Below are 229103 nucleotides of genomic sequence, written 5' to 3' on the forward strand. Positions count from 1 at the left end.
GCGACCGGATCCTCCTGCTCAAGGACGGCACCGCGGCCGCGTACGGCTCCATCCCCGAGGTGCAGGACACCTTCGGCGGCGCCGTCGCGAAGGTCGCCCTCGACGGTCCGGTCCCGCCGTCCCCGCGCTACAAGCTCGCCCGGCACGAGGGGCACGTTGCCTACCTCGTGCCCTCGACGTCGGCAGCAGCGGACGGGTCGGACATCCTGGCGTCGCTGGTCGCCGCGGGCGTGCACGTCACCGGCTTCGAGATGCGCCGGATCCCGCTCGACGAGATCTTCGTGCAGGTCTACGGCCACGACGCGGGCGCCGACGAGCGCATGGCGGGAGGAGCACGATGAGCCGCATCGGCACCGTCATCCGGTTCGAGTTCGTCCGCGCGGTCAAGAAGCCCGCGTTCTGGATCGGCACCCTCGCGCTCCCGTTCGTCATCATCGTGGTGTCCCTGCTCGTCGGGGTCGGGCAGGCCGCCGGCACGGACTCCGCGGTCTCGAGCTCGTCGGCGACGAAGACCCCGTTCCACTACGTCGACCACTCAGGCCTGGTCTCGGAGTCCGTCGCGGCACGCTGGGGCGGGACCCCGTCCACCGATCCGTCCGGGGACCGGGCCGACGTGGTCGCCGGCCGGCTCGACGCGCTCGTCGTGTTCCCCGAGTCCCCGTCGACGGACTCGATCACGGTGACCGCGAAGGACCGCGGGCTGTTCGAGAACGGCGGGTACTCATCGCTCGCGCAGCGCGTGCTGGAGCAGAGCGTGGCCGCGGAGGTCGACGACCCCGAGGCGGTCAGCATCCTCCGCTCCCCACCGACCGCGGACGTGACGGCCTACGCGAACGGGAAGGTCGCGCCCGGGTGGCTGTCGATCGTGCCGCCGTTGGTCTACGTCGCCGCGTTCTTCGGCCTGGTGATCCTGCTCGCCGCCCGCATGGTGACGGTGGTCGTGGAGGAGAAGGAGAACCGAATCTCCGAGATGATCCTCACCACGGTGACCGCCGGGGACCTCATCCGCGGCAAGGTCGTCGCGATGCTGCTGGTCTGTCTGGTCCAGATCGGGGTGTTCCTGGTGCCCGGCCTGCTCTCGCTCGTGGTCGTCGTCCCGCTCGTCGCCGGCCGGGTCGGGGACGTCGTCATCGACCCGTGGCGGATGCTCGTCGGCGCCCTGCTGCTGCTCGGCGGGGTGCTGCTCGCCTCGGCGCTCTTCGTGACCGTCGGCGCCGCGGTCCCCTCGATCAAGGACGCCTCGACGCTGCAGTCGGCGGCGATCTTCTCGCTGATCATCCCGGTCTACGCGGCGTTCTTCGTGATGACGAGCCCGTCGTCGCCGGTCGCCACCTTCTTCACGTACTTCCCGACGTTCACCCCGGTCACCGCGATGGTGCGGAACGCGGTCGGTGCGCTGTCCCCGGTGGAGTCGGTGATCTGCATCGTCGAGGTGTTCGCCGTCGCGTTCGTGCTGCTCTGGTTCGCGCAGTACCTGTTCCGGCACTCGGTCGCCCAGTACGGGTCGAAGGTCACCGTCCGGCAGGTGCTCTCCTGGCGGCGGCGCTGACCCGCACGCGCGTGGCCGCAGGCACCGTGACGGTCACCGTCACCGTCACCGTCACCGTCACGCGACGATCGCGGTCCGCCCGGGCAGACTGAGCGCGAGCGGTGCCTCGCGCACCACGTCGAGTGCCAGCGCGATCGCACCGCGGACGACGACGTCCGCGCCGAGCGTGGACGCGACGATCGTCGGCACGGGGTCGTAGTGCCACGTGTCGAGCAGCCGGCGGGCGTGGGCGATGACGACCTCCGCCGGCTCGGCGATGGCGCCGGCGACCACGACGCGGTCGATGTCGAGCAGGCTCGCGAGCACCACGCAGACCCGGGCGAGCCGGTCGCCGAGCCGTTCGACGAGCTCGACCGCGACGGCGTCGCCGGCCTCGGCGGCGGCGAACAGCGCCGCTGCGTCGATGCCGTCCGGGGCCGCGGCGAGCGGGGTGCCGGGGAGCACGCGACCGTCCGCGACCGCCTCGGCGGCGAGCACCCGAGCCGTGCTCCCGAGTCCCTCGGGCGAGCCGACGCCGGCCACCAGGTCGAGCACGCGCATCTCGCCCGCGCCGCCGTGTGCGCCGCGGAGCAGGGTGCCGTCGACCACGAGCCCGGTGCCGAACCGTTCGCCGGCGAGCAGTGCGGCGAACGAACCGTCGCCACCGGCACCGCGTTCGGCGACGGCCGCGAGGTTCGCGTCGTTCTCGACCACGACCGTGCCCTGCCGGAGCACCGCCCCGAAGCCGGGGTTCATCGCCGCCCAGTAGCCGCCGTCGTCGGCCGGCGAGGCACCGACGGCATCGACGGGCGCGGGGACCCCGACGGTGGTGACCAGGACGTCGTCGCCGGGGACCGCGGCCGCCGCAAGTGCCCGTGCGACCGTGTCCCGGATGACCCCGAGCCGGACGGGCACGTCGAGGCCGGCCTCCCCGAGGTCGCCGGAGGCACGCCCGAGCACGGTCCCGCGCAGGTCGGCGACGAGCACGGCGATCCGGTGCTGCCCGGCGTCGATGCCGACGACCACGCCCGCGCGCTCGTCGAGCCCGTACCGCCGGGCCGGACGTCCCATCCGGTACTCCCCCGCCGCGCGGGCGTCGTCGAGCTCGCGGATCCAGCCGAGCCGGACGAGTTCGTCGCAGGCCGCGAGCACGGTGGAGCGGGTCAGGCCCGTGGCGTCCATCGCCTCTGTTGCGGTGAAGGCGCGCGCGGCGAACGCATGGTCGAGCACGATCTCGGCACTCGACCCGCGTGCGGTTCCACGGCGCTGCGGCATGTCGTGACACTACCGCGACGCGAGTTCCTTGCGCTATTAGATTTTCTCGCTACATTTAGTCCTGCGGGCGGCACCGGAGCCGGTCCGCGATTCTGGAACGGCAGGGACGCCGGGTCCGGACGGACGGAGACGACGTGAAGCAACACGCCACGACTCGGAACACCGCGGGGGTCAGCCGACGGTCGTTCCTGCTGGGGGCCGGCGGCATCGCCAGCGGTTTCGCACTCGCCGGGTGCGCCCCGATCGGATCGTCATCGAAGCGACCCGAGACGATCACGTTCTACGTGTCGAAGCCCGAGGTCATCGGGTACTTCGACGACCTGATCGCCCAGTTCCACGACAGCCAGTCGAGCGTGCGGGTGATCCGCGACTCGACGTCGAACATGTCCGCGAACTTCGTGCGGAACGCGCCGCCGGACCTCGGGTGCTGGAACTACAACTTCTCGGTCGTGCCGTTCGTCGAGCACGGGGCCCTCACCGACCTGTCCGACCTCGAGCAGGCGGACACGATCAACCCCGACCTGTGGCCGCTCATGGAGCAGACCGCGGACTACCCGGGCCGCAAGAGCGCACTCCCCTACTCGGTGATGTCCGCCAGCGTGATCTACAACAAGCAGCTGTTCGCCGACAACGGCGTCGACGTCCCAACCACCTGGACCGAGCTCGCCGCCGTCTGCGACAAGCTCACCGCCGCCGGGGTCACGCCGTTCTACAACACCTACAAGGACACGTGGACGATCGCCCAGGGGATGTTCGACTACAGCATCGGCGGTGCACTCGACGTGCCGGCGACCTTCACGTCCCTGCAGCGTGAGGGCACGAGCGTCGGCAAGGACTCGAAGGTGTCGTTCGAGAAGGACTTCGCGATGCCGATGCAGCGCATGACGCAGCTCGCGAAGTGGTCGAACAAGGACGCCGCCAGCCGTGGGTACGGCGACGGCAACCTGGCGTTCGCCCAGGGCAAGGCCGCGATGTACATGCAGGGACCGTGGGCACTCGGCGAGATCGCGAAGACCACGAAGAACATGGACCTCGGCACGTTCCCGCTGCCCGTCACCGACGACCCCGACGACCGGAAGGTCCGGGTCAACGTCGACCTCGCACTCTGGATCCCGGAGCAGTCGAAGAAGCAGGAAGCCGCCCGCGACTTCCTGACCTTCCTGATGCAGCCGAAGGTCAACGACAAGTACAACGCGGACAACAACGGCTTCGGCGTCCGGAAGGACGCCCCGCCGGCCTCGAACCCCGCGCTCGCCGGCATGCAGTCGTTCTACGACTCCGCCGCGTTCTCCCTCGGCGCCTCGCAGCTCATCCCCGCCGAGATCCCCGTCGCGAACTACGCCCAGGCGATCGCCCTGGGCGGCGACCCCGCGCGGCAGCTCCGCACCCTCGACGCCGACTGGGCGCGGCTCGCGCTCCGGTCCGCCTAAGGAGTCGACGAATGGCAACCACGACCACTGAATCGATCACGACGGCGGACCGCAGCCGCCGTGGCGGAGCCGCACCGGGCCTCCCGGCCGGCATGCGCCGTCCACGGCGGCGACTCGACCCGGTCTTCCTCGCGTTCCTCCTGCCGACGCTCGTCATCTTCACGCTGGCGATCACGCTGCCGGCCGTGATGGGCATCGTCCTGAGCTTCACCGACTCCGTCGGGTTCGGCGAGTTCGGGTTCATCGGGCTGACGAACTACCGCGCCGTGTTCTCCGACCCCGCGATCCTGCAGGCGTACCTCTTCACGATGGGCTTCGCGCTCGTCACGGTCCTGCTGGTGAACGCGATCGCGTTCCTGCTCGCCATCGGCCTGACGTCGAAGATCCGCGGGAAGATCGCACTCCGCGCGGTGTTCGTCCTGCCGATGGTGATCTCCGGCATCGTCATCGCCTACGTGTTCTCGTTCCTGTTCTCGAACAGCCTGCCGGCCGCGGCGACCGCGCTCGGCTTCGGCCCGCTCGAGCAGAGCATCCTCGCGAACCCGGACCTGGCGTGGATCGCGATCGTCATCGTCACCGCGTGGCAGGCGATCCCGTCGACGCTCCTCATCTACATCGCCGGCGTGCTCTCGATCCCCGGCGACGTGTACGAGGCGGCATCGCTCGACGGCGCGTCGTCATGGCGGCAGCTGCTCTCGATCACGGTGCCGCTCACCGCGGGCTACATCGTCATCAACCTCGTCATCGGGTTCAAGAACTTCCTGAACGCGTACGACGTCATCGTCGGTCTCACGAACGGCGGCCCCGGCACCTCGACGACCAGCGTCGCGATGTCGATCTTCAACGGGTTCTCCAACGGCGACTACTCGTACCAGATGGCGAACGCGACGATCTTCTTCGTGATCGCCGTCGTCATCGCCATCGTCCAGCTGCGGGCCACCCGCGGGAAGGCCTCGTTCTGATGACCGTCCAAGCACCGCTCAACACCCGCACCACGCTCACCGGCAGCGTCCGCTCCGTGGACGCCGACAAGACCCACGGCCGCCGCGGTCGGGGCAACTGGACCCTGACGATCGTCCTGGTCGTCTGCACGTTCTCCGTCCTGATCCCGCTCTACGTCACGCTGAGCATGGCGTTCAAGACCACCGGCCAGGCGGTCGACGGCAACGCGTTCTCGCTGCCGGCGCCGTTCAGTGTGCAGGGCTTCGTCGAGGCCTGGCAGCTGACCGACTTCCCGCGGGCGTTCGGCGTCTCGGTGATGGTCGCCGCGATCACCGTCGTCGGGACGATCCTGCTGGCGTCGTTCGCGGCGTACGCGATCGCCCGGAACTGGGAGCGCCGACTGTTCCGCTGGTCGTTCTTCTACCTGCTCGCCGCGATGTTCCTGCCGTTCCCGGTGCTCGCGCTGTCGCAGGTGAAGCTGACCGGCATGGTCGGGCTCGACAACCCGTTCGGCGTCGCGATCCTGCACGTCATGTTCCAGCTGTCGTTCAGCGTGATGCTCTTCACCGCGTTCCTCCGGTCGATCCCCGGGGAGCTCGAGGAGAGCGCCCGCATCGACGGGGCGAGCACGTGGCAGGTGTTCTGGCAGCTGGTGTTCCCGCTGCTCGCACCGATGAGCGCGACGGTCGGCATCTTCGCCTTCCTCGCCTCGTGGAACGACTACATGATGCCGGCGCTCATCACCGCGGACCCGGCGCTCCAGACGCTGCCGGTGCTCCAGCAGATCTTCCAGACCCAGTTCAGCAACAACTACAACGTGTCGTTCGCCTCGTACCTGATGGCCATGGCCCCCGCGATCATCGTCTACCTCGTCACCCAGCGATGGGTGATGGCGGGCGTGACGCAGGGTGCCATCAAGTGATCGACCGGACCCCCGAGAGGACCCCATGACCGACATCCTGGCCCAGCCGGCCACCGCGACCACCGCCACCGACGAGACCTGGTGGCGACAGGCGAGCGTCTACCAGATCTACCCCCGCTCCTTCGCGGACGCGAACGGTGACGGGATCGGTGACCTGCGCGGCATCACCGAGCGCCTGCCGTACCTGGCGTCGCTCGGCGTCGAGGCGGTGTGGCTCAGCCCGTTCTACCCGTCCGCCCTCGCCGACGGCGGCTACGACGTGGACGACTACCGCGACGTGGACCCGAAGCTCGGGACCCTCGACGACTTCGACGCGATGGTCGAGGCCCTGCACGGCGCCGGCATCCGGGTGATCGTCGACATCGTCCCGAACCACACGAGCGACCGGCACGCGTGGTTCCGCGAGGCCCTCGCCAGCCCGGCCGGGTCCCCCGCCCGCGACCGGTACGTCTTCCGCGACGGCACCGGTCCGGACAAGAGCGAGGCGCCCGCCGACTGGATCTCGATCTTCGGCGGCCCGGCCTGGACCGCCGCGGGCGACGGCCAGTGGTACCTGCACTCCTTCGCGAAGGAGCAGCCCGACCTGAACTGGGCGAACCGCGAGGTCCGCGACGACTTCCTGCACACGTTGCGCTTCTGGTCCGACCGCGGGGTCGACGGCTTCCGCATCGACGTCGCGCACGGGCTCGCGAAGGACCTCGGCGAGGTGCTGCCGACCTGGGCGGAGCTCGCCGAACTGCCGAAGGACGGCACGCACCCGCTCTGGGACCGGGACGACGTCCACGAGATCTACGCCGAGTGGCGGAAGGTGTTCGACGAGTACACGCCGGCACGCACCGCCGTCGCCGAGGCGTGGGTCGCCGCGGACCGCCGCGCCCGCTACGCGAGCGCCGACGGGCTCGGGCAGGCGTTCAACTTCGACCTCCTCGAGGCCGACTTCGACGCCGGGTCGTTCCGCAGCATCATCGAGTTCAACCTCGGCCTCGCCGAGCAGTCCGGCTCGTCGACGACGTGGGTGTTCTCCAACCACGACGTCGTCCGGCACGCCACCCGCTACGCGCTCCCCGCTCGGAACGGCGCGACCGAGAAGCAGGGCGGCGCCTGGCTCCTCGCCGGCGGGTCGCAGGACGACCTCGACCAGGACCTCGGGCTCCGTCGGGCGAAGGCCGCGACGCTGCTCGAACTCGCCCTGCCCGGTTCCGCGTACCTGTACCAGGGCGAGGAGCTCGGCCTGCAGGAGGTCGGCGACATCCCCGACGCCGACCGTCAGGACCCGGCGTTCTTCCGGAACCCGGGCGTCGACGTCGGCCGCGACGGCTGCCGCGTCCCGATCCCGTGGACCCGCACCGGTTCCTCGTTCGGCTTCGGCCCCGGCGGCTCGCACCTGCCGCAGCCGGCCTGGTTCGGCGCGTCCTCCGTCGAGGCCGAGGACACCGACCCGGACTCGACGCTGAACCTGTACCGGAAGGCACTCGGTCTCCGCGGGCAGCTGCAGTCCGAGGAGCACCTCGAGTGGCTCGAGACGGGTCGCGACGACGTCCTCGCGTTCCGCCGGCCGAACGGCTGGACGAGCGTGACGGTGTTCGGCGACGAGCCCTACGACCTCCCCGCCGGTGAGCTGTTGCTCGCCTCGGCTCCGGTGGCAGACGGCGCCCTGGCGGGCGTGGGGACGGCCTGGTTGCGCGCGTAGGAACGCGACCGGGGATCGGACGGGAGGCACGGTGCGGGCAGGCGCCGTGCCTCCCGTCCGTCACGGGGTGGCCCCGTGGCGGCCGTCACGTCCGGCGGGTCAGTCCGCCAGGACCGGTGACCTCGGGGCCGACGACGCCGGGATCAGGTCGAGGTCCCACGCGGGGACCTCGCGGCGGCGCCAACCCTCGCGGAGGGCGTGCACCGCGTGGTCGTACTCGGCCAGCACGTCGAGGTGCGGGCGCACGAGCAGCTGGATCTGCAGGCCCTCGTAGAGCGCGAGGAGCTGCGTCGCAGCGCGGTCGGCGGGGACGACGAAGTCCTCCGCACCGCGGTCGAAGTCGCGCTGGAGCCCGGCCGTCAGCGTGGCGACGTACTCCTCGTAGCGCTTCCGGAACAGTCCCGCGAAGGTCGTGTCCGCACCGGCGATGTTGATCACGCCCGCGAGGACCCGGACCAGGCCCGGGTCGGCGACGTCCTCGGCGAGGGTCATCCGCACGTGGTCGATGGTGCACGTCGGCTTCCGGAGCCGGGTCGACCCGCGGAGGGTCGTCCAGTGGTCGTAGGTCACGAGCAGCAGGGCGTCCCACGTGGGGAACGCCCGCGCGACGGCGTCGAGCGGCAGGCCGGCGACGTCCGCGATCACGGCGGCGTCGACCTGGTTGAAGGGGTGCAGGCGGTACGCACGGATGGCGGCCCTGATGAGGCGCTCCGCGGTCGTCTGTTCGTCGACGATCGTGTCGTCAGTGAGGGTCTCCACGGGACCATCCCACCCCATCGGCGGGCGGGTGTCTCGACCCAGACCGGGGGCCGTCCAGCCGGTGTAGTCGCGCCCGTTCCGGTGCGCGCTGGTGCGTGCGAGACGCCCTCGTGTGCACGAGACGCCGCCGTCCTGCCGAGACGCCTCGCTCTTCGGCGGCGTCTCGCGCGGCGTGCGGCGTCTCGCGCGGCGCCTTGCCGCTCACGCGTCGGGGAGGGCGAGCTTCGAGCCGCGCGGCTCCGTGTTCCGCGCGCCGTTCGGGGGCGGGGGCGTGTACGGCGGGGTGGCCTCGACCCGGCGGCGGGTCAGTTCCGCACGACCGAGCCACACCACGGCAGCGATCCACACCCCGCCCTGCAGCAGCATGGACGCGGGTGGGAACAGCAGCGCGATCACGGACTGCCATGCCAGGCCGCTGACGAGCGCTCCGATCCACACCGCCAGCCATCCGAGCGGCACCCACCGCAACCGGTCGATGCTCCCGATCGCCGGTCCGATCGTCTCGGCCGCCTTCGCGAGGACCTCGTCCCGGTCCTCGGGCAACAGCTCGGGCGGCCGGGCCGCGAACTGACGACCGATGCGCTCGGAGCGCCGCCACCCGACCAGGCGGGGCCCGGACGGCACGGGGACACGGCCGGCGGACCGCGTGAACGCCGCCGAGAAACAGCCGACCGCCGCGGCCCAGGCGACCGCCATCACCAGCGACGCAGCCAGGGTGCTGCCGGTCCAGGGCGTCGGCAGGTCCGTGACGACGAGGACCGCGCCCGCGACGAACGCGACGGCCGCGCCGACGATGGTGCGACAACGGAGCCGGACCGGGTCCAGGAACTCCCGTCGGTGTGCGCGGTACACGCGCCACCCGGTGCCGAAGGCGCCTTCGCTCATGCGCCCATCATGCTCGGCGGCGCTGAGGCATGCTCAGCCGACGGTGACCGGTGCTGCCGGGGGCTTCGTGCGCTGCTTCGCCCAGACGAAGAAGCCGGTCAGGGTGAAGACGCCGTAGAAAACGTACATCAGTCCGGACGCGTAGTACCCGGCGGAGAAGAGCAGCGGGACGCCGACCAGGTCGACGGCCACCCAGATGAGCCAGAACTCCACCCAACCCTTCGCCATCCCGTAGGTGGCGAGGAGCGAGCCGACGAAGATCCAGGCGTCGGACCAGACCGGCTCGTACGAGCCGAGCGCGCGGAAGATCGGCGTCAGCACCGCGGTGCCGCCCACCAGGGCGACGACGAGCAGGAGACGGGTCCGCCAGGAGGCCCAGCGCGGGTCGATCACGCTCGTCGCCTCCGCGGGACGGTGCGTCCACCGGTACCAGCCGTAGATGCTCACGATGACGAACATGACCTGGCGACCGGCCTGACCGAGCAGGTTGACCGGGTTCGGGGTGTCGAAGAGCGCCCCCATGAAGACCGTGAAGAGCAGGGCGTTCCCGATGATGCCGACCGGCCACGCCCAGACCTTCCGGCGCATGCCACCGAGCGCACTGAGCAGACCGAAGACGTTGCCGATCACCTCGCGCCAGAGCACCGTCTGGTCACCGATGACGATCTGCGCGTCGAACAGCCAGTGCACGATGCCCATGGGTCCCTCCTCGTTTCCGGTCGATGCAACCGTATGGGTCGGTCCGGCATTCCGCCGCACCCGTACTCGAATCGGGGTACAAACCATGTCCGCACTGTCGGGGACGAAAATCACCCCCGGACTGGGTCCATGCAAGTGCATGTTCCCTCTTGTCGGCACTTTGGGGGACCGGCTAGATTCGATACCGGAGCGGATCCAGCCCGCCCGAGTCGCTCAGAGCCTCGGAGCCCGGCGATCCACTCCCGGCACAGGTCAGCCGCGACCCCTCGAACCACTGGGTCGATGACAACGTCCCACCGGCACGACAACCCGAACCACCGTGCCCGTGGCCTTCAGCGCTCCCCCCTGCGCAGAAACGGACACCCCCATGCACAAGATCGTCACCGGTGCCATCGCCGGCGCCGCCGGCGTCGCCCTCCTCCTCGGCGGAGCGGGCACCTTCGCACTCTGGAACGCCAGCGCCTCGAGCGCCGCGTCCTCGATCAGCTCGGGCACCCTGACCCTGAGCGCCAACAACGACGGCGCTTGGACCGACATCACCAACGGCCGTTCCGCCGCGATCAACCCGACGACCGCGCTCATGGTCCCGGGCAACACGTACCAGTTCACGCAGACGCTGAACATCGGCGCGACCGGTCAGGACCTCAAGGCGAACCTGACCTACGCCAGCCAGAGCATCACCGGCGACGCCGCCCTCCTCGCGGCCACGACGAAGACCCTCGCGGTCACGTCGTCCAGCGCCTCCGTCGTGCAGTCGACCTCGAACGCGAACACCTTCGTGGTGTCGCCCTCGACGTCCACCTCCACCGTCAAGGTCGTCTTCACGATCTCCCTGCCGAGCTCCGCGACGAACGGCCAGGGCGGCACCCTCAACGTCGGCGCCCTCGCCTTCACGCTGACGCAGACCGCGATCGCGTCCTGAGCCTCGGCGTGGTGGGTCGGTGATCCGCTCACCACGCCGAGTCCACCCACACGACCACGACGACCAGGGGAACGAGCATGACCGGGACAGCGACGAGGACGGGGCGCCACCGCGCACCCCGCCGCGCGCGCTGGGTCTGGCCGACGGTGCTCGCCCTGGTCGTCGCGGTCGTCGTCGCGCTGGTCGGCACCGGCGGCACGTACGCCCTCTGGAACGGCGCGGCGAGCACCACGGCGTCGACCGTGAAGTCCGGGACGGCCACCATCCGCGTCGGTGCGCTGACGGCGATGAACACCGCGGTCCTCGCACCCGGGACCGGCGTGACCGGGACCTTCACCGTCGCGAACACGGGCACTGTCCCGCTCTCGATGCGGGTCGCGACCACCGCGACGACCGTGGCGTACGCGACCAGCGCCTCCAGTGCGACCGTGCTGGGTGAGGAGACCCTGAAGCTGTCCGTCGTCGCGACCGCCGCGGACTGCCGGACCGGACTCTCCGGTGCCAGCGCCCGCGTGGCGACGTTCGACACGGGCAGCGGCTACTACACCCTCCCCGTCGGCGCCAGCGGGATCGGCTGCGTCGAGCTCGACCTGGACGCCGACGCCCCCCAGTCCGTCGCCGGCGCCGTCACCGACTTCACGCTCACCGTCACCGGGACGCAGGTGGCCTCGTGAGCCGCCGGTTCCGCGTGCTCCTCGCCGCACTCCTCACCGCGGTGTTCGTCGCCGGCGGGTCGAGCGCGGCGTGGGCGCTGTGGACTGCCACCGCCACGACGGCGTCCAGCGTCACGATCGGCAAGGTCTCCGCGTCGATCAGCGGCACGAGTGCGATCACGACGACGTTCTCGTCCACCGTGACCTCCGTGACGAAGCCGGTCACGTTCACCAACTCCGGGTCGATCGCCGGGACCACCTCGACCACGGTCTCCGTCGTGTCCGGCAGCTCGATCGCTCTGGCACAGGCGGTCACGGTCGTCGCGTGGCCGGTCGCATCGGCTGCGGCCTGCACCGACTCGACGGCCGTCGGCAGCGGTTCCGTCACGGGCACCTGGGCATCGCTCCCGAGCATGTCGTCGAAGCTCGCCGCCGGTGCCAGCGCCGTCTGGTGCACGCGCAGCACGCCGACCTCGTCCGCGCCGGCCTCCACCACCACGAACGTCAACGTCAACCTCACGCTCACCGCGGGCACGTGGACCTCGGGCGTCCTGCAGGGCGGCTTCTACCTCAACACGCCCGCCGCGGCGGCAGCGCTCACGTGCACCGACCACAGCGGGAACTACGTCGACGTCACCTGGCCGGCGTCGTCCCGTCCGACGGACACCTGGTACGCGGCGTTCGTCGGCACCACGATGGTCGGGCAGAAGGCGCAGGACTACTCCGCGCGGATCACCCTCGCGCCGCAGGACATCCCCAAGAGCGTCGCGTCGAGCGGCACCGTCACGGTGACCGTGAAGGTCATCGACAGCGCGGGCACCGCGACGACCACCGTCGCCGGCAGCGGCCCCGTGACGCTCTTCACCCAGAACGACGGGGCGGCGATCCGATGCGGCGCCTGACGTCCTCCGCCGCCGCCCCGGCCCGGCGTACCGGCTGGCGTGCCGTCGTGCACGCGGTCGTCCTCGGCGCGAGCACGGGGCTCCTCCTGCTCGTCGCCGGACTGGCGGTCGTGCTCATCGTCATCCCGAAGGCCTCGGGGTCGACGCCGCTGACCGTGCTCACGCAGTCGATGGAGCCGACGCTGCCCCCGGGCACGCTGATCGTCGTGCGCCCCACGCCGATCGCGGACATCCACGTCGGGGACGTCGTCACCTACCAGATCGTGTCCGGACAGCCGGCCGTGATCAGCCACCGGGTCGTCTCGATCGCGTCCTCGTCCGACGGCTCCCGCACGTTCGTCCTCAAGGGCGACAACAACGCCGCCCCCGATGCGCAGCCGGTGACGGCAGCGCAGGTGCGCGGCGTCGTCTGGTACAGCGTCCCCGAGGTCGGGTACGTCAACCAGCTCGTCAACGGCTCGCGGAGCTGGCTCATCCCCGCCGTCGCGGGCGTGCTGCTCGCGTACAGCGCGGTCATGGTGACGGTCGGTGTCGTCTCCTCGGTCCGGCGCCGGCGTGCGCGGGCCCGGGACCGTGACCGTGGCCGGGACCGGGACCGGCGTCGTGGCCGGCGTCGTGGAGCGCACTCGGTCTAGGCTCGGGCGTCGTGACGGACGGTGTGACGCGGACCCGCGAGCTGCTCGACGACGCGGCACGACGGCTCCGGGCCGCCGGCGCCCCGGACGAGGCGCTCGGCGAGTACGTGCAGCCGAAGGCCGTGCTCGGCATCCACCGCGAACCGACGATCCGGTCCCTCGGCCGCGTCTGGCGGGTCGGCGCGCTGCTCATCGGTTCCTCGATCGAGACCGGCGGGCGGGTGTGGGCGACGGGCACCATCACGCGGGTCACCGACCCGGGCCGCGCGCAGTTCCAGTCGGTGTCCGCCGAGACCCGACGGGCGTACCGGGCTGCCGCCGTCCGTGGACACTTCGACGCCGGGGACACGGTGAACCACGGCGCGACGCCGATCCCGCTCGACGACACGCTCGTCGACGGCGGCGGGGTGCTCCTCGTCCAGGACGACGTGCCGCTCGTCCGCTGGTCCCCCACGGCGGGTTCGACGGTGCCGCTCGCGGACTACCTGGTCGACCGGGTCGGCCTGCTCGTCGATCCGCCGGCGGGCGCGACCGACTGAGTGCCGGGCCTGCCGCCGACGGACCGTCGGCCGAGCGGCGGCGGCGAGCCGGGCCTCCCGTCCGCGCGTACGGTGAGGCCATGTCCCACAGCCGCTCCGTCGCGTCCACCGACTCGGTCGGCGCGATGGCGTCGTCCCGCAGCATCGCGTCGATCGCGTCCTGGTGCGCCGTCGGCGCGCTGTTCAGCAGCATCGCGGTGCTGAGCATCGGGTCGTTCGCGTCGGTGCTGTCCGTCGGGTCGTTCCTGTCGGTCGGCTCCGTCGGCTCGGCACTGTCGATCGGATCCGTCGGCCGGTTCGGCGCGGTCTTCGGCCGGCAGGTGCTCGGCCGCCGCTGAACGAGTGTCGGCTCAGTGGCCGTCCAGCGCGTGGCAGCCGCCGTCGAGCACGAAGCCGTCGGGCTCCGCGGTGACCGTGCCGTCCTCGTCGACGCCGCCGACCAGGCAGCCGTGCTGGTCGACCTGCGCCTCGAACCGGACGGCACCGGTGGTGGCGTCCACGACGAGCCAAGGGTCGGGTGCGCCGGCGTCGGCGAGTGCCCGGCGCGCTGCCGCCTCGGTGACCGGACGGGGCGCATCCGCGAGGGCACGGCGGACCGTGCCCGCGGCGCTCTGGAGTGCCGGGCGGTCGACGTCACGGACCTCGGTGCGTTCATGGTGGCGCTTGTTCAGCGAGTACTGCGGCGGCCCGTCCCCGGCGCCGCCCGGTGTCGTGCCCGGTGTGGCACCCGGTGTGCTGACCGGTGTGGCGCTGCCCGGCGTCTCGAGCGCGGCCGGGCCGCCCTGGACCGCACACCCGGAGAGCGTCATCGCGGTCAGCGCGGCGAGCACCAGGCCCGCGCGTCTCGTTCGTTCCCCCATGTGGGCATCCTGACAGGGCAGCGCGTCACACGCCACCGATAGGGTCGGCACGTGGCCCAGATCAACGACGACTTCACCGACCGCTTCGACCTGCGCGAGTTCACCCCCGGCACCGATGCCGACGGGGCACCGGACGAGCGCACCGCCGCCTGGCTGGAAGCCGTCGCGATGGGCTTCCACGAGAGCACCGGCTCACCGGAGAACGCTGCGCGGATGGCGTCGTACTTCGTCGCCGACCATGAGACCTTCCTCGGCGTGTACGTCCGGCAGCCCCTCCCCGGTTCCGTGGACGAGACCTGGCCCGCCGGCACGTTCACCTGGTTCCGCAAGCCGCTCAGCTGGGGCGACGGGTCCTCCGTCGACACGCAGGCCATTTCCGCGGTCACCGTCCGGCCGACCGAACGGCGCCGGGGCATCCTCCGCGCGATGATGATGCACGCGCTCACCCGCGGGGTCGAAGAGGGCTACGCGATGGCGTCCCTCACCGCGTCGGAGGGCACGATCTACCGCCGCTTCGGGTTCGGCAGCGCGATCCGCGAGCGCGCCGTCAGCGTCCGCCGGAACCGTGCGCTCCCGTTCCTCGCGCCGACGACGGGCACCGTGACCGTCGTGCCGCTCGCCTGGCTCGCCGACGGCGTCGGGAAGGACGTCTTCGCGCGGTTCCACGAGCGCACCCCGGGGTCGATGGTGCGGAACACCGGCACCTGGCCGGTGGTCTTCGGCGAGTTCACCGGCAACGGCGAGAAGGCCAAGGACGTCCGGGCCGCCGTGCACCGGGCCGACGGGTCCGACGTCGTCGACGGGTACGTCACGTGGCGGGTCAAGCAGGACGGGAAGGACACCGCCGTCGAAGTCGTCGACCTCGTCTACGCGACCGATGCCGCCTACCTCTCGCTCTGGGAGTTCCTGCTCTCGATCGACCTCAACGACGTCGTGAAGTACAACCGCTCGCGGCTCGACGACCCGATCGTGACGGCGCTCGGGGACAACCGGGCGTACGACGTCGACCACGAGGAGGACCACGTGTGGCTCCGGGTGCTCGACGTCCCGGCGACGCTGCGCTCGCGGCCGTACGCCGTCGACGGGTCGATCGTGCTCGAGGTGTCGGACTCGCTCGGGTTCGCCGCGGGGACGTACCGGCTCGACGTGGCGTCCGGCGTGGGGACGGTCACGCGGGTGTCCGACGCGCCGGACGTCTCGCTCGACGTGGCGGACCTCGGTGCGCTGCTGCTCGGGTCGGTGTCCCCGGTGACGCTCGCGGCGGCGGGGCTGCTGCGTGCGGCGGAACCGGCGGTCGCGGTGCGGCTCCGCGCGATGCTCCTGCCGGCCCGGACCCCGCACGGCATCACGTACTTCTGAGGCGCGGGGCGGCGGGCGGCTGCGCCGCCGCGGCCTCGGCGCAGCTGCGCCGCGCCTTTGCACAACAGAAAGCACCCCGAACCACGGATTCCCGTGGTTCGGGGTGTTTTCGGTTGTGCGGCGCCGATCGGCGCCGCGCGCGCCTACGCCCGGCGCCGCACCCGCGGGTCGACGAACGCGTAGACCACGTCGACGATGACGTTCGCCGTCACCACGAGGAACGCCGAGAACAGCGTGAACCCCACGACGACCTGCAGGTCGAGCGTGTGCACCGCGTCGATCAGCAGTGCCCCGAGGCCCTGCATCGAGAACACCTTCTCGGTGATGACCGCCCCGCCGAGCAGTGACCCGAGGTCGAGCCCGAACAGCGTCACCACGGGCAGGATCGCCGTCCGGAGGCCGTGCCGCATGACCACCTGGCGTTCGCGGATGCCCTTCGCGCGGGCGGTCCGGACGAAGTCCTGCGACATCGCCTCGAGCATCTCGCCGCGGGTCAGCCTGGCGTAGATCGCCGCGCTGATGAACGCGAGCACGCACCACGGCAGGATCAGGTGCGTCAGCCATCCGACGGGGTCCTCGGTGAACGGCACGTACCCGCTCGTCGGCAGGATCCCGAGGACGAACCCGAACAGCAGGATGCCGAGGAGCCCGACCAGGTAGGACGGTGCGGAGACGCCCGCGACGGCGATGCCCATCACGGTGCGGTCGAGCGCGGAACCACGGCGGAGTGCCGAGGCCGCTCCCCCGGCGACGCCCGCGACGAGCCACAGCACGGCCGCCCCGATCGCGATCGAGGCGGTGACGGGCAGGCGCGTGACGATGAGGGAGGTCACGCTCTCGTGCAGCTGGAAGGAGTACCCGAAGCACGGTGCCGCGCACTGGATCGCGGAGACGCCGCTGCCGAAGCTCCGCCCGGTGAAGATGCCGCCGAGGTACGCCAGGAACTGCGCGATCCACGGCTTGTCGGTACCGAGGAACGCCTGCACCTCGCGCAACCGGTCGGGCGTGCAGGGCTTGTCACAGATCGCCCGCGCGGGGTTCGTCGGCAGCAGCATGAACAGGGCGTACGTCACCGCGGCGACGACGAGCAGCACGACGACGGCTCCGAGCACGCGGACGAGCAGGAATCGGAGCGTGCTCACCGGGAGCCTCCTCGGGGGTCGAGCGCGTCGCGGAGGGCGTCGCCGAGGACGTTGAACGCCAGGGTGATCAGGAACAGCGCGGCGCCGGGGAAGACGAGGTACATCGGGTCGGTCTGCACCCAGCCGATCGCGTCGCCGATGCTCCGGCCCCAGGACGGCGTCGGCGGTGTGACGCCGACGGCCAGGAACGACAGGGCGGCCTCGGCACCGATCATCGACGGGATCGAGATCGTCGCGTAGACGGTGATCGTCGCCGCCAGGTTCGGCAGCAGCTGCGTCCGGATCACGTGCCAGCGTCCGGCGCCGAGCGCGGTGGACGCGACGACGTAGTTCCGGGTGCGCAGCGACAGCGTCTGGCCGCGGATCACGCGCGCGACGGACGGCCAGCCGAAGAACCCGATGACCAGGACGACGAGCAGCGGCTTCGGGAACGACGTCGGCACGATCGCGGTGAGCGCGATCATGAAGACCAGCGACGGGAAGCCGAACATCACGTCCACCACTCGCGAGAGCACGCGGTCGTACCAGCCGCCGAAGAACCCGGTCGTGACGCCGACGAGCACGCCGATCACGATCGACATCGCGGTGGCCGCGAGCCCGATCCCGAGCGAGGTCCGCGCGCCGTACGTCACGATCGCGAACAGGTCGCGGCCGGTCAGCGGCTCGACCCCGAACCAGTGCGTCCCGCTCACCCCGCCGAGCGCACCCTTGGGCGCTCCGAACGAGTTGAGCGCGTTGATGTTGTACCCGTACGGGTCCTGTCCGCTGATCGCGGCGATCACCGGCGCGAACACGGCGACGACGAGGAAGACCACGATGACGATCGCCGAGACGACGGCCCAGCGGTCCTGGCGGACGCGCCGGACGACGGCGCGGAAGCCGGTCGAGCGTCCCGCCGACGCGGCGACGGGCCGGTCGACGACGTTCGCGGTCACGAGGCACCTCCGACGAGCTCGCGCCACGCATCCCGGCGTTCGGCCTGGCGGGCGGGGTCGGCCACGGGAGCGGCGGCGAGCAGCATGCGCGTGTAGTCCTCCTGCGGGTCGTCCAACACGGTCGACGTGACGCCCCGTTCGACGACGCGGCCGTCGTGCAGGACGACGACCTCGTCGGCGAGCTGGCGGACCACCGCCAGGTCGTGGCTGATGAGCAGCATGCCGAACCCGAACTCGTCCTGCAGCGCCGAGAGCAGGTCGAGCACGGCGGCCTGCACGGTCACGTCGAGCGCGGACGTCGGCTCGTCGGCGATGACGAGTGCGGGCCGCAGGGCCAGTGCCCGCGCGACGGCAACGCGCTGGCGCTGTCCGCCGGAGAGCTCGTGCGGGAAGCGTTCGACCCAGGTCGGGTCGAGCTGCACGGCCTCGAGCAGGTCGCGCACCCGCACGCCGCGGTCGGCCGACGACGAGCCGTGCACGAGCAGCGGCTCCGCGATGCTCCACCCGATGGTCTGCCGCGGGTTGAGCGAGGACGCCGGGTCCTGGAACACGATGCCGACGCGGCTTCGGATCTCGCGCAGCCGTCGTCCGCGGGCGGTCCGGAGGTCGCTGCCGTCCACCTCGACCGAGCCGCCGACGACCGGCACCAGGCCGGCGAGCGCCCGCCCGATCGTGGACTTGCCGGAGCCGGACTCCCCCACGAGCCCGAGGGTCTCGCCGGCGCGGAGCTCGAAGTCGATCCCGGAGACGGTGGGTGCTCCCCGACGGTCGTAGCGGACGCTCACGTCGCGCAGACGGGCGACCACCGGACGGGAGGCTGGGCTGGCGTCCGCAACGGAGGCGGGGCCCTGCGGACCGGCCGCATCGAGCGCCGTCACCGACCCTGCGGACGCATGCCGAGCCTCCAGGCTGGGAACGGCCGCCAGCAGTGCGCGCGTGTACGCGGCCTGCGGCGCCGCGAACAGCGCGTCCACCGCACCGTGCTCGACGGGCTCGCCCCGACGCATCACCAGGACCTCGTCCGCGACGTCCGCGACCACGCCCATGTCGTGCGTGATGAGGAGGACGGCGAGGTCACGCTCCCGGCAGAGCGTCCGCAACAGGTCGAGGATGCCGGCCTGCACGGTCACGTCGAGTGCCGTCGTCGGCTCGTCCGCGATCAGCGCGACCGGGTCACCGGCGAGCGCCATCGCGATCATCGCGCGCTGGAGCTGCCCACCGGAAAGCTCGTGCGGGTACGCCTTCCGGATCCGCGCCGGGTCGGCGAGGCCGGCGGAACGCAACAGCTCGTCGATGCGAGCGGACACCCCGGCGCGGTCGAGCCCCCTGGGGTGCGCCCGGACCGCCTCGGCGATCTGCGTGCCGATCGACAGGACCGGCGTGAACGAGTTCATCGGCTCCTGGAAGACCACGCCGATGCCCGCCCCGCGGACCGCTCGGAGCTCGTCCACCGACGCTCCGACGAGCTCGGCGCCGCGGAACCGCACACTGCCGGAGACCCGGGCCTGCGGCGGCAGCAGCCCGAGCACGCTCATGGCGCTGACGGACTTGCCCGAGCCGGACTCCCCCACCAGGGCGAGCACCCGACCGGGCGTCAGGTCGAAGGAGACGTCACGGACGACGGGCTCCGCGTCGCCGAACGCGACGCGGAGCCCCTCGACCTGCAGGATCGGATCCGTCACTTGCCGAGCGAGACCTTGAGGTAGTTCGGGTACGCCGGGAAGTCCGCGATCTGGAAGTCCTGCACGTTCGACCCGGCGAGGAACGACTGCTTCGCGTAGATCAGCGGGACGACCGGAGCGTCCTCCATGATCTTCTTGTCCGCCTGCGCCCAGAGCTTCTGCGCGGCGTCCTGGTCGACCGTTCCGGTGGCCTCGTCGATCAGCTTGTCGACGTCCGGGTTGCTGTACTGCGAGACGTTGTAGCCGCCGTCACCGACCTGCGACGAGGCGTAGAGCGGCTGGATGTTGGCGTTCGCGCTCGGGAAGTCCGGCTGCCAGCCGAACAGTGCGAGGTCGTAGTCGCTGCCGTTCGTCGCGTCGGTGTAGAACGAGTCGGAGTCCTCCGGCTTCAGCGTGACCGTGATGCCGGCGCGCTTCAGGCCGGACTGCAGCGCCTGGGACTCGGCGAGCGACGAGGGGTCGTTCGGCGTCAGGAGCGTCAGCTTCAGGTCGGTCGCGCCGGCCTGCTGCAGGAGCGACTTCGCCTTGGCGACGTCGCCGGTGGCCTTCGTCTCGTAGAGGTCGTAGTCCTGCCGCCCGGCGATGCCCGGCGTGATCAGCGTCGACGCGTAGGTGCCGGCGAGCGCACCGCCCGCGGCGATCCGGTACGACTTCTTGTCCACGGCGTACTGCAGGGCCTGGCGCACCTTGAGGTCCTTGAGTGACCCCTTCTGCGTGTTGATGGCCATGTACTGGATCGGGCCGGCCTTCGACGTGGCGAGGCGGTCCTGCGCGGACGGGTTCGAGCGCACCTGGTTCAGTTCGGCCGCGCCGAGGTAGGTGGCGCCGAAGGAGTCCTTCGCGTCGCCGTTGTCGGCGATGAGCGTCTGGGTCACCGTCGAGGGGTCCTGCGACTCCTTGAACACGACCTTCGAGGGACCGGCGGTGCGGACCGAATCGGTCTTCGCGCTCCACGACTTGTTCCGGACCAGGGTGATCTGCGAGCCCTGCTGGTTCGACTGCACCTGGTACGGGCCGCTCGCGACGGGCTTGGCGTCGTAGGCGCCGGTGTCCGTGCCGTCGCCCTCGGGGACCGGGGCGAACGCGGGCATCGACACGAGCCACGGCCAGTCGCCGTACGCCGCGTTCAGCTTGAAGACGATGGTCGAGTCGTCCGGGGTCTCGATGCTGTCGAGCGTCTTGCCGTCGAACGGGCCCTTGTAGGTGTCACCGCCGACGAGGAGCGACTTGTGGTAGCTCAGGCCACCGGTGAGGGTCGGCGCGAACGAGCGCTCGATGCCCCACTTGATGTCCTTCGTGGTGATCGCCGAGCCGTCCTGGAACTTCAGCCCCTTCTTGAGGTGGTAGGTCCAGGTCTTGCCGCCGTCGCTCGAGTCGCCGGTGTTCGTCGCGAGGTCCGGGACCACCTTGGCGGTCTTGCCGGGCTCGACGTCCCAGGCTGTCAGGCGGCGGAGCACCAGGCCGAGCGTCGTGATGTTGAGGTTCTGGCTGGTCGCCGGGTCGAGGTGCACCGCGGTGGCCGTCGTCAGGATGTTGAGCGTCCCACCCTTGGACGTCGCGCTCGTGGCGTCGTCCGAGGCTCCGCCGCCCGAGCAGCCCGTCAGGACCAGGGCTGCTGCTGCGGCCACGGCCGCGGTGATGGTCAGGCGCTTCGGGCGTCTCATGACGGGGGTGCTCCTCGTGGGGTTGGTGCTGCGGTGCTGTGCTGCGGTGCTGTGCTGCGGTGCTGTGCTGCAGTGCTGTGCCGTGCTGCTCGGTTCGCGTGCTCGGCCGTGCTGCTCTGGCGGCGTCCATCCTGGCACCGGGCCCGGACACCGGGCACACCGGCGGGACGCACGACGAAACAATCCAAGTCGTCTGTTACGGCTGGGCATTCCCGATCGGCACGCTGTGTTCCGGCGCGGCGCGTCGCGCGATGGCCGCAGTCCCCAGTGCCGCACCCAGGAACACCACCGCGAGCACCGCCCATCCGAGCGTCCCGAGGTCGATCGCGGTGAGCGTGACGACCGCCGGCGCCACCATCGCGCCCATCGCGTACCCGGTGCCGTACACGCCCTGGTAGGCCCCGACCCGGTCGGCCGGCGCCATCTCGAAACTGAGACTCCATCCGGCGGCACTCGACGTGATCTCCGCGAGCGAGTGCACCAGCGCAGCGACCACCAGCACTGCTCCGGCGACCGCAGCCGCCGTCCAGTCGTCTCCTCGAACCCAGCCGGCGGCCGCCCAGAGCAGGCACGCCAGCGCCATCAACCACCCGGCGTGCCGCATCGCCCGACCGGCGCCCGCGATCGTCCCGGTGCCGCGCGCCATCCGGACCTGCAGCGCGATGACCACCGCGGTGTTCACGAGGAGCAGCGGCGAGACGAGGACGTCGGGAGCAACGGTGTGCCCGACGACCCAGAGCGGGACGGCGACCTCGAACAGGCCGAACTGGATGCCGAACACCCCGGTCAGCGCCGTGACGCCGAGGAAGCGGATGTCCCGGTACGGCGACCGCCCGCCGAGGTCCGGCCGGACGATCGAGCCCGTCTCGGTGCGCTCGGTCGGTGCGGCGTCCACCCGGACCGCCGGCAGCCCGAGCAGCAGGAACGCCGACGCGACGAAGAGCACGCCGGCGGCCACCATCGTCACCCGGTACGCCTCCCCCGTCCCGACCGCGAGCGGGATCGCTGCGAACGCCGTCCCCGCAGCGATCCCGATGTTCGTCACGGTCCGCATCGTCGCGCGGACCCGGACGCGCTCGCCGCCCGGGAACGCCCGGCCGATCGCGGCCGACCGGACCGACGAACCGCCCTGCTGTGCAAGGGTCACGACGGACGCCGTGAGCACCAGCGTCGGCAGGTCGTGGACGAGCACGTACCCGACGAGCGCGAGGCCCTGGACGAGGTGCAGCCCGACGAGCATCCGGCGGGAGCTCCACCGGTCCGCGAGGTGCCCGAACCCGAGCGAGCTGATCACCCCGACCGCGCCGGCGACCGTCAGTCCGAGCCCCACCGCCACCGCGGGGATGCCGACGATCGTCGTGAGGTAGAGCGAGGTCAGCGTGAAGAACGCGCCACGTCCGACCGTGTCCACGAGCGTGACGGCCAACAGACGTCGGAGCGTGGCGTCCTGCTGGACGAGACGGCGGATCGGGACGGCGGTGGTGCTCATGGTCCATTTCTGCCCTGCCGCGTGGCCGGCCCCAATGGATGTAGCCTCGGGCTTCATGATCCGCTACCAGCTCGAGGCGTCGGACGTGTCGACGATCCGGTTCGGCATCTCGCCGCTCTCCGAGCTCGGCCTCGGACTCCGGGCGTTCCGCGCACCCGACCGCTACCCGCTGCAACGTCGGTGGCTCGACGGCATCGCCGCGGTCCGCCCGCTCCTCGACGACGAGGTCCTGCTCGGGCTGGTCGACGAACGACGCTGGGTCGCCGACTTCGTGAACCCCCGGCCGGCGTCTCCCCTGACCTCGTTCGACGACGAACTGGTCACGCTCGGCCGGATCTCCCGCACCCGGCTGCACGCCGACCTCGAACGGGTGCACGGCACCGTGCCCGCCGTGTTCGCCGGGCGACACGAGGCGGTCGTCGAACGGCTCCAGCGCGCGCTCGCCACCGCGTGGGAGCTCTGCTTCGCCCCGTCCTGGCTCCGGATGCGCGCCGTCATGCAGTCCGACATCACCCACCGCGGCCGCCTCGCAGCGCACGAGGGCATCGGAGCCGTGCTCCGCGGACTGTCCGACGCCGTCCGGTTCGACGGCCGGCACCTCGACGTCCGCCTGTCGAGCCCGATCGCCCGCGACCGTCCGGTGCAGGGCGAGGGCGTCACCCTGGTGCCGTCGATGTTCGTCGTCCGGGCCTCCACGCCGATCGACGACGACCTCCCGCCGACGATCATGTACCCGGCACGCGGGCAGGGCGCGATGTGGTCGACCACGGGGCACCCCGACCAGGGCGCCGTGCGGGACCTGCTCGGCGGCACACGGTCAGCGCTCCTGCACGCGCTCGGCGAGCCGGCGTCCTCGACGGACCTCGCGATGCGGTTCGGCGTGTCGACGTCGGCGGTGAACCAGCACCTGCGCGTGCTCGAGCGCAGCGCCCTGCTCAACCGGACGCGGTACGGCCGAGCGGTCCTGTACTACCGGAGCGACATCGGCGACGCCCTCGTCCGCACCGGCTGACCAGTCCGCTCGCCCGCTGGTGACGGCAGCGGGAGCGCGCCGCGCGGGCACCGGACGGGAGGCCCGGGTCGGCGCCGTCAGGACACGACGCGGTCCAGGAAGGGGTTGCGGAAGCGGCCCTCCGGGTCCAGCTCCCGCGCCAGGGCCGCGAACGCCGCCAGGTGCGGGTACGCCTCGTGCAGGCGCGCCGGCGTGGCCGCCGACACCTTCCCCCAGTGCGGCCGCGGGTCGAAGGGCTCGAGCGCCTCCTCGATCCGCAGGACCGCGGCGGCGACGGCCGGAGCGTCCCGCCGGAAGGTGAAGTGGATCCCCACCGACTGCCGCTCCGACGACGGTGCGAGCCACGCGGTGTCCGGCGCGACGGTCCGGACCTCGGCCGCGATGAGCAGCGGCGCGAAGAGCCCGGCGAGCGGCCGCAGGGCACGGAGCGCCGGCACCGCGAACTCCGCGGGGACCAGGTACTCCGCCTGGATCTCCGCGCCGGTGGACGGTGAGAAGGTCGACCGGAAGTGCGGCAGCCGCTCGGACCACGGCCCGGGGACGCCGCCCTGTTCGGTGACGCTGGCGGCGTCGTTCTCGCCCGGGTGCACGGCCTCGGTGGCGCGGCGGGCGCCGAGGGCTTCGAGGTCGACCGACGGTGCGGGTTCGTCCACGCGGTGCTTCGTCCACACCTGGCGCGCGCCACGGTCGTCGAAGGACGTGAACATCGACACCGAGTACGCGTCCGACATCACGGCGTCGAAGTGCTCCTCGACGGCGTCCCACGGCAGGTCCAGGTGCACGGTGGTCGCGACCTGGAACGTCGGCACGATCGCGAGCTCCACCGCGGTGACGATCCCGAGCGCCCCGAGTGCCACCCGGTGGGCGTCGAGCTGTCCCGCGGCGGAGTCCGACCCGACGGACGAGACGGCACCGGACGCGCGGACCACGTCCAGCCCGACCACCGCCTGCGCCAGCGAGGGGTTCCGTGTGCCGGAGCCGTGTGTGCCCGTGGCGACGGCCCCGGCCGTGGAGATGTGCGGCAGGGACGCGAGGTTCCCGAGTGCCCAGCCACGAGCCTCCAGACCGGCCGCGACCTGCGCGTGCGTCATGCCGGCGGCGACCCGCACCACGCGTCGGGCCGTGTCGATCTCGAGCACCGGGGGCATGTCGATGAGCGACACCTGGAGCGCGTCGGTGTCGGCGATCTCGTTGAACGAGTGCGTCGACCCGAGCGCCGTCAGGCGCGGCGTCGTGCGGACCAGCTCCTGCAGCTCGGACACGCTCGTCGGCCGCGCCAGTCCGGCCGCCCGGTAGGTGACGTTGCCGGCCCAGTTGGTGCGCTCCGCTGCGATCACGTCGCTCATCGTACGGACCCTCAGAACCCGCGGTCGAGACGGTGCCAGGTCTGCTGCAGCCGCACCTCGTCGCGGAACCCGCGGGACGTGGTGTGCTCGTCGATGACCAGGAACTCGGTGCCGACCATGGTCGCGAGGTCCTCGATCACCTGCAGCCCGACGGCCGTCGTCATCACGGTGTGGTGGGCGGCGCCGGCGGTGAGCCAGGCCTCCGCGGCGACGGGGAACGACGGGCGGGGCTCCCAGACGGCACGGCCGACCGGCAGCTTCGGCAGCGCCTCCGTCGGGGGCACGACGTCGACGACGTTCGCGGTGAGGCGGAAGCCGTCGCGGGTGTCGGAGAGCGCCACGACGACGGCCTCCCCGGCGTCGGCCGTGAAGACCAGGCGCACCGGGTCGTCCTTGCCGCCGATGCCGAGCGGGTGGATCTCCAGCGTCGGCCTGGTGCTGGTGAGCGTGGGCGACACCTCGAGCATGTGCGCGCCGAGGATCTTCTCCGCACCGGGCGTGAGGTCGTACGTGTAGTCCTCCATGAGCGACGCCCCACCGGGCAGGCCGGCGCCGGCGACGTTCATCGCGCGGACCAGGACCGCGGTCTTCCAGTCTCCCTCGGCGCCGAAGCCGTAGCCGTCGGCCATCAGGCGCTGCACGGCGAGGCCGGGGAGCTGCTTGAGCGCGCCGAGGTCCTCGAAGTTCGTGGTGAACGCGGCGCTGTCGTTCTGCTGCAGCAGCGCGCGGAGGCCGACCTCGATCGCGGCGCCGTCGCGGAGGGCACCGTGCCGGTCGCCGCCGTCGCGACGCAGGGACGGGTCCACGTGGTAGTCGCGTTCGTACGTGGCGACGAGCTCGTCGACCTGCTCGTCGGTGGCCGCTGCCACGGCCGCCGCCAGCTCGTTCACCGCCCAGGTGTTCACCTGCACGCCGAGCTCGATCTCGGCCTCGGTCTTGTCGCCCTCGGTGACGGCGACGTAGCGCATGTTGTCGCCGAAGCGGGTCAACTTGAGCGACCGGATCGCCGCGGCACCGGCGGCGGCGCGCGACCAGTTCGCGACACGCTGCTGCACGCGCTCGTCGGACACGTGCCCGATGGCAGTGGCGTGCCGGACACCCATCCGGGCCAGGGCGTACCCGAACTCGCGGTCGCCGTGCGCCGCCTGGTTGAGGTTCATGAAGTCGAAGTCGATGTCCGCCCACGGCAGCGCGACGTTCGCCTGCGTGTGCAGGTGCAGCAGCGGCTTGGTCAGGGCGTTCAGGCCGCCGATCCACATCTTCGCGGGGCTGAACGTGTGCATCCAGGCGGTGACGCCGATCACCTTGTCGTCCGCGCTGGCCTCGATGAGCGCCCGGCGGATGCCGTCGGCGTCCTTGAGCACGGGCTTCCAGACGAGCTTCACCGGCACGTGCTCGGCGAGTTCCGCGTGCACCGCGCGGCTCTGCTCCTCCACCTGACGCAGGGTCTCCTCGCCGTACAGGCCCTGGGACCCGGTCAGGAACCAGATCTCGTAGCTGTCCAGGGTCGCCTGGGGGTCGACGGGGTTGTCCTGCGTCATTGCATGGCTCCTTCGGGGTTCTGTCCGGCTGTGTCTTCTGACGGCCGTTGGCCGTACACGTTCTGGTAGCGATCGAAGAGTCGATCGATGTCTGCTTCGGCGATCGGGACGACCTCGCCGCCCTGCTTCGCGATGTGGACGGTGCGTGCCACGTCCTCGCACATCACGGCGGCCTTCACGGCGTCCTTCGCGTCCTTGCCGATCGTGAACACGCCGTGGTTCTGCATGAGGACCGCGCGGGAGCGGTGGCCGGTGAGCGTCTCGACGATGCCGTGGCCGATCGAGTCGTCACCGATGATCGCGAAGGGGCCGACCGGGATCGGTCCGCCGAACTCGTCCGCCATCGCGGTGATCACGCACGGGATCGGTTCGGCCCGGGCCGCCCAGGCGGTCGCGTACGTCGAGTGCGTGTGCACGACGCCGCCGACCTCGGGCATGTTCCGGTAGACGTGGGCGTGGGCCGCGGTGTCGGAGCTCGGGCCGTGGGCGTTGCCCCAGCCGTCCGCGGGGACGCCGTCGAGGGTGCAGACGACCTGGTTCTCCGGCGTGAGGTCCTCGCTCGCGACCCCGCTCGGCTTGATCACGAAGAGGTCCGTGCCGGGGACGCGCTCGGAGACGTTGCCGCCGGTCCAGATCACCAAGCCGTAGCGGACCAACTCGCCGTGCAGGCGGGCGACGCGTTCGCGGGTGGCGGCCACGGCCTCCTGGGTGGTGGGGTCCTGGTGGCCCGCGTCGGCGGGCTGGCTTGCGTCGGTCATCGGGTCGGCTCCTTCTCGGTCTGGAGGCTCGGTTCGGCTTCCGTCGTCGGCTCGCCGTCCGTGGGCGGTTGCTTCTGTTCGTCCTGCTGGGTCGGCCGGGTGGCGGCGACCGCCGCGGCCTGCAGCGGGAGGCCGGCACGGAAGCGCTCGAGGTACGCGCGGAACCCGGCGACGTCGCGCTCGTCCGGCTCGGCCACGTGCACAGCGTCCCCGCCGAACACCCGCGTCGCGAGGTACTCGGTCAGGTCGGTGTCGCCGGCGTGCTCGAGGTACGCCGCGAGCACCGCGATCCCCCACGCCCCGCCCTCACCGGCGGTCTCCTCGAGGGCGACCGGGACGCGGAGTGCGGCGGCGAGCAGGCGCTGCGGGGTGCCCGGCGTCCGGAACAGGCCGCCGTGCGCGGTCATCCGGTCGACCCGGACGTCCTCGGTCGCCAGGACGTCCATGCCGATCGCGAGCGTCGCGAACGCGCCCTGGACCTCGGCGCGGACCAGGTTGCCGAGCGTGAAGTCGCTGCCGGCGCCGCGGACCAGGAGCGGGCGGCCGTCCTCGACGTGCGTGACCGGCTCACCGGCGAGGTAGTTGTACGACAGCAGGCCGCCGGCGTCCGGGTCGGCCCGCTCGGCTTCGGCGAGCAGGGTGGCGTACACATGGTCGATCTCGATCGGTGTCCCGGCAGCCTCGGCGAACCTGCCGAACACCCGGGCCCACGCGGCGATCTCGCTCGCACCGTTGTTGCAGTGCACCATCGCCACGGCGTCCCCGGCGGGGGTCGTCACGACGTCGAGCTCCTCGTGCGGGGTCGCCATCGCACGTTCGAGGACGACCATCGCGAAGATGCTCGTGCCGACGCTGACGTTGCCGGTGCGGGGCGCGACGGCGTTCGTCGCGACCATGCCGGTGCCCGCGTCGCCCTCGGGCGGGCAGAGCGGGACGCCGGGCTCCAGCGTGCCGGTCGGGTCGAGCCACGCGGCACCGTCGGGGGTCAGCGCGCCGGCGTCCTGGCCGGCGACGAGCACCTCGGGCAGGAGCGGGCGGACCGGCTGCCCGAGCAGTGCGTCCGCGGTGTGGAGCATCGCGGCGTCGTGGTCCCGGGTCGCCGGGTCGATGGGGAACGCCCCGGATGCGTCGCCGATCCCGAGGACGTTCCGCCCGGTCAGGCGCCGGTGCACGTACCCGGCGAGCGTGGTGATGCCGGCGACCTCGGCGACGTGGGGCTCCTCGTCGAGGACCGCCTGGTAGAGGTGCGCGATCGACCAGCGCAGGGGGACGTTGAAGCCGAACGCTTCGGAGAGCCGTTCCGCGGCGGGGCCGGTCGAGGTGTTGCGCCACGTGCGGAACGGGACGAGCAGCTCCCCGGCGGCGTCGAAGGCCAGGTACCCGTGCATCATCGCGGACACCCCGAGCGCCCGGAACGTCGTCGGACGGACGCCGTGCTGTGCTTCCGCGTCGGCCACGAGGTCGGCGTACGCGGCGCGGAGCCCGGTCTCGACGGCGTCGAGGGAGTACGTCCAGCGCCCGTCGACGAACTCGTTCTCCCACTCGTGCGAGCCGGAGGCGACGGGCACCAGGTCCTCGTCCACCAGGACGGCCTTGATGCGGGTCGACCCGAGCTCGATCCCGAGGGTCGTCCAGCCCTCCGCGATCCCCTGTCGGCGGTCCACGCCCATGCTGTCCTCCCGAGACTCCGTCGTCCGTGCACCCGGCGTCGGGTGAGCGCTCACATCCTGCCACGTGAGCGCTCACTCTCGCAATGCCGCCCCGCCGCCCGCGCCGCGCGCTCCGCGCTCCGCGCTCCGCGCCCCGCGCTCCGCGCTCCGCGCCCCGCGCCCCGCGCTCCCGTCCCGTCCCGTCCCGTCCCGTCCCGTCCCGTCCCGTCCCGTCCCGTCGAGGTCGCACTTCGTGTCGCGTCCCCGCGACGCATGCGACACGAAGTGCGATCTCACCGGCCGAGAGGCGCGCGCGTGCCCGCGGCGGCGGCCCGACGCACTCCATGCTCCGAACGTCCCCACACCCCCACCTCCACACCCCCACACCCCGCACCCCGGCACCCCGGAACGCCCCCGAACCCCGTCGAGATCGCACTTCGTGTCGCGTCCCCGCGACGCATGCGACACGAAGTGCGATCTCACCCGGGGGGGGTGCCACGCCGCGAGGGCGCGGCGCCGCGCGGCGCGGCGCGGCGCGGCGCGGCGCGGCGCGCATCAGGCGCCGATGGTGCTCTCGCGGATGACGAGGGACGGGGTCACGACGGCGGACTCGGCGGGCGAGCCGTCGATGCGGTCGAGCAGCGCCCGGCCTGCGACCCGCCCGAGCTCCTCGAGCCGCAGGTCCACCGTGGTCAGCGGCGGCCGGCTCGCGAGCGCCATCACGGCCCAGTCGTCGAACCCGGTGACGGCGACGTCCTCGGGTACCGAGCGGCCGGCCTCCCGCAGCCGGTCGCACACGCCCCGCGCGATCTGGTCCGACCCGCACACGATCGCGTCGACCGGCTCGTCGCCGCGCAGCAGGACGTCGGCGGCCTGACGCCCCCAGCGCTCCGACCACTCGCCGTACATCGGCGGCACCACGAGCCGCGACCCCAGGACCGCGGACGCTCCCGTCACACGGCCGGACGCGGAGTGGTGCCGTGCGGGCCCGGTCACGATCGCGACCCGCTGCCGCCCGAGCGTCACGAGGTGCGACGCGACGAGCCCCGCCCCGTGCTCGTCGTCGACGGTGATCGACACGTCGGCGGGGTCGGTCGAGGGCGTGAACGCGTAGACGACGGGGATCGCGACGTCGATCGGGGGCCGGGCATCGGCGGAGCGCCCGGTGACGATGATGCCGTCGACCCCGCGGGCGACGAGCGAGCGGAGGTAGTGGGCTTCGCGGACGTGGTCGTCCCGGGTGTCGCAGAGGAGCACCGCCATCTGCCCCGCGGAGAGCACGTCCTCGGCGCCGAGCAGCACCGGGATCGAGAACCGTCCGAACGAGTCGGTGGTGATCATGCCGACCGTGTAGGTCCGGCCCGAGGAGAGCGCGCGGGCCCGGGCGTCCCCGACGAACCCGAGCTTCTCGGCGGCTTCCTTGACCCGCATCCGCGTCGCGTCGCGGAGCTGCCCGGTGCCGTTCAGCGCCTTCGACGCGGTGCCGATCGACACCCCGGCGAGCGCTGCCACGTCGGTGATCCGAACGGGTCGTTCCAGGGTCACGGCAATCCCCTTTCCGGATCGTCGGCGAGAGCACGATCATACGATCATCTCAGGAACCGCCCCTTGCGCACCGCCGGGACCTGTCGTAGCGTCACGCCCCAGAAACCGTTTTCCGCAACGACGCGACAACGCAGCACGCAGCGGCGCAGCACGCAGCACCGCAGCGCCGCAGCACCGCGTCGAGCGGCCTCGTCAACGACGACACCAGGAGCCGACATGACCACCACGCTCGCGACCGAGCACCGGGCGCGCACCGCGACCCCGGTCCTCCCGACCGCGGACGCGCACCTCGCGTTCCGCCCGCTCCCCGAGGGGACGGCCCGGATCACCGGCGGCTTCTGGCACCTCCGCCAGGAGCGCAACGGCCGCGACGCGATCCGCGACGGCTACCGCCAGCTCGAGACCGCCGGGAACTTCCGGAACCTCCGCATCGCTGCGGGGACCGAGGAGGGCGAGGTCGTCGGGCCGATCTTCATGGACTCGGACGTCTACAAGTGGCTCGAGGCGGTCGCCTGGGAGCTCGGACGCGAACCGGCCGACGACCTCCGTGCCCTCCAGCGCGAGGTCACCGAGCTCGTCGCGGCCGCGCAGGCGGACGACGGCTACATCGACTCCGTGCAGCAGGTCCGAGGGGTCGGGACGCGGTACTCGGACCTCAAGTGGAGCCACGAGATGTACTGCGCCGGGCACCTCATGCAGGCGGCGGTGGCGCAGTCCCGGGCGACGGGCGACACAGCGCTGCTCGACGTCGCCGTGAAGAACGCCGACCACCTGGTCAGGACGTTCGGCGACGGCGACGACAAGACCCGTGACATCGACGGCCACCCGGTCGTCGAGATGGGCCTCGTCGAGCTGTACCGGGAGACAGGGACCCGCGCCTACCTCGACCTGGCGCACTGGTTCGTCGACGCCCGCGGCACCGGCATCATCGAGCGCGCGGGCGGCGAGCCGACGTACTTCTCGGACCGGGTCCCGAGCCGCCAGGCCACGACCGTCGAGGGCCACGCCGTCCGCGCCGTGTACCTGGCTGCGGGCGCGGTGGACGTCGCGATCGAGACCGGCGACACCGAGCTCCTCGCCGCGAGCGAGCGGCAGTTCGCCGACATGATGGCGACGAAGGCGTTCATCACCGGCGGCCTCGGTGCGCGCTGGGACTGGGAGGCGTTCGGCGACCCGTACGAGCTCCCGACGGACCGCGGCTACGCCGAGACCTGCGCCGCGATCGGTGGTGTGCAGTGGGCGTGGCGCCTGCTGCTGGCCACCGGGAAGCCGGAGTACGCGGACGCCGTCGAGCGTCTGCTGTACAACGCGTTCCTGCCCGGCGTCAGCCTCGCGGGCACCGAGTACTTCTACGTCAACCCGCTCCAGCACCGCGACCACGCGCACGCCGACGAGAACCGCTCCCCCGCCCACGGGCGCCGCGGCTGGTTCGACTGCGCCTGCTGCCCGCCGAACATCATGCGGACCTTCGCGAGCCTCGACGGCTACCTCGCCACGGCGACCGAGGGCGGCCTGCAGCTCCACCAGTACGCGACCGCCGACCTCGGTCCGGTGTCCGTGGAGACCGGGTACCCGCACGACGGCCACGTCCGGATCACGCTCACCCAGGACGGCCCGCTCGCGCTGGGCATCCGGGTCCCGGCGTGGTCGGACACGACGACGATCACGTTCGACGGCGACACGCAGCACCCGGGTGCCGGCGCCCTGCACACGATCGACCGCGAGTGGCACGTCGGCGACACCGTCGAGGTCGTCTTCGACACCACCCCGCACCGCTTCGTCGCCGATGCCCGCATCGACGCCGCCCGCGGGCAGGTCGCCATCGAGCGTGGTCCGCTCGTGTACGCGGTGGAGCAGCCCGACCAGGACGGCTTCACGGTCGACGACCTGACGATCGACGCGGACGCGCCGATCACCGAGGAGTCCCGCGACGACCTCCTCGACGGGATCGTCACGCTGCGGGTCCCGGCACACGCGCCGGCGGACCACGCGCAGCCGGCCTGGCCGTACCGCCGTCTGGACACGACCCGGCCGGGAGGCGCGGCTGCGGCCCGCACCGCGACCAGCGTCGACGACGCGACGACCGGCGGCGGGGCCGACCCCGGCCTCCCGTCCGACACGAACGGAACGGGCGGAACCACCGGAACCACCGATGGGTCCGTGACGGCCGTCGCGATCCCCTACTACGCCTGGGCCAACCGCGGCGCCGTCCCGATGCGGGTGTGGCTCCCGCTGAGCGCGGACTGACACCGTGGACCGCAGAGCGTTCCTCGTCGGCGGTCTCGCCGGCGGCGCGGCCCTCGCCCTGGCAGGGTGCTCCGGCACCCTGCCCAAGGTGGACGCGCAGGTGGCGGGCTTCGGCACCACGGCGACCGGCACCGTGCACGTCTGGTGCCGGTCGGCCACCCAGGCCGGCCTGACCAGCGCGGTCGCCGGCTTCAACAAGAGCCACCCGCACCTGCAGGTCGAGCTGACCCCGGTGCCGGACGGCCAGTACGTGACGAAGCTCGCGACCGCGATCCGTGGTGGTGAGCCGCCGGACGTGGTGGACCTCGACGACATCAACTCGCAGCTGTTCATCTTCCGCGAGGCGTTCGCCGACCTGACCGACGTCGTGAAGGGCCTGGACTACTACGACGAGCTGTCCACCGGGCACCTGCGCCTGCTCGAGTACCGGGACCGGCTGTACGGGCTGCCGTACCTGGCCGACAACTCGCAGCTGTTCGTGAACACCGACCTGTTCGAGCGGGCGGGGCTCGACGTCGACGACTCGACGAAGGACCTGGACTCCCTGCTCGTGGCCGCGAAGGTCCTGCGGAAGCTCGGCGACGACGTGTACGGGTGGACGATCTCCGGCAACGCGGCCGGCATCATCGGGTTCGTCACGCAGCCGCACGTCTGGGCCACCGGCGTCGACATGATGTCCGGCGAGGTGGGCAAGCAGCAGGCGAACATCACCGGCAACGACGCCCTGCAGCAGATGCTCGAGTTCTACCGGCAGCTCTGGAAGGACGGCGTGCTCAGCCGTGCGACGTACTCGGACGCCGGGACCACGTGGGGTGCGGACTTCCGCGCCGGGAAGGTCGGGATCATGCCGACCTCGTACGGGGCGGCCGTGCCGGCGGCGACGAAGGCGATGCGCGCGAAGATGCGGACGGTGCTCATCCCGAGCGCCGACGGTCGGCGGTCGTTCTTCGACGGCGGTGACAACATGTGCATCCCGAACGGAGCCGCGAACCCCTCGGGTGGCTGGGCGTTCATGCAGTACGCGAACTCGCTCGAGCAGCAGCAGCTCCTGCCGAACGGCGGCTACTTCCCGACCAGGGCCGACGCCGCGACGCCCGCGTACCGGAAGCAGTTCCCGCTGGCGTTCGGGCCGCTCGACGCCATCGACAAGGGCTACGCGCCGCAGACCCTGGCGTACAACCTGCTCGTGAACCAGCCCTCCTCGCCGTACTTCGCGATGTTCCGCGAGGCCGTGTTCGGCGCCGGCGTCTCCAGTGCGATGCGGACCGCCCAGTCCGACTACCAGCGCATCCTCGACCAGGTCCAGGCCTGATCGCGTCCGGCTCCGCCCTGCTCCTGCTCCGTCCTGCTCCGCTCTGCACAGTGAGGTGCACGTCATGTCGACCATCTCCGCCCGACGATCCGCCGTCGGCCGCCGTCCACTCGGACGCGGCCGCGGACCGTCCCGCAACTCGCTCACCCACCCGCCACGCGCCGGCGCACTGCTCGTCACCCCGGCCATCGCGTTCGTCGCGGTCTTCGTGCTCGCACCGCTGCTGTTCGCGCTCTACATCTCGTTCACGAACTGGCCGCTGATCGGGCCGTACCGGTTCATCGGCCTGCAGAACTACGCGACGCTGTTCCAGGACCCGACGTTCGTGCACGCGATCGGGTACACGCTGCTGTACACCGCGATCGTCACCGTGCCGATCCTGGTGCTCGGGTACTTCCTGGCGGTCCTCGTCCGTGCTCGACGACGCGGGTCGACGCTCCTGCGGACGGTGTTCTTCCTGCCGTACGTGGTCGGCCTCACGACGCTGAGCTTCATGCTCGTGCTCGAGGCGCAGCCGGGGTCCGGTGCCGTCAACATCGTGCTGCAGGCGCTGCACATCACCGACGGCTCGACCGCGTGGCTGGTGAACGGCCCGCTCGCGACGCTGCTCATCTGCGTGCTCGTCGTCTGGGCGGTGTCCGGGCTGACCATGGTGCTGCTGATGTCGGCGATGCAGGGCGTCCCCGACGAGGTGTACGAGTCCGCGCAGCTCGAGGGCGCCTCGTGGTGGCAGACCGAGCGGCTGATCACGCTGCCGATGATCCGCCCGACGATCGCGCTGAGCGTGATCATCTCGGTGATCGGCTCCCTGCTCGCCTTCAACCAGTTCTACATCCTGACGCAGGGCGGCCCCGGCACCGAGACCACCACGATCGTCAACGCCATCTACAACCGCGGGTTCGTGAACCTGCAGCTCGGTGCCGCCACCGCGGAGTCGATCGCCCTGGTGGTCGTCATCGCGGCCGTCACCCTGTTCCAGTTCTGGGCACTGCGAGAGAAGGACTGACGCCATGAGCACCACCACCACCCGTGCGGTCGCGCCCGGTCCGGACACCTCGACCAGGACCCTGACGACCGACCCCGGCCGACGCCGCCGCCACCAGCAGGGCAGCGTGCAGCACCCGCGCGACACGACCGTCAAGCGGACCCTCTACGCCATCGCCGGCATCGGCTCCGCGCTGGTCTTCGGCGTCCCGCTGATCTGGTCGATCCTCCGGGCGTTCCAGTCCGAGGCGACGATCACCTCGGCGCCGGACGCGTCGACGTTCTTCCAGCTCGGCTGGCAGAACTTCGCAGCCGTCTTCGGGGCGTCGTCGCACCTGCTCACCGGTGTCCTCAACTCGGTCATCGTCTCGGTCTGCACCGCCGTGCTGACCGCGATCCTGGCGACGATGGCCGGGTACGGGTTCGCCCGTTTCCGGTTCGGCGGCTCCGGGCTCGTCTTCGGGCTCGTGCTGCTGACGATGATGGTGCCGTTCCAGGCGATCCTGACCCCGCTGTACCTGGAGATGAACGCGCTCGGGCTGACGAACTCGCTGCTCGGGCTGGTGCTCTTCTACACGACGGTGAACCTGCCGTTCGGGGTGTTCGTGATGCGGAACGCGTTCGAGTCGATCCCGACCGAGCTCGAGGACTCCGCGTTCGTCGACGGGGCCTCCCGCTTCCGGGTCGTCGTGTCGGTGCTCCGCCCGCTGCTGCTCCCCGGGGCGGCGACGGCGGCGCTGTACGCGTTCCTGGCGTCGTGGACGGAGTTCCTCGGGGCGCTGACGTTCCTCACGAAGGACTCGCTGTACACGCTGCCGGTCGCGCTGCTCAACCTGCAGACGGGAGCGTACGGGCAGGTGTCGTACGGCAACCTCGTGGCGGGCTCGGTCGTGGCGATGATCCCGTGCATCGCGCTCTACGTCGGCCTGCAGCGGTTCTACGTCGCCGGCTTGTCGTCCGGCGCCCTGAAGGGCTGAGCGCCCGCGCCGGGCCGGGCCGGGCCGGGCCGCGCCGGGCCGCCGCCCCGCTGAGATCGCACTTCGTGTCGGTTGTCCTGGCGGGCACCCGACACGAAGTGCGATCTCAGCGCCGACGGCGCGCCGCGCCGCGCCGACGGCGCGCGCGGCGCCGCCCCGCCCCGCGCGCCCGGCTACGCGCTGCGCCGCACCACCAGCGAGGGCTGCAGGAGCGTCTCGTCGACGGGGCCGCCCTCGATGAGGGACCGCGCCGCCGCGAGCACGCCCTCCCCCATCGCCATGAAGTCCTGCCGCACGGTGGTCAGCGGCGGCGTGAAGTGCTCGGCCTCGGGGATGTCGTCGAACCCCACCACGGCGATGTCGTCCGGGACCCGGAGCCCGTCGTCCGCGAAGGCGTGCAGTGCCCCGAGCGCCATCTGGTCGTTCCCGCAGAACACCGCGTCCACCGCCGTGACGTCGATCGACCGGCCGGCCGCGAAGCCGCTCCCCGGGGTCCAGTCGCCGTCGAGCACGACCGGTTCCAGACCGGCGGACTGCATCAGGCGGATGTACGTCGCCCGGCGGACCTCGGACTCCTGCGACACGGTCGGCCCGGAGATGTGCACGATCCGGCGGTGACCCCGGTCGAACAGGTGCTGCATCGCCAGGGTGGTCCCCGCGACCTGGTCGATCGCGACCGCGGCCACCGAGGGCAGCAGCCGTCCGGCGGAGGACCCGGCGGGCACCGCGTCCCGCTGCACCGCGTTCGACACGACGACCGGCACGGTGATCGGCACGGTCAACGAGGCGAGCGCGTCGAGCACCCGGTTGTCGGCGGCGACGAGCACGACCGCGGCGACGTCCTGGGCGAGGAGCGTGGTGAGGGCGCTGGAGAGGTCGGCGGGGCGGGGGTCCTCCGGCAGGGTGGAGAGCAGTACGTGGTACCCGGCGTGCCGGGCGGCGCGTTCGAACCCGATCGCGGTGCTCGACGGGCCGTAGAGCGCATCACCCGCGGTGACGAGTCCGATGGCCTTGCTGCGGCCTCCGGCGAGCGCCCGGGCAGCGGCGCGCGGGCGGTACCCGAGCTCCCCGATCGCCGTGGTGACGCGGGACCGGAAGTGGTCACGGACCGTCGGGTCGCCGTTGATCACGCGGGAGACGGTCTGGTGGGAGACCCCGGCGCGTTCGGCGACGTCGAAGATCGTCGGGGCCTTGCGCCCCTTGCCGTTCGCGGCCGCGGTGGTCGTCACGGGGCAACCGTACCGCGCGGCACGGAAACCGCACTCCCCGGACGATTCGACCTGACGGAGTTGACAGGGCGGTACACAAAGCCCAGTATGTGAGCGCTCACTCAGAGCAATCACATCTCCGACACCGGCAGAGCAGCCGGGTCACCCGAGCGCGTCGACGTCGACGCGAGAGGAAACAGAGGTACTTCGATGATGAAGCGCAGGATCGTCGCGGGCGTCGCCGCCCTCGGCATCGCCATCTCCCTGGCCGCGTGCTCGGCCGGCGGACGCGCCGCCACCGATGACGGGGGCAGCAGCAGCAGCGACAACAAGGGCGCACTCGTCGGCGTCGCGATGCCCACCAAGGTCTCCGAACGGTGGATCAAGGACGGCAACGCGGTCAAGTCCGACCTGGAGAAGGCCGGCTACAAGGTCGACCTCGAGTACGCGGACAACAAGATCCCGCAGCAGGTCCAGCAGGTCAGCAACATGATCACCAAGGGCGCGAAGGTCCTCATCGTCGCCTCGATCGACGGCGGGTCGCTCTCCGACCAGCTCGACGCCGCCGCCAAGGCCGGCATCAAGGTGATCTCCTACGACCGCCTGCTCACCGGCAACAAGAACGTCGACTACTACGTGTCGTTCGACAACGAGAAGGTCGGCGTCGACCAGGCGAACTCCCTGCTCACCGGCCTCGGCATCCTCGACGCCGACGGCAAGAAGACCGGCAAGAAGGGCCCCTTCAACATCGAGGTCTTCGCCGGCTCGCCCGACGACAACAACGCCACGTTCTTCTTCAACGGCGCGATGAAGACCCTCAAGCCGTACCTCGACGACGGCACGCTGAAGATCGGCTCCGGCCAGGACGGCTTCACGCAGGCCGCCACCCTGCAGTGGGACCCGGCGACCGCCAAGGCCCGCATGCAGAACCTCATCGCGAAGTCGTACTCCGGCGGCACCACGCTGAACGGCGTGCTCTCGCCGTACGACGGCATGTCGATCGGCATCATCTCCGCACTGCAGGGCGCCGGCTACGGCACGTCCAGCCGTCCGCTCCCGACCATCACCGGTCAGGACGCCGAGCAGGCATCGGTGAAGTCGATCATCGCCGGCCAGCAGTACTCGACGATCTACAAGGACACGCGTCAGCTGGCGGAGAAGTCCGCGAGCATGGCCGAGGACATGCTCTCCGGCAAGAAGCCGAAGGTCAACGACACGACGAGCTACGACAACAAGGTGAAGGTCGTCCCGACCTTCCTCTTCCAGCCGACGGTCGTGACCAAGGAGAACTACGAGAAGGTCCTCGTCGACTCCGGCTACTACACCGAAGCCGACCTCAAGTAGGACCCGACCATCTGTCGGACGGGAGGCGCGGTGCCAGACCGCACCGTGCCTCCCGTCCGTCTCCACTCGCGCGCAACGCGCACAACGGAAGGCGGTCCACGTGACGGACACCATCCTCGAGATGCGGGACATCACGAAGACGTTCCCCGGCGTCAAGGCCCTGCAGGGCGTCTCCATCGAGGTCGAACGCGGGCAGGTCCACGCGATCTGCGGTGAGAACGGTGCCGGCAAGAGCACCCTCATGAAGGTGCTGTCCGGGGTCTACCCGGCCGGGACGTTCGACGGCGAGATCCTGCTCGACGGCGAAGCCGTGTCGTTCTCGAACATCAACGACTCCGAAGCAGCCGGCGTCGTGATCATCCACCAGGAGCTCGCACTGAGCCCCTACCTGTCGATCGCCGAGAACATCTTCCTCGGCAACGAGCGCTCCAAGGCCGGCTTCATCGACTGGAACAAGACGAACCTCGCCGCCGCGGAGCTCCTGACGCGCGTCGGCCTCAAGGACAACCCGATCACGAAGATCGTCGACATCGGCGTCGGCAAGCAGCAGCTCGTCGAGATCGCGAAGGCGCTGTCGAAGCGGGTGAAGCTCCTCATCCTCGACGAGCCCACCGCCGCGCTCAACGACGACGACTCCGCGCACCTGCTCGACCTCATCCGGTCGCTGCAGGCCGAGGGCATGACGGCGATCATCATCAGCCACAAGCTCAACGAGATCAAGGCGATCGCGGACAAGGTCACGATCATCCGCGACGGCCAGACGATCGAGACGCTCGACATGCACGCGGACGACGTCTCCGAGGACCGGATCATCCGGGGCATGGTCGGCCGCGACCTGTCGAACCGCTACCCGGAGCACGAGTCGAACGTCGGCGAGGAACTCCTGCGGATCGAGGACTGGACCGTCCACCACCCGCTCGACGCGTCCCGCGAGATCATCCACCAGGCGAACCTCACCGTCCGCGCCGGCGAGATCGTCGGCATCGCGGGGCTGATGGGTGCCGGGCGCACCGAGCTGGCGATGAGCGTCTTCGGACACTCGTACGGCACGGGCATCTCCGGCACCGTCTACAAGCGCGGTGAGCCGATCAAGACGCACACGGTGTCCCAGGCGATCGACCACGGCATCGCCTACGCGACCGAGGACCGGAAGCGCTACGGGCTCAACCTGCTCGACGACATCAAGCGGAACATCTCCGGCTCGGCGCTCGGGAAGCTCGCCGAGTGGGGCTTCGTGAACGGGTCCGAGGAGACGACCGTCGCGCGGAAGTTCCTCAAGGACCTGAACATCAAGGCGCCGAACGTCGACGTCGTCACCGGGAAGCTCTCCGGCGGCAACCAGCAGAAGGTCGTCCTGTCGAAGTGGATGTACGCGGACCCCGAGGTCCTCATCCTCGACGAACCGACCCGAGGCATCGACGTCGGCGCGAAGTACGAGATCTACACGATCATCAACGCGCTCGCGGACCAGGGGAAGGGGATCATCGTGATCTCCTCCGAACTCCCCGAACTCCTCGGCATCTGCGACCGCATCTACACGCTCTCCGAGGGCCGCATCACGGCGGACGTCCCGCGCTCCGAGGCGACGCCCGAGGTCCTCATGCAGTACATGACCCAGGAACGGGAGACCCCTGTCAATGAACGCGCTTAAGTCCGCCGCCGGCTACCTCACCGGGCAGCTCCGACAGATCGGCCTGTTCATCGCGCTGATCGTCATCGTCATCTTCTTCCAGGTGACGACCGGCGGGATCACCCTCGCCCCGATCAACGTCTCGAACCTGATCGTCCAGAACAGCTACATCCTGATCCTCGCCATCGGCATGGTGATGGTCATCATCGCCGGCCACATCGACCTGTCCGTCGGGTCGGTCGTCGCCTTCACCGGCGCGATGGCGGGCGTCATGATCACGCAGTGGCACGTGCCGTGGCCCGTCGCCGTCGTCCTCTGCCTGGTCATCGGTGCACTCGTCGGTGCGTGGCAGGGCTTCTGGATCGCGTACTTCGGGATCCCGGCGTTCATCGTCACCCTGGCCGGCATGCTCGCGTTCCGCGGTGCCGCGCAGATCGCCCTGCAGAACCAGCAGATCTCGCCGTTCCCGGAGGGCTTCCGCTCGCTCGGCTCCGGCTTCCTGCCCGCGTTCGGTTCGTCCGGCTACGAGCCGCTGACGATGATCCTCGGCTTCGCGGCCGCCGCGATCCTCGTCGTCACCGCGTTCCGCGGCCGTGCAACCCGTCGGAAGTACCAGCTCGAGAGCGAACCCGTCGCCTGGTTCATCACCAAGCTCGCGTTCACCGTCGCGCTCGTCATCTACGTCGCGCTGCTCCTCGCCAGCTACAACGGCACACCGATCGTGCTCGTCATCCTCGGCGTGCTCGTGGTCGTGTACTCGCTCGTGATGCGGAGCGCCGTGTTCGGCCGGCACATCTACGCCATCGGCGGCAACGCACTGGCGGCGCAGCTCTCCGGCGTGAAGACGAAGCGCGTCACGTTCCTGCTCTTCGTCAACATGGGCGTCATCTCGGCGCTGGCGGGCGTGGTCTTCACGGGCCAGCTCAACCTCGCGTCGCCGAGTGCGGGCAACGGGTTCGAGCTCGACGCGATCGCCGCGGTGTTCATCGGCGGCGCGGCCGTCACCGGTGGCATCGGGACCGTGCCGGGAGCCATCGTCGGTGGTCTCATCATCGGCATCCTGAACAACGGCATGTCGATCCTCGGTGTCGGCACCGAGTTCCAGTCCCTGATCAAGGGCCTGGTGCTGCTCGCCGCCGTCGCGTTCGACGTGTTCAACAAGCGTCGGGCGGCGTCCGCGCGCAAGTAGCGGTCGCGGTCTGCGGTTCGCCGGAGTCGAGTGCGCAGCAACGGGTGGGTTCCGGTCCGGGACCCACCCGTTGGTGCGCGCTCACCTGGTCAGGACGGCCCAACCCCCGGACGGGAGGCTGACGGTCCCGTCCCGCAGGTCGCCCCCGCCCGCCTCCACCCGCGTGGCGTCTGCGACGGGCAGGTCGACGGGGTCGTCGGACAGGTTCAGGGCGGTCACCACCGCGGCGTCCGCGGTCGCGGTGCGCAGCACGATCGCGGTGTTGGTCAGGTGGGTCACGTCGGTGTGCGCCCGGTGCAGCCACGGTTCGCGGCGGCGCAGCGCGACGAGCGCCTCGTACGCGTGCGTCAGGGACGTCGGTGCCGGCGGCGCGTCCGGGAACTCCGGCCGGACGGCGTCGTCCCCACCGATGCGTTCCTCCTTGACCCCGGTCCAGCCGTACTCGTCGCCAGCCCAGACGCTCGGGGTCCCCGCGACCGTGAAGAGCACGGCGGCCGCGTGCCCGGCGAACCGCTCCCCCACGGCGCTCGCGATCCGCGTGACGTCGTGGTTGCCGACGAAGGTGCTCGGGACGAACGTCGCCAGCAATGCGTCGTGCCGCTCGATCGCGTGCGCCAGCTCGTGGCAGTTCCGGTCCGCGATGCCGTGCCAGACGCCCTGCCACAGCTCGTACTGCGTCGTCGAGTCCATCGTCGACTCCCGGACGATCGCCGCCGCGTCGCCGTGGATCACCTCGCCGGTGAACCAGGCGTCCGGGAACCGCTCCCGCACCCGGGGCAGCACCCGCGCCCAGAACGCCGGCGGCACCGCGTAGGCCGCGTCGAGCCGCCACCCGTCGATCCCGCGCTCGAGCCAGTGCGTCATCACGTCGACCACCAGGTCCTCGGTCGCCGCACTGCCGTGGTCGAGCGCCACCAGGATGTCGTGCCCCTCGAACAGCCCGACCGGCACCGGGTCACCCGGTGCCCAGCCGGTCCAGTCGATGTCGAACAGCGCGGCGGACTCCGCAGCCGGGCCGTCGGACTCGAGCGCCCGGAACGCCGGGTGCTCCCGACCGACGTGGTTGAACACCCCGTCGAGCAGTACCCGGACGCCCTTGTCGTGCGCCGCGGCCACGAGCGCGTCGAAGTCACCGTCGTCCCCGAGCCGCGGGTCGATCCGCAGGTGGTCGACGGTGTCGTAGCCGTGGGTGGAGCTGGCGGAGACCGGGCCGAGGAGCAGCCCGTTCAGCCCGAGGTCGACGACGTGGTCGAGCCAGTCCGCGATCCGCCCGAGCCGGTGCTCGACGGGCCGATCCGCCACGGGCGTCTCCGGCCGGATCTCCGCTCCCACGAAGCCGAGCGGGTACACGTGCCACCACATGACGTGCCGGACCCAGTCGGGCTCGGGCGGACGGGTGGCTGCGTCGTCGGTGGTCACCGCTCCGATGCTGCCAGGCGCCGCGCTCGCTGGGTACGCCGGTGCGCTTCCGGACGAAGATGGGCGCATGGGACGAGCGATCCGCACCGAGGACGATGCCGCGCGCAACGCCGCGGCGCACGCCGAGCGGACCTGTGCGTCGTGCGGACGCCGGATGCCGACGAACGCCGCGCCCGATGCCAGGTGGTGTTCGGACGCCTGCCGCCGGCACAAGCTCGACGACACCGACCGGCACCTCGAGCGGACCATCGACGAGCTCCTCGACGCCCGGGCGCTCACGTCGAGCATCTGTCCCTCGGACGCCGCGCGGGCGATCGGCGGGGACGACTGGCGCGACCTGATGGAGCCGGCCCGCCGGGCCGCGCGGCGGATGGTCGCGCGGGGCGAGGTCGAGATCACGCAGGGCGGGAACGTCGTCGACCCGTCCACGGCGAAGGGCCCGATCCGCATCCGTCGCCCGCGGTGAGGCTCAGTCCGACCAGCTGCACGCGATCATGCCGACCCGTCACGTCGATCACGAGATCGAGAACACCTCGATCGGACTCACGCGGCGAGGATCTGCTCCATCCGCCCGACCAGGCGTTCGAGCGCCGTGACCAGCTGCCGGGTCTGGTCGCGAGTCACGCGCGATGAGGAGTACTGGAAGTGCGCTTTCTCGTCCGTCAGGCGCTTGAGGTTGTTGCCCGGCTGGCGATCGGGCGAACAGGCCCTGTCGAGAAGCCGTCCCGCTTCGCCGTGATCATCACCCTTGAAGTGGTACCCGAGCGTGCTTCCGCAGATCGCGTCGGCCGCCGCGATGCCGCCGAGAACGGCGTTGGCACCAGCCGCCTTCCAATCAGCGTTCAGCTCGGACTCGACGCACAACCGCGCTACCTCGAGATAGGACTTCGCTTCGTCCCGGCGCCGCTGGACTTCGTTCGGTGCCATCGACCTGGTTCGCGCGGCCATCAGATCAGGTCGCGGATCTCGCGGCCGTACACCGTCTTCGCGTCATCGCGCCAGGAGCCGAGCAGCGGGTCGTTCTCCATCGCGAATCGCCGGAGGTCCGGTCTCGTCACGTCGAACACCTGGCAGTCATTGCCACTCCAGATCCGCACCATCGACCCGAGCTCCACGATGAGCTCGGTGTCGACGTGGTCGTCGAACACGACGACGAGATCGACGTCCGAGGCAGCCGTCGAGTCCCCGCGGGCGACCGAGCCGAAAACGGAGACCGAGATCACGCCCACGTCACTCCGGTCGACGAGATGAACGATCCGGCGCTCCAGTTCCTGACGCGCCTCGAGCGCGAGCTCGATCGCCGGCCACAGGACGTGCGAACGGTTGGCACGGTAGGAAGAGTGCTGCAATCCCCGTTCCACGACGACGAGGCCCGCCAGCTCGAGCTTGTCCAACGCGCGTTTGATGCCGGTGTGGCTCGCGACGCCTGCGACCCGAGCGACCTGCCGCCCTGTCATGCCGCTGTCCGTTCGCGCCAGGACCCGGATGGCCCTGGCGGCCGTCCGTCCTACGAGCGTCGCCAAGGGCTCGGCTACTTCCATCAGCCGTCCTCCATCCGTGTACACAAAAGTGTTACACATGTTTCGCTTTTGTGTACACCTCGGCGGTCCACCGCGTGAGGGAAGGATCACGGGGCGACAGGTGTTGGGGAACGCGATGACTCCTGACGAGACCACCAGCACGCAACCCTCCGACCGTCGCGGCGCCCTCGTCGTGGGCGCCAGCGGCATCACCGGCTCCGCCCTCGTGCGGCACCTGATCGGCGACGGGTGGGACGTCGCTGCGCTGTCCCGCCGTGCCGGCAGCCGCGATGGTGTCCGCGGTGTCGCCGCCGACCTGCGCGACCCCGACGCGCTCCGGGCCGCGCTGGCCGGGGAACGCCCGACCCACGTCTTCTTCACCGCATGGCAGCGACAGGCGACCGAGGCCGAGAACATCGCCGTCAACGGGGCGATGGTCCGCGACCTCCTCTGCGCGCTCGAGCACGCACCACTCGAACACGTCGCACTGGTGACCGGGCTGAAGCACTACCTCGGCCCGTTCGAGGCGTACGCCGCCGGCGAGATGCCGGACACGCCCTTCCACGAGGAGGAACCGCGTCTCGACACCCCGAACTTCTACTACGCGCAGGAGGACGAACTCTTCGCCGCAGCCGAGCGGCAGGGCTTCACCTGGTCGGTGCACCGCTCACACACGGTCATCGGCCACGCGGTCGGCAACGCGATGAACATGGGGCTGACGCTCGCGGTGCAGGCGACGATCGCGAAGGAGCTCGACCTCGACTTCGTGTTCCCGGGCAGCGAGGCGCAGTGGAACGGGCTGACCGACATGACCGACGCCAGACTCCTCGCCGAGCACATGGTCTGGGCATCCACCACGCCTGAGGGCGCGAACGAACCGTTCAACATCGTCAACGGGGACGTCTTCCGGTGGCGCTGGATGTGGCCGCGGCTCGCCGCACACCTCGGGGTGGACCCGGCTCGTGTCGTCGGGTACAAGGACGAACCGCGCCCGCTCGAGGAGCAGATGGCACCGTACGAGTCGTCGTGGGCATCCATCGCCGAACGGCACGGGCTCGCCGAGCCGGACATCACCCGGGTCGCGTCGTGGTGGCACACCGACGCGGACCTCGGTCGGGCGATGGAGGTCGTCACCGACATGGGCAAGAGCCGCGACGCCGGGTTCACCGGGTACCGCCGCACCGAGCAGGCGTTCGCGGACCTGTTCGCCCGCTACCGCGAGGGCCGGTTGATCCCCTGACGCCGCCCCCGGGACCCGGGCAGACTCGGGTCATGAGCGAGCCCGACGACCACTTCTTCGTCGTCGACGGCCGTCGCTGGCGGCGCACGGACCCGGCGATCCCCGAGGACCTCGCCGCGCGGCTCCGGTCCCACCTCGGTCGCGGGCGGAACGCGGTCAAGCAGGCGAAGCGCGCCGGCGACGACGAGGCCCTCGCCGCCGCACGGCACCGCAACGGCATCGCGAAGCACGGGCTGGGCGAGCGGGGTCCGGCGTGGTGGGAGCGCCCGGAGGCCGACCGTGTCGCCGATGCCGAGCGAGCCGCGGCGGACCTCGACGCTCTCGACCCGCGCGATCCCTGACGCGCGTTCCTTCCCATCGCGCCCGCACTGGGAAGCGGAATCGCGCGTAGGGGGTCGGAAGAACCGACCCCCTACGCGCGATTCGACTCACCACGCGGGATTCGACCTACCGCGGGCAGGGCACCGGGCAGCGCGCGGGATTCGACCAGCGCGGGGATCGGGAGCGCGCGAGGACCGGGAGCGCGGGCGCCGGGAGCACCGGGAGCGACCGTCAGGACTCGGTGTGGCCGAGCGACGGCTCCGTGCGCAGGCACACCGTGCGCGACGCCGCGGCGTGCAGCTCCAGCACGACGACCTCGTTCGTGCCCGCGCGGAGCACCGGCCCGGGCACCGCGAGCGTCCGCTGCGGCCCTCGCGACCAGTACCGCCCGAGGCAGAACCCGTTCACCCAGGCGACGCCCTTCCGGAACCCGTCGAGCGACAGGTAGCGGTCCCCCGGCGCGGCGAGGTGGAACGACCCGAGCGCCAGGACCGGCCCGGCGAGCACGTCCCCGTCGGTCGGGGCCACGGAGCGCAGGGCATCGAGCGCGGCGGCGGGCAGCGGGTCGAACGCCAGCGGCGACGCCGTCCACCGTTCGAGCGGCGCACCGTCGACGGACACCCCGCCGATGAGGCCCTTCGGCTCGCCGATCCGGGGCCCGTAGTCGACGCGGCCCTGGTCCTCGACGAGGAGCTCCAGCGTGCCGGTGACCGGTGGGAGCGCTATCGCGCGGTCGTGGTGCTCGCGTTCGAGGACCCCGACGGGCCGCCCGTCGACGCTGACGATCGCACGGTCGCGGACCTCTTCGCCGACGGTGAGCACACCGCCGGCAGGCAGGTCGACCTCGGTGCGGTAGAGCACGAAGCCCGACGCGGCACCGAGTGCGTCGAAGGTGGGGACCCCGTCGTGCGCGGTCCACGACGTGAGCTGCGGGAGCAGCGCGTGCAGGGCACCGGCCCGCTCGAGTCGGACGGCGACGTCCGTGGCGGGGGTGGGCCGAGCCTCCAGACCGGCTGCCGACGACCCGTCGAGGTGACCCGATCCACCTGGTTCCATCGATGCGGGCAGGGCCGGGACCGGCGCGTACCGTTCGATCACGGCGCGGAACGCGTGGAACTTGGCGGTGGGCCGACCGGCCTCGTCGAGGGGTGCGTCGTAGTCGTACGACGTCGCGATCGGCCGGTACACGCCCTTGTCGTTCGCCCCGTTGGTGAAGCCGAAGTTCGTGCCCCCGTGGAACATGTAGATGTTGACCGAGCCGCCGGCGCCGAGCAGGTCCTCGAGGTCGGAAGCCGAGGCAGCGGCCGGGGTGGTGTGGTGGTGCTCGCCCCAGCTGTCGAACCAGCCGTCCCAGAACTCCGAGCACATCAGCGGACCGGTCGGCTGCGCCTGGCGCAGCCGGGCGAGCCTGGACGTGACGCGGGAGCCGAACGAACCCGTGCGGTGCAGGGACGGGAGCGAGCCGTCCTCGAGCATCGAGTCCATCGGCTGGTCGACGCTCGTGAACGGGACGGTGAGGCCGATCGTGCGGTGCATCGCCTCGAGCTTGGTGAGGTAGACCGGGTCGGAGCCGTAGGCGCCGTACTCGTTCTCCACCTGGACGAGGACGATGGGGCCGCCCTCGTCGATCTGCCGCGGGACGAGGATCGGGGCGAGGGCGTCGAGGTACCGCGACACGGCCGCGAGGAACTGCGGCTCGTCGCGGCGGATGCCCACGGTGCCGTCGGCGAAGAGCCAGTACGGCAGCCCGCCGTTGGTCCACTCGGCGCAGATGTAGGGGCCGGGGCGGACGATGGCGTGCATGCCCTCGGCCGCGACGAGGTCGAGGAACCGGCCGAGGTCGAGCCCGTCGGTGAAGTCGAAGGTGCCGGGGGTCGCCTCGTGGGCGTTCCACGCGACGTACGTCTCGATGGTGTTGAGGCCCATCAGCCGGGCCTTGCGGATCCGGTCGGCCCAGAGGTCCGGGTGGACCCGGAAGTAGTGGATCGCGCCGGACAGGATCCGGTGCGGCTCGCCGTCGAGCAGGAAGTCGGTGTCGCCGATGGCGAAGCGCATCGCGCGCCCTTTCTGGAGGGAGGGGCCGCACGGTCGTCCGTGCGGCCCCTCGGGGTGAGCGGGTGCTACTTGGTCGAGACCGTGAAGCCCTGCTGCTTGCCGTACTTCACGAGCGCAGCCTGCCAGGCCTCGAGGCCGGAGTCGAGCGAGGTGCCCTTCTCGTAGGACTGCCCGACCGTGTCCGCGTAGACGCTGTTCGCGTACACCTGGTACGGCAGGTAGGTGAAGTCGTTGTCAGCGCTCTTGGACGCGTCGACGAGGACCTCGTTGATCTTCTGCCCACCGAAGTAGGACGGCTCCTCGTTGAGGAACGACGACGACTCCAGGTCCGCGGTGGTCGACGGGAACCCGCCGGACTCCATGAACACCTTCGTGGACGCCTTCGACGAGTTCAGCCACTTCAGGAATCCCGCGGCGAGTGCCGGGTTCTTCGTCTGCTTCATGACGACCTCGGCGCTGCCGCCGTTGTTCGCCGTGGTGGCGGTGGTGCCGTCGTAGGTCGGCATCGGGGCCACACGCCAGTCACCGGACGCGTCGGCGACGCTCGCCTCGAGGTTGCCCGGCATCCACGCGCCCGTGATGAGCGTCGCGATCTGGCCGTTGCCGAGCTGCTTGTACCAGTCGTCGGTCCAGCCGACGGTCTTGGAGAGCAGGCCCTTCTCGACCAGCTCGTTCCAGGTCGCGGTCCACTTCTTCGTCCCCGCGTCGGCGAGGTTCACCGTGACCTTGTCGCCCTTCGTGGTGAAGGGGGTGCCACCGGCCTGGGCGATCATGCTCGTCGTGAAGCCGGCGTCGCCGGAGTCCGCGGTGATGTAGGCGTCCGGGTCGGCGGCGTGCAGCTTCGCGGCAGCGGCGACGTACTCGTCCCACGTCTTCGGCACGGCGATGCCGTACTCGTCGAAGACCTTCTTGTTGTAGAACAGCGCCATGGGGCCGGAGTCCTGCGGCAGGCCGTAGATCTTCGAGCCGTCGGTGACGGAGCTCCAGGTGCTGGCCGCGAACTTGCTCTTCAGGTCGCCGAACCCGTAGCTCGACAGGTCGAGGAGCGACTCGGAGAGCGAGAACTGCGGGAGCGCGTAGTACTCGACCTGGGCGACGTCGGGGGCACCCGAGCCGGCCTTGATCGTGTTCTGCAGCTTCGTGTACTGGTCGGCGCCGGTGCCGGCGTTGACCAGCTTGACGGTGACCTTCGGGTACGCCTTCTCGAACGCGGCGACCTGGGCCTTCGCGGACGGGGTCCACGACCAGTACGTCAGCGTGCCGCCCTTCTCGAGGGCCTTGTCGATGTCGGAGGCGGAACCGCTGGCGGACGAGCCGCCGGAGGCGCAGGCCGCCAGGGCGATGGCGGCGGTGACGCCGATGGCGAGGGCGCTCAGCCCGCGCCGGAGACGCTTGTTCATTCGGGTGCCTTTCACTTCTTCGTGTTGGGAGTGGTGCTGCTGTGGTGGTCGGCGGGCGCGCGTGGCGGGATCGCCACGAGCCTCCCGTCCGGGGCTCAGGCCTTGACGGACCCGGCCGCGAGGCCGGACTGCCAGAAGCGCTGCAGGAAGAGGAACGCGACCACGATCGGGATGATCGTGAGGAGCGATCCCGTGACGACGAGGTTGTAGATCGGCTGGGCACCGGAGCCGGTGGCCTGCGCGTTCCACTGGTTGAGGCCGACGGTGAGCGGGTACCACTTCGGGTCGCTCAGCATGATCAGCGGCAGGAAGTAGTTGTTCCAGGTGGCGACGACCGCGAAGAGCAGCACCGTGACCACGCCGGGCGCGAGCAGCCGGAGCGCGATGGTGAAGAAGATCCGGAACTCGCCGGCGCCGTCCATCCGGGCGGCCTCGATGAGCTCCGTCGGGATCGCGTCGACCGCGTAGGTCCAGATCAGGTACATGCCGAACGGGCTGATCAGGGACGGCAGGATGATCGCCCACGGGGTGTTCGTCAGGCCGACCTGCGAGAAGAGCAGGAAGGTCGGGACGGCCAGCGCCGTGCCGGGCACCGCGATCGCACCGAGGACCACGGCGAACACCGCGCGGCGGCCGGGGAACGCGAACTTCGCCATGCCGTAGCCCGCGACCGTCGCCAGCAGGGTCGCCCCGCCGGCACCGACGACGACGTACAGCAGCGTGTTGCCGAACCACTGCAGGAAGATGCCGTCGTTGTACGTCAGCGTGTCGACGATGTTCTGCCAGAGGTTGAAGTTCCCGCCGAACCAGAGGCCGAACGTGGACAGCAGCGACGACTGCGTCTTCGTGCTGTTCACGAGCAGGTAGAACAGCGGCGCGAACGAGTAGACGACGAAGACGACCATCACGGCGGTCAGCAGACCGGACCGCTTCGGCTTGCGTCCGTCGACGGGCTGCTTCGCCTTCCGGGAGGCTCGTCCCGCTCCGGCGCGGCCGTCGCGGAGCGTCGTGGTCGCCTCGGTCACCGTGGCCGGGGGGCTCTGGAGGGTGCTCATCGGTTCTCCTGTCGGGTACCGCGGACCTGCACGACGTAGGCGATCACGGCGGTGATGACGCCCATCACGATGGCGACGGTGGCGGAGTAGTTGAACTGCTGGCCGCTGAAGGACAGCGAGTAGGCGTACATGTTCGGCGTGAAGGCACTGCCGATGACGTTCGGGGCCAGGGTCTTCAGCAGGTTCGGCTCGTTGAAGAGCTGGAAGCTGCCGATGATCGAGAAGATCGTGGCGATGACCATCGGACCGCGGAGCGCCGGGAGCTTGATCGAGAACACCGTGCGCAGGGGGCCGGCACCGTCGAGCTCGGCGGCCTCGTACAGCTCGCCGGGCACGGTGCGGAGGGCCGCGTAGAAGATCAGCATGTTGTAGCCGAGGAACTCCCACGTGACCACGTTGCCGATGGACGTCAGGACCCAGGTCGGGCTGAACGGCTGCAGGAGGTCGATGCCGAGCGCGTGGTTCGCGGCACCGGTCAGGCCGAACTGGTTGCCGTAGATGAAGCCCCAGATGAGCGCCGCGACGACGCCGGGGACCGCGTAGGGCAGGAACACCGCGATGCGGAAGAAGCTCGTTCCCCACAGGCGGGCGCTGTCGAGCGCCAGCGCGGCGACGAGCGCCAGGCCGAGCATGATCGGCACCTGGATCACGAGGAAGATCGCGACGCGGCCGAACCCGGTCCAGAACTGCGAGTCCTGGAAGAGCTGGATGTAGTTCGCGAACCAGACGAACTGGTTGCCGCCGACGAGCTGGTCGCGGAACAGGCTGAGCCAGAGCGCGTACCCGATCGGGACGATGAGCATCAGGACCAGGACGGCCACGAACGGGCCGACGAACAGCCATCCGGTGAACCGTCCGCGGGGCTTCGGCCGACGTCGCGGGGGCGTGGCGGGAGCGGTGGCCGCTGCCGGGCGCGCTGCGAGCGTGCTCATGTGACTCCTTCGTCTGCTGCGTTCGGGTGCGTTCGGGCGGCGTGCTGCTCGCGGTTTCGCCGCGACCATGTTGACGTCAACATCGAACGGCGCGACGATAGCATGGCAACGTCAACATGCGCTAGCGTTCGGGGCAGCCGTCGGGTGTTCCTGCGGCATTCCGAACGAGAGGGGGCGATGTGAGCACCGATCTGTCGTCCGCCCGTCGAGCCCCCTCGCTCGCCGCCGTCGCCGAGGCCGCCGGCGTCTCGATGCAGACCGTGTCCCGCGTGGCGCGCGGCTTCGACAACGTCAGCCCGGACACCCGGCTCCGCGTGCAGGCGGCGATGACCTCGCTCGGCTACCGCCCGAACCGTGCCGCCAGGGCCCTGCGCTCCGGGCGTTTCCGCACGATCGGCGTGATCATGTTCACGCTCGCGTCCTTCGGCAACATGCGCACCCTCGAGGCGATCGCCGACGCCGCCGGGGCCGCGGACTTCACGATCACGCTGCTGCCGATGGCATCCCGCACCGAAGAGGGGGTGCGCTCGGCGTTCTCACGCCTGCACGAACAGGCGGTCGACGGCGTCGTGATCATCATCGAGTCGCACGTCATCGACACCGCCGAGGTCGCGCTCCCCGACGGCGTCCCCGTCGTGGTCGTCGACTCCACCGGCACGACCGAGCACCCGGCGATCGACACCGACCAGGCCGAGGGTGCACGGCTCGCCACGCAGCACCTGCTCGACCTCGGGCACGAGACGGTGTGGCACGTCGCCGGGCCGTCCTCCTCGTACTCCTCGAGCCGGCGACTCGCGGCGTGGCGCTCGACCCTCACCGCCGCCGGCCGCCCGGTCCCGCCGGTGTTCCACGGCGACTGGGGCACGTCGTCCGGCTACCGGGTCGGCCTCGAGATCGCCCGCCGCCCGGAGATCACCGCCGTCTTCGCCGCGAACGACCAGACCGCGCTCGGCATCCTCCGCGCCTGCCACGAGCTCGGGCGCCCCGTGCCGGAGTCCCTCAGCATCGTGGGCTTCGACGACATGCCGGAGTCCGACTCGTTTTGGCCGCCGCTCACCACCGTGCACCAGTCCTTCGACGAGGTCGGGCGCCGCGCAGTCTCGACGCTCCTCACCCAGATCGAGGGCGCGCCGGTCACCGCCGCGACGGACTTCGTCCCGGTGCGCCTGGTCGTGCGCGCGAGCACGGCGGCGCCGCCGGCGCGCTGACGCGCCGCGCCGGCGCGCTGACGCGGCGCGCGCCCGTCCGCCCGCAGTGTGCGCGGTTCCGTACACCGTGCCCGGCGCGGCAGGCCGCACCATGTCCGCAAGCTCCCACACTGCGGACGGGAGGCTCGTGCCGGCCCCGCACCGAGCCTCCCGCCCGGTGGTCCGCACGTTCCTTCCCATCGCGCGCGCACTGGAAAGAGGAAACGCGCGTAGGAGGTCGGAAGAACCGACCACCTACGCGCGTTTCGACCACCTACGCGCGAAACGACCGACCGACCGACCGGCCGGCCGGCCGCTCCGCGCCCGGCCGCGCCCGGCCGCTCCGCGGACGCGCAGCACCTACCCGATCGACAGCGCCGTCCAGCTCACCGGGGGGAGCTCGATCGTGACGGTGTCACCCTCGCGGCGGACCGTGTCGTTCGTGCGGAGCCCGACGCGCGCGGTGTTCGCGAGGTCGTTCACCGCGTGCAGGTCGTCGTCCCAGACACCCTCGGCGTGCACGTCACCCGACACGGCGAGGCCACCGAGGTCGATCGTGACCGTGGTGCTCTCGGACGGGTGGCGGTTGACGAGGAAGACGGCTGCCGTGCCGTCCTCGGTGACCGTGGCGGCGGAGTCGACGACCGGCACGTCCCCGTACTTGCCACCGTCGACGGTGTCACCCGACGCGACGACCCGCAGCGACGTGCCGTGCGCCAGGCGCGACGTCAGCGAGAACGGGAAGAACGTGGTCTGACGCCAGGCCTCGCCACCGGGCTCGGTCATGATCGGGCCGATCACGTTGACGAGCTGCGCGATGGAGGCCGACGCGACCCGGTCCGCGTGCCGGAGGAGCGAGATGAGCAGGCCGCCCACGACGACGGCGTCCGCCACGGTGTACACGTCCTCGAGCAGACGCGGTGCGACCGGCCACTCGTCGAGCGTGAAGGACTGCTGCTGCTCGTTCCACTTCGTGATCGACCAGACGTTCCACTCGTCGAACGAGATGTCGATGCGCTTGTCGGACTTCTTGTGCGCCTGCACGTGGTCCGCCGCCGTGGTGACGGTGTCGATGAACTTGTCCATGTTCACGCCGGAGGCGAGGAACGACGCGAGGTCGTCGCCCTCCTCGTAGTACGCGTGCGCGGAGATGTAGTCGACGTCGTCGTAGGCGTGCTCGAGGACGGTGCGCTCCCACTCGCCGAACGTCGGCATCGACGCTCCGGAGGAACCGCAGATGACGAGCTCCAGGTCCGGCTGGATCTGGCGCATGCCCTTCGCGGTCATCGCGGCGAGCTTGCCGTAGTCGTCGGCGTTCTTGTGGCCGAGCTGCCAGGGCCCGTCCATCTCGTTGCCGAGGCACCACATCGTGACGCCGAAGGGCTCCTCGCGGCCGTTGCGCTTGCGCTCGTCGGAACGGGCGGTGCCGCCGGGGATGTTCGCGTACTCGAGCAGTTCGATGGCGGCGTCGGTGCCGCGGGTGCCGAGGTTGACGGCGAGCATCATCTCGGAGCCGACGGAGTCGAGCCACTGCTGGAACTCGTGGAGGCCGACCTCGTTCGTCTCGGTGGAGTGCCACGCGAGGTCGAGGCGGCGGGGACGCTGGTCGACCGGGCCGACGCCGTCCTCCCACTTGTAGCCGGAGACGAAGTTGCCGCCGGGGTAGCGGATGGTGGTGACGCCGAGCTCCTTGACGAGCTCGATGACGTCCTTGCGGAAGCCGTGCTCGTCGGCGGTCTCGTGGGCGGGTTCGTGGATGCCGTCGTAGACGTGGCGGCCGAGGTGCTCGACGAAGCCACCGAACAGACGGCGGCGCACCGGCCCCACGGTGAACGCGGCGTCCAGGACGAGGTGTGTGCGGGGCATGGATCTCCTTCGATCGTGCGTGCAACGTATGAGTCCGGGCGGACCCGGTCCGGGCGGACCCGGGTCCGGGCGAACCCGGGTCCCGGCGAACCGGGGTCCCGGCGAACCGGGCATGGGCGAATCCGGATGGGTGGCACCCCGTCACGAAAGTGAGCGCTCACCTGATTGCAACGCTACCGGTATCCGCCCCGACACGAAAGGGGTGGCGCGCCGACGGACTGCGGGCTAATGTGAGCGCTCACGGAGCACCGGCCCAGGTGTTCCCAGCCCGGCCCATCCCGATGGAGTGATGCCATGCCGAATCGACCGACCCCACCCGTGTCGCGACTCACGCGACGCGGCTTCCTGGCAGCAGGTGCTGCTGCCGCGACCGTCCTGCCACTGGCGGCCTGCTCCAGCCCGCTGTCGGCCGGACTCGCGGGGAGCGCCCTCAACCCCGAGACCCTCGTCTTCTGGAACCTGTTCGGTGGTGGTGACGGCGCCCGCATGCAGGCGATGGAGGCCGGCTACGCCAAGCAGCACGGCGGATCCTCGTCGCTGCAGGCGACGACGTTCGCCTGGGGCAACCCGTACTACTCGAAGCTGACACTGGCCACCGTCGGGAACAAGCCGCCGGACGTCGCGGTCGCCCACCTGACCCGGGCGAAGCCGCTGTGGGACGGGGACCTCCTCGACCCGATCACGTCCGAGGACCTGGCGAGCGTCGGCCTCAGCGCCAGCGACTTCAACCAGAAGGCGTGGACGGCGCAGAAGACCGACGGCAAGAACATCGCCATCCCGCTCGACACCCACCCGTTCGTGCTCTTCTACAACGTTGACATCTGCAAGAAGGCGGGCCTGCTCGACTCGGACGGCAACCTCAAGGACCTGTCCGGCATGGACACGTTCGAGGCAGCGATGGCCGCCGCCGCCAAGGTCACCGGCGGCACGGCGCTGAACGTCGCGAACGTGGTCCCCGAGACCGCGACCCCGTGGCGCTTCTTCTGGACGCTCTACAACCAGATCAACGGCGCGACCCCGTTCCTCAGCGACGGTGGCGCGAAGCTCACCGTGAACGAGGACGCCTACAACGAGGTCACCAGCCGCACGCAGAAGTGGGTGCAGCAGGGCTGGCTCAACAAGGCCCTCGACTACGCCACGGCGGAATCGCAGATGTTCACCGGCAAGTCCGCGTTCTTCATGCAGGGCGAGTGGGAGATCAGCACCGCGCAGTCGATCAAGGGGCTGAAGTTCGGCATGGCGCCGATCCCGCAGCTCTACGACAAGCCGGCCACCCAGGCCGACTCGCACACGTTCGTGCTCCCCCGCAAGGACCGGACCCCCGAACAGCGCAAGCAGGCGATGCTCTTCATCAAGCAGATGCTCGAGCAGAGCATGACCTGGGCCGAAGGTGGCCACGTCCCCGCCTACATGCCCACGTTCGACAGCACCGCGTACAAGAAGCTCACGCCGCAGTCCAACTACGCAGCGGCCGCCGAGACCGCCGTGTTCGACGACGCCGCCTGGTACGGCGGTTCCGGTTCGACCTTCGAGGGCACCGTCGGCGCCCAGCTCGCCCTCGTGCAACAGGGCAGCTCCTCCCCCGCGCAGGCGCTGAAGGCGATCAAGTCCCAGCTCGCGACCTACCTCAACACCCCGAGCCCGCTGTGAGCGGGGACGTGAACACCGCGCGAAAGGCACGATGACGTGACCACAGCACCAGTCCTCGACCGCCCGACGGACGCCGCGACCGCTCCACGCCGCATCCGCACTTACCGGACCAGCCTCACCCGCGGCCAGGGCCGCAGCGGATGGCTGTTCCTCGCCCCCTTCGGCCTGTTCTACCTGGCCTTCCTCCTCGGTCCGACCGTGTGGATGCTCGTCTCGAGCTTCTTCAACACCTCGACCGTCCGCACCGGGCTCGGCAGCTTCGCCGGGTTCGCCAACTACGCCGAGATGCTCGGGCGCTCCGACTTCTGGTCGGCCCTCTGGCACACCCTGCAGTTCACGCTCTACACGACGCCGCCGCTCGTCATCCTGGCGTTCGTGTTCGCCGTGCTGACGAACCGGATGAACCGCGGCCAGTGGTTCTTCCGCCTGGCGTTCTTCCTGCCGTTCATCCTGCCGTCGGCGACGATCTCCCTGATCTGGGTGTTCATCTTCACGCCGGCGACCGGCCTGTGGGCGAGCATGCAGTCCGCGCTCGGCATGACCCCCGGCTCCGGCATCCTGTCCAGCCCGAACACGGCGATGATCGGTGTCGCGATCGCCACCGTGTGGTGGACGCTCGGCTTCAACTTCGTGCTCTACCTGGCGGGTCTCCAGGAGATCCCCCGCGAGCTGTACGAAGCGGCCGCCGTCGACGGTGCGTCGAACTGGCAGCAGATCAAGTCGATCACCCTGCCGCTCCTCGGCCGCACGACGACGCTCGTCATCCTGCTGCAGATCATCGCCAGCCTGAAGATCTTCGACCAGGTGTACCTGATGACGAACGGCGGGCCGGGCATCTCGACCCAGGTCTCGCTGCAGCTCATCACGGGTGTCGGCTTCACCGACAACCGCCTCGGTGCGGCGTCGGCCGCGTCGGTGCTCCTGTTCATCGTGATCGTCGCGATCGCAGTCATCCGGCAGCTCGTCGAGCGCGCTGCCGCCAAGCGAGAGATCGGTGCCTGAGATGTCCACCACCGAGAGCATCACCACGGGTCGCACCAAGCTCCGCACCGGCGTCTCGTCGGCTGCACCGACGAGCGCCGCGAAGATCGGCGTCAGCGGCAGGGGCTTCACGATCGCGTCGGGCATCATCCTGACGGTCTTCGCGATCATCTGGCTCATCCCGAGCCTGTTCGCGCTGAAGACGTCGCTGTCCGACAACGGCGTCGCCGCACTGGGCGCGAACTCGATCCTGTCGAACTGGAACCCGACGCTGCACTCCTACGCGGCACTGTTCCAGGCCGGTGACATCTGGAACTGGTACCTCGCCAGCGCGATCACCAGCGTGATCACCGCGCTGCTGACGGTGCTGTTCGCGTCGATGGCGGCGTTCGCGCTGTCCCGGCTCGTGTTCCGCGGCCGGAACGTCGCGTTCCTGCTGATCATCCTCGGGATCATGATCCCGACCCAGGTGCTGATCATCCCGATCTTCCAGGAGCTCAACGCGGTCGGCCTCCTGAACACCTACTGGTCGGTGATCTTCCCGCAGGTGCCCGCCGTGATCGCGGTGTTCATCTTCAAGCAGTTCTTCGACGGCATCCCGCGTGAACTGGAGGAAGCGGCACGCATCGACGGTGCGGGCATCTGGAAGGTCTACTGGTCGGTGATCCTGCCGCTGTCGCGTCCGGTCATCGCCGCGGTGACGATCCTGACGTTCGTCGGGGTCTGGAACAACCTGCTCCTGCCCCTGTTCGTGCTGTCGAACCCGGACCTCATGACGATCCCGGTCGGGCTCGCCACGGTCCAGGGCAGCTTCGGCCAGCGGTACGCCGACATCCAGGCCGGTGCGCTCCTCGCGGCGCTGCCGCTGATCATCCTCTACCTGATCTTCCAGCGGCAGATCGTGGAGGGCGTGACGGGTTCCGGCCTCAAGGGCTGACGCCACCACAGATCGGACGGGAGGCCCGGTGCCAGCTGGCACCGGGCCTCCCGTCCGTCGCGTTTGCCGGCCCCGATGCGGCCGTGACCCGCGTGGTCAGGCGTCGACGGTCTCGCGGGCCTCGTGCTTCCAGAAGCCGCTGAAGGTGATGCGGCTCTTCGGGAGTCCGGCGCGGTGCAGGTGACGGCGCCCCTCGGTCGCCAGGCGCGACTCCCCCACCACGAACGCGTACCCGCGGTCGTCGGCCGGGGTGTGCCGGCGGAGCTCCTCGAGCGCGGCGGCACCGGGGACGGCGTGCCCGTCGTGGGCACCACGTGCGTCGTCGCGGACGATCCAGGTGACCGTGACACCGGCCGGGGCGTCGAGCTCGCGGACGTCCGCCGCCGTGGGGACCTCTTGGATGATGCGTCCGACGGCGTCGCGGGGCAGGGACGCGGCGATCCCGACGACGCCCGGCAGACCGGTCTCCTCGGCGACGACCAGGACCTCGGTCGCGTCGTCGGGGCAGTCGAAGATGCAGCCCTGGTCGAGGATCGCGAGCCGGTCGCCCGGTCGTGCGGCGCAGGCCCAGAGCGCGGCGCGGCCGTCGAGCTCGCCGTCGGCGTTCGTGTGCACCACGAAGTCGATGTCCATCTCCGCCGCGGTCGCGGGGGTCGCGGGGCGGAACGCGGCGACCGTGTAGTTGGCGCAGTGCGGGCGGACGTCCTCGGGGATCGCGAGGAACGGCGGCCACCACTTCGTGCCGTCGAGCTCCGGAAGCCGGAACTCGTCCTGGTGCGGGAGCGGCAGGAACAGGCGGAACCAGTGGTCGAACCCCATGTAGGCGAACTCGTGGAGATCGTCCCCGGTGATCGTCACGCGGTGCATCGAGGGCGTCGCGCGTTCGGAGCGGAGCACCCGTGCACGGAAGAGCCGGGGGTTCGTGGGCAGGAGCCGCGGGGTCTTCGCCATGAGGCAAGGCTAACCTAAGATGTTCTCCGTGCCAGCCCCCTCCACTGCCCTGGCCGACCCCGTCTCCCGGTCCGTCGGTGCCGCCGGCGTCCACCGGGTGACCTTCCGTCGTCGCATGCTCTTCGTGGTGCTGATGATCGTGGTCCTCGCGGTCACGGCGGCGCTGAGCATGCTCTTCGGCAGCAACAGGATCGGCGTCGACCGGGTGATCGCCGGCCTGCTCCACACCGGATCGAGCACCGACGACGCGATCGTCTGGGGCTCCCGGATCCCGCGGACGTTCATCGGCGCTGCCGTCGGAGCAGCGCTCGGCATCGCCGGGCTCCTCATGCAGGGGCACACCCGGAACCCGCTCGCCGACCCCGGCCTCTTCGGCGTCTCGGCCGGTGCCGGACTCGCCGTGGTGCTCGGTGTGTACGTCTTCGGGATCACGAACACCGGCGTGACGGTGTGGTTCGCCCTCGCGGGTGCCGTCGTGGCCAGCGTCGTCGTGTTCTCCGTCACGATCGCCGGCAGCGGGACGGCCAGCCCGGTGCCGCTCGCCCTCGCCGGCGCCGCGGTGTCCGCGCTGCTCGGCGCCGTGACCTCCTTCATCGTGCTGACCGACCGGGACTCCCTCGACGCGTACCGGCTCTGGGTCGTCGGGTCGCTCTCCGGTCGCCAGCTCGACGTCCTCGGCGCGGTCTGGCCGTTCCTCGTCGTCGGGCTCGTGCTCGCGGTCCTGAACGTCCGCGCGCTCGACGCCCTCGGGCTCGGTGCGGAGCTCGCGAAGGGCCTCGGCGAGAACGTCGTCGTCGCCCGGCTCGTCGGGCTCGGCGGGATCACGCTCCTCGCTGCCGGGGCCACGGCGGCCGCGGGCCCGATCGGTTTCGTCGGGCTCACCGTCCCGCACGTCGCCCGTGCCCTCGTCGGCACCGGACACCGCTGGGCGCTCCCGGCGTCGGCCCTGATCGGCGCAGCGCTGGTGCTGCTCGCCGACGTGGTCGGGCGGCTCGTCGGCGGGTTCGCCGAGGTCGAGGTCGGGATCATCCTCGCCGTCATCGGCGGTCCGGTGTTCGTCGCCGTCGCCCGTCGCCGTTCGCTGGTGGCACTGTGAGCGCGGCGGACGGGACCGGCGACGGTGGCGCGCCGGTGCTCCGCGGTGTGCGGTTCGGGCCGGTCGGGCTCGCCTGGCGCCCCCGTGTCTTCGGGATGACGATCGCGGCCGTCGTGGCGGCCCTGCTCCTGGTGGTGCTCGGCGTCGCGATCGGCTCGACCTGGATCGCCCCGGCGACGGTCGTCCGCTCGCTGTTCGGTCTGGAGACCGGGCCGGACGCGTTCATCATCACCGTGCTGCGGCTCCCCCGGGTGCTGACCGGCGCGCTCGTCGGCCTGACCCTCGCGGTCGCCGGCGCCCTCACGCAGACGTTCACCCGGAACCCGCTCGGGACGCCGGACATCATCGGCGTCACCTCGGGTGCGAGCGTCGGCGCCGTCGCCGCGGTCGTCCTCGGCGGCGGGTCGTACGCGATCGGCGCCGTCGTCCTCGGCAGCGGGATCCCGGTCGCGGCGACCATCGGCGCCCTCGTCGCGGCGATCGTCGTCTACGGACTCGGCTGGCGTGGCGGGGTGCAGAGCTACCGGCTCGTGCTCGTCGGCATCGGCGTGAGCGCGACGCTCGACGCGGTCACCAGCTACCTGCTCGTCCGGGCGCAGATCACCCAGGCGGCCGCGGCGTCGCAGTGGCTCGTCGGCAGCCTGTCGAGCACCTCGTGGGCGAGCGTCTGGCCGCTGCTCGTCGTCGCCGCGGTCGCGGTCCCGATCGCCCTCGCGACCAGTGCGGCGCTCGGGATCGGGCAGCTCGGCGACGAGGTGGCGGTCGGCGTCGGGCTGGGCATCCAGCGGCACCGGCTGCTCGTCATCGCCCTCGCCGTCGTGCTGACCGCCGCCGCCGTCGCCGCAGCGGGCCCGGTCGGCTTCGTGGCCTTCGTCGTCCCGCAGATCGCCCTGCGCCTCGCCGGGACGAACCGGCCGCCGCTGCTGCTCTCCGCCGCCCTCGGTGCGGTCCTCGTCCTCGCCGCCGACCTGCTCGCACGCTCGGCGTTCCCGTGGCAGGTGCCCGTCGGCATCGTCACGACCGTGATCGGTGCGCCGTACCTGATCTGGCTCCTCATCCGCCACCGCAAGGAGATGTCCCGATGACGACGACCCCGGTCCTCGAAGCGCGCGGGCTCTCCGTCGGCTACGAGCGGCACGCCGTGCTCCACGGCCTCGACCTCCGCATCGAGCGCGGCACCGTGACGACGTTCCTCGGCGCGAACGGCTGCGGCAAGTCGACCCTCCTCAAGGCCTTCGGCCGCGTGCTCAAGCCGATCGCGGGCGAGGTCCACCTCGACGGCGTCCCGATCCGCAAGGAGCCGAACCGCGCGGTCGCCCGGAAGCTCGCGATCCTCCCGCAGTCCCCGGTGGCCCCGGCCGGCACGAGCGTGCTCGACCTCGTGATGCGCGGACGCAACCCGCACCAGTCGTGGGCGAAGCCGTGGACCGCCGAGGACGCCGGCGTCGCCGAGGAGGCGATCGCCGCCACCGGGCTCACGCACGTCGCGCACCGGGACGTCGCGAGCCTCTCCGGCGGGCAGCGGCAGCGGGCGTGGATCGCGCTCGTGCTCGCCCAGCGCGCCGACACCCTGCTGCTGGACGAGCCGACGACGTACCTCGACCTCGCGCACCAGCTCGAGGTCCTCCGGCTCGTCCGGCGGATCAACCGCGACCAGGGTGCGACGGTCGTGATGGTCCTGCACGACCTCTCGCTCGCCGCCCGCTACTCGGACCGGCTCGTCGTGCTGCACGACGGCGGTGTGGTCGCCGACGGCACCCCCGCCGAGGTCCTGACGCCCGCGGTGCTCCAGCACGCGTTCGGACTGCACGCGCGGGTCGTGCCGGACCCGGTCACCGGGGCGCCGATGGTCGTGCCGGAGGCCGACGAGCACGATCTCGACCACCTCCCCGTCCCGGAGGAGGACGCCGGACTCGCCAGCCGCGCTTTCTTAGGTTAGCCTCTCCTAACGTGAAGCTCCGTTCCGTACTCCTCACCGCAGTGGCCGTGTCGGCCCTCCTCCTCACCGGCTGCTCGTCGACCGGGTCCTCGGACGCCGCCGGCTCGGACAGCACGTCCGCGTCGAACGGCGCCTGGTCCTACAAGGACGCCACCGGCACCACGGTGAAGGTCGACCACACGCCGAAGAAGGTCGTCGTCCTCAACGACATCGCCATCTCCTTCGTCCAGTACGGCCTGCACCCCGTCGGCACCTTCGGGCAGCTCACGATGGCCGACGACGCCCGGTTCACGGGCCTCGACACGGACGGCATCACGCAGCTCGGCACGGGCTACGGCGACATCGACCTCGAGAAGCTCGCCGCGCTGCAGCCCGACCTCGTCGTCACCTCGGTCTACCCGACCGACGAGAAGGGCACGCTCGACACGTCCCAGCCGGGCTACGGCTTCAAGGACATGGCGCAGCAGAAGCAGATCGCCGCCATCGCCCCGGTCGCCCAGGTGCGGTGGGGCGGCAAGGGCCTCGACGTGATCAAGGACATCACCGGGCTCGCCGAGTCGCTCGGCGCGAAGCAGTCGAAGGTGGACGCCGCCGAGAAGCGGTTCGACACCGCGAAGGGCAAGCTCGAGACCGCGGCGAAGGACAGCGACCTGACGGTCGTGTCGATGTACGCGGACGGTGACGGCGCCTACGTCACCCGCCCGGCAGACGAGCCGACGCTGCAGATGTACACCGACTTCGGCGTCGACCTGGTGAACCCGAAGCCGAAGGGCTTCTACTGGGGCATCTACAGCTGGGAGAACGCGGGTCAGATCACCGGCGACGTGCTCCTGCTCTCGCAGCAGGGCTACCAGGTCGCGGACCTTGAGAAGCAGCCGACCTTCGCGGACAACGCCGCCCTGCAGGCCGGTCAGGTCCACAGCTGGACGTTCCCGGCCCTCGACTACGCGTCGCAGGCCGACTACATGACGAAGCTCGCGGGCTGGCTCGACGACAGCAAGAAGCTGTCCTAGCCGTCAGTCCAGCGGGAGCAGCGGCGCCCAGAACGCATCGGGGCCGTCGGCGACGACGGCGTCGGCCTCGAAGCGGAAGCCGTAGTCGCGGACGAACTCGGCGGCGCCCGCGACCTCGTCCTGGGCGTCGTCCCGTTCCGGCTCGAAGAGGTACACGCCGTGTCCCATCTTCACGCCGCTGTCACTGATGACCGTGAGGTCCCAGCGCCCTTCCTCTGCCCGTTCGATCCGCACGACGGCGGCCTGCGCCTCGGTGAAGTCAGCCATGCCGCCGAGCGTACGTGTCCGCCGCTGGGCGCGCTCCGGCGGATCACGGTAGGAACGAGGGATGACACGCACCGAGTGGACGGAGGACGTCCTCGGTGCGCCGTACGAGCGGCTCGAACTCCCACTCGGTGAGGACTCCGAGGGTGCGGTCGTCGCGACCCTCGTCCGCCGACGTCGCTCCGCCGCCGACCTCCTGCACGCGGGCGGTCCCCTGCACGGCACCGACGTGCTCTACGTGCACGGGTGGTCGGACTACTTCTTCCAGACCGAGCTCGCCGAGCGCATCGAGCGGCTCGGGGCACGGTTCCACGCGCTGGACCTGCGGAAGTACGGCCGGAGCCTCCGACCACGGCAGACACCGGGGTTCATCGACTCGCTCGAGACGTACGACGAGGACATCGGCGCCGCACTCGACGTCATCCGGGCCGAGCACCACGGCGAGCGCCGTCGCCTCGTGCCGATGGGGCACTCGACGGGCGGGCTCACGCTGTCCCTCTGGGCCGCACGGCACCCGGGGGCCGTCGACGGCCTCATCCTGAACAGCCCGTGGCTGGAGTTCCAGGCGTCGGCGGTCGGCCGGGCGCTCGTCGCTCCGATGATCAAGCTCGGAGCGCGACGGAACCCGCTCGCGCCGCTGCCTGCCGTCGACCCGGGGTTCTACACGCGCACCGTCTCGGCCACCGGCGAGGGCCGCTGGACCTACGACCAGGAGTGGCGACCGGAGCGGGGGTTCCCGCTGCACCCGGGGTGGCTCGCCGCGGTGTTCGACGGGCAGGGGACCGTGGAACACGGGCTCGGGATCGCGGTGCCCGTGCTCACGATGCTGAGCGACAAGAGCATGCTCCAGCCCCGCTGGGACGAGGGCATGGCGCACGCGGACGTCGCCCTGAACGTCGACGCGGTCGCGCACCGGGCGCTGTCCCTCGGGGACGAGGTGACCGTGCGACGGCTCCACGGCGCCCTGCACGACGTGGTGCTCTCCGCCGGCCCCGTCCGCGAGCAGGCATACGAGGCCATCGGCCGCTGGGCGCACACCCTGCCGCGCTGACCCGCTGACCTGCTGACCCGCCGACCCGCAGATCCGCTCAGCGCAGGGCTGCGACGGCTGCCTTCGTGGCCGCGGCGACCAGGGCATCGTCGGCCGTGGCGTCCGACTGCTTGCCGGAGGTCATCACGACGACGACGAGGGGCGCGCGACCCGACGGGTACACCACCGCGATGTCGTTCCGGACGCCGTACTCCCCCGTACCGGTCTTGTCGGCGACCGGCCACGCCGGGTCGACGCCGGCGCGGACCGTCCCCGCACCCGTGGTGTTGTCGAGCATGGTGTCGCGGAGGAACGTCCGGTCAGTCGGCTCGAGCGTCGTCCCGAGCACGACCTTCCGCAGGTCCGTCGCGAACTGCGCCGGGGTCGTGGTGTCCCGCGCATCGCCCGGGGTGGCCTCGTTCAGCTCCGGCTCGACCCGGTCCACGTTCGTGACGCGGTCCCCGATGCCGCGCAGGTACCGCTCGACGGCGTCCGGGCCGCCGAGCCGTTCGACGAGCAGGTTCGCCGCGGTGTTGTCGCTGAACCGGAGTGACGCGTCGATGAGCTCCCGGACGGTCATGCCCGTGTCCACGAACCGGCTCGTGATCGGCGCGTAGTCGAGCAGGTCGCTGCGGTCGTAGTGCACGACGGTCTCGAGGTCGGTGTCGGATGCCCCGGCGAGGACCGCCGCGGCGATGAAGGTCTTGTTGGTGGAGGCGAACGCGAACCGCTCCCCCTGCCGGTACTCGACCCGGTGTCCCGAGCCCGTGTCGACGGCCACGACGCCGAGCCGGGCGTCGTGCTGCTGCTCGAGCCGCCGGAACGACGCGTCTGCGGACCGCTGCGCCATCGACGCGGTCGCGGTCGGCGTGGTGGTCTGGGTCGCGGTGTCGGTGTCGGCGGCCGGTGCCGCACCCCCGCTGCACCCGGCCACCGCCATCACGACCGCCAGGCCGATCGCTGCCGAGGACACCGTCGTCGAAGCACGCATGCGTCCAGTATCCGATCCCGACCTGCGTCATCGGCGAACGCTGTCGCCCAGGCGCGCGCACGTCCCGCGGAAGGCCTCGTCGAGCGTCGGGTCGACCTCCGCTGCCCAGGTCTCGAGCGCCACTCGCAGCGCCAGGAGCGTCAACGGCACGGCGAACGGATCCGCACCCCGCCAGCGCTGCTGCAGCTGCGGGGACTGCGCCGCGTCCCGAGCGGCCATCGCGGCGAACAGTGCGGGGTCCGCTCCGACGATGCGCCAGATCGCCAGGAGCCGCTCGCGTGCACCAGCCCGGTCGTGCTCGAGCCGCGCGAGGAACTCGGCGATCCACTCGGTCAGGTCCGTGAAGCCGACCGGCCCGCCCGTCTCCGGCACCGCGAACCGGTGCACGATGTGGAGCGTGGCCCGGAAGGCGTCCACCTTCTCGGGGCAGTACCGGAAGAACGTCCGCTCGGTCAGGCCGACCTCGGCCGCGATGTCGCGCGCCGTGACGTCCTCGAAGCCACGCTCCGTGACGAGTGCGACCGCGGCTGTCTCGATCGCACGCACCGTCGCCAGACGGTGTCGGGCACGCACCCCGGAGTCGAACGCGATTGGCCTGCGAGGCCGCACGGCGCCCCGAGGACCAGTTCCGTTCGTCACCCTACGGATCGTGACAGTGGCTGACGGAATCCAGAGGCGCCCGAGAGCATCTGTGGACAGCCGTCGGTAGCCTCGCCGCGTGACCGATCGATCGACCACAGCTGCCATCCGCCTCGTCCGGCTTGACCCGACCGGGTCTGACCGCGGAGCACTGCTCCTCTTCCTCACCGCCGACGACTTCGACCTGTCCGACCCCGTGCCCCTGTTCGACCTCCGCATCGCCGGTTCCCACCGCGGTCACGGCCTCGGCGTTCCGGCACTCCGGGCGCTCACCGACCACGTCTTCCGAACGCTGCCCGAGGTCACGCGCTTCGAGGGACAGACCCGCGACGACAACACCGCCATGCGCCGCGTCTTCGGCCGCGCCGGCTGGGTCAAGGAGGCGCACTACCGCGAGGGCTGGCCGGTCGCAGGCGGCAGCCCGCGCGCATCGGTGGGCTACGGCATCCTGCGCCGGGGCTGGGAGACCGGCACGACGACGCCCGCGCCGTGGGACGACTCCCCCTGAGGCGCACGCGGGGCTAGCCTCACCGCATGACCGCATCGTTCAACCACACGATCATCGCGGCGAAGGACGCCGCGGTCTCCGCGGCGTTCCACCGCGACCTGCTCGAAGCCGCCGAGGCCCCGTCCTGGGGTCCCTTCACCAACCTGCAGCTGCCGGACGGCGTCCTGCTCCAGTTCGCCGCGCCACCGATCGACTTCCCGCCGCAGCACTACGCGTTCCTGCTCGACGACGACCACTTCGACCGCGCCTACGCCCGGATCACCGCCGAGGGTCGAGAGCACTGGGCCGACCCGCAGCGGCAGCGCCCGGGAGAGACGAACACCGAGCACGACGGCCGTGGCGTCTACCTGCTCGACCCCGCCGGCCACTACATCGAGCTCCTCACCCGCCCGTACCTGTGAGCACCGGGCGGGTGAAGAGGTTGACGAGGTTGCCGTCCGGGTCGCGGAACAGCGCGGAGCGGTTGCCCCACGGCATCGTCGTGGGCGGGAGCACCACGTCGTCGAGGTCCGGGCGCAGGCGCTCGAACGAAGCATCCACGTCGCCGACGAGGAACTCGACGATGACGCTGCCGTTCGCCCCGGCCGTCGGCGCGCCCGCCCCGAGCATCGCCACGGTCGCCGGCGTCCCGAGCGCCAGCACGGCTCCGCCGGTCACGATCTCCGCGAACACCGGCGCCGGCCGCCGTGCCGTGGTGCCGGTGACCCGCTCGTAGAACGTCACCATCCCGTCGAGGTCCTCGGTGATGATCCGGATCGATGCGAACTCCATGGCTGCCTTCCCGTCGACCACCGTGGCCGACGAGGAGAGCATCCTCCGGGGAGGCGACAGCGTCCTGTCGGAGTTTCACGAATCCGGAGACGAGCCCGGCAGCACCGGGCGCAGCACACCGTGCGGGATGTCGAGGTCCTCGAGCCGCACCACCCGGGCCGGCACCCGCTCGCCCGTCTCCGCCACCGCGAGCACCCGGTCACCCCGGAACGCACGCACCCCCTCCCGGAGGCGGCACCAGGCGACGAGGTACCAGTCCTCGCCCTTGCCGATGTACCCGAGCGGCTCGACGGTCCGCTCGGACTCCTGCCCGGCGGCGTCCCGGTAGGTCATCCGGACCACCCGTCCACCGGTCAGCGCCCGCGCGAGACCGGTCGGCGCGGGCGCGCGTTCACCGGACTCGAGCAGGTGCACCCGCCCGGCGAGCCGAGCCGTCCGACGGGCGTCGTCCTCCGCCAGCACGGCCGTCACCTTCCTCGCAGCACGCAGCGCGGCATCCCGGAAGGGGCTCGTCGCCAGCGTCCCGAGACCGATCGCGACCGCCAGGGCCTCGTCGACGGTCAGCCCGAGCGGCCCCAGGGTCGCGCGGGCATCGATCGTGTAGCCGCCGGTCCGGCCCGGTTCGGCCCAGATCGGCACGCCCGCCTCCTGCAGCGCGACGAGGTCCCGCTCGACGGTCCGCGCGCTGACCGCGAACCGGTCGGCCAGCCACCGTGCGCTCCGTCGCCCGGGTGCGACGGCCCGGAGTTCCTCGACCAGCGCGTAGAGGCGATCAGTCCGGTTCACCGATCGACGACAGGACGCGACAGCCGTTCGACGGTCGCGTGCGCGCCGTCGTCGATCAGCCCGTCGAGGGCGTCCCGGTACGCGGCGACGAACCGCTCGTCGTCGGCGAGGTCGCCGAACACGGACCGGTTCTGGATGAAGGCGAGCCGGTCCTCGCGCTGCGTGAGCGCGATGCGGTGGAGCGAGTCGGCCAGCCGGTCGACGATCTCGATCGGCTCGCCGGACTCGTCCGTCCCCTCGTCGTAGCGCGCCCAGGACGCGACGATGGCGGCGGACATCGTCACGGGACCGCCGGACGCGAGGTTCTCCCGCACCACGGGGAGCAGCCACTTCGGGATGCGGTCGCTCGACTCGGCGCAGAGCCGGGCGAGGGTGTCGCGCACCTCGGGGTTCTGGAACCGCTCGATGAGCGTGGACTTGTAGTCCTCGAGGTCGATGCCGGGGACGGGCTGCAGCGTCGGCGTTCCCTCTTCGTCCATGTAGCGGCGGAGGAACGTGGCGATCGCCGGGTCCTGCGTGGCCTCGTGCGCGTAGCGGTACCCGGACAGGTACCCGAAGTAGCACAGCCCCTGGTGGCTCGCGTTGAGGAGCCGCAGCTTCATCAGCTCGTAGGGCTCGACGTCCTCGACGAGCTGGACGTCGGCTTCCTCGTAGGGCGGGCGTCCGGCGGGGTGCGCGTCCTCGAGCACCCACTGGAAGAAGGGCTCGGCGACGACGGGCCAGGCGTCCTCGATGCCGAGGTCGTCACGGACGGACGCCCGGTCCTCGTCGGTCGTGACCGGCGTGATCCGGTCGACCATCGAGTTCGGGAAGCTGACGTGCTCGTCCATCCAGTCCGCGAACGCCGGGTCCTGCAGCCGCGCGTAGGCGGTGAACATGTCCCGGGCGACGTGCCCGTTGCCCTGGATGTTGTCGCACGACATCACCGTGAACGGGGCGATTCCCCGGTCGCGGCGACGCCGGAGTGCCTCGACGACGAGGCCGAACACGGTGTGCGGCGGCTGGTCACCACGGAGGTCCGCGACGACGCCGGGCTCCTCGGCCACGAACGCACCGGTCACGTGGTCGAAGTTGTAGCCGCCCTCGGTGATGGTCAGGCTGACGATCCTGGTCTCCGGCGAGGCCATCTTCTCGACCACGGCGTCCGGGTCGTCCACGGCGAGCATGTAGTCGACGATGCTGCCGATCACGCGCGCTTCGCGGGTGCCGTCGGCGTGCTTGAGGACGAGCGTGTAGAGCCCGCCCTGCTCGGCCATCGCGGTGGCCATGCGGCGGTCCTGCTCGAGGACGCCGACGCCGCAGATGCCGTACTCCCGGGCCTCTCCGCGCTGCAGGAGCCGGTCGATGACCATCGCCTGGTGCGCCCGGTGGAAGCCGCCGACGCCGAAGTGGACGATGCCGGCGGTGATGCCGGCGCGGTCGTAGGTCGGGACGGCGACGCCGTTCGCGGCGATCTCGTCGAGGGTCTCCGGGGACAGGCGGACGGGCATCGGTACTCCTTCGTACGGGCGGGCGGTCCCGCCAGTCTTCCACTCGGCGGGGGACAACCCTGAAGGTCTGCTCGGACAAGTTGCACCGAGTGCATCGATGCACTTAGTGTGCTCTTCCGTGACCCTGTCGATCGACCGCCGTGCTGCCCTCAAGGCGAAGCACCGCGCCGCGATCGTGCAGGCCGCTCGCGACCTGGTCGAGGAACGCGGCGGACGCGGCTTCAGCGTCGACGAGCTCGCCGCGCGGGCCGACGTCGCCCGTCGGACCGTCTTCAACCACTTCTCCTCACTCGACGAGGTCCTGCTCACCGTCTGCGAAGAGGTGCTCTCGGTGATCATCGACCGGTTCCTCGCCGACATGGCGAACACCCCGGTCGGCGACGGCACCCGCTCCTCGATGTTCGACGAGATCGAGTCGGCCGCGCGTGGGGCCGACCTCGCGCGGGCGATCGTGCGGATGAAGTCGATCATCGGCGAGCCGGACGACGTCGCCGACGCCCGCGCCGCGATCCTCACCCAGACGGCGTTCTCGCGCGTGACCGAGCGACTCCGGGTCGAGGTCCGCCGACGGCACCCCGCCGCGGACGCCCTCGACGCCGCACTGCTCGTCGAGTCCCTGATGAGCGGGATCGTCGTCATCGCGGAACACTGGCTCCAGACCACCGGCCCGCGCCTCGATCAAGAGGCGCTCGACGACTGGGACGCCCTGCTCGCACGACTCGTGCACAGCGTCCGCAGCGGGTACATGCCCGCGCACTGAGACCGCACCACCGGGGGTCCACCGGCGTGCCCCGCTCATCCAGCACCAACCACGACGAAAGGAACGGGGCACCGCATGGCCGGTCTGCTCTACCGCCTCGGACGATTCTCCGCACGGCGACACTGGCTCGTGATCATCTCGTGGATCGTGATCATGGGGATCGCGGGCGGCACCTTCGCCCTGTTCTCCGGCACGATCTCGTCCTCGATCACCATCCCCGGCACCAAGACCAGCCAGGTGCAGGACGAGCTCGCGGACAAGTTCCCGAGCGCGAACGGCGGGACCGGCACGCTGGTGTTCGCGACGAAGGACGGCAAGGCCTTCTCGGACACCCAGAAGACCGAGGTCGCCGACTTCCTGAAGGACCTCGAGGACCTGAAGGGCGTCAAGGGCGCCACCTCCGGATTCGACACGCAGAAGCAGCTCGACGACCAGCGCCAGAAGCTCGTCGACGGCAAGCAGCAGATCGCCGACGGCCGGACCAAGATCGCGGACGGCCAGAAGCAGCTCGACGCGCAGAAGGCCCAGCTCGAGGACGGCAAGGCCAAGATCGCGGCCGCGCAGCAGCAGCTCGACGCGCAGAAGACCCAGGCCGCCGCGGCCACCGGAGCCGCAGCCGAGGCCGCGCAGGCCCAGCTCACCCAGGCGCAGGCGCAGATCACGGCGCAGCAGGCCCAGATCACCGCCGGCGAGCAGCAGATCGCCGACGCGCAGAAGACGATCGACCAGAACACCCAGAAGCTCGACGACAGCGAGCAGGAGCTCCAGCAGGGCACGAAGCTCCTCGACCTGTCGAAGGACATCCGCTTCGTCTCCTCGAACGACAGCTCGGCCATCGGCACCGTGCAGTTCACGAAGTCCACCTACGAGGTGCCGCAGAGCACCAAGACCGCGATCTCCGACAAGGCCGACTCCGCGAAGATCGACGGCGTCGACGTCTTCGTGTCGAACGACATCGCGCAGGGCGTCCCGTCGATCCTCGGCCCCGGTGAGATCGCCGGCGTCATCATCGCCGCCCTCGTGCTGTTCTTCATGCTCCGCACGGTGATCGGCGCCGCGGTGCCGCTCGTCAGCGCACTGCTCGGCGTCGGCGTCGCGTCCCTCGCGGCACTCTCGTTCTCCAGCCTCGTCGAGTTCATCTCGGTCACGCCGGTGCTGGGGGTGATGCTGGGCCTGGCGGTCGGCATCGACTACTCGCTGTTCATCCTGAACCGGCACCGGACCCAGCTGAAGCAGGGCATGCAGGTACACGAGTCGATCGGGCTCGCGAACGGCACCTCGGGCAACGCCGTGGTCTTCGCTGGTGCGACCGTCATCGTCGCCCTGCTCGCGCTGAACATCACTGGGATCCCGTTCCTCGGCCTGATGGGGACCGTCGGCGCCGTCGCGGTGTTCTTCGCCATCCTCATCGCCACGTCCTTCACCCCGGCACTGCTGTCGCTCATCGGCATGCGGATCCTCCGCCGCAAGGAGCGGGAGCGGATCGGCAACACGGGCTCCACCCGGGTGCCGAACAAGCCGATGTCGACCTGGCGCGCGATCATCACGCTCGTCGCCGGCGTCCTGGTGCTCGGCACGATCGCCCTCCCCGCGACGCAGATGCGCCTCGGCCTGCCGACCGGTGCGTCCGAGTCCGTCGACTCCAGCCAGTACAAGGCGTACAAGACGCTCGACAAGGAGTTCGGCGCCGGGCAGAACGGCCCGCTCCTCGTCGTCGCCACGCTGCCGAAGGCGATCAGCGAGGACGACGTCACGGCGACCGAGGTCACCATCGGCCAGGCGATCGCGAAGAACTCCGACGTCGACGCCGTGCTCCCCATCGGCGCGTCGAAGGACCGCTCGATCATCGCCTTCCAGGTGAAGCCGAACGGCGGCCCGGACAGCGTCTCCACCGAGGAGCTCGTCAAGGACCTCCGGACGCAGAACGTGACCGTGGACGGCGGCAAGGCCACCCTCGGGGTCGCCGGCAACGCGTCCGCGAACATCGACGTGTCCGAGAAGCTCTCGAACGTGCTGCCGCTCTACCTCGCGGTGGTCGTCGGCCTGTCGCTGATCATCCTCATCATCGTGTTCCGGTCGTTCCTCGTGCCGATCACGGCGACGGCGGGCTTCATCCTGTCGGTCCTCGCGGCCTTCGGTGGTCTGACCGCGATCTACCAGTGGGGCTGGCTCGGCAGTGTGTTCGGGGTGCACGACCCCGCACCGATCCTGAGCTTCCTGCCCATCATCGAGATCGGCATCCTGTTCGGGCTCGCGATGGACTACCAGCTCTTCCTGGTGTCCGGCATGCGCGAGGCGTACGCCCACGGGGCCAGCGCGAAGGTGGCCGTCCAGCGTGGTCTGCACGCCGGACGCGCGGTGGTCACGGCAGCGGCGATCATCATGATCTCGGTGTTCGCGGGCTTCATCTTCTCGGACTCCTCCACCATCAAGCCGATCGGCTTCGGCCTGGCGTTCGGCGTGCTCGTCGACGCGTTCGTGGTCCGCATGCTGCTGATCCCGGCGGCGATGCACCTGCTCGGCAAGAGCGCGTGGTGGTTCCCGAAGTGGCTCGACCGCATCGTGCCGGACGTCGACGTGGAGGGCGCGAAGCTGGAGCGCTCGCACCCGGTCGCCGGGCACGAGTCCGAGGGCACGCACACGGAGACGCAGGGCGCGCACACGGGGACGCACGCGCTCCCCGTGGAGCCGGACGCCAACGCGCACGAGTCGGGGCACCCGCCGGCGCACCGCGCCTAGCCAGCGCACCGCGCACAGTCAGCGCACAGCGCACCGCCAGCGCACCGCGCGTCACCAGCGCACCAGCCGGGAGGCCCGGTGCCGGTCCACGAGGCCGGCACCGGGCCTCCCGTCGTTGCGATCCAGACCATGCACCCACCGCACGATCGTTCGTGCGCGAACGGTACGCTGGGACGCATGGCCCAGACCGAGATCGACCCGCTCGCCCTCGACCGGCAGCTCTGCTTCGCACTCGCCGCCACCAGCCGGAGTGTGATCGCGCTCTACCGCGACCTGCTCGAGCCGATGGGCCTGACGCACCCGCAGTACCTCGTGATGCTCGCCCTGTGGGAGCACGACCCGCGCTCGGTGCGCGAGATCGCCGGGGAGCTCCGCCTCGAGTCCGCGACGCTGAGCCCGCTGCTCAAGCGCCTCGAAGCCTCCGGCTACCTGCGCCGAACCCGCAGCACCGCCGACGAACGCCAGCTCGAGGTGTCCCTGACGACCGCGGGCCGAGCGCTCCGCGACCGTGCGCGCGAGGTCCCCCTCGCCGTTGCCGAGCGCCTCGGCTGGCCGCTCGCCCGACTCGAGGCACTCAAGGACGAACTGACCGAGCTCCTGACGCTCGTCGACGGGATCTGATCGCCGGACGACCTGACGCGCGACACTCGTTCGTGCAACAATAGTAAGTGCACGAACGAAAGGACGACCGTGGGACGATTCGGCAGCTGGTACGAGCGGTGGAACACCACCCTCATCCGCAAGATGGGCCCGTCGCAGATCGGCGCCGGACACCCGGAGGGCGTGGACGACCGCAGCGTCGACCGACCGTGCCCGATGTGCGGCAAGGCGCTCTCCCGGCACCAGGTGATCCGACCGGAGGGCCAGATCCGCTCCTCCACGCTGGTCTGCCCTCGCGACTGAGAATCCGCAGCAAACCACCCCGACTCGGAATTGCACCGAGCAACACGTCGTTCCCCTCGGCGTGAAGCTCTTCGAACCCGCCACCTTCGGCGCTCTCCCCCTCGCGAACCGCATCGTCATGGCCCCGCTCACCCGCGTGCGCGCCGGCGAGCACGGCATCCCCAACGACCTGCTGGTCGAGCACTACCGCCAGCGTGCCGGTCTCGGCATGATCGTCACCGAGGGCACCTGGCCCGTGCAGGAGGGCCGCTCCTACCCCGGCCAGCCCGGCATCGCGACCGACGAGCAGATCGCCGGCTGGCGCCGCGTCGCCGACGCCGTGCACGCCGAGGGCGGCACCATCGTGATGCAGCTCATGCACGGCGGCCGCGTCTCGCACCCCGAGATCTCCGGGACCCCGCGCATCGTCGCCCCGAGCGCCGTCGCCGCTCCCGGTCAGACGCACACCGCGACCGGCAAGGTCGACATGCCGGTCCCCCACGAGCTGACCACCGCCGAGGTCCAGGACGCCGTCCAGGGCTTCGTCCAGGCTGCCCGCAACGCGATCGCCGCCGGGCTCGACGGCGTCGAGGTGCACGGCGCGAACGGCTACCTCGTGCACGAGTTCATGTCCGCCGCCTCGAACACCCGCACCGACCAGTACGGCGGCTCCCCGGAGAACCGCGCCCGCTTCGCGATCGAGGTCACCACCGCCGTCGCGGAGGCCATCGGCGCCGACCGCACCGGCATCCGGCTCTCCCCCGAGCACGGCATCCAGGGCGTCATCGAGGACGACGCAGCGGACGTCCACGCGACGTACACCGCGGTCGCCGAGGGCCTGGCGCCGCTCGGCCTGGCGTTCCTCGACGTCCTGCACGCCGAGCCGACCGGCGAGCTCGTGCAGCACGTCCGCCGCACCGTCGGGGCCCCGTTCATCGCGAACTCCGGCTTCAGCGCGCTGACCACCCGCGACGAGGCGCTCGCCCTCGTCGACGGCGGCCACGCCGACGGCGTCGGTGTCGGCCGTGCCGCGATCGCGAACCCGGACCTCGCCCACCGCTGGGAGCAGGACGCCGAGCTCAACGAGCCGCGTCCGGAGCTCTTCTACGGCCAGGGCGCCGAGGGCTACACCGACTACCCGACGCTGGCCGACGTGCGCGGCGCGACCGTCGCGTAGATCCCGGCTCCAGGCCGGACGGGAGGCCCGTGGCGGTGTCGCCACGGGCCTCCCGTCATCCTGCGGCCGGTTCCTCGAGCACCGGGCCGTCGTCGAGGAACACCGTCGGGTGGCCGGGCTCCGGCACGTCCGGACGGGTGTCCAGGTCGGCGTCGAGGGTCGGCATGTCGTCGCCTTCGGCGACGGACGGGATCGATGGGTTCATCGCTGGTGCTCCGATCACGACCGGGGGTTCGGGTGAGGTGATCGTAGCGCTTGCCGACGACCAACGAGAACGGCCCCGATGCGATGCATCGGGGCCGTTCTCTGTTCGGTGACCTGTGCGCTCGAAGGGACTCGAACCCCCAACCTTCTGATCCGTAGTCAGATGCTCTATCCATTGAGCTACGAGCGCGTGGCTGCCGTAGCGGCCGTGGAAGACTCTACAACAGGTGCGGCGCGCGCGCCAATCGAGGGGGTCCTCCCCGGACGCTCGGCGTGTCGCCGGGTCAGAGCGCCGCGAGCTCCTCGTCGAAGACCTCGGCGAGGAACACCTCGAGCGCCTGCCACGAGCGACGATCGGCGCGCTCCTGGTACTGCGCGCCGTGGTCCGGCGCGTCGGTCCCCGGCACCGCGAAGGCGTGCATCGCCCCGGCGTAGGTCACGACCTGCCAGTCGACCTCGGGTGCCCCGCGCATCTCCTCCTGCCACGCGGCGACCTTGGCGTCGGGGACGACCGGGTCGGCGGCGCCGGTCAGCACCAGCAGTGCCGCGCGGATCTCCCCCGCGTCGGACGGGTCGTGGGTGAGCAGGTTGCCGTGGAAGGAGACGGCCCCGGCGAGGTCGGCTCCGGTGCGGGCGAGCTCGAGCGCCGCGGACCCGCCGAAGCAGTAGCCCATCACGACGACGCGGGAGTGGTCGACGTCGGGGTCCTCGCGCAGGCGGTCGAGGCCGGCCTGCACGCGGGCGCGCATCAGCGGGAGGTCCTGGTAGAACGACCCGGCCACCTGTCCGGCGGTGTCGTCGCCGGGACGGACCCCCTCGCCGTAGACGTCGGCGCCGAACGCGACGTAGCCGAGGCGCGCGAGCATCGTGACCCGGGCCTCGACGTGCTCGTTCACCCCGTGCCAGTCGTGCACGACGAGGACCGCCGGCCGCGGACCCGAGACGGCGACGTCCTTCGCGAGGACACCGAGGAGCGCGGTCCCCCCGTGGTCGTAGCGGACGGGTTCGACACGGATGTCGGCACCGGCGGGTTCGGGAACGGTCTGCAGGACGTCGTCGATCGTGGTCATGCGCTCGACGCTACGCGTCGATGTTGTCCCAGCCATCGGGGCCGGACGACCCGGCCGCGTAGTCGTCGAGGTCGACCTTGCCGGCACGCCACGCGGTGCGGAACGGCTCGACGACCTTCCACCCCTGCACGGCGCTGTCCCCGCGGACGGACAGGGTCGCGTCGCCCTCGAGCACCCCGGCGAGCACCTCGCCGTAGGCGCTCAGTCGACCGGGGTTGAAGCTGACCTCGAGCTTCGTGTGGTCGATCGTGTACGGGTCGCCCGGGCCGTTCACGTTGAGTTCGAGCTGCATCTGGTCGGGGGCGATCCAGATGCGGAGGCGGTCGGGTCGCTGCACGCCGGTCAGCCCGTCGGGCACGTGCGGCGAGTCCTTGAACGTGATGATGATCTCGCGGCGCTGCGCCCCGAGCGCCTTCCCGGACCGGAGTGTGAACGGCACGCCGGCCCAGCGCCAGTTCGCGATCTCCAGGGTGATCTGGGCGAGGGTCTCGGTACCGATCGACGGGTCGACGCCGTCCTCGTCCACGTAGGACGGCAGGGTCCGGTCCCCCACCGTGCCCGCGGTGTACCGGGCGCGCTTGCCGGCGGTCAACGGGTCGCCGCCCCACGGGCGGACCGCTCGGAGGACGAGTTCCTTCTGGGTACGGAGGTCGTCGGCGTCGATCGACGCCGGTGCCTCCATCGCGACGACGGCGAGCACCTGCAGCAGGTGGCTCTGGATCATGTCGACGAGTGCGCCGGCCTTGTCGTAGTAGCGCGCACGCCCTTCGAGACCGAGGGTCTCGTCGTAGACGATGTCGACGCGCTCGACGTGGACGGATGAGAGCAGCGGCTCGACGATCCGGTTGGCGAAGCGCAGGCCGAGGAGGTTCAGGACGGTGGACCGGCCGAGGAAGTGGTCGACGCGGTGGATGCGCTCCTCGGGGAGGAACGAGTGCAGCACGTCGTTGAGGTGCTCGGCGCTGGCGGCGTCGGTGCCGAAGGGCTTCTCGAGCGCGAGCCGGGTCCCCGCGGGCAGGTCGAGGTCCGCGAGCACCTCACAGCTCTTCTCCGTCACGGCCGGCGGCAGGGCGAAGTACACGGCCGGGTCGTGGTCGCAGTCCGCGAGCAGGGTCGTCAGGTCGTCGGCACTGGTGACGTCCGCCTTGTGGTACCGCGACGCGTCCACGACACCCTGCAGCCGCTCCGACAGCGGAGCCGACCCGGAGGCACCCTCGTCCTCTTCGTTCTTCGACGCCTGTGCGTCCTCGAACGCGTCGTGCACGAGCTGCTTCCAGGCGGCGTCGTCGATGTCCTCGACACCGGCGCCGATGAGCTGGACGTCCCAGTCCTCCTTCACCTCCAGCAGGGTCGCGAGCCCGGGCAGGAGGAGCCGCTTCGAGAGGTCCCCGCTGGCACCGAGGATGAGGAGTGTGGTCTGGAGGGTCGCCATGTCCCAGAACGTAGTGGTCACGACTCCACGTCGTTCCAATACTGTGGGAACCGGAACGGCGCGAGGGAGCACCATGACGACTGAGGACACCGGACGACGACTGCGCGTGGTCGTGGTCGGGACGGGGATGATCGCGGCGGTGCACGTGCGCGCCGCGAAGGCCGCAGGAGCGGAGGTCCTCGGGATCCTCGGGCGCAACGCGGCCCGTTCCGCCCAGGTCGCCGGGCAGCTCGACGTGCCGCGCGGCTACGCCGACCTCGACGAGGTGATCGCGGACGCCCCGGACGTCGTCCACGTCTGCACCCCGAACGACCAGCACCACCCGCAGGCCCTCGCCGTGATCCGCGCGGGCATCAACGTGGTGTGCGAGAAGCCGCTCGCGGTGTCGAGCGCCCAGGCCCTCGAACTCGAACGCGCCGCTGCCGAAGCCGGCGTCGTGGCGACGGTCCCCTTCGTCTACCGGTTCCACCCGATGGTGCGTGAGGTCCGCGCGAAGATCGCGGACGGCGACCTCGGCCGGGTGCTCGCCGTGCACGGGCACTACCTGCAGGACTGGATGCTCGACGAGGACTCGTCCTCGTGGCGGGTGGATGCCGGAGCCGGCGGGCTGTCCCGGGCGTTCGCGGACATCGGTTCGCACTGGTGCGACCTGGTCGAGTTCGTCACCGGCGAGCGCTTCGCGACCGTGAGCGCCGTCACCGACATCGTCTACCCGACCCGGCCGGCGGCGTCGGGCCCGTCCTTCTCCGGGTCGCCGGACCCGGACCCGCTCGCCGATGCCGGCACCCGGGCGGAGGTCACCACCGAGGACACCGCCGTCGCGACGTTCCGCACGGCCTCCGGGCGGATCGGCAACGTGGTGATCTCCCAGGTCGCAGCCGGGCGGAAGAACCGGCTCTGGTTCGAGGTGGACGGCACCCGGGGTTCCGCCGCGTTCGACCAGGAACGCCCGGAGTCGGCGTGGTTCGGCAACGAGCGCGGGGCGCAGATCCTGGTCAGGGACCCCGCACAGGGTTCACCCGACCAGCGCCGCCTGGCCACCGTGCCGTCCGGTCATCCGCAGGGCTACCTCGACGCCTTCGCGGCCTTCGTCGCCGACACGTACACCGCCGTCCGGACCGGGGTCGCGCCCGACGGCCTCCCGACCTTCGCCGACGGGGCCAGGTCGGCGCAGATCATCGACGCCGTCGTCGCCAGTGCGGGTGACGACGCCTGGAAGGAGATCGCATGAAGCTCGGGATGCTCACCGCCTGCCTGCCCGGGTGGTCGCTCGACCGGATCGCGGACTTCGCCGTCGAGCAGGGCTACGAGCGGCTCGAGGTCGGTGTCTGGCCCGGCACCGGCGGCCGCGACTTCGAGGCAGCGCACCTGCCGGTCGCCAGCTTCACCGAGGCCGACGCGGAAGCCACCCGGGCGCTGCTCGACCGCACGGGCCTGGAGATCTCGGCGTTCGCGTACTACGAGAACAACCTGCACCAGGACCTCGGGCGCCGTGCGGAGATCAAGGAGCACCTGTTCCACGCGATCGATGCCGCGCAGCTGCTCGGAGTGCCCTACGTCGGCACGTTCATCGGTCGCGACAACGCGAAGTCCGTCCGCGAGAACATGCGCCTCGGCGATCGGGTCCTGCCGGAACTGGTCGACTACGCCGGCGAACACGGCGTCAAGCTCATCATCGAGAACTGCGTGATGGAGGGGTGGCACCCGGACGGCTACCCCGGCAACATCGCGTACTCCCCCGAGCTCTGGGGCTGGGTCACCGGCCTCGGCTTCGGCCTGAACTGGGACCCCTCGCACCTGACGTGGATCGGCATCGACCCGGTCGAGACGATCCTGCCGTTCGCGGAGCACATCGTGCACGCGCAGGCGAAGGACCTCGAGCTCTTCCCGCGCAAGCGTGACGAGTACGGCTTCTTCGGCAAGGTCGACAAGGGCGACGACCCGTGGGACATGGGCTGGTGGCGGTTCCGGGTGCCCGGCCGCGGGGTCGTCGACTGGCCGCACGTCGTCGACCGGCTCTACGAGGCCGGGTTCGACGGCACCCTGTCCGTCGAGCACGAGGACCCGCTCTGGGGCGGGACCGACGAGAAGGTCCTCGAGGGCCTCCGGATCGCACACCGGACGCTGCGCCCCCTCATCGCGATGGAGTGACAGCGCGATGGAGTGACAGCGCAGTGGAGTGACAACGCGCTCAGGCCCTTCCGAGCACGCTGGGGACATGAGCACGACCGTGAGCGACTTCGTCATCGACCGCATCAAGGCGTGGGGGGTCTCCCGTGTCTTCGGGTACCCCGGGGACGGCATCGGCGCCTTCGACGGTGCCCTCGGCAAGGCGGCGGGCAAGGGCGAGGGCCTGGAGTACGTCCGCCCGACGCACGAGGAGATCGCCGCGTTGATGGCGACCGCGCACGCCAAGTTCACCGGCGAGGTCGGGGTCTGCATCGCGACGTCGAGTCCCGGCGCGTTCCACCTGCTGAACGGGCTGTACGACGCGCAGATGGACAACCAGCCGGTCGTGGCGATCGTCGGCCAGCAGGGGCTCGCGTCGATCGGCTCGTTCACCCAGCAGGAGTCGAACCTCGAGCGCGTCTTCGCCGACGTCGCCTGCTACGTCCAGACGGTCACGACCCCGGAGGCCGTCGGTGTCGTCGTCGACACCGCGTTCCGCACGGCGGCGCTCCGGAAGCAGCCGGCCGTCGTCATCCTCCCCCACGACGTCCAGGCGATGGCGTACGAGGCACCGCCGCTCGAGCACTGGGCGTCGCGGTCGAGCGACGTCCCGGCCTCGACCCGGATCACCCCGCCGGCCGACGAGATCCAGAAGATGGCGGAGATCATCAACGCCGGCGCGAAGGTGACGTTCCTCGTCGGTGCCGGTGCCCGCGGTGCGACCGAGCAGGTCCTCGCCGCCGCCGAGAAGGCCGGGGCCGGCATCATCACGGCGCTCCGCGGCAAGGACGTCGTCCCCGCGGACGTGCCGTACCACTCGCAGCAGCTCGGCCTCCTCGGGTCGCTGCCCTCGCTCCACCAGATCCGCGACTGCGACACCATCGTGCTCCTCGGCACGAACTACCCCTACGGCGAGTACATGCCGGAGACCGGGCAGGCGCGCGGCATCCAGGTCGACATCAAGCCGGAGCAGCTGGGCCTGCGCTACCCGACGGAGCTCAACCTCTGGGGCGACGTCGGAGCCACCCTCGACGCCGTGCTGCCGCTGCTCGTCGACAAGGAGGACAAGTCCTTCCAGGAGACCGTCGCGAGCGAGATGCGCGAGTGGGAGTCCGAGATGCGCGCCCAGGCCGAGGTGGCGTACGACGACGGCGTGAACCCGCGTCGTGTCATCCAGGCGGTGAACGACCGGCTCCCCGACGGTGTGACCGTGACGGCGGACGCGGGCACCACCGCCGACTGGTACGGCCACCACATCCGGCTCCGCAAGGGCATGCGCGGGGACATGTCCGGCCGCCTGGCGACGATGCTCGCGGCGATGCCGTACGCCGTCACCGCGAAGTTCGCGTTCCCGGACCGCCCGGCCGTGTGCACGATCGGCGACGGCGCCTTCCAGATGCTCGGGATGAACGAGCTCATCACCGTGAAGAAGTACATGGCGGCGTGGCCGAACCAGCAGCTCGTCATCGTCGTCATGCACAACGACGACCTCGGCCAGGTGTCCTGGGAGATGCGCACCGAGGACGGCAACCCGATGTGGCCGGGCTCGCAGGACGTCGAGTCCGTCGACTACGCCGGGTACGCGACGCTGCTCGGGTTCCAGGGCATCGCGGTGCACGACGACGCCGAGGTGGACGCCACCGTCGAGCGGGCGTTCGCGCACCAGGGCGTCACCCTGATCGACGCGTACGTCAGCCGGAACGTCCCGCCGCTCCCGCCGCACATCACGAAGGAGTACGCGATCAACACCGCGAAGAGCCTGCTGAAGGGCGACCCGGTGGAGCTCGGCGTCGTGAAGGACTCCGCCAAGGCGATGGCGGCCGAGGCCGTCGAGCGGGTGAAGGGCGCCCTGGGCCGCGACTGACGACAGCTGTTGCGTGTGTGAACTTCGTGTGACGAGATCGCGGCATCCCTGGCGCGCCCGCTGTACGTCCTCATAGGTTCGTCGGCGATGAACACGAAACCGACCCCCCGCAGGCGCGGCGTCGTCAGCGGTGCCGCTCTGGCCACCGCCGGCGTCCTCGTCGCCCTCTCCGTCCCGTCCGCGGCCCTGGCCGCCGAGGGTGACACCACGATCGACATCTACGACGTCAACGACTTCCACGGGCGCATCGCCCAGTCGCTGAGCACACCGGCACCGCGGGACGGCGACGCCGCCGGTGCAGCGGTGCTCGCCGGCGCGCTCGAGCAGCTGCGTGGCGAGGACACCTCGACCTCGGCGTTCGTCAGCGCCGGCGACAACATCGGCGCTTCGACGTTCGAGTCCTTCATCCAGCAGGACCAGCCGACGATCGACGTGCTGAACGCGATGGACCTCTCGGTCAGCGCGATCGGCAACCACGAGCTCGACAAGGGCCGGACGGACCTCGAGGACCGCGTGATCGGGCCCGACGACGCCCGCAACGCGACGTGGGACTACGTGTCCGCGAACATCCTCGACGCGGCGACGGGCGAGCCCGCGTTCGACCCGTTCTCGATCCAGGAGATCAGCGGCAAGCGCGTCGGGTTCATCGGCGCGACGGTCGACCTCGAGGGGCTCGTCAGCCCGTCCGGCATCGAATCGCTCGAGATGGCCGACATCACCGACTCGGTGAACGCCGTGGCCGACGACCTCACCGACGGCGTCGCGGACAACGGCGAGGCCGACGTCCTCGTACTGCTCGTCCACGACGGTGCCGAGACCGCCGCCGCGTCCGACCTCGACGGCGACAGCGCCTTCGCGCACGCCGTCCACGCGGTCTCGCCGAAGGTCGCCGCGATCCTGTCCGGCCACACCCACCAGACGTACGTCCACAGCGTCGTCCCGGACGGCGGCACCGTCGCCCGCCCGGTGGTCCAGACCGGGTCGTACGGCTTCAACCTGGGACACCTGCAGCTGACGGTCGCGGCCGACGGTTCGGTCGCGGCCACCGCGGCGGAGAACATCCGCCTGGTCGACGGCACGTTCACCCCGGACGCCGGCGTCGCCGCGACGGTCAGCGCCGCGGTCACGGAAGCGGACGTGCTCGGCGCGGTCGAGCTCGGCACGACCGACGTCGACATGCGCCGCGCCCTGCAGTCGGACGGCAGCGAGAACCGCGGTGGCGAGTCCACCCTCGGCAACTTCGTCGCCGAGGTCCAGCGGAGCGCCACCGAGGAGCGCCAGGGCTCCGAGATCGCCTTCATGAACCCGGGTGGGCTCCGCGCGGACCTCGCCGGCGGTGCGGTGACCTACAAGGAAGCCGCGGTCGTCCAGCCGTTCGCGAACACGCTGGTCGTCCTCGACCTCACGGGAGCGCAGGTCAAGCAGGCGCTCGAGCAGCAGTGGCAGCCGTCGACGGCGAGCCGCCCGTTCCTGAAGCTCGGCGTCTCCGAGGGCTTCGCGTACACCTACGACCCGGCGGCCACCAGCGGTTCCCGGATCACCGCGATGACGCTCGACGGCGCCCCGATCGATGCGAGCACCACCTACAAGGTCACGGTGAACTCGTTCCTCGCCAGCGGCGGGGACAACTTCACCGCGTTCGCCGGCGCGGCCGCGAAGCAGGACAGCGGCAAGGTGGACCTCGAGGCGCAGGTCGAGTACTTCGAGGCGAACCCGGAGGTCACGGTCGCCGCGGACCAGCGTTCCGTCGGGGTCACGATGACCGCGACGCCGGCAGGCGGCTTCCAGCCCGGCGACGACGTCTCGATGGACCTGTCCTCGCTGGTGTTCAGCAACGCCGGGGACCAGCCGACGTCGGTGCGGGTGAGCGCCGGTGACCAGGTCCTCGCGACCAGCGCCGTCGACCCGACGATCGTCGACACCACCGACGAGCAGGGCACCGCGACGCTCGCGTTCACGGTCCCGACCGCCGGAACGGACGCAGCGACCCCGGCGGCTCCGGGCAGCGCGACGCGTGCCGCAGCCGTCACCGCGGCGGCCACCACCGACGAGCCCCTCGTCATCACCGTCGGCGCGACCCGGATCGTCCTGCCCGTCACGATCCCCCTCGCGGCGGCCGTCGACCCGGGCACCGACCCCGACGAGCCGGGCCAGCCGGGCCAGCCGGGCCAGCCGGGCGAGCCGGGATCGGAGCCGATCGACGGTGACGACGACGGCGCGGACCCCGGTGCGGACAGCGGCACCGGCGCCGGCACCGACCTGGCAGCCGATCCCGCAGCGGACGGCACGGCGAACGGCGCGCTCGCGTACACGGGTGCCGAACTGACGGCCCCCGCGGTCGTCGCCGGGCTCCTGCTCCTCGCGGGCATCACCGCCATGGTGGCCGCCCGCCGGAAGCGCACCCGACGTGCGGAGACGGCACTGGACTGACACCGGCGGGCTCGGTGCGGGTCCTGACGGGCCCGCACCGAGCCTCCGGGCCGATGCCCTGTGGTGCGACGACGGGCGGGCGACCCGCGTCGTCCGCCCTCGGCGTATCCGGTCACGACGGATCCCTGTGTTTTCGGGGTGGCGGCGGGTAATCTCAGCGCTGTCGCACCGCGACGCGCCGCGCAGGGTCGCCTCTCATCGCGAGCGGTGGTTCCGATCGCGAGACTCCGCGGCGCGGGTGTCCTCCGTCTCCAGGGAAACGGCGGAGGGCACCCACCACACACCGCGTCTAGCGGAACAGCCGCTCGCCGATGTAGGAGCCCTTCCGCGGCGCCGGCGGGATCGCGAACACCCCGGACCCGATGTGCGCGATGTACTCGTTGAGCCGGTCCACGGCGCCGAGCCGGCGCTGGATGCGGGTGAAGTGCTCAGGGTCGTTGACGTAGGCGGCGAAGAGCAGGCCGGCGTCGAGCTGCCCGTACTGGTTCAGCCCGTCCGTGTAGTTGTACGGCCGCCGCAGGATCTTCACGCCACCGTTGTTCTCGTGCGCGGCGAGCGCGATGTGCGACGTCGGGTCGATCGCCGTGCCGTCCGACGACCCGTCGCCGGTCGACTTCGCCGTGAAGTCCGGCGTCGTGTGCTCGGTGCCACCGGAGAGCGGCGCGCCCTCGATCTTCGTCCGCCCGAACACCCGCTGCTGGTCGCTGACGACGTCGGCGTCCCAGATCTCGATGTTCATCTGGACCTTCCGGACGACCTGGTAGGTCCCCCCGGCCATCCACCCGGCGTCGTCGCCGAGCCAGACGAACCGGTCGTACTCCTCGTCCGTGGTGACGTTCCTGGTGCCGTCCTTGAAGCCCATCAGGTTCCGCGGCGTGGTCTGCGACGGCCCGGCGGACGCGCGGCCGAAGCCGAGCACCGTCCACCGCACGGTCGCGGTGCCGCGGGCGATCCGCGCGAGGTCGCGGACCGCGTGGTACGCCACCTGCGGGTCGTCGGCGCAGGCCTGCAGCGACAGGTCGCCGCCGCTCAGCTCGTCCTGCAGCCGGTCGCTCGGGAGCGTCGGGATGGCTGCGAGCGACGCGGGGCGCTTGTCGGCGAGACCGAACCGCTCGTCGAAGATCCCCGGGCCGAGTCCGACCGTCACGGTGAGCGACGCGGGCCCGAGGTCGAGCGCCTCCCCCGTGTCGGCACCGACGCCGTCGCCGTGCGCTGGCTCGACGGAGCCGACGGTCTTGCCCGCCTGCAGCTGCGCGATCGACGCGGACCACCGGGCCAGCAGGACCTGCAGGTCCGTGGCGACGGACGACGACATGTCGAACGTCATGAAGACGCAGTACCGCTGCGGAGTGGTGCGGATCCCGCCCTGCGGATGCCCGGCGGCGGTCGCGTAGAACGGGTGGCTCTGCGACAGGTCGATCGACTCGTCGCCGTTGGTCGCCGCCGCGAGCGGGTTGACGCCGGTCGCGGCGGTCGCCCCCGCGATGCCGGCCGCCGCGCCGACGCCGGCACCCGCCGCGACGAGCCCCGCGCCAGCGCCGAGGCCGGCGCCGAACAGCCCGCGCCGGGAGACGGCGCGGGCTGCCTGGTCACGATCGTCCGTCACGCGGTGGCGACCTTCTCGGCCAGACGGGACAGCGGGTCCTGCAGCGCCTGGACCTGCTGCGAGATCTCGTTGGCGTGCGCCGACTTCGTCGCATCCGTCCAGCTGTCGAACCCGCCGAGGTCGTCGGCGTTCCGGAAGCCGTCCATCAGCGTGTTCGTCGCGTCGAACTGCGCGGCGATCTGCTTCGTCAGCGTCGGGTCGAGCTTGGTCAGGCCCGGCTTGAGGTACGCGAAGGCCTGGCGGGCACCCTCGACGTTCGCGGCGAGGTCGACGAGGTCGATGTGGCTGTACGCCTCTTCCTCACCGGTGATCTTGTTCGACTGGACCTCCTCGAGGAGCCCGGCTGCACCGTTCGCCAGGTCCTCGGGCTTGTAGTCCAGGGTCGGCACGAGCTTCGCGAGGAGCTCGACGTTCGCCGTCAGGTCCTTCGCGTACTGCTTCGTGCCGTCGCTGATCGCACCGGTCTGGAACAGGTCGCGCTCGACGGCGTGGAAACCGCTCCAGCCGACGGCGTCGTCGAGGTTCGACGCGCGCATGTCGATCAGGTAGTCGAGGTTGCCGGCGTTGTCGGTGGCCTTGTAGCCCTCCTTGACGAAGCCGTCGACGTCGCTCTCGACGTGCTCGTAGTACGGCCGGGCGTCGGCGTAGTCCTTCTTCGCGGCGTCGAGGTCGCCCGCGTCGATGTCCGTGTGCAGCTGCTTGACCGCGGTCACCATGTCGCTGACCTGCGCGTCGACGTACTTCGAGTACCCGGTCGCGCCGGACTTCAGGAGCGTCGCAGCGCTGCTGTTCGCGGTCGAGGCGACCTTGCCGGTGACGGTGAAGTCGGTCAGTTCCGTCTCGGCACCGGGGCAGTACACCTGGTACTTGCCGCCGCCGAGGGTGCTCGTGAAGGAGACCGCGTCGAGCCCCGGCGCGAGGTTCTCCTTCTCACCGAAGATCCGCTGGTCCTGCAGCAGCTCGACCTCGGTGATCGCGGTCGACGACTCGTTCTTCACCGTGAAGGTGACGGGACCGGCCGGCACCTTCGTGGTGGACACGGCGCACTTGTCGGAGCCGTCGTTCGTCAGCGTGATCGAGACGCGGGACACCTTGCCCGAGTCGGTCGCGTCGTCCGTCGCGGACGACGAGGTCGCGGCGCAGCCGGTGAGGGCGAGCGCGGTCACGACGCCGAGCGCGCCGAGGGTGATGAGGGGTCGTGCGGTCTGCTTACCGAACGGCATGGGCGGAACTCCTTGTCGGGTTCCCGGCGGGCGGGCCGCGGGAGGGGACGGGTGCGGGGTCGTGGGACGCGGGTGCCGCCAGGCGGCGACGGTCGCGGAGGGCGAGTGCGAGCTGTGCGAGGGCGGCGCCGGCGAGCGCGATCGGCAGCCAGGCCTTCCAGAGCGCGAGTTCGGCGGAGCGGGTCCGGTCGGCCGCGACGGCCGTGGCGGTCGCCTGCACGCGGGTGGCCGGCACCGCGAAGACGCTGCGGTCGATCGTCGTGGTCCGAGCGGACGGGAGGCCCCCACCGCTCAGCGTCAGTACGGAACGTTGCGAGCTGGTCGCGTCCAGGACACCCCCGGCGACGCTCCAGAGGGTGGTCGTCTCCGAGACGGCCCACTTCGCCTCGAACGGGCCGGGGTTCGTCGACGGGGAGATGCCGACGGGGATGCGACCGAACAACCCGACGAGGTCGTCGAGCGTCAGGCTCGCCGGTTCGCCGTCGGTGGTCGGGTCGGTGCGGGACCGCCAGCGGTCGGCCGTCACGCCGGCGCGGGTCACGGTGCGGTGCGACGACGCCGGGAAGTCCACCCGGGTCTGTCGGCCGTTGCCCGTGCTGCGGAGGATCGCCGTGTCGCCGTGGACCTCGGCGGACACGCGTGTCTGGTCACCGGTCGTGGTGACCGTGCCCGGAACGTGCACGCCACCGCCCGGGACCGCGATCGCGAGCGCGACGGCGGCGACCGCGAGGGTGGCCGCGACCGCGGTGCGGACCGCGGGGACGCGTGCCGTCGTCGGGCGCCATGCCCGCGGCCAGAGCGAGAGCGCCAGGACCGGCACGACGTAGAGCAGCCAGCCGAGGACCTCGATGACGCGGGGGTCCGGCGGGATGCCGAGGACGCCCGTGATCAGGGCCCCCTGCACCGAACCGTTCGGGGCGAGCCAGCTCAGGTCCACCGTGCGCTGCTGGCCGATGACGATCCAGCCGGCCTCGTGCGCGCGTCGGAGCACCGTGAGGACGAGCCCCGCGGCGACGAACACCAGGAAGACGCCGGTGCCGGTGAAGAACTTCGACAGGTTCAGCCGGACACCGCCGGTGTAGATGCCGTACCCGATCACCACGGCGCCCGCGATGCCGATCACGGCGCCGAGCGCGGCGAGACCGGTGTCGCTCGACGCCTGGAACGTGGCGAGGAGGAAGACCGCGGTCTCGAAGCCCTCCTTGAGCACGGCGAGGAAGGCCATGCCGGCGAGCGCCCAGGCGGTACCGCGGCCGAGCGCCTCGGTCGCGCTCGCCTCGAGCTCGGTGCTGAGGGTGCGCGCGTGCGTGCGCATCCAGATGATCATGCCGGTCACGAAGACGACGGCCACGATGCCGATGACCGCCTCCATGCCCTCCTGCTGCGCCTGCGGCAGGGCCTGCTCGACGAGCTGCAGGCCGAAGCCGACGCCGACGCTGAGCAGGACCGCGACGCCGACCCCGAACCACATCGGTGCCAGGGGCACGCGGTTGCGTCGGAGGAACGCCGCGATGATGCCGACGATGAGCGTGGCTTCGAGACCTTCGCGGAGGCCGATGACGAGGGTGGCAAGCATGACGAAGGCAAGGCTAGCCTTACCTTGGTCTCGCCGTCGACCCGGTGGGCGTGGGGTTTGATGGTTCTCATGAACCTGCTCTCGGTCGACGGACTCGCCGCCGTCACGAACGTGCTCGACCTCGCCGGGGTCTTCGCGTCCGCGCTCCTCGGCGGCGCCGTCGCCCGAGCGATGGACTTCGACCTGTTCGGGTTCCTCGTCGTCGGGTTCGTCTCCGGGCTCGGCGGCGGGATGCTCCGCGACGTGCTGCTGCAGAACGGGCCGCCCGTCGCCCTCACCGATCCCCTCTACGTGCCCGTCGCCGTCGCCGGTGCGCTCATCGCCTTCTTCGTGTCGTTCTCCGAACGCGGGTGGGACCGGCTGTTCACGTTCCTCGACGCCGCCGTCATCGGGTTCTGGGCGGTGGTCGGCGTGCAGCGGACCTTCGACGCCGGACTCGAGTGGCCGGCAGCGGTCATCATGGGGACGATCACGGCCGTCGGCGGCGGTGTGGGCCGTGACCTCCTGCTCCGCCGCGTCCCCGCCGTGTTCGGCGGCAACGCGCTCTACGCGTCCGTGGCCGTCGCCGCCTCCGTGGTGATGGTCGTCGCGTCGGCGCTCGGCTCCCCGACGATCGGGATCGTCGCCGCGGTCGTGCTGTCGCTCCTGCTCCGCTGGGGTGCGGTCCGCTGGGGCTGGGGGCTGCCGAACGGGCGCGACTGGCAGCCGCAGTCGACGCTCGCCTCGCTGCTCCGCCGGGGTCGGCGGCGCGGGCGTCCGCGGAACCGTGCGCTGCGGCCGGGTGCGGTGCGGCTGCTCCGGCGGCCGGGTCGGCGTCAGGGAGCCGGGAGCGTGCACACGGACGACGAAGACCGGTGAGCACCGTGTCCGCACCGCGATCCGGGCTGTCCTCGCCACGCTGCCCGGCGTAGCATCGACACCGCCGGGTATCGGAGCCCGGCACCCTCATCCCGGGATCCGCCCGTCCGGCGGGGACCATCGTCAGGAACCGACGCGACCCGAACGCGGCGGTCCCGACCCGGTCACCATCGTGACGGCGTCGAACGGGATGTGCAGCCATGGGGGCTCGACCGCACCGCGCGTGATCAGACGCACGGCGCGGCAGGTCCGCCGTGTCCGCGCGGAGTGACCAGAATGACCCCATGAGCGACGCCGCCGACCACGACGACCGCCCGAGCACCGGTACCAGCAGCTCCGCCAGGACCCCTCGGGCGGAGGTCCGCGAGCGCCTGCTGATCGCCGGCGCCGAGGTGTTCGCCGAGCACGGCGTGCACGAGGCCCGGCTCGACGACGTCGCAGCGCGCGCCGGGTTCAGCAAGGGCGCCGTCTACTCGAACTTCTCCTCCAAGGAGGACCTCGTCGCGCAGGTGATGCAGCGCGGGACGAACCTGGTGCTCGGATCGCTGCAGGACCTCGTCAGCGCGGACGTCACGACGCACGACATCGCCGAGATCGTCCGTACCGCGTTCGGGATGCACGACCAGCGCGCCCAGTTCGCGCTGCTGTCGGAGTTCCGCGGGTTCGCGATCCGGCACCCCGACTTCATGCCCGAGTTCATCCGGCAGCGCCGCGTGCTGCAGGACGGCGTCGAGCGACTCGTCCGGCTCTGGTTCGGCGCGCACCCCGAGGTCGACGCCGGGATGCCGCTCGACCTCTTCGCGACCGCGCTGATCGGGGCGAACGTCGGCATCGTGTTCGACTCCCCCGCGCTCGACGGCGTGGACCCCGGCGAGGTCATCGCTGCCCTCGTCGAGGCCGTCATCCGCCGCCGCTGACGCGGGCATGGGCGGGCGCCTCACGCCGGGCGGCGCCGCCGTCCCTCGTGGGACCACGCGGAGGACGGCGTCAGGCTCGGCGGGAGGAGCCGTGCACGCACCCGCCCCGCGAACGAGACGGACGCGTCGAGGGTGACCCGGGCCTCCCGGAGGACCGTGACGAGCCGAGCGCCGTCGACGGAACCGACCGGTGCGTAGCGTTCCCGGTCGACCGCGTCCACGACCTCGTCGAGTGCCCCGACCACCGACGGCGGCACGACGTCGCGGAGCCGCCCGAGCACCGCCCGCGCGGTGCGCGCGACGGCGGCCGCGTCGCCCGGCGGGGCGAGCCCCGGCGCGTACCCGTGGTCGGCGACGTCGTCGAGGAGCTCCCGCCACGCGGTGACCGCCGGCGAGCGTCCCGCGCCGATCGCGGTGAGCCGGGAGCGGCGGCGGACCCCCCGGACGAACGCGGGTGCGACCAGCACGGCGGCCGCGATGAGGATGCCGAGGGCGAGCCCCAGCGGCCCGCTCCCACCGCCGTTGCCACCACCGGCGGCACCGGCCTCGGCCGATGCGCTCGGGGTGGGGCTGGCCGACGAGGACGGGTCGGTGGTCTCGTTCGGCGCCGGCAGCGGCGTCTCGGGTGCGGCCGCCGACGGCGACGCGGACGGCTCGGTGCTGGGGACCGCCGCCGAGTCGGAGTCGGGCGTCGGCTCGAAGGCGACCCAGCCGGCGCCCTTGATGTACAGCTCCGGCCAGGAGTGCAGCTGTCGGTTCGAGACCGAGTACTCGCCGTCCTCCGCGGTGCCGCCGGCGCGGTAGCCGACGGCGATGCGGGAGGGGATGCCGAGGGTCCTGGCCATCACGGCCATGGCGGAGGAGAAGTGCACGCAGTAGCCCTCGCGGACCTGCAGGAACTTCGCGACGACGTCCATGCTGTCGCCGTCGTAGCCCTGTTCGACGGGCGCGGTCTCGGAGTAGGTGAAGAGGTCGCTCCGGAACCACTGCTCGAGTGCACGCGCTTCCTCGTAGTCGCTCGAGGCGCTGCCCGCGACCCGGGCGGCGGTGTTCCTGATGCTCTTCGGGAGGTCCTTCGGCAGTGCGGTGTCGGTGCGGAGCTCGGCGCTGGACGGTGTCGGGTAGCCCTGCCCGTCGAAGCGTGCGAGCCGACCGGAGGCGTCCACGGCGTCGAGGTAGGCGTTCGCGAAGGTCGAGGCGCCGTAGACCTCGTACGTGGCACCACGTCGCGTCGCCGGACCCGTGGAGCGCACGGTGTTCGAGTTGCCCATCCAGCGCCACCGGTCGAGCTCGAGGTTCGTCGACTTCGACTCGATCGACACCGCACCGGAGGGCACCGGCAGGTAGTTGCTGGAGAGCCCGGTGATCCGCACGGTCACGTCGCCGCGGCTGGCGAGCCGCGGGTTCACGCCGACCGCCCACTGCTGCTGGTCGGCCGTCGGGGCGTCGCTGACGTCGGTGACGGTCGGTACCCAGTCGCCCGTGCCGAAGTCGTCGAGGTCGGCGAGCTTGAGGTACTCCGGCTGCCCGTCGGACGTGCGGTACCGGAAGACCTCGAGCTCGTTGGGCCGGCGGAGGTCCTGCCCGAGGTTGAGGAGCGTGCCGGGGCGGCCGGGCAGGATCGGCGACTGGATCGCTCCCGTCACACCCGACAGCCAGCTCGCGTTCAACGGCACGACGGAGGGCAGCCCGACCGCGACGACCAGTGCGATCGCGCCGACGACGGTCGCCGGCAGGGCGCGCTGCACCGGCCGCACCGAGAGCCACAGGATCGCGAGGAAGGCCAGGCCGGTCGCGATCACCAGCCCGGTGCCGGCCGGGGTGCCGGTGACGACGCCGGGGACGATGAGGATCACGAGCGCCGGCGCTGCCGCGAGCGCGGCGGCCGGCGCGACGGTGGCCAGGAAGAGCGACGCCGCGGCGACCCAGGCGATCGCGACCGTCACGACGAGGCGGATCGGGTCGGTCTGCGGCAGCGGAGCGGGGTTCAGCCGGATCGCGGCGATGGTCTGCCCGAGCGCACCGTCGCCGTCGATCCACCCGAGCGGCTGGATGTCGTTGACGAGCGCGGCGGCGCACGAGCAGGCGATCAGCGCAGCCACGAGGGCGATGAACCGGACGCCGGGTGCACGGCGGCGGACGCTGAGCACGACCGCGACGAGGACCACGGTGATGACGAGGGCGGAGGTCCACCAGGCGATGCCCTGGACGAGTGGTCGGAACGCGAGCGCCGCGATCAGCACCGGGACCGGCGCGAGTGCGACGACCCAGGTCGAGGGTGCCGGGCGGTCGTCCTCGCGCTCGAGGATCGCGCGGACGTCGGCCCGCTGGCCGGAGGGCCGGGTGTCCTGCGGACGTGCCGTGGTCATCGGGTCGTCCCCGATCCGGCGACCGGGATCACGAGTGTGCGCCACCCGCCGCGGTCCAGGATCCCCCGGACCACCGGGTCCGGCGGCACGATCGTCGCCAGGATCCCGCGGCTCGACCCGCTCGTCGCGGAGACGAGCTCGGCGGCCTGTTCGGCGGTGCAGTGCCCGGTGACCACCGCGGTCATGCCGTGCACGTCACGGCCGCGGACGTCGGGCAGCACGTCGGTCACCGCGCGGGCGTCGCTCCGGACGTGCACGTCGGCGAGCCCGACCAGCACGTCGGTGAGCCCGCCGGCGTCGCCGGTGTGCCGGGAGTCGCCACCCCGGTCGTCGGTGACGAGCACGACGCGGGACGTCCGGGCGGCCAGCGCCCGGGCGATGCTCGCGGCGACGACCACGGCGTGCTCGAAGGCCGCGTCGCCGCCGAGGTCGGACAGCTCCGCGAGGTCGTCGCGCCCGAGCTGCTGGTACGACTCGCGGCGGAGGTCGAGCGCGATCACGGCCTCCGGCGGCTGGGCCTGGGTGGTCTGGCGGACGTGGAGCTCCCCGCGGCGGGCGCTCTGCGCCCAGTGCACGCGGCGGATCGGGTCACCCGGTCGGTACGGGCGGAGTTCGCTGTCGTCGGCGGAGCCGCCCTGGCCGACACGGCCCTCGTCCGCGGAGACGGCTCCGGCGAGTGCGCCGGTGTCCATCGCGGACAGCGCGGTCGACGCCGGGACGACCACCACCTCTTCCGGGGCGACCACCGGGCGGTCGATGCGGAGCAGGCCGAAGGGGTCCTCCACGCGGATCGTCACCGGGCCGACCGTCGTCCGGCCGCGGTGCATCGCGAGCGCCTCGACCTCGAAGGTCGCCGGCGGCACGTTCGGGCCGACCTGCACGTACGCCTCGGCGTCGGACACGCTGGCGAAGGCGTCCTCGAGCTGCTCACGGACGAGCAGCGTCGAGCGCGGACCGATGGCCACCGTCGATCCGCGCAGTGTGATCCGCTCTCGGTACACCTCCCCCACCTGGACCATCGCCCGCGGCGCCACCCGGGTGCCCCGGAGCGGCGCCGCGACGAGGAACGCCATCGCGATCCCGAGCACGACGAGCACCAGGAGGAGCAGCCCGGCGGACACCGCGACGCTCGTGGTCGCGACGAGCCCGCCGCCGACCAGGCCGATCCCCACCGCGATGACGGTCCACCCGCGGGCGGTCGGCAGCGGGAACGGGGTGCGCCGGAGCATCGCCGCGCCGCGTCGGGTCCACCGCGCGACCACCGACCGTGCGGCACCGGCACGACGGAGGAGCGGAGCGGACACCGGCGACTGCGACATCAGGACCGGGACATCAGGAGCGGACGGGCGCCGCGGTGAACGGCACGGAGGTCTCCGCGACGACCCGCACGACGATCTCCCGCGCGGTGTCCTCGGTGGAGCCGCCGAGGCCGCGCGCCACGGGGACGAGTCGGTGGGCGAGGACGATCGGCGCGAGCTCCGCGACGTCGTCCGGGGTGACGAACGGCCGGCCCTGCAGTGCGGCGTGGGCGCGGGCGGCCTGCGCGAGGTGCAGGGTCGCGCGCGGGCTGGCACCGAGCACCAGGTCCGGGTGGGTCCGGGTGGCCCGGACGATGGCGATGACGTACGCCTCGACGTCGGGCGCGATGTGGACCTGGTGGACCGCGTCGACCATCGCGCGGAGCGTCGCCACGTCGACGATGGGGCGCACCGACTCCAGCGGGTCGCGGCCGCCGCGGGCCGTGAGCATCCGACGCTCGGCCTCGACGCTGGGGTACCCCATCGCGATGCGGGCCATGAAGCGGTCCCGCTGGGCTTCGGGCAGCGGGTACGTGCCCTCCATGTCCACCGGGTTCTGCGTCGCGACGATCATGAACGGCGACTCGAGCGGCCGGGTCACGCCGTCGACCGTGACCTGCGACTCGGCCATCGCCTCGAGCAGCGCCGACTGCGTCTTCGGGCTGGTGCGGTTGATCTCGTCGCCGATGACGACGTTCGCGAACACCGGGCCGGGCGAGAAGCGGAAGGTCCCGGAGGACTGGTCGAAGATGTTCACCCCGGTGACGTCGGACGGCAGCATGTCCGAGGTGAACTGGATCCGGTTCACCGACCCGCCGACCGAGGCACCGAGCGCCTTGGCGAGCACGGTCTTGCCGACGCCGGGGACGTCCTCGACGAGCAGGTGCCCCTCGGCGAGCATCACCGTCAGGGCCGTGCGGATGGCGTCGGTCTTGCCGTCCACCACCGTCGCGACGGCGGACATGATCGCCGCGCCGGCGTCACGCACCCGGTCGATGGGGAAGGCGAGGTCGGGGGCTTCCGGCACGCAGGTCTCCTCGTGTTGGGATGTCCGCGCATGCTACATCGGGCCGGTGACAGCGAGCGGAGGATGTGTCACCGACCAGCGGCAGGCGGATGGCCGGTCGGGGCGACGGGCGCCGAGTGCGCAGCAGTGGTGCCGGAGCGGGCGCTGAGCCACATCGTCTGCGCACTCGACAGCGCGCCCGCGCCCGCACCCCACACCCCGGGTCAGACCCGCTCGTACTCCAGCCGCTCGACCGCGGTCGCCAGCTCGCCGAGCTCCGGGACACCGTGCGCCTCGGCGAGCGCCGCCTCGAGCGCGCGGGCGTGGATCGGCGCGGCCTCGTCGAAGAGCACCGAGCCGGCGTGGGTCAGCTCCGTGTAGAGCCCGCGACGGTCGTCGGCGCAGAGCACCCGGGTCAGCAGCGCCCGCTCCTCGAGCCGGTTCACGAGCCGCGTCGTCGCGCTCGGGCTGAGTGCCGCCGCGCGGGCGAGCTGCTGCATCCGCATGTGGAAGCCGTCCTGGCGCCGGAGGGCATCGAGCACGGTGAACTCGACGACCGACAGGTCGACCGCACGCAGTGCCCGCTCGAGGTGCGCCTCGATCAGGCCGTGCAGCGCCCCGAGGGTGCGCCAGCCGTGTGCTCGGACGGCGACGGAGGTGTCGTCGACGCTCATGGTTCCTCCCGAAAGTAGTTGCAGGCGCACACTGTCCGCTTGCGCACACATCTAGCGTGTGCAACTATTTGTCCCGCGTCTGCAACTACCAGCGTACGCGGCACACCCGCCGCGGACAACAGGCGCCGGCAACGGAGAGGGACCACGCATGCCAGCGGGACTCATCGCACTCGCCCTCGGCGGGTTCGGCATCGGACTCACCGAGTTCGTCATCACCGGGCTGCTGCCCGAGGTCGCGGCGGACTTCGGCGTCAGCGAGACCACCGCGGGATGGCTCGTCACCGGGTACGCCCTCGCGGTGGTGGTCGGCGCACTCGGACTCACCGCCGCCACCACGCGACTCCCCCGGAAGCCCGTGCTCGTCGGGCTCCTCGTGCTCTTCATCGTCGGCAACACCCTCTCCGCGCTCGCCCCCGAGTACGGCGTCATGATGCTCGGCCGCGTGATCGCCGCCCTCTGCCACGGCGCGTTCTTCGGCATCGGCTCCGTGGTCGCGTCGAACATGGTCGCGCGGGAGAAGCGTGCGTCCGCCGTCGCCCTGATGTTCACCGGCCTGACCGCGTCCAACGTCCTCGGTGTCCCCTTCGGCACGTTCCTCGGCCAGGCGCTCGGCTGGCGTGCGACGTTCTGGGCCATCGCCGCCATCGGCGTCGTCGCCCTCGTCGGGGTCGCACTGCTCGTCCCCGCCGTCCGGCAGGACACCGCTCCGTCCCTGGTCCGGGAGCTCGGCGCGTTCCGCTCCGGGCAGGTGTGGCTCTCGCTCGGCGTCACGGTGCTCGGCTACGGCGGCATGTTCGGCGCGTTCACCTACATCGCGTACACCCTGACCGCCGTGTCCGGCTTCGCCTCGGCCGCCGTCCCGTGGCTCCTCGTCGTGTTCGGCCTCGGCCTCTTCGTCGGCAACTGGGCCGGCGGACGCCTCGCCGCGAGGTCCATCGACCGCACCCTCGTCGTCGTCCTCGCCGCACTCACCGTGGTGCTCGGCCTCTTCGCCGTCGTCGCGTCGAACCCCGTGCTCACCGTGATCGCCCTCGTCCTCATGGGTGCGTTCGGCTTCGCCACCGTGCCCGCGCTCCAGACCCGCGTGATGCACTACGCCGACCACGCACCGACCCTCGCGAGCGGCGCCAACATCGCCGCCTTCAACCTCGGCAACGCGTTCGGCGCGTGGATCGGCGGCCTCACGATCGCCGCCGGCCTCGGCTACACGTCGCCGATCTGGGCCGGAGCCGCGATCACGCTCGCCGGGCTCGTGCTGGTGACGATCGCGGCGACGGCTGCGCGCCGCAGCCGCGCCCACCGGCCGGCGGCCACGGCGACGACCGGGAGCATCGCGACCGCCGGGTGAGTGGCGACCAGGCGACGGACTGGAGGCTCGGTGCGGTTCCCGCACCGAGCCTCCAGTCCGTCTTCTGCCCACCTGCAGCCGATCGGACTACTGTCCACGTCAGGTGACCCCAGACCCCTGGCCGCTGGTACGAACGCTCGTCCGAAGCCGACCGGAAGCAGTCATGCAATCACCACGCACCGCACCGCGTGCCGTCACGGGGTCCAGCCGATGAGTCTCCACGACGGGATCCTCTGGACCGAGGTCGACGACAGCCACTGGCAGGGCTCCTCCGGGCTCGACCTGGTCGGTGAGGTCTCCTGGGACGACGGGTACGCCGTGCGGTCCTCCGACGGCGAGGTGAGCGGGCAGCACCGGACGCTCGACAGCGCGAAGGCGCAGCTCGAGGGCTGGATGCGGTGGCTCGACTCCACCGGCGCCGCCTGACTCGCTTCCGGGGTCAACTCCGCTCCCGGGAACGACGAAGCCCCTCGGTCGTTGACCAGAGGGGCTTCGTACTTGGCTTCGTGCGGAGACGGAGGGATTTGAACCCTCGGTCCCCTCAAAGGGGACTCCACCTTAGCAGGGTGGTGCACTCGGCCGGACTATGCGACGTCTCCATGCGCCCTTGCGGACGCTCACACAACCATACAGGAGGACGACGGTCCTCTCGACCCGCTCGGCGTTTCGGCGGCGAGCGGCACGGTCCCCCGAAGTGGGGACGCGGAGGGGTTGTCGGGACGTACCCCGGTCACTAGTCTCATCGGGACGCGGCATCACATTCCGGGGTTCGTCCCCGTCGTCGCGACACAGCACCCAGCGTCGCTCCTCTGGCCTGGGCCCGGCTCGCCCGATGACCGGGTCCGCCGGGGAGCGGCTCCGCGGGGACGTGGCTCCGGCCGCGTCCCCGCTTGTGCGTCCGGGGCGGGCGGTCCGGGCGCGGGGGGCGGGCGGTCCGGGCGCGGGGGGCGGGCGGTCCGGGCGCGGGGCGCGGGGTGTGCGCGACGAAAGCGACACCGCGTACACCTCTGCGCCGCGCATCTGTCCGCGCGGTGTCGCTTTCGTCGCAGAGCCCGGGCTGCAACCCGCGCAGCGCCCCGCGACGGGCCCCCGCCCACCCGGGCCGCAGGCTACGAGCCGAACGCCTTCGAGCAGGTCTGCTCATCGGCGGACTGCCCCTGCAGCCCGTCGATCGTGGACGACGTCGCGGGAGCGGACGGCGCGCTCGTGGACGGCGCCGCAGCCTGCGACGACGCGGCAGCCGGCGCGGACGCCGGAGCTGCCGGAGCCGACGCGGCGGAGGACGGCGACGCGGACGCACTCGGCGCGGTCTCCGACCCGATGCCCGTGCTGTCCGCCCCGAGCGAGAACGACTGGTCGGACTTGATCTTCGCGAAGAGCTCGTCTGCGAGGTACGTGGTCGGCTCCACCTTGCCGGCGTACACGCCCGTGCCACCGGTCGAACCCGGGTACTGCACGAAGTTCACCTGCGCGAGCGGCAGGTCCTGCAGCGCCCGCCCCATCTGCACCATCGTCCCGATGTCGTTGAGACTCTGGGACAGCTGCATGTTCGAGGCGGCCGCCCGAGCGAGCTTGTAGAGCGTCGTCGGCGAGGTCAGCGTGGAGTTCGACTTGACCGTGCGGAGCAGCGAGGACAGGAACACCTGCTGGCTCGAGATGCGCCCGAGGTCCGAGCCGTCGCCGACGCCGTGCCGGGTGCGGAGGAACTCCAGCGCCTGCGACCCCTGCAGCGTCGTGGTCCCCGCGGGCAGGTCGAGTCCCGTGTACTGGTCGTGGATCGGCGACGCGACGCAGACCGGCACCCCGCCGATCGCGTTCGACATCTCGATCACGCCGTTGAACGACACCGCCGCCGAGTACTGGATGTCCAGGCCGGTCAGCCCCTGCACCGTCTGCACGACGCAGTTCAGGCCGCCGTCGCCCCATGCGGTGTTGATCGGCTGCGCGGCCATCGCCGACGTGGTGCCGGAGCCGTCGGTCTTCTGACAGGCGGGGATGGGCGTGACGAGGTCGCGCGGGATGCTCACCGCGGTGGCGTTCGTGTGGTCGGCGGACACGTGCAGCAGGATGTTGACGTCGTTGAGGGTCGCATCGCGCTTGCCGTACTCGGTGCCCTGCGCCGGGTCGTTGTCCGTGCCGACGACGAGGATGTTGAAGCCGCCCTTGTACGCGCTCAGTGCGGTGCCGCCGCTCTTCGCCTTCGTGACGGGCTGCCCCTGGATCGCCACACCGTCGCCGAGGTCGTCGGAGACCTGCTTCGCCGCGATCGCCGCGACGGAGAACGAGCTGACGAGTGCGACCGCGACGACCCCGGAGAGCACCTTCGCGATGGTCCCGAAGGGGCGGTGCCGGTGGAGGCGTCCGTGGCGGGCGATCCCGGTCGCTCGGTTGAGGCGGTGGGATCGATCACGGACGTCGTTCACGGGCACTCCTGTCGTCGGCGGACACGATGGCGGACGCCCTGATCGACGCCGCCGAGGGACCCTCGCGACGACCGGCGGGCCGCACCGCGGGGACGGCAACCGGACAAGGCTGCCACAGGCGCGGCTTGCGATTCAGTGTGGAACCGGCGTGGATCTCCGGTGAGCGGCGCTAGCCGGCGGCCACCGCGCAGGTCTTCTGCTTGGCGGTCTGCCCGGTCACTCCGGACATCTCCTGGGGCTTCGTGGTCGCCGTCGGGTCGGCCTTCGGAGCCGCCGCGGCACCCGCCGCATCCTGCCTGGAGGCCCGGCTCGCGTCGTCCGCGCCGCCGGCGTCCGCCGTCTGGTCGGCGCCAGAGCCGGAGCCGGAGCCAGAGCCGGCGTTCGTGGCCGCATCGGTCGCGCCCCGTCCGGTCGCCCCGGCGTCGAGCCTGAACGGACGGTCAGTCCGGACCGCGCGCATCAGGCGGTCCGCGGTCGTCTGGTCCGGAACGACCTTGCCCGGGAAGGCCGGGTCGTCGACGCTCCCCGGGTACTGCACGAAGGTGATGTCCCCGAGGCCGATGCCCTCGAACGCGCCGGCCATGTCGACCATCGTCGAGGGCTTGGCGAGCGAGGTGGAGAGCGTCACGTTCTTCGACGCCGACTTCGCGAGGCCGTAGAGCTTCGTCGGGTTGCTCAGGGTGCCGTCGCCCTTCACCTTCCGGAGCAGCGAGGACAAGAACTGCTGCAGGCTCGAGATCCGGGAGAGGTCACTGCCGTCCCCGACGCCGTGCCGGTCGCGGAGGAACGCCAACGCCGTCTTGCCCGACACCGTGTGCTCGCCCGCGGAGAGCTGGAGCCCGGTGTAGGGATCGTCCACGGCGTCGGTGACGCACACCGGCACGCCACCGACGGCATCGGACATCCGGATGACGCCCTGGAAGCTGACCTGTGCCGCGTAGGGGATGTCCATCCCCGTCACGTGCTCCACGGTCTTCACGACACAGTCCATGCCGCCCCGTCCGTAGGCGAGGTTGATCGGGGCGTCGGTGACCGCGGGTTCCCCGCCGCAAGCCGGCTGGTCGACCACGAGGTCACGGGGGAAGCTCACCGCGACCGCGCTGGTGTGGTCCGCGGACACGTGGAGCAGGACGTTGGAGTCGTTGAGGGTGGCGCCACGGTCCCCGTACGCGGTGCCCTGGTCCGGGTCGTTGTCGGCGCCGATCGCGAGCACGTTGAACGCCCCGTCGGTCGAGGCCGCTCCCCCGCCGACGTCGACCGCGCGCTGCTGGAACCCGTGCCCGACGTCGTAGGCGGCGTAGGCGGAGAGGGAGGTCGCGCTCGTCACGGCGACCGCCACGGCGATGCCGATCCCGGTGACGAGCCGCGTGACGCCGAGGTCACGCCGACCGCGGTTGTGGCGAGCGCCGCTGACCCGGTGGCCGGGGCCGGACACCACGGTCGGGCGACGCCGGGCGTCGAGGACGTCGTCGAATTCGGGCACGGGCACGCTCCCTCCGAGCGGCCTCGGGTTCCGGCCGCTCGCCGGGGGACGATACCCGAGCGGGCACTCGCCACCCGGCAACCCGGTCGGCTCGGCGTGCCTCGTTCGGGGGGTACGCAGCCCCGGCGCCCGGTCATGCCGATGCGGCGACCCGGAAGCGGTCGGGCAGGGCGATGAGCGCTTCCCCGAGGGCCCGGACGAGTCGGGTGCACTCGACGAGGTCGTCGGCGGCCGCGGCGTCCTGCGCCCGTTCGACCAGCAGCAGGCGCTGCCGTCGGTCGACCACTGCGTCGATGCCGTTCGCCATGGCGATGTCGTCCGTGTAGAACATGTCGAGCACCGGCCGCTGCGATGCCAGCAGGTCCGCGCTCACCGAGGCACCCGTGCGCCGCAACAGCCAGGCCGTCAGTTCCACGAACGCGCCGGCTTCGGTCGAGCAGTCCCGGATCCACGCCGGGTCGAACGGGTCCGTGGTCGCGCCGGCGTTCGCGGGCGGCTCGGCGAGCATCGTGCACCCGAGCCGGATCCGTTCCTTCATCTGTTCGAGCGACCACTGGGTGATGACCACCCCGACGTACCGCTGGACCGAGACGAGCTGGAGCGCTTCAAGCGGGACCAGGGCTTCACGGACGGGCGTCCGGGAGACCCGCATGTCCGACGCGAGCGCGTCGAGGCGGAGTCGTTGTCCGCGTCGGTAGTCACCACGCAGGATCCGGTCGAGCAACCGGAGGAACACCGCGTCCCGCAGCAGGCTGCGCGGCACGCCGAGTGCTTCCCGACCGCGTCCCGCGTACACGTCCGGGATGTCCGCCGTCTCGTGGAATCCCATGCCGCCAGCGTCATGCACGGCGCGCCTCGCCGTCGTGCCGTCGGCCGGATCGGTGGACGGATCCACCGATCTTGGCCCTGTGGAGGCCGTGCGCCACCCGGTTCCGCATCACTGCACTCCCACCGTCGAAGACCCCCGGCGGAGGTCGTTCCCAGGAGTAGAGCAGGATCGAGCGTCAGTCGCTAAAAATTCCGTATTTCGGGTATCAGCGCTTGGCCTCTTCCTCCTTCGCGATGACCGAGAGCGGCTGCGTGATGTCCTCCAGGCCCTTCCGCGCGGCGTCGACACCGAAGATGAGCGCGACGACTCCACCGGCGATCATGATCGCGGCACCGAGCAGGTAGCCCCAGAACAGCGGCTCGCGCGAGGACCCGTCGCCGATGAACGCGCCGTAGATGCTCGGTGCGATCGCACCGAAGACCTGGGCGAGGGCGAAGAAGTACGAGATCGCCTGCGACCGCAGCTCGAGCGGGAAGATCTCACTCACGGTCAGGTAGGCGCTCGACGCGCCCGCCGACGCGAAGAAGAACGAGATGCACCAGAACACGACCTGGACCGTCGCGCTGATCGCATCCGCCTGGAACAGGAACGCGGACACCGCGAGCACGAGCCCGGAGATCAGGTACGTGGAGAAGATCATCTGCCGACGGCCCCACGTGTCGAACAGCCGGCCGAGCACGAGCGGGCCGAGCAGGTTGCCGATCGCGAACGGGAAGAAGTAGACCGCGGTCTCCGAGGTCTTCAGGCCGAAGAAGTTCGTCAGGACGAGCGCGTACGTGAAGAAGATCGCGTTGTAGAGGAAGGCCTGCGTGATCATCATCATCGTCGCGCCGACGAGCGTGCGGGTCGGGTACTGCTGGAAGAGCACCTTCACGATCGTGGTGAACCGGACCTTGTCCATCGGCGTGATGGTCATGGCCTTCGACTCGTCGACCGGCTCGAGCGGCTTGCCCGACTCCCGCTCCACCTCGGCCTCGATCCGGGCGACGGTGGCGTCCGCCTCTTCCTCGCGGCCGTGGGTCATCAGCCAGCGTGGACTCTCCGGGATGTGCCGTCGCAGGAAGATGATCGCGATGCCGAGCACCGGGCCGAGGAAGAACCCGATGCGCCACCCGACGTTCTCGGCGAAGTAGGACGTGTCGAGCAGGTAGATGTTGGCGAACGCGCCGAGGGCGGCGCCGCCCCAGTAGGTGCCGTTGATGGCGATGTCGACGTGGCCGCGGTACTTCGACGGGATGAGCTCGTCGATCGCCGAGTTGATCGCCGCGTACTCGCCGCCGATTCCGAGCCCGGCGACGAACCGGAAGACCGCGAGGAACCAGAAGTCCCCGGCGAAGCCCGCGATGCCGGAGCCGATGAGGTAGATGGCGAGCGTCAGGATGAAGAGCTTCCGTCGCCCGAGCCGGTCGGACAGTCGCCCGAAGACGAGTGCGCCGATGACCTGGCCGAAGAGGTAGATCGTCCCGAGTGAGGTCACCTGCTGGGTGGAGAGCCCGAGGTCCGCCTGGAACCCGGCGTTCGAGACGATCTGGATCTCGAGGCCGTCGAGGACCCACGAGATCCCGAGTCCCACCACGACGCTCCAGTGGAACCTCGTCCACGGCAGTCGGTCCATCCGGGCCGGGACCAGGCTCTTGACCTGCCCCTCCTGCAACCCGCTCGCGCTCGTCATCGCGGCATGCTCCTCACTCGCCGGACCCCCGAGGCCCGGCACAGAATGAGAACGTACGCGCGGATCGCCCGGATGGTTCACGGCCGGAACGAGCGGGGCCGGCGCGGAGCCGAATCCCCCTATTTCGTGATCCGGCTCCGTCGCCGTTCGCGGGCACGTCGGCGCAGTGGCAGCCGGACGACCCTGTTGATGATCATTGCGGCTGCCATGAGATGACACAAGTAGCGCGGGGTTGCCGGGGCGTACCCTCGAAGAGGTGACCCGACCTGACATCCGAACGGTCGGCGAGCTCCGCACCTCTGGTCACGTCCAGAAGACGGTCCGCGCCGAGATCCGCGACAACCTGCTGAGCGCCCTCCGCGAGGGCACCGATCCGTGGCCCGGCCTCCACGGGTTCGAGACCACCGTCATCCCGCAGCTCGAACGAGCCCTCATCGCCGGCCACGACGTCGTCCTGCTCGGTGAGCGTGGACAGGGCAAGACGCGCCTGCTCCGCACCCTGCAGGGCCTGCTCGACGAGTGGACCCCGGTGATCGCCGGGTCCGAGCTCGGCGAGCACCCGTACGAACCGATCACGACCGCGAGCAGGAAGCGTGCCGAGGACCTCGGCGACGCGATGCCGATCGACTGGTGGCACCGCGACGACCGCTACGTCGAGAAGCTGGCGACCCCGGACACCTCCGTGGCCGACCTGATCGGCGACGTCGACCCGATGAAGGTCGCCGAGGGCCGCAGCCTGGGCGACCCGGAGACGATCCACTTCGGGCTGATCCCCCGCGCGCACCGCGGGATCGTCGCGATCAACGAGCTCCCCGACCTGGCCGAACGCATCCAGGTCGCGATGCTCAACGTGATGGAGGAGCGCGACGTGCAGATCCGCGGCTACGTGCTGCGACTGCCCCTCGACGTCCTCGTCGTGGCGAGCGCCAACCCCGAGGACTACACGAACCGCGGCCGGATCATCACCCCGCTGAAGGACCGCTTCGGCGCCGAGATCCGCACCCACTACCCGATCGAGCTCGACGACGAGATCGCTGTCATCCGGCAAGAGGCCCACCTGACCGCCGACGTGCCGGACGCCCTGGTCGAGATCCTCGCCCGCTTCACCCGGGCCCTCCGCGAGTCCAGCGCGGTCGACCAGCGCAGTGGTGTCAGCGCCCGCTTCTCGATCGCCGGCGCCGAGACGGTCTCCGCCGCGGCGGTCCACCGTGCAGCACGACAGGGCGAGACCGACCCGGTCGCACGCCCGATCGACCTCGAGACCGCGGTCGACGTCCTCGGCGGCAAGATCGAGTTCGAGTCCGGCGAGGAAGACCGCGCAGACGAGGTCCTCGAGCACCTGCTCCGGACCGCCACCGCCGAGACGGTCCGCTCGCGACTCCGCGGCCTCGACCTGGGGCAGCTCGTGGAGGCGCTCGATGGCGGCACGATGGTGACCACCGGCGAGCAGGTCTCCGCCCGCACCTTCCTCGAAGGGCTGCCGTCACTCGGCGAGTCCGACCTCTACGACCAGATCTGCGAACGGCTCGGTGCCACGAACGACGGCGAGCGGGCCGGTGCGATCGAGCTCGCGCTCGAGGGCCTGTTCCTCGCGCGGAAGATCAGCAAGGAGTCGGGCGGGGGCGAAGCGGTCTATGGCTAGCCGGCAGAACCGCCGGCTGGCACGGGACACCCGGTACGGCAGGTACGAGGGCGGCCCGGACCCGCTCGCACCACCGGCGGACCTCTCCGAGGCGCTCGACGTCATCGGCCAGGACGTGATGGCCGGGTACTCCCCGGAGCGGGCCATGCGCGAGTTCCTCCGGCGTGGCGGTCGGGACCAGCGCGGGCTCGACGACCTCGCGCGCCGCGTGGCCGAGAAGCGCCGCGAACTCACGGCGAAGCACAACCTGGACGGCACGCTGCGGCAGGTGCAGGAGCTGCTCGACGAGGCACTGCTCGCCGAACGCGGGCAGCTCGCACGGGACACCGAGATGGACGACGGCGACCGTGCCCTGGCCGAGATGCAGCTCGACAGCCTGCCGCCGTCACCCGCCGCCGCGGTGAGCGAGCTCGGCACCTACGACTGGAAGAGCCCGACGGCGCGGCAGAAGTACGAGGAGATCAAGGACCTGCTCGGCCGCGAGATGCTCGACCAGCGCTTCGCAGGCATGAAGCAGGCGCTCGAGAACGCCGACGACCAGGACCGCGCCGACGTCCAGGCGATGATGCAGGACCTCAACCAGCTCCTCGAGGACCACCGCGCCGGGACGGACTCCCAGGAGCAGTTCGACGAGTTCATGGCGAAGCACGGCGAGTACTTCCCGTCGAACCCGACGAACGTCGACGAGCTGCTCGACGACCTCGCCGCCCGGGCCGCAGCCGCCCAGCGCATGCGGAACTCGATGACGCAGGAGCAGCGCGACGAACTCGACGCGCTGGCGCAGCAGGCGTTCGGGAGCCCCGACCTGATGGGTGCGCTGAGCCAGCTCGACGGGAACCTCCGAGCCCTCCGTCCCGGCGAGGACTGGGGCGGCTCCGAGCAGATGGACGGCGAGCAGGGCCTCGGGCTCGGCGACGGCACCGGGGTGTTCCAGGACATCGCCGACCTCGACTCGCTCGCCGAACAGCTCGCCCAGTCGAGCCCCGGATCCGACCTCGACGACCTCGACCTGGAGTCGCTGGCCCGCCAGCTCGGCGCCGAGGCCGCGGTCGACGCCCGGACGCTGCAGCAGCTCGAGAAGGCGCTGAAGAACTCCGGCTCGATGCGTCGCGGAGCGGACGGGCAGTACAAGCTCACCCCGAAGGCGATGCGACAGCTCGGCAAGAGCCTGCTCAAGGACGTCGCCCAGAAGATGTCCGGTCGCCAGGGCGCGCGGGACCTGCAGCGGTCCGGCGCCTCCGGCGAGCCGTCCGGGGCGAGCCGGCAATGGGCGTTCGGCGACACCGAGCCGTGGGACATCCCGCGGACGATCACGAACGCCGTCACCCGCACGGCCGCGACCGGTCGCACCGGGGCCGGTGTCCGCCTCACCATCGACGACGTCGAGGTGCAGGAGACCGAGGCGCGGACCCAGGCCTGCGTGGCGCTGCTCGTCGACACCTCGTTCTCGATGGCGATGGAGGACCGCTGGGTGCCGATGAAGCGCACCGCCCTCGCACTGCACACCCTGATCTCCACGCGGTTCCGCGGCGACGACCTGCAGCTGATCGCCTTCGGTCGGGAGGCCGAGGTGATGGACGTCGAACAGCTCGTCGGCCTCGACGCGATGTGGGACAAGGGCACGAACCTGCACCACGCCCTGCTGCTGGCGAACCGGCACTTCCGGAAGCACCCGACGGCGCAGCCCGTGCTGCTCATCGTCACCGACGGCGAACCGACGTCGCACCTCGAACCGAACGGGCAGGTGTTCTTCAGCTACCCGCCGGACCCGATGACGATCGCGCTCAGCGTCCGTGAGCTCGACAACGCGCACCGGCTCGGCGCACAGACGACGTTCTTCCGCCTCGGCGACGACCCGGGGCTCGCCCGGTTCATCGACGGGATGGCGCGGCGCGTGGACGGGACCGTCACGGCGCCGGAGAACGACGACCTCGGCGTCGCGGTGGTCGGGTCCTACCTCGGGTCGCGGCGCGGTGGCGCGCTCTTCCGCGACGACGACTGGGGCGGGTTCGGCCGCTTCGGCTGACGTCCGCACCCACCGGACGGGAGGCCCGTGGCGGCGTCGCCACGGGCCTCCCGTCCGGTGTCCGGTGCGTCTAGAACAACGGCCAGGGCACCGCCGGACCGTACCCGGCCGGTGGGGGGAAGCGGCCGACGGCCGCCAGGGCGGCGCACCGCGCCTCGAGGTTGTCGATCTCGTCGACCGTCAGGTGCTCTTCGAGCTGCGCACCGAGGTCCCCGTGCAAGGCGGTGGTGACCCGTTCCAGTCCGGCGCGCTCCTCGTCGTCGAGCGGCTCGTCGATCCACCCCCACAGCACCGTCCGGAGCTTGTGCTCGACGTGGAAGGTGAGCCCGTGGTCGACCCCGTGCCGGTGCCCGTCCGGCATCGCCAGCACGTGGCCGCCCTTGCGGTCCGCGTTGTTCACCACGACGTCGAAGACGGCCATCCGGCGGAGTGCGGCGGTGTCCTCGTGGACCAGGGTGACCGGACGGTCGTGCTCATCGATCGCCTCGAGGACGGTCTTGACGCGCTCGTCCTGCTCGGCTTCGTCCGTCGGCAGCAGGTCCACGGCGTCCTGGTCCGGGTCGACGTCCTGCCAGCGCTGGACCATGCCGCGACCGAGGGGGCCGTCGCCGAGCCAGGTCGGGGGCACGACCCGCCAGCCGAACGCCTCGGACACCAGGAACGCCGCGTACTCACGACCGGCGAGGGTGCCGTCCGGGAAGTCCCACAGCGGTTTCTCGCCCGCGATGGGCTTGTAGACGACCTCGTGGCCGTCGAGTTCGGCGAGGAAGGTGGCATTCGAGGCTTCGCGGATGCGGGCGGTGAGGGTCAGGCCGGCGCCGTCGCTCATGCGTCGCCGGGCTGCCGTCCAGCGGCCACGACCTCGCGGGTGCGCTCGACGAAGGCCCGCGCGGTCCCGACCGGGATCTTCACCTGCAGCAGTTCGGTGGGCTCCGGGATCTCGACGACCGCCTCGACCTCGACGCCGTCCTCGTCCTCCTCGGACACGATCTCGATGTCGTCGTCGATCGGGTACGCCTCGATGACCACCTGCGCCGTCGCCGGGTCGAAGCCCAGGCTGAGCGCACCCGCCCGGAACTCGGCCTCCACCGGCTGGTCGAGCGGATCGACGTCGTACAGCTCGCGCGGGACCGACGGCGGGACGCTGAAGCGGTTCTCCTCCACCGTGGCGACCTCGTCGAGGAGTTCGTCGAGCTTCTCCGCCAGCACGGCGGACTGCTCCTTCTCGAGCGCGACGCTCACCACGCGGCGGCCGGCGCGCGCCTGGAGGTAGAAGGACCGTTCACCCGGGCGCCCGATGGTGCCGACGACGAGACGGTCCGGCCAGTCGAAGCCGTGGACGATGGTGGGCATACCCGCATTGTAGGAGCGGGCGGCTGCGACCGTTCAGGGACTGGCAGTACCCCCTCCGCCGCCCACCGGAGCGTCGCCCGTCGGCGGGGCCTTCGCCAGCCAGGAGAGGTCACCCGATTCGGTGTTCGTCGCGACCACCTCGGGCCGGTGCTCCCCGTACCGGACCACCGACACCGACGCGGGGCCGACCGTGATGCGCTGGAACAGGTCGAGGTGCATGCCGAGCGCGTCCGCCAGCACCGACTTGATGATGTCGCCGTGGCTCACCGCGACCCACACCGCGTTCGCGCCGTGCTCCGCCTCGATCTGCGCGTCGAGCCGCCGGATCGCCGCCACCGCCCGCGACTGCATGGTCTGCATCGACTCACCGCCCGGGAACACCACGGCGCTCGGGTTCGACTGCACCACGCGCCAGAGCGGCTCCTTCGCCAGCTCGCTGAGCTTCCGGTTCTGCCACTCGCCGTAGTCCGCCTCGGTGATCCCCCGCTCGACGAACTGCTGCGGCTCCCCCTGCTGGAACGCCGTGATCGCCCTGGCGGTCTGCCGGCAGCGCTCCAGCGGGCTGGACACGATCGCGGCGAGCGGGATCGCGCCGATGCGTTCCGCGGTCGTCGCCGCCTGCTGCTTGCCGACGGAGTCGAGCGCGACGCCGGCCGTGCGGCCCGCGAGGAGCCCGGTCGCGTTCGCGGTGGTGCGTCCGTGCCGGACGAGGAGGACGGTCGCCATGCGCTCGATCCTAGGCGCGGCGAGTTCTCCACAGGTCCGCCCGGGGCCGCCGCGTCGGCCCGTCGCGATCCGCGCGCAGGAGGTCGAATCGCGCGTAGGACGTCGAATCGCGCGTGGTGAGGCGGAAGTTCTGACCTCCTCCGCGCGAAACGACCACCTTCCCGCTCGTCCGATTCCAGTCGTCGGTGGGACGTCGGGCCGCCTGACGCGGCAGGATGGACGCGTGCTGGTCTCGATCGTCTACATGAGTCGCGCGGTGGAACCGTTCGACGACGCCGCGATGACCGAGCTCCTGCGCGGCTCCCGATTCCGGAACGAAGCGCTCGGTGTCTCGGGCCTCCTGGTGGCGAAGGACGGCCGCTTCATGCAGCTCCTCGAAGGGCCCGCGATCAGCGTCGACGACCGCTTCGCCACGATCGCGCAGGACCCGCGGCACCGCGAGGTCACCTCACTCATCCGCGAGGACATCGAGCGCCGTCGTTTCGAGGACTGGTCGATGGCCTACCGGGGCCTCGACGACCACGACGTCACGGCGGAGGACGGCTTCAGCCCGTTCCTGACCGGCTCGACCGACTTCCCCCGGTCGTTCGACCGGACGAGCGCCGCGTGGCTGCTCAAGTGGTTCCGCGACCGCGAACTCCGCGACGTCTGACCCTGGACGAGCACCGCGCGCAGACGGTCACTTCGTCTGGTTCGGATGCCGGGTGTGCACCTTCACGAGGTACACGGTCGAGTCGTCCACGTAGTACCAGATCCGTGCGCCACCGGGCAGCTCGAGCTGCCACTGTTCGTGCGTCCGGCCGCCGTGGGCGACGAACTGCAGGTCTCCGCGGAGTGTGTGCATCGTCGGGGAGGTCCTCGTCGGGTCCGCGGTGAGGAGGTCCCAGGCGTCGGCCAGTGCGCTCCGTCGGGTGGCTGCCAGGTCCTTCCAGCCGCGCACCGCGTGCGTCGTCGCTGGGATGACCACGTGGTCAGTCGCTTTGGCGGGCCTCGGGAGGGGGTCTGCCTTCTTCGAACCCACGGTCACGGACGTTCGACAGCCTGCGGGTCGGTGACCCACTCGAGTTCGTCTCGGTCGAGCCCGGCGGCGATGGCTTCCGCCGTTGCCTTCCACGCCGTGAGCTCGACGACGACGAGGTGCGCCTGCCCCGTCGAGAAGGACGCTCGGGCCGCCCGGATGATCGCGGACGCGCAGGTCTCCCGCATCTCGACCGACAACGCGAGCATCCAGTCGAACCGTTCCGCCAGGCGCTGCCCGATCGGCCCGTCGTCATCGTCGATCGCGACGGCGATGAGCTGTGCGGCGAGGGACAGGAGCACGTCCTTCGCATCGGCTTCGTGCTGCGACATGAGGACGAGGGGGTTCCCGTCGCGTCGATCGATCTCGACGGGTTCCGACTCCGCAGCGTCCATGACGGAGCGCGCGTTGCGGGAGAGCTCGGACGAGAGGAAGTGTCTCCGGACGCGAGCGGACACGGGCTTGGTGGTCGGCATCCTCCAACTCTACTTCAGAACATCTTCTGAAGAGCAGGGGATCACCCGAACGTCGCGGAGACGACCCCGAGCAACCGCTCCCGGTGCGGACGCTCGGCCACCGCGTGCACCAGCACCTCCCACATCGTCGCCACCGCCGGCAGCAGGTCTGCACGCCCGGACCGCACGTTCGACACGAGCTGCACCCCGGTGAAGTACGGCACGAGCGTCGCGCCGAGCGCCTCCGCGGACACAGTCGTCTGTACCTCCCCGCTCGCGACCGCGAGGCGGAAGACGTCGACGACACCCGCGATCCACTGCTCGTAGAAGCTCGACGTCTGCCCGGCGAGCACCCCGTGCTCGAGGGAGATCCGGATCCCCGCGCGCACGACGACGTCGTTCATGAGCAGGTCGGCGATCCCGCGCGACGCCTGGATGAGCATCGCGATCGGGGACGGGTCGGTCGAGCTCATGGCCGCGAACGTCCGGGCGTTCTGCTCGTCGATGACCGCGAGCGCGAGGGACCGCTTCGTCGGGAACAGCCGGTGGAGCGCGCCCTGGCTCACCCCGGCGCCCCGCGCGATCCCGGCGATGCTGGCGGTCTCGTACCCGTCCCGGTCGAAGTCCCGCGCCGCAGCCTCGACGATCGCTGCGCGTCGTCCTGTCCCACCCGCGTCGACCACGCCCCCAACGGTAGTGACCACGAACGGGGGAAATCCCGGTGTCGCTGGGAGTGTCCGGACTGTCACGCTGTCCTCATGACCCCGATCGCAGCCCCGTCGCTCCACCGACACCGCCGGACGTTCGTGCTCGGCATCGTGGACCCGCAGACCTGGCGCGACTTCGCGTTCCACCTGATCGCCCTGCCGCTCTCGATCGCCGGCTTCACCTGGTTCGTGCTCACCCCCTCGGTGGGCATCCCGTTCGCCGCGCTCTGGGTCGGCCTCCCCGTCGCGGCCTTCCTGCTCCGCGGCAACGCCTGGTTCGGCACGGCGTTCCGTGCGCTGTCGAACCGGCTGCTCGGCACGGCGGTGGACGCCCCGGTTGCACCGCATGGTCGGCCCGGCATCGTCGGCTGGACCCTCGCCGCCTTCCGTCACGGCCCGAGCTGGCGCGCCCTCGCCTTCGGACTGATCGCGTTCGTCACGTCGCTGTTCGCGTTCATCGTGACGATCACCGTGCTCGTCACCGCCGCCGGCCTCGCGACGAACTGGGTGTGGACGCACTGGCTGACGCCCGTCACGGACGAGGACGGCGTCCTGCACTCGGGTCTGCAGGTTGGCACCGTGTTCGTCGACACCCCGCAGATGCAGGCGGTGGCGACGGTGGTCGGGTTCCTGCTGCTGGTCCTCGTGTGGCCGCCGCTGAACCGTGGGCTCGCCGCCGGTCAGGCCGCGCTCGTCCGAGCACTGCTCGGCAGCACCGCCTCCGAACGCCGGGTCGACGAGCTCACCCGGTCCCGCGACGACAGCGTGCGTGGTGCGGACGACACCCTCCGTCGCGTGGAGCGGGACCTGCACGACGGCACCCAGGCGCGGCTCGTCGCGCTCGCGATGACGCTCGGCGACGCGCAGGACCGCCTGGACGGCGGCGGCGACCCGGCCGAGGTCGGCCGGCTCGTCGAGAACGCCCGGCGGTCGACGCAGGAGACCATCGCGGAGCTCCGTGAGATCGCGCGCGGCATCCACCCTGCCGCACTCGACGAAGGCCTGGAGGCTGCACTCGCCTCCGCCGTGTCCCGCACCACCCTGCCGGTGTCGGTCGAGTTCGACCGCTCGGTCCGGCTGTCGGCCGTCACCGAGAGCGTGGCCTACTTCACCGTGGTGGAGTTGCTGACGAACGTGACCAAGCACGCCCGGGCGACCCGCGCAGCGGTCACCGTGGCGCGGGACGGCAACGACCTGCTCGTCACCGTCGAGGACGACGGCGTCGGCGGAGCACACGTCCCGCTCGACCCGCAGACCGGCGGCACCGGACTCGCCGGCGTGGCCGACCGGCTCCGGACGGTCGACGGCACCATGGCGATCGACAGTCCGAGCGGCGGCCCGACCCGCATCGCCCTGCGCTTCCCGGGAGCAGCGGCATGAGGATCCTCGTCGCCGACGACAACGTCATCCTCCGCGAGGGGCTCGTCTCGCTCCTCACCTCACGCGGCCACGAGGTCCGCGCCGTGGACTCCGGCGACGCCGCCGTCCAGGCCGTCGCGGCGGAGGCGCCCGAGGTCGTCGTGATGGACATCCGGATGCCGCCGACGCACACCGACGAGGGCGTGCACGCGGCGATCGCGATCAAGGCGGCCTCGCCCCGCGTGGGTGTCCTGCTGTTCTCGCAGTACGCCGAGGCCCGCTGGGCGCGGATGCTCCTCGACGTCGCCCCGACCGGCGTCGGCTACCTGCTCAAGGAGCGCGTCGGCGACATCCGCCCGTTCCTCGACTCCGTGCAACGCGTCGCCGCCGGCGGCCTCGTGCTCGACCCGGAGGTCGCGGCGCTCCTCATCGACCGTGGTGCCGATCGGTTCGCGAAGCTGACCGCCCGGGAGCGCGAGGTCCTCGAGCTGATGGCGGAGGGACGCACGAACGCCGCCATCGCCGACCGGATGTTCCTCGCCGCCGGCACCGTCGAGAAGCACGTGACGACGCTGTTCACCAAGCTCGGTCTGGCCCCGACGGCGGGAGACCACCGTCGGGTCCTGGCCGTGCTGGACTACCTCGCCGCCCGCCCCTGACGAGCGGCGAGGCCCGGCCCGCTCAGCGGTGCTCGGGCCCGCTCAGGCTTGGTCGGCGCGGAGGAAGTCGGCGATCGCGGTGCCGCCGCTGTTGAAGCGGTAGGTGCTCCCCGCGGTGCCGCTCGACTCGAGCACGTCGGCGATCACGTGCGCGACGTCACCGCGGGACACCTTCGCGCCCTCGCCGTCCCAGTCGATCGCACCGGTCGGCTCGTCGTCGGTCAGGGTGCTCGGCGCGACGATCGTCCACTCCAGCCCGGAGTCCCGGACGACCGCGTCGGCGATCATCTTCGACTGCGCGTACGCGAAGAAGTCGTTGTCCTGCGGCACCCCGTGGTCGAGCACCGAGCCGGACCACGAGACCATCACGTAGCGCTCGACGCCCGCGCGCTTCGCCGCCTGCACGGACAGCACCGCCGCATCGCGGTCGATCGCCCAGGTCCGGTCGACCGATCCCCCGCCGGCGCCGGCGGACCACACCACGGCGTCCTGCCCGCGGACCAGGTCCTCGAAGCCGGACAGCGTCAGCTCCTGGATGTCGGCGACCGCCGGGTCACCGCCGTGGGCACGGATCTCGTCGGCCTGGTCGGGGTTCCGGATGACGGACGTGACGTGGTGGCCGCGCTCGCTGAGGATGCGCGTCGCGAGGAGCGCGACCTTGCCGTGGCCACCGAAGATGATGATGTCGCTCATTGCGCCGACGCTACGCCCGGCGCCTCAGAGCCCAGTGCGGAGGGTGTGGGATTCGAACCCACGAGACATCGCTGCCCACCTGTTTTCAAGACAGGCTCCATCGGCCACTCGGACAACCCTCCACGACGCGGCCACGTGGCGAGACGTGACCGCGTCCCGAGGAGTCTAGCCGAGCCTCCCGGTCGCGCAGCGTCGCCAGCGCGACGGACCCGCTCAGCGCGGCAGGGTGTCCAGTGCGGCCGCCAGGCCGTCGTCCGTCACGCCGCCGGTGATCTCGCTCGCGGCGTCGACGACGTCTTCCGGGGCCTGGCCCATCGCGACACCGCGGCCGGACGTCGACGCCCAGCGCAGCATGTCGATGTCGTTGCGGCCGTCGCCGGCGGCGAAGACGCGGGAGCGCGGGATGTCGAGCCACTCGCGGACGCGTTCCATCGCGGTTGCCTTCGTCACGCCCTCGGGTGCGATGTCGAGCCATGCGGTCCAGCCGACGTTGTACGAGACCTTGTGCAGGCCCATCCGGTCGACGATCGCCAGGAACTCCTCGAGCCCGTGCTCCGGGGAGATCACGACGACACGCGTGGCCGCGACGCCGAGCAGTTCGTCGAAGTCGACGTGGTCACCGGACGCGGTCATGGCGTCGTCGGGGAACTCGCCGGAGAGCAGGTAGTGGCCGTCGGGCGACTCGACGCCGTACGCCGCATTCGAGAGCGCACCGCGGATGGTCTGCAGCACGTCGGTCGGGTCGAAGGTCTCGACGTGGACGCGGACGTAGCCGTCGATCGCGTGCGCAGCATCCGAGCGGCGCAGGGTCACCGCACCGTTCGCGCAGACCAGGTACTCGGGCTCGATGCCGAGCGTCTGCAGCACGGGCACGGTCATGCCCTCGCTGCGGCCGGTCGAGAGCATCACCTGGTGGCCGGCGGCGACGGCGGCCCGGATCGCGTCGACGGTCGTCTGGGTGACGACGCCGTCCTCGCGCATCACGGTGCCGTCGATGTCGAGCGCGACGAGCCACCGCTTGACGCGGGTGGTCGACGCGGAGCCGTGGGTCGACGGCCCACCGTGCGGGGTGCTCATCGGGGTTCGATCACCTCGACGCCGCCGAGGTACGGACGGAGCACCTCGGGCACGACGACCGAGCCGTCGGCCTGCTGGTGCGTCTCGAGGATCGCGACGAGCCAGCGGGTGGTCGCGAGCGTGCCGTTCAGCGTGGCGACCGGCGCGGTCTTGCCCGACTCCGTGCGGTAGCGGATGTCGAGGCGGCGGGCCTGGAACGTGGTGCAGTTCGAGGTGGAGGTGAGCTCACGGAAGGTGCCCTGCGTCGGGACCCATGCCTCGAGGTCGTACTTGCGCGCGGCGCTCGTGCCGAGGTCCCCCGCGGCGGTCTCGATCACGCGGTAGTGCAGCCCGAGGTCCTGGAGCATCGACTCCTGGTACGACATCAGCTTCTCGTGCTCGGCGTCCGCCTGGTCCGGGTGGACGTAGGAGAACATCTCGAGCTTGTTGAACTGGTGCACGCGGAGGATGCCGCGGTTGTCCTTGCCCGCGGAGCCGGCTTCACGGCGGTAGCAGGTGGACCAGCCGGCGTAGCGGAGGGCGCGGTCGGCGGCGTCGCTGCCGGCTTCGTTGCCGTTGCCGTTTCCGTCGGTCGGGAAGGCCAGGATCTCGTCGGCGTGGTACCCGGCGAGGGCGACCTCGCTGGTGCCGGTGAGGTAGAGGTCGTCCGCTTCGAGCCGGTAGACCTCTGCCGCGTGCTCGCCGAGGAAGCCGGTGCCGGCCATCGTCTCGGGGCGCACCAGCGTCGGGGTGATCAGCGGTGTGAAGCCGTGCTGGATCGCACGGTCGAGGCCGAGCGACATGAGCGCGATCTCGAGCCGGGCGCCGAGGCCCTTGAGGAAGTAGAAGCGCGAACCGGAGACCTTCACGCCGCGCGGGATGTCGATGATGTCGAGGAGCTCGCCGAGGTCCGCGTGGTCCTTCGGCTCGAAGTCGAACTCCGGCTTGGTGCCGACGGTCTTCAGCGTGACGAAGTCGTCCTCGCCGCCCTCGGGCACGCCGGGCAGGACGACGTTCGGGATCGAGCGGACGACCCGGTTGAACGTCTCCTCGGAAGCGGTGACGGCCGCCTGGGCTTCCTTCACCTGCGCGGCGAGGGCCTGGGCCTGCTGCACGAGCGCGGCCTTCTCGTCCTTCGGGGCCTTCGCGACGGTCTTGCCGAACGCGTTCTGCTCCGCTCGGAGCGCCTCGAACGACGAGATCGCGCTCCGCCGGGCGGCGTCCGCGGCGACCGCGTCGTCGACGATCTCCACGGAGGCGCCGCGCGCAGCCTGTGAGGCCTTGATGACATCGGGATCGTCGCGCAGCAGCTGGGGGTCAATCACCCATGCATCTTAGCCAGACCGCGTTGCGTCCAAGCCGGGCTGCTGGCAGGCCCCGCCGGTACCGTTGATCCATGTCATCTCCCTCGGAGACCGCGCCCGCACAGTCGGACGCCCTCGCCACCGAGCACCGCACCGCCGCCGTCGTCTACAACCCGGTCAAGGTGCACCTCCCCACACTGAAGCGGACGGTGGCGAAGTACGAACGCGAAGCCGGCTGGCGCGAGACCCTGTGGTTCGAGACCACGGAAGCGGACCCGGGCGGCGGGATGGCCCGCGCGGCGCTCGACGCCGGCGCCGACGTGGTCGCCGCGGCCGGCGGTGACGGCACCGTCCGTGCCGTGGCCGAGGTGGTGCACGGCTCCGACGCCGCACTCGCCCTGCTGCCGAGCGGCACGGGCAACCTGCTCGCCCGCAACATGAAGCTGCCGCTCGACGACCTCGGTGCGAGCGCGCACATGATCTTCTCCGGCCACGACCGCCCGATCGACTTCGGGCTGCTCCGGCTGGAACGACCGGACGGCGCGCGGGAGGAGTTCGGCTTCCTCGTGATGGCCGGCCTCGGGCTCGACGCCCGGATGCTCGCGAACACCCGACCCGGACTCAAGAAGCGCGTCGGGTGGCTCGCCTACGTCGACTCGCTGTTCCGCTCCCTGCGGGACATCGACGGCTTCGACTTCCGGTACCGGCTCGACGAGTCGACGACGAAGTCCGTGCGCGGGCACTCGGTGATCGTCGGCAACTGCGGGATGCTCCAGGCGAACGCGATGCTGCTGCCCGAGGCGGAGATCGACGACGGGGTGTTCGACATCGTCGTGATGCGTCCCCGCGGGTTCTTCGGATGGGTGCGCATCGGCGCGCGCATCTTCTGGGAGAACGCGATCCTCCGGTGGTTCCGCCGCTCGTCGCTCGGCAACACCATCGTCGGCCGGCGCATCGTCTCGCGCGCCAAGCAGGAACGGCCGCTGCGCTACCTCCGCGGTTCGGAGTTCGTGCTGCGCCTCGAGAAGCCCGACGAGTTCGAGATCGACGGGGACCCGGTCGGTGAGATCTCGGCGTTCCGGGCGCGCATCGACCCGGGGTCCCTGCGCGTGCGGGTGCCGGCGCCGTCGGACGCCCCGACGCGCGGGCGCAAGCGCGGCTAGCGCGGCTAGTGCGGCGCGGCGCTACGCCGGTCGGGCTCGCCCGACACGATCGCTCGGAGCCAGTCCCGCGCCTCGACGAACGCCTCGTCCGAGTAGCGCAACGGCACCTCGGACTCCTGCCGGTCGGCCCGCGGGTACGACCCGAGGAACGTCACGCGCGGGCTGAACCGCCGGAGTCCGAGCAGCGCATCGGCCACCCGCTCGTCGAGCACGTGCCCGTCCAGGTCGATGACGAACCGGTACCGCCCGAGCTCGTCGCCGATCGGCCGTGAGGTCAGCAGCCCCATGTTGATCCCCCGGGTCGCGAACTGCTCGAGCATGTCGACGAGCGCACCCGGGTGGTCGGCGGGCAGTTCGACGATGACGCTCGTCTTGTCCGAACCGGTCCGTGCCGGGATCGCCAGGGTCTTCGAGACGAGCACGAACCGGGTGACCGCGCTGGCGTTGTCCCCGATGGAGTCGGCGAGGACCACGAGGTCGTGGTGGTCGGTGATCCCGGGCGGGGCCACGGCGGCGTCGGCGGTGGGGTTCGTGTCGAGCAGCGCGGTCGCCGCGGCGACGTTCGACGACGCGGGGATGTGCCCGTGGCCGGGGACGTTCGCCTCGAGCCAGTGGTGGGTCTGGGCGTAGGCGACGGGGTGCGCGTTCACGGTGCGGACGTCGGCGAGCGCGGTGCCGTGCCGCGCGACGAGCACGAAGTCGACCGGGACCAGGTACTCCCCCACGATCCGCACGCCGGGGATCCGGGCGAGGGCGTCCTGCGTGGCGCTGACACCGCCGTCGACGCTGTTCTCGATCGCGATCACCGCGCCGACCGAGCGGCCGGAGACGACGTCGTCGAGCGCTTCGCCGACGTTGTTGACGCTCCGCCAGGGCTTGCCGGCGGCGGCCTCGACGAGCTTGAGCGCCGCCTCGGTGAAGGTGCCGGCGGGTCCGAGGTAGCTGTACGTGTCGGACGCTGCGTCGGGCTGGCTCATGCCGCCGAGCCTATTGCAAGCGCCCACGCGCGCAGCGCCCCCGTCAGTCGGCCGCGGTCCCCGTCAGGCGGGCCTCGCAGATCGCGGCGTCGTCGGCCTCCCGCGGGTACGTCAGCGCCGCGAACCGCCCCTCGGGGTCGAGCGTCGACAGCAGCGACTTCGCGATGCCGTCGAGCTGTGCGACCTGCTCGTCGGACAGTGCGTCGATGACGTACTTCCGCGCGGTCCGGACGTGGTCGGGCGCTGCGTCGACGATGGTGGCGTACCCGGCGTCGGTGAGCCGGACGTCGGTCGCCCGACGGTCGTCGACGGAGGGGCACCGGGAGACGAGTCCGCGCTTCTCGAGCCGGGACACCACGTGCGACAACCGCGGCAGCGAGGCGTTGGTGGCAGCGGCGAGCGCCGACATCCGGAGCGTCCTGGTGTCGGTCTCGGAGAGCATCGCGATGACCATGTAGTCGAAGTGCGTCAGGTCGGCGTCGCGCTGGAGCTGCTGGTCGAGCGCGGCCGGCAGGAGTTCCATGACGGCGACGAGCTTCATCCAGGCGCGCAGCTGTTCGCGCGTCAGCCAGGGCGTCTCGTCGGTCATGACCCCATCCTACGAAATGGTTGTCGATTCAACCAGTGCCGATCGGCGTCGCGCGGTGAGCCACCCCACGACGAGCGCGGCGACCACCACGACCAGCAGGACGCCCTCGACGACCAGCAGTCGCCCGAGGTAGTCGAACGGCACCACGGTCGGGTTCTTCGCCCCGTGGTGCTTCGCCCCGATCTCCGGGATGACGACGAGCGCCAAGACGCTGCCGAGCACGACCGCGGCCTGCACCACCACGAGCACCCACACGCGGAGTGCGCGTCCGGCACGACGGAGTGCGAGGCCGACGAGCACGACGAACGGCGACAGGATCGCGTCGTGCAGGATCACGGCACCGAGCAGCCAGGTCGCGAGGCCACCGATCCGGTTCGGCTTCACCGTCGTGACCATCACGTAGGCACCGAACGCGAGCACCAGCACGCCGAGGACGACGAGCACGATCCGGGCGGCCCTCACGAGAGCACCTCGATCCGTTCGATCCACTTCGTCTGCAGTACCCCGGGTCGTCCGGGCGCGATGATCCGTGCGGGGAACCCGTGGTCCAGGTCGAGCGTCGCGCCGTTCAGCTCGAGCGCGACGAGGGTCGTCGGGTCGGAGGCGTACTCCGGTCCCATGTCCATGATCCGGTAGCCGCCGTGCCGCTCGAGGCTCGTCACGCGCACGTGCGACCCGGGGTCGGCCTGCACGGCTGCGAGCAGGTCGCGCATCCGGACGCCCTTCCACCTGGCCATCTGGCTCCAGCCCTCGACACAGGAGATCGGGAGCGCCGCCTCGGCGGTGCCGAGGGCGACGAGCTCGGCACGTGAGAACGTCCGGGTCACGGCGGGTCCGGCGACGGTCAGGGTCCAGTCCGCGGCGGTCGCCGTCGCGAGCACCCCGGCCGCGCGCGCGGTCCGGTTCACGGGCAGGCCGTTCGGGCCGAGCCCGCGCTTGCGGGGCGCGAACACGTTGAAGGGCTCGGCGAGCTTCGAGGACTGGCCGGCGGTGAGCACGACGACGCCGGCCGTCGCCGCGGCGACACCGGTGAAGAAGCCACGGCGGGCGATCCGCTCGCGTCGTCCGTCGGCAGCCCCCGAGGACCCTGACGGCGACGGCGACGGCCTGGAGGCTCGGCGCGGCTCCGCCCCGTCGGCCCAGCGCATCACGCGGCCGGTGATCCCCCGCGGGTACGTCCCGGTGCCGTGGTACTCCGGCAGTTCGCTGCCGACGGTGTCGTCGTGGACGAACCGGCCGTCCGCGTCGTAGGAGTCCCGCGCCCGCCAGTACCGCACGATGATCGGCAGCTTCGTCCCGATGTGGATCGCCAGCGACCCGATCAGCACGAAGGAGAGCGCGAAGTGGACCTGCCGGAACGGGAACGGCCACGGGTACCACTGGAACGTGTTCACGAGTCCGGTACCGACCTGCACGATCGCGGCCGAGACGAACACCGCGATGGAGAGCCGTTCGAGCAGGTGCAGTGCCCCGCGGACGGGCGGGTCCTGGGCGAGCGCCGGCATCACCGTGTTGAGCTTCGCGAGGAGCAGCGGGATGATCGCGATCCCCGCCGTGATGTGCAGCCCCTGCGTGAACTGGTAGAGCCGGACCGGCCGGGTCGCGAAGTGCATCCCGGGCAGTGGGTCCTGCAGCAGGTGGCTGTAGAGCCCGGTGCCGAAGCAGATCAGGAAGGCGATGCCGAGCAGGCGCCCGAGGACGACGGCGGAACGGGCGTTCCGGTTCGGCGACGCCATCGCGGCCCTCGCGTCGTGCAACGCCGTCCGGACGAACGTCGGTAGCCTCGACGGACCATGCGACTGCGACTCGGCCACCCGTTCTCGACCGTGCTCGCCGTCGTCGGCGTGCTGGCCCTCGCGGGCATCATCGCCGTCGGCGTTACGCATCTGGGGTTCCTCCGGTCGGGTCATCGTCAACCATTCGTTGCGTGGACCCTGATCGCTTGGGCGGTCTTCGTCATCGCTGTCGTCGCGCTCCGGTTCGTGCCACCGCGACTGGTGACCATCATCGTCCTCGGCGGTGCCGTCGTGGTGGGACTCGCCGCGCTGGCGGGGCCGCCGAACACGAGCACCGACTCGGCCCGGTACGCCTGGGACGGCATCGTCCAGCACGCCGGGATCTCCCCGTACGCGCACACCCCGCAGTCCGAGGCGCTCGCGGCCCTCCGTCCGGAGTGGCTGTTCCCGGACAAGATCGGCGGCACGTGCGACCCGCTCCAGCCCCGCTACCGGGGGCTCGGCGACGGCGCGCTCGGGCACTGCACGGCGATCAACCGCCCGGACGTCCCGACGATCTACCCGCCGATGGCCGAGCTCTGGTTCGCGCTGGTCCGCGCGTTCGTCCCGGTGACGGTGACGTACTGGCCGTTCCAGGTCGCCGGCCTGGTCGTCTCGCTCGGCGTCACCGTCGGGCTGCTCGCCGTCCTCCGCCGCACCGGCCGTCCGGCGTGGTGGGCAGCGATCTGGGCGTGGTCGCCGCTCGTCGCTTCCGAGGCGGTGACGAACTCGCACGTCGACGTCATCGGCGCCGCCCTCGCCACCGCCGGTGCCGTGCTCGTCGCGTTCGGCCGGCCGATCTGGGGCGGGATCATGCTCGGCGCAGCGACCTGCGCGAAGCTCATCCCGGCGATCGTCTACCCACCGCTCCTCGGGCGGTGGCGGAACTGGTGGGCGATCCCGGTCGGCATCGCGGTGTTCGGCCTGCTCTACGTCCCCTACGTCGCGGTCACCGGGACGAAGGTGCTCGGGTACCTGCCCGGCTACCTCACGGAAGAGGGCTACGAGGACGGCTCCCGGTTCGCCCTCGTCTCGCTCGTCGTCAAGGGCGACGCCGGGACGATCGTGGTGGGGCTGCTCGTCCTGGTCGCCGCGGTGCTCGCTTGGCGCCTGTCCGACCCGTCGCGCCCCTGGTCCGGCGAGGTGCTGATGATCGGGGTGACGTTCCTCGCGGTGACGCCGCGCTACCCCTGGTACGCGCTGCTGCTCATCCCGTTCGTGGTCCTCTCCGGCCGCTGGGAGTGGATGTCCGTCGCGCTCGCCATCGCCCTCCGCGGGGTGTGGCCGTCGGTCGACGCCTACCGGTGGTGGCTCGCCGCCGCGGTCGTGGTCATCGTCGTCGTCACCCTGATCCGGACGGACCGGTCGGACTGGGTGCGGTGGCGCGACCGGCTCCTCCCCGGGCGTGACCGGCGGCTGCACGTATCATCGCTGCCATGACGGCCGTCGTACTCCCCTCGACCGGGCTGCTGCGACGCGTACGCTCGTCGACCGCGGTCCCGCCACGGCCCGACGGCGACGACGGGCTGGTGGACCGCTTCGGCCGTCGGGCGATCGACCTCCGGGTCTCGCTGACGGAGCGCTGCAACCTCCGCTGCACGTACTGCATGCCGGCGGAGGGGCTGCCGGTCATCCCGGGCGACGCACTGATGACGGCTGCCGAGATCGAGCGGCTCGTCCGCCTCGGTGCCGAGCACCTCGGCATCCGCAAGGTCCGCTTCACGGGCGGGGAGCCGCTCCTCCGCGGGGACCTCGTCGACGTGATCGCCCGCTGCGCGACGCTCCCGGTCGAGGTGTCGCTGACCACCAACGCGATCGGCCTCGCCGGACGGGCACAGGCACTCCGTGACGCCGGGCTGACCCGGGTGAACGTCTCGCTCGACACCGTCGACCCGGACGTCTTCGCCACCGTGACCCGGCGTCCGTTCCTCGACCGGGTGCTCGACGGCATCGCCGCCGCGGACGCGGCCGGCCTCGGCGTGAAGGTGAACGCGGTGCTCCTCCGCGGCGTGAACGACCACCTGGCCTCCGAGCTCCTCACCTGGTGCCTGGAACGCGGGCACGAGCTGCGGTTCATCGAGCAGATGCCACTCGATCCCGGGCACGCCTGGGACGGCCCGACCATGGTCACCGCCGCCGAGACCCGGGGGATCCTCGGCGCGGAGTACGTGCTGACGCCGGACGACGCCCCGCGCGACGGCGCCCCGGCCGAACGCTTCCGGGTCGCCTCGCGCGCCAGCGGAGCGCACCTCGGGACGGTCGGCATCATCGCCAGCGTGACGGAGTCGTTCTGCGCGGACTGCACCCGCACCCGTCTCACGGCCGAGGGGCACGTCCGCAGCTGCCTGTTCTCCGACGAGGAGTCGGACCTCCTCGGCCCGATGCGCGCGGGTGCCTCCGATGCCGAGGTCCTCGACGCGTGGCGGCTCGCGATGTGGGCGAAGCCCCGCGACCACGGCGACGACGCGGACGGCATGGTGCACCCGGCCCGCGGCATGAGCGCGATCGGCGGATGACGATGACCACGATCCGGTTCTTCGCGGCGGCCAGGGCCGCTGTCGGCATCGACGAGACGACCGTCGACGCGGCCACCCTCGACGGTGCGCTCCGTGCGGTCGACGCGGAGGACGCGCTGCGGTGGGAAGCGCTGCAGGAACGGTGCTCGTACCTGGTCGACGGCATCAGCACCCGCGACCGATCGACCCCGCTCGACGGCGTCGCCCTGGTCGACGTGATGCCCCCCTTCGCCGGCGGCTGACCCGCGCACGTTCCTTCCCATCGCACCCGCACTGGGAAGTTGCAACGCGCGTGGGCAGTCGAAAGGAACGACCTCCTACGCGCGATTCGACCTCCTACGCGCGATTCGACTCCCCACGCGCGATTCGACCCGCTCCGCGCGATTCGACCTCCTACGCGCGATTCGACACCATCCGCGCGATTCAGCGGTCACCGTCCGGGCGCGTAGACGTCCACCTCGCCGGGCGGGACCGTGAGGTGCACCGCGTCGCCGCTCGCGAGTGCGAGGCGCCGGGCAGCCGCGACGGTCACGTCGGCGACGAGTTCGCCGGCCCGGACGCGGACGAGTCCGTCCCGCGGCTCGATGCTCCGCACGGTGCGCACGGGTCCGTCCCCGTCCCGCGTCACGACGGCGGCCGTCGGGTGGTAGGCGGCCAGGACAGCACCGCCGGGAGGCTCGGTGGGCGTCGCCGACGCCAGCTCGCCCCCGCCGTCCAGCGCGATGCCGGTGCCCGTGGCCGTCCCCGGGACGAGCGCGAGTCCGGAGAACGCGGCGCCGAACGCGCTGGTCGGGCGCCCGAGGACCTCCGCGGTCGTGCCGGTCTCGACCACGCGGCCACGCTCGACCACCACGACGCGGGTGGCGAGGGCGACGACCTCGATCGGGTCGTGCGTGACGAGGATGCTCGGCCGACCGGCGATCGCGGTGCCGAGGGCGGCCCGGACGCTCTCCCGGGCCTCGACGTCGAGCGCCGAGGTGGGTTCGTCGAGGAGCAGCACCGCCGGGCCGGCGGCGAGGGCCCTGGCGATCGCGACCCGCTGCGCCTGCCCGCCCGACAGGGTGGCCGGGGCGCGGCTCGACAAGCCGACCGCGTCGACGACGGCAAGTGCTTCCTGTGCGGCGATCCGTGCCTCCCGTCCGGACCGACCGGATGCGCGCGGACCGTAGCCGACGTTGCGGGCGACCGACAGGTTCGGGAAGAGGTCGGGACGCTGGGCGACCAGGCCGACCCGGCGGCGGTGGGGTGGGACGGGTCGCCGTGCTCCGTCGACGGTGCGACCGTCGATCTCGATGCCGCCGGCGTCGAGGGCGACGAGGCCGGCGATCGCCTCGACGACCGAGGACTTGCCGGCGCCGTTGGGACCGACGAGCGCGACGCACTCGTCGGGGCCGACCCCGATCGTGACGTCCACGTCGCGGTCCCGCAGGACGACGTGCGCGCGCAGCCCGGTCATGTGGCGACCGTCCGTGCTCCGGCGCGGACCGACGTCAACCCGATCACGACGACGGCGACCACGACGAGGACGAGGGCCAGGGCGACCGCGGTGTCGGGGTCGACCTCGCGCTGCAGGTAGATCTCCAGCGGCAGGGTCCGCGTGACGCCCTGCAGGCTGCCCGCGAAGGTGAGCGTCGCGCCGAACTCGCCGAGGGCCCGCGCGAAGCAGAGCACCAGTCCGGAGGCGATCCCGGGCAGCGCACGCGGGATCGTCACGGTGAACAGCACGCGCGTCGGACCCGCACCGAGGGTCGACGCGATCCGCTCGAGGCGGTCACCGCCGATCCGGAGCGAGCCCTCGATCGCGCTGACCAGGAACGGCATCGCGACGAAGGTCTGCGCCATCACGACCGCTGCCGTGGTGAACGCGATCCGGACGCCGTGGTCGGCGAGGAACCCGCCGACCGGGCCGATCCGGCCGAAGGCCGCGAGGAGCGCGAGCCCGCCGACGACCGGCGGCAGCACCAGCGGCAGCAGGACCACGGCACGGGCGAGGCCCACCCAGCGGGAGCGGACGCGGGAGAAGACGATCGCGAGGGGCAGGCCGAGGACGAAGGCGATGCCGGTCGCGGCGGCGGCGGTGCCGAGGCTCAGGCCGAGCGCGGTGAGCGACGCCGGGGACGTGACCAGGGCGACGAAGGACGACCAGTCCACGCGGCCGACCATCGCGAGCACCGGGACGACGACGAAGAGACCGCCGACGACCGCGGGGATCGGCAGCCACCACGGGGCCCTGGTCACGGTGCGCTCACGGGTGGGTGCTCATGCCTCGGCGCTCACGGCTTGCCGAAGCCGGCCGCGTGCAGGACCTTCTCGCCGTCGGCGGAGCGCACGTAGGCGCTGAACGACTTCGCGAGGGCGGCGTTCGACGATCCCTTGACGACACCGATCGGGTAGGTGTTCACGGCCTTGTCCGCGGCGTCGAAGTCAACGCCCTGCACCTTGTCGCCGGCACCCTGCACGTCGGTGACGTAGACGAGCCCCGCGTCCGCCTGACCCGACTCGACCTTGCCGAGGACGTCCGTGACCGACTGCTCCTCGCTGACGGGGTGCAGGGTGATGCCCGTCGCGGACTCCACCTTCTGCGTCGCCGCGCCGCACGGGACCGGGGCCGCGCAGGTGACGACCTGCAGACCGGAGGCGTCGAGGTCCGCGAAGTCGTCGATGCCCTTCGGGTTGCCCGGCGCCACGGCGATCTGGAGCACGTTGGTCGCGAAGGCGGGCGCGCTGCCGGCGATGAGGTCGGCCGTCGTGAGCTTCTGCATGTTCGGCTCGTCGGCGCTCGCGAAGACGTCGGCGGGCGCGCCGTTCTGGATCTGGGTGACGAGGTCGCTCGAGCCGGCGAAGGAGAACGTGACCGAGGTGCCGGGGTTGGCCTGCTCGTAGTCCTTGCCGAGCTCGGTGAAGGTCTGCTGGAGGGAGGCCGCGGCGAACACGGTGATCTTGCCCGCGGGGCCGGTCGCGCTGGCGCTGGCGCTGGTGGTGCCCGCGCCCGCGGTGTCGCTGCTCGTGCTGCAGCCGGCGAGGAGTGCGACTCCGGCGATGCCGACGACGACGGTGGCGATGGACCTGGAACGCATGCGATTCTCCCCGCTGGTGCCGCACGTACGGCACATCAGCGCAAGCATATCCGCAGATGCGGATCAGACGATCGGCAGTCCCTCGCGTCGCCAGGCCTCCATGCCGCCGTCGAGGATCGTCGTCGGCCGGTCGACGGTGGCGGCCCATGCCACCGCACGCGGGCCGCGGGCACAGACGACGACGAGGGCGGTGTCGGAGTCGGTGCCGGTCGTGTGCAGCTGGTCGGGGGTGACGGCGCCGGGGATCGTGCCCGTCGACAGTTCAGCCGGGGTGCGGACGTCGACGACGACCACCGGGTCCGCAGGGTCGGCGACGCGGGCAGCGAGCGCCGCGGGCGCGATGCGGACGGCGTCGTCGTGTGCTTCGTGCTCCGCGGCCGGTCCCGGACGTCGGGAGCCCGGGCCGCGGCGCAGCGGGCTCTCCGTCCAGCGCCACCGACGGGCGTCCACGCTGAGCACCCGTCCGACGAGCGGTTCCCCCAGCCCGGCCACGAGCGCGGTCACCTGCGCGGCCATCACCGACCCCACCGCACCGCAGAGGGCCGGCAGGACCCCGTCGAGCGCGCACGAGCCCTCGTCCGGCCGGACCTCCGGGTGCAGGTCGTGGAAGTCCACCGCGGGGCCGCCCGCGCTGCCTGTGTCGTCGAACACGGACACCTGCCCGTCGTAGCCGAGCACGCTCCCCCACACGAACGGCACCCGCGCGGCGGCGCACGCGTCCGAGATCGCCCGCGTGACGACGACCGAGTCGGCCGCGTCCACCACGACGTCGTGTCCGGCGACCATGCCGGGGTGGAAGGAGTCCACGACGGCCTCGACCCGGCACTCCGGGTCCACCGCCCGGGCACGGTCGGCGGCGACCTGCGCCTTCGGACGTCCGACGTCCGCCGCGCTGAAGAGCGTCTGCCGCGCCAGGTTCGACGGGTCGACGGTGTCCGGGTCGACGATCGTCAGCCGGGCGATGCCGCTGCCGGCGAGGTAGGCGATGACCGGTGCGCCGAGGCCGCCGGCACCGACGACGAGGACGCTCGCGGCGGCGAGGCGCTCGAGCGTGCGGTCGCCGCCGGCGTCGAGCGCGGCCGTCCGGGACCCCAGGCGGCGGCGGGCGGGGCTGAGGGGGTCGGTCGTCGCGCGGTCGGTCGTCGCGCGGTCCGTCGTCGCGCGGTCCGTCGTCGCGCGGTCGGTCGTCGCGCGGTCGGTCGTCGCGCGGTTCGGCGGGTCAGTCGTCGTCATCCGGCGTCTCCACCGTGACCATCGTCGCCTTCACCGAGGCCACCGCGACCGAACCGACCTCGAGCCCGAGGTCCCGGACCGCCTCCGCGCTCATCAGCGACACGACCCGGTGCGGCCCGCACTGCAGCTCGACCTGCGCCATCACGGTGTCGACGACCACGTCCGTGACGATCCCGACGAACCGGTTCCGTGCCGAACTCCGTACACCGGTGGCCGGGTCGGGCAGCGCCGCGCCGTGGCCCTTCGCGTGGCGCGCGAGCTCCCGTCCGTCGACCACGGCCCGACCGGACTCGTCGGCGAGGCGTGTGAAGGTCCCGCCGTCCACCAGCCGACGGACCGTGTCGTCGCTCACCCCGAGGTACCGCGCAGCGTCCTTGATCCGCAACCGACTCATGTCCCGGATGTTAGCCGCTCCGGGCGACCCGTCGGATCCTGTGAGCACTCCGAATCCCACCGTGACCTTCACAGCCGCACGGGGAACGACCCCGGGTCCTCGCCCAGGGGCCCTCGATACCGTCGAGCGCGTGAGTTCTCCCCGGACCGGCGCCGTCCGCGTCCCCCGTCCGCTCTCCGCGTCGTCGGTGCGGGCGCGGCTGCGTGGTGCGTCGGGCACGCTCGGACTCGCGGTCGTCCGCACCCCCGAGCTCACGGTCGGGGCCATCGCGGTCATCGTCACCGCCGCCTTCTCCTGGGTCCCGTCGCTCTGGTACGACGAGGCGGCCACGGTCACCAGCGCCCAGCGGACGTGGGCGCAGCTCTGGGCGGAGCTGCACTCGGTGGACGCCGTGCACGGGCTCTACTACGCGCTGATGCACGTCTGGTTCTGGCTCGTCGGCTACACCCCCTTCACGCTCCGGTTCCCGAGCGCGCTCGCGATCGGCGTCGCGGCCGGTCTCGTCGTCGCCCTCGGTCGTCGACTCGGCGGGAAACGGCTCGGCATCACCGCCGGGCTGGTGTTCATGGCGCTCCCCCGGGTGCAGTGGGCCGGCGGGGAAGGCCGCCCGTACGCCACCATCACCACGCTCTCGGTCTGCCTGACCCTCGTCGCCCTGACCGCGGTCCGCCGGACCCGGTCCGGCGTTCGGCCGACACGGTGGTGGATCACCTACGGCGTCCTCGCACTGGTCGCCGTCACGTTCAACGTCTACCTCGCGCTCGCCGTGGTCGCCCACGCCGTGGTGCTGCTCTGGATCACGTTCGCCCGGCGATTCGAGGTCCGCCGGGCCACGATGGCGCGACGCGACGCCGCGCTCCCCGCACCGCTGGTCTCCCGTCGGACCTGGGTGCTGTGGGCGATCGCTGCCGTCGCTGCCGCCGGCGCGGTCTCCCCCTTCGTGCTGGCCGTGTCCTCACAGTCGAAGCAGGTGTCCTGGATCGCGGGCATCACGTCCCGGACCGACGCGCAGGTGTTCGCGACCGCCTGGTTCGGCGGGGTGGACTGGTACGCCGCCGGCGCGTGGACGCTGATGGGCATCGGCGTGGTCACCGCCGTGGTGCAGTCGCACCGCCGGTCCCCCAGCGTGCGTGCCCTCTTCCGGATGCAGGCGGTCCGGGTGGCGCTGCCGCTCGCCGTCGTCCCGACCGCCGTCCTCGTCGGCGTCACCGCGGCCGGCGAGCACCTCTACTCGCCGAAGTACGCCAGCCTCAGCCTGCCGTTCGTCGCGATCCTGATCGCCCTCGCGATCACGCTCGTCCGTCCGCGCGCGGTGCTGGCCGGCGCCGTGGTGCTCGCCCTCGTGCTCTCCGTCCCCACCGCGATCGACGTGAAGACCCCCCGCTCGAAGCAGGACTCGACGTGGGCGAACGCCGCCTCCATCATCAACGGGGCGCGCGACGACCGCCCCGATGCGGACGAGGGTGTCGTCTTCGGCAGCGTATACGGGCACCCGGGCACCACCGCCGACATCATCCGGGTGTCCTACCCGTGGGCGTTCACCGGGATGACCGACCTCGGCGTGCGGTCGAACGGCGCTGCGTCGGGGGTGCTCTGGAACCGGACCGGGGACCTCGCGACGACGATCCCCGCCCGGCTCGACGACATCGACACCGTGTGGTTCGTCGGCGGGACGTCGCGGAACATCGAACCCGAGGCGGCCGCCGTGCTCCGGTCGCACGGGTTCGTCGCGGAGCAGCACTGGGAGACCGGCACCGTGATCATGACGGAGTACGTCCGAGCGCACTGACGGCGCAGCCCTGGTGGCGCTGCCGGGCGTCGGGGCGTCGTCGGTCGCGGCCTGTGCCATGCTGCCGGGATGGAGCACGACGTCCGCCCGATCGAACCCGCCGACGCCCCGGCCCTCGCGTCCCTGCTCGCACGGAACCGCGCCTGGCTCGCCCCGTGGGACCCGTACCGTCCGGACTCGTTCTTCACCGAGGACGGCCAGCGCACCGAGGTCACGGCGTCGATCCGCCGCCGCGAACAGGGCACGATGATGCCGCTCGTGATCACCACCGACGGTGCCGTGGTCGGCCGGATGAACCTCAACTCGATCGTGATGGGCGCGTTCTGCTCCGCGACGCTCGGCTACTGGGTCTCCGAGGACGCCGCCGGCCGGGGTGCCGCGACCGCTGCCGTGGGGCTCGCGACCCGGATGGCGTTCGAACGGCTCGGGCTGCACCGGGTCGAGGCGGGGACGCTCCCCCACAACGAGCGGTCCCAGCGGGTCCTCGAGAAGAACGGCTTCGAGCGCTACGGCTACGCGCCGCGGTACCTGCGCATCGCCGGCGAGTGGCAGGACCACGTGCTGTTCCAGCGCCTCGCCGACTGACGCTGGTCGTCAGTGCACGACGCGTGCGCCGTGCACCGGCCCCGTCGCCCGGACGGCGACGAGACCCGCGGCACTCAGCGCCACCTGGACCTCGAGCGCGGAGTCGGTGTCCGCCACCAGGAACGCCACCGTCGGTCCGCTGCCGGAGACCAGCCCCGCCAGCGCTCCGGAGCGCTCCCCCAGCTCGAGCGTCTTGGCGAGCGACGGCTGGAGTCGCATCGCCGGCGCCTGCAGGTCGTTGTGCAGGCAGTCGGCGAGGAGGTCCGGGTCCCCGGCACGGAGCGCCTGGAGCACGTTCGCCTCGACCACTGGGGTCGACGGCGCCGGCGCGATGTCCGCCCGGTAGCGCTCCCGGTGCGCGTCGAGCGCACGGTACACGGCCGGTGTGGAGAGCCCGTCGTCGCTCAGACCGAGGACCCAGTGGAACTCGCCCTTCGCGAGCGCCGGGCTGAGCTCGTCGCCCCTCCCGGTCCCGACCGCGGTCCCGCCCGCGAAGGCGAACGGCACGTCGGCGCCGAGCTCCGCGGCGATCCGGAGCAGCTCCTCACGACCGAGCCCGGTGCCCCAGAGCGTGTCCACGGCGAGGAGCGTCGCCGCGGCGTCCGCCGAGCCGCCGCCCATCCCGCCGGCGACCGGCACCTGCTTGTCGATGGTGAGCCGGACGCCCCCGGTGTACCCGGCGGACTCGGCGACGAGCCGGGCCGCGCGGATCGCGAGGTTCGAGCCGTCGACCGGCACCGACGACGTGTCGATCGGGCCGGTGAACGACACCGAGAAGTCGTCGGCGAGCTCCGCCGTGACGTCCTCGAACAGGGAGACCGCCTGGTAGGCCGTCGCCACGTCATGGTAGCCGTCCTCCTGCAGCGCACCCACGGACAGGAAGACGTTGATCTTGCCGGGAGCGCGCGTCCGCACGCGCGTGGGTGCGGCCAGCGAGGTCATGCGACCAACCTATCCCGCGCGCGCTGCCGTGAAACCGCGCTCCAGGTCCGCCAGGATGTCGTCCTGGTGCTCGAGGCCGATCGACAGGCGGATGAGCCCGTCCCCGACGCCGGCGGATGCCCGCTCCGCGGTCGTCATCTGGACGTGGGTCGTCGACGCCGGGTGCACGACGAGCGAGCGCACGTCGCCGATGTTCGAGACGTGGTCGAACAGTTCGAGCGCCTCGACGAACCGGCGTCCGGCCTCCACCCCGCCGGCCAGGTCGAACGACAGCACCGCCGACGGCCCCTTCGGGACGTAGCGCTGCTGCAGGTGGTGCCACGGGGAGTCCGGCAGCCCGGCGTAGTGCACGTGCTCGACCTGGTCGTGCGCGGCGAGCCACGACGCCACGGCCGCGGCGTTGGACACGTGCCGGTCCATCCGGAGCGACAGCGTCTGGATGCCCTGCAGCACCAGGAAGGCGGTGAACGGCGCGATCGCGGGGCCGAGGTCCGCCGAGAGCTTCGACCGGGTCCGCTGGATGAACGCGCGCGGTCCGAACTTCTCCGCGAAGTTCGTGTTCGCGAAGCCGGACTGCTCCGTCGACGTCAGCTGCGGGTACTTCTCCGGGTGGGCCGCCCAGTCGAACGTGCCGCCGTCGACGATCAGCCCCGCGATCGCGCTGCCGTGCCCGGCGAGGTACTTCGTCGCCGAGTGCACGACGATGTCGGCGCCGTGCTCGATCGGGCGGACCAGGTACGGCGTCGCGATCGTGTTGTCGACGATGAGCGGTACACCGGCGTCGTGCGCGACACCCGCGACCCCCGCGAAGTCGAGCACGTCGCCGCGCGGGTTCGGGATCGACTCACCGAAGAACGCCCGGGTCTCCGGTCGCACCGCGGCAGCCCACTCGGCCAGGTCCGTCGGGTCCTGCACGAACGTGAAGGAGATGCCGAGGTCCTTCAGCGTCGAGGCGAAGAGCGTGTAGGTCGCGCCGTACAACGAGGCGCTCGACACGATGTGGTCCCCGGCACGCGCGAGCCCCAGCACCGCGAGCGAGGTCGCGGCTTGGCCGGACGCCAGCGCGAGCGCCGCGACGCCGCCCTCGAGGTCCGCGATCCGCCGCTCCAGCGCTGCCGCGGACGGGTTGTTCACGCGCGAATAGGTGTGCCCCGGCGCGTTGAGCATGAACCGGTCCGCCGCGTCCTCCCCCGACGGGTAGACGAAGGCGGCGCTCTGCGCGATCGGCGGCACGTTCGCCCCGAACCCCGGGTCGGCCTTGAAGCCGGCGCGGATCTGCCGGGTCTCGAACTTCCAGTCGCCCTCGCTCACGAGACGACTCCCGCGGCTCCCGCCGGCACGACCGACGGGCGCACGAGCGGGATGACCTGCTCGCCGAACCGCTCCATCTCCTCCAGCTGCGGGGAGAACTGCAGCAGCAGGGTGTCGACGCCGGCGTCCTCGAACTCCCGGATCCGCTCGGCGACCTGCGCCGGGGTCCCGACGAAGTTCGGCCGGAGCCCACGGTTCGACACCGAGTAGTCCTCGAGCGAGGGCACGTGCTCGAGCTGCGACTTCGAGATGAAGTCCTGGTACGACTCGTACGCGTTGCCGTGCTGGACGTCGGTGATCCGCGCGAGCTCGGCCTGCGCCTCCTCCTCGGTCTCCCGGACGATCGCGTAGGCGGCCATGCCGAACGCCTCGAACGGCGGCAGCCCGGCCTCATCACGACGACGGCGCATCTCGGCGATCTTCTTCCGGAGCTCCTCGACCGTTCCGCCGTGGGTCACGTAGGCGTCGGCGTAGTGGGTGATGCTCGCCTTGCCGGCCTCGCTCTCACCGCCGGCGTAGATGCGCGGCGTGACGCGCGGCTTCGGCTCGAGGTGGGCGTTCTGGATGTCGTAGTACTCGCCGGAGAACGAGTACGGGGTCTCCCGCCAGAGGCCCTTCATGATCTCCACGAACTCCGCGGTGCGCTTGTACCGGTCGTCGTGCTCGGAGAAGATCCCGCCGTACTGGCGTGCCTCCTCGGCCCACCACGCGCTCACCACGTTGAAGGTGAAGCGGCCACCGGAGATGTCGTCGATCGTCGCGGCCTGCTTCGCCGTCACGGCCGGCAGGTGGTAGCCCGGGCGCATCGCCGCCATGATCTCGAGGCGGTCGGTCGTCGCCGCGATGGCCGCCGCGAGCGCCCAGGCCTCGAGCGACGGCGCCGCGACGCCCTTGATGTCGTTGAGGTTCAGCTCCGGCACGAGCGTCAGGTCGAAGCCGATCCGCTCGGCGCGCTGCGCCAGTCGCTTCACGTAGTCGAAGGTGACCGGCATGTGCTCGTTGTCGACGTTGCGCAGCCAGCCGCCGAAGAGCGGGGTCCAGTATCCGAATCGCACGGGGTGAGTTCCTTGGGGAGGTGGGGAGGGACGGACGGGAGGCTCGTGGCGGGGCCGCCACGGTCCTCCCGTCCGGTGTTCGGTCGCGTTCTCAGGCCGTGACGGCCGCGCCGGCCGGTGCCGTCGCGTACTCGCTGTCGAGCAGTCCGCCGAGGAAACGCGCGATGGAGCGCGGGCCGGAGGCCGGCGCGCTCTCCTCGACGGCGGGGTTGTAGTTCGTGTTCGTGTTGATGTCGTAGACGACGGTGCGGCCGTCGGTGGTCTCCATGAACTCGACGCCCGCGATCTGGATGCGCTGGTCGGCGAGGAACGTGCGGAGCTGCTGCACGAGCGGGTGGGTCGCGGTGACGTCCTCTCGTACTGCGAACGCGCTCGGCCCGTCCGTTCCGGGGACGTCGCACACCGCTCCGGCGATGACCTGGGGGACCTCGCAGGCGTCCGCCGGGCAGAGCTCGAAGCTGCCCGCGCTCGTGTCCACGCGGACGGCGTAGACGAACTCGCCGCCGACGAACTCGACCCGGGTGATGAAGGGCTCGCGCGCCGTCAGGTACTCCTGCAGCAGGGTGATGCCGTCGATCGGCTCCTCGAACTCCGGCGAGTCGACGTACGCGTCGAACTCGGCGAGCGAGTCGAACCGACGGACGCCGAGGCCCTTGCCGCCCTGGTTGTGCTTCGTGATGAACGGCACGTCCTGGCCGTCCGTGAACGCGTGGGCCGCGGCCGTGAGGGTGCTCCTGCCGAACACCGCGGTGGTGCGGGGCACGTCGAAGCCCGCCCGCTGGAGCAGGCCGTGCTGGGCGACCTTCGACACCTCGAGCTCGAGCACGTGGCTGCCACCGACCACCTGGCGCCCGGCACGCTCGAGCCAGCCGAGGACCGCGCGGGTGTACTCCTTGCTGTGCTCGTGCCCGCGGGTGTGACTCGACGCCGACATCCGGCTCCAGTAGACGCCCGGTTCCGGATCTGCTGCGAGGTCGATCTGGCCCTCGGTGAGGAGGATCTCCTCGACCGGGACGCCCTCGGCCTCGAAGGCGGCGGCGAGCGGCGGGAACCACTCGGGGTTCTCGTGGATGACGTACACGCGCGGAGTGCTCACACGCCCACACTAGGCATGGTGTACCAGGCGTTGCCAGGCGTGTGACGCGCTGTTGCGGTTCCCCGTCCACAACTGGAGTATCAGTATGCTGGTCCGCCGTGCGCCTCATCTTCATCGACGAATCCGCTCGGGACGATGCCTACTACTTCTTCGGCGCGCTGTTGGCTGACGCTGACGCCGTGCGTTCGATCGAACAGGGGCTCGAAGGCGTCGCGACACTGCTCTCGAGGGAGATCCCGGGCTTCGACCCCGCCACAGAGTTCCACGCTGTCGACATGTTCCACGGCGAGCAAGAGTGGAAGCGAGTACCCGTCGCGTGGCGAGTGAAGGCCTGCATCCTCGTGGCGAAGATCCTCGCAAGGTCGACGGCGTCGATCGTGTTCCGAGGCATCGATCTCCGAGCACACCGACGCCGCTACGGAGCCCGCGCCTACCCCGCGCATCTCCTGACTCTCGCCCAACTCCTCGAATGCGTGCACGAGCGTCTCGCCTGGGTCGACGAGCAAGAACAGCTCGGACTCGTCCTCGCCGACGAGCACCACACGGCAGCCGGCGCGAGACGCAGCCTGCGCAGTTTCAAGGTGGGAAGCGCGAGCGGGTACACGAAGCAGCCGCTGACCCGGATCGCCGACACCATCTACTTCGGCCCGTCTCACGAGAGCCGGATGCTGCAGGCCGCCGACTTCGCGACGTCCTTCCTCAATCGATCGAAGACCGTGGAGGAGCGGGATCCGCGGTCCGCAGCGGCTGTCGCCAAGATCGTCACTCTCGTCGACGAGATCAAGATCGTCGACTACATCTGGTGCCCGGAATGACACAACGCCCCGCGGTGAGCGGGGCGTTGGCTGGGTGCGGGAGGCTCGTTGGCGTCCTGCACCGCAAGACTAGGCCATCCGACGTGGAGAAGCCAGCAGGCTGAGGTGCACCGGTTCGACCCGCGTCAGTTGCTGAACACCTGGTGGCCGACGACGCCGAGGAGCTCGAGCTTCTGCGCGTCCTCGCTGCCCGCGGGAGCGGTGAACAGCAGGAGCGCCTGGGCCCGGTTCGTCGTGTGCAGCACCTGGCAGTCCACCGTGATCCGACCGAGTTCGGGATGCACGAAGGTCTTGTGGTCCTCCCACCGGGAGGCGACCTCGTGCAACGCCCAGAGGTCGCGGAACGCCGGGCTCTCGGCCTCGAGGTCCGTGATGAGCGCCGCTGCCCGGCGGTCACCCGGCCCGGCGGCACCCACCGCCGCGCGGAGCCCCGCGACCTGGGCCCGAGCGAGCCGGTCGTGCTGCTCCGGCGCGTACTTCGCGGGTTCCGCCGCCGTCATGAACCAGCGCCACGGCTGGTACCGCTCGTTCCCGGTCAGGCCGACGGTGGAGCCGAGGAGCGCCGCACCGAGGCGGTTCTCGACCAGGGTCTCGCCGAGGTCGCTCACCACGATCGCCGGGGTGTCCTCGAGCCGGTCGAGCACCCGGAGGATCGCGGGGTCGACGTGGTCGCTGCGGTGCACCCGGACCGGCGCGTTGTGCCCGGCGAGACGGAAGAGGTGGTCGCGTTCGTCGAGTGAGCAGCGGAGCGCCCGGGCGATCGCGGCGATCATCTGCTCCGACGGCTGCGGACCGCGCTGCTGCTCGAGCCGGGTGTAGTAGTCGACGGACATGCCCGCGAGCGACGCCACTTCCTCACGCCGGAGGCCCGGCGTCCGGCGTCGGGCGCCCTCGCCGAGGCCGACGTCCTCCGGGCGCAGCAGCTCACGGCGACGGCGGAGGAAGTCGGCGAGCGCTGCACGGTCCATGCGTCCAGTCTCCTGCTCGTCCTCTCCGCGTGCCAGGGATCGGCGGTCCCCCGATGACCGGGCTCTGGTTGTCGTCCGCTCGTTCGCGGATCGTGGTCGTCATGGACATCACCAACGCAACCGTCTTCATCCCCGGCGCCACGTCCGGCATCGGCCTGGGTCTCGCCCTCCGTCTGCAGGAAGCGGGGAGCACCGTCGTCATCGGTGGACGCCGTCGTGCACTGCTCGAGTCCCTCGCTGCCGAGCACGGCTTCGGCACCGTCGAGATCGACGTGAGCGACCCGGCTTCCATCACCGCGGCCGCGGCATCCGTCATCGAGGCGTACCCGGCGCTCGACACCCTCGTCACGATGTCCGGGATCATGCGGCAGGAGGACCTCCGGTCGTCGTCGCACCTGGCCGACGCGGTCGACACCGTCTCGACGAACCTGCTCGGCACCATCCGGCTGATCGACGCGTTCCTGCCGCACCTGCTGTCTCGACCGGCGGCCACCGTCGTCACCGTGTCGTCCGGACTCGCGTTCACCCCGCTCGCCGCCACCCCGACGTACAACGCCACGAAGGCTGCCGTGCACTCGTACACGCTGTCCCTGCGTCAGCAGCTCGTCGAGTCGTCGGTGTCCGTGCTGGAGCTCGTGCCCCCGGCCGTCGCCACCGACCTGCAGGGTGCGGGCGTGGACTTCGGCGGGATGCCGCTCGACGACTTCCTGGACGAGGTCATCGCGCTGCTGGAGTCGGGAGCGGCGCCGGAGATCCTCGTGCAGAACGTCCTGCCGCTGCGGTGGGCGGAGCGCGACGGGAACCAGCAGCAGCTCATCGAGATGCTGGCGTCACGCCGCCACTGATCCGCCTGGTCCGGCAGTTGCCCGGCGCCGGCGCGCAGCATCGAGCCGGCTCTCGTCCACGAGGAGCCGGAGCTCGCCAGCCGGCACGGCCGCGAAGCCGACGTCGTTCGTGACGAGCGCGGTCGCGCCGGTGTACGCGACCGTCGCCGCGTGGACGGCGTCGTACGAGCCGAGACCGTAGCGGCGCATGAGCTGGAAGGCCGGATCAGTGACGCTGGCGAGGTTGATGCTCGTGCTCGGCGACGGCCCGACGGCGGTCCGCCATCGGTGGATGAGTTCGTCGGCGACGCGCGCGGCACGCCGTCGGACTCGTCCGTCCGATCGTTTCATCGGCCACGCACGATTGCCGTGACGCTCCTTGATCGCGATCTTGAAGGCTGCTTCGGCCAACTCGATCTCGAGCAACGCGCTGTAGAGCACGAACGACCGTGACGATGTCAGACGCTTCAAGAACGCCCCTGCCTCGTCGTGACCGACCTCAGTCTCCACGAGAGCACGGACGACGAAGGACGTGTCGAGAACCACCGCGCTCGGCAAGGTCTCGAGGTCGGCGTACGACGCGACGTTGCGATCCCGGGAGCGGCGCGACTGCGGTACAGACGGCACGGCTACACGATGCCGTCGAACGAGGTCCGGAACCGGAGGCCGGTCGTCGCTTCGTGGACGACGCGTACGCGCTCGTCCGTGGTCATCGACGGGAGCCGGGCGATGAGCCGTCGCCGCGCTGCGCGTCGCTCGCGGTCGCGCTCTTCGATACGTCGCTCGATGAGTCGTGCTCGTCGAGCGCTGCGGTGGTCGGTCCTCGGCGACATGGTTCCTCCGGTTCGCGCGGGTCGCGCAGTTCGTGGTCGATGCAGCGACAGTAGGAGCCTTGACGCATGGCGAGCAAGGAATCCGTATGCAACATCCGGAACGGGCTCCGGCACCCTCGGACAGGATGGGGACGTGAACGCACGCATGCAGGACATCCAGCGGATCGTCGCCGAGGCCGGCGTCGAGACCGAAGCGCGAGAGCTCCCCGACTCCACGCACACGGCAGCCCAGGCAGCGGCGGCGCTCGGCACCGAGGTCGGCGCCATCGCGAGCAGCCTGCTCTTCCTGGCCGACGGCGAGCCGCTCCTGGTGATGACCTCCGGCCGGCACCGCGTCGACACCGCGGTGCTCGCCGGCGCGCTCGGGGTCGCGGAACTCGGGATGGCCACCGCGAAACAGGTGCGGGAGGTCACCGGTCAGCCGATCGGCGGCGTCTCCCCCGTCGGACACCCGCAGCCGATCCGGACCGTGGTCGACCGCGCCCTCGCCGAGTACGACCCGGTGTGGTCGGCGGCCGGCACCGCGAACTCGGTGATGCCGCTGACATTCGACCAGCTCGTCGCGCTGGCGGGCGGCACGGTGGTCGACGTCAGCGCGTCATGACCCGCAGCACGGACTAGGCCTGGGCGTCGCCTTCGCCCTCGCGGGCGCCTTCGGCGAGGACCGTCCGACCGAGCCGGACGAAGTCGTCGACGCCGAGCGCTTCACCGCGGGCCGTCGGGGCGATGCCGGCCGCCTCGAGCACCTGGGACGCGTGCGCACTGCCGCCGAGGACGCCCGACAGCGCCTGCCGGAGCATCTTCCGCCGCTGCTGGAAGGCCGCGTCGACCAGGGCGAAGACCTGCGCTCGGAGCTGCTCGTCCCCGGGGGGATCGTGCCGCTGGAACCCGACGAGCACGCTGTCCACGTTCGGCACCGGCCAGAAGACCTGGCGGCTGACCTGCCCGGCGATCCGCCAGGTGCCGTACCAGGCGGCCTTGACGCTCGGCGACCCGTAGACCTTGCTGCCCGGGTCCGCGGCGAGGCGGTACCCGACCTCCGCCTGGACCATCACGAGCGACCGTTCGATCGACGGGAAGGTCGCGAGCAGGTGCAGGAGGACCGGCACGGAGACGTTGTACGGCAGGTTCGCGACGAGGTGCGTCGGTGCTGCGGGGAGGTCGTACGCGGACACCTGCAGTGCGTCTTGGTGCACGACCGTCAGCCGCGCGGACGGCTGCATCGCGGACACCGTGGTGGGCAGCTGCGCCGCGAGCCGGGCGTCGATCTCGACGGCGGTGACCGGAGCGCCGGTCTCGGTCAGCCCGAGGGTCAGGGAGCCGAGGCCCGGTCCGACCTCGAGCACCTGTGCGTCGGCGGTCACGCCACCCGCGGCGACGATGCGCCGCACGGTGTTGGCGTCGTGCACGAAGTTCTGGCCGAGCTTCTTCGTCGGGGTGACGTCGAGCTGCGCGGCCAGCTCGCGGATCTCGGCCGGGCCGAGCAGTGCGCTCATTCGTCGACCGTCACGGGCTCGGCATCCCAGGCGCCGTAGACGAGCTCGGTGTTCGACGCGATCTGCGCCGCGAGCATCGACGGGTCCGTGCCGAGGGTGTCGGCCATGGACCGGAGGGTGAGCGGGATGAGGTACGGCGCGTTCGGCCGACCACGGTACGGAGTCGGCGTGAGGTACGGCGCGTCCGTCTCGACCATGAGCAGGCGACGCGGAGCGACCTCGAGCGCTTCGCGAAGGAGCGCCGCGTTCTTGAACGTCACCGTGCCGGCGAAGGACATGTACCAGCCGCGCTCGGAGCACAGGCGTGCCAGGTCCGGCCCACCCGAGAAGCAGTGGAACACCGTCTTCTCCGGCGCGCCGACGCGGTCGAGGACCTCGACCACGGCGTCGTGCGCGTCGCGGTCGTGGATGGTCAGCGCGAGGTCGTGCTCCTTCGCGATGCGGATGTGCTCCTCGAAGGAACGCACCTGGGCGTCACGGCCGTCGTCGCCGGTGCGGAAGAAGTCGAGCCCGGTCTCACCGATCGCACGCACCCGCGGCAGCGCGGCGAGTGCTTCGATGCCCGCGAGGTGCTCGTCGAGGAGCCCCTGCTCCGCCAGGAGCGGCGCTTCGTTCGGGTGCAGCGCCACGGCGGCCAGCACGCGCGGCTCGCGCGCCGCGATCGCCGCCGACCACTGCGATGTCGCGAGGTCGGTCCCGACCTGCACGACGCCGCGGACCCCGACACTCGACGCACGGTCGAGGTGTTCCCGGTAGTCGAGCGCCCCGTCGGGACCGCCGTCGGCGATCTCCATGTGGGTGTGGTTGTCGTAGACGGGCACCACGAGCGCTTCCGGCAGCGGCGGGTACGTCAGGTCGCGCTTCGACCCGTCGCCGTCGCCACGCGAACGGAGGTGGGCGTCGGTCACGCCGCGCCCTGTTCCGCCTGCTCGATGCGCGGGAACAGCCCGGACTCGAGCGGCGTCACCTGCGACGCGCCCTGCCAGTCGTACGCGCGGTCCACCCGCTGTTCGGCGATCGACCCGCCGGCACCGATGGAGGCCCAGAGCTTCTCGGTCGCCTTCGGCATCACGGGCGCGGCGAGGACCGCGACGGTACCGAGGCCACGGAGCGCCGTCGCCAGCACCGTGCCGAGGCGCTCGCGCTGGGCCTCGTCCTTGGCGAGGGCCCACGGCTGCTGCTCGGTGATGTACCCGTTCAGCGCGTCGACGAGTTCCCACGTGGTCGCGATCGCGTCGTGCGGTGCGAAGGCCGCGATCGCCGCGTCGGCCCGCTCGGTGACGGACTTCGCCAGGTCGTCGATCGCGACGTCGGACGCCGAGAGCTCGCCCCGCGCCGGGACCGCACCACCGAAGTACTTCTCGAGCATCGCCAGGATGCGCGACGCCAGGTTGCCGAAACCGTTCGCGAGTTCGGCCTGGTACCGCGCCGAGATGTCTTCCCAGCTGAAGTTGCCGTCCTGCCCGAAGGTGATCGCGCGGAGGAAGTAGTACCGGAACGCGTCGGAGCCGAACGTGTCGGTGATCTCCGACGGGGCGATGCCGGTCAGCTTCGACTTGGACATCTTCTCGCCGCCGACCAGCAGCCACCCGTGGCCGAAGACGCGCTTCGGGACCGGGAGCCCTGCTGCCATCAGCATGGCGGGCCAGATCACCGCGTGGAACCGGGCGATGTCCTTGCCGACGATGTGCACGCTCGGCCAGAGGCGCTGGAAGGCTTCGTCGTCGTCGCTGCCGTAGCCGAGCGCCGTGACGTAGTTCAGCAGCGCGTCGAACCAGACGTAGAGCACGTGGTCGTGGTCCCAGGGGATCTTGATGCCCCAGTCGAAGCTCGACCGCGAGATCGAGAGGTCGCGGAGGCCCTGCTTGACGAAGGAGACGATCTCGTTGCGGACGCTCTCCGGCTGGATGAACTCCGGGTTCGATTCGTAGAGGTCGAGCAGGCGCTGCTCGAAGTCGGACATCCGGAAGAAGTAGTTGCGCTCGGACAACACCTCCACCGGGATGGAGTGGATCGCGCAGACCTGCTGGCCTTCGTACGCACCGGTGCCGGGAACCAGGTCGCTCGGCTGCTTGTACTCTTCGCAGCCCACGCAGTAGAAGCCCTCGAACTCGCCGGCGTAGATGTAGCCGTCGTCGTGGAGCTTCTGCAGGAACGCGGTCACGCCGCGCTCGTGGCGTTCGTCGGTGGTCCGGATGAAGTCGTCGTTGGCGATGTCGACGGTGTCGAGCAGCGGCTTCCACGCATCCGTGACGAGGCGGTCCGCCCACTCCTTCGGGGAGACGTCGTTCGCCGAGGCGGTGCGCAGGATCTTCTGCCCGTGCTCGTCGGTGCCGGTGAGGAGCCAGGTGTCGTCACCGCGCTGACGGTGCCAGCGCGCGAGGAAGTCCGCGGCGACCTCTGTGTAGGCGTGCCCGATGTGGGGAACGTCGTTCACGTAGAAGATCGGCGTGGTGATGCTGAACGAGGAGCCGTCGGACATGCGGACCATCCTACGGGCGCGCGGCAACCGCATGACGCGTCCGGCAGTGGACTGTGGAAAACCCGGACGGGAGGCCCGTGGCGGGCCCGCACCGGGCCTCCCGTCCGGTGTTCGTCGCGTCTACCGCGCCGCCAGCGCACCCTCGTACAGGTCCCGCTTGGACAGCCCCGTGGCGTCCGCGACGGCGGCTGACGCCTCCTTCATCCGGGTCCCCGACGCGACCCGCTCCAGCACGAGGCGGACCCCCTCCTCGATCGTGACGTCGTCCGCGGAACCGGACGCCCCGGCCACGACGATGCAGATCTCGCCCTTCACGCCGTCGGCGGCCCACTCGGCCAGCTCGGCCAGCGAGCCGCGCTTGACCTCTTCGTACAGCTTCGTGAGCTCACGGCAGACGACTGCGCGACGGTCACCCCCGAAGCCGGCACCCATGTCGGTCAGCGTGTCCGCGAGCCGGTGCGGCGACTCGAAGAAGACCATCGTCCGCTGCTCCCCGGCGAGGGCCTCGAACACCCGACGGCGCTCCCCCGCCTTGCGGGTCGGGAACCCCTCGAACGTGAAGCGGTCGGTCGGCAGCCCGGACACGGCGAGCGCCATGAGCACCGCGGACGGCCCCGGGAGCGCCGTGACGGTCACCCCCGCTGCCGCAGCGGCCTCGACCAGGGGGAACCCCGGGTCGCTGATCGCGGGCATGCCGGCGTCGGTCAGGACCACGACGTCCTCGTCCCGGGCGAGCTCGACGACCTCGGCCGCCTTGGCCCGCTCGTTGTGCTCGTGGAGCGCGATCAGCCGCGGACGGTTCTCGATGCCGAGGGCACGCATCAGGTGGATCGCGGTCCTGGTGTCCTCCGCCGCCACGACGGTCGCGTTCGACAGTGTCTCGACCAGTCGGCGGGACGCGTCGCCGAGGTTGCCGATGGGAGTTGCTGCGAGGACGATCACACGCCCCATTGTGGACGCAGCGAGCGCAGGCGCCGCATCCGTAGGATGCTGCGGGTGACCACGGACCTGGCCGACGCACTCGACACTGCGCCCGCAGTACCCCGTGGGTCGCGCCTCGACGACTGGTGGGTGCGCCTCATGTCGGCCTCCTGGCGGGTCGCCGCCTGGCGGTGGGCCGGCCCGATCGCCGTCACCGTGGTCGCTGCGCTGCTCCGGTTGATCGACCTCGGACGGCCGCACTCGCTCGTGTTCGACGAGACCTACTACGTCAAGGACGGCTGGTCGATCGTGCACCTCGGGTACGAGGGCACGTGGCCCGCGAACCCGACCGACGACACCGCCCCCACGACGGACGAGCGCTTCGCCTCCGGCGAGACCTCGATCTTCACGAGCGCCGCCGAGTTCATCGCGCACCCGCCGCTCGGCAAGTACCTCATCGGCCTCGGGATGCTGCTGTTCGGCCCCGACAACGCCTTCGGGTGGCGCTTCACCGTCGCCGTGCTGGGCATCGCGACCGTGTTCCTCGTCGCCGTGATCGCCCGGTCCCTGTTCCGGTCCACGCTCGTCGGCACGCTCGCCGGCGGCTTCATGGCGGTGGACGGTCAGGCGATCGTGATGTCGCGGGTGACGCTCCTCGACGGCATCGTGACGTTCTTCGTGGTCCTCGGGTTCGGGGCGCTGCTGCTCGACCGGCGGTGGACGACCCGGCGGCTCGACGCCTGGGTCGGTCGCCGTGCGGCGGCCGGACGAGACACCCTCTGGGGGCCAGCGCTCTGGTGGCGGCCGTGGCTGATCGGCATGGGGCTCGCGATGGGACTCGCGACGAGCACGAAGTGGACCGGGCTGTACTTCCTGGCGTTCTTCGCGCTGTACTCCGTGCTGAGCGACATGATGATGCGCAAGCGCGCCGGGATCGAGTTCTGGTCCTCGAGCGCGTTCCTGCAGCAGGCGCCGGTGTCGTTCGTCCTGACCGTGCCGATCGCCGCCGCCACGTACCTGGCGTCCTGGACCGGGTGGTTCGTGTCGAAGGACGGCTGGGACCGCGACTGGATCGCCTCCGGCGGGCAGCGCTGGCGAGGGATCCTGTCCTGGGTGCCCGACAGCGTGCAGAACTGGTGGCACTACCAGTCCGAGATCTACGGCTTCAACATCGGCCTGCACACCCCGCACTCGTACCAGGCGAACCCGCTGCTGTGGCTCTTCATGCAGCGCCCGACGTCGATGTACTACGTGGGGACGAACGCCGGGCAGGACGGCTGCGCGGCGGAGCGGTGCGGTGCGGCGATCACGGGCATCGCGAACCCGTTCATCTGGTACCCGTCGGTCGCTGCCGTCATCGCGCTGCTCGTGCTCTTCGTGCTGCACCGGCGATGGGAGTACGGCTTCGTCGTGATGGGCGTCGCGGCGGGCTACCTGCCGTGGCTGCTCTACGTGAACCGGACCGTGTTCCAGTTCTACACGATCGCGTTCGAGCCCTTCATGGTGATGGCGCTGGCCGCGGCGATCGGGCTGCTGCTCGGATCGAGGGACGATCCACGGCCACGGCGGACCCGCGCTGTCATCTGGATCGGGGTGTACCTCGGGGTGGTGCTGCTCGCGTCGGCGTACTGGTACCCGATGTGGACGGCGCTGCAGGTCCCGTGGGACTTCATCCGGTCGCACTACTGGTTGCCGAGCTGGTTGTAGCGGCGCGTTGCGGGGCCGTTGCGCGGGGTCGCGCGAGTTCGGCGTCGCGCCACGTGTTCGACACCGCGCGAGTCGTTCGACTGCTGCGGTGTCGGAAGATGCGTCCGCTGGGTGCGGCGTCCCCCCGACCCGTCAGGACTGGGCGTGCAGTGCGCGCTCGATCGTCTCGCGGTCGAGCGGGCTGCCGAGCATCGCGTCCGGCGCGGTCGGCGGCAGCACCCCGTCGATGACGACCTGGGCGTACCGGCGCCAGGCGTCGGGGTCGTGTGCGCGGGTGGCGTCGGCCACGGCGCCGATCATCGCGGTGAGCATCGGCAGGTCGCGGTAGTCGAAGCCCGCCCGCACCACGCCGGCGTCCCGCGCGCGGCCGATGATGTCGCTGACCTGGGTCTCGAGGCGATCACGTTCCTGCACGATCGAGGGCCGGGACTTGCCCGCGCGGACGATCGCGTCGGCCAGGGCACGGTCGCGTGCGCGGAACTCGAACACGCCCATCAGGTACAGGCGGAGCGACTCCCGCGGGTCGATCTCCTCCGCAGCACGTGCCGCCGCGGAGTTCATCGCGTCGAACTTGGTCGCGAGCAGCGCCTCGATCAGGGAGTCCTTGTCGGCGAACCGGCGGTAGACCGTGCCGACGCCGACACCCGCTTCGTGCGCGATGTCGTTGAGGGTGACCGAGAGCCCGCGCTCCGCGAAGCACTTGCGTGCCGTCTGCAGGATCAGCTCGCGGTTGCGTGCTGCGTCAGCGCGGAGAGGCCGATCGAGATCGGCGTGCTGGTCGATGGTGCTCACGATTCCGAACCTAGTTGAACTTTCTGGGAATAAGTGGATGCGGACCTTCCGTTTCGGTCTACACTGACTCGAAGCGGATGCCTCGCATCCGCTTCCTCCCCTCCCGGAAACGCCCGACGGTGTGCGCTTCTTCCCTCCACTCACTCCCGAGGAGGCTGCCGTGACGGCAGAACAGACTTCGCCCGCCCGTACGGGCGCCGCACCGACTCCCACCCCGACCGGTCGCACCGAGCACCGGTGGATCGCCCTTGCGGTGATCGCTCTCGCGCAGCTCATGGTCGTGCTCGACGCCACCATCGTGAACATCGCGCTGCCCTCGGCTCAGGCGGACCTCGGGTTCGGCACCGACCAGCGGCAGTGGATCGTCACCGCCTACTCCCTGGCGTTCGGCTCGCTCCTGCTCCTGGGTGGCCGTCTCGGTGACCTCTTCGGCCGGAAGAACACGTTCATCATCGGGCTCGTCGGCTTCGCCATCGCCTCGGTCCTCGGCGGCCTGGCCGACTCGTTCGGTCTGCTCGTCGCGGCACGCGCGCTGCAGGGCGCGTTCGGCGCGCTGCTCGCCCCGTCCGCCCTCGGCATGCTGACGACGACCTTCCGTGACCCGAAGGAACGCGGTCGTGCGTTCGGCATCTTCGGTTCGATCGCCGGCTCCGGTGCGGCCATCGGCCTGCTGCTCGGTGGCGTCCTCACCGAGTACGCCTCGTGGCGCTGGTGCCTCTACGTCAACGTCGTCTTCGCCGTCCTCGGCGTGATCGGTGCGTTGATCTTCATGGCGAAGCCGCCGAAGGTCGAGCGCCCGCGCATCGACATCGCCGGTGTCCTCACCATCACCGCAGGCCTCGTCGGCGTGGTCTACGGCTTCTCGAACGCCGAGACCAACGGCTGGGACGACCCGTGGACGATCGGCATGCTCGCCGCCGGAGTCGTGCTCATCGCCGCGTTCATCGTGATCGAGACCCGCGTCGCACACCCGTTGCTCCCCTTGCGCGTGGTGCTCGACCGTGATCGCGGCGGCTCGTTCGTCGCCATCGGTCTCGTCGCCATCGGCATGTTCGGCATCTTCCTGTTCCTGACGTACTACCTCGAGCAGACCCTCGGGTTCTCCGCACTGCAGACCGGTCTGGCGTTCCTGCCGATGCCGCTGTCGATCATGATCTCCGCGACGCAGATCGGCGGGCGACTGCTGCCCCGCGTCGGCCCGAAGGTCCTGATCTTCTCGGGCGGTCTCGTCGCCGCGGCGGGCCTGCTCCTGCTGCTCCGCACCGACCTGGACAGCTCCTACGCGGGCACTGTCCTGCCGGCGCTCATCGTGATCGGCCTCGGCATGGGCACGATCTTCTCGTCCGCGATGAACACCGCGACGACCGGTGTCGCCCGTGCGGATGCGGGCGTCGCATCCGCAACCGTGAACACGATGCAGCAGATCGGCGGTTCGATCGGTACGGCGCTGCTGTCGACGATCTTCGCCGACGTCGTGAAGAACAGCCTCTCCGGGCTGACCGCCGCGCCGACCAAGCTGCAGCAGGCGCAGGCCACGCTCGACGGCTACCACGTCGCCTTCGCGATCTCGGCCGGCGTGCTGGTGCTCGTCGCGATCGCGAGCGGGCTGCTCATCAACCGCCAGTCGGTGCGGCTCGCCAAGCTCGAGCACCTCAGCGCCAACGCGACGGGGAGCATCCCGGCCGCCGCGCACTGACGATCGGCTCCCTGCGCCGGGTAACCACGAAACGGACACTGCACCGCGATTCTTCGCGGTGCAGTGTCCGTTTCGTGGTTCGTCCGTGCGGGGCGCGCGGTCCGGCGCGACCGCCGCCGAAGCCCGGGTCCGGCGCGGCCGCGCCGCTCGGTCCGGCGCGGCCGCAGTCCCGATTCGACAACATCGGTGTCGAACGACAACGACGTTGTCGTTCCGCGTCCCTCGTGACCGCCGCCCACCACCACCCACCACCACCTCCCACACGCCCACACCCACCACCGCCCACCACCGGTCCCGCACAACGCCAACAGCCACACCCCACCCACCGCACGAAGTTCATCCACAGCCCCCGCCACGCCGCCCCGATTGCGCACTGTTGCTGTTCCTCTCCCGGTCGTCAGGGGTCCGCATTATGGTGAGCGCCATGGCCCCCGTCTTGACCTCGCCGCTCGTGTCGACGCAGTGGCTCGCCGACCACCTCGGTGCGGACGAGCTCGTCGTGCTCGATGCCTCCGTGCACGCCGCGGGGACCGGCCGTGGCATGACGTGGCAGAGCGCGCGGGACACGTACGAACGACACGGCCACGTGCCCGGCGCCCGCTTCGCCGACCTCGTGCAGGACTTCTCGACGCCCGACGCCGACGTGCCCTTCACCCGCCCCTGCGCCGAGCGTTTCGAGCAGGCGGCCCGCGCACTCGGCATCACGAACACCTCGACGGTCGTGGTCTACGACGACAGTGTCGGCGAGTGGTCCGCCCGCCTGTGGTGGATCTTCCGTTCGTTCGGGTTCGACGACGTCGCCGTGCTCGACGGCGGGTTCGTGAAGTGGCGGGACGAAGGGCGCCCGGTCCGCGTCGGTGCCCTCACGAGCGCACCGGCGGTCCACGTCGAGGCGGCGGCGTTCCTCGCCGGCGAAGAACGTCCGCTGTGGGCCGACCGCGCCCGCGTCGAACGAGCCGTCGACGGTTCGGAGCCCGCGGCGCTCGTGCTCGCGGTCGACGAGACGGTCCTCGGTGCGACGCACCCCGACGTGGTGCCCGGCACGACGCCGATCCCCTTGCGCCGCGTGGTCGACCAGGACTCCAATGCCCTCCTCCGTCCGGCGGCCCTGGCGGACGTCTTCGCGCCGGTGCTCGACTCGGAGCAGATCGTCACCTACTGCGGCGTCGGCAGCGCCGCGTGCGTGGACGCCCTGGCACTGACGGTGCTCGGTCACGACCGTGTCCAGGTGTACGACGGTTCCCTCGCGGACTGGTGGCGACGGGAACCGATCGCCTCCTGAACCGGCAGCGCGCGGACTGAACCGGCATCGCCCGGACTGAACCGGCAGCGCCCGGACTGGACCGGCAGCGCGCGGAGCGCCCGGACCACTCGGCACTAGCGTTGGCGACATGAGCACCAAGCGCGCGGTCGTCCTCGGCGGAACGGGCGGCATCGGTTCCGCCGTTGTGCGCGAACTCCTCGACAGTTCCGGCCGCGGCGGCGACGACTGGCAGGTGGACGTCGTCGCGCGCCGGGGCGGCGACATCGCGGACGCACTGACCGCGGCCGGCGCCACCTTCACCCCGGGCGACCGCCGGGACACGGCCGTCCTCCGCGAACTCCTCCGGCCCGGTGCGGACCTCCTCGTCGACACCGTCGGCGCCACCCGTGACGACGCGGCCCAGCTCCTGCCGTACCTCGGAGACGTCGGGTCGACGGTCTTCGTGTCGTCGAAGGCCGTCTACGTCGACGAGCAGGGCCGGCACGCGAACTCCGTCGACAAGCCGGTGTTCTCCGGCGCGGTCACCGAGCTGCAGCCGACGGTCACCGCCGCCGACGCCGACCCGACCAGCCGAGACGGTTACGCAGCGCAGAAGGTGGCGGCCGAGCAGCTGCTCCTCGACCACGGCGCCCCGGTCACCGTCCTCCGCCCGTCCAAGGTGTACGGCCCCGGCATCGGTCGCCCGCGCGAGTGGTTCGTGGTCCGGCGTGCGCTGGACGGCCGTGAGCGCGTGCTCCTCGCCGACCAGGGGCGCGGCGTCGACCACACGACGGCCGCCAGCGGCATCGGTTCGCTCGTCCGGCTGCTCGCGGATGCGCCCGACCGGCGGATCCTCAACGTCGCCGACGACTCCGCGCCGTCCGTGCTCGAGATCGTCCGCACCGTCGCCGGGCACCTCGACCACGTGTTCGAGGAGGTCCTGCTCGACGCGGACGCCCCGGCCTTCGTCGGGTCGACGCCGTGGTCGTCGCCGACCCCGTACGTCCTCGACACCAGCGCGGCCCGATCGCTCGGATGGCAGCCGCCGACCTTCGCGCAGGCGGTCGTCCCGGAGCTCGACTGGCTCGTGGAGACGGCGCACCGCACCCCGGTCGACGGCGACGTCCCGTGGGCTGCTGACCCGTTCTGGGACCGCCTGTTCGACTACGGCCCCGAGGACGCTGCACTCCTCATGCTCTCGCTCGGGAGCTGAGGTGCCCCGTTCCGAGGTGCTGTTCATCGGCGGCCGATCCGGCGTCGGGAAGTCGACGGCGGCGGACGCCCTGCACGAACTCCTCGCGAGCGCGGACGTCCGGCACGCGGTCATCGAGGGCGACACGCTCGACCTCGCCCACCCGGCGCCGCACGTGGAGCACCCGGACGCCCACGTCGCGGAGCGGAACCTCGCGGCGATCTGGGCGAACTACCGCGAGCTTGGCCACCACCGCCTCGTCTACACGAACACCGTCTCGGTGCTCGAGACGGCACGGCTCGCCGCCGCGATGGGTGACGACCCCGTCGTCTTCGCGGTCCTGCTCCGCGCCGGGGACGACGCCACGGCATCCCGCCTACGCCGTCGGGCGGGTGGCCCGCTCCCGGCGGGGCAACTCGCGCACAGTGCGCGGACGGCCGGGAGGCTCGACACGGCCACCACGGACCACGTCACCCGGGTGGACACGGACGACATGGCCCCGAACGACGTGGCCCGTCGGCTCGCGTCCATCACGGGGTGGCTTCCCACCTGACCCCCTGTGGACATCGCTGACTCTCCACAGTTCGCCCTCCCGACACACCCGCCCAGCGCGGACCGGGCACGCTGGAGCCATGAACGACAACCGGCTCGGCACCGCCGTCAGCCCCTACCTCCGTCTCCACGCCGACAACCCGGTGGACTGGCGTGAATGGGGCCCGGACGCCTTCGCGGAAGCACGCGAACGGGACGTCCCCGTCCTCGTGTCGATCGGCTACGCGACCTGCCACTGGTGCCACGTCATGGCGCGGGAGAGCTTCGCCGATCCTGAGGTCGCCGAGCTCCTGCGGCGTGACTTCGTCGCGGTGAAGGTCGACCGTGAAGAACGCCCTGACGTCGACTCGAGCACGATGGCGGCGGCTGCGGCGTTCACCGAGCAGCTCGGCTGGCCGCTGACCGCGTTCATGACGCCCGACGCCCACGTGTTCTTCGCTGGCACCTACTCCCCGCCGACGCCGGTCGGCCAGCACCCGTCCTTCCGGCAGGTGCTCGGCGCCGTGCTCGACGCGTGGCGCGACCGACGGGGTGAAGTCGACGCCAACGCGACGGCGCTCGCGACGGCCATCCGTCAGGGTGCTCTGGACGCGGCACAGGACGAGCCCGGTGCGCCTGCCGGAGCCGAACCGGGCCTCCCGTCGGTCGGGGCGATCCACGATGTCGTCATCGCACTCCAACGGTCCGAAGACACGACGTACGGCGGTTTCGGTGGCGCTCCGAAGTTCCCGTCTGCTCCCCTGCTGGAGTTCCTCGCCGATGCCGGAGCGGACGGTGTCGCCGAGGCATCGGCGCTCGTCGAGCGGTCGCTGCGCGCGATCGCCGAGTCCGAGCTCACCGACCCGGACGGTGGTGTGTTCCGGTACGCCACCCGTCGCGACTGGAGCGTGCCGCACTACGAACGGATGCTCTACGACAACGCGAACCTCCTCGCCGTGGCGCCGCGAGACCAGGCCAGGGGCATCGCGGACTTCCTGCGCGACACCCTGCGCCGCTCGGACGGCGCGTTCGTGGCAGCGCAGGACAGCGAGTCCACGATCGACGGCCGCCGGGTGGAAGGCGAGTGGTACCGGCGCCCCCTGGCCGAGCGGTCGACGCTGGACCCGCCACCGCTCGACGACCAGGTCCTGACCGGGTGGAACGGACTCGCGATCCGCGGCCTCGCCATCGCCGGGGCTCGACACGGCGACGACGCGATGATCGCGGCAGCCCGGGCCGCTGCGGACGCGATCATCGATGCACACGTGCGGGACGGCCACGTCGTGGTCCGCTCGAGCACGCCTCGCGGGGTGTCGACGGCGCCACCCACCATCGAAGACGTCGGTCTCCTCGCCGAAGGGCTCCTCGAACTCGCGCTGGTCACCGGGCAGGTCGGGTACGCCACCGTCGCTCGCTCCCTGGTGGACGACGGTCTCCGCGGCGCGCTCGACGTCGATCCCGTCCTGGCATCCGCGGGAACAGCCACCGGTGAGCAGCCACAGACCGCGCTCCGCTCCGGCACCGTCGCCCTGGGCGGTGCCGCAACGATGCTCGGGACACTCACCGGCGACGACACGTACCGCGCCGCGGCGGTGGCGCTCGTCGCCGACCGGGCACGGACCGGTGTCCAGCGGCCACTCGGACACGCGGACGCGCTGGGACTCGCGCTCGCACTGCAGCGGCCGTCGCGAGAAGTCGTCGTCGTGTCGGAGCACCCGTCGGAGCTCGGCGTCGTGGCGTTCGGGGCGCGACGTCCCGGCACGCTGGTCCTCGTCGTGACCCCGGCGCAGGCAGGAGACTGGGCGGCCTCGGGGTTCGCGCTCCTCGAAGGCCGTGCCACGAAGGACCCTGCCGCGTACGTCTGCCACGATCGGGTCTGCGCGCTCCCGGCGCGTTCCGTCGAGCAGCTCACCGGGCAGCTCGCGTCGAGCTGACCCCGGACGGTATCCTGGAATGCTCATGTCTCCCACGCCGCCCGTCATCACGTTCCCGCCCGAGCTGCCGGTCTCGCAGCGGCGGGACGACATCGCCGCAGCGATCCGCGACAACCAGGTCGTGATCGTCGCCGGTGCCACGGGCTCGGGCAAGACCACCCAGCTCCCGAAGATCGCTCTTGAGCTCGGGCGCGAGAGCATCGGTCACACGCAGCCGCGACGGATCGCCGCGCGCACGATCGCCGAGCGCGTCTCGGAAGAGCTCGGCAGCGAACTCGGCGACCTCGTCGGCTACCAGGTCCGCTTCACCGACAAGGTCAGCGCGAACACCCGGATCAAGCTGATGACCGACGGCATCCTGCTCAACGAGATCCACTTCGACCGCGACCTGAAGCGCTACGACACGATCATCATCGACGAAGCGCACGAACGCTCCCTCACGATCGACTTCCTCCTCGGCTACCTGAAGCGGCTGCTGCCCCGGCGACCCGACCTCAAGCTGATCATCACCAGCGCTACGATCGACCCGGAGTCGTTCTCGCAGCACTTCGGCGGCGCTCCCATCATCGAGGTGTCGGGGCGGACGTACCCGGTCGAGATCCGGTACCGCCCGCTCGTGGCCGAGGACCCGGACGACGATGACGGCGACGACGACACCGACTCCCGGACCGCGGACGCCGGCAACGGGTCGGACGACCGCGACTACCTCACCGGCATCACTGACGCGCTCGACGAACTCGCGCAGGACGCCCCCGGCGACGTCCTCGTCTTCCTCTCCGGGGAGAACGAGATCCGTGACGCGCAGGACGCGATCGAGGGCAAGCGGTACCAGGGCACCGAGGTCCTCCCCCTCTACGGACGGCTCTCCGCCGCGGACCAGCACCGGGTCTTCCAGCGCAGCGCGACACCGGGCGTCCGACGCCGTGTGGTGCTGGCGACGAACGTCGCGGAGACCTCGCTGACCGTGCCCGGGATCAAGTACGTCATCGACACCGGCACGGCGCGCATCTCCCGGTACTCCCCGCGGGCCAAGGTGCAGCGGCTGCCGATCGAAGCGATCTCGCAGGCGAGCGCGAACCAGCGCTCCGGTCGTGCCGGCCGGACCAGTGCCGGCATCGCGATCCGGCTGTACTCCGAGGACGACTTCGGACGCCGTCCGGAGTTCACCGACCCGGAGATCCTCCGCACGAACCTCGCCGCGGTGATCCTGCAGATGATCTCCCTCGGGTTCGGGGACATCGAGTCCTTCCCGTTCCTGCAGCCGCCGGACTCCCGCGGCGTGAAGGACGGCCTCGATCTCCTCCGCGAACTCCGCGCGGTCGATGCGGCGGGCGCGATCACCAAGTCCGGTCGGCAGCTCACGCGGCTGCCGATCGATCCCCGACTCGGCCGGATGGTGCTCGAAGCCGGCAGGCAGGGCGTCGGCCGAGAAGTCGTCGCCGTCGTCTCGGCGCTGAGCATCCAGGACCCGCGCGAGCGTCCCCTGGAGCAGCGGGCGCACGCCGACCAGCTGCACGCGCGATTCGCCGATCCGACGAGCGACTTCCTGACCCTGCTCGGGTTGTGGAACTACATCGAGGACAAGCAGGACGAGCTGTCCTCCAGTGCGTTCCGGCGCCTCTGCAAGGCCGAGTTCCTCAACTACCTCCGCATCCGCGAGTGGCAGGACCTGTACCGGCAGCTCTCGCGCGCGGCGAAGCAGGTCGGAATCCACGTCGGCAAGGAGCGCAAGGACGACCCGGACGCCGTGCACCGTTCGCTCCTCGCGGGGCTCCTCAGCCAGATCGGCCTCCGAGACCGTGAGAAGCGTGACTACCTCGGGTCCCGGAACACCCGGTTCGTCCTGTTCCCCGGCAGTGTCCTCGCGAAGAAGCAGCCTGACGCGGTGATGGCCGCAGAGCTCGTGGAGACGAGCCGGTTGTTCGCGCGCACCGCGGCCCGGATCGACCCCGTGTGGACGGAGCAGCTCGCCGGGGACCTGCTCAAACGCACCTACGGCGAGCCGCACTGGGAGAAGAAGCAGGGCGCCGTCGTCGCGTACGAGCGCGTGACGCTCTTCGGCGTGCCGATCGTGCAGCGGCGCCGAGTGCAGTACTCCCGGATCGACCCCGTGCACTCGCGAGAACTCTTCATCCGGCATGCCCTGATCGAGGGCGAGTGGGACTCCCAGCAGGCCTTCGACCGCGCGAACCGCAAACTCCGGAAGGAACTCGAACAGCTCGAGGAGCGGACGCGTCGGCGCGACATCCTGCTCGACGACGAGAACGTCTTCGAGTTCTACGACGCTCGGATCCCCGCCGAGATCGCGACCACCCGCGACTTCGAGGGGTGGTGGCGACGGACCCGCCGTGACCAGCCCGAGCTCCTGACGATGCGTCGCGAGGACCTGCTCGACGCCTCGGCAGCGGAAGCCGCCGAGGACGACACCGAGTACCCGACCCAGTGGCGCTCCGGCGACCAGCGGCTCGCGGTGCGGTACCGCTTCGAGCCCGGCGCCGAGGACGACGGCGTCAGCGTCCAGGTCCCGCTCGCGCTGCTGCCCCGGATGCGCGAAGAAGGATTCGACTGGCAGGTCCGTGGGCTCCGCAAGGAACTCGTGACCGCGCTGATCAAGGCGCTCCCGAAGCAGATCCGGAAGAACGTCGTCCCGGCGGCCGACTGGGCCGAGAAGATCGTCGAGGAACTCCCCGACGACGCCCCGACCACACCGACGGAGAGCTTCCGGGCCACCCTGGCGAAGACGATCCAGCGGATGACCTACGTGCCGGTCTCGGAGTCGGACTTCGACATGTCCCGGGTCCCCGCGCACCTCCTGCCGACCTACGCGGTCGTCGACGAGCGCGGTCGGCGGGTCGAAGCGGGCAAGGACCTCACCGCGCTGCAGACCAAGCTGAAGGACCGGACCCAGCAGAGCGTCGCGGCGGCCACCCAGCGACCAGGACGCCAGGGCCGTGCCGGCGGCGACGCCCCGGACCGCCGCGTCGAACGGTCCGGCCTCACCACCTGGCCGGAGTCCGACCTGCCCGAGGTCCTCGACACCAGGCAGTCGGGCGGTGTCATCCGCGCCTACCCCGCGCTCGTCGAAGAGGGGACCGGGCCGAAGGCGACCGTCGGCGTGCAGCTGCTCGCCACCCCGGCCGATCGGTCGATCCGGATGCCCGCGGGCGTCCGGCGACTCGTGATGCTCGCGGTTCCCTCGCCGGTCTCGTACATCCAGTCGCACCTCACCGCGCAGGAGAAGCTCGCCCTCGCGGCGAGTCCGTACCCGTCCACGAACGCCCTGTTCGACGACGTCCTCGCCGCTGTCGTCGACGCCGGGATCCGGGCGGCGCACCCTGCGGGCCTGGTCTTCACGAGGGCGGAGTTCGAGGCGGTTCGCGATGCCGTCTCGTCGACCGTCGTCGACACGATGTTCGGTGCGGTCTCGGAAGTCGCGGCCGTGCTCGCCGCCCAGCGGAAGGCCGAGCGGGCGCTCAAGCAGGCGAACAGCATGGCCCTGCTCCCGGCGTTGAACGACATGCGCCAGCAACTCGACCGGCTCGTGTTCCCCGGGTTCGTCTCCGTGGCCGGACTCGATCGGCTCCGCCGCATCCGGGTGTACCTGCAGGGCATCGAGGCCCGCGTGACGAAGCTCCTGCAGAACCCCGGCCGCGACGCCACCTGGATGCGCGAGGTCTCGGTGGCGACCGGCCGCTACGAAGACGCCGGCGGCACGTTCCCACCCGCCGTGGGATCGCACCCCGAGCTCGTGCACGCCCGGTGGATGCTCGAGGAGTTCCGCCTCAGCCTCTTCGCGCAGGAACTCGGCACGGCCGAGACGGTGTCGCTGCAGCGGATCACGAAGGCGCTCGCCGCAGCATCGGCGTGATCGGGACTGGCCCTCCGCGCCGCTGACCCAGTACCGTCGGTCGCACGGACGAGGGGAGCCCCGATGTCGGACGACACGAGGCGGTACGGCAACGCGATCGAACGCGCCGACGGGCAGGACTTCCCGTTCTACGACGGTGACCCGATCCCGATCCCCGCCTGGCAGTGGATCACGATCGTCGTCGCGTGCTCGGTCGGCATCACGGTCCTGAGCTTCTATCCCGCAGCTGACAACGTGCAGTCACTGGTCCCGCGCTTCCTGTTCACGGCGATCCCGCTCGCCGTGTTCATCGCCTTCACGAAGCAGTACTGGTCGCGGATCTTCCGACGCACGACCGGCCGGGACGTCGGGCTCATGGTGCTCTTCGCGATCGCGAACATCATCGTGACCTTCGCCGTCGGAATCATCGTCAAGGCGGTCTTCGGCGCGACCGCGAACACCGCAACCGACGGCATCCACGGCGCCGGACAACTCGTGGCGTTCTACGTCGGGACCGCGATCCAGCTCTTCGGCGAGGAACTCTTCACGATCCTGCCGTTCCTGGCCGTCATGTCCCTGTGCCACCGCATCGGCCTCACGAGGACGCAAGCGATCCTCATCGCCTGGCTCGCAACCGCCGTCTGGTTCGGTGCCGCGCACCTGCCGACCTACGGGTGGAACTTCGCCCAGGCGTTCCTGATCATCGGCGTCGCGCGCCTCGTGCTGACGCTCGCGTACATCCGGACGAAGAACATCGCGGTGAGCACCGGCGCACACATCCTGAACGACTGGGTCATCTTCACGGCCACGATGCTCGCAGCGGCGGCCCGACCGTGATCGGCTCGTTGGACGTCATCGTCCTCGACTGCCCGGACACCCGGGTCCTCGCGCGGTTCTACGCCGAACTCCTCGGCGGCGAGATCGTCGAGTACGAAGACGACTGGGCAGAGGTCGTGCTGCCGATCGAGGGCTCCCGGCCGATCGTCGCCTTCCAGCGCGTCGACGAGTACCGCGCCCCGGTGTGGCCGGGCCAGGAAGTCCCCCAGCAGATCCACCTCGACGTCAAGGTGGACGACCTCGACGTGGCCGAGGCCGCGGTCCTCGCGATCGGCGCGACGAGTACCGGCTCCGGGACCGAGACGTTCCGGGTGTTCCTCGACCCGGCGGGGCACCCGTTCTGCCTCATCCACCCGAACGACTGAGCCGCGCCGCCCGCGTGTCCGATCTCGTCGACGACGTCGCCCGTGCCACCGGTCTGGCGCTGCGCGGACTCGGTTCGCTGCCGGGCGGCGAGCAGGGTGGTGCGCTCCTCGTCGAGGACGCCGACCGCCAGCGCTTCGTCGTCACCGTGCAGCACGAGCCGTGGAAGGTGCAGCGGTTGCTGGCCGCGGTTCCGGTGATGCGCGACGCCGTCGCCCGTGGCTGGCCGGCTGCTGCGTGGCTGTCCGCCGGGTCGCTCCCGGACGGCGGCGCCTTCGTCCTCCAGGAACACCTGGACGCCGAGCCAATCCTGCGCCTCGACGAGGACACCGCCCGAGCGGTCGTCGCCGCGAACCGACTGCAGACCGAGATCGGTTTCGCGGGCGCGTTCGACGACAGCGCCCAACTGCTCGCAGTCCTGACCGACCACCCGTGGCGAACCGCGGTCGCACAGCGGACGTCCATCGGCGCGCTGGTGGTCGAGCGGGCGGAGCGGCTGCACCGAACGCACGGGACGGCCGTCCTCCCGGTCGATGACGTCGTGCACGGTGACTACAGCGGCGGGAACCTCCTCCGGGAGACGGGCGGGCGCATCCGGTTCGTGGACACGGAGACCGTGAGCCGTGGGACCCGCGTCCGGGACCTCGCCGACCTGTACCGCCAGGACGCGATCGCGTCCCGACCAGCGAGCGCGTCCCAGCCCGCGCTCACCGCCGCGCAGGTCCTCCAGGACGAGGCGGTCGCGGCAGCCGGTCCCGCGGTGTTCGCCACGTGCCTCGCCGCGGTGAGCATCAACAACCTCGCCTGGTGGGCGGAACACCCCTCCCCGGACGAGTTCGACCGGGTGTGCACCCGCGTGCTCGCCCTCCTCGCCCGCCTGTCCCCCTGACACGTGCCACGCCCGCACACCGCCCCGCCAGGGCCCGCACGTATGATCCGAGACACCCACTCGTCATCGGAGACGGAGGCCGGCATGACCAGCACCCAGCCCAGCGCCAGCATCACCAGCAGCGCCACCCGACCGACCGGGGCCACGGCCTCCGTCGCCGCGATCCTCGCCGAGTCCGCCAGGCGGTACCCGGACGACGTCGCGGTCATCGTCGGGGAGCAGCGAACCACGTACGCCGAGCTCTGGGACGAGACCCTCGCGTACGCCGGCGCGCTGCGGGCGGCGGGCGTGACCGAGGGGTCCCGTGTCGCGATGCTCGTGCCGAACGTCGCCGACTTCGCCCGCGTGTACTACGCGACCCTGGCGCTCGGCGCCGTCGCGGTCCCGGTGCACGCGCTCCTGAAGCGTCGCGAGGTCGAGTACGTGCTCCGCGACAGCGGCGCGATGCTGCTCGTCTGTGCGGCTCCGCTGCTCGGGGAGGGCGCCGCCGGGGCAGCACTCGCGGGCATCGAGGTGGTGACCGTGCTCGCACCACCCGCGGACAGCGCCGCGACCGGCCAGAGCGGCCGGACCGGCGAGCCCGGCCAGACCGGCGCGCCCGGCCAGGAGACCACCACGCCAGCGCGCTTGGAAGACCTCGCCGCCCAGGCAGACCCCCTCGACACCTACGTCCCCCGCGACCCGTTCGACACCGCGACGATCCTCTACACGAGCGGCACCACCGGCAAGCCCAAGGGTGCCGAGGGCACGCACTTCGCCCTGCTCGAGCAGGTGAACACGAACCTGATGAGCACGTTCGACATGCGGCGCGGCGACGTGCTGCTCGGCGCGCTCCCGCTGTTCCACACGTTCGGCCAGACCTGCACGATGAACACCGGGTTCCGCGCCGGCGCGACGATCGTGATGCTGCCGAAGTTCGACGGCGACTCCGCGCTCGCGGCGATGGTGGAGCACGGGTGCGAGATCTTCATGGGCGTCCCGACGATGTACATGGCGCTGCTCGACGCCGCCACCCGGAGCGATGCGCGACCGGCGCTCCGCTACGCGATCTCCGGCGGCGCCTCGCTGCCGCTCGCGGTCCTCGAGCGGTTCCAGACCGTCTACGACGCCCCGATCCACGAGGGGTACGGCCTCACCGAGACCTCTCCGGTCGCGACCTTCAACCACGTCGGGCGCGCGCCCCACCCGGGCACGATCGGCACGCCGATCTGGGGTGTGGACGTCGAGATCGCCGATGCGGAGACGCGTGATGCGATCGTGCTGCTGCCGCGCGGTGAGATCGGCGAGCTGGTGATCCGCGGGCACAACCTGATGAAGGGGTACCTCGACCGTCCGGACGACACCGCCGAGGCGATCGTCGACGGCTGGTTCCGCACCGGCGACCTCGGCACGAAGGACGACGAGGGCTACCTCACGATCGTGGACCGGACGAAGGACATGATCATCCGGAACGGCTACAACGTGTACCCGCGCCAGGTCGAGGAGGTCCTCGCGACGCACCCCGACGTCACCATGGCCGCCGTCTTCGGGGTGGCCCACGAGGTGCACGGCCAGGAGATCGAGGCGGCCGTCGTGCTGCGTCCCGACGCGACCGCGACCCCGGAGGAGCTCGTGCAGTTCGTCGCCGACGAGATCGCCGCCTACAAGTTCCCCCGCGTCGTGCACGTCGTCGACGCGCTCCCGCTGGGCCCCAGCGGCAAGGTGCTGAAGCGTGACCTCGTCGAGCGGTTCAGCGGGCAGGAACCGGCCGCCAGGAGCACCGAGCAGGAGCCGGCCACCGCATGAGCACGCCGGAGACCGACACCCGGTTCACGGAGCGCGTGGTCGCACGCGCGCTCACGAACGTCCGCGAGGGCGGCAAGCCCTTCGCCTGCCTGATCGTCCGCGACGGCAAGGTCGTCGTCGAGGCCGCGAACCTCGTCACACAGACCGGCGACCCGACGGCGCACGCCGAGATCACCGCGATCCGGCTCGCTGCCGAGATGGGGATCACCGACCTGGCCGGGCTCGACGTCTACGTGACCGCGTACCCCTGCCCGATGTGCCTGGGCGCGCTCTACTACGCGCAGCCGGACCGGGTCGTCTTCGCGGCGACCCGCGACCAGGAGTCCGAGCACTACGAGGACGGCAACCGGCTGATGTCGCTCGACTCGTTCTACGGCGAGTACACGAAGCCCGCGCACGAACGGTCGCTGCCGTCCGAACAGGTCCCCACCGAGGACCCGACACTGCCGTTCCGGCAGTGGACGGCCCTGCACTCCGACTGACGTGACGCACCTCCATCCGGAGCCGTCCCGCACGACGACCATCGAGACCGACGACGGCGCCTCGTTGTACGTCGAGGAGAGCGGCACACCCGACGGCGTCCCCGCACTGTGGCTGCACGGCGGCCCCGGCGGGTCCCTCGGGTCCGGTTGGTACCGCACGCACTTCGACCCGAGCCGGTACCGCCTGGTCGGGATCGATCAGCGTGGCAGCGGGCGCAGCACCCCGGGTGTGCTCGACGCACGCGAGCGGCTCGCCGAACACACGACACAGCGCCTGATCGCGGACATCGAGCAGGTCCGGCAGGCACTCGGCATCGGCTCGTGGGTCGTCGCGGGTGTCTCCTGGGGGACGACCCTCGCGCTGGCCTACGCGCTCGAACACCGGGAGCGGGTCCGCGCGCTGGCGCTCCTGGCGGTCACCACGACGAGTCGCGAGGAAGTGGACTGGATCACCGAGGGCATCGGCCGGGTCTTCCCGGAGGACTGGGACCGGTTCGAGCACGCCTCGCACCGCGCCCCCGGCGAGCGGGTCGTCGACGCCTACGCGCGTCGCCTGGCCGGCGAGGACGCGGCGGACCGCGCGCACGCCGCCGCGGAGTGGGACCGCTGGGAGAGCGTCCACGTCTCGCTCGACGCTCCGGCGATCCGTGGGCTGGGTCACACCGGCCTGGAGGCTCGGGAAGCGTTCGCCACGCTCGTCACCCGGTACTGGGCGAACGACGGGTTCCTCGGTGCGGACCGAGCGATCGCGTCGCGCATCGCCGAACTCGCCGACCTGCCTGCCGCGCTCGTCCACGGACGGCGCGACGTCAGCGGACCCGCGATCACACCGTGGCGGCTGCACCGCCGCTGGCCGGCGAGCACGCTGACGATCGTCGAGGACGAAGCACACGGCGGACCGGGCGAGAGCGCAGCACTGACCGCGGCGCTCGACCGCTTCGCCGCACAGATCCCCTAGTCCGCGGACGGCTGCCGCAACCATGCGACGACGGCGTCCAGCGTCGGTTCGTACCCGTTCGTCGTGTCGACCTCGAGCACCGGGACGCCGAGTTCGAGCGGCGAGGACACCCGCGGCAGGTTCCTGAGCACCCGCGCGTTCAGCGTGTCGTCGTGGCCGCGGGCGACGAACCGCTCGTGTGCCAGCGCCGTCACGCAGTGCACGTTCCGCACGGCTCCGACGGGCTCGAGGAACTCCCGCACCTCGGCCTCGGACTGGTCCCGGTAGAGCGTTGCTTCCGCGATCACGCTGCATCCGGCACCGGCGTACGCAGCGGTGGCCGTCCAGAACAGCCGGACCCCGTGCGGCACGACCTCGTCACGTGCAAGTGATCCGCCCGCCATCAGCCCGGCGTACAGCTCGTCGCGGTGCACCTGCGGCCACCCGAGCTCCGCGGCGAGCGCCGCCGCCAGCGTCGACTTCCCGCTGCCGGGCGCGCCGCTCAGGAGCGCGATCGTGGCCGGCACCGCTCAGGCCTCGACCGGGTTGGCCAGTCCTTCGACGACCTCGACGTGCGGCAGCCCCGCCAGGACGGCCCCGGGCAGGAACAGCTTCGCGCCGCGGACCCCTGCGCCGATGACGACCTCGGGCACGTCCGACACCCGGGCGTCGACGTAGACGGGCCACGAGGACGGGAGCCCGATCGGGGTGATCCCGCCGTACTCCATCCCGGTGAGCGCGACGGCGTCGTCCATCGCCGCGAAGCTCGCCTTCCGCGCCCCGAGCAGCTGCTTCACGGTGCGGTTCACGTCGAGGCGGGTCGACGCGAGCACGATGCACGCTGCGTGGGTGACCACGTCGCCGCGCTTGCCCGCGACGACGATGCAGTTCGCCCCGCCCTCGAGCGGGTACCCGTACGCCGCGGAGAACGCCGCGGTGTCGGCGAGCTCGGGGTCGATCGGCGACGCTTCGATCCGGCTCAGCACGTCCGCGGGCAGACGGACCAGCGCCTCCGCGACGGGGATCGCGAGGAAGCCGGTGGCCACGAGGGCAGGAACACGCTCCAGACTCGGCATCACTCCACCCTACGAGGACCCCCTCCCTTCCGGGACAGGCCCTGCCAGGATGGGCCGATGACGACGAACCCGGCACCGACGCCGATCGACCTCGACACCTGGCCCCGCCGCGAGCACTTCGAGCACTACCGCGACCGGGTCCCCTGCCGGTACGAACTCACCGTGCAGGTCGACGTGACCGCGTTCGTCGCCGAGCTCCGCCGCACGGGTCGCCGCACGTACGCATCGCAGATCTGGGCGTTGGCCACCGCGGTCAACCGGCACCGCGAGTTCCGGATGACGCTCCTGCCCGACCGCTCCCCCGCCGCGTGGGACGTCGTGCACCCGGCGTTCACGGTGTTCAACCCGGAGCGCGAGACGTTCTGCGCCGTCTTCGTGCCCTACGACGAGGACTTCGGTGCCTTCCACGACGCGGCCGTGGATGCGCTCGCCACGTACCGCTCGGCGACGACGATGTTCCCGCAGCAGCCCCGCCCGGCGAACCTGTTCGACGTGTCGACGATGCCATGGGCGTCGTTCTCGGGCTTCTCGCTGCAGGTCCACGAGGGCTGGGACCACCTGTTGCCGATCTTCACCATGGGTGGCCACCACGACGAGGACGGCCGCACCATGCTCCCGCTGTCGGTGCAGGTCAACCACGCGGCAGCCGACGGCTTCCACACGACCCGCCTGCTCCGCGAGGTCGAGGCACTCTTCGCCGACCCCACCTGGCTCGCGACGCCTGCCTGAGCGAGCGCCGCACCACCAAAGCCGATCCGAACCACGGGCGTCCGTGGTTCGGATCAGTTTCGATGGTGCGACGACAGTCCGCACCGCGAGCACGCGAGCACGTCAGGACCCGGCGCGCGCGGCCGACGCCTCCTCGAACTCACGACGCATCGCGTCGCCGCCCCGGCGTCGCCACTCGCGGACGACGCCCTTCCACGAGCTGACCGGTGCCCGGCCGAGCAGGACGTCGTTGATCGCGTTCGTCGCGTACGTGCCGACCGCGGGTCCCTTCGTCGAGTTGGTCGGCGAGTAGAGCCCGTAGGTGGGGTTGGTGATGCCGTCGTCGAGCCAGGACGCGAGCGACTCGTAGACGGTGTCGGTCATCCCGGGGAACCCGGAGTAGAACAGCGGCAGCGGGCACTCGGTGAAGTACTGCAGCGGGAACTCGCCGAGCGCGGTCTCGCTGTTGCCGGTCTTCGTGAGGACGGGTGCGCCGTCCCGGTACTCGAAGTCGCGACCCTCGATGCCGAACTTGCGGAACATCCACGCCTCGGTACCGAACGGTGACGCGCACCAGTTCAGCACGTCGAGGACGGTGCGGATGCGGTCCTCGGACGCGGCGGCGAGCGCGGTGATGGCGTTGTTCGGGTCGCCGAGCCAGGGCTTCGGCTTCGCGCCGGCCGGTCCGACGAACGGGGCCATCGTCATCGCGAAGCCGCTGCCGGGTTCCGCCTGCTGCAACAGCCCGGGGATCGCGCTGTAGCTGTCCTGCAGCATCACCGCGGAGCCCTGCACGAACCAGACCTTGCCGTTGTAGGCGGTGACGCTGTCCGGGTGCACGAGCCCGTCGGCGAGGAGCTTCCGCGACACCTCGAGCATGTCCTGGTAGGCGTCCACCTCGTACATGTGGGTCAGCTTCCCGCCCTGCTCGTCCCACTGGTTCGGGACGCCGAGCATCGACGCGAGGATGTTCGTCGGCACGGACCCGAGCGCCCACCGGTTCTTGTTCTGGTCGGTGACCTCGCGGCAGAGCGCGGTGAACTCGTCGAGGGAGCCGAAGGACGGGTCGACGCCGAGTTCCTCGAAGAGGTCCTGCCGTCGGTGCAGCACGCCGGTCGTGAGCGGGCCGCGGGGCACCGGGACGCCGTAGATCCCGCCGGAGAAGACGGTCCCCCTCCACGACGCGGTGGGCAGGTTCGCCAGGTACGGCCACTCGCGGATGCCGCTGCCGGAGAGGTACTCGGTCAGGTTCTGCGCCTTGGCCTCGAGGAACTGCGGCAGGTAGGAGAACGTGCCGAACACGGTGAAGACGTCGCCGAGGGTGTCGCCGGCGACCTGCGTCGCGAACTTGTTCCCCCAGTCGGCGTTCGGTGTGATCGTGAGGTCGAGGTCGACGCCCATCCGCTTGTCGAGCCCCTGCCAGTAGGGGTTGCTCCCCTTGGCTGGTGGGACCGGCGAGTTGGTCGGGACGCTGCCGTGCAGGGTGGATCCGTCGCCGGGGACCTTCGCGGTCGGCACCAGGCTCGACGGGATCTTCCGGAACGCGCTCGGCATGAGCGCGCTGGTCTTCGGCAGGACCGGCTCCGGTCCGCCGGTCCACGGGACGTAGTCCGGCAGCGCGACGGCCTTGTTGATCGCCGTCACGTCCGTCGAGCGGGTCACGGTGTCACAACCGGCCAGGAGGCTCGTGGCCGCGATCCCGAGACCGCCGGCGATGAGCGCGCGGCGGCTCAGCTGCCATGGTGCGTTGGTGGTCATGGGTTCAGCCCTTCACGGCGCCGGTCAGGACACCCTTGGCGAAGTGCCGCTGCAGGAACGGGTAGACGATGAGGATCGGGACGATCGAGACGACGAGGATCGCCATCTGGATCGAGGCCTGCGGCGGCAGGGCGTCGGAGCTCGTGCCGAGGTCGGCGCCGCCGAGCTGCGCGTTGTTGATCACGTAGGTGCGGAGCACGAGCTGCAGGGGCCACTTCGCGGTGTCGTTGATGTAGAGCAGCGCGTTGAAGAAGGCGTTCCAGTAGCCCACCGCGTAGAACAGCCCGATCACGGCGAGGACGGCCTTCGACAGTGGCAGCACGATCCGGAGGAACACGCCGAAGTCGCCGGCGCCGTCGATGCGGGCGCTCTCGATGAGCTCCTTCGGGATCGCCATGAAGAACGACCGCATCACGATGACGTTGAACGCGCTGAGGGCCGTCGGCAGGATGAGCGCCCAGTACGAGTCGAGCAGACCGAACTCCTTGACGACCAGGTAGTTCGGGATGAGTCCCGGTGCGAACAGCAGGCTGACGAGCACCAGGCTGAGCACGACCCCGTGGCCGTACGACCCGGGCCGACTGAGCGCGTACGCCAGCATCGCGGTGACGAACAGGCTGATCAGGGTGCCGACGACGGTGATCCCGATGCTGACCACGAGCGCGCGGGTGACGACGCCGCCGGCGAAGATGCTCTCGTACGCGCCGAAGTCCAGGCCGGTCGGCCACATCACGAACCCGCCGGCACCGTTCACCTGGCTGGACGGGGCGACGCTCGTGGACACGATGCCGAGGAAGGGCAGCAGCACGACCAGGCAGATGACGAGCAGTACGAAGCCGGTGAGCAGGCGTCCGGGGAGCGGCGCCGTGTCCGGGCCGCCGCGCTTGTGCTTCCGGCTCTGCTTCGTCGGCGGGACGGTGACGCTGTGCGTGGCGGTCATCGGGTCTCCTTCTGGTAGACGCCCGCTTCGCCGAAGACGTGCGCGACCTTGTTGGCGCCGAGGACGAGCAGCACGCCGACCACGCCCTTGACGAGTCCGACGGCCGCGGCGACACCCCACTGCCCGCCGAGCACGCCGTTGTTGTAGACGTAGGTGTCGAGGACCTCGCTGGCGGCCCGCCCGACGGATGCCTGCTGCAGGAGGATCTGCTCGAACCCGACGGTGAGCGAGTCCCCGAGCCGGAGGATCAGCAGCAGGATGATGATCCCGCGCATCCCGGGCAGGGTGACGTGCCAGAGCTGCCGCCAGCGGCTCGCGCCGTCCATCTTCGCCGCCTCGTACAGACTGGCGTCGATCGAGCTGAGGACCGCGAGGAACAGGATCGTCGCCCAGCCGGTGTCCTTCCAGATCACCTGGCTGGTGAGCAGCGCGATGAAGCTGTGCGGGTTGCCGAGGAAGTCGATCGCGGTGCCGCCCGAGGCCCGGATCGCGTTGTTGATGAGCCCTGACCCGCCGAGGATCTGCTGGAACACCGCGACGACGATCACCCACGACAGGAAGTGCGGCAGGTAGAGGATCGACTGCACGACGCCCTTGATGCGCTCCGACAGCAGCGAGTTGAGCATCAGCGCCAGGACGATCGGCGCGGGGAAGACGAACACGACCTGCACGAGGGTGATCACGAGCGTGTTCCGGAGCGCCCCGAGGAACTCCGGGTCGCCGTTGAACACGACCGCGAAGTTCTCGAAGCCGACCCAGGGGCTGCGCCCGAGCGGGACGAACGGCAGGTACTCCTGGAACGCGATGAGGTTCCCGAGGAGCGGCAGGTACTGGAACGCGAGGAGCAGCGCGACGCCGGGCAGTCCCATCCAGAGCAGGACCCGGTCGCGACGGATCCGCTCCCAGGCGGTCCTTCGTCGCGGGACGGTGGACGGGGGCGACGACCCGTCGGTCGCTGTCGCGGCTGGTCGCACGCGGTCGTCGAGCTTCGTCACTCCGGGGCCTCCTCCGTTGGATTCCTGGTGTGACGGGCTTGGCAACGAGATGGCAACCCGTTGCCATTCGTTTCCATCGTTGTAGCCGGTTGTAGCGATCCAGTGATCGCTCACCGTCGCTTAGGCGCTTCGGTGGCAGGCTGTGGGCATGACCTTCGAACAGCACGCACACTCGTTCGGGGCCGCGGCCGACGCGTACGAGCGGGGTCGCCCCGGGTACCCGACGGCCGTGGCGGAGTGGCTGGCGCCGGAACCGGTCGCACTCGCGGTCGACGTGGGGGCCGGCACCGGGAAGTTCACGCGCACGCTGCTGCCCCGCGCGTCCACGGTCACGGCGATCGAACCGGACACCGCGATGCGCGCACGGCTGGCCGATGCGCTGCCCTCGGTCCCCGTGGTGGACGGCGCGGGCGAGGCGATCCCGCTCGCCGACGGCACCGCCGACCTCGTCACGTTCGCGCAGTCCTGGCACTGGGTGGAGCCGACGGCCGGCGCGGTCGAGGTCGCCCGGGTGCTGCGTCCCGGCGGGGTGCTCGGACTGGTCTGGAACATCCGCGACGAGTCGCTGCCCTGGTCGGCACGCCTCGGGGAGCTCCTGACCCGGCCGGAGTCGCGGATCACGCAGTACGACCACCCGCTCGTCGGCGAGCCCTTCGACGGCGGCGAGTACCGGACGTTCCCCTGGGTCCACGAGCAGTCCCGGTCGGACTTCCTCGACATGGTCGCCTCGCGGAGCTACGTCATCGTGATGGCGGCCGATGCACGGGACCGGCTGCTCCGTGCCGTCGAGGAGCTGCTCGACACGGCACCGGAGACCGCCGGTCGCTCGACCGTGCCCGTGCCCTACGTCACGCACGTGCACCGGTACGTCCGACCCTGACCGGCGCGGCTCCACGCCGGTGCACCGCGCTACGGTTGCTCCATGCGCGCCACCGTGCGGGACGTCGCGGCCCTCGCCGGGGTCTCGCCGAAGACCGTCTCCAACGTCATCAACGGCGGTGTGGTGGTGCGCCCGGACACCCGGGAACGGGTCGAGCAGGCACTCGAGCAGCTCGACTACGTGCCGAACCTGTCGGCACGGGGCTTGCGGAACGGCCGCTCCGGAGCGATCGCGCTGACCCTGCCGGAGATGAGCAGTGCGTACTCCGCCGAGCTCGCGCGCTGGTTCGTCGAGCTCGCCCGCGACCGCGACTGGGTCGTGCAGCTCGACCAGACCGCGAACGACCCGGAACGGGAACGCCAGCTGGTGTCCCGGGCACGCGCACACCTGGTGGACGGGCTGATCCTCAACCCGGTGTCCCTGAGCGCCAGCGTCCTCGCCTCCACCGCCGGGCTGCCCCCGACCGTCGTCATCGGCGAGGTCGAGCCCGAACACGTCGACCAGGTGCACGTCGACAGCCGTGCCGCCGCGCACGAGGTCACGACGTTCCTGCTCGACCGCGGGCACCGGCGCATCGCCGCGGTCGGTGCTCCGGACCTGACCGCCGACCGCACCCGAATCACGGCGACGAGCGAGCTGCGGGTGCTCGGGTACGAGACCGCACTCCGCGCCGCGGGGGTGCCGCTCGACCCGGCGCTCCGCGTCCCGCTGCCCGGGTGGTCGACCGCGGATGCAGCATCGGCGTTCGCGAGCTGGCTCGACGCGCTCGGTGACGAGCCACTGCCCGACGCGGTGTTCGCGTTCACGGACTCGATCGCGTTCGGTGTGCTGCACGTCCTCGCCGCGCGGGGCATCCGCGTCCCGGAGCAGGTCAGTGTCATCGGGTTCGACGACGTCGACGGAGCCGCCTACGCCATCCCCGCGCTGACCACGGTGTCGTTCGACCGCCGGGCCTTCGCGGACGCGGCGCTCGACCTGCTCACCGCGCGGATCGCCGACCGCGACGCTCCCGCGTCGACCGTCGTGATCCCGCACCGCATCGTCGAGCGCGCGAGCGTCGCCCCGCGCTGACGGCTGGTCCTGCGCGTCGGCGTACGCTCCGCGCCATGACCGCCACCGACCCGTCGATGCCGACGCTCGCCGCCACCGTGCTCCAGTCACCGGCCCCGCTCGAACTGGCCCGGTTCTACGGTGCCCTCACGGGGTGGACCGTGTTCGAGGACGACCCGACCTGGGCACGCATCCGCCCCGACGACGGCCCGGGGCTGTCCGTGCAGTTCGAACCGGAATGGGTCCCGCCGACGTGGCCCGGGACGAAGGACGAACCGGGCATGCAGCTGCACCTCGACTTCCAGGTCGAGGACCTGCCGGCAGCGGTCGCCCGCGCGGAGTCGCTCGGCGCACGCCAGGCCGAGTACCAGCCGCAGGACGACGTCCGCGTGCTGCTCGACCCCGACGGGCACCCCTTCTGCCTGTTCCTCCCCGGCGCCTGACGGTGGGGCGCGGCTGAGCGCGCGAGCGCGCGTCAGCGCGGCGCGGCGGCGGCGAGCACCGCGTCGCGGGCCTGCGCGTCCGCGAGGATCCGGAAGTGGCCGCCGACGGGGACCCGCACGTTGGTCGCTCCGGCGAGCGCGCTGCCCCCGGGGATGAGCGTGTCGAACACCCCGTAGACCGAGGTGATCCGGGCGTTCGCGTCGCGCTCCCGAGCGAGTGCAGCGATCACCGGGTCCGCCGCACGGAAGGCCCGCAGGTGCGGCACCGGCGCCAGGTTCGCGTACACCGACCCGCCGAACGGCGTCGACACCGCCACCATCCGGTCGATCCGCCCGTCGTGGTCGAGCTGCGTCATCGCGTACTTCCCGATCAGCCCGCCCTTGCTGTGCGCCACCACGAGGACACCTCGTAGGTCGTGGTCCTCCAGGTACGCCAGGACGTCGGCCGCCGACGCCGGCACCGGTCGGAGGTTGTGCCGGAGGACGGCCACCACGTGCACCGGGTGCCCGCGGTCGTGCAGCGCGTCCATCAGCGGGCGCATGAAGTGCCAGGTCTCGTAGACGCCCGGGATCACGACGACGGGCTGGCCGTCGCCCGTCCGGTAGTCGTCGGCGGTCGTCGGTCCGAGGCTCCGTGCCTGCCAGACGGCGGCGTAGATCCAGTCCGCGACGGCCCACCACGTGCGCCGCGCGAGTCCGATGCGGTACGGAGGCTCGGCTCGGCCCGAGCGCACCGGTCCGGTTCCGGGAGCGGTCGCGTTCACCGCAGCCCCTCCAGCGTCTGCACGCGCCGGAACTCGCTCACGAGGTCGGCGAACGCGACCGGCTGGTGCTCCTGCACGTGGTGCGGTCCGCGGAGCTCGACGAGGACGCCCCGCACGGACATGCCGGCGACGCGGGCGGCCCAGGCGTGCCGCGTGATCGGGTCCTCGGCGCCACGGACGACGAGCACCGGGACGTCGAGTCGCGACACGGACTCGAGCATCGGGTACCGCAGCATCGGTCGGAGCTGGTGCCGGTACTGCCGGAGGCTCCTGAGGTGGTCGGTGGCGACGACGGCGTTCATCCGGACACCCTCGACGAACGAGTCCCGGACGAGGTCGACAGCCAGGCGCGGCACGCTCCGACGTCGCGGGTCGACGACCGGCCCCACCAGCACGACGGCGTCGACGTCGTCGGGGTGGCGGAGCGCGGCCTCGACGGCGACCTGCGTCCCCATCGACTGGCCCACCACGACGCTCTGCCGGATGCCGCACCGCCGCACCGCGCGGACGACGAGGTCGGCGAGTTCCGCGACCTCGAGTCGGCGTCCGACGGCAGGGACCCCACCGAACCCCGGCAGGTCGACCGCCACCGTCCGGTGAGTCCGGGACAGCGTCTGCTGTGACCGGTCGAACGAGCGGCTCGACATGCCGATGCCGTGGACGAGCAGGACCGTCGGGGTCAGGGCGTCCCGACGTCGGCCGGCGGGCGCGAGCGTGCGGAGCCGGACGGGGACCCCGTCCACGGTGATCGTCTCCACGAGTGCTCGCACACCTCGACCGTACGCACCCGCGGCTGGCGGACGAGCGTCGTTTCGCAGCGGCACGGCAGCGCGGTCATCGGCTCCACATAGGGAGACCCGCTGGACTGCGTCCATGAGTGAGAACCAGCACGAGCAGGCTGCGGCCGCCGAGCCGACTCCGACGACGGACACGACGAACGGGTGGGCAGCGGCACCGGCGCCGACCTCGACGCCCACGGCCACCCACGACCAGGCACCCATGTACGACCAGGCGCCCACCTACCACCAGGCGCCCGCGTACGACCAGTACGGCCAGCAGCACCAGCAGCAGTGGGCGCAGCAGCCCTACCGCGCCGACGCCGGGTCGTGGAACGGGCAGTCGCCAGCCCCGGCCGGGCCGACCGCCTGGTACGGCAACGCCGCCCCGTACGGGCAGCGCTCCCGGAAGCCGAAGCCGCCGTGGTTCTGGCCGGTGATCGCGATCGCCGTCGGGTTGGTGGCACTCCTCGCGGGCGGTGGCGCCGGCTTCGCGATCGGACACGCGATCGGTGCGCACCAGACCCAGTCGACGACGCAGGTCCCCGGGCAGGGGTACGGCGGGTTCCCGGGCGGGACGAACGGCGGCACGAACGAGCTGCCGGGGACCAACGGCGGCACGGGCACGGGCACCGGCTCCGACGACTCGGGCTCCGGCACGGGCACGGACGGCAGTTCGGGATCGACCGGGACGAGCGGTTCCTCTTCGAACAGTTGAGCGTTACCCTCCGAGCATGCGCAAGGTGACGGCAGGGCTGTTCACGTCGGTCGACGGCGTCGTGCAGGACCCCTTCAAGTTCCAGTACGACAGCTTCGACGACGAGCTCGGTGCGGGCATGGGGCGTTCATGGCCCGCACCGACACCGTGCTCCTCGGGCGGAACAGCTACACCGAGTGGGCCGAGTGGTGGCCGGCCCACCCCGACGACCCGTTCGCGCAGTGGATCAACCCGATCGAGAAGCACGTCGCGTCGACCACGCTCGGTGACGACCTCGCCTGGCAGAACTCCACGAGGATCCAGGGCGACGTCCACGAGTTCGTGCGGGACCTCACGCAGCGGGACGGCTCGGACATCGCGGTGTGCGGCAGCGTGACCCTGGTCCGGAGCCTGCTCTTCGCGGGACTCCTCGACGAACTGCAGCTGATGATCCACCCGGCGATCGCGGGTGAGGGCCGGAAGCTCTTCGAACCGACCGACCCGGCCACGCGCCTCCGTCTGGTCGACAGCACCGTGACGAGCAAGGGGAACGTCGTGAGCACCTACGGACTGCGCGCCGACTGACGGGCGTCAGCCGAGCCTCCAGGCCGGTGGAGTTGGGCGGTTCGGAACCGGCGTACCGTTGTGGGTGCCGTTCACCGCACAACCCCGGAGCTCACCATGCCGCAGGACACCCGCCCGCACGTCGTCATCGTCGGCGGTGGATTCGCCGGCATCGCCGCCATGCGCGAGCTCGCGGACGCCCCGGTCCGGGTCACCCTCGTCGACCGCCACGTCTACAACATGTTCCAGCCGCTCATGTACCAGGTGGCGACCGGCGGCCTCAACGCCGGTGACGTGACGTACTTCCTGCGCAGCCTCCGCGCGCGCCAGGACAACGCGGAGTTCCGCCACGGGCTGCTCACCGGCATCGACCCGGTCGCGAAGGTCGCCGAGATGTCCGACGGCGAGCACCTGCACTACGACCAGCTGATCCTGGCGAACGGTGTGAACACGAGCTACTTCGGCACCCCCGGTGCGTACGAGTACGCGTACTCGATGTACTCCCGTTCGCAGGCCCTCCGCATCCGCGACGAGCTGTTCACCCGGCTCGAGGAAGCGGCCGCGAACCAGGGCCCCGACGAGATCAAGATCGTCATCGTCGGCGGCGGCGCGACCGGCGTCGAGATGGCCGGCGCGCTCGCCGAGCTCCGCGACCAGGCGCTCGAGGGCGCGTACCCGGAGATCCTCCGCGGCAACATCACCATCACGCTCGTGCACCGGAGCGGCGAGCTGCTGAAGCCCTTCGCACCGCGGCTCCGCCGGTACGCGGCGAAGGTGCTGCGGAAGCGCGGCGTGATCCTCCGCCTCAACACCGGCGTCTCCGAAGTCCGTCAGGACGGCGTGATGACCGCGAGCGGCGAGTTCATCCCGGCCTCGCAGGTCATCTGGGCGACCGGTGTGGCCGCCCACAAGGAGGTGGCGAACTGGGGCATGCCGCAGACGAACGGCGGCCGCATCAAGGTCAACGACGACCTCAGCGTGCAGGGCGTCGACGGCATCTGGGCCGCCGGCGACATCGCAGCACAGGACGACGCCCTCGCGCAGCTCGCCCAGCCGGCGCTGCAGGGTGGCAAGCACATCGCGAAGCAGATCGTCCGGGTGCTCGAGGGCAAGCCGACGGAGCCCCTGAAGTACCACGACAAGGGCACGATGGCGACGATCGGCACGAACGCGGCGGTCGCACAGCTCCGCGGCGGCATCACGATGGTCGGGCCGGTGGCCTGGGCCGCGTGGGTCGCCGTGCACATCGCGTCGCTGCTCGGCAACGGCAACCGGCTCTCGACCCTGTCGCACTTCTTCGTGCGCTACCTGTGGTTCATGCGGAAGCGCTCGATCCCGATCGTCGGCGACGTCCGCCCGGTGCGCCCGAACGGCGACCGCGAGCCGGAGCCCTGGCAGATGCAGAAGGCCGAGTAGCGCCGGCTTCCCGTCCGCGGAACGACGGGGTCGCTGTCGTACGACAGCGACCCCGTCGTTCCGGGTCGTGGCCGGACGCCTACGACACGCGCACGTCGAAGTACGCGCCGGCCGCGATGTCCTCGGCGAGGGTCGGGCCGGTGGGCTCCCAGCCGAGGAGCGCACGCGTCGCCGTGGAGTCGCCGGACATCTCCATCCCGAAGAACCGCCCGATGAACCCGAAGTGGTCGATCGCGTCCGCCGGGTCGACCGAGGTCACCGGCAGCCCGAGGCCCTCGCCGATGGCCTCGGCGATCGACCGGGTGGAGACGGCCGTCTCGCCGGTGACGTGCATGCGGGTGCCCGCCGGAGCACCTTCCAGCCCGAGTCGCACGAGACGCGCCGCGTCGGAGCGGTGCACGGCCGACCAGCTGTTCGTGCCCTCGCCGACGTAGGCCGAGACGCCGTGCTGCCGTGCAGCGGCGACGATCAGCGAGATGAACCCGTGGTCCCCGACACCGTGCACGGTGGGGGCGAAGCGGGCCGCGATCGAGCGGACGCCCTGGTCCACGAAGTCGAGCGCACGGTTCTCGCTGCCGCCACGCATGGAGTCCGGACCGACGAACGGGTTCGGGTCGGTCTCCAGGCCCGGGCGGTCCCCCGCGAGCCCGGCGATGCCCGACGCGACGATGAAGGGCCGGTCGGTGCCGACGAGGGCGGTGCCGATGGTCTCGACCGCGGCGCGCTCGGCGGCGTTGGTCGCGGCCGGGTTCGACCAGTCGTGCTTGTTGGCGAGGTGCACGACGCCCTCGGCGTCCTCGGCCCCGCGGCGGATGGCTTCGAGGTCGTCGAGGTCACCGCGGACGACGGTGGCGCCAGCGGCCTCGACGGCAGCGGCGGAGGCGTCGGAGCGGGCGAGCCCGGTGACCTGGTGCCCGGCGGCGATGAGCTCGTCGACGGTGGCGGAGCCGATCCAGCCGGATGCTCCGGTGACGAATACGCGCATGGTGTGTCCTTCCTGACGCACTGTCGACGACCAGTGATGTCATCGACTGACATCACTGTACACCGCGATGTCAGGCGCTGTCATCAGTAGACTCTCCCCATGGCCCGATGGCAACCCGGAACGCGCGAACGACTGCAGGCGGTCGCGCTGCGCCTGTTCGCCGAGCAGGGGTTCGAGCAGACGACCGTCGCCGAGATCGCCGCCGCGGCCGAGGTCACGGAGCGCACCTTCTTCCGGCATTTCGCCGACAAGCGCGAGGTGCTGTTCGCCGGGCAGGACGACTTCCTCGCGCTGTTCATCGACCCGATCACGGCAGCCCCCGCGGGCACGGCGCCGTTCGAGCTCATCGCGCGCTCCCTCGATGCCGCGGGTGACTACTTCCCCCACGACCGGCGACCGTTCTCCCGGGTGCGGCAGACGATCATCGACGCCGAACCCTCCCTCGGCGAGCGCGAACTCGGCAAGCTCGCCACGCTGAAGGTCCGGCTGGGCGAGGTGCTGCGCGACCGCGGTGTCCCCGAACCCGCGGCCACCCTGGCGGCCGAGACCGGGGTGACCGTGTTCCACCTGTCGTTCCAGCAGTGGATCGCCCCCGGTGAGGACCGTTCGCTCGCGACCATCGCCCGGGAGCGCCTCGACGCCCTGACGAGCCTGGTGGCGACCGGGCGCACCGTCGGGGGGACGTCCGAGTGACGCCCGCGGCGCCCCGCGCGGAGCGGACCGAGGTGCTGGTCGTCGGCGGCGGACCCGTCGGGGTCTTCCTCGGCGCCCTCCTCGCGCACGCGGGCGTCGACGTGATCGTCTGGGAACGGCGGACCGCCGAACCGGCGGGGTCCCGCGCGATCGGGATCCACCCGCCGTCGCTCGACGCGTTCGCCGCGATCGATGCGGCCGCACCGGTCCTCGCGGAGGCGGCGCTGGTGCACCGCGGCGTGGCGCGGAGCCGGGGCCGGACACTCGGCACGCTGTCGTTCGACCGCGCCTCCGACACCCACCCGTACGTCGCCACACTCGACCAGCACCGAACCGAACGGATCCTGCGGGAGCGCCTCGCCGCCGCTGCTCCCGAGGCACTCCGGACCGGAGCCACCCTGACCGCGCTCGAGCGCAGCCAGGACCACGTCGACGCGGCCGGCACCGGCCCGGACGGCGAACCAGTCGCCGTGCGGGCGTCCTTCGTCGTCGGCGCGGACGGCGCGCGGAGCACCGTGCGGGACCTCCTCGGGATCGGCACCACCGGGCGCGAGTACCCGGACCGGTACGTGATGGGCGACTTCGCGGATCCGGAGCCCGGGTCCGCGCGGTCCGCCGCCCTGGTCGACGTCGGGCCGGACGGCGTCGTGGAGTCCTTCCCGCTGCCGGACGGTCGCCGCCGGTACGTCGCACTCGTGGGTCGCGGGCCCGCCGCCGACGACGAGGTCGACGCCGTGGCGCTCGCGCGGACGATCCGGGACCGCACGGGGGCGCCGGTCGATGCGGACAGCTGCTCGATGCTCAGCGGGTTCCGGGTCCGGCGGCGTGCGGCCGTGCGGGTCGGCGTGGGCCGGGTCGTCCTCATCGGGGACGCCGCGCACGAGATCAGCCCGATCGGCGGGCAGGGCATGAACCTCGGGTGGCTCGACGCCGCGGACCTGGCACCCCTGCTGACCGAGGGCGTCCGGACGGGCAGCGCGGGCCCGTGGCCGGCGTACGCGCGACGCCGTCAGGCGGCTGCCCGCCGGGCGGCTCGTCAGGCCGAGGCCAACATGGCACTCGGTGGACGGGCAGTGGGGCCGACACAGCTCGGACGAGAGGTGCTGTTGCGGACGCTGTTGCGCCTCCCGTCCGCGGATGCGCTCGCGCGTCTGTACGCGATGCGGTGGGCCTGATCCGCCTCAGGCGACCAGGCGCGCCCCGGCCAACCCGAGCTCGACGACGAGGACGAGCGACGAGACGATGACCAGCCGGAACAGCGTCCTGGTCGGCGGACCGGTGAGGACCAGCCGCACGCCGACGACCGCCAGCACGACCACCACGACCGTGCCGGCGACCGCGAGCACCACCCCGACGCCGCGGACCGGGTCGTCGCCGGCGAGCTGCCCGAACAGCACCAGGCCCGCCGCGACGACGAGCGAGCCGAACGCGACGATCCCGGACGCCCGCAGCCCCAGCCGGTGCGGGAACCCACGGACGCCGGTGGCAGCGTCGTCGACCAGGTCCGGCAGCACGTTCGTGCAGTGGATGGCGACCCCGAACACGGCTCCGGTCGCGATCGCCCACGCCGCCGGCAACTGCGGCTCGGGACCGGCCGAGACCGCGACGACGGGGAGCAGCCCGAACGCGACGACGAACGGCGCGACCGACCACACCGAGCGCTTGAGTCCGGCGTCGTAGGCCCACCCGGCGGCCACGAGGACCAGGTGCGCGACGACGGCGACCGGTCCGAGGAACAGCGAGAGCACCACGGCCGCCCCGGCCGTGGTGAACGCCGCGGACCGGACCGTGCGGACCGCGATGAGCCCCTGCGCGACCGGCTTGTCCGACCGGCCGACCGCGCGGTCCCGGTCGGCGTCGATCCAGTCGTTCGCGAGACCGATGGACAGCTGCCCGGCGACGACAGTGAGGGCGACGAGGACCACCAGCCACCAGGGGTGCCCGACGGCGGCGGCGATGACAGCGGCGAGCACGGTGACCGTGACCGTCGGGCCGGGGTGCGACGAGGCGAAGAGCAAGCGCACCGGTGACGTCATCCGTTCACCCTACGGACGGCAGCGCCACCTCGTGGTCGTGGTCCCACGGCTCCGTCCAGCCGAGCCGGTCGAACAGTGCGTCGAGCAGCGTCGCGGTGAAGCCCCACACCACGTGCTGGCCGCCCGCGGTGGCGACCGTGAACGCCGGGCCGCGCCACTCCCGGCCGTCCCGGCGGATCACCGTGACGCCGCGGTTCGCCGGTGCGAGCAGGTCCGCAACGGGGACCCGGAACACCGCCGCCGACTCGGCCTCGTCGACGACGCGGACCGGCGACGGATCGCGCCACCAGCCGAGCACCGGGGTGACCAGGTGCCGGGAGAACGCGAGCGGGACCGCGGGGAGCACGCCGAGCACGTCGACGCCGGACGGGTCGAGGCCGGTCTCCTCACGCGCTTCGCGGAGCGCGGCAGCGACCAGGCTCGCGTCACCGGGGTCCAGCCGGCCGCCCGGGAACGCAACCTGGCCCGGGTGCGCACGCAGGGTGTCGGCGCGGGCGAGGAGGAGGACGTCGAGGTCGACCGAGACCGCTCCGTCGTGTGCGCTGTGCGTGCTCGGCACCCGGTCGAGTTCCCCGAAGAGGATGAGCACCGCCGCCTGCCGCGGGTCGTCCACCGGCGGCAGGTCGATCGCCCACGGCGCCACGTCGTCGGCGACCAGTGCTGAGAGCTCGGCGCGCGCGCTCGCCGCCGTCCGTTCGTCGTCCGCCCGCATGGAGCCGATCCTGCCACCTCGGCGCGCGGCCGACCGCCGGTTACGCTCGACGCGTGGACAAGGTCGAGGACGTCAGCCGTGGGGCGTGGCTGATCCCCCGCATGCAGGCGTTCGGGACGGTGGGCGGAACCGTCGGGAGTGGCTTCGAGTCGTACGCTCGGATCCTCCACCCGCTCGAGGCCGACCGTGAGGACCGTTCGGCGGCGGCCGACGAGTTCGGCGAGCACCCTGTCCTGGAGTCCGCCACGTGGCGATGGTCGGACGTGGCGGCGCGGACCGGAGCCACCGTGCGAGCCGACGTCCCCTGGCGCACGGTGAGTGGTCGAGACGACGAGACCGAGCTGCGCTTCGACGACGGATGGCGGGTGGGGTTGCCCGAGGAGGGGTGGTTCGACCCACGGCACCTCGCCGCACTGACCGAGCTCCTCACCCGTGCGACGACGACACCGCTCGACCTCGTCATGGCACTGTGGGACGGGTGGGGCGACCTGAACGGCAGTTCCACGCTCGTCGTCGGGTGGCAGGACTCCGCGACGCTCACGGCGACCGAACGCTCCGAGCTCGACGAGTACGCGACACACGCCGCGGCGGAACACCGCCGTGCGCAGGACGCGCTCGTGGCGTCGCTCGCCGGGCCACGACTCGAGCTCCCGTTCCGCGAGTACCTGCTGCTCGCGGTGACCCTGCCGGAGCTCGCCGATCCGACGTGGATGGCGGACGCGCGGGTCGGCACCTACCTGGACTTCGGGCACACACCACAGCTGCTCTGGCCTGAGGACCACGCCTGGGTCGTCGCGACCGAGGTCGACGCGGACTCGACGCTCGTCGCGGGTCCGCGCGGCCTGATCGCCGACGTCCTGGCCGACGACCGGTTCGAGGCGTTCGAGGTGAGCGCGGTCGACGACCTCGCCTGAGCCGGCACGTCGGCCCGGCGACCCCGCGGCCCGCGGCCCGCGGCCCGCGGCCCGGCGACGGAGTAGCCTGCGCGCAGAGGCGACGGCGCCTGCCACACCACCGCCAGGAGGCGATGACGGTGTCGCACGAGACCGGAGCCCAGGAGCCGAAGCCGCATCGGCACGCCGTCGCGGTCGTGGCCGCCACCACCACCATCGTCGCCGCGGGCGTCACCGTCACGTCCATGCGGGTCGCCGCCGCGGACACGGACCGGGCCTGCTCCCTCGCGGTGGCGCAGAGCACCGCGACGATGACCACGGCGCGGGCGTCGATCGTCGGCGCGGGGACGGCCCTCGTCCGCGTGCGCGGGGTCGTCCTGCCGAACGAGCACAGGACGACGCGGGCCTACGCCGACCGGCCGGGCGCCGACGCGACTCCGGCCGGTCGGTCCGCGATGGACCAGCCCGGCGCGGCGGCGCTCCCGGCACGTCCGAGCGGCAGGGTGCTGATCGCGACGGTCGTGCGCGATCGGAAGGCCCTGTCGGCGGCGCGGCCGAGCACGACCTGTGGATCCCGTGACGACGCCGCGGCGATCGACCGCCGGACCATGCGGACGGCGAGGAGCACCTGGGTCCTCGACCGAGCGTGCACGACCCTCGCCGACGACTTCGCGGCGTTCCAGGACGAGGAACGCAGCCGCTTCGCCGAGGAGCAGCCGCGCCCGCGGGCGAACTGACCACGGACGTCCGTCGAGAAGGGCGATACGATCCGTATCAGCGGGAACGGAGTCAGCATGACGAGCATCGATCCCCGACGCGGAGCCGGGCGCCGGACACGACACGACGTGGAGTCCCTCGTGGACGCCCTGACGTCGCGGATGGACGGGAACGCCGCCGATGTCCGGGCGGCGGTGCTCAGCGTCCTGCACAGCCGCGAGCAGCAGCACCTCGCCGAGATGGAGCTCCGCCGCGGCATCTTCGAGCTCGCCGACCTCGGCATCCCCCAGCGTGAGATCGCCCGGCTCGCCGGCATCTCGCAGCCCGAGGTGTCCCGACGCCTGACCCGACGGGGTCTCACCGCGTCGCACCCCTCACCGCGCGAGGTCATCTCGCAGCGCCAGGCCGGCCTCATCGACTCGGACACCATGGTCCGCGAGCTCTCGACGATGGCGATGACCCACCGGACACCGGCGCGTGACGCCGGCTACGACAGCGCCGCTGCCCAGACCGGCACCGCGAAGGAACTCGCCGCGGCCTTCCAGGACGGCCTCATCAGCGAGGGCGAGTACGAGACCGTCCGCAAGGCGATCGCGGGCCGCCTCGGCCGGGCGCACCGACGGTGACCACCGACCAGGACGACCGCGCGTCACGCGACCGCGACCGTGAACTCCGCGACCGCGACCTCCGTGACCGCACGGCCGCGGAGCTCGCCGCCTTCCTCCAGGACGCGTGCCTCGACGATCCGTGGACCGACGACCCCGCCGCCAGCAGCCGGCTCCGCTACGCCCCGGACGGCTTCCTGTACACGGCCGAACGGCTGCGCCTGCACGAGGAACTGCTCGCCGGACACACCGCGCGGACGCCGGCCCCGCCCGACGACGGCACCCTGGCCGTGGTCGTCACCGCGGGTCCGCCCGGTGCCGGCAAGACGACCGCGCTGGCTCGGATGCCGGAGCTCGACGACTACCGGCACATCGACGCCGACGACTTCAAGGACCCCCTGCTCGAGCGCGCCGCCGCGGACGGGCTGCTCGATGCATGGACGAGCCGGGTCCTCGCGGACGGCCGTCCGGTGCAGCGACGCGAGCTCGCCGGGTACGTGCACGCCGAGTCGACGGCGGTCGCCGACACGCTCCGCCGTCGGTCACTGCGCGACGGCGAGAACGTCGTCGTGCACGGGACGCTGTCGAGCGTGGACTACCTCGACGACCTGCTGTCCGACCTCGACGAGGCCGGGTACGACCGCCTGCGGATCGTCGACGTCGAGGTGCCGCTCGGATCCGCGCTCGAACAGGCCACCGAGCGCTGGTGGCAGGTCCGGCGCGGCGGTGACCCGCTCGGCGGCCGGTTCGTTCCCGAGGCGGCGATCCGCCGGTACTACCCGGCGGACGGCGGCTCGCGGTGCCGGTCGAACGCCTCCGAGCTCGAACGGCGGGCGACCGATCTCGGCTGGCACGTCACGGTCGAGCGGATCGGCTGACCGGCGCCGCGGCGGCTGCGGCCGGGGTCACGGCCGGACCCGTGCCAGCCCCATCGGCAACGCCGCGCGCCCGCCGCCGGAGCATCCCCGACGCCAGCGCGATCCCGAGCAGGATCACCACGCCGCCGACCGGCTCGTTCCACCGCACCCGCTCGCCGAGCACCAGCACGCCGAGCACCACGCCCACCACGGGCGTCAGGTACGTCACGGTGGACGCCCGCGCCGCGCCCCATGCCTGCACGAGCCCGGTGTTCCACGCGTAGGCCAGCCCCGTTCCGAGGCACCCGAGCGCGACCATCGCGGCCACGATCCTCCAGTCCAGGTGCACGGCGCCGGTCGCGGTGAACGGCGCGACCAGCAGCATCAGCCCAGCACCCAGCGTGAGCTGGACGGTCGTCAGCGTGATCGCGTCGTACCCGCTGCCGGCGACGAACCGGCGCATGTAGGCCAGGCCGAATCCGTAGCAGGCGGTCATCCCGATCAGCGCGACCTGCCCGGGCACGGTCGCGAGGACCGCGGGGTCGCCGACGAGGCTCCACGGCCCGACGAGGACGAGCACGCCGAGGATCCCGATGAGGACGCCGGCGAGCTGCCGTCCACGCAGTCGCTCCGCCGGTAGCAGCAGGGGCAGCGCGAGCAGCACCATGATCGGCGTGGTCGCGTTGTAGATGCTCGCGAGGCCGCTCGGCACGGTCTGCTCGGCCCACGCCACGAGCGACGACGGCACCGCGTTGAGGAACACCGCGACGACGAGCAGGTGCCCCCACAGCCGGATCGACCGCGGCCACCGGCGACGCGTCACGAGCAGGATCGCGACGAGCGTGAGGGCGCCGAGGAGCACCCGGCCGAGCGCGACCTGCTGCGGGGAGAGCCCCTCGAGGCCGATCTTCATGAAGAGGAAGCTCGATCCCCAGGTGAGTGCGACGAGCACGAACAGGATGCCGTTCATGCCGCTAGTGTCGAGGCAGCGAACCGCATGAGGCAAACGCATCGGCCTCATGCGCTCATGAGGAGATCACATGCCCGTCACGATCGCGCAGCTCCGCGCCCTGGTCACCACCGTCGACCGCGGGTCGTTCACGCTCGCCGCATCGGCACTCGGGGTCGGCCAGTCCGCCGTCTCGCACGCCGTCGCCGGGCTGGAACGCGAGGTCGGCGGTGCCGTCCTCCGCCGTGGCGGCGTCGCCGCGCCGACTCCCCTCGGGGAACGCCTGTTGCCGCATGCCCGCAGCGTGCTCGCCTCCGTCGACAGCCTGGAGGCCGTGGTCCGGCCCGGCACGGCGCGCGGCACCGTGCGCCTCGCCGCCGTCCCCACCGTCTGCCAGGGCCTGCTGCCGCGGCTCCGCGAGCTCTGGGCGGTGACGCTGCCCGACGTCGACGTGCAGGTCTACGAGGGCGACGACGACGAGATGCCGGAGTGGCTGGAGGCCGGCACCGTGGACGCCGCCGTGCTGGTCGACCCCGCGACGATGCCGGACGGGTCGGTGGTCGTCGCGCGGGACGAGATGGCCGCGGTCGTCCGCCGCGACCACCCGCTCGCCGAGGCCACTGCGCTGACGCTCGACGACCTGCACGAGGACGGCCTCGTCGCGGGCGGTGGCGGGTGCGAGTACCAGATCGAGCGGATGCACGAGCTCGCCGGGCAGCCCTTTCGGTACGCGCACCGGGTCCGGGAGATGAGCACGATGTTCGGCATGATCCAGCGGGGCGAGGGCGTCTCGATCGTGCCGACGCTCGGCCGCGTGATGCTGCCGCCGGACCTCGTGATGGTGCCGACGCTCCCCCGGCTCGAGCGCACGCTGGTGCTCAGCGGCCCGTCGTCCCGCCCGTGGAACCCGCTCACGCAGGCCCTCGTCGACGCGGTCTGACGCGGCGCGGAGGGTGCGTCGGCAGGATGGGGTGATGGCCGAGACGCACGTGAAGACCTTCACCGACCCGAACGAGGCCGCGGCCGAAGCCGCCGGCCTGGAGTGGCTCGCCGAAGCCGAGGAGCACGGCGGGACCCGGATCGCACGGGTCCTCGGACGCCCCCGCCCCACCGTGCTCGACCTCGAGCTGATCTCCGACGGCTCGCCGACGAAGCCCCAGGCGGAGCGCTTCGGTCGGTCGCTCGCGCACACACACGCGGCGGGAGCGTCGCACTGGGGAGCGCCGCCGCCCGGGTTCCCCGCGGTCGGACCGCTCCGGATGGGCCGCTCGCGCACCCCCTTCGTCAGCGCGGCAGACGCCCCCGCCACCTGGGGCGCGTTCTTCGCCGAGTACCGGATCCGCGACTTCGTCCGCCGCATCGTGGACACCGGCGGGTTCGACACGGCCGAGGCCGCCGTGTTCGACCGCGTCGCCGACCGGGTCGAGGACGGCACGCTCGGCTCCGCGCAGCCCGCACTCGTCGGCGACGGACCGGCGCGGCTGCACGGCGACCTGTGGGCGGGCAACGTGCTGTGGCCGACCGACGCCTCGGAGCCGACGGGCGCGGTGCTCATCGACGCGACACCGCACGGCGGGCACGCGGAGACGGACCTGGCGCTGCTCGCGCTGTTCGGGCTCCCGCGCCTCGAGACGGTGCTGGCGGCGTACGACGCCGAGTCCCGGTTGGCGTCCGGGTGGCAGGAGCGCGTCGAGCTGCACCAGCTGGCCCCGCTGCTCCTGCACGTGCTGCTGTTCGGCGGCTCGTACACGGGGGCAGCGCTGCACGCCGCCCGCCGCTACGCCTGACGGGCCCCGCGGCCGCACGGCCGCCCGCCCGCCGCTCCGCGCGCCGCAGTCCTTAGACGCGCCACAGGGAGCACATGGCGGCGTTCGGGGAACACCCCGGATGCTCACGGACATGACCACGTACCCGATTCCCGTGACCGATCGAGGCGACCGTGCGCACTCGGGTGCGCCGACCCGTCGCCGAGCCGCCGCGCGGCTCTTCCTCGGCGAACGCGAGGACGCCCGCTGGCTCCGGCCGGCGTTCTGGCTGCTCCTCGTCGTCACCGCCGTCGTGTACCTCTGGAACCTCAGCGAGTCCGGGTACGCCAACAGCTTCTACGCCGCCGCCGTCCAGGCCGGCACGAAGTCGTGGGAGGCCTTCTTCTTCGGCTCACTCGACTCGTCGAACTTCATCACCGTCGACAAGCCGCCGGCATCGCTGTGGGTGATGGTCATCTCCGCCCGGCTGTTCGGCTTCTCGAGCTTCAGCCTCCTGCTCCCCCAGGCACTGATGGCCGTGGGGTCGGTCGCGCTGGTCTGGGGCACGGTGCGGCGCACGCTCGTCCGGCTCGGCTCGACCACCGCGAACGTCGGTGCCCTGCTCGCCGGGTTCGTCGTCGCGGCGACCCCGGCTGCGGCGCTGATGTTCCGGTTCGACAACCCGGACGCACTCCTCGTGCTGCTGATGACCGCGGGCGCGTACTGCACGGTGCGGGCGCTCCCGAGGGGCAGCTGGAAGTGGATCGCCCTCGCCGGTGTCGCCCTCGGCTTCGCGTTCCTGACGAAGATGCTGCAGGGACTGCTGGTCCTGCCGGCGTTCGGCATCGTGTACCTCATCGCGGCGCGCACGACCTGGCCGAAGCGCATCGTCGGCCTCCTGATCGCGGCGGGGTCGCTCGTCGTCGGTGCCGGCTGGTGGGTCCTCGCCGTGGCGCTCTGGCCCGCGGACGCCCGGCCTTACATCGGCGGCTCGACGAACAACACCGTCCTCGATCTCGTCTTCGGGTACAACGGCCTCGGCCGGATCTTCGGCGGCTCGGGCAACGGTGGCGGCGGCGGCACGACCGGTGGCACGGCCGGCTCCTCCTTCGGCGGGTCGACCGGCCTCGACCGGTTGTTCTCCTCGGAGATGGGCCTCGAGATCTCGTGGCTGCTGCCCGCGGCACTCGTCGCGCTCGTGCTCGGCCTGGTCGTCGTCGGGCGTCGGAAGCTCTCCGACCCGGTGCGCGCGGGCCTCGTCCTCTGGGGCGGATGGCTCATCGTCACCGGGCTCGTGTTCTCCTACATGTCCGGCACGATCCACCCGTACTACACGGTCGCGCTCACCCCGGCGATCGCGGGACTCGTCGGGACCGGTGGCGCCCTGCTCTGGCACGCCCGGGATCGGATGCGAGGCCGGATGGGCCTCGCCGCGATGATCGGCGTCACGGCGTTCTGGAGCTGGTGCCTGCTCAACGAGAACCCGACGTGGCTGCCGTGGCTCCGCTGGGTGATGCTCGCCGGCGGCCTGCTCTCCGCGATCGCCGTCATCGTCGGCAGCGTCCCGTCGCTCCGGAAGCTCGTCGCGGTGGGCGTCCTCGCCGGCACGCTCTTCGGGCTCACCGGCACCACCGCCTACGCGGTCGCCACGACCACCGTCGCGCACACCGGCTCCATCCCGAGCGTCGGTCCGTCGGGTTCGTCCGGTTCCGGGACGGGTGGCGGCGGCATGCCGGGAGGCTCGGGTGGACCCGGCGGGACCGCCCCCGGTTCCGACAGCGACGGTTCCGACAGCACCGGTTCCGACAGCGCCGGACCGCCGGCCCTGCCGGACGGGACGTCCGATGCGGAGTCGGGGACGGGCCTCCCGTCCGGTGGTGACGCGACCGGTGGCGGTGGCGAGAGCGCCTCGACGTCGTCAGCGCTCGCGAAGCTGCTCGAGGCGACGGACACGAAGTGGGCCGCCGCGGTGGACGGATCGCAGTCCGCCGCGCAGCTGGAGCTCGACACCGACACCGCCGTGATGGCGATCGGTGGCTGGTCGAGTGACCCGACGCCGACCCTCGCCGAGTTCGAGGCGGACGTCGCAGCTGGTGACATCAGCTACTACATCTCCTCCGGGACGAGTGGCGGGATGGCCGGCGGATCATCAACGGCCTCGGCCATCTCGGCGTGGGTCGCGGCGAACTACAGTGCGACGACCGTCGGCGGGCAGACCGTCTACGACCTGTCGAGCGGTGAGTAGGCTCGGCCCCGATGGCCGACCGACCGCTGCAGCGCACCGACGGGACACCCGTCCGTGCCCTCGTCGTCGATGACGAGCACGCCCTGGCCGATGCCGTCCGCCTCGCGTTCGAGGCGGACGGCTGGGCCGTGCGTGCCGTGCACCGGGGACGGGACGTCCTGTTCGCGGCCCGGGAGTTCCAGCCCGACGTGATCGTGCTCGACGTGATGCTGCCGGACATCGACGGGTTCGAGGTGCTCGACCGGCTCCGCGATGCCCGCGACGACGTCCGGGTGCTGTTCCTCACCGCACGGGACTCCTCCGAGGACCGGCTCGCCGGACTCACCCGTGGCGGCGACGACTACCTCACGAAGCCCTTCGGCGTCGCCGAGCTGCTGGTGCGGGCGCGGATCCTGGCGCGGACCTCCGCCAGGGTCGCATCGACCGCCGCCGCGGGGATCGCCGTCGGCGACCTCGTGCTCGACGAGGACGCGCGCACCGTGACCCGTGCCGGGGACGCCATCGAGCTGACCCCCACGGAGTTCGAACTGCTGCGCTACCTGGCGCGGAACGCGAACCGGGTGCTGTCGCGGGAGAACATCCTGACGAACGTGTGGGGGATGGACTTCGGGTCGTCGTCGAACCTCGTCGACATGTACGTGTCGTACCTGCGGCGGAAGGTCGACGCCGGACGGTCGCCGCTCGTGCAGACGGTGCGCGGTGCCGGGTACGTGCTGCGGCCGGTCGCGTGAACGGATCTGGGGCGCGGCGGGTGCCGGGCGCTCGTCGGGTGCCATCGCTCCGGTGGCGGATCGTCGGGGCGGTGGCGCTGCTGCTCGTCCTGACCAACGTCGTGGTCGGGGTCGTCACCGTCGTGGCGTACCGGGGGTACCTGGTCGACCGGCTCGACGCGGAGCTCTCGACGGCGGCGAACCGGACGCTCGGGCCGGGTGACGGGACGCCGCCGGGCGCTCCCTCGGGTTCGTCTGGTTCGTCTGGTTCCGCTGCGGACCGGCCTGACCCCTCGAACGCGTTCATCGGGGCGCCGGGGCAGGCCGCCGGGACCGTCGTCGCGATCTACCGGGACGGCTCATCGGTGCTCGCCGGGTACACCGACGCGACGGGCGAGCAGCACGGCCTGACCTCGGCGCAGAAGTCGACGCTGGCGGCGGTGGACAGCGACGGGGTGCCCGTGACGGTCACGCTCGGCTCGCTCGGCAGCTACCGTGCGCAGGCGATCGGCTCGGACGGCGACGTCTACGTCACGGCGCTGCCACTCGGCGACCTCCGCGCCTCCATCGTCCGGCTGGTGGCCGTGATCGGCAGTGTGACGCTCGTCGGGCTGCTGGTCGCGGTCTGGGCCGGCGCGATGCTCGTCCGCCGGTCCCTGCGGCCGCTGGAACACGTCGCCGCGGTGGCGTCGAGCGTGACGTCGCTCGACCTCGAGCGCGGCGACACCGACATCCCCGTCCGGGTCGCGTCCGCCGACCTCACCCGGAACCGCGAGGTCGGGGCCGTCGGATCCGCGCTCAACCGCCTGCTCGGGCACGTGGCCCGTGCGCTCACCGTCCGTCGCGACGCGGAGGCCGGGATGCGGACGTTCATCGCCGATGCCTCGCACGAGCTCCGGACGCCGATCGCCACCGTCCGGGCGTACGCCGAGCTGTCCTCCGCCTCCGACGACGTCGACGCCCTGCACCAGAACGTCGACCGGATCCAGCGCGAGGCCGTCCGGATGGGGTCCCTCGTCGACGAGCTCCTGCTGCTCGCCCGGTTGGACACGGCCGCAGCCCCCGTCCCCGCATCGGACCCGGTGGACCTGACGTCCGTCGTGGTCGAGGCGACGATGGACGCCCGCGCCACGGCACCCGAGCACCGGTGGACGCTGCAGGTCGACGACGAGCCGATCGTCCTCACCGGGGACGAGGTGCAACTGCGGCGCGTGGTGACGAACCTGCTCGCGAACGCCCGGACGCACACACCCGCCGGCACCGCCGTCGTGGTGTCCCTGCAGCGGGTGGCCGACGAGGTCCGGTTCGTGGTGACGAACGACGGCGCGCCCATCCCCGCGGACGCGCTGCCGACCCTCTTCGACCGGTTCACCCGGGGCGAGGCGTCGCGGTCCCGGGAGCACGGGACGAGCGGCCTCGGGCTCGCGATCGTCCGCGCGGTCGTCGAGTCGCACGGCGGCGCGGTGCGCGTGGCATCCGAGCCGGGGCGGACGGCGTTCACGGTGTCATTGCCGGGGTCGCACCCCGATGCACTGTCGCTTTCGCCGACCTCTTCCCGCGATCCACACCCTCGGACGAACTGATATGTAGTGTGGGAAGCGACTTCGGAGGTGCGGCCTGGACGAGCATCACGGGCCCCGGCGGCTCATCCTCATCGACGAGTCGAAAGCGAGTGACTACCTGCTGGCGACCACCGCGATCCACCCCACGTCCATCGGGATCGCTCGGAAGACCATCCGCGGGCTCGTGCTCCCCGGCCAGAACCGTCTGCACATGACCAAGGAGAGCGAGAGTCGCCGACGCCTCATCCTCGACCGGATCGGGACGCTCCCCTCGACACGCTGATCTACCGCGCACCGAAGGACGGTCGGAGCGAAGTCGAACGTCGCGCGCAGTGCATCGACGCGCTCGTGACGGACCTCGCTGCTGCTCCGGCGTCATTGCTCTGCTTCGAGCGCGACGAGACACTGGTCGCGCGGGATCGACGACGTGTCGTCGAAGCGTCGCATCGGATCCGCCAACCGATCGAGCACCGGCACGCATCGGCGACGGACGAGCCACTGCTCGCCATCCCGGATGCCCTCGCCTGGGCTTGGGCCCGAGGCGGTCCGTGGCGACGACGGTGTCGTGGGACATCTGAACGCCGACCGTCGGTCTGATCCGAGGTGAGAAAGCGCAAGACCCGAGCGCCCAACCGTCCGGATGGGTCTCGGGTCCACTTCTCGAAGCTCAACGCAACGAGCAATGCCGAGCGTAGCAGCGCGGCATGTGACACACCACCCCGCGCTGGCGGGGTTCTTACCGGCGGCACAGGACGCTGCATCGGTCCCCGCAGGCCCGCTGCCGAGCATCAGCGGTATGACGGAGACGAACCAGACCCTCGACATCGACATCGTCGTCCCCTGCTACAACGAGCAGGACACGCTCGCTGCGCACGTCCGACGCCTGCACACGTTCTGCCGGACGTCGCTGCACCACACCTGGCGCATCACGATCGCCGACAACGCCTCGACGGACGACACCGCGCGGATCGCCGACGACCTCGCCGCGATGCTCGACGGCGTCGACGCGGTGCACCTCCCCGAGAAGGGTCGGGGTCGGGCACTCAAGGCCGTCTGGGGTGCGTCCGAAGCGCACGTGCTCGTCTACGTCGACGAGGACCTGTCCACGGACCTCGCCGCGCTCGAGCCCCTCGTGGCCCCGCTGCTGTCCGGACACTCGGACCTGGCGATCGGCACCCGCCTGGCGGACTCGGCGCGGGTGGTGCGCGGCGGGAAGCGCGAGTTCATCTCCCGCTCGTACAACCTGCTGCTCCGGACCACGATGGGTGTCTCGTTCTCCGACGCACAGTGCGGCTTCAAGGCGATCACGCGCGAGGCGGCCGAGCACGTGCTGCCGCTCTGCGAGGACGACGCGTGGTTCTTCGACACCGAGCTGCTCGTCCTGGCCGAGCACGCCGGCCTCCGTGTCCACGAGGTCCCCGTGGACTGGGTGGACGACGTCAACTCGTCCGTGCAGATCCGGGCGACCGCGACGGAGGACCTGAAGGGCATGTGGCGGGTCTCCCGGGGCCTCGCGACCGGACGCGTCCCCGTCAGCGACGTCTACGACGCGATCGGGCGTCGGCCGTTCACGCCGCCCCACGTCGGGATCGTCGGGCAGGTGCTGCGCTTCGGCGCGATCGGTGTCGCATCGACGGTCGCGTTCGCCCTGCTCTACGCATTGTTCCGTCCGACGATCGGTGCGCAGACGGCGGACTTCCTCGCGCTGCTGCTCACGGCGATCGGGAACACCGCGCTGAACCGCCGCTTCACGTTCGGGGTGCGCGGGCGGGCCGGCGCGGGGCGGCACCACGTGCAGGGCCTCGTCGTGTTCGGGATCGCGTGGGCGATCACCTCCGGGTCGCTCGTGGTGCTGCACGCCGCGGACCCGGGGTCGTCCCACGGGGCGGAGATCGCCGTGCTCACCGCGGCGAACCTGGTCGCCACCCTGGTCCGTTTCGTGCTGTTCAAGGCGTGGGTGTTCCGGGCCCGGCGTCGCCCGGAGATCATCCGCGCGGGCACCACCCCCGCTGCCGAGGCGAGCAGCGAGGCCGTCACCGAGGTGCTCCCGGTCACGGACACCGCGTCGCGCTGAGGACGCCGCGGGACGTTGAGGACGCCCGCGTACCGTGAGGATCCCGAGACCCCCTGCGAAGGAGCAGCACATGACCGACACGAGCACACCGGACCCGGACGGTACCGAGAAGGCGGACGGCCTCGGCAAGGACGGCACGATCCCGAACGACCCGGACGGAGTCGCCGCCGGCATCACCGACGAGGACTCACACTTCAACCCCGAAGAGGACGAGGGCGCCGAGTAGCGCAGCACAACGGAAACCGATCCGAACCGCGAACGACCGCGGTGCGGATCGGTTTCCGTTGTTCGGCGCCGAACCGCACCACCGCACCGTCCGGGCGGGATGTTGCGCGCGCGGTATACCGCGCCGTAGCATCGCCTCACCGCACCACAACCCCACAGGGCCCGACTGCCACCACCGGTCTGCCCGCGGCGAGCGCTCCACCGTTGCAGCCTCCGTCGTCCGCTGCCGGCACTCGCTCCACTGGACCCGCTCGTGAACCCCTCCCCCTTCGGTCTCTACGACCCTGCCCGCGAATCCTCCGACTGCGGCGTCGGCTTCATCACCCGTCTCGACGGGACGCCGAGCCACGACGTCATCCGCAAGGGCGACGAAGCGCTCTGTGCGATCCCGCACCGCGGCGGCAAGTCGGCCGAGGGTGTCGGCGACGGCGCGGGTGTGAGCATCGACCTGTCGGTGGAGTTCTTCAGCGCGATCACCGGCGAGGAGCTGCGCCCCGGCCACTTCGGCGTCGCCAACTGCTTCGTGCCGAGCACCCCCGCCGAGCGCGCGGACGCCGTCCGCACCGTCACCGACGCCATCGAGCACGAGGGCTTCGAGCTCCTCCTGGTCCGCGACGTCCCGGTCGACCACACCGTCGCGCGTCCCGAGGCCGAGCAGTACCAGCTCCCCATCGTGCAGTGGGTCTTCCGCGCGCCGGAGGACTGGACCCGGCAGGACGTCGACGCCGCCGCGAACCGCGCCCTGCTCGCCGTCGAGTCGGTCTCCTACGGCCAGGCAGCCGAGCAGCACGCCGAGCACGCCGCCCTGTACCCGCTGTCCCTCAGCGCCCGCACCCAGATCCTCAAGGGCCGCCTGAACTCCGGCGAGGTCATCGGCTACTTCACGGACCTCCGCGACCCGCGGCACTCGGTGCGGACGCTCTACTTCCACACCCGCTTCTCGACGAACACCGAGCCGCACCCGACGATGGCGCAGCCGTTCCGCCTGATGGCGCACAACGGCGAGCTGAACACCGACCGGAAGAACCGGCTGTCGGACGAGGCCCTCGCGCAGGCCCGCACGCGCAGCATCGTGCGTCCTCCCGGGCAGTCCGACTCCAGCCGCCTCGACCAGACCCTGCAGAGCCGCGTGTTCGACGACGGTCTGGAGATCGTCGAGGCCGTGGTGTCGCTGATGCCGCCGGCGTGGGAGAACGACCACACCCTGACCGACGACGTCCGCGCGATGCTCGAGTACTTCTCCCTGTACGAGGAGAAGAACGACGGACCGGCGGCCGTGATCTTCAGCGACGGCGACGTCGTCGGCGCGCGCCTGGACCGGCTCGGCCTGCGTCCGCTGCGCTCCGTGCAGACCGACGAGTACCTGATGGTGTCGTCCGAGGCCGGCCAGGTCACCGTCCCGGACGCCGAGGTCACGCACCGCGGCCGCATCGAGGCCGGCGGCATGCTCGTCGTCGACCACCGCACCGGCTCGCTGATGCGCACCGGCGAGGTCCTGGAGATGCTCGCCGCCCGCCGGGACTACGGCACGCTGCTCGAGGCTGCCCGGGTGAACCTCGACGACCTCCCCGCGCCCGCGTACGACCGCACCACGTCGACCCTCGGCTACGACGGCGACCTGTCGCTGCAGGGCCGCTACGTGGCGTACTCGCTGAACCAGGAGAGCTTCCGGTTCATGCTCGACCCGATGCTCCAGAACGGGTCGGAGCGGATCTCGGCGATGGGCTACGGCAACGCCATCAACGCGCTCAGCGACACCGAGGGCGGCATGGCGAAGTACTTCTCGCAGCGCTTCGCCCAGGTCACGAACCCGCCACTCGACTCCATCCGCGAGGCCGACGGCATGAGCATGCGGGTCGCACTCGGTGCCAAGCCGGACGGCACCGGCACCGCGACCCGGCAGCTCGTCGTGCAGTCCCCGGTCCTCGGGCACCTCGACATGGTCCGCCTGCGCGACCAGGACATCGTGCCGCTGGAGCGCTTCGACATGCTCTACGTGCCGGTGCTCGGCGACGAGCAGGCGAACGCGGACGCGATGCGGTCCGCCGTCGACGCCCTGAGCAGCGCGGTGGAGCGGTTCGCGAAGGAGACCGGCGGCATCGCCGTGCTCTCCGACCGTGCCGTCTCGTCGACGCACGCGGCCCTGCCGGTGATCCTCGCCGTGGCCGCCGTGAACCAGCGCCTCATCGAGACCGGCTTGCGACTGCGGGTCTCCGTGGTCGCCGAGAGCGGCCAGCTGCCCTCGTCGCACCACGTCGCGACGGCGCTCGGCTTCGGTGCCGCGGCGGTCTACAGCCTCTCCGCGCGGCTCCGTGCCGAGGAGAAGTACCCCGCTGCTGCGGCTCCGGCCGGTGAGTACACCGCGACCGACCAGGCGCTCGCGAAGTTCCGGAAGGCGGCGGAGAAGGCCCTCGCCAAGACCATGGGCCGCGTCGGTCTCTGCACCGCGGAGAGCTACATCGGCGGCGAGTTCTTCGAGCCGAACTACCTCGACACCCGTGACGACCTGTTCGCGACGGTGTTCCCGCACATGGACGCCCCGGTCGGCGGTGTCGGCTTCGCCCGCATCGCGCAGGCGGCGACCGATTGGCACGAGCGCGCCCGGTCGGTGCAGGGCGACGCACAGGTGCCGCTCCTCGGCCTGTTCAAGGAGCGCTCGGACGGTGCCGGGCACTCGTTCGGTGTCGCGAGCGTCCGCGGCTTCGGCGGCATGACCGAGGAACGGCCGACCTTCGAGCGCTCCGGCGACTCCGAGGCGCTCCGGCTCCTGACGCTCGGCCAGCTCGACGACGCCTTCGGCATCACGGACGCGGCGTACCGGAACACCGGCTACGACCGCCTCAGCGAGTCCGAGATCGACGACTTCCGCATCACGCCCGGCTACCGGACGTTCCTGCAGACCACGCACGACGAGCGGTCCCGCCGCCCGTCCGCGCTCCGTGACGTGCTCGCGCTGCCGGCGGACGTCACGGGCATCGACACGGCGGAGGACTTCGCCCGCGAGCTCGGCCGGTTCTCCCTGACGGGCAACAGCAGCGTCACGGTGCGCGGGCTGCTCGGCTCGCGTCCGTCTGCTGACGACGAGCAGCCGGGAGGCCCGGAGCGGTTCCGTCTGCAGCTCACGTCGACGGGGTCGCTCGGCACCGAGCGCCACACGGCCCTCGCACACGGGCTCGGCCTGCTCTTCCCCGGCCAGGTGGACGTCGACGCCGTCGACGCCGACCAGGTGACGCTCCGCGCCACCGGCTTCGCCGCGGACCTGCTCGCCCTGCTCGAGAGCGCCCCGGAGAGCGTCGGACTCGACGAGGTCCAGCCCGCCCACGAGATCACCCGCACGCTGGCATCGGGCGCGATGAGCCACGGCGCGCTCGTCGCCACCGCGCACGAGGCGGTGGCGCACGGCACGAACATGGTCGGCGGCATGTCGAACAGCGGCGAGGGCGGCGAGCACCACTCCCGCTACGGCACGATCCGCGGTTCCCGCATCAAGCAGTTCGCCTCGGGCCGGTTCGGCATCTGGACGGGCTACCTCGCCGACCCGATGCTCGAGGAACTCGAGATCAAGATCGGCCAGGGCGCGAAGCCCGGCGAGGGCGGCCAGCTGCCCGCGCCGAAGGTCACCGTGGACATCGCCGCGGCCCGTGGTGGCACGCCAGGCGTCGAGCTCATCTCCCCGCCGCCGCACCACGACACGTACTCCATCGAGGACCTCGCGCAGCTCATCCACGACTGCAAGGCCGCCCGCGTCCGGGTGATCGTGAAGCTGGTGTCCTCCGAGGGCATCGGCACCATCGCCGTGGGTGTCGCGAAGGCCGGCGCCGACGTCATCAACGTCGCCGGGAACACCGGCGGCACCGGCGCCGCGGCGGTCACGAGCCTGAAGTACGCGGGCCGGTCCGCGGAGATCGGCGTGGCCGAGGTGCACCAGGCCCTCGTCGCGAACGGCCTCCGCCAGAAGGTCACGCTCCGCTGCTCCGGCGCGCACCAGACCGGCTCGGACGTCGTCACGAGCGCGCTGCTCGGCGGCGACTCGTTCGAGTTCGGCACGACCGCGCTGATGATGCTCGGCTGCGTGATGGCGAAGAACTGCAACGTGAAGTGCCCGGCGGGCCTCACCACGAACGCCGAGGCGTTCGAGGGCGACCCCCGCGCGCTCGCCCAGTACCTGCTGAACATCGCGCACGACGTCCGGCAGATCCTCGCCCGCCTCGGCCTGCGCTCCCTGCGCGAGGCCCGTGGCCGCACGGACCTCCTGCAGCTCCTCGACCACCCGGCGAGCGTCGGGCGGCTCGACGTCCGGAACCTGCTCGCGCGGGTGCCGGAGAAGATCGTCACCGACCCGGAGTACCTCGAGAAGGACTTCCGGACCGACGACGCCCTCATCGAGCAGGTCCGCGCCGCGCTCCTGACGCGCCACGAGCACACCGTCACCATCGACGGCGTGCACCTCGGCAACGCGGACAAGTCCGTCGGCGGCCAGTTCGGCATCGACGTCGAGCGCATCCTCAACCACGAGCTCCGCGACGCGTCGTTCGACGACGTGCCCGCGGTCACCACCGACGACCGCGGTCGCCGCCGTCTGGTCGACGGCGCGGTGACGATCCGCACCAGCGGTTCGGCCGGCCAGTCCTACGGCGTCTTCAACAACGACGGTGTCCTGCTCGAGCACACCGGCACCGCGAACGACGGTGTCGGCAAGAGCCAGAGCGGCGGTCGCATCGTGGTCCGCGCGCCCGGTGGCGGCAGCGCCGTCCGCGGCGGCAACGTCCTGATCGGCAACTTCGCGCTGTTCGGCGCGACCGGTGGCCGCACGTTCGTCGAGGGCGAGGCGGGCGACCGCTTCGCCGTCCGGAACTCGGGTGCGACCGCGGTCGTCGAGGGTGTCGGCGACTTCGGCTGCGAGTACATGACGGGCGGCGCGGTGTTCAACCTCGGCGGCTTCGGCAAGGGCCTCGGCAACGGCATGTCCGGCGGGTTCCTCTACCAGTACGACCCGTCCGGCCAGGTCGCGGAGCGTGCCAGCACCGACTCGCTCCTCGTCTTCCCGGTCACCGACACGACGCGGGGCGCCTTCCACGAGGACGCCGCACGGCTGCTCCTCGAATGGCACCTCGAGGCCACCGGCTCCGAGCTCGCGGGCCGCCTGCTCGCGGACTGGGACACGACCCGGACGCACGTCTTCGTCGGGATGCCCCGCGCGCTCCTGCTCACCCAGGACGCCGAGGCGATCCTCGCCGCCGCGACCCGCAACGAGTTGCTCGACGAGCTGGCCACCTCGACCGCGACCGACAAGCTCCGCGCGTTCAAGGTCGACTACCGCGACCGCCGCACGGTGCTCGACGGCCGCGCCCCGGCACTCGGCGACCAGGGCGACGACATGTTCTCGCTCCTGTCCTCGTACACGGTGCTCGGTGTCGCCCAGGACCTCGCCCTCGAGCGGGTCCCCGGTGCGACGAGCCCGAACGACCCCCGCGTGGCCGAGGCCGTGAAGAACCTCGTACTCACCGAGGACTTCTTCGTGAAGCAGCGCGTGGTGAAGTACCTCCGCGGCACCCTCGAGCGGTTCACCGACGACGAGCTCGCGACCCTCATCGCGATCAAGCGCCTCGACGACTACAAGCGTGCGCTCACGCAGCGGAACAACCGCAGCATGGACGCACCCGGAACGACCGGCTGGATCATGCACCAGAACGCCAAGAACGACGGTCGCGTCCGCGCGGCCCGCTTCGACGAGCTGCTCGCGACCGCGGCGCTCGAGGACATCGCCGGCCGTGCACCGCAGGCGCCCGTCGAGGCGGTGACCGCGTGAGCCTCCTGCCCCCGACCGGTTCGCTGATCCCGGTCGACGCCCCGTTCTCCGCCGCGCAGGAGTCCTGGCTCGCCGGGTTCATCGCGGGCATCGCCGCCGCGGGCAAGAAGTCCGCCGCACCGGCACCGACGACGACGATCGACGTGCTGTTCGGCACCCAGACGGGCAACGCGGAGTTCCTCGCGGACCAGCTCGTCGCCGGCGCGAAGGCCCGCGGGCTCGGCGGGCGGACCACCGCGCTCGACGACGTCTCCCCCGAGCAGCTCGCCGGGATGTCGCACGTGCTCGTCGTCACCTCGACGTACGGCGAGGGCGAGATGCCCGACAACGCCGGCCTGTTCTGGGACGCGGTCCAGGCGAGCACGGTGCCGCGCCTGGAGGGCCTGCAGTACGCCGTCCTCGGGCTCGGCGACACGAGCTACGACGAGTTCTGCCAGGCCGGCAAGCTCATCGACACCCGCTTCGAGCAGCTCGGCGCGACCCGCGTGCACGAGCGTGTGGACTGCGACGTCGACTTCGAGGACCCCGCTGCGCTCTGGACCGCAGCCGTCCTCGACCGCATCGCCGCGGAGACCGGCGCCCAGCCGGGCGGGACCCAGGCTGGCGGAGCCGGCCCCACGACCACCGCAGCCGACGGGGCGGGCGCGAGCCGTGCCTCCCGGCCGGGTTCCCAGTGGAACAAGCGCAACCCGTACCGTGCCCGCCTGGTGGAGAACCGGCTGCTCTCCGACCCGCGCAGCGCGAAGGAGATCCGGCACTACGAGTTCGACCTCGGCGACAGCGGCATCACGTACGCGGCCGGCGACGCCCTCGCCGTCGTGCCCCTGAACGACGGCGGACTCGTCACCGAACTGCTGACGCACCTCGGTGCCACCGGCGACGAGGTGTTCGACGGCGTCGCGGTGCGCGAGCTGCTGCGCACCGACCGCGAGATCCGGACGCCGTCGAAGGACCTCATCGCGGACCTGGTCCAGCGCGCCCCGTCGAGCGAGCTCGCCGCGGTCGTCGCGCACGGTGACAAGCACGAGCTGGACCGGTGGCTGTGGGGTCGGGACGTCCTCGACCTGCTCCGCGACGCCGGGTCCACCGCGCCGGGACTCGACGAGCTGCTGCCGTTCCTCCGGCCGCTGCAGGCGCGGCAGTACTCGATCTCCTCGAGCCCGCTCGCGCACCCGGACCGCATCCACCTCACGATCGCGTCGGTGCGGTACGGCGACGTGAACCGCCGCCACTCCGGCGTCGCGTCGACGCACCTGGCGGACCGCGTCGAGGTCGGTGACGAGGTCGGGATCTACCTGCAGCCGAACGCCGCGTTCAGCGTGCCGGCCGACGACGACGCGCCGCTGATCATGGTCGGCCCCGGCACCGGCATCGCGCCGTTCCGCGGGTTCCTGCACGAGCGTGCCTCCCGCGGGGCCGCCGGGCACAACTGGTTGTTCTTCGGCGACCAGCACCGCGACACCGACTTCGTCTACCGCGACGAGCTCACCGAGCTGCAGGAGTCCGGGGTGCTCACCCGCCTGGACCTGGCGTTCTCGCGCGACCAGGCGGAGAAGGTCTACGTGCAGACGCGGATGCGCGAGCAGTCGGCGGAGCTCTACCGGTGGCTCGAGGCCGGCGCGACCTTCACGGTGTGCGGCGACGCGTCCCGGATGGCGAAGGACGTCGAGTCGGCGCTCCTCGCGGTGATCGCCGAGCAGCGCGGCGCGGGGGACGACGACGCTGCGGAGTACCTGGCGGACATGCGCCGCGCGAAGCGCTACGTGCGCGACGTGTACTGAGCCCGGCGAGGCGGCGCGCGTCCCACCGTGTCCGGAACCTCGCACGGTGCGCGTTCTGTCTCACGAGGAGCGGACGCCGTCCCGCCGTGTGGAACCCGAATCCTCGGGCGGGGCGGCGTCCTGAGACCGCACGGAGTGTGCGAGAGCCCCCTGATCCGGGTCTCTCGAACCCACGTGGCGCCCTGAGCCGACGTGGGGAAGCACGCCGAACGGTCTTCGGACAATGTACAAGAATTGCACGTCCGTCCGGTACCGGTTGACCGAGGTACTACGCCGTGCTATGTATTCGCGTTCGCGTTGGCGGCGTTCGTGTTCGCGCCCGGAGTGACCGCACGCGACCACGGGGAGTCCTCGCCGACGCTGGTGTCCGGCGGCTCCGGCGTCAGGACGAGCCCCGATCCCGAGGCCGCCGAGGCGTACAGCTGGTCGAGCCACGACCGGTTGATCGAGGGGATCCGGCCGCCGGCGAACTTGAAGTGCAGGCTGGCGTTCGGGTGCAGCCAGACGCTGCTCCGGCCGTCTCCGTGCGTCGCGTCGTCCTTCCACGAGAACAGGAAACGGTGGTCGCGACGGAGCATGTTCACGATGACGACCTGCAGGTGCGTCAGGGCGCGGTCGTCGATGTGGAGGTCGAGTGCCTCCCCGGCGTAGATGAGCTGGCCCATGCGTCTGTCTACTCCGTCCGGCCGCGCGCGGACCGCGACCACACCGGACGGGAGGCGCGGGGCACGACCGCCCCGCGCGTCACGCCGTCGGGGAGGTCGGCTCGTAGTGCCGTGCGCCGCCGAGCACGCCGGCGAACCGGAACGGGGCCGTCGTGACGCGCGGGCGCTCGGTGTCCTCACTCGTCGCCGCACCGGCCGCGTGCAGCGCCCGGTACTCCGCCACGGTCAGCGGGACGCGCGCGTCGAGGTCGGCGCGGACGGCACCGTCCCGACGGTGGTTCCGGTAGTCGTCCCGCACGACGCCGGTGATGAGCTCACCGACGCTGCCCGAGCCGTAGCTGAACATCCCGATGCGCGCCCCGGCCAGGTCGTCGTCGAGGTCGAGGAGGGCCGCGAGGGCGATCCAGAGCGACGCCGTGTACGTGTTGCCGACCTGGCGGTTGTAGGTGAAGCCGGTCACGAGCTCGGTCTCGTCGAACTCCGCACCGACGTGCTGGGTGAGCTTCCGGTGCGCCTTGAGCGCCATCTTCGTGAAGGGCTGGTGGTGCACGAAACGGTCGATGTCCGCGTACGCGGGACCGCCCCGCGCCGCGAGGTCGTCCCACGCCCCGAGGAACGCGTCCACGTAGGCGCTCACGGACAGGCGTCCGTCGACGAGCGCGGTGGAGCGGTCGTTCGGCCGCCAGAAGTCGTCGACGTCGGCGGTGAAGAGCCCGGCGACCGGCTCGATCTCGATGAGGTCGGGATCGGCGCTCACTAGGATCGCGACCGCGCCGGCGCCCTGCGTGGGCTCGGCGGCGGTGTCGACGTCGTAGCGGGCGACGTCGGCGGCGATGACGAGCACGCGCTCCCGGGGGTCGCGCGCGACGATGCCGAGTGCGAGCTGGAGCGCGGCGGTCCCGCCGTAGCAGGCCTGCTTCAGCTCGACCGTGCGGACGTTCTGCGGGAGCCCGAGGAGTCCGTGCACGAACACGCCGGCGGCCTTGGACTGGTCGATGCCCGACTCGGTCGCGAAGAGCACCGTGCGGATGCCCTCGACGCCGTGCCGGTCCACGACCTGCTTCGCCGCTGCGGCGCCCATCGTGACGATGTCCTCGTCGGGAGCGGGCACGCTGAACGCGTCCTGCCCGATGCCGACGTGGTACTTCGCCGGGTCCACCCCGAGCTGCACCGCGAGGTCGTCGAGCTCGAGCACGTGGTGCCCGGTCGCGACCGCGATGTCGTGGATGCCGATGCCGGTCATGCTGCGTCGCCCTTCTTGCCGCCGCGCTCCATGGCGACGTGTGCCGCCATCAGCTCGCCGGGGTTCGTCTGCGCGGCGAGCAGGGACAGCTCACCGCAGAGGACCGTCGCGGCGCAGAGTGCCGCCAGCCGACGGGCGTTCGCGCCGGGCTCGCGGTCCTCACGGCAGCCGAGACGCACCAGGGCGTCCTCGACGACGGGCAGGTCGTTGCCCTTGCCGTTGCCGACCGTGCCGACGATGAGGTGCGGCAGCGAGCAGGAGAAGTACAGGTCGTCGCCGCGGGCCTCGGCGAACGTGATGCCCTGCGAGCCCTCGACGATGTTCGCGGCGTCCTGCCCGGTGGCCAGGTAGAAGCCGAGGAGCATGTTCGCGTAGTGCGCGTTCGCGGAGCGGAGTGCCCCGGCGATCGTGGACCCGACCAGGTTCTTCGCGGTGTTCAGGTCGACGATGCGCTCGGTCGAGGACTTGAGGAACCGCTCGACGACCATGCCGGGCAGGACGATCTCGGCGATGGTGTTCCGCCCGCGGCCACGGATGCCGTTCACCGCCGTGGCCTTCTTGTCGGAGCAGAAGTTCCCGGAGATCGACACGTAGGACAGCTCCGGCTCCCACGCCAGGATCGTCGGCAACAGCGTGTCAGCGGCCTGCGTCACCATGTTGTGGCCCGAGGCGTCGCCCGTGGTGAACGCGAAGCGCAGGAACAGCAGGTCCCCGACGATCTCCGGGTGCACCTCGATGAGCTTGGCGAACCGGCTCTGCCCGACGACGACCTGCTCGAGCTCGGCCTGGCGCGCCAGGATCCGACCCGTGGCCATGTGCGCAGCGGCGGCGCTCGAAGCCCGCACGACGACCGACCGGGTCATCCGCTCGTCGACCACCGTCGCGACGATGCCGCCCTCGACCATGCGCGAGATGCGGGCACCGCGGCCGACGGACGGCCAGAGCGGCGATTCGTACGTGGCGAGCGGGACTTCGTGCTCGCCCTCGACCGCGTTGCCGCTGACCCGGATCGGTCCGACCCACCGGGTCGGGATCGGGGTCTGGGTGATCGTCTTGTCGTTCATTTCGCAGTGCTCATTCGATGGGGCCTTCCGGGGGTTGCACGGCGATGGTGAGGTGCCGGATGTCGTGTGCCTCCCACTCGCGGAGGATCCCGGCGGAGTCGCTCTCCGCTGGGACGAGCGCGATGCCGCAGTCGCCGCCACCGGCGCCCGACGGCTTCGCCGCCCCGCCGGCGCGCTCGACGACGTCGCACAGTGTGGTGAGCCGTTCGGTCTCGATGACCGACCCGACGGAGTCGCCGAGACGCTGCATCAGCCCGCGGGCGCGCCGCAGGGCGTCCAGGGTGCGTTCGGTGTCGCCGGTCTGGAGGCCCGTGGTCAGGTCGTCGACGCAGGCTCGGCTGTCGTCGAGGAACGTCGCGTACCCGCCGTTGCGGTGCCGCCGCACCACGCCCACGAGCTTCGTGGTGGACGCCGGCGAACCGGTCCAGCCGACGAGCAGGCGCAGGTGCTCCGGCGCGGGGAGTCGCTGGACGTCGAAGCCCTCCCACGCGGCCGCGTCGTGCAGGACGTCCGACACGGTGCGGTCGTCGAGCTGCGCCGCGAGGTGCTCGCGGTCCGGCGCGCTGTACCGCAGCCAGCCGCCGAAGGTGCTCGCCGCGAGGTCCCCGCCGGACGCCCGGGGGTTCACCCGGATCGTCGCGAGGAGCGCCACCTGGAAGCGCTGGCGCTGCGAGAGGCCGAGCCCGTAGAAGCGGTCGAGCGCCCCGACGGTGGCGACCGTGACGGCGGCGGAGGAGCCGAGCCCGAACTTCCGCCCGCTGGCGTCGTCGAGCTGGCTGGAGATCCGGAGGTCGTGGAAGCGCGGCTCGATGCCGAGCTCGGCGCGGAGCTTCTCGACGAGGTCGATCGTCGCCATCACGTAGTCGTACGGGTGGTGCTCGCGGTCGAGGGCCAGGCCGTCCTCCGCGCGGGTCCACGTCAGCGGCAGGTGCCCGTACTCCTCGGAGTGCACGCTGCCGGCACCGTGGCCCTCGGCGACGCGGGCCGTGATGGCGCGGTCGAGCGCGATGATCACGGACGGCTGCCCCGGTTCGACGACGGCGTACTCCCCCGCGACGAACAGTTTGCCGTGGGCACGGAACTCGATCACTCGGCGGACTCCTTCTGGTCGGGGTGCTGGCGCTCCCCCGTTCCTTCGGAGCGGACGACGCGGGCGGCTGGTCCGGTGCCGGACTCGATGACGTCGCCCAGGTGTGCGAGCGCGGTGGCCGCGGCGCTGCGGTCCTCCGGCTTCGTGAGGACGACGACGTTCGGCCCGGCGTCGGCGGTCGCGTACGCCTCGAGCCCGGCGGCGCGGAGTTCCGCGACGGCGTCGAACACCGCCACGCTCCGGGCGGTCAGGTAGCGGATCGGTGGGAACGCGCCCTCGATCGTGGCGTGCATCCGGAGCGCGTTGCTCTCGGTGAGCTCGCCGATGCGGGTGAAGTCCCCGGCGGCGCAGGCGACGAGCATGTCGCCGACGGTCTCGGTCGTGGAGGACACCCATGCCGGGTAGAAGGGCGAGGTCGCGATGGTGCGGCGCATCGCCTCGCGGGAGCCGATCGCCTTCGGGCCGTCGTTGATCGTCACGACGACCATGGCCATCGGCGGCGCCGGGATCGTCTCGGCGTAGGAGCCCTGGTCGTCGCCGGCGTGCCACACCGACACCCCGCCGGGGATCGACCGCGTGGCCGACCCCGAACCGCGCCGCGCGAGCCGGCTGAGGTCGCGCTCGGAAAGGTCGAGCCCGTAGGCCGCGGCCGCGGCCGTGGCCAGCGCCGCGAAGCCCGACGCGCTGGACGCCAGGCCGGCACCCGTCGGCACCGTGTTCGTCGACTCCACGCGCGCACGCGCGTCGGACCCTGCCAGCTGCCGGACGATGTCGAGGAACCGTTCGACGCGGGTGAGCGCACCGTCCTCGACGACGTGACCATTCAGGACGAACGCATCCCGCGCCTCCCGGCCGTCGACCAGCGTCACGGAGGTGGTCGTCGGGAAGACGTCGAGGCCCATCGAGACGCTGCCCGTCGCGGGCAGCGCGAGGTCGGCGTCCGCCTTGCCCCAGTACTTCACGAGCGCGATGTTGGGGTGCGCGACGGCGGTGGCTGTGCTCAAGCGCGGTCTCCGATCCGAGTGGTCCAGGTGGCGGTGGCACCGGCGTCGCGCAGTGCGACGGCGATGCGTTCCGCGTGCTCGCCGTCGGCGGCGAGTGCGAGGACACAACCGCCCCGACCACCGCCGGTGAGCTTCGCGCCCAGGGCGTCCGCGCTGCGTGCGGCGCCGACGAGCCGGTCGAGGTCGTCACTCGACACGTCGAGGGAGATGAGCAGTTCGTGCGCGGCGTCCATCGTGGCACCGAGTGCCTGGGCGTCGCCGTCGACGAGTGTCCCCCGGGCCCGCCTGGCCAGGGCGCCGATCTGCGCGACGACCGCGTCGACGTTCTCCGGGTCGCGGTCGTGGTGCTCGCGGACGGCGGCCACGGCTTCGCGCGTGTGCCCGGGGACGCCGGTGTCGGCGACGACGAAGACGAACTCGCCGGTGAGCTCGACCGGCTCGATGCGGCCGCCCTCGAACCAGACCGGGACGTCCGCGACGACCCCGCGTGCGTCGAGTCCGGACGGTCGGCCGTGGGCGACCCGCTCGCACTCCTGGATGAGTTCGTGGTGGGTCTCGACGTCGAGCGTGACACCGAGGGCGTCGGCGACCGCAGCGGTGACGGCGGCGGCGACCGCGGCGCTCGAGCCCATGCCCCTGGCGGTCGGGACGTCGCTGTCGACACGGACGTGGAAGTGCTGGTCGGTGGAGCCGAGGTGCCGGAGCGTCGCGGTAACGGCCGTGACCGTCGGCATCACGGCGGCGGGGGCGAGGTCGAGGGGGCCGGTGTGCACCGTGGACTCGAGGCGGTGACCGTCCCCGGATGCGCTGATCGGGGTGACCGTCGCGGTGACGCGGACGTCGTTCACCGGCAGCACGAGCGCGGGTGCGCCGTACACCACGGCGTGCTCGCCGATCAGGATCGTCTTGCCGTGGGACGACGAGGTACCGACTCGGTTGGTCGCTGATCGTGCCGTGGCTGGGTGGTTGCTGGTCATCGTTGGTGAGGCCAGCCTAACCGGCTCGCTGCGGACCCGCTCAGCCGAGACGCTTCCGGACCTGCTCGCCCGAGGCGCTTCCGTCCCGCTCAGCCGAGGCGCTTCCGTCGCCGGTCGGCCGTGGCGATGACCACCGCGACGACGAGCGCGCCGAGCACGAGCGCCGCGCCGCCGATCCAGACGGCGGTCCCGACGCCGAGCGCGGCACCGAGCAGGGCCAGGGTGACGCCGTTGCCGGTGCGGAGCCCGCTGCCGAACATGTTGTAGACGCCGACGACCCGCCCGCGCTGTTCGACGGGGGCGCGGAGCTGCACCACGGCCTGGCCGATCGAGGTGCTCGCCATGTTCGCGACCCCGCCGAGGAACAGCACGATCACCGCGACGGCGAAGCTGCCGGTGAGGGCGACGGCCGCGGTGGTCGCGCCGAAGAGCATCGTCGTCACGATCACCACGCGGGTGTTCGGCTTCAGGGCACCGGTGGCCTCGAGGAGGAAGCCACCGAGCACCCCGCCGGCACCGTTGGCGAAGAGGAGCACCCCGTACCCGAGGCCGGCGCTGCCCGCGCCGAGGGCGTCCGCGAACGACGGGATCGACACCTGCAGGGACCCGCCGACGCAGAGCGCGACGAGCCCGGCGAGGACGATCATCGCGACGAGCACCCGGTCGTTCCCGACGTCGCGGAGCGTGCGGAAGCCGTCGACGATCGTCAGTCGCGCCCTGTGGACGTAGCCGCTCCGGGTGTGGCCGGTGTACGGCGTCCGGAGCATCAGGAACGTCATCGGCAGGTAGAAGAGCACGTTCGCGAAGATCCCCCACGTCGACCCGAGGCCGAGCAGCAGCGCCGACCCGACGACCGGCCCGGCCAGCACCCCGAGGCTCCGGAACGTGGCGTTCATCCGCACGGCGCCGGGCAGCTCCGCCGGCTCCGCGTAGTCGTGCAGGAGCAGCTGCTCCGCCGGTGCCCAGAGCGCGCCGGCGCAGCCGTGCAGGACGAGGAGCACGCACGCCTCCCACACCTGCAGGGTGCCGGTGAGGAACAGCACGCCCCAGCAGACCGAGACGAGCATGAACAGGCCCTGCGCGATCTGGATGAGCCGGCGGCAGTCGTACTTCTCCGCGAGCCCGCCGAACCACACGGACAGCAGCAGGAACGGCAGCCAGTGGCTGATGACCTCGAAGCCGACGAGGGCCGGCGAGTGGAACTCCTGCCAGAGCACCCAGTAGGTGATGACGTGCTCGATGTTGTCGCCCATCATCGACAGCCCGGCGCTGAAGAGGTACGGGCGGGAGTGCCGGTCGCGGAGCGCCGCGAACCGGCGGGGAGCGACGGCGACGGGGGCGTCGGCGGTCATTCCAGAACGGTACCAACTGCCGGACACCTAGGCTGGCCGGATGCGTTCGTTCGAGTCCGGCGTCCACGACGTCGACGGCGTCCCCGTGTTCCACCGCCGCCGGGCCGCCGCGGTGCCCGACGCGCCGCGCGTCGTGCTCCTGCACGGCGGGGTGTCCGACGGCCGGGTGTTCGACGACCTCGCCGCGGCGCTCCCCGAGACGCTCGAGGTCTGGACGTACGACCGGCGAGGCCACGGCCGGACACCCGACACCGACGCCCCGCTCGGGTTCGACGACATGGTCGCCGAGGCCGCCACGCTCATCACCGACCGCATCGGTGCACCCGTCCACGTCGTCGGGCACAGCGACGGCGCGAACACCGCGCTCCTGCTCGCGGTCAGGCACCCGGCGCTCGTCGCCTCGGTCACCGCCTTCTCGGGCAACCTCGACCCGTCCGGGTACGTCGAGGGCACCGTGACCGTGGACGACCTCGACGCGGCGATCGGGGACGACTGGGCCACGATCGCACCGCACGACCGGGCGTACTTCCGGACCGTGGCGGCGAAGACGATCGAGCTGTGGCTCACAGAGCCCCGGATGACGACCGACGACGTCGCCAGGATCTCCGCGCCGGTGCTCGTCGCCGTGGGGGCGCGTGACGTCATCCGGCCCGAGCACACCCGCGCGATCGCGGAGGCGATCCCGGGAGCGCGACTGGTTGTCGTCCCGGACACCGGCCACATGCTCGTCGCGGACGAGGCCGCTGCCTGCGCCGCCCTCGTCGAGGAGACGGTCGCCCGCGCGCGCTGACACCGACGGGGCGTTGCCGCGCGGGGCTGCCGCCGCGTGCTGCCGCGTGCTGCCGCGTGCCTGCGTGCCTGCGTGGCTGCGTGCCGAGCGACGAAAGCGACACCGACCGGTCGAATGCGCCGCGCAATCGGCAGCGCAGTGTCGCTCGATGCGCACGCACCCGGTGCCGCGCGACAGAAGCGACACGCATCGGCCGAATGCGCCGCGCAATCGGCAGCGCAGTGTCGTTCGATGCGCACGTACGCCGCACCCGCCGCACCGCCCGCGCCGCCGCCGCCCGCCGCCGCCGCCCGCCGCCGCCCACGCCGCCGCCGCCCACGCCGCCGCCGTGATCGGTTGTGCACAACTGAGTTGCGTGCGATGCTTGGCGTATGCCGGTGACCGACGAGATGGTGTGCTTCTCCCTCTACGCAGCGACCCGCGCCACCACCCAGGCGTACCGCACGATGCTCGAGCCGTGGGGGCTGACGTACCCGCAGTACCTCGTCCTCGTGACCCTCTGGGTCGAGGGCGACCAGACCGTCTCCGGCCTCGGCGACCACCTGCAGCTCGACTCCGGCACCCTGTCGCCCCTGCTCCGCCGCATGGAGCAGTCCGACCTGGTCCGCCGTGAGCGCCGCAGCACCGACGAGCGCGTCGTCACCGTGACGATCGGCGAGCGCGGGCGTTCCCTGCGCGCCGAGCTCGCGGACATCCCCGCCCGGATCGCCGCCGGCACCGGTCTGCCCGACGCCGACGCGGCAGCAGAACTCATCGCGACCCTGCAGCGTCTGACCGAGACGATGCACGCAGCAGCGCAGCCCGCCGGCAGCACGCCCGCAGCACGCAGCTGACCAACGAAGCCCCACGAAGGAAGGAACACCATGGACGTCCTCTACACCGCCGAGGCACTCTCCACCGGCGCTGGCCGCGACGGCCGCGTCGCCACCAGCACCGGATCGTTCGAGCTCGACCTCGCGATCCCGAAGGAGATGGGCGGCTCCGGCAACGGCACCAACCCCGAGCAGCTCTTCGCCGCCGGGTACGCCGCGTGCTTCCACTCCGCACTGCAGGGCGTCGCCCGCGCGAAGAAGGTCAAGATCGACGAGTCGTCCGTCGGCGGCCGCGTCCAGATCGGCCCGAACGGCCAGGGCGGCTACCAGCTCGCCGTGCTGCTCGAGGTCGTCCTGCCCGGCATCGAGCACGACGAGGCCCAGGCGCTCGCAGACGCCGCGCACCAGGTGTGCCCCTACTCGAACGCGACGCGCGGCAACATCGACGTCACGATCACCGTCTCGGAGGACTAGTCCATGACCGACACCACCCCCACCACCATGCGCGCCGTCGTCCACGACACCTTCGCCGAGCCGGCCGAGGTCCTGCACGTCGAGGAGCGCCCGGTCCCCACGCCCGGCGCCGGCGAGGTCCTGGTCCGCACGGTCCTCTCCCCCATCCACAACCACGACCTCTGGACCGTCCGCGGCACCTACGGCTTCAAGCCGGAGCTGCCCGCCGCGTCGGGCACCGAGGCGCTCGGCGTCGTCGAGGCCCTCGGTGAGGGCGTCACCAACCTGCGGGTCGGCCAGCGCGTCGCCGGCGGCGCCTTCGGCGTCTGGGCCGAGTACTACACCGCGAACGCCGCCGGGCTGGTCCCGGTGCCGGACGCGATGACCGACGAGGCCGCCAGCCAGCTCGTCTCGATGCCGTTCAGCGCGATCAGCCTGCTGCACTCGCTCGACCTGCAGGAGGGCGACTGGCTCATCCAGAACGCCGCGAACGGTGCCGTCGGCCGCATGGTCGCCCAGCTCGGCGCGGCCCGCGGGATCAACGTCATCGGCCTGGTGCGTCGCGCCGCCGGTGTCGAGGAGCTCCGCGGCCAGGGCATCGAGCGCATCGTCGCCACCGACGCCGAGGACTGGAAGGACCAGGTCACCGCGATCACCGGTGGCGCCCCGATCGTCGCCGGCGTCGAGTCCGTCGGCGGGAAGGCCGCCGGCGACATCGCGTCCGTCCTGGGCGAGAACGCGACGCTCGTCGTCTTCGGCGCGATGGCCTCACCGACGCTCGAGATCCCGTCCGGCAAGGTCATCTTCGGCCAGCTGACCGTGAAGGGCTTCTGGGGCAGCGTGGTCTCCAAGACCATGCCGTCCGAGACGAAGCAGCAGCTGTTCGGCGAGCTCATCACGCGGGTCCTCGACGGCTCGCTGACGCTCCCCGTCGCCGAGACCTTCGCGTTCGAGGACGTCCAGGACGCGGTCCGCGCCTCGGACACCGCCGGCCGGGTCGGCAAGGTCCTGTTGCGCCCGTAGCGCGACCAGAAGACGGACGGGAGGCCCGGTGCCAGCTGGCACCGGGCCTCCCGTCTGCGTCTCAGTGCGTCAGCGACGCGCCTTCTTCTGCGGGACCGTGAAGATGTTGCCGGTGGTGACGCCCTCTTCGACGTCCTCGAGCGTGCGGCCACGGCTCTCCGGGACGAACTTCCAGATGAAGAGCAGAGCCAGGACGCCGACGGCCGCGAAGCCGAAGAAGGTGCCGGTGATGCCCGTCGCCGCGACGATCGTCGGGAAGAACAGCCCGAGCAGCGCGTTCGCGATCCAGAGGCAGAACACCGAGATGCCCATGCCGAGCGCACGGATCTGGGTCGGGAAGATCTCGGAGAGCAGCACCCACACGGCGATGTTGAGGAACGTCTGCATGGAGCCGACGAACGCGACGACCAGGAACAGGATCACCCACGGGCGTGCGGGGTTGCCGTCGGGCAGTGCCATCGAAGCGATGCCGATCAGGAAGTGGCACACCGTCGTCAGCGAGAACCCGATGATCAGGGTGGTCCGCCGGTTGATCTTCTCCATGTTGGTGATCGCGATCACGCCACCGACGACGGCGATGACGCCGGGTGCGATGTTGGCGATGAGCGCTGCAGAGGCCTGGAAGCCGGACTCGATGAGCACCGTCTGGCCGTAGTACATGATCGAGTTGATGCCGGTGAGCTGCTGCGCGACGCCGAGACCGGCGCCGATGAGCACGATGCGGATCAGCCACTTGTTGCCGAGCATGGTGCGCCAGCCGCTCTGCCGCTGGACGTTCGCCTCGAACTCGTTCGTCCGCTTGATGTCGTCGAGCTCGGCACTCGCCCGCTCCGACGACCGGACCTGCTGCAGCACCGCGAGGGCCTCGTCGTTGCGGCCCTTCGACGCGAGCCACCGGGGCGATTCCGGCACCCGGAGCATGCCGACGAACAGCGCGATCGCGGGCAGGGCGCAGACGGCGAGCATGACGCGCCAGACGCCGTTGCCCTCACCCCAGATGGTCCCGATGAACGCGTTCACCACGAACGCCGCGAGCTGACCGATGACGATCATGAGCTCGTTGCGCCCGGACAGTGAACCGCGGATCTCGTAGGGGGCGAGTTCGGCGAGGAACACCGGCACGACGGTCGATGCACCACCGACCGCCAGGCCGAGGAGCACGCGGCCGACCACCATCACGCCGAAGACCGGGGCGAACACGCAGGTCAGGGTGCCGACGAAGAAGACCACGGCGAGCGCGATGATCGTCTTGCGACGACCCCAGCCGTCCGCGATGCGACCGCCGAGCATCGCGCCGATCGCGGCCCCGAACAGCAGCGAGCTGGTGACGATGCCCTCGGTGAGGTTCGTCAGGCCGAGCTCCTGCTTCATGGGCAGGAGCGCGCCGTTGATCACGCCGGTGTCGTACCCGAAGAGCAGGCCGCCGAACGTGGCCACCAGGGCGAGCACGCCGAGACGGCGGCGGTAGGGGCCGGTGCCGAGCGGGGGGAGCGTCGTACTCGGGGATGTCGGCTTGATGTCGACCATCGGGTGACTCCTTCGTCAGAGATCTTGCGTCATCGCTGGTCCGATCGTAGCCGCTGACTTTGTCCTGTCAACCACACATTCTCATGTCAGACGTAATGGATCGGTCCAACAAAAGTCCCGATCAGCGATCACTCGCGAGACTGCTGCTCCCCCAGAACGTCCCCGAGCGACGACATCTCGGCACCGTGGTCGGTGTACCGGCGGACCGTACGACGCGCGGCCGTCCGGGCGGCACCGCTCAGCGCCTGGTTGCGGCGGGCGGCATCGGCCACGCGGCCGGCGTGCCCAGCCGTCGACAGCAGGACGTTCGCCAGCGCACGGCCCGCACCACGATCGGGAACACCCGCGACCGACCACGCCGCACGGACCTGCTCGTCCGGGGAGACCCCGCGGCGCGTGCCCATCCGGTGCCAGTCGGACAGCGCGCCCTCGGTGCGCTCGGCAGCGCGCTCCGACTCGTCCACGCGGCTGTGGTCCTGCGGGGCCGACGCTGCGGCATCCGCACGATCCCGTGCGGCGGTGTCGTCACCGCCGGCGGCGGCGATGCGGGCGGCGTGCGCGGCCGCGGCGGCTGCGAGGATCTCGGACCTGTCCATGGGACGACGGTACCGCCGACGGCCGACGGTGCCTGCCCCGGGGCCTCGACGGGGGCGGGCCGGCGGGGCGGGTGTGGCGCCGCCCAGTTCCCAAGACGCCGCTCCCCGACCGAGACGCCGCCGAACTGGGCGGCGTCTCGGGAACTCGGAGGCGTCTCGGGAACTCGGCGGCGTCTCGGGAACTCGGCGGCGTCTCGCGAACTCGGAGGCGTCTCGGGTGCTCGGCGGCGTCTCGGGCGCGGGCTCGGGGCTCGCCCCGGGTCAGGCCACGTGGGCGGCGAGCACGTCCTCGACCGTGGTCCACGCGTGCGGGCCGTACCGGTCGTTGTCCACGTGGTGCAGCTCGGCCTCGCCGCTGAACATGCTCACGAAGTACTGCATCCCCTGCCACGCCGGGAACGGCTCGTCGGTCTCCTTCGACAGGCGGCGCCCGACCCTGGCCATCGCCGAGAGCGTCCCAGCGGTCCCCGCCCACTGCAGCCGGAACGGCTTCCCGGTCAGCCGGGACATCGTGTCCGCGACGCTCCGGGCGGTGACCCGGTCCCCCGCGACCTCGACGACGCGCGGCGCCGCGGGGTCGAGCGCCACCAGGGCCGTCACCCGTGCGACGTCGTCCTTCGTCGTGAAGTCGAGCACCTGGTCGGCCGACGACCAGAACAGCACACGCTGCCGGTCGAACAGGATCATCGGCGCCTGCCCCGTGAGCATGTCCGTGAACGCGCCGTTCAGCACCGAGGTCGCACGGATCGGCGCCGCGTCGAGATCGGCGGCGAACTCGCGGCGGAGCTCGAAGTTGCGGTTCGAGCCCGGGGTGATCGACCGGTAGTCGGCGGCGTAGTCCGACGGGACGAAGCGCTGCACGCCGGCGTCGACCGCGGCGGCGAGGAGCGCCCGCTGTGCGTCGACGACCACCCCGCGGGTGCCGCTGACCGCGGAGACGACGACCTCGACGCCGTCGAGGGCCCGTCGGAGCGCTTCCGGGTCGTCGTACGCCGCGGTGACCACCTCGACCCGGTCGTCCAGGTCGGCGCTGCTGCTGCCCCTGGTGAGTGCGCGCACGTGGACGTCGTGGTCGAGCAGGGCGGAGACGATGCGGCTCCCGAGGTCACCGGTGGCGCCGGCGACGAGGACGGTTGTGGTCATGCACCCGAGCGTACGGACGGGTGGCGGCGCGTCCCTCAGCCGGCCAGGCGGCGCAGGCCCTCGTCGATGGAGACGGACGGCGCCCACTGCAGGTCGCGGCGGGTCCGGCGCTGGTCGAACCAGTGCGAGGTGGACAGCTGCTCGGCGAGGAACCGGGTCATCGGCGGCTCGTCGACACCCGGGCGCACCCGCCACACGGCCTCGACGAGGGACCCCGCCGTCCGTGCCACCCCGGCCGGGACGTGCCACCGCGGCGTCGGCACCCCGGACGCCCGGCAGATCCCGTCGAGCAGGTCGGCGACCGGCCGGGGCTCGCCGTTCGTGACCACGTAGGCGTTCCCGTGCACCCCGTCGTCGGCAGCGTGCGCGAGTGCGGCGACCATCGCGGACGCGGCGTTGTCCACGTAGCAGGAGTCGATCAGCGCGGCACCGGAGTCGAGCAGCGGCAGACGACCACGACGGGCACGGTCGACGATCCGCCCGACGAGCTGCGTGTCCCCCGGTCCCCACACCAGGTGCGGCCGGACGGCGACGACCGCGAAGCCCGGGGCGTCGGCGTCGAGCGCCAGCAGCTCGGCGGCGGCCTTGGTGCGGGCGTAGTCGCCGCGAGCCCCGCCGGGTGACGCGGGTGATGCGCCGGCACCGGCGATCGACGAGCCGGTGTGCGCCACGGACGGCGACGACACGAACACGAACCGGGACACCCCGGCGTCGCGGGCTGCAGCGACCAGGGACCGCGTCCCGTCGACGTTCACGCGGACGAAGTCGGCCGGGTCCCCCGCGAGCGACACCTTCGCGGCGAGGTGCACGACGGCCTCGACGCCGTCGACCGCGGCCCGCACGGCAGCGGCGTCCGTCATGGTCCCGAGCACGTCGGTGACCCCGGGCACGCCGGACGGCCGGCGCTGGAACGTCCGGACATCATGCCCGGCGTCCCGCACGGCAGCGGCCACGGCGCGGCCGAGGAACCCGCTGGCACCGGTGACGAGCACACGCAGACCGCTCACGGGCGGGTCATCCGTCCGCCGCCGAGCACCGACGACGCCCACCGCGACAGCCGCGCGCGGTCGACCTTGGAGTTGTGCCGGATGTCGGTGGGCAGCACGGGCACGACGAGCACCGCGGCGACGGGCACCCCCGCTGCGGCGCGGACCGCGGCGGCGAGCGCGGTGGGCGCGAGTCCGGGACGGCGCACGGGCGGGACGGTCTCGGCGACCACCACGACCTGCTGGGTGCCGACCGGACCGATGCCGGCGACGCCGACACGACCGACGTCCCGCAGCTGCTCGACGCGCTGCTCCGGGCCGACCGGGGTGAGCACACCGGACGGCGTGGTGATCACGTGCTGCAGACGGCCCTCGACCCAGAGCTGCCCCGAGGTGTCGAGGTGCCCCACGTCCCCGGTGCGGTGCCCGCGCGGGTCGTCGAGCCCGAGGCGCGAAGCCCGGTTCGTCCGCCAGAGCCGGTCGTACCGATCTCGGACGTGCGGTGCGGCGACGACGATCTCGCCGGTGACGTCCGGGTCGTCGGTGAGCGCACCCGTCGGCTGGCCGGCGGCGTCGAGCGGCGCGATCCGGACCCGCACGGAGGCGGCGGGGCGACCGACGCAGACACCGCCGGCGGCAGCGGAAGCGGCCGCGCGGATCCCGTCCAGGTCGACGTCCGTCATGAGCAGCCCCTCGGTCATCCCGTAGGGCGTGTGCGCGCTCGCGTTCGGCATCAGGTCGGTGGCGGCGGTCAGCAGCGCGGCCGAGACCGGCGCCCCCGCGGACAGGAACAGGCGCACCCGCGACAGGGCCGCCCGATCCGCGTCCGTCAGGTCACCGGCGGTCGCGACGACGTTCCCCAGCGCGGCCGGCGAGAGGAACACGACGGTGGCATCGGCGGCCGAGACCGACGCGGCGACCGCACGGGCCGTGAGGGTCCGCGGGGCGGTCACGTCCATGTCCGGCGCGACGGATCGCGCGCCGAGCGCCGGTCCGAGCAGCGCGAACGGTGCGAACCCGGCCACGAGGCCGGTCCCGATGCCGACGTCGTACTGCGCCGAGAGCACGTCGCGGACCGCGCCGAGCTGGCCGTGCGTGTACACGACGCCCTTCGCCGGCCCGGTGGAGCCGGACGTGAAGAGGACGGCTGCCGGGCTGTCCGACGACGGCGCATCCGGCAGCACGGCTCCGGCCGCCAGTCGCCGTGCACCCCGACGGGCCACCGACGCGAGCGTGTGCTCGACACGGAGCGCCGCACGAGCGGGTGCGGGCAGCGCGAGGGTCGCGATCCGACGACCGGGCCACCCGAGTGCGCGCGCCGCGGCGAGGCCCGGCAGCGCGCCGATGATCCAGTCCGGCCGGGCACCCTTCACGGCGCGCGTCAGGCCGCGGAGCCCGAGTCCCGCATCCGCCACGACGACGGTCGCGCCGATCCGCACGCAGGCGTAGAGCGCCGCGGTCAGGTCCGCACCGGGGGTGACGAGCAACGAGACGCGGTCGCCGTGCCGCACACCGATGTCGACCAGTCCGGCAGCGACCTCGTCGATCCGCCGGGCGAGCAGCCGCCAGCTGATCGTGCGGGTCCCACCAGGGGCCGCCATCTCGACGAGCGCGGGCTCGTCGGAGTCGCGCAGCTCGTCGAGTGCGGCCCAGAGCGGGCGGCTCGCGTCGTCCTTGCCTCCGGAGACCGACGGGAGGCTCGGCTCGACACCGACGCGCGCGTGGCCGTCCGGCAGGCGGTCGCCCAGCCAGTCGAACACGGTCCCGGCGACGTCGGCGTCCTCCGGCAGCAGGTGACCGGCGCCCTCGAAGCGGTGCACGTCCGCCTGCGGGAGCCGTTCGGTGAGGTCGTCGAGGTACCGCTCGAGGAACACCGGGTCGCGCGGGCCCCAGAGCAGGAGCGCCGGGACATCGAGCGCCACGACGCCGGTGGAGATCCGGTCGAGTTCGGGCGCGCTGGGGTGCGCGGCGTCCACGGGGATGTCCGCCACGAAGCCGCCGATGCCGCCGCGACGGGCAGCACCCCGGTACGGCGCACGGAAGGCGTCGGCCACGGGGCGGTCGAGCTTCGGGTGCGCGATGGCCAGGGTCGTCTCGAGGAACGCCGGGGTGACGACGGTCGCGCGGCCGAGCATGCCCGGGCGGAGGGCGAGCCGGAGCGGTGCCGGGATGGGGGCGTCGTCGGGCTGGTGCACGGCGGTGTTGCACGTCGCGACGCCGACGACCAGTTCCGGGTGGTCCACGGCCCAGCCGAGGGACACCACACCGCCCCAGTCGTGCCCGAGGGTGACGACGGGTCCGGTGAGCCCGAGTTCGTCGGTCAGGGCGCCGAGGTCCGCGACGCGCTGCGGCAGCCCCCGCTGGAGGCCGGTGCGCTCCGAGAAGCCCATGTCGAGCTGGTCGACCGCGATCACGCGCCAGGCGGGACCGCCGGCGGCCGCGACCTCGAGCGAGGTGCGGAGCACCGACCGCCACAGGTACGACCACGTCGGGTTGCCGTGCACGCACAGCAGCGTGCCGACCGGTTCGACGCCGAGCGCGGCCAGGGACCCGGCCGTGTCGAGGAGGTGCCAGGTGCGCTCGTGGTGATCCGAGCCTCCCGGTAGATCAGCTGGCACCGTGACCAGACGCGACCACGCGGGGTCGAGTCCGGGCAGCGAGGGCGGCTGCGTCGCCGGAGCAGTGCTCGCGGCGACGCGGGGCAGCCCGGCTGTCACCAGCGGAGTTCCATCATCGCCGTGTTGATGCCGGAGCCGACGCCCCCGAGGAACACCCGGTCGCCGGGGCGGATCGCGCCGCGGGCGACCTCGTCCGCAAGGGTGATCGGGATCGACGCCGGACCGACGTTGCCGAAGCGCTGGTACGTGGTGGGGACCTTGTCGCGCGGGACACCGATCGCCTCGACGAAGGCGTTCGTGTGCACGTCGGAGACCTGGTGCAGGACGTAGCGGTCCATGTCGGCCCAGTCGAAGTGCGAGCGGGCTTCGTTCCAGGCGGCGACCACGAGCTCCATGCCGCCCTTGAGCAGCATCTTGGCGTCCGTGAACATGCCGTCCACGCTGCCGACGCACAGGTCGTACCACTGGGTCGCCGCGCGGGTGACGCCGCCGACGATCCGGTGTCCACCCGGGTGCATGTCCGCCGGGCCGAGCACGGCCGCGGCAGCGCCGGAACCGAGCGTCAGGCTCGCGAACTCGCTCATGAAGTCCTTGCGGTTCCGGCCGCCCTGGTTCAGGCGCTCGATCGTGTTGAGCTGCACCTGGTCGGCGTCCTCACCGTCGACGACGAGGGCGTACTTGATCTGACCGGAGTCGATCATGCCCGCGGCGACGCTCATCGCGTTGACGAACCCGAGGCACGCGTTCGCGATGTCGAAGTTGATCGCGGAGGACGGCAGTCCGAGCCCGTGGTGCAGCCGCACGGCCACCGAGGGCTCGAGGTGCGGACGGGTCACCGACGTGTTGATGAGGAGGCCGACGTCCTCGGGCTTGATGCCCGCTTCGGCCATCGCCCGGCGTCCGGCGTCGATGGCGGCGTCCTGGAAGGACTGCCCCTCGCCCCAGTTCCGGCGTTCCTTGACGCCCGCCACGCGCTCGAGGAGACCCATCGGCAGACGCAGGCGTCGGAGGACGCCGCGGAGCTTCTCCTCGATGTCCGCAGAGGTCGTCACACGCTCCGCCACGGTGGTCGCCACCGAGAGCAGTGCGACGTTGTCGTGCCTGGCCGTCGCGTTGCCGGGGCGCTCCGGTTCGCTGCTCGTCGCCTGGTCGACCGGCCGTTCCGTCATGATCGTCACCGATACATACTTCCGCATTCGCGCTGGATGCGCGATCCGGATGCGCTGTGTGGCGGGGGACGGATGTCACGCACACCCTCGGACGGTCGGTCCTCGCGCCCTCGATGGGCCATCGGACACAGTCTGGTCACGGCGATCCGAGCGTGACGAACCGTCGGCTACGATCCCGGACGGAGGGGGAATCGTGCACAGAGGGATCGTTGTCGGCCTGGTGGCGGTGGTGGCCGTCGGGCTCACCGGGTGCTCGTTGTTGCGTGGAGACGACGGCGGCGTCCCCGCCCCGTCCCGGACCCCGAGCGTCAGCGCCTCTCCGACCCCGACCGCCTCGGCGACCCCCGCCGGCCAGAGCGAGGCCGAGCTGCTGCAGGAGTCCGCGTCGCCCCGGCCGCCGACCGCCGAACCCACGCAGGCGTCCCTGCCCGCCCCCACGATCACGACGATCCCGGCGGGGACCGTCGTCGCCCAGGGTGACGTCGCGTCGCCGAAGGGCAGCATCCACTTCCACTACCGCGTCGTCGCCGGCAAGAACGACCGGTTCGTCGTGGAGTACTCCGGCTTCACCTCGACGCTGCCCGTGCCGGTGTCCGCCACGTTCCTCGAGAAGGCCCCGCAGGTCGGGGACGGCCTGACCTACCTCGGCATCGGCGATGACCAGCTCGGCGGACCGACGACGGCCGCGCCCGCTGCCGTGTCCGTCCCGATCGACGATGCCGGGTACGACCCCTCGTGGCTCGGCGCCCTGGTGACCTACTCGTCGGCGACCGGGGACGACCCGTCGCTGCCGGTCGAGATCGGGAACGGCAAGGTCCTCGCGGTGAACCCGGTCCGGTGGTCGGTGCCTGCCCGCACGACGAACGTGCACCCGGTCGACCACGGTGCCGCCGCGAACGCGACCGGCTCGGTGTCCGCGAAGACGACCGCTGGTGCGCCGGGGTCGTACGTCGTGGCGCCGGACGACCTCATCGCCGACGTCGCGGCCCGCTTCGGGATCTCGGTCGAGACGCTGATCTGGCTGAACCCGTCGATGCGCGTGTACGGCAACCTGCAGTACCTCTACGAGGGCACCACGCTCAACCTGGACCCCGTGCGGCGCTGACGCGGCCCGGTGTGCTCCCGGAAGCGACAGTGCCCGGCCGTTTCCCGGCCGGGCACTGTCGCGTTCCGCGATGCGTCGCGCTACTTGCGCAGCTCGAGGTACTTCGCGATGAGCGCCTTCGTGGACGAGTCCTGCGACTCGAGCACGTCCCGGTCACCGTCGACCGCCGGAGCGATCTGCAGCGCGAGTTGCTTGCCGAGCTCCACACCCCACTGGTCGAACGAGTCGATGCCCCAGATGGTGCCCTCGGTGAAGACGATGTGCTCGTACAGCGCGATGAGCTGCCCGACGACGCTCGGGGTGAGCGCCGGCGCCAGGATCGACGTCGACGGCTTGTTGCCCGTGAAGGTGCGCGCCGCGACGATCGCCTCGTCGGTGGTGCCCTCCGCACGGACCTCGTCAGCGGTCTTGCCGAACGCCAGCGCCTTGGTCTGCGCGAAGAAGTTCGCGAGGAACAGGTTGTGGACGTCCTGGCCGGGCTCGACCGCCTTGCCGTCGCCGGTCTCGTCCTTGAGCGGACGGGCCGGGTTCGCGACCGCGATGAAGTCGGCCGGGATCAGGCGGGTGCCCTGGTGGATGAGCTGGTAGAACGCGTGCTGGCCGTTCGTGCCGGGCTCGCCCCAGAAGACCTCACCGGTGTCCGTCGTGACGGGCGAGCCGTCCCAGCGGACGCGCTTGCCGTTCGACTCCATGGTGAGCTGCTGCAGGTACGCGGCGAAGCGGTGCAGGTACTGCGTGTACGGCAGGACCGCGTGGCTCTGCGCGCCGAGGAAGTTCGAGTACCAGACGTTGAACAGCCCCATCAGGACGGGGACGTTCTGCGCGAGCGGGGTGGTGCGCATGTGCTCGTCGATGGTGTGGAAGCCGGCGAGGAAGTCCTGCCAGTTGTCCCTGCCGATGGCGATGATGACCGAGGTGCCGATCGCGGAGTCGACCGAATAGCGGCCGCCCACCCAGTCCCAGAACCCGAACGCGTTCTCCGGGTCGATGCCGAACGCGGCGACCTTGTCGAGCGCGGTCGAGACGGCGACGAAGTGCTTCGCGACGGCGTCGTTCTTCTCGTCGTCGCCGGCGTCGGTCAGGCCGAGCTTCTCCCAGAGCCACTGGCGCGCCAGGCGGGCGTTCGTCAGGGTCTCGAGCGTGCCGAAGGTCTTCGACGCGACGATGAACAGCGTGGTCTCGGGGTCGAGGTCCACGGTCTTCTCGTAGATGTCGGTCGGGTCGATGTTCGACACGAATCGGGCTTCGATGCCGGCCTGCACGTAGGGCTTGAGGGCTTCGTAGACCATGACCGGGCCGAGGTCCGAGCCACCGATGCCGATGTTCACGACGGTCTCGATGCGCTTGCCGGTGACGCCCTTCCACTCGCCCGAACGGACCTTGTCCGCGAACGCGTAGACCTTGTCGAGCGTGGCGTGCACGTCGGCGTCGACGTCCTGGCCGTCGACCACGAACGGCGCGGCCGGGGTGAGGTCGCCGCCCTTCGGACGACGGAGCGCGGTGTGGAGGACCGCGCGGTCCTCGGTCGGGTTGACGTGCTCGCCGGAGATCATCGCCTGGTAGCGCTCGGCGACGCCGGTGTCCTCGGCGACCTTGAGGAGCGCCGCGAGGATCTCCTCGGTCACGAGGCCCTTCGACAGGTCGACGGTGAGGTCGCCCGCCTGGAACGTGAACTTCGCGGCCCGCTCGGGGTCGGCGTCGAACCATCCGCGGAGGTCAGGGGAGAAGCCGTCGGCGATGCCGGCGAGCTGCTTCCAACCCTCGGTCGATGTGGGGTCGACGGGTGCGGTTTCGGTCACTTCGGTCCTCCTGAACGCCTGAGCTGAACTGGTCCGCGGACCTCCGCAACGCTGCGACGCGGGCCGCATCCGAGCGTAGTGCGCTCCGAGAGAGCGCGCGCACAGGGCGACCAGACCGGTGGAGGAGCCAGGGCTGTGGACGGGAGGCTCGGCTCGGGTGAGCCGGTCGGCTCACGTGAGCAGGGCCTCCAGGACGTCCGCGAGGGGTGCGTCCGCCGCCGCCCGCCAGGACCGACCCGCCCACAGGTGCAACGACTGCGCATCGCCAGCGGCCGCCGCCGCGGTCCGGATCGGCTTCGTCAGGTGGTGGAGCGCCGGGTAGCCGAGCGGTGCGTCGTCGTGGTCGCGGACGAAGCGGTTGACGAGCGCACGTGCCGGGCGCCCGGTGAAGGCACGGGTCAGAGCGGTGCGGTCGAAGACCGGGTCGGCGAGCGCCGCGCGGTGCGTCGCTCCGGTCCCGGCCTCGACGGTCCGGAGCACCAGCGTGCCGATCATGGCGGCGTCGGCTCCCGCGAGCCGGACGGCCTCGACGTCGTCCGCACCGCCGATCCCGCCGGCCGCGATCACGGGCAGCGTGGTCGCCGACCGGACGTCGCGGACGAGCTCGGGCAGGGGTTGCCAGAGCGGAGCTGCGGCGGGGTCGAGCACGGCGGAGTGGCCGCCGGCCGCCTCGCCCTGCACGACGAGCACGTCGATGCCCCGTTCCGCTGCGGCGGCCGCCTCCCCCGGGGTGGTGACCGACTGCATCGTGACGGTGCCGCGCTTCCGGAACTCGGCGACGAGCGCTGCGTCCGGGAGCCCGAACGTGAACGACACCACCGCGACCGGGTCTTCGAGGAGCAGCGCGACCTTGTCGCCCCACGCGTCGTCGTCCTCGCGCTTGTCCGGGAGCGCGGGTCCCTCGGCCTCGAGCACCGAGCGGTAGGCGTCGTAGTCGTCGTCGCTGATCGGCACCGGGTTCGGCGCGAACAGGTTCACGCCGAAGCGGTCGGTGCGCGTCCGGACCTCGGCGATCTCCGCGGCGAGCTGCTCGGCGCTCCGGTACCCGGCGGCGAGCTGCGCGAAGGCACCGAACCGGGCGGCGGCGATCACCAGGGTGGGCGTCGTCGGTCCGCCCGCCATCGGCGCGACGTGGACGGGGCGGCTCTGGCGGAGGGGTTCGGGGAGCTGGCTCACCCCTCGATCCTGCACCGTCACTGCTCGGGCAGCGGCTCCTTCGGGAGCTTCCGGAGCTTCGCGCGGCGCTTCCGGCGCTCCGGGATCATCGAGCGCATCTCCTCGAGCTTGCCGAAGCAGAGCAGACGGTCCCCCGGCTCGAGCGCGACCCCGCTGCGGGGGTTCGGGATGACGTCGGCGCCGCGGTGCAGCGTGAGGACCGTGATGTCGCGGTCCCAGAGGCCGGACTCCTTGATCGTCTTGCCGACGAGGTCCGCGTTGGTGTGCACGAGGAGTTCGGCGACCCCGTAGCCCGTCGAGACGGACAGGCGCTGCCGGACGTCGATCTCCGGGAACGCGACCTGGTTCGCGATGAAGTCGATGATCGCGCCGGCGATGTCGAGGCCCGTCGCACGCTCGATGCCCTCGAGCCCCGGGGAGGAGTTGACCTCCATCACGAGCGGACCGTCGTTGCCCTCGAGCATGTCCACGCCGGCCACCCGGAGGCCCATGATCTGCGCCGAGCGGACCGCCGCCTCTTCGTACTCGGGCGTCAGCGTGACCTGCTCCACCGTGCCACCACGGTGCACGTTCGAGCGGAACTCGTCGCCGCTGGCGCTCCGGCGCATCGCCGCGACGACGCGGTCGCCGACGACGAGCGCGCGGATGTCCTTGCCACGACTCTCCGAGATGAAGGCCTGGATGAGGACGTTCTGCTTCGTGGAGTGCAGGGTCTCCACGATCGACTCGGCGACCTTCGCCTCGGGTGCGAGGATCACGCCGATGCCCTGGGTGCCCTCGAGGAGCTTGATGACGACAGGTGCGCCGCCGACCCGCTCGATCGCCCCTCGGACGTCAGCGCGGCCGGCCACGAACGTCGTCGCCGGCATGCCGATGTCGTGGCGGGACAGGATCTGGTTCGCGCGGAGTTTGTCGCGCGAGTTCGTGATGCCGTTCGCGGTGTTCGGCGTGTACACGTCCATCTGTTCGAACTGCCGGACCACCGCGGTGCCGTAGTAGGTGATCGAGTTCCCGATGCGCGGCAGGATCGCGTCGTAGTCGGAGAGCAGCTTGCCGCGGTACTGCAGGTCGGGCGCGTCCCCGGTGAGGTCGATCGCGAACCGCAGCGTGTTCAGGACCTTCACGTCGTGGCCGCGGTCGAGCGCGGCGGCCCGGAGCCGCTGTGTGGAGTACGCCTGCGGGGCGCGCGACAGGATGGCGAGTTTCATCGGTGAGCTCCGCGGGGGTCGGGGACGCTCCATCCTGACATCCCGCGGGCGCCGCGCGCTGCGCGGGCGCTGCGCCGCCTGCCAGGATGGGCGCATGTCCGGAGACAAGACCGCCAGGCGCACGCCGATCGTCACGGGGTGGCGAGAGTGGGCGGCGCTGCCGGACCTCGACATCCCCTGGATCAAGGTCAAGCTCGACACCGGCGCCCGGACCTCGGCGCTCCACGCGTTCGACCTGCAGGAGCTCCCCGGTGACCGGGTCCGGTTCTCCGTGCACCCCTGGCAGGAGTCCGACACCGACCCGTCGACCGTCGAGTGCGACGTCCACGACCGCCGGGTCATCCGGAGCTCGTCGGGCCACACCCAGGAGCGGATCGTCGTGCTCACCGCGATCGAGCTCGCCGGACGGACGGTCCAGGCCGAGGTGACGCTGAGCAACCGCGACCAGATGGGGTTCCGGATGCTCATCGGCCGCGAGGCCCTGCGGCAGGGGTTCGTCGTCGACCCCGCGCGGTCGTTCCTCGCCGGGCGGGCGCCGAAGGAGATCCGGCGGCGGAACCGCGGGCGGAGCTGACACCGCCACCAAGATGGTCACGGGTCGATCACGAGGTGTCAGGATCCGGTCGTCCCCGACACTTCTGAGGTGAGAGGGGGCACCGTGGACAAGACCAACGATGCCGACGCCGCACTCGCGCGGCGGATGGCACTCGGCGACACCGGAGCGCTGGCAGTGGCGTTCGACCGGTTTGCGCCGACGCTGACGCGCTACGCCTGGGCGCTGGCGGGGAGCAAACAGGACGTGGAAGAGCTCGTGCAGGACACGTTCCTGACGCTCTGGCAGCGGGCTTCGACGATCGATCTGGCGACCGGGTCGCTCGTGCCCTGGCTGCTCGTCGTCTGCCGGAACCACGCCAGGAACCAGGCGCGCCGCATCGCGAAGAACGCCGGCGACGAACTCCCTCCGGAACTCGCAGCGCCAGCCGGGGCTGACGATGCCCGCGAGCGCCTCCGGTGGGTCCGCGACGAGATCGCCGCGTTGCCGCCGGTCGACCGCAGGATCTGCGAACTCTGCCTCCTCGAGGGGCACTCCTACTCAGAAGCCGCCACGATGCTCGGACTGAGCGTCGGTGCGGTCACCCAGCGAGTGTCCCGTTCGCGGGCTCGGCTGAAGAAGGCGGTGACGCACGATGAACACTGAACCTCCCGAGGGAGACGACCTGCAGCGCATGCTCGTCTCGATGAAGCACGAGGTGCTCACGCGAGTGGACCGACAGCGGCCGCTCCCGAGACGCCGGGGACGACACGTCGGCATCGTGATCGGCGTCATCGCGGTGCTCGGCATCGGCGTGGGCAGCGGCGCGGTGGCGCTCGGGCTCGTGCCGCAGCCGTTCGAGGCCGCGGCACCGGCGCCGAGTTCGACGCCGACCGAGCCGCCGGCTCCGAGCACGCCGGCTGCGGCGCCGATCGAGAACTCCCCGAGCGTGACGCCGACTCCGGCCTCGACGAACACCGACGGTGTCCTGCCGACCGACTGTCGGGCGCTCGTGCCGGCGTCCGACTACGACCGGCTGTTCAACGCGACGCCGCTCCGTGACCCCGCAGGCACCGCCTGGGGCGATGCGCGCATCGGGCCGACGCCGTCCATGTGGTGCGTCTGGATGGACCCGAGAGCGGACGTCAGTGGTCTCGACATCGCGATCGGGCAGGCGGACGCTGCGGAGCTGAGGGAGTACGAGGCGGACCTCACGCACGAGGGCTACGCCTGCTCCGACCGGGACGACGGACGCATCTGCCAGATGACGCGTCCTGCCGACCCGTACCCGGTGGACACCACACTGACGTTCTTCGCCAGGGGTTCCACCTGGGTGGACATCAGCCAGACCAACTTCCCGACCGACGGCCTGCTGCGGGCGGTCGAGCAACAGGTCTGGGGCTGACCACGTGTGCGCCTGCCCCGACCGGCCTCGGGGGCGGTCAGGTCACGCGGACAGTGGCGGCGGTCCGTCTGCTCGCGGGTCGGCGGTCGCGCCGAGCACCGACCGGACCACGGTGAGCTGGTCGCTCACGACGTCGGCCATCCGTCGGCCACGGGGATCGGTCAGCCACTCCTCGAGCGCCAGGTGGAAGAGCATCACGGTCGTCTCGGCGAGGACGGCCGCCTCGGTCGGGCTGCTCCCCCGCGCCGCGAACCCGTCACGCACGGCCTGTGCCAGGTCGGCCCGCTTCCGGGCGTCCCGCTCGCGCAACGACTCGTCGGACGCGATCACCCGGCGGAGTGCCAGCACCTGGTCGCGCCGCCCTTCGAACCGCTCCTCCGCGAGCTGCCGGAGTCCCTGGACGACGATGTCGAGCGGGTCGAGTTCCGCCGGGGCAGCGGCGAGCATGGTCCGGGCGAGGTCGGGGATCTCCCGCCCCGCGAAGATCACCTCGCGCTTGTCGGCGAAGTGCCGGAAGAAGGTGCGCGTCGTCAGGCCGGCGCGTTCGGTGATCTGCGGCACGGTCGTCGCGGCGAAGCCCTGCTCGGCGAAGAGCTCGAACGCGGCGCGTTCCAGTCGGCCTCGGGCATCGGGACTCCATCGCACGGATTCCACCCTAAGTGATGACACGACGTGTCGTCATGGTGTACTCCTGGTCGAGTGATGACACGTCGTGTCATCACCGAGGACGAGTGGAGCGACGATGACGACAGTGTGGATCCTCGGCGGCACGGGCCGGACCGGTCGCGCCGTGAGCGAGGTGCTCACGGCGCGGGGGCTCGACGTGGTGCTCGTCGGGCGGGACGCCGGGCGCCTGCGGGCCGCGACCCCGCCGGGTGCGCGGTCGATGGTCCTGACGTCGGCCGAGGTCCCCGCCGCCGTCCGCCGCGACCGCCCGCGCGTCGTGCTCAACACCGTCGGGCCGTTCGCCGGGACCGCCGACCCGGTCGTGGACGCCTGTCTCGACGCCGGTGCGGACTACGTCGACCTGGCGAACGACATGGCGGCCGTCCCCGCGCTCCTCGCCCGGAACGCGGAGGCGGTCGCAGCCGGTCGCACCCTGGTGACCGGTGCGGGCTTCGGCGTCACGGGTACCGAGAGCGTCGTGGCGCGCCTCACCGCAACGCGATCGGACGCACCGCTGCGGGTCCGCGTCGACATGGTGCCCTCGCTCGCGCTCCAGGCCGGACAGGTCGGTGAGGCACTCGCCGGGACGATCGTCGAGGGGCTCCCCGGAGTCCCCGGCGGCGGACGGTTCCAGGGTCGCCTCTACCAGGGTGGGCAGCTGCGCCCGACCCGCATCGGCGGCATGGTCCAGCGACTCGTGACCCCGGACGGCGACGTCGTCACCACCGCCGCGATGCCACTCGGGGAACTCGTCGCCGCACAGCGTGCCAGCGGGGCGCCGGACGTGCTCGCGGCGTCGAGCGAAGCGCCGTCGGGACGGCTGGTCGGGCTCCTCCCGCTCGGCACCTCGATCCTGGTGTTCGCGCCGGTCCGACGCCTCGCCGGTCGACTGCTCGCTCGGGTCCGGTTCCCAGAACGCCCCGCGCCGCGGACGCACTCGTGGGGGCACGCGCGGTTAACGTGGACGGACGGCTCCGTGACCCGTGGGTGGCTCGCCCTGCCGGAAGCGCAGCAGGCGACGGTGGCGATCGCCGCCGAGGTCGTCCGGCGGCTCGCGGACGACGAGGGCCGGCCGGGCGCCTGGACCCCGGCGGCGCTCTTCGGTCCCGAGCTCGCGGAGTCCGTCGGCGGACGCTACGTGGACGGGGTCCGCGCATGAACGCGGCGCTCTGGACCACCCGGCGAGGACGGCCCACGGTGGGACCTGCGCCGGTCCCCCGCGCCGGAGCCGGCGAGGTCGTCGTGCGCACGGCCGCCGTCGCGGTGAACCCGGTCGACGCGATCACCGGGCTCTTCCGCCGCGTCGTGACCCCCTGGCTGCGGTACCCCGCGGTCCTCGGCTCCGACGTCGCCGGGACCGTCGTCGAGGTCGGCCACGGGGTCACCCGCTTCGCCGTGGGCGACCGGGTGCTCGGCCATGCTGCCGGGCAGGAGCGGCACCGGAACAACGCTGCCGAAGGGGCCTTCCAGCAGCACGTCCTGCTCCTCGAGCAGCTCTGCACGCCGTTGCCGGCAGACCTGGCGTTCGAGCAGGCAGCCGTCCTGCCGCTCGGCCTGTCGACGGCCGCCGCGGGGCTCTTCGAACCCGACCAGCTCGGCCTGCCGCTCCCGGGCAGGGGCGACGGCGACGACAACGACGACCGGCAGGACCGCGACTCGCGCGCCGAGGTCGTCCTCGTCTGGGGAGCGTCGACGAGCGTCGGGTGCAACGCCGTCCAGCTCGCACACGCCGCGGGCTTCGCCGTGATCGGCACCGCGTCGCCGCACAACCACGAGCTCGTGCGCTCCCTCGGCGCGGAGCAGGTGTTCGACTACCGGGACCTCGGCGCGGAGGCGCAGATCGTCGCAGCGCTGGCCGGGCGCCGGCTCGCGGGCACCGTCGCGATCGGTGCGGGCTCCCTCACGCGGACGCTCGGCATCGTCCGCGCAGCGTCCGGCAGCGGACGGCTCGCCTCCGCCTACCCGACGCCCGTCACCACGGTGCGGGGGCTCCTCGCCCGGCGTCACGGCGTGCGCGTGTCGGCGATCTGGGGCGGCCGTCCCACCGAGAGCCCGGTCGGTCCCGCGATCTACGCCGACTTCCTGCCGGCAGCCCTGGCCGAGGGGCGTTACCGGGCCGCTCCGGAGGCGTCGGTGGTCGGGACCGGCCTCGCGGCGATCCCGGGCGCACTCGATGAACTCGGCCGCGGGGTCTCCGCGAAGAAGCTGGTGGTCCGGATCGAGTGACGAGGAGCGGTCGGCTTCAGCGGTACCGCTCGACCATCGGGCACGCGAACGGGTCCGCCGCCGCGAGCCCGACCTCGTTCAGGTAGCGCACCACGATCGCGTACGAGCGCACCATCGTCGTCTCGGTGAACGGCACGCCCTGCGTGGCGCAGTACTCCCGCACGATCACGCGTGCCGCCCGGAGGTTGGGCCGCGCCATGTTCGGGAAGAGGTGGTGCTCCACCTGGTGGTTCAGCCCGCCCATGAAGTACTCGACCCAGACGCCGCCGGTGATGTCCCGGGACGTCAGGACCTGCCGTGAGAAGAAGTCCACCCGCTGCCCCGGCTCGATGATCGGCATGCCCTTGTGGTTCGGGGCGAAGGCGATCCCCATGCAGAACCCGAACACGGCGAGCTGCACCCCGACGAAAGCGAACGCCATGCCGAGCGGCAGGAACCAGAACACGGCGCCGAGGTAGAGCACGAAGCGTGCGAAGAACACCGAGCCCTCGGCCCAGCGCCGCTTGACGCCCTTGCCGCTCGTGTAGGTGCGGATCGACTGCCAGTGCAGGTTCGCACCCTCGACCAGCAGCATCGGGAAGAACGCGTACCCCTGCACGCGCACGAGCACGCGGAGGAAGCCGGTGCGACTGGCGGCGTCCTCGGGGCGGAAGGAGATCGCGTCGAACGAGATGTCCGGGTCCTTGCCGACGGTGTTCGGGTTCGCGTGGTGTCGGGTGTGCTTGTTCGTCCACCACGCGTAGCTGACGCCGGTCAGGAAGGTGCCGACGTACCGAGCGGCTCGGTCGTTCCAGTGGTGCGAGGCGAAGACCTGCCGGTGCGCAGCCTCGTGTGCGAGGAAGGCGAACTGCGTGAAGACCAGCCCGAGCACGGCCGCGACGATGAGCTGCCACCATGCGTCGCCGAGCACCGCGAACGCCGTTCCCGCGAGCACGAGCAGCCCGGTCAGGACGCCGATGAGCCCCCAGTACCAGCCGGTCCGGCGTCGGAGGAGCCCTTCGGCCTTGATCCGTGCGAGGAGCGCCGAGTAGCTCGACGTCCCGGAACTGCCGGCGCGGGGCCCGGTCGTGATGTACCCGCTCATGGTGTTCCTCCCGGATCGGCGGCGTTGCCGTGACCGGGGTCCAGGGTCACTCCCGGCTCACGGTACGCCGCCATCCTGGAGACCACGGTGTGGTCAGGACAGCTCGAGTCGCCGTTCGATCACCGCACGGGCCACGTCGACCAGGGGCTCCCGGTTCGCCCGGGCGTACTGCCGGATCATGGCGAAGGCGTCCTCCATGTCCACCTGGTGCGTGTGCGACACGAAGCCCTTCGCCTGCTCGATGAGGACCCGGCTGTCCAGCGCCCGCTGGAGTTGCTCCTGCGCCAGGGTCGCGTGCTGCAGGGTCCGCTGCTGCAGGATGCTGATCGTCGCGACGTCGGTGAGTGCCTGCGCGGCGAGGGCGTCCTCCGGGTTCAGCGCCCCCTCGGTCTCGCGGAACAGGTTGAGCGACCCGAGCGTGGTCTCGCGCAGCCGCATCGGGATCGCGTGTACCGATGCGTACCCGGACTCCTCGGACGCCTTCGCGAACGTCGGCCAGCGTCGCCGCATCTCCTCCGGGTTCCGCACCGAGACGGCGTGCCCGGTGGCGAAGCACTCCACACAGGGGCCCTCGCCCGCGTTCAGCTGCAGGAGTCCGACGAAGCTCGACCGTTCGCTCGTCGACGCGAGCACCTCGAGTTCCTGCTCCTTGTTGACCAGGAGGATGCCGGCCGCGGACGCGTCGAAGAGGTCGACGGCGGTCTCGACGAGGTGCTGCAGCAGGTCGAGGACGTCGTAGTCGTCGACCAGTGTGTCGGTGAGCGCCACGAAGGTCTCGACGAGGCGGTGCTCGCGTGTCGCTGCCATGGTGTGCTCCCTAGTGCTCGGACCCGAGGTCGATGCGCCGATCGATGACGTCGGCTGCGACGTCACGGAGGGTCCGTTCGGTCGCGAAGGCGTGTGCTTGCAAGACCAGCAGCGCGTCCGCGACACCGAGGTCGAGCTGG

General features: G+C 71.5%; 212 protein-coding genes, 3 tRNA genes and 1 pseudogene (2 of these 216 cut by a window edge). 107 read left to right on the forward strand and 109 right to left on the reverse strand.

Translation table 11 applies throughout. The features are described 5' to 3' along the window. Positions 1–341, forward strand: the end of a protein-coding gene (locus tag EDF27_RS07710) for an ATP-binding cassette domain-containing protein (RefSeq protein ID WP_132048036.1). The gene continues 595 nt to the left of window position 1, outside the view; the window shows 341 of its 936 coding nt (coding positions 596–936); its start codon lies beyond the left edge, outside the window; it ends in the stop codon at positions 339–341. Then, positions 338–1549, forward strand: coding sequence for an ABC transporter permease (locus tag EDF27_RS07715; protein ID WP_132048038.1), 1212 nt, complete (start codon positions 338–340; stop codon positions 1547–1549). Before EDF27_RS07710 ends, EDF27_RS07715 begins: the two co-directional genes overlap by 4 nt. Before the next feature lie 57 nt (positions 1550–1606). Here the strand turns inward: EDF27_RS07715 and EDF27_RS07720 are convergent, their stop codons facing one another. Continuing rightward, positions 1607–2803 carry an ROK family protein gene (locus EDF27_RS07720; protein WP_123702012.1) on the reverse strand — a complete coding sequence of 399 codons (1197 nt, stop codon included), beginning with the start codon at positions 2801–2803 and terminating at the stop codon, positions 1607–1609. Positions 2804–2937: 134 nt separating this feature from the next. On the opposite strand from EDF27_RS07720, the gene EDF27_RS07725 reads away from it, so the two are divergent. From EDF27_RS07725 to EDF27_RS07740, 4 genes are read left to right on the forward strand one after another with little or no spacing between them, the layout of a single operon-like run. Beyond that, entirely contained in the window at positions 2938–4233 is a 1296-nt protein-coding gene (locus EDF27_RS07725) for an extracellular solute-binding protein (protein WP_132048040.1), read from the forward strand. 11 nt (positions 4234–4244) lie between these two features. Continuing rightward, a complete protein-coding gene (locus EDF27_RS07730) occupies positions 4245–5195 on the forward strand; it encodes a sugar ABC transporter permease (protein WP_123702008.1) in 951 nt (316 codons plus the stop codon). Next, on the forward strand, positions 5195–6097 hold the full coding sequence (locus EDF27_RS07735; protein WP_132048042.1) for a carbohydrate ABC transporter permease: 903 nt from the start codon (positions 5195–5197) through the stop codon (positions 6095–6097). The genes EDF27_RS07730 and EDF27_RS07735 overlap by 1 nt, the downstream gene beginning before the upstream one ends. 25 nt (positions 6098–6122) lie before the next feature. Continuing rightward, positions 6123–7787 carry a glycoside hydrolase family 13 protein gene (locus EDF27_RS07740; protein ID WP_132048044.1) on the forward strand — a complete coding sequence of 555 codons (1665 nt, stop codon included), beginning with the start codon at positions 6123–6125 and terminating at the stop codon, positions 7785–7787. Positions 7788–7886: 99 nt separating this feature from the next. On the opposite strand, the gene EDF27_RS07745 is transcribed toward EDF27_RS07740, so the two are convergent. The 3 genes from EDF27_RS07745 to pnuC all read right to left on the reverse strand — a co-directional run bounded on the left by EDF27_RS07745 (position 7887) and on the right by pnuC (position 10130). After that, positions 7887–8546 (reverse strand): hypothetical protein, encoded by a 660-nt coding sequence (locus tag EDF27_RS07745; RefSeq protein ID WP_123655672.1) that lies wholly within the window; start codon positions 8544–8546, stop codon positions 7887–7889. A 201-nt stretch (positions 8547–8747) separates the two neighbouring features. Beyond that, positions 8748–9431 (reverse strand): hypothetical protein, encoded by a 684-nt coding sequence (locus EDF27_RS07750; RefSeq protein ID WP_132048046.1) that lies wholly within the window; start codon positions 9429–9431, stop codon positions 8748–8750. A gap of 33 nt (positions 9432–9464) precedes the next feature. Beyond that, on the reverse strand, positions 9465–10130 hold the full coding sequence (pnuC, locus tag EDF27_RS07755; protein WP_123702002.1) for a nicotinamide riboside transporter PnuC: 666 nt from the start codon (positions 10128–10130) through the stop codon (positions 9465–9467). A gap of 367 nt (positions 10131–10497) precedes the next feature. Here pnuC and EDF27_RS07760 point away from each other — a divergent pair, with 367 nt between their 5' ends. From EDF27_RS07760 to EDF27_RS07785, 6 genes are all read left to right on the forward strand, one after another. Then, positions 10498–11052, forward strand: coding sequence for an alternate-type signal peptide domain-containing protein (locus tag EDF27_RS07760; RefSeq protein WP_132048048.1), 555 nt, complete (start codon positions 10498–10500; stop codon positions 11050–11052). Between the two features lie 77 nt (positions 11053–11129). Then, positions 11130–11726, forward strand: coding sequence for a TasA family protein (locus tag EDF27_RS07765; protein ID WP_132048049.1), 597 nt, complete (start codon positions 11130–11132; stop codon positions 11724–11726). Then, the gene (locus tag EDF27_RS07770) at positions 11723–12607 is read left to right on the forward strand and encodes a hypothetical protein (protein WP_132048051.1); all 885 of its coding nucleotides are present in this window, start codon (positions 11723–11725) and stop codon (positions 12605–12607) included. Before EDF27_RS07765 ends, EDF27_RS07770 begins: the two co-directional genes overlap by 4 nt. Beyond that, positions 12595–13242, forward strand: coding sequence for a signal peptidase I (locus tag EDF27_RS07775; protein ID WP_132048053.1), 648 nt, complete (start codon positions 12595–12597; stop codon positions 13240–13242). Before EDF27_RS07770 ends, EDF27_RS07775 begins: the two co-directional genes overlap by 13 nt. Positions 13243–13253: 11 nt before the next feature. Further along, positions 13254–13781, forward strand: a complete 528-nt coding sequence (locus EDF27_RS07780; protein ID WP_132048055.1) for a hypothetical protein — start codon at positions 13254–13256, stop codon at positions 13779–13781. Between the two features lie 80 nt (positions 13782–13861). Next, entirely contained in the window at positions 13862–14119 is a 258-nt protein-coding gene (locus tag EDF27_RS07785) for a hypothetical protein (RefSeq protein WP_132048057.1), read from the forward strand. 12 nt (positions 14120–14131) lie between these two features. On the opposite strand, the gene EDF27_RS07790 is transcribed toward EDF27_RS07785, so the two are convergent. Next, the gene (locus EDF27_RS07790) at positions 14132–14641 is read right to left on the reverse strand and encodes a hypothetical protein (RefSeq protein ID WP_132048059.1); all 510 of its coding nucleotides are present in this window, start codon (positions 14639–14641) and stop codon (positions 14132–14134) included. 51 nt (positions 14642–14692) lie between these two features. On the opposite strand from EDF27_RS07790, the gene EDF27_RS07795 reads away from it, so the two are divergent. Continuing rightward, positions 14693–16000: a GNAT family N-acetyltransferase gene (locus EDF27_RS07795; RefSeq protein ID WP_132048061.1), complete on the forward strand. Its 1308-nt coding sequence runs from the start codon at positions 14693–14695 to the stop codon at positions 15998–16000. Positions 16001–16143: 143 nt separating this feature from the next. On the opposite strand, the gene EDF27_RS07800 is transcribed toward EDF27_RS07795, so the two are convergent. The 5 genes from EDF27_RS07800 to EDF27_RS07820 form a co-directional block, all read right to left on the reverse strand. After that, entirely contained in the window at positions 16144–17142 is a 999-nt protein-coding gene (locus EDF27_RS07800) for an ABC transporter permease (protein ID WP_132048063.1), read from the reverse strand. Continuing rightward, a complete protein-coding gene (locus EDF27_RS07805; protein WP_123655684.1) occupies positions 17139–18077 on the reverse strand; it encodes an ABC transporter permease in 939 nt (312 codons plus the stop codon). The genes EDF27_RS07800 and EDF27_RS07805 overlap by 4 nt, the downstream gene beginning before the upstream one ends. Then, on the reverse strand, positions 18074–19759 hold the full coding sequence (locus EDF27_RS07810) for a dipeptide ABC transporter ATP-binding protein (RefSeq protein ID WP_132048065.1): 1686 nt from the start codon (positions 19757–19759) through the stop codon (positions 18074–18076). The genes EDF27_RS07805 and EDF27_RS07810 overlap by 4 nt, the downstream gene beginning before the upstream one ends. After that, entirely contained in the window at positions 19756–21423 is a 1668-nt protein-coding gene (locus tag EDF27_RS07815) for an ABC transporter substrate-binding protein (RefSeq protein ID WP_123655686.1), read from the reverse strand. Before EDF27_RS07815 ends, EDF27_RS07810 begins: the two co-directional genes overlap by 4 nt. A gap of 196 nt (positions 21424–21619) precedes the next feature. Beyond that, positions 21620–22912, reverse strand: a complete 1293-nt coding sequence (locus EDF27_RS07820) for an MFS transporter (RefSeq protein ID WP_165931397.1) — start codon at positions 22910–22912, stop codon at positions 21620–21622. A gap of 55 nt (positions 22913–22967) precedes the next feature. Here EDF27_RS07820 and EDF27_RS07825 point away from each other — a divergent pair, with 55 nt between their 5' ends. Continuing rightward, positions 22968–23924 (forward strand): DUF5937 family protein, encoded by a 957-nt coding sequence (locus EDF27_RS07825; protein WP_132048069.1) that lies wholly within the window; start codon positions 22968–22970, stop codon positions 23922–23924. 77 nt (positions 23925–24001) lie between these two features. On the opposite strand, the gene EDF27_RS07830 is transcribed toward EDF27_RS07825, so the two are convergent. From EDF27_RS07830 to EDF27_RS07850, 5 genes are all read right to left on the reverse strand, one after another. After that, positions 24002–25270: a D-arabinono-1,4-lactone oxidase gene (locus tag EDF27_RS07830; protein ID WP_132048071.1), complete on the reverse strand. Its 1269-nt coding sequence runs from the start codon at positions 25268–25270 to the stop codon at positions 24002–24004. Positions 25271–25281: 11 nt separating this feature from the next. Continuing rightward, on the reverse strand, positions 25282–26811 hold the full coding sequence (araA, locus tag EDF27_RS07835) for an L-arabinose isomerase (RefSeq protein ID WP_132048073.1): 1530 nt from the start codon (positions 26809–26811) through the stop codon (positions 25282–25284). Beyond that, entirely contained in the window at positions 26808–27569 is a 762-nt protein-coding gene (locus EDF27_RS07840; protein WP_185021598.1) for an L-ribulose-5-phosphate 4-epimerase, read from the reverse strand. The genes araA and EDF27_RS07840 overlap by 4 nt, the downstream gene beginning before the upstream one ends. After that, complete coding sequence (locus EDF27_RS07845; RefSeq protein ID WP_347812797.1) at positions 27566–29233, reverse strand: FGGY-family carbohydrate kinase; 1668 nt, start codon at positions 29231–29233, stop codon at positions 27566–27568. The genes EDF27_RS07840 and EDF27_RS07845 overlap by 4 nt, the downstream gene beginning before the upstream one ends. A 540-nt stretch (positions 29234–29773) precedes the next feature. Then, positions 29774–30763: a LacI family DNA-binding transcriptional regulator gene (locus EDF27_RS07850; RefSeq protein ID WP_132048077.1), complete on the reverse strand. Its 990-nt coding sequence runs from the start codon at positions 30761–30763 to the stop codon at positions 29774–29776. A 216-nt stretch (positions 30764–30979) separates the two neighbouring features. Between EDF27_RS07850 and EDF27_RS07855 the strand changes: the two genes are divergently transcribed. The 4 genes from EDF27_RS07855 to EDF27_RS07870 all read left to right on the forward strand — a co-directional run bounded on the left by EDF27_RS07855 (position 30980) and on the right by EDF27_RS07870 (position 36283). After that, on the forward strand, positions 30980–33010 hold the full coding sequence (locus EDF27_RS07855; protein ID WP_132048079.1) for a beta-L-arabinofuranosidase domain-containing protein: 2031 nt from the start codon (positions 30980–30982) through the stop codon (positions 33008–33010). Positions 33011–33014: 4 nt separating this feature from the next. Continuing rightward, positions 33015–34322: a sugar ABC transporter substrate-binding protein gene (locus EDF27_RS07860; RefSeq protein WP_132048081.1), complete on the forward strand. Its 1308-nt coding sequence runs from the start codon at positions 33015–33017 to the stop codon at positions 34320–34322. Positions 34323–34386: 64 nt separating this feature from the next. Then, on the forward strand, positions 34387–35328 hold the full coding sequence (locus EDF27_RS07865) for a sugar ABC transporter permease (RefSeq protein ID WP_123655695.1): 942 nt from the start codon (positions 34387–34389) through the stop codon (positions 35326–35328). Between the two features lie 4 nt (positions 35329–35332). Next, on the forward strand, positions 35333–36283 hold the full coding sequence (locus tag EDF27_RS07870; protein ID WP_123701968.1) for a carbohydrate ABC transporter permease: 951 nt from the start codon (positions 35333–35335) through the stop codon (positions 36281–36283). Positions 36284–36456: 173 nt separating this feature from the next. Here EDF27_RS07870 and EDF27_RS07875 read toward each other — a convergent pair whose 3' ends face one another. Continuing rightward, positions 36457–37512, reverse strand: coding sequence for a substrate-binding domain-containing protein (locus tag EDF27_RS07875; RefSeq protein WP_165931398.1), 1056 nt, complete (start codon positions 37510–37512; stop codon positions 36457–36459). Positions 37513–37701: 189 nt separating this feature from the next. Between EDF27_RS07875 and chvE the strand changes: the two genes are divergently transcribed. The 3 genes from chvE (at position 37702) to mmsB (ending at position 41654) form a co-directional block, all read left to right on the forward strand. After that, complete coding sequence (gene chvE, locus EDF27_RS07880; protein WP_123655698.1) at positions 37702–38835, forward strand: multiple monosaccharide ABC transporter substrate-binding protein; 1134 nt, start codon at positions 37702–37704, stop codon at positions 38833–38835. A gap of 100 nt (positions 38836–38935) precedes the next feature. Continuing rightward, positions 38936–40486 (forward strand): multiple monosaccharide ABC transporter ATP-binding protein, encoded by a 1551-nt coding sequence (gene mmsA / locus EDF27_RS07885; RefSeq protein ID WP_123655699.1) that lies wholly within the window; start codon positions 38936–38938, stop codon positions 40484–40486. Next, positions 40473–41654: a multiple monosaccharide ABC transporter permease gene (gene mmsB / locus EDF27_RS07890; RefSeq protein WP_123655700.1), complete on the forward strand. Its 1182-nt coding sequence runs from the start codon at positions 40473–40475 to the stop codon at positions 41652–41654. Before mmsA ends, mmsB begins: the two co-directional genes overlap by 14 nt. An 81-nt stretch (positions 41655–41735) precedes the next feature. Here mmsB and EDF27_RS07895 read toward each other — a convergent pair whose 3' ends face one another. Then, the gene (locus tag EDF27_RS07895; protein ID WP_243698252.1) at positions 41736–43073 is read right to left on the reverse strand and encodes an alpha-amylase family glycosyl hydrolase; all 1338 of its coding nucleotides are present in this window, start codon (positions 43071–43073) and stop codon (positions 41736–41738) included. A 67-nt stretch (positions 43074–43140) separates the two neighbouring features. Here EDF27_RS07895 and EDF27_RS07900 point away from each other — a divergent pair, with 67 nt between their 5' ends. Next, positions 43141–43539 carry a DUF3253 domain-containing protein gene (locus EDF27_RS07900; RefSeq protein ID WP_132048083.1) on the forward strand — a complete coding sequence of 133 codons (399 nt, stop codon included), beginning with the start codon at positions 43141–43143 and terminating at the stop codon, positions 43537–43539. A 77-nt stretch (positions 43540–43616) separates the two neighbouring features. Here EDF27_RS07900 and EDF27_RS07905 read toward each other — a convergent pair whose 3' ends face one another. Further along, a complete protein-coding gene (locus EDF27_RS07905) occupies positions 43617–44000 on the reverse strand; it encodes a hypothetical protein (RefSeq protein WP_132048085.1) in 384 nt (127 codons plus the stop codon). Between the two features lie 20 nt (positions 44001–44020). Continuing rightward, the gene (locus tag EDF27_RS07910; RefSeq protein ID WP_165931399.1) at positions 44021–44755 is read right to left on the reverse strand and encodes a nucleotidyltransferase domain-containing protein; all 735 of its coding nucleotides are present in this window, start codon (positions 44753–44755) and stop codon (positions 44021–44023) included. On the opposite strand from EDF27_RS07910, the gene EDF27_RS07915 reads away from it, so the two are divergent. Together EDF27_RS07915 and EDF27_RS07920 are read left to right on the forward strand one after the other, a co-directional pair. Beyond that, positions 44730–45833 (forward strand): SDR family oxidoreductase, encoded by a 1104-nt coding sequence (locus tag EDF27_RS07915; protein WP_132048089.1) that lies wholly within the window; start codon positions 44730–44732, stop codon positions 45831–45833. The genes EDF27_RS07910 and EDF27_RS07915 overlap by 26 nt on opposite strands. 32 nt (positions 45834–45865) lie before the next feature. Further along, positions 45866–46174 carry a biopolymer transporter Tol gene (locus tag EDF27_RS07920; RefSeq protein ID WP_123655705.1) on the forward strand — a complete coding sequence of 103 codons (309 nt, stop codon included), beginning with the start codon at positions 45866–45868 and terminating at the stop codon, positions 46172–46174. Between the two features lie 211 nt (positions 46175–46385). Here the strand turns inward: EDF27_RS07920 and EDF27_RS07925 are convergent, their stop codons facing one another. The 4 genes from EDF27_RS07925 to EDF27_RS07940 all read right to left on the reverse strand — a co-directional run bounded on the left by EDF27_RS07925 (position 46386) and on the right by EDF27_RS07940 (position 51596). Beyond that, a complete protein-coding gene (locus EDF27_RS07925; protein ID WP_132048091.1) occupies positions 46386–48209 on the reverse strand; it encodes a beta-galactosidase family protein in 1824 nt (607 codons plus the stop codon). Between the two features lie 65 nt (positions 48210–48274). Further along, positions 48275–49609: a sugar ABC transporter substrate-binding protein gene (locus EDF27_RS07930; protein ID WP_185021596.1), complete on the reverse strand. Its 1335-nt coding sequence runs from the start codon at positions 49607–49609 to the stop codon at positions 48275–48277. A 95-nt stretch (positions 49610–49704) separates the two neighbouring features. Further along, on the reverse strand, positions 49705–50664 hold the full coding sequence (locus EDF27_RS07935; protein ID WP_123655708.1) for a carbohydrate ABC transporter permease: 960 nt from the start codon (positions 50662–50664) through the stop codon (positions 49705–49707). After that, a complete protein-coding gene (locus EDF27_RS07940; protein WP_123655709.1) occupies positions 50661–51596 on the reverse strand; it encodes a sugar ABC transporter permease in 936 nt (311 codons plus the stop codon). Before EDF27_RS07940 ends, EDF27_RS07935 begins: the two co-directional genes overlap by 4 nt. A gap of 179 nt (positions 51597–51775) precedes the next feature. Here EDF27_RS07940 and EDF27_RS07945 point away from each other — a divergent pair, with 179 nt between their 5' ends. Next, positions 51776–52804 carry a LacI family DNA-binding transcriptional regulator gene (locus EDF27_RS07945; protein WP_243698253.1) on the forward strand — a complete coding sequence of 343 codons (1029 nt, stop codon included), beginning with the start codon at positions 51776–51778 and terminating at the stop codon, positions 52802–52804. A gap of 339 nt (positions 52805–53143) precedes the next feature. On the opposite strand, the gene EDF27_RS07950 is transcribed toward EDF27_RS07945, so the two are convergent. Next, positions 53144–54649: an alpha-N-arabinofuranosidase gene (locus EDF27_RS07950; protein WP_132048092.1), complete on the reverse strand. Its 1506-nt coding sequence runs from the start codon at positions 54647–54649 to the stop codon at positions 53144–53146. A 294-nt stretch (positions 54650–54943) separates the two neighbouring features. On the opposite strand from EDF27_RS07950, the gene EDF27_RS07955 reads away from it, so the two are divergent. The 3 genes from EDF27_RS07955 to EDF27_RS07965 are packed head-to-tail and all read left to right on the forward strand — an operon-like array spanning position 54944 to position 58217. Further along, complete coding sequence (locus EDF27_RS07955) at positions 54944–56299, forward strand: extracellular solute-binding protein (protein WP_123655712.1); 1356 nt, start codon at positions 54944–54946, stop codon at positions 56297–56299. Positions 56300–56335: 36 nt separating this feature from the next. Beyond that, positions 56336–57301: a sugar ABC transporter permease gene (locus tag EDF27_RS07960; RefSeq protein WP_123655713.1), complete on the forward strand. Its 966-nt coding sequence runs from the start codon at positions 56336–56338 to the stop codon at positions 57299–57301. 1 nt (position 57302) lies between these two features. After that, entirely contained in the window at positions 57303–58217 is a 915-nt protein-coding gene (locus EDF27_RS07965) for a carbohydrate ABC transporter permease (protein WP_123655714.1), read from the forward strand. A 96-nt stretch (positions 58218–58313) separates the two neighbouring features. On the opposite strand, the gene EDF27_RS07970 is transcribed toward EDF27_RS07965, so the two are convergent. Continuing rightward, on the reverse strand, positions 58314–59168 hold the full coding sequence (locus EDF27_RS07970; protein ID WP_132048094.1) for a siderophore-interacting protein: 855 nt from the start codon (positions 59166–59168) through the stop codon (positions 58314–58316). 28 nt (positions 59169–59196) lie between these two features. On the opposite strand from EDF27_RS07970, the gene EDF27_RS07975 reads away from it, so the two are divergent. Genes EDF27_RS07975 through EDF27_RS07990 form a run of 4 tightly spaced genes read left to right on the forward strand, consistent with a single transcriptional unit; the run spans position 59197 to position 63216 of the window. After that, positions 59197–60264: an iron ABC transporter permease gene (locus EDF27_RS07975; protein WP_243698254.1), complete on the forward strand. Its 1068-nt coding sequence runs from the start codon at positions 59197–59199 to the stop codon at positions 60262–60264. Then, complete coding sequence (locus EDF27_RS07980; protein WP_243698255.1) at positions 60261–61349, forward strand: iron ABC transporter permease; 1089 nt, start codon at positions 60261–60263, stop codon at positions 61347–61349. The genes EDF27_RS07975 and EDF27_RS07980 overlap by 4 nt, the downstream gene beginning before the upstream one ends. Next, positions 61346–62203 (forward strand): ABC transporter ATP-binding protein, encoded by an 858-nt coding sequence (locus EDF27_RS07985; RefSeq protein WP_123655717.1) that lies wholly within the window; start codon positions 61346–61348, stop codon positions 62201–62203. The genes EDF27_RS07980 and EDF27_RS07985 overlap by 4 nt, the downstream gene beginning before the upstream one ends. An 11-nt stretch (positions 62204–62214) precedes the next feature. Further along, entirely contained in the window at positions 62215–63216 is a 1002-nt protein-coding gene (locus EDF27_RS07990; RefSeq protein ID WP_132048098.1) for an ABC transporter substrate-binding protein, read from the forward strand. 3 nt (positions 63217–63219) lie between these two features. Here the strand turns inward: EDF27_RS07990 and EDF27_RS07995 are convergent, their stop codons facing one another. After that, positions 63220–63483: a hypothetical protein gene (locus tag EDF27_RS07995; protein ID WP_123701943.1), complete on the reverse strand. Its 264-nt coding sequence runs from the start codon at positions 63481–63483 to the stop codon at positions 63220–63222. Between the two features lie 61 nt (positions 63484–63544). On the opposite strand from EDF27_RS07995, the gene EDF27_RS08000 reads away from it, so the two are divergent. Next, positions 63545–64531, forward strand: a complete 987-nt coding sequence (locus EDF27_RS08000; RefSeq protein WP_132048100.1) for an alpha/beta hydrolase — start codon at positions 63545–63547, stop codon at positions 64529–64531. 37 nt (positions 64532–64568) lie between these two features. Here EDF27_RS08000 and bla read toward each other — a convergent pair whose 3' ends face one another. Together bla and EDF27_RS08010 are read right to left on the reverse strand one after the other, a co-directional pair. Then, positions 64569–65501 carry a class A beta-lactamase gene (gene bla / locus EDF27_RS08005; RefSeq protein WP_132048102.1) on the reverse strand — a complete coding sequence of 311 codons (933 nt, stop codon included), beginning with the start codon at positions 65499–65501 and terminating at the stop codon, positions 64569–64571. A 27-nt stretch (positions 65502–65528) separates the two neighbouring features. Then, positions 65529–66047, reverse strand: coding sequence for a TetR/AcrR family transcriptional regulator (locus EDF27_RS08010; RefSeq protein ID WP_207909584.1), 519 nt, complete (start codon positions 66045–66047; stop codon positions 65529–65531). A gap of 172 nt (positions 66048–66219) precedes the next feature. Here EDF27_RS08010 and EDF27_RS08015 point away from each other — a divergent pair, with 172 nt between their 5' ends. Then, positions 66220–66648, forward strand: a complete 429-nt coding sequence (locus tag EDF27_RS08015) for a GNAT family protein (RefSeq protein WP_132048106.1) — start codon at positions 66220–66222, stop codon at positions 66646–66648. 26 nt (positions 66649–66674) lie between these two features. Then, positions 66675–67049 carry a VOC family protein gene (locus EDF27_RS08020; RefSeq protein WP_123655723.1) on the forward strand — a complete coding sequence of 125 codons (375 nt, stop codon included), beginning with the start codon at positions 66675–66677 and terminating at the stop codon, positions 67047–67049. Here the strand turns inward: EDF27_RS08020 and EDF27_RS08025 are convergent. The 3 genes from EDF27_RS08025 to EDF27_RS08035 all read right to left on the reverse strand — a co-directional run bounded on the left by EDF27_RS08025 (position 67030) and on the right by EDF27_RS08035 (position 69695). Continuing rightward, positions 67030–67419 carry a VOC family protein gene (locus tag EDF27_RS08025; RefSeq protein ID WP_132048108.1) on the reverse strand — a complete coding sequence of 130 codons (390 nt, stop codon included), beginning with the start codon at positions 67417–67419 and terminating at the stop codon, positions 67030–67032. The genes EDF27_RS08020 and EDF27_RS08025 overlap by 20 nt on opposite strands. Before the next feature lie 75 nt (positions 67420–67494). Then, positions 67495–68205 carry a WYL domain-containing protein gene (locus EDF27_RS08030; RefSeq protein ID WP_132048110.1) on the reverse strand — a complete coding sequence of 237 codons (711 nt, stop codon included), beginning with the start codon at positions 68203–68205 and terminating at the stop codon, positions 67495–67497. Then, positions 68202–69695 (reverse strand): mannitol dehydrogenase family protein, encoded by a 1494-nt coding sequence (locus EDF27_RS08035; RefSeq protein WP_132048112.1) that lies wholly within the window; start codon positions 69693–69695, stop codon positions 68202–68204. The genes EDF27_RS08030 and EDF27_RS08035 overlap by 4 nt, the downstream gene beginning before the upstream one ends. A 118-nt stretch (positions 69696–69813) precedes the next feature. Between EDF27_RS08035 and EDF27_RS08040 the strand changes: the two genes are divergently transcribed. The 5 genes from EDF27_RS08040 to EDF27_RS08060 all read left to right on the forward strand — a co-directional run bounded on the left by EDF27_RS08040 (position 69814) and on the right by EDF27_RS08060 (position 75253). Beyond that, positions 69814–70455, forward strand: coding sequence for a TetR/AcrR family transcriptional regulator (locus tag EDF27_RS08040; RefSeq protein ID WP_165931400.1), 642 nt, complete (start codon positions 69814–69816; stop codon positions 70453–70455). Positions 70456–70530: 75 nt separating this feature from the next. Further along, positions 70531–73194, forward strand: coding sequence for an MMPL family transporter (locus tag EDF27_RS08045; protein ID WP_123655729.1), 2664 nt, complete (start codon positions 70531–70533; stop codon positions 73192–73194). A gap of 177 nt (positions 73195–73371) precedes the next feature. Further along, positions 73372–73815, forward strand: a complete 444-nt coding sequence (locus EDF27_RS08050) for a MarR family transcriptional regulator (protein ID WP_132048114.1) — start codon at positions 73372–73374, stop codon at positions 73813–73815. 69 nt (positions 73816–73884) lie between these two features. After that, complete coding sequence (locus tag EDF27_RS08055) at positions 73885–74097, forward strand: hypothetical protein (RefSeq protein WP_123701925.1); 213 nt, start codon at positions 73885–73887, stop codon at positions 74095–74097. A gap of 61 nt (positions 74098–74158) precedes the next feature. Continuing rightward, positions 74159–75253, forward strand: coding sequence for an alkene reductase (locus EDF27_RS08060; RefSeq protein ID WP_123701923.1), 1095 nt, complete (start codon positions 74159–74161; stop codon positions 75251–75253). 55 nt (positions 75254–75308) lie between these two features. Here the strand turns inward: EDF27_RS08060 and EDF27_RS19635 are convergent, their stop codons facing one another. From EDF27_RS19635 to EDF27_RS08075, 4 genes are all read right to left on the reverse strand, one after another. After that, positions 75309–75458 (reverse strand): hypothetical protein, encoded by a 150-nt coding sequence (locus EDF27_RS19635; RefSeq protein ID WP_165931401.1) that lies wholly within the window; start codon positions 75456–75458, stop codon positions 75309–75311. Between the two features lie 116 nt (positions 75459–75574). Then, positions 75575–75647 (reverse strand) — tRNA-Arg (locus EDF27_RS08065). A 94-nt stretch (positions 75648–75741) separates the two neighbouring features. Then, positions 75742–76527 carry a dienelactone hydrolase family protein gene (locus tag EDF27_RS08070; protein ID WP_123701921.1) on the reverse strand — a complete coding sequence of 262 codons (786 nt, stop codon included), beginning with the start codon at positions 76525–76527 and terminating at the stop codon, positions 75742–75744. 10 nt (positions 76528–76537) lie between these two features. Then, a complete protein-coding gene (locus EDF27_RS08075) occupies positions 76538–77959 on the reverse strand; it encodes a glucose-6-phosphate dehydrogenase (protein WP_123701919.1) in 1422 nt (473 codons plus the stop codon). A gap of 73 nt (positions 77960–78032) precedes the next feature. Here EDF27_RS08075 and EDF27_RS08080 point away from each other — a divergent pair, with 73 nt between their 5' ends. The 4 genes from EDF27_RS08080 to EDF27_RS08095 all read left to right on the forward strand — a co-directional run bounded on the left by EDF27_RS08080 (position 78033) and on the right by EDF27_RS08095 (position 84422). After that, positions 78033–79190 carry a Gfo/Idh/MocA family oxidoreductase gene (locus tag EDF27_RS08080; RefSeq protein WP_123701917.1) on the forward strand — a complete coding sequence of 386 codons (1158 nt, stop codon included), beginning with the start codon at positions 78033–78035 and terminating at the stop codon, positions 79188–79190. Continuing rightward, complete coding sequence (locus EDF27_RS08085) at positions 79187–80110, forward strand: sugar phosphate isomerase/epimerase (protein ID WP_123655736.1); 924 nt, start codon at positions 79187–79189, stop codon at positions 80108–80110. The genes EDF27_RS08080 and EDF27_RS08085 overlap by 4 nt, the downstream gene beginning before the upstream one ends. Before the next feature lie 67 nt (positions 80111–80177). Further along, positions 80178–81992, forward strand: a complete 1815-nt coding sequence (locus EDF27_RS08090; RefSeq protein ID WP_132048116.1) for a thiamine pyrophosphate-requiring protein — start codon at positions 80178–80180, stop codon at positions 81990–81992. 87 nt (positions 81993–82079) lie between these two features. After that, positions 82080–84422: a bifunctional UDP-sugar hydrolase/5'-nucleotidase gene (locus EDF27_RS08095; RefSeq protein ID WP_132048118.1), complete on the forward strand. Its 2343-nt coding sequence runs from the start codon at positions 82080–82082 to the stop codon at positions 84420–84422. A gap of 289 nt (positions 84423–84711) precedes the next feature. Here the strand turns inward: EDF27_RS08095 and EDF27_RS08100 are convergent, their stop codons facing one another. The 3 genes from EDF27_RS08100 to efeU are packed head-to-tail and all read right to left on the reverse strand — an operon-like array spanning position 84712 to position 88827. After that, positions 84712–86028 carry a Dyp-type peroxidase gene (locus tag EDF27_RS08100; protein ID WP_207909585.1) on the reverse strand — a complete coding sequence of 439 codons (1317 nt, stop codon included), beginning with the start codon at positions 86026–86028 and terminating at the stop codon, positions 84712–84714. After that, positions 86025–87251: an iron uptake system protein EfeO gene (gene efeO, locus EDF27_RS08105; protein ID WP_132048120.1), complete on the reverse strand. Its 1227-nt coding sequence runs from the start codon at positions 87249–87251 to the stop codon at positions 86025–86027. The genes EDF27_RS08100 and efeO overlap by 4 nt, the downstream gene beginning before the upstream one ends. Continuing rightward, on the reverse strand, positions 87238–88827 hold the full coding sequence (efeU, locus tag EDF27_RS08110; RefSeq protein WP_123701907.1) for an iron uptake transporter permease EfeU: 1590 nt from the start codon (positions 88825–88827) through the stop codon (positions 87238–87240). The genes efeO and efeU overlap by 14 nt, the downstream gene beginning before the upstream one ends. Positions 88828–88896: 69 nt before the next feature. On the opposite strand from efeU, the gene EDF27_RS08115 reads away from it, so the two are divergent. Further along, on the forward strand, positions 88897–89685 hold the full coding sequence (locus EDF27_RS08115; protein WP_123701906.1) for a trimeric intracellular cation channel family protein: 789 nt from the start codon (positions 88897–88899) through the stop codon (positions 89683–89685). 284 nt (positions 89686–89969) lie between these two features. Further along, positions 89970–90602, forward strand: coding sequence for a TetR/AcrR family transcriptional regulator (locus EDF27_RS19920; RefSeq protein WP_185021594.1), 633 nt, complete (start codon positions 89970–89972; stop codon positions 90600–90602). 20 nt (positions 90603–90622) lie between these two features. Here EDF27_RS19920 and EDF27_RS08125 read toward each other — a convergent pair whose 3' ends face one another. The 4 genes from EDF27_RS08125 to EDF27_RS08140 form a co-directional block, all read right to left on the reverse strand. Then, positions 90623–92971, reverse strand: coding sequence for a DUF3488 and transglutaminase-like domain-containing protein (locus EDF27_RS08125; protein ID WP_132048122.1), 2349 nt, complete (start codon positions 92969–92971; stop codon positions 90623–90625). Further along, entirely contained in the window at positions 92968–94275 is a 1308-nt protein-coding gene (locus EDF27_RS08130; RefSeq protein ID WP_132048123.1) for a DUF58 domain-containing protein, read from the reverse strand. The genes EDF27_RS08125 and EDF27_RS08130 overlap by 4 nt, the downstream gene beginning before the upstream one ends. A gap of 28 nt (positions 94276–94303) precedes the next feature. Beyond that, a complete protein-coding gene (locus tag EDF27_RS08135; protein ID WP_123656010.1) occupies positions 94304–95233 on the reverse strand; it encodes a MoxR family ATPase in 930 nt (309 codons plus the stop codon). Between the two features lie 266 nt (positions 95234–95499). Continuing rightward, positions 95500–95949 (reverse strand): MarR family transcriptional regulator, encoded by a 450-nt coding sequence (locus tag EDF27_RS08140; protein ID WP_132048125.1) that lies wholly within the window; start codon positions 95947–95949, stop codon positions 95500–95502. Between the two features lie 148 nt (positions 95950–96097). On the opposite strand from EDF27_RS08140, the gene EDF27_RS08145 reads away from it, so the two are divergent. Next, complete coding sequence (locus tag EDF27_RS08145) at positions 96098–97297, forward strand: MFS transporter (protein WP_132048127.1); 1200 nt, start codon at positions 96098–96100, stop codon at positions 97295–97297. Between the two features lie 210 nt (positions 97298–97507). Then, positions 97508–97723 (forward strand): hypothetical protein, encoded by a 216-nt coding sequence (locus EDF27_RS08150; RefSeq protein ID WP_123655746.1) that lies wholly within the window; start codon positions 97508–97510, stop codon positions 97721–97723. A gap of 83 nt (positions 97724–97806) precedes the next feature. Here EDF27_RS08150 and EDF27_RS08155 read toward each other — a convergent pair. The 5 genes from EDF27_RS08155 to EDF27_RS08175 all read right to left on the reverse strand — a co-directional run bounded on the left by EDF27_RS08155 (position 97807) and on the right by EDF27_RS08175 (position 103704). Next, positions 97807–97896 (reverse strand) — tRNA-Ser (locus EDF27_RS08155). Between the two features lie 510 nt (positions 97897–98406). Continuing rightward, positions 98407–99720: an LCP family protein gene (locus tag EDF27_RS08160; RefSeq protein WP_123655747.1), complete on the reverse strand. Its 1314-nt coding sequence runs from the start codon at positions 99718–99720 to the stop codon at positions 98407–98409. 169 nt (positions 99721–99889) lie between these two features. Further along, entirely contained in the window at positions 99890–101203 is a 1314-nt protein-coding gene (locus EDF27_RS08165) for an LCP family protein (protein ID WP_132048129.1), read from the reverse strand. Between the two features lie 133 nt (positions 101204–101336). After that, a complete protein-coding gene (locus EDF27_RS08170; RefSeq protein ID WP_123701818.1) occupies positions 101337–102032 on the reverse strand; it encodes a GntR family transcriptional regulator in 696 nt (231 codons plus the stop codon). 205 nt (positions 102033–102237) lie between these two features. Then, positions 102238–103704, reverse strand: coding sequence for an MFS transporter (locus EDF27_RS08175; RefSeq protein ID WP_132048131.1), 1467 nt, complete (start codon positions 103702–103704; stop codon positions 102238–102240). Positions 103705–103960: 256 nt separating this feature from the next. Here EDF27_RS08175 and EDF27_RS08180 point away from each other — a divergent pair, with 256 nt between their 5' ends. Both EDF27_RS08180 and EDF27_RS08185 read left to right on the forward strand, forming a co-directional pair. Further along, positions 103961–105346, forward strand: a complete 1386-nt coding sequence (locus EDF27_RS08180) for an ATP-binding protein (RefSeq protein WP_132048133.1) — start codon at positions 103961–103963, stop codon at positions 105344–105346. Beyond that, positions 105339–107372 (forward strand): VWA domain-containing protein, encoded by a 2034-nt coding sequence (locus EDF27_RS08185; RefSeq protein ID WP_132048135.1) that lies wholly within the window; start codon positions 105339–105341, stop codon positions 107370–107372. Before EDF27_RS08180 ends, EDF27_RS08185 begins: the two co-directional genes overlap by 8 nt. 70 nt (positions 107373–107442) lie before the next feature. Here EDF27_RS08185 and EDF27_RS08190 read toward each other — a convergent pair whose 3' ends face one another. Genes EDF27_RS08190 through EDF27_RS08200 form a run of 3 tightly spaced genes read right to left on the reverse strand, consistent with a single transcriptional unit; the run spans position 107443 to position 109451 of the window. Then, positions 107443–108201 (reverse strand): SCO1664 family protein, encoded by a 759-nt coding sequence (locus EDF27_RS08190; protein WP_123701809.1) that lies wholly within the window; start codon positions 108199–108201, stop codon positions 107443–107445. After that, on the reverse strand, positions 108198–108725 hold the full coding sequence (locus EDF27_RS08195; RefSeq protein WP_123655754.1) for a DUF3090 domain-containing protein: 528 nt from the start codon (positions 108723–108725) through the stop codon (positions 108198–108200). The genes EDF27_RS08190 and EDF27_RS08195 overlap by 4 nt, the downstream gene beginning before the upstream one ends. A 33-nt stretch (positions 108726–108758) precedes the next feature. After that, on the reverse strand, positions 108759–109451 hold the full coding sequence (locus EDF27_RS08200) for a histidine phosphatase family protein (protein WP_123655755.1): 693 nt from the start codon (positions 109449–109451) through the stop codon (positions 108759–108761). A gap of 223 nt (positions 109452–109674) precedes the next feature. Here EDF27_RS08200 and EDF27_RS08205 point away from each other — a divergent pair, with 223 nt between their 5' ends. Beyond that, the gene (locus EDF27_RS08205; RefSeq protein WP_165931402.1) at positions 109675–110103 is read left to right on the forward strand and encodes a BLUF domain-containing protein; all 429 of its coding nucleotides are present in this window, start codon (positions 109675–109677) and stop codon (positions 110101–110103) included. Positions 110104–110130: 27 nt separating this feature from the next. On the opposite strand, the gene EDF27_RS08210 is transcribed toward EDF27_RS08205, so the two are convergent. Genes EDF27_RS08210 through EDF27_RS08220 form a run of 3 tightly spaced genes read right to left on the reverse strand, consistent with a single transcriptional unit; the run spans position 110131 to position 111607 of the window. Then, entirely contained in the window at positions 110131–110418 is a 288-nt protein-coding gene (locus tag EDF27_RS08210; protein WP_243698256.1) for a hypothetical protein, read from the reverse strand. 56 nt (positions 110419–110474) lie between these two features. After that, positions 110475–110945 carry a prevent-host-death protein gene (locus EDF27_RS08215; RefSeq protein WP_132048139.1) on the reverse strand — a complete coding sequence of 157 codons (471 nt, stop codon included), beginning with the start codon at positions 110943–110945 and terminating at the stop codon, positions 110475–110477. 41 nt (positions 110946–110986) lie between these two features. Next, positions 110987–111607: a TetR/AcrR family transcriptional regulator gene (locus EDF27_RS08220; RefSeq protein ID WP_165931403.1), complete on the reverse strand. Its 621-nt coding sequence runs from the start codon at positions 111605–111607 to the stop codon at positions 110987–110989. 75 nt (positions 111608–111682) lie between these two features. Here EDF27_RS08220 and EDF27_RS08225 point away from each other — a divergent pair, with 75 nt between their 5' ends. Further along, positions 111683–113011, forward strand: coding sequence for a sensor histidine kinase (locus tag EDF27_RS08225; RefSeq protein WP_132048143.1), 1329 nt, complete (start codon positions 111683–111685; stop codon positions 113009–113011). Next, positions 113008–113649, forward strand: a complete 642-nt coding sequence (locus EDF27_RS08230; RefSeq protein WP_123701797.1) for a response regulator transcription factor — start codon at positions 113008–113010, stop codon at positions 113647–113649. Before EDF27_RS08225 ends, EDF27_RS08230 begins: the two co-directional genes overlap by 4 nt. A 42-nt stretch (positions 113650–113691) precedes the next feature. On the opposite strand, the gene EDF27_RS08235 is transcribed toward EDF27_RS08230, so the two are convergent. The 4 genes from EDF27_RS08235 to serS all read right to left on the reverse strand — a co-directional run bounded on the left by EDF27_RS08235 (position 113692) and on the right by serS (position 116723). Beyond that, the gene (locus tag EDF27_RS08235) at positions 113692–114342 is read right to left on the reverse strand and encodes an SDR family oxidoreductase (protein WP_123701795.1); all 651 of its coding nucleotides are present in this window, start codon (positions 114340–114342) and stop codon (positions 113692–113694) included. Positions 114343–114379: 37 nt separating this feature from the next. Further along, a tRNA-Ser gene (locus EDF27_RS08240) sits at positions 114380–114464 on the reverse strand. Positions 114465–114555: 91 nt separating this feature from the next. Continuing rightward, positions 114556–115419, reverse strand: coding sequence for an HAD hydrolase family protein (locus EDF27_RS08245; RefSeq protein ID WP_123655763.1), 864 nt, complete (start codon positions 115417–115419; stop codon positions 114556–114558). Beyond that, positions 115416–116723, reverse strand: a complete 1308-nt coding sequence (serS, locus tag EDF27_RS08250; protein WP_132048145.1) for a serine--tRNA ligase — start codon at positions 116721–116723, stop codon at positions 115416–115418. The genes EDF27_RS08245 and serS overlap by 4 nt, the downstream gene beginning before the upstream one ends. Before the next feature lie 71 nt (positions 116724–116794). Here serS and EDF27_RS08255 point away from each other — a divergent pair, with 71 nt between their 5' ends. Beyond that, on the forward strand, positions 116795–117865 hold the full coding sequence (locus tag EDF27_RS08255; protein WP_132048147.1) for a diacylglycerol kinase family protein: 1071 nt from the start codon (positions 116795–116797) through the stop codon (positions 117863–117865). A 5-nt stretch (positions 117866–117870) separates the two neighbouring features. Here the strand turns inward: EDF27_RS08255 and pheA are convergent, their stop codons facing one another. From pheA to EDF27_RS08275, 4 genes are read right to left on the reverse strand one after another with little or no spacing between them, the layout of a single operon-like run. Beyond that, entirely contained in the window at positions 117871–118842 is a 972-nt protein-coding gene (gene pheA / locus EDF27_RS08260) for a prephenate dehydratase (RefSeq protein WP_132048149.1), read from the reverse strand. A gap of 43 nt (positions 118843–118885) precedes the next feature. Further along, a complete protein-coding gene (locus EDF27_RS08265; RefSeq protein ID WP_123701786.1) occupies positions 118886–119431 on the reverse strand; it encodes a MarR family transcriptional regulator in 546 nt (181 codons plus the stop codon). Positions 119432–119440: 9 nt separating this feature from the next. Beyond that, entirely contained in the window at positions 119441–119893 is a 453-nt protein-coding gene (locus EDF27_RS08270; protein WP_132048151.1) for a hypothetical protein, read from the reverse strand. Next, positions 119890–121167: a molybdopterin-dependent oxidoreductase gene (locus tag EDF27_RS08275; protein WP_132048152.1), complete on the reverse strand. Its 1278-nt coding sequence runs from the start codon at positions 121165–121167 to the stop codon at positions 119890–119892. Before EDF27_RS08275 ends, EDF27_RS08270 begins: the two co-directional genes overlap by 4 nt. 57 nt (positions 121168–121224) lie before the next feature. Between EDF27_RS08275 and EDF27_RS08280 the strand changes: the two genes are divergently transcribed. The 3 genes from EDF27_RS08280 to EDF27_RS08290 are packed head-to-tail and all read left to right on the forward strand — an operon-like array spanning position 121225 to position 123964. Further along, positions 121225–122646, forward strand: a complete 1422-nt coding sequence (locus tag EDF27_RS08280) for a glycosyltransferase family 87 protein (protein WP_123701782.1) — start codon at positions 121225–121227, stop codon at positions 122644–122646. Further along, complete coding sequence (gene moaA, locus EDF27_RS08285) at positions 122643–123722, forward strand: GTP 3',8-cyclase MoaA (RefSeq protein WP_132048154.1); 1080 nt, start codon at positions 122643–122645, stop codon at positions 123720–123722. Before EDF27_RS08280 ends, moaA begins: the two co-directional genes overlap by 4 nt. Positions 123723–123724: 2 nt before the next feature. After that, positions 123725–123964, forward strand: coding sequence for a MoaD/ThiS family protein (locus EDF27_RS08290; RefSeq protein WP_243698257.1), 240 nt, complete (start codon positions 123725–123727; stop codon positions 123962–123964). 188 nt (positions 123965–124152) lie between these two features. Here the strand turns inward: EDF27_RS08290 and EDF27_RS08295 are convergent, their stop codons facing one another. From EDF27_RS08295 to EDF27_RS08315, 5 genes are all read right to left on the reverse strand, one after another. After that, complete coding sequence (locus EDF27_RS08295; protein ID WP_123701778.1) at positions 124153–125178, reverse strand: ABC transporter ATP-binding protein; 1026 nt, start codon at positions 125176–125178, stop codon at positions 124153–124155. Next, complete coding sequence (locus tag EDF27_RS08300; protein ID WP_123655773.1) at positions 125175–125960, reverse strand: ABC transporter permease; 786 nt, start codon at positions 125958–125960, stop codon at positions 125175–125177. The genes EDF27_RS08295 and EDF27_RS08300 overlap by 4 nt, the downstream gene beginning before the upstream one ends. A gap of 35 nt (positions 125961–125995) precedes the next feature. Next, positions 125996–126799 carry a molybdate ABC transporter substrate-binding protein gene (gene modA, locus EDF27_RS08305; RefSeq protein ID WP_123655774.1) on the reverse strand — a complete coding sequence of 268 codons (804 nt, stop codon included), beginning with the start codon at positions 126797–126799 and terminating at the stop codon, positions 125996–125998. A 63-nt stretch (positions 126800–126862) separates the two neighbouring features. Then, on the reverse strand, positions 126863–128032 hold the full coding sequence (locus EDF27_RS08310; protein ID WP_123655775.1) for a ThiF family adenylyltransferase: 1170 nt from the start codon (positions 128030–128032) through the stop codon (positions 126863–126865). Next, positions 128019–128426, reverse strand: a complete 408-nt coding sequence (locus tag EDF27_RS08315; protein WP_123655776.1) for a TOBE domain-containing protein — start codon at positions 128424–128426, stop codon at positions 128019–128021. Before EDF27_RS08315 ends, EDF27_RS08310 begins: the two co-directional genes overlap by 14 nt. 130 nt (positions 128427–128556) lie before the next feature. Here EDF27_RS08315 and EDF27_RS08320 point away from each other — a divergent pair, with 130 nt between their 5' ends. Continuing rightward, on the forward strand, positions 128557–130215 hold the full coding sequence (locus EDF27_RS08320; protein ID WP_165931404.1) for a glycosyltransferase family 39 protein: 1659 nt from the start codon (positions 128557–128559) through the stop codon (positions 130213–130215). Positions 130216–130284: 69 nt separating this feature from the next. Beyond that, positions 130285–130800, forward strand: a complete 516-nt coding sequence (locus tag EDF27_RS08325; protein ID WP_123655778.1) for a GNAT family N-acetyltransferase — start codon at positions 130285–130287, stop codon at positions 130798–130800. Positions 130801–130809: 9 nt separating this feature from the next. Here the strand turns inward: EDF27_RS08325 and EDF27_RS08330 are convergent, their stop codons facing one another. The 4 genes from EDF27_RS08330 to EDF27_RS08345 form a co-directional block, all read right to left on the reverse strand. Continuing rightward, positions 130810–131742, reverse strand: coding sequence for a 4-(cytidine 5'-diphospho)-2-C-methyl-D-erythritol kinase (locus tag EDF27_RS08330; protein ID WP_123655779.1), 933 nt, complete (start codon positions 131740–131742; stop codon positions 130810–130812). Between the two features lie 9 nt (positions 131743–131751). Further along, positions 131752–133053: a PLP-dependent transferase gene (locus EDF27_RS08335; RefSeq protein WP_132048158.1), complete on the reverse strand. Its 1302-nt coding sequence runs from the start codon at positions 133051–133053 to the stop codon at positions 131752–131754. Next, the gene (locus EDF27_RS08340; protein WP_123655781.1) at positions 133050–134108 is read right to left on the reverse strand and encodes an LLM class flavin-dependent oxidoreductase; all 1059 of its coding nucleotides are present in this window, start codon (positions 134106–134108) and stop codon (positions 133050–133052) included. Before EDF27_RS08340 ends, EDF27_RS08335 begins: the two co-directional genes overlap by 4 nt. Positions 134109–134199: 91 nt before the next feature. Continuing rightward, positions 134200–135204 (reverse strand): alpha-L-glutamate ligase, encoded by a 1005-nt coding sequence (locus tag EDF27_RS08345; protein ID WP_123701770.1) that lies wholly within the window; start codon positions 135202–135204, stop codon positions 134200–134202. A gap of 98 nt (positions 135205–135302) precedes the next feature. Between EDF27_RS08345 and EDF27_RS08350 the strand changes: the two genes are divergently transcribed. Beyond that, positions 135303–136019 (forward strand): DUF3800 domain-containing protein, encoded by a 717-nt coding sequence (locus EDF27_RS08350; RefSeq protein WP_165931405.1) that lies wholly within the window; start codon positions 135303–135305, stop codon positions 136017–136019. 125 nt (positions 136020–136144) lie between these two features. On the opposite strand, the gene EDF27_RS08355 is transcribed toward EDF27_RS08350, so the two are convergent. Further along, entirely contained in the window at positions 136145–136987 is an 843-nt protein-coding gene (locus EDF27_RS08355) for a helix-turn-helix transcriptional regulator (protein WP_123701766.1), read from the reverse strand. A gap of 101 nt (positions 136988–137088) precedes the next feature. Between EDF27_RS08355 and EDF27_RS08360 the strand changes: the two genes are divergently transcribed. Beyond that, positions 137089–137832, forward strand: coding sequence for an SDR family NAD(P)-dependent oxidoreductase (locus EDF27_RS08360; RefSeq protein ID WP_185021587.1), 744 nt, complete (start codon positions 137089–137091; stop codon positions 137830–137832). On the opposite strand, the gene EDF27_RS19640 is transcribed toward EDF27_RS08360, so the two are convergent. Together EDF27_RS19640 and EDF27_RS19645 are read right to left on the reverse strand one after the other, a co-directional pair. Further along, positions 137818–138438 (reverse strand): type II toxin-antitoxin system VapC family toxin, encoded by a 621-nt coding sequence (locus tag EDF27_RS19640; RefSeq protein WP_165931406.1) that lies wholly within the window; start codon positions 138436–138438, stop codon positions 137818–137820. The genes EDF27_RS08360 and EDF27_RS19640 overlap by 15 nt on opposite strands. Positions 138439–138440: 2 nt before the next feature. Continuing rightward, complete coding sequence (locus tag EDF27_RS19645) at positions 138441–138644, reverse strand: hypothetical protein (protein WP_165931407.1); 204 nt, start codon at positions 138642–138644, stop codon at positions 138441–138443. 145 nt (positions 138645–138789) lie between these two features. Here EDF27_RS19645 and EDF27_RS08370 point away from each other — a divergent pair, with 145 nt between their 5' ends. Further along, positions 138790–139248 carry a YbaK/EbsC family protein gene (locus EDF27_RS08370; RefSeq protein ID WP_132048160.1) on the forward strand — a complete coding sequence of 153 codons (459 nt, stop codon included), beginning with the start codon at positions 138790–138792 and terminating at the stop codon, positions 139246–139248. A 13-nt stretch (positions 139249–139261) separates the two neighbouring features. On the opposite strand, the gene rsmA is transcribed toward EDF27_RS08370, so the two are convergent. From rsmA to rsmI, 4 genes are all read right to left on the reverse strand, one after another. Further along, positions 139262–140140 carry a 16S rRNA (adenine(1518)-N(6)/adenine(1519)-N(6))-dimethyltransferase RsmA gene (gene rsmA / locus EDF27_RS08375; RefSeq protein WP_132048162.1) on the reverse strand — a complete coding sequence of 293 codons (879 nt, stop codon included), beginning with the start codon at positions 140138–140140 and terminating at the stop codon, positions 139262–139264. Then, positions 140137–141048 (reverse strand): TatD family hydrolase, encoded by a 912-nt coding sequence (locus EDF27_RS08380; protein WP_132048164.1) that lies wholly within the window; start codon positions 141046–141048, stop codon positions 140137–140139. The genes rsmA and EDF27_RS08380 overlap by 4 nt, the downstream gene beginning before the upstream one ends. Then, positions 141045–142622 (reverse strand): methionine--tRNA ligase, encoded by a 1578-nt coding sequence (metG, locus tag EDF27_RS08385; RefSeq protein WP_132048166.1) that lies wholly within the window; start codon positions 142620–142622, stop codon positions 141045–141047. Before metG ends, EDF27_RS08380 begins: the two co-directional genes overlap by 4 nt. A gap of 120 nt (positions 142623–142742) precedes the next feature. Beyond that, positions 142743–143564 (reverse strand): 16S rRNA (cytidine(1402)-2'-O)-methyltransferase, encoded by an 822-nt coding sequence (gene rsmI, locus EDF27_RS08390; protein WP_123655790.1) that lies wholly within the window; start codon positions 143562–143564, stop codon positions 142743–142745. 54 nt (positions 143565–143618) lie between these two features. Between rsmI and EDF27_RS08395 the strand changes: the two genes are divergently transcribed. Then, positions 143619–145250 (forward strand): phospholipid carrier-dependent glycosyltransferase, encoded by a 1632-nt coding sequence (locus EDF27_RS08395; RefSeq protein ID WP_243698258.1) that lies wholly within the window; start codon positions 143619–143621, stop codon positions 145248–145250. A gap of 132 nt (positions 145251–145382) precedes the next feature. Here the strand turns inward: EDF27_RS08395 and EDF27_RS08400 are convergent, their stop codons facing one another. After that, positions 145383–146042: a TetR/AcrR family transcriptional regulator gene (locus tag EDF27_RS08400; protein WP_165931408.1), complete on the reverse strand. Its 660-nt coding sequence runs from the start codon at positions 146040–146042 to the stop codon at positions 145383–145385. Between the two features lie 160 nt (positions 146043–146202). On the opposite strand from EDF27_RS08400, the gene EDF27_RS08405 reads away from it, so the two are divergent. The 12 genes from EDF27_RS08405 to EDF27_RS08460 all read left to right on the forward strand — a co-directional run bounded on the left by EDF27_RS08405 (position 146203) and on the right by EDF27_RS08460 (position 161799). Continuing rightward, positions 146203–147738, forward strand: a complete 1536-nt coding sequence (locus tag EDF27_RS08405; protein WP_123655793.1) for an MFS transporter — start codon at positions 146203–146205, stop codon at positions 147736–147738. A 424-nt stretch (positions 147739–148162) separates the two neighbouring features. Next, positions 148163–149020, forward strand: coding sequence for a rhodanese-like domain-containing protein (locus EDF27_RS08410; protein WP_165931409.1), 858 nt, complete (start codon positions 148163–148165; stop codon positions 149018–149020). 109 nt (positions 149021–149129) lie between these two features. Continuing rightward, positions 149130–150194 (forward strand): NAD(P)-dependent oxidoreductase, encoded by a 1065-nt coding sequence (locus EDF27_RS08415; protein ID WP_132048174.1) that lies wholly within the window; start codon positions 149130–149132, stop codon positions 150192–150194. Position 150195: 1 nt separating this feature from the next. Further along, positions 150196–150726 (forward strand): AAA family ATPase, encoded by a 531-nt coding sequence (locus EDF27_RS08420; RefSeq protein WP_132048176.1) that lies wholly within the window; start codon positions 150196–150198, stop codon positions 150724–150726. 79 nt (positions 150727–150805) lie between these two features. Beyond that, the gene (locus tag EDF27_RS08425; protein WP_132048178.1) at positions 150806–152638 is read left to right on the forward strand and encodes a DUF255 domain-containing protein; all 1833 of its coding nucleotides are present in this window, start codon (positions 150806–150808) and stop codon (positions 152636–152638) included. A gap of 25 nt (positions 152639–152663) precedes the next feature. Further along, positions 152664–156506, forward strand: a complete 3843-nt coding sequence (gene hrpA / locus EDF27_RS08430) for an ATP-dependent RNA helicase HrpA (protein ID WP_132048180.1) — start codon at positions 152664–152666, stop codon at positions 156504–156506. 63 nt (positions 156507–156569) lie between these two features. Further along, a complete protein-coding gene (locus tag EDF27_RS08435; RefSeq protein ID WP_132048182.1) occupies positions 156570–157322 on the forward strand; it encodes a CPBP family intramembrane glutamic endopeptidase in 753 nt (250 codons plus the stop codon). Further along, positions 157319–157687, forward strand: a complete 369-nt coding sequence (locus EDF27_RS08440; RefSeq protein WP_132048184.1) for a VOC family protein — start codon at positions 157319–157321, stop codon at positions 157685–157687. Before EDF27_RS08435 ends, EDF27_RS08440 begins: the two co-directional genes overlap by 4 nt. A gap of 14 nt (positions 157688–157701) precedes the next feature. Beyond that, positions 157702–158574, forward strand: a complete 873-nt coding sequence (locus EDF27_RS08445; RefSeq protein WP_132048186.1) for a phosphotransferase — start codon at positions 157702–157704, stop codon at positions 158572–158574. Positions 158575–158658: 84 nt separating this feature from the next. Beyond that, positions 158659–160359 (forward strand): long-chain fatty acid--CoA ligase, encoded by a 1701-nt coding sequence (locus tag EDF27_RS08450; protein WP_132048187.1) that lies wholly within the window; start codon positions 158659–158661, stop codon positions 160357–160359. Next, positions 160356–160841 carry a nucleoside deaminase gene (locus EDF27_RS08455; RefSeq protein WP_123701746.1) on the forward strand — a complete coding sequence of 162 codons (486 nt, stop codon included), beginning with the start codon at positions 160356–160358 and terminating at the stop codon, positions 160839–160841. The genes EDF27_RS08450 and EDF27_RS08455 overlap by 4 nt, the downstream gene beginning before the upstream one ends. Position 160842: 1 nt before the next feature. Continuing rightward, complete coding sequence (locus EDF27_RS08460) at positions 160843–161799, forward strand: alpha/beta fold hydrolase (RefSeq protein ID WP_132048189.1); 957 nt, start codon at positions 160843–160845, stop codon at positions 161797–161799. Here EDF27_RS08460 and EDF27_RS08465 read toward each other — a convergent pair. Next, entirely contained in the window at positions 161796–162305 is a 510-nt protein-coding gene (locus EDF27_RS08465; RefSeq protein ID WP_132048191.1) for an AAA family ATPase, read from the reverse strand. The genes EDF27_RS08460 and EDF27_RS08465 overlap by 4 nt on opposite strands. 3 nt (positions 162306–162308) lie before the next feature. Beyond that, positions 162309–162854: a YbaK/EbsC family protein gene (locus tag EDF27_RS08470; RefSeq protein ID WP_123655805.1), complete on the reverse strand. Its 546-nt coding sequence runs from the start codon at positions 162852–162854 to the stop codon at positions 162309–162311. Between the two features lie 57 nt (positions 162855–162911). Between EDF27_RS08470 and EDF27_RS08475 the strand changes: the two genes are divergently transcribed. After that, a complete protein-coding gene (locus EDF27_RS08475) occupies positions 162912–163583 on the forward strand; it encodes a CatA-like O-acetyltransferase (RefSeq protein ID WP_132048193.1) in 672 nt (223 codons plus the stop codon). 102 nt (positions 163584–163685) lie between these two features. Here the strand turns inward: EDF27_RS08475 and EDF27_RS08480 are convergent, their stop codons facing one another. From EDF27_RS08480 to EDF27_RS08490, 3 genes are read right to left on the reverse strand one after another with little or no spacing between them, the layout of a single operon-like run. Beyond that, on the reverse strand, positions 163686–165320 hold the full coding sequence (locus EDF27_RS08480) for an extracellular solute-binding protein (RefSeq protein ID WP_132048195.1): 1635 nt from the start codon (positions 165318–165320) through the stop codon (positions 163686–163688). Positions 165321–165324: 4 nt separating this feature from the next. Then, positions 165325–166260 carry a carbohydrate ABC transporter permease gene (locus EDF27_RS08485; RefSeq protein WP_123701736.1) on the reverse strand — a complete coding sequence of 312 codons (936 nt, stop codon included), beginning with the start codon at positions 166258–166260 and terminating at the stop codon, positions 165325–165327. Further along, positions 166257–167255, reverse strand: a complete 999-nt coding sequence (locus EDF27_RS08490; RefSeq protein ID WP_243698259.1) for an ABC transporter permease subunit — start codon at positions 167253–167255, stop codon at positions 166257–166259. The genes EDF27_RS08485 and EDF27_RS08490 overlap by 4 nt, the downstream gene beginning before the upstream one ends. 148 nt (positions 167256–167403) lie before the next feature. Here EDF27_RS08490 and EDF27_RS08495 point away from each other — a divergent pair, with 148 nt between their 5' ends. The 3 genes from EDF27_RS08495 to EDF27_RS08505 are packed head-to-tail and all read left to right on the forward strand — an operon-like array spanning position 167404 to position 169628. Beyond that, a complete protein-coding gene (locus tag EDF27_RS08495; RefSeq protein ID WP_132048197.1) occupies positions 167404–168135 on the forward strand; it encodes a class I SAM-dependent methyltransferase in 732 nt (243 codons plus the stop codon). A 42-nt stretch (positions 168136–168177) separates the two neighbouring features. Continuing rightward, entirely contained in the window at positions 168178–169206 is a 1029-nt protein-coding gene (locus EDF27_RS08500; protein ID WP_132048199.1) for a LacI family DNA-binding transcriptional regulator, read from the forward strand. Between the two features lie 35 nt (positions 169207–169241). Further along, complete coding sequence (locus tag EDF27_RS08505) at positions 169242–169628, forward strand: VOC family protein (protein ID WP_207909587.1); 387 nt, start codon at positions 169242–169244, stop codon at positions 169626–169628. A 32-nt stretch (positions 169629–169660) separates the two neighbouring features. On the opposite strand, the gene EDF27_RS08510 is transcribed toward EDF27_RS08505, so the two are convergent. Continuing rightward, on the reverse strand, positions 169661–170392 hold the full coding sequence (locus tag EDF27_RS08510; RefSeq protein WP_243698260.1) for an alpha/beta hydrolase: 732 nt from the start codon (positions 170390–170392) through the stop codon (positions 169661–169663). Continuing rightward, positions 170389–171162 carry an alpha/beta fold hydrolase gene (locus EDF27_RS08515; protein ID WP_165931410.1) on the reverse strand — a complete coding sequence of 258 codons (774 nt, stop codon included), beginning with the start codon at positions 171160–171162 and terminating at the stop codon, positions 170389–170391. The genes EDF27_RS08510 and EDF27_RS08515 overlap by 4 nt, the downstream gene beginning before the upstream one ends. Positions 171163–171265: 103 nt before the next feature. Between EDF27_RS08515 and EDF27_RS08520 the strand changes: the two genes are divergently transcribed. The 3 genes and pseudogenes from EDF27_RS08520 to EDF27_RS08530 all read left to right on the forward strand — a co-directional run bounded on the left by EDF27_RS08520 (position 171266) and on the right by EDF27_RS08530 (position 173845). Further along, a complete protein-coding gene (locus EDF27_RS08520; RefSeq protein WP_165931411.1) occupies positions 171266–171886 on the forward strand; it encodes a hypothetical protein in 621 nt (206 codons plus the stop codon). Positions 171887–171902: 16 nt separating this feature from the next. Next, a pseudogene (locus EDF27_RS08525) lies at positions 171903–172450 on the forward strand (dihydrofolate reductase family protein). Positions 172451–172546: 96 nt separating this feature from the next. Next, positions 172547–173845 carry an NAD(P)/FAD-dependent oxidoreductase gene (locus EDF27_RS08530; RefSeq protein ID WP_123701723.1) on the forward strand — a complete coding sequence of 433 codons (1299 nt, stop codon included), beginning with the start codon at positions 172547–172549 and terminating at the stop codon, positions 173843–173845. Between the two features lie 79 nt (positions 173846–173924). Here EDF27_RS08530 and EDF27_RS08535 read toward each other — a convergent pair whose 3' ends face one another. Beyond that, positions 173925–174830, reverse strand: coding sequence for an SDR family oxidoreductase (locus EDF27_RS08535; RefSeq protein WP_132048203.1), 906 nt, complete (start codon positions 174828–174830; stop codon positions 173925–173927). 99 nt (positions 174831–174929) lie between these two features. Between EDF27_RS08535 and EDF27_RS08540 the strand changes: the two genes are divergently transcribed. Next, positions 174930–175523 carry a TetR/AcrR family transcriptional regulator gene (locus EDF27_RS08540; protein ID WP_132048205.1) on the forward strand — a complete coding sequence of 198 codons (594 nt, stop codon included), beginning with the start codon at positions 174930–174932 and terminating at the stop codon, positions 175521–175523. Beyond that, positions 175520–176698: an NAD(P)/FAD-dependent oxidoreductase gene (locus EDF27_RS08545; RefSeq protein ID WP_132048207.1), complete on the forward strand. Its 1179-nt coding sequence runs from the start codon at positions 175520–175522 to the stop codon at positions 176696–176698. The genes EDF27_RS08540 and EDF27_RS08545 overlap by 4 nt, the downstream gene beginning before the upstream one ends. Before the next feature lie 6 nt (positions 176699–176704). Here EDF27_RS08545 and EDF27_RS08550 read toward each other — a convergent pair whose 3' ends face one another. After that, positions 176705–177559: a UbiA family prenyltransferase gene (locus EDF27_RS08550; RefSeq protein WP_132048209.1), complete on the reverse strand. Its 855-nt coding sequence runs from the start codon at positions 177557–177559 to the stop codon at positions 176705–176707. Between the two features lie 4 nt (positions 177560–177563). Next, complete coding sequence (locus EDF27_RS08555; RefSeq protein WP_123701713.1) at positions 177564–178271, reverse strand: CoA pyrophosphatase; 708 nt, start codon at positions 178269–178271, stop codon at positions 177564–177566. A gap of 53 nt (positions 178272–178324) precedes the next feature. Here EDF27_RS08555 and EDF27_RS08560 point away from each other — a divergent pair, with 53 nt between their 5' ends. The 4 genes from EDF27_RS08560 (at position 178325) to EDF27_RS08575 (ending at position 181364) form a co-directional block, all read left to right on the forward strand. After that, a complete protein-coding gene (locus tag EDF27_RS08560) occupies positions 178325–179185 on the forward strand; it encodes a hypothetical protein (RefSeq protein ID WP_132048211.1) in 861 nt (286 codons plus the stop codon). Between the two features lie 113 nt (positions 179186–179298). Beyond that, entirely contained in the window at positions 179299–179901 is a 603-nt protein-coding gene (locus EDF27_RS08565) for a hypothetical protein (protein ID WP_132048213.1), read from the forward strand. Between the two features lie 57 nt (positions 179902–179958). Then, positions 179959–180507, forward strand: coding sequence for a hypothetical protein (locus EDF27_RS08570; RefSeq protein ID WP_132048216.1), 549 nt, complete (start codon positions 179959–179961; stop codon positions 180505–180507). Next, on the forward strand, positions 180504–181364 hold the full coding sequence (locus tag EDF27_RS08575) for a zeta toxin family protein (protein ID WP_132048218.1): 861 nt from the start codon (positions 180504–180506) through the stop codon (positions 181362–181364). The genes EDF27_RS08570 and EDF27_RS08575 overlap by 4 nt, the downstream gene beginning before the upstream one ends. Here the strand turns inward: EDF27_RS08575 and EDF27_RS08580 are convergent. Then, complete coding sequence (locus tag EDF27_RS08580; protein ID WP_123655825.1) at positions 181342–182313, reverse strand: DMT family transporter; 972 nt, start codon at positions 182311–182313, stop codon at positions 181342–181344. The genes EDF27_RS08575 and EDF27_RS08580 overlap by 23 nt on opposite strands. A gap of 70 nt (positions 182314–182383) precedes the next feature. Here EDF27_RS08580 and EDF27_RS08585 point away from each other — a divergent pair, with 70 nt between their 5' ends. From EDF27_RS08585 to EDF27_RS08620, 9 genes are all read left to right on the forward strand, one after another. Continuing rightward, complete coding sequence (locus EDF27_RS08585; RefSeq protein WP_123701700.1) at positions 182384–183232, forward strand: LysR family transcriptional regulator; 849 nt, start codon at positions 182384–182386, stop codon at positions 183230–183232. Between the two features lie 34 nt (positions 183233–183266). Continuing rightward, a complete protein-coding gene (locus EDF27_RS08590; protein WP_123701698.1) occupies positions 183267–184079 on the forward strand; it encodes a fructosamine kinase family protein in 813 nt (270 codons plus the stop codon). Positions 184080–184191: 112 nt separating this feature from the next. Then, positions 184192–186282 carry a glycosyltransferase family 39 protein gene (locus tag EDF27_RS08595; protein ID WP_243698261.1) on the forward strand — a complete coding sequence of 697 codons (2091 nt, stop codon included), beginning with the start codon at positions 184192–184194 and terminating at the stop codon, positions 186280–186282. An 11-nt stretch (positions 186283–186293) separates the two neighbouring features. Further along, positions 186294–187013 (forward strand): response regulator transcription factor, encoded by a 720-nt coding sequence (locus tag EDF27_RS08600; RefSeq protein WP_132048222.1) that lies wholly within the window; start codon positions 186294–186296, stop codon positions 187011–187013. 38 nt (positions 187014–187051) lie between these two features. Beyond that, a complete protein-coding gene (locus EDF27_RS08605; protein ID WP_132048224.1) occupies positions 187052–188575 on the forward strand; it encodes a HAMP domain-containing sensor histidine kinase in 1524 nt (507 codons plus the stop codon). Positions 188576–189350: 775 nt separating this feature from the next. Continuing rightward, complete coding sequence (locus tag EDF27_RS08610; RefSeq protein WP_132048226.1) at positions 189351–190628, forward strand: bifunctional glycosyltransferase family 2/GtrA family protein; 1278 nt, start codon at positions 189351–189353, stop codon at positions 190626–190628. A gap of 70 nt (positions 190629–190698) precedes the next feature. After that, entirely contained in the window at positions 190699–190854 is a 156-nt protein-coding gene (locus tag EDF27_RS19650; RefSeq protein WP_165931413.1) for a hypothetical protein, read from the forward strand. Between the two features lie 252 nt (positions 190855–191106). Then, positions 191107–196662 carry a glutamate synthase-related protein gene (locus EDF27_RS08615; RefSeq protein WP_132048228.1) on the forward strand — a complete coding sequence of 1852 codons (5556 nt, stop codon included), beginning with the start codon at positions 191107–191109 and terminating at the stop codon, positions 196660–196662. Then, positions 196659–198443, forward strand: coding sequence for a sulfite reductase subunit alpha (locus EDF27_RS08620; protein ID WP_123701684.1), 1785 nt, complete (start codon positions 196659–196661; stop codon positions 198441–198443). Before EDF27_RS08615 ends, EDF27_RS08620 begins: the two co-directional genes overlap by 4 nt. A gap of 278 nt (positions 198444–198721) precedes the next feature. On the opposite strand, the gene EDF27_RS08625 is transcribed toward EDF27_RS08620, so the two are convergent. The 7 genes from EDF27_RS08625 to EDF27_RS08655 all read right to left on the reverse strand — a co-directional run bounded on the left by EDF27_RS08625 (position 198722) and on the right by EDF27_RS08655 (position 205838). After that, entirely contained in the window at positions 198722–199108 is a 387-nt protein-coding gene (locus tag EDF27_RS08625; RefSeq protein ID WP_132048230.1) for an ATP-dependent DNA ligase, read from the reverse strand. A gap of 79 nt (positions 199109–199187) precedes the next feature. Beyond that, positions 199188–200351 (reverse strand): hydroxymethylglutaryl-CoA synthase, encoded by a 1164-nt coding sequence (locus EDF27_RS08630; protein WP_132048232.1) that lies wholly within the window; start codon positions 200349–200351, stop codon positions 199188–199190. Further along, positions 200348–201415, reverse strand: a complete 1068-nt coding sequence (locus EDF27_RS08635; RefSeq protein WP_132048234.1) for a hydroxymethylglutaryl-CoA reductase — start codon at positions 201413–201415, stop codon at positions 200348–200350. Before EDF27_RS08635 ends, EDF27_RS08630 begins: the two co-directional genes overlap by 4 nt. Positions 201416–201425: 10 nt before the next feature. Further along, a complete protein-coding gene (locus EDF27_RS08640; protein WP_123655840.1) occupies positions 201426–202505 on the reverse strand; it encodes a phosphomevalonate kinase in 1080 nt (359 codons plus the stop codon). After that, positions 202502–203509 carry a diphosphomevalonate decarboxylase gene (gene mvaD, locus EDF27_RS08645; RefSeq protein ID WP_132048236.1) on the reverse strand — a complete coding sequence of 336 codons (1008 nt, stop codon included), beginning with the start codon at positions 203507–203509 and terminating at the stop codon, positions 202502–202504. Before mvaD ends, EDF27_RS08640 begins: the two co-directional genes overlap by 4 nt. Continuing rightward, on the reverse strand, positions 203506–204486 hold the full coding sequence (gene mvk, locus EDF27_RS08650; protein WP_132048238.1) for a mevalonate kinase: 981 nt from the start codon (positions 204484–204486) through the stop codon (positions 203506–203508). Before mvk ends, mvaD begins: the two co-directional genes overlap by 4 nt. A gap of 89 nt (positions 204487–204575) precedes the next feature. Further along, the gene (locus EDF27_RS08655; RefSeq protein WP_123655843.1) at positions 204576–205838 is read right to left on the reverse strand and encodes an MFS transporter; all 1263 of its coding nucleotides are present in this window, start codon (positions 205836–205838) and stop codon (positions 204576–204578) included. A 40-nt stretch (positions 205839–205878) separates the two neighbouring features. Between EDF27_RS08655 and EDF27_RS08660 the strand changes: the two genes are divergently transcribed. From EDF27_RS08660 to EDF27_RS08675, 4 genes are all read left to right on the forward strand, one after another. Continuing rightward, the gene (locus EDF27_RS08660; protein ID WP_123701675.1) at positions 205879–206628 is read left to right on the forward strand and encodes an alpha/beta fold hydrolase; all 750 of its coding nucleotides are present in this window, start codon (positions 205879–205881) and stop codon (positions 206626–206628) included. A 371-nt stretch (positions 206629–206999) separates the two neighbouring features. Further along, positions 207000–207461, forward strand: a complete 462-nt coding sequence (locus EDF27_RS08665) for a MarR family transcriptional regulator (protein ID WP_185017450.1) — start codon at positions 207000–207002, stop codon at positions 207459–207461. 30 nt (positions 207462–207491) lie between these two features. Then, positions 207492–207914: an organic hydroperoxide resistance protein gene (locus EDF27_RS08670; protein WP_123655845.1), complete on the forward strand. Its 423-nt coding sequence runs from the start codon at positions 207492–207494 to the stop codon at positions 207912–207914. Between the two features lie 27 nt (positions 207915–207941). Beyond that, on the forward strand, positions 207942–208916 hold the full coding sequence (locus EDF27_RS08675; protein ID WP_165931430.1) for a zinc-binding dehydrogenase: 975 nt from the start codon (positions 207942–207944) through the stop codon (positions 208914–208916). Between the two features lie 69 nt (positions 208917–208985). On the opposite strand, the gene EDF27_RS08680 is transcribed toward EDF27_RS08675, so the two are convergent. From EDF27_RS08680 to EDF27_RS08705, 6 genes are all read right to left on the reverse strand, one after another. Beyond that, the gene (locus tag EDF27_RS08680) at positions 208986–210443 is read right to left on the reverse strand and encodes a sugar porter family MFS transporter (protein WP_123655847.1); all 1458 of its coding nucleotides are present in this window, start codon (positions 210441–210443) and stop codon (positions 208986–208988) included. A gap of 128 nt (positions 210444–210571) precedes the next feature. Further along, a complete protein-coding gene (locus tag EDF27_RS08685) occupies positions 210572–211039 on the reverse strand; it encodes a hypothetical protein (RefSeq protein ID WP_123655848.1) in 468 nt (155 codons plus the stop codon). 261 nt (positions 211040–211300) lie between these two features. After that, on the reverse strand, positions 211301–212182 hold the full coding sequence (locus tag EDF27_RS08690; protein ID WP_132048240.1) for an NmrA family NAD(P)-binding protein: 882 nt from the start codon (positions 212180–212182) through the stop codon (positions 211301–211303). 35 nt (positions 212183–212217) lie between these two features. After that, positions 212218–213180, reverse strand: coding sequence for an NAD-dependent epimerase/dehydratase family protein (locus EDF27_RS08695; RefSeq protein ID WP_132048468.1), 963 nt, complete (start codon positions 213178–213180; stop codon positions 212218–212220). A 5-nt stretch (positions 213181–213185) separates the two neighbouring features. Next, a complete protein-coding gene (locus EDF27_RS08700) occupies positions 213186–215885 on the reverse strand; it encodes an alpha/beta fold hydrolase (protein ID WP_243698262.1) in 2700 nt (899 codons plus the stop codon). Further along, positions 215882–216955 carry a 3-oxoacyl-ACP synthase III gene (locus EDF27_RS08705; protein WP_123656018.1) on the reverse strand — a complete coding sequence of 358 codons (1074 nt, stop codon included), beginning with the start codon at positions 216953–216955 and terminating at the stop codon, positions 215882–215884. The genes EDF27_RS08700 and EDF27_RS08705 overlap by 4 nt, the downstream gene beginning before the upstream one ends. 193 nt (positions 216956–217148) lie before the next feature. On the opposite strand from EDF27_RS08705, the gene EDF27_RS08710 reads away from it, so the two are divergent. Then, a complete protein-coding gene (locus EDF27_RS08710; protein ID WP_243698263.1) occupies positions 217149–218060 on the forward strand; it encodes a LysM domain-containing protein in 912 nt (303 codons plus the stop codon). 80 nt (positions 218061–218140) lie between these two features. On the opposite strand, the gene pgi is transcribed toward EDF27_RS08710, so the two are convergent. The 3 genes from pgi to rimK all read right to left on the reverse strand — a co-directional run bounded on the left by pgi (position 218141) and on the right by rimK (position 222243). After that, on the reverse strand, positions 218141–219859 hold the full coding sequence (gene pgi / locus EDF27_RS08715) for a glucose-6-phosphate isomerase (RefSeq protein ID WP_243698264.1): 1719 nt from the start codon (positions 219857–219859) through the stop codon (positions 218141–218143). Between the two features lie 171 nt (positions 219860–220030). Continuing rightward, positions 220031–221035, reverse strand: a complete 1005-nt coding sequence (locus EDF27_RS08720) for a nitronate monooxygenase (RefSeq protein ID WP_243698265.1) — start codon at positions 221033–221035, stop codon at positions 220031–220033. A 17-nt stretch (positions 221036–221052) separates the two neighbouring features. After that, positions 221053–222243 (reverse strand): 30S ribosomal protein S6--L-glutamate ligase, encoded by a 1191-nt coding sequence (rimK, locus tag EDF27_RS08725; protein ID WP_123655851.1) that lies wholly within the window; start codon positions 222241–222243, stop codon positions 221053–221055. Positions 222244–222337: 94 nt separating this feature from the next. Between rimK and EDF27_RS08730 the strand changes: the two genes are divergently transcribed. The 3 genes from EDF27_RS08730 to EDF27_RS08740 all read left to right on the forward strand — a co-directional run bounded on the left by EDF27_RS08730 (position 222338) and on the right by EDF27_RS08740 (position 224180). Next, positions 222338–222817 (forward strand): RimK/LysX family protein, encoded by a 480-nt coding sequence (locus EDF27_RS08730; protein ID WP_123655852.1) that lies wholly within the window; start codon positions 222338–222340, stop codon positions 222815–222817. A gap of 84 nt (positions 222818–222901) precedes the next feature. Further along, positions 222902–223441: an RNA polymerase sigma factor gene (locus EDF27_RS08735; protein ID WP_243698266.1), complete on the forward strand. Its 540-nt coding sequence runs from the start codon at positions 222902–222904 to the stop codon at positions 223439–223441. Continuing rightward, complete coding sequence (locus EDF27_RS08740; RefSeq protein ID WP_132048244.1) at positions 223431–224180, forward strand: hypothetical protein; 750 nt, start codon at positions 223431–223433, stop codon at positions 224178–224180. Before EDF27_RS08735 ends, EDF27_RS08740 begins: the two co-directional genes overlap by 11 nt. A 42-nt stretch (positions 224181–224222) precedes the next feature. Here the strand turns inward: EDF27_RS08740 and EDF27_RS08745 are convergent, their stop codons facing one another. Beyond that, entirely contained in the window at positions 224223–224825 is a 603-nt protein-coding gene (locus tag EDF27_RS08745) for a TetR/AcrR family transcriptional regulator (protein WP_132048246.1), read from the reverse strand. Positions 224826–224922: 97 nt separating this feature from the next. Between EDF27_RS08745 and EDF27_RS08750 the strand changes: the two genes are divergently transcribed. Together EDF27_RS08750 and EDF27_RS08755 are read left to right on the forward strand one after the other, a co-directional pair. Then, complete coding sequence (locus tag EDF27_RS08750) at positions 224923–226005, forward strand: saccharopine dehydrogenase NADP-binding domain-containing protein (RefSeq protein ID WP_132048247.1); 1083 nt, start codon at positions 224923–224925, stop codon at positions 226003–226005. Positions 226006–226043: 38 nt separating this feature from the next. After that, positions 226044–227072: a zinc-binding alcohol dehydrogenase family protein gene (locus tag EDF27_RS08755; RefSeq protein ID WP_243698267.1), complete on the forward strand. Its 1029-nt coding sequence runs from the start codon at positions 226044–226046 to the stop codon at positions 227070–227072. 16 nt (positions 227073–227088) lie between these two features. On the opposite strand, the gene EDF27_RS08760 is transcribed toward EDF27_RS08755, so the two are convergent. The 3 genes from EDF27_RS08760 to EDF27_RS08770 form a co-directional block, all read right to left on the reverse strand. After that, positions 227089–228156 (reverse strand): acyl-CoA desaturase, encoded by a 1068-nt coding sequence (locus EDF27_RS08760; RefSeq protein WP_123701661.1) that lies wholly within the window; start codon positions 228154–228156, stop codon positions 227089–227091. A 93-nt stretch (positions 228157–228249) separates the two neighbouring features. Continuing rightward, positions 228250–228963, reverse strand: a complete 714-nt coding sequence (locus EDF27_RS08765) for a GAF and ANTAR domain-containing protein (RefSeq protein WP_123701659.1) — start codon at positions 228961–228963, stop codon at positions 228250–228252. A 10-nt stretch (positions 228964–228973) separates the two neighbouring features. Then, positions 228974–229103 carry the 3' portion of a GAF and ANTAR domain-containing protein gene (locus EDF27_RS08770; protein WP_123701657.1) on the reverse strand. The gene runs 557 nt beyond the window's last position, so the window shows 130 of its 687 coding nt (coding positions 558–687); its start codon lies off the right edge, out of view; it ends in the stop codon at positions 228974–228976.

Source organism: Curtobacterium sp. PhB136 (genome assembly GCF_004346855.1).
Classification (GTDB): Bacteria; Actinomycetota; Actinomycetes; order Actinomycetales; family Microbacteriaceae; genus Curtobacterium.

Bases quoted from the DNA above. Each gene is read 5' to 3' on its own strand.
- EDF27_RS07715 (WP_132048038.1), top strand. From the start codon at position 338: ATGAGCCGCATCGGCACCGTCATCCGGTTCGAGTTCGTCCGCGCGGTC.
- EDF27_RS07720 (WP_123702012.1), bottom strand. From the start codon at position 2,803: ATGCCGCAGCGCCGTGGAACCGCACGCGGGTCGAGTGCCGAGATCGTG.
- EDF27_RS07730 (WP_123702008.1), top strand. From the start codon at position 4,245: ATGGCAACCACGACCACTGAATCGATCACGACGGCGGACCGCAGCCGC.
- EDF27_RS07735 (WP_132048042.1), top strand. From the start codon at position 5,195: ATGACCGTCCAAGCACCGCTCAACACCCGCACCACGCTCACCGGCAGC.
- EDF27_RS07740 (WP_132048044.1), top strand. From the start codon at position 6,123: ATGACCGACATCCTGGCCCAGCCGGCCACCGCGACCACCGCCACCGAC.
- EDF27_RS07750 (WP_132048046.1), bottom strand. From the start codon at position 9,431: ATGAGCGAAGGCGCCTTCGGCACCGGGTGGCGCGTGTACCGCGCACAC.
- pnuC (WP_123702002.1), bottom strand. From the start codon at position 10,130: ATGGGCATCGTGCACTGGCTGTTCGACGCGCAGATCGTCATCGGTGAC.
- EDF27_RS07760 (WP_132048048.1), top strand. From the start codon at position 10,498: ATGCACAAGATCGTCACCGGTGCCATCGCCGGCGCCGCCGGCGTCGCC.
- EDF27_RS07765 (WP_132048049.1), top strand. From the start codon at position 11,130: ATGACCGGGACAGCGACGAGGACGGGGCGCCACCGCGCACCCCGCCGC.
- EDF27_RS07775 (WP_132048053.1), top strand. From the start codon at position 12,595: ATGCGGCGCCTGACGTCCTCCGCCGCCGCCCCGGCCCGGCGTACCGGC.
- EDF27_RS07785 (WP_132048057.1), top strand. From the start codon at position 13,862: ATGTCCCACAGCCGCTCCGTCGCGTCCACCGACTCGGTCGGCGCGATG.
- EDF27_RS07790 (WP_132048059.1), bottom strand. From the start codon at position 14,641: ATGGGGGAACGAACGAGACGCGCGGGCCTGGTGCTCGCCGCGCTGACC.
- EDF27_RS07815 (WP_123655686.1), bottom strand. From the start codon at position 21,423: ATGAGACGCCCGAAGCGCCTGACCATCACCGCGGCCGTGGCCGCAGCA.
- EDF27_RS07820 (WP_165931397.1), bottom strand. From the start codon at position 22,912: ATGAGCACCACCGCCGTCCCGATCCGCCGTCTCGTCCAGCAGGACGCC.
- EDF27_RS07825 (WP_132048069.1), top strand. From the start codon at position 22,968: ATGATCCGCTACCAGCTCGAGGCGTCGGACGTGTCGACGATCCGGTTC.
- EDF27_RS07830 (WP_132048071.1), bottom strand. From the start codon at position 25,270: ATGAGCGACGTGATCGCAGCGGAGCGCACCAACTGGGCCGGCAACGTC.
- araA (WP_132048073.1), bottom strand. From the start codon at position 26,811: ATGACGCAGGACAACCCCGTCGACCCCCAGGCGACCCTGGACAGCTAC.
- EDF27_RS07840 (WP_185021598.1), bottom strand. From the start codon at position 27,569: ATGACCGACGCAAGCCAGCCCGCCGACGCGGGCCACCAGGACCCCACC.
- EDF27_RS07855 (WP_132048079.1), top strand. From the start codon at position 30,980: ATGACCACCACGCTCGCGACCGAGCACCGGGCGCGCACCGCGACCCCG.
- EDF27_RS07865 (WP_123655695.1), top strand. From the start codon at position 34,387: ATGTCGACCATCTCCGCCCGACGATCCGCCGTCGGCCGCCGTCCACTC.
- EDF27_RS07870 (WP_123701968.1), top strand. From the start codon at position 35,333: ATGAGCACCACCACCACCCGTGCGGTCGCGCCCGGTCCGGACACCTCG.
- chvE (WP_123655698.1), top strand. From the start codon at position 37,702: ATGATGAAGCGCAGGATCGTCGCGGGCGTCGCCGCCCTCGGCATCGCC.
- mmsB (WP_123655700.1), top strand. From the start codon at position 40,473: ATGAACGCGCTTAAGTCCGCCGCCGGCTACCTCACCGGGCAGCTCCGA.
- EDF27_RS07900 (WP_132048083.1), top strand. From the start codon at position 43,141: ATGGGACGAGCGATCCGCACCGAGGACGATGCCGCGCGCAACGCCGCG.
- EDF27_RS07905 (WP_132048085.1), bottom strand. From the start codon at position 44,000: ATGGCACCGAACGAAGTCCAGCGGCGCCGGGACGAAGCGAAGTCCTAT.
- EDF27_RS07915 (WP_132048089.1), top strand. From the start codon at position 44,730: ATGACTCCTGACGAGACCACCAGCACGCAACCCTCCGACCGTCGCGGC.
- EDF27_RS07920 (WP_123655705.1), top strand. From the start codon at position 45,866: ATGAGCGAGCCCGACGACCACTTCTTCGTCGTCGACGGCCGTCGCTGG.
- EDF27_RS07925 (WP_132048091.1), bottom strand. From the start codon at position 48,209: ATGCGCTTCGCCATCGGCGACACCGACTTCCTGCTCGACGGCGAGCCG.
- EDF27_RS07930 (WP_185021596.1), bottom strand. From the start codon at position 49,609: ATGAACAAGCGTCTCCGGCGCGGGCTGAGCGCCCTCGCCATCGGCGTC.
- EDF27_RS07935 (WP_123655708.1), bottom strand. From the start codon at position 50,664: ATGAGCACCCTCCAGAGCCCCCCGGCCACGGTGACCGAGGCGACCACG.
- EDF27_RS07940 (WP_123655709.1), bottom strand. From the start codon at position 51,596: ATGAGCACGCTCGCAGCGCGCCCGGCAGCGGCCACCGCTCCCGCCACG.
- EDF27_RS07950 (WP_132048092.1), bottom strand. From the start codon at position 54,649: ATGCCCCGCACACACCTCGTCCTGGACGCCGCGTTCACCGTGGGGCCG.
- EDF27_RS07955 (WP_123655712.1), top strand. From the start codon at position 54,944: ATGCCGAATCGACCGACCCCACCCGTGTCGCGACTCACGCGACGCGGC.
- EDF27_RS07965 (WP_123655714.1), top strand. From the start codon at position 57,303: ATGTCCACCACCGAGAGCATCACCACGGGTCGCACCAAGCTCCGCACC.
- EDF27_RS07970 (WP_132048094.1), bottom strand. From the start codon at position 59,168: ATGGCGAAGACCCCGCGGCTCCTGCCCACGAACCCCCGGCTCTTCCGT.
- EDF27_RS07985 (WP_123655717.1), top strand. From the start codon at position 61,346: ATGACGACGACCCCGGTCCTCGAAGCGCGCGGGCTCTCCGTCGGCTAC.
- EDF27_RS07995 (WP_123701943.1), bottom strand. From the start codon at position 63,483: ATGGCTGACTTCACCGAGGCGCAGGCCGCCGTCGTGCGGATCGAACGG.
- EDF27_RS08000 (WP_132048100.1), top strand. From the start codon at position 63,545: ATGACACGCACCGAGTGGACGGAGGACGTCCTCGGTGCGCCGTACGAG.
- bla (WP_132048102.1), bottom strand. From the start codon at position 65,501: ATGCGTGCTTCGACGACGGTGTCCTCGGCAGCGATCGGCCTGGCGGTC.
- EDF27_RS08020 (WP_123655723.1), top strand. From the start codon at position 66,675: ATGACCGCATCGTTCAACCACACGATCATCGCGGCGAAGGACGCCGCG.
- EDF27_RS08025 (WP_132048108.1), bottom strand. From the start codon at position 67,419: ATGGAGTTCGCATCGATCCGGATCATCACCGAGGACCTCGACGGGATG.
- EDF27_RS08035 (WP_132048112.1), bottom strand. From the start codon at position 69,695: ATGCCCGTCCGCCTGTCCCCGGAGACCCTCGACGAGATCGCCGCGAAC.
- EDF27_RS08045 (WP_123655729.1), top strand. From the start codon at position 70,531: ATGGCCGGTCTGCTCTACCGCCTCGGACGATTCTCCGCACGGCGACAC.
- EDF27_RS08050 (WP_132048114.1), top strand. From the start codon at position 73,372: ATGGCCCAGACCGAGATCGACCCGCTCGCCCTCGACCGGCAGCTCTGC.
- EDF27_RS19635 (WP_165931401.1), bottom strand. From the start codon at position 75,458: ATGAACCCATCGATCCCGTCCGTCGCCGAAGGCGACGACATGCCGACC.
- EDF27_RS08070 (WP_123701921.1), bottom strand. From the start codon at position 76,527: ATGACCACGATCGACGACGTCCTGCAGACCGTTCCCGAACCCGCCGGT.
- EDF27_RS08075 (WP_123701919.1), bottom strand. From the start codon at position 77,959: ATGGCGACCCTCCAGACCACACTCCTCATCCTCGGTGCCAGCGGGGAC.
- EDF27_RS08080 (WP_123701917.1), top strand. From the start codon at position 78,033: ATGACGACTGAGGACACCGGACGACGACTGCGCGTGGTCGTGGTCGGG.
- EDF27_RS08085 (WP_123655736.1), top strand. From the start codon at position 79,187: ATGAAGCTCGGGATGCTCACCGCCTGCCTGCCCGGGTGGTCGCTCGAC.
- EDF27_RS08090 (WP_132048116.1), top strand. From the start codon at position 80,178: ATGAGCACGACCGTGAGCGACTTCGTCATCGACCGCATCAAGGCGTGG.
- EDF27_RS08095 (WP_132048118.1), top strand. From the start codon at position 82,080: ATGAACACGAAACCGACCCCCCGCAGGCGCGGCGTCGTCAGCGGTGCC.
- efeO (WP_132048120.1), bottom strand. From the start codon at position 87,251: ATGCCGTTCGGTAAGCAGACCGCACGACCCCTCATCACCCTCGGCGCG.
- efeU (WP_123701907.1), bottom strand. From the start codon at position 88,827: ATGCTTGCCACCCTCGTCATCGGCCTCCGCGAAGGTCTCGAAGCCACG.
- EDF27_RS08115 (WP_123701906.1), top strand. From the start codon at position 88,897: ATGAACCTGCTCTCGGTCGACGGACTCGCCGCCGTCACGAACGTGCTC.
- EDF27_RS19920 (WP_185021594.1), top strand. From the start codon at position 89,970: ATGAGCGACGCCGCCGACCACGACGACCGCCCGAGCACCGGTACCAGC.
- EDF27_RS08125 (WP_132048122.1), bottom strand. From the start codon at position 92,971: ATGACCACGGCACGTCCGCAGGACACCCGGCCCTCCGGCCAGCGGGCC.
- EDF27_RS08135 (WP_123656010.1), bottom strand. From the start codon at position 95,233: ATGTCCGCCGTCGCGACGGTGGTGGACGGCAAGACCGACGCCATCCGC.
- EDF27_RS08140 (WP_132048125.1), bottom strand. From the start codon at position 95,949: ATGAGCGTCGACGACACCTCCGTCGCCGTCCGAGCACACGGCTGGCGC.
- EDF27_RS08145 (WP_132048127.1), top strand. From the start codon at position 96,098: ATGCCAGCGGGACTCATCGCACTCGCCCTCGGCGGGTTCGGCATCGGA.
- EDF27_RS08150 (WP_123655746.1), top strand. From the start codon at position 97,508: ATGAGTCTCCACGACGGGATCCTCTGGACCGAGGTCGACGACAGCCAC.
- EDF27_RS08170 (WP_123701818.1), bottom strand. From the start codon at position 102,032: ATGGGATTCCACGAGACGGCGGACATCCCGGACGTGTACGCGGGACGC.
- EDF27_RS08175 (WP_132048131.1), bottom strand. From the start codon at position 103,704: ATGACGAGCGCGAGCGGGTTGCAGGAGGGGCAGGTCAAGAGCCTGGTC.
- EDF27_RS08185 (WP_132048135.1), top strand. From the start codon at position 105,339: ATGGCTAGCCGGCAGAACCGCCGGCTGGCACGGGACACCCGGTACGGC.
- EDF27_RS08190 (WP_123701809.1), bottom strand. From the start codon at position 108,201: ATGAGCGACGGCGCCGGCCTGACCCTCACCGCCCGCATCCGCGAAGCC.
- EDF27_RS08195 (WP_123655754.1), bottom strand. From the start codon at position 108,725: ATGCCCACCATCGTCCACGGCTTCGACTGGCCGGACCGTCTCGTCGTC.
- EDF27_RS08200 (WP_123655755.1), bottom strand. From the start codon at position 109,451: ATGGCGACCGTCCTCCTCGTCCGGCACGGACGCACCACCGCGAACGCG.
- EDF27_RS08215 (WP_132048139.1), bottom strand. From the start codon at position 110,945: ATGCCGACCACCAAGCCCGTGTCCGCTCGCGTCCGGAGACACTTCCTC.
- EDF27_RS08225 (WP_132048143.1), top strand. From the start codon at position 111,683: ATGACCCCGATCGCAGCCCCGTCGCTCCACCGACACCGCCGGACGTTC.
- EDF27_RS08230 (WP_123701797.1), top strand. From the start codon at position 113,008: ATGAGGATCCTCGTCGCCGACGACAACGTCATCCTCCGCGAGGGGCTC.
- EDF27_RS08235 (WP_123701795.1), bottom strand. From the start codon at position 114,342: ATGAGCGACATCATCATCTTCGGTGGCCACGGCAAGGTCGCGCTCCTC.
- EDF27_RS08245 (WP_123655763.1), bottom strand. From the start codon at position 115,419: ATGAGCACCCCGCACGGTGGGCCGTCGACCCACGGCTCCGCGTCGACC.
- EDF27_RS08255 (WP_132048147.1), top strand. From the start codon at position 116,795: ATGTCATCTCCCTCGGAGACCGCGCCCGCACAGTCGGACGCCCTCGCC.
- pheA (WP_132048149.1), bottom strand. From the start codon at position 118,842: ATGAGCCAGCCCGACGCAGCGTCCGACACGTACAGCTACCTCGGACCC.
- EDF27_RS08265 (WP_123701786.1), bottom strand. From the start codon at position 119,431: ATGACCGACGAGACGCCCTGGCTGACGCGCGAACAGCTGCGCGCCTGG.
- EDF27_RS08275 (WP_132048152.1), bottom strand. From the start codon at position 121,167: ATGGCGTCGCCGAACCGGAACGCCCGTTCCGCCGTCGTCCTCGGGCGC.
- EDF27_RS08280 (WP_123701782.1), top strand. From the start codon at position 121,225: ATGCGACTGCGACTCGGCCACCCGTTCTCGACCGTGCTCGCCGTCGTC.
- moaA (WP_132048154.1), top strand. From the start codon at position 122,643: ATGACGGCCGTCGTACTCCCCTCGACCGGGCTGCTGCGACGCGTACGC.
- EDF27_RS08290 (WP_243698257.1), top strand. From the start codon at position 123,725: ATGACCACGATCCGGTTCTTCGCGGCGGCCAGGGCCGCTGTCGGCATC.
- EDF27_RS08295 (WP_123701778.1), bottom strand. From the start codon at position 125,178: ATGACCGGGCTGCGCGCGCACGTCGTCCTGCGGGACCGCGACGTGGAC.
- modA (WP_123655774.1), bottom strand. From the start codon at position 126,799: ATGCGTTCCAGGTCCATCGCCACCGTCGTCGTCGGCATCGCCGGAGTC.
- EDF27_RS08310 (WP_123655775.1), bottom strand. From the start codon at position 128,032: ATGACGACGACTGACCCGCCGAACCGCGCGACGACCGACCGCGCGACG.
- EDF27_RS08315 (WP_123655776.1), bottom strand. From the start codon at position 128,426: ATGAGTCGGTTGCGGATCAAGGACGCTGCGCGGTACCTCGGGGTGAGC.
- EDF27_RS08325 (WP_123655778.1), top strand. From the start codon at position 130,285: ATGGAGCACGACGTCCGCCCGATCGAACCCGCCGACGCCCCGGCCCTC.
- EDF27_RS08330 (WP_123655779.1), bottom strand. From the start codon at position 131,742: ATGACCTCGCTGGCCGCACCCACGCGCGTGCGGACGCGCGCTCCCGGC.
- EDF27_RS08355 (WP_123701766.1), bottom strand. From the start codon at position 136,987: ATGGACCGTGCAGCGCTCGCCGACTTCCTCCGCCGTCGCCGTGAGCTG.
- EDF27_RS08360 (WP_185021587.1), top strand. From the start codon at position 137,089: ATGGACATCACCAACGCAACCGTCTTCATCCCCGGCGCCACGTCCGGC.
- EDF27_RS19645 (WP_165931407.1), bottom strand. From the start codon at position 138,644: ATGTCGCCGAGGACCGACCACCGCAGCGCTCGACGAGCACGACTCATC.
- EDF27_RS08370 (WP_132048160.1), top strand. From the start codon at position 138,790: ATGCAGGACATCCAGCGGATCGTCGCCGAGGCCGGCGTCGAGACCGAA.
- rsmA (WP_132048162.1), bottom strand. From the start codon at position 140,140: ATGAGCGCACTGCTCGGCCCGGCCGAGATCCGCGAGCTGGCCGCGCAG.
- metG (WP_132048166.1), bottom strand. From the start codon at position 142,622: ATGTCCGACGGCTCCTCGTTCAGCATCACCACGCCGATCTTCTACGTG.
- EDF27_RS08410 (WP_165931409.1), top strand. From the start codon at position 148,163: ATGGCCCCCGTCTTGACCTCGCCGCTCGTGTCGACGCAGTGGCTCGCC.
- EDF27_RS08415 (WP_132048174.1), top strand. From the start codon at position 149,130: ATGAGCACCAAGCGCGCGGTCGTCCTCGGCGGAACGGGCGGCATCGGT.
- EDF27_RS08425 (WP_132048178.1), top strand. From the start codon at position 150,806: ATGAACGACAACCGGCTCGGCACCGCCGTCAGCCCCTACCTCCGTCTC.
- hrpA (WP_132048180.1), top strand. From the start codon at position 152,664: ATGTCTCCCACGCCGCCCGTCATCACGTTCCCGCCCGAGCTGCCGGTC.
- EDF27_RS08435 (WP_132048182.1), top strand. From the start codon at position 156,570: ATGTCGGACGACACGAGGCGGTACGGCAACGCGATCGAACGCGCCGAC.
- EDF27_RS08450 (WP_132048187.1), top strand. From the start codon at position 158,659: ATGACCAGCACCCAGCCCAGCGCCAGCATCACCAGCAGCGCCACCCGA.
- EDF27_RS08455 (WP_123701746.1), top strand. From the start codon at position 160,356: ATGAGCACGCCGGAGACCGACACCCGGTTCACGGAGCGCGTGGTCGCA.
- EDF27_RS08470 (WP_123655805.1), bottom strand. From the start codon at position 162,854: ATGCCGAGTCTGGAGCGTGTTCCTGCCCTCGTGGCCACCGGCTTCCTC.
- EDF27_RS08475 (WP_132048193.1), top strand. From the start codon at position 162,912: ATGACGACGAACCCGGCACCGACGCCGATCGACCTCGACACCTGGCCC.
- EDF27_RS08480 (WP_132048195.1), bottom strand. From the start codon at position 165,320: ATGACCACCAACGCACCATGGCAGCTGAGCCGCCGCGCGCTCATCGCC.
- EDF27_RS08485 (WP_123701736.1), bottom strand. From the start codon at position 166,260: ATGACCGCCACGCACAGCGTCACCGTCCCGCCGACGAAGCAGAGCCGG.
- EDF27_RS08495 (WP_132048197.1), top strand. From the start codon at position 167,404: ATGACCTTCGAACAGCACGCACACTCGTTCGGGGCCGCGGCCGACGCG.
- EDF27_RS08500 (WP_132048199.1), top strand. From the start codon at position 168,178: ATGCGCGCCACCGTGCGGGACGTCGCGGCCCTCGCCGGGGTCTCGCCG.
- EDF27_RS08505 (WP_207909587.1), top strand. From the start codon at position 169,242: ATGACCGCCACCGACCCGTCGATGCCGACGCTCGCCGCCACCGTGCTC.
- EDF27_RS08520 (WP_165931411.1), top strand. From the start codon at position 171,266: ATGAGTGAGAACCAGCACGAGCAGGCTGCGGCCGCCGAGCCGACTCCG.
- EDF27_RS08530 (WP_123701723.1), top strand. From the start codon at position 172,547: ATGCCGCAGGACACCCGCCCGCACGTCGTCATCGTCGGCGGTGGATTC.
- EDF27_RS08535 (WP_132048203.1), bottom strand. From the start codon at position 174,830: ATGCGCGTATTCGTCACCGGAGCATCCGGCTGGATCGGCTCCGCCACC.
- EDF27_RS08540 (WP_132048205.1), top strand. From the start codon at position 174,930: ATGGCCCGATGGCAACCCGGAACGCGCGAACGACTGCAGGCGGTCGCG.
- EDF27_RS08550 (WP_132048209.1), bottom strand. From the start codon at position 177,559: ATGACGTCACCGGTGCGCTTGCTCTTCGCCTCGTCGCACCCCGGCCCG.
- EDF27_RS08555 (WP_123701713.1), bottom strand. From the start codon at position 178,271: ATGCGGGCGGACGACGAACGGACGGCGGCGAGCGCGCGCGCCGAGCTC.
- EDF27_RS08565 (WP_132048213.1), top strand. From the start codon at position 179,299: ATGACGGTGTCGCACGAGACCGGAGCCCAGGAGCCGAAGCCGCATCGG.
- EDF27_RS08570 (WP_132048216.1), top strand. From the start codon at position 179,959: ATGACGAGCATCGATCCCCGACGCGGAGCCGGGCGCCGGACACGACAC.
- EDF27_RS08580 (WP_123655825.1), bottom strand. From the start codon at position 182,313: ATGAACGGCATCCTGTTCGTGCTCGTCGCACTCACCTGGGGATCGAGC.
- EDF27_RS08585 (WP_123701700.1), top strand. From the start codon at position 182,384: ATGCCCGTCACGATCGCGCAGCTCCGCGCCCTGGTCACCACCGTCGAC.
- EDF27_RS08590 (WP_123701698.1), top strand. From the start codon at position 183,267: ATGGCCGAGACGCACGTGAAGACCTTCACCGACCCGAACGAGGCCGCG.
- EDF27_RS08595 (WP_243698261.1), top strand. From the start codon at position 184,192: ATGACCACGTACCCGATTCCCGTGACCGATCGAGGCGACCGTGCGCAC.
- EDF27_RS08600 (WP_132048222.1), top strand. From the start codon at position 186,294: ATGGCCGACCGACCGCTGCAGCGCACCGACGGGACACCCGTCCGTGCC.
- EDF27_RS08610 (WP_132048226.1), top strand. From the start codon at position 189,351: ATGACGGAGACGAACCAGACCCTCGACATCGACATCGTCGTCCCCTGC.
- EDF27_RS19650 (WP_165931413.1), top strand. From the start codon at position 190,699: ATGACCGACACGAGCACACCGGACCCGGACGGTACCGAGAAGGCGGAC.
- EDF27_RS08625 (WP_132048230.1), bottom strand. From the start codon at position 199,108: ATGGGCCAGCTCATCTACGCCGGGGAGGCACTCGACCTCCACATCGAC.
- EDF27_RS08630 (WP_132048232.1), bottom strand. From the start codon at position 200,351: ATGACCGGCATCGGCATCCACGACATCGCGGTCGCGACCGGGCACCAC.
- EDF27_RS08635 (WP_132048234.1), bottom strand. From the start codon at position 201,415: ATGAACGACAAGACGATCACCCAGACCCCGATCCCGACCCGGTGGGTC.
- mvk (WP_132048238.1), bottom strand. From the start codon at position 204,486: ATGACCAGCAACCACCCAGCCACGGCACGATCAGCGACCAACCGAGTC.
- EDF27_RS08655 (WP_123655843.1), bottom strand. From the start codon at position 205,838: ATGACCGCCGACGCCCCCGTCGCCGTCGCTCCCCGCCGGTTCGCGGCG.
- EDF27_RS08660 (WP_123701675.1), top strand. From the start codon at position 205,879: ATGCGTTCGTTCGAGTCCGGCGTCCACGACGTCGACGGCGTCCCCGTG.
- EDF27_RS08665 (WP_185017450.1), top strand. From the start codon at position 207,000: ATGCCGGTGACCGACGAGATGGTGTGCTTCTCCCTCTACGCAGCGACC.
- EDF27_RS08670 (WP_123655845.1), top strand. From the start codon at position 207,492: ATGGACGTCCTCTACACCGCCGAGGCACTCTCCACCGGCGCTGGCCGC.
- EDF27_RS08675 (WP_165931430.1), top strand. From the start codon at position 207,942: ATGCGCGCCGTCGTCCACGACACCTTCGCCGAGCCGGCCGAGGTCCTG.
- EDF27_RS08680 (WP_123655847.1), bottom strand. From the start codon at position 210,443: ATGGTCGACATCAAGCCGACATCCCCGAGTACGACGCTCCCCCCGCTC.
- EDF27_RS08685 (WP_123655848.1), bottom strand. From the start codon at position 211,039: ATGGACAGGTCCGAGATCCTCGCAGCCGCCGCGGCCGCGCACGCCGCC.
- EDF27_RS08690 (WP_132048240.1), bottom strand. From the start codon at position 212,182: ATGACCACAACCGTCCTCGTCGCCGGCGCCACCGGTGACCTCGGGAGC.
- EDF27_RS08705 (WP_123656018.1), bottom strand. From the start codon at position 216,955: ATGACGGAACGGCCGGTCGACCAGGCGACGAGCAGCGAACCGGAGCGC.
- rimK (WP_123655851.1), bottom strand. From the start codon at position 222,243: ATGAAACTCGCCATCCTGTCGCGCGCCCCGCAGGCGTACTCCACACAG.
- EDF27_RS08730 (WP_123655852.1), top strand. From the start codon at position 222,338: ATGTCCGGAGACAAGACCGCCAGGCGCACGCCGATCGTCACGGGGTGG.
- EDF27_RS08740 (WP_132048244.1), top strand. From the start codon at position 223,431: ATGAACACTGAACCTCCCGAGGGAGACGACCTGCAGCGCATGCTCGTC.
- EDF27_RS08750 (WP_132048247.1), top strand. From the start codon at position 224,923: ATGACGACAGTGTGGATCCTCGGCGGCACGGGCCGGACCGGTCGCGCC.
- EDF27_RS08760 (WP_123701661.1), bottom strand. From the start codon at position 228,156: ATGAGCGGGTACATCACGACCGGGCCCCGCGCCGGCAGTTCCGGGACG.
- EDF27_RS08765 (WP_123701659.1), bottom strand. From the start codon at position 228,963: ATGGCAGCGACACGCGAGCACCGCCTCGTCGAGACCTTCGTGGCGCTC.